We start from the raw sequence: 230686 nt of genomic DNA on the forward strand, positions 1-230686 counted from the left end.
TTAACAGCGTGACTGAATACTTACGTCAGATATTTTTTGTTTAGGACCTTTCTCATCTTGAATTGTAACCCGAAGGCTACAAAATCTTTTATCTCTATTAGAATTTTAAAGAACAATTTTTTAATACGTAAGAGAAAATGGTGGAGATGACAGGAGTCGAACCTGCGACCCTCTGCGTGCAAGGCAGATGCTCTCCCAACTGAGCTACACCCCCAAATTTCAATATATTGCTATATGATTTTGTGCTTTTGCCGACCAGTTTTGCTTCAAACGTGAGATGCAATTTAATAAACCCTGATTAATAAGTCAATCAATTATTTCTTAATATTCATAAAAAAGTGAAAAAAAATTACATTTTTTTCCAGACATGGGTATAATTCAACTAATAACAACAACTTAGGTAACTACACAAATGCAGGCTATTAAATTATTTTCCTTTATATTTCTGATACTTATGGCGGGATGTGATCGAAACTCACATAAATTGGACGTAATCGCGAATCCAAACGGTGAAGAGATAGATATCCAGAAGTTAAAGACCGACATCGGAGGTCTTTCTACTGCTTCTGCTACTATGAAAACGGTTCATGGAGATATCACTTTTCGCTTCTATACTAAGGCGGCTCCACGTACTTCCGCGAGAATTATGCAATTAATTCAGAATCATTTTTACGATGGGTTGATTATCCATAGAGCGATTCCGAATTTTATTATTCAGACTGGCGATCCTACGGGAACTGGCTCTGGTGGCAGCGGCCAAAAGTTGAAAGCGGAGTTTAATGAACTTCAACACATTAAGGGAACTATGGGGATGGCGAGAGGAATTGATAAAGACTCTGCTGATTCTCAATTCTATATAAGTCTTACAACTCTTTCTCACTTAGATGGAAAGAATACTGTGTTTGCTCAAGTAGTAGATGGATTGGATGTTCTTCCTAAATTGTCTAAGGGAGATAGAATTATTTCTATTACTCTTAACTTAAAAGACTTAAGCACCAACTAAGACTGATCTCATAGAAAGACTTCCCAGCTCGAAAGCTTCGTATGGGAAAAGAATTTTTTCATTTGGATCAGCAGCACCTAATACATATAGCAGTGGAAGATAATGTTCGATAGATGGATGGGCCATCTTCCACTGTGAGTGTTTCGATGGATCTTCCGCCAACAATTGTTCAAGATTATTTTCCAAGATTGATTTTTTTATAAGTTCATCGAACTCGTGTGCCCACTCTACAACGGGTGCAGTTTCACTGCGGGAAATTTGGCGAAGATTGTGAACGATGTTTCCGCTGCCGATAATAAGTACACCTTCGTTTCTTAATTTATTCAATTGTTTCGCGAGAGTTAAGTGGTCTCTTAAATTCATAAAATTTTGGTTTAAAGATAGTTGGACAACTGGGATGTTGGCCTTTGGATACATGTGGTGAAGGACACTCCAATTTCCGTGATCAAATCCCCATTCGTGATCGAGTTCAGCCTGGTAAATACTGAGGTCATTTTTTACACTTGAAGCGAGAGTTACGTCGCCTGGAGCGGGGTAATTTATTTTATAAAGTGCTTCGGGAAATCCGTAGAAATCGTAGATCATTTTGGGATTTGATGAGGCCTGGAGCTCCACTCCTTTGGTCATCCAATGGGCAGAAATCATCAGAATTTTTTTGGGAACTGGCAGTGTTTGTCCAAGCACTTCTAAATGTTTTGTGAAGTCGTTATTTGCTAGCGCATTCATGGGACTGCCATGGCCGATGAAAAGTGCAGGCATTTTTTTATCGGATGATTTGTAATTTATTGCTGCTGTCATTGCTAGTAATCCTGTTCCTGAAAGTGTTAAGAAATTTCTTCGATTCATGGACTGATTTTACGCTGTTTTTAAAACGAAAGATAATTCGAAGAATTTACTGAAATGATAAGTATTACCTATGATCGTTGGTGTTTAATGAACTTCATAGGTTGTGTATTTTTTTGAAAATTAATAATCACTTAAGTATCAAAAACTTGAAATGAAATTAACTTGTTTTAGGATGCTTTTTCGGAATAATTGGGGAATGAAGAAACTATTACTTTTATTATTATTTCATACTCCACTTTACGCAAAAACTATCACGATCGCTTTTATGTCCGACTATCAACCGGTCTCATTTCTTTCGTCAACAAACGGTGAAGTCATTGGCATTGAACCCGATATTATTAGAGAAGCTTTTTCTGAAGAAAAAAACGTTGAGCTCAAATTTGTTGGTTTTTCATGGGAGAGAGTTCAAGACCGGGTAAAAAAAGGAGAAGCAGATGCCTTCGTTTCAGCGATTACTCCTGAGAGATTAAGTTATGCGATACCAAGTAAAGTGCCGGTGTTTTATGATTCGTACGCACTGTTTACCTATGTGAAACACCCCAAGATGGAAGAACTCAAAAAAATAAAAACAGTAAATGATCTTCATGAATATACAGTCTGTGAATATAGTGGAAGTGGTTGGGCCAAAAAGAATTTAGTAGGAAAGGCCAAAAAAATTGATTACGGAAAAAATGTCGATATGAAAGTAACGATGCTCGCAGCACGTAGATGTGATTTGATTATTGATTTGGATTTTTTAGTTGATTCATTGGCAAAACGGTATCAGGTTTCAGAATCTATAGTTAAATTGCCTCACGTTTTAAAAGGAACTGCCTATCATCTATTGATTGGTAAAAAGTCTCCTCACAAAAAAGCTTTGCAAAATGTGAGTGCAAAATTAAAGGCCATGCACGATTCAGGCAGAATAAATCAGATTGTTCAAAAATGGGTTTCTGAATTTCTACAGTAAAATGATCTAGAATCCCCTGGGATTAACCAAGGGACAGATTTTTGATTAAAGTGATTTTTTTGAAGCGAAGAAATTAATATTTCCATCGATGATTTTTAGAACGAACTTATCTTCTCTTGAGCTTTCGAAAAGCATTTCGAAGTTTTCACTCTCCAAACCTAAATTTGTAAGTAGTGTTCTCGCTTTCAGGGATTTTTCTGAAATAAGGATGCCTGTTCCGGGAAAAAATCTAAAAGTGCATGAAGCTGCGTCTGTGATACGGCCACATTGGATTTTGATACTTTCGTCTGCTGATTGAGCGATGAATGAGTTTTCTTTGCCGAGAGCGTTCATCAGGTCGTGCAGACGACCGCTTTCTCCTGCTTCGTTGATAAGAACAACGACTTTTTCAGGGCGGTGGAAAACAGCGACTGAATCAGAGGCAGCGATTGCTGAATGAGTGATAAAAGTTGCGAGTATTAGTATGATGATTTTTTTCATGGGAGAACTATAGGATTGGGAGCGACAAGGGAGCAAGTGGCAGTGCAACTTTAAAAAAAGTGCACTGCCTTATGAGAAAAATTATCTGTACATTGATTCTAGGATTAGGCCGGCAGCGTATAGAGCTGCAGAAAGAGGAATGCAGGCGATAAGTTTCATCCAGCGAGTTTCTTCTTTTAAGTGCATATAAAAATAAGCAACGATACATGCCTTCCCCATTGCTAGACCGATAAGTCCGATCATTTTATGGTGAGACTCGATTTTTGATCCTGGGATCATCAATTCAAGAAGGGTTAAAAAAGTTAGAACAAAAAATACAATAACGTATTCTTTCGTGTGACTTTTGTGTTCGTGTTTATGGTCAGACATTCTTATCTCCTTAATCTATCTTTTTACTGGTGCTGGTTGTGCCCTACTGAAGCTGTTGTTAACTAAGAGTCCAAGATCAATCATCATGCGGTCCATCTCAACTCTTTCAGTTCCGTAGTATCCTCTGATTTGTCCGCGGTCATCGACCAGGACAAGTTTCTCAGAGTGGGCAATATCAAATAAAGTAATTTTTCCTTCGGCCAATTGTTTTTCAACTGGTTCTTTGTTTCCCATCGGAACTTTGTAGCCGGCGATGATAACTTTTTCCAGGGCCGCTTTTGTTCCTGTTAAGTAGTTCCAGATGAAAGGGTTTGAGTGTCTTTTTCTAGCGTACTTATAAAGTGTTGGAACCGTGTCCACTTCAGGATCGACTGTGAAAGTTACTATCGCTGCTTTTGTTCCTAGTCCTCTGATTCTTTTTTGAACCAGGTCCATCTTATCCATTAAAGCTGGGCAGCTTGTTGGGCATGATGTGAACATGAAGTTAGCAATGTAGAATTTTCCTTCAAGCTCTTTTGTTCCGAAAGGTTTTCCAAATTCATTTGTTAAAGTGAATTCCGGAACCTTGTAGTAAACAGGAAGAGGTGGCGGAAGAGTACGATTCAATGTTCTGTACACAGGATAGCCGAAAGACAGTGCCCAAAAAATTAACCAGAATGATTTCATTCTGATTAGTTTCTGGAACCAATTGTCTTCTCTAAAATATCCTTGCACAGTTGTTGTCATAATTTATTACTTGTTAGCTGCTTCAATATCTTTTAAGAATTTTGCTCTAGCTGGAGATCTCTTTAACTCTGTAAGAGATTTTACGTAATGAGATACGGCCCAGATTTCGTCATCTTGAAGAACGCCTTTCCATGAAGCCATGGCAGTTCCACCAACACCAGCATTCAGTCTTAAGTAAATTTCTTCAACTGTGCTACCTGTACGGATTTGGTCGTAAGTGTATTCAGGTGGCATTGTTGCGATATCGTAATCAGATGGCTGAAGTTTTACGTGGTACATGTCTGGATCGAAGTCAGTCATTGGACTTCCGTTGATCTTTTGTGACATTTGAGAAAGTTCAGCGTGAGAAGCGTAAGCTCTGTGGCAAGTCCAGCATTGAGCAACAACGTGGAAAACTTCTTTTCCTCTTTGAATCGCACTGTCTTTATGAGCCTCACCGTATGGATCTTTTCCAACAACAATTACGTCACCAAGTTTTTTATCAGCGCCTTCCCATTTTTCAGGTGCGAAAGTTTTGATGTATTGAACTACGTTGAACATCTGTTGGTCTGATAAGTCCCATGGAAGCATTGCTGTTCCAGTTAAACCTTTTTTCAGGATTTGGTAGAAGTCTTCATCATGAGGAAGCTCCCCTGATACAACTCTTCCGAATTTATATTGTCCCAATTTAAAATTTCTTGGAGGAACAGATAAACCTTTGGCAGCTACACCGTGACCATCACCTTTCACTCCGTGACATGGCATACAGTATTCTGTGTACGTTGATTTACCGTCATTTAATTGCTTAGATGTAGCGTAAACTCCACCGGCAAAAATCTTGTCCTCTTTAAAGTAGTTGTCACTACATGACGCCAGGGTCACGAGAGATAAGACGGTTAAAAATAAATTCAAACCTTTCATAGTATTCCTCTTATAAAACAAAAATTGTCACAAACATTATTAGCCACACAATGCCCAGGAAGTGCCAAAACTTTCCGATATTTGATGCTTTTACCGCAGTCATTTTATCGGGAGAACTTAGCGATCCATATAACCACATTAGAAGTCCAAGGCCCGCAACGATGTGAGCAGCATGGATCCATGTGAATGAATAAATGATCGAAGGGAAAATTCCCGACGAAGCATAAATCCCATGGGACTTTAATTGATTCCAGAAAATGAACTGGCTGATCATAAAGCCGGTTCCTAGAATCAAAACAAAAAGCAAGTTGCGCTTATCTACTATTCCCTTCTCGATGTTTTTTTCAAACATGATGAAGATATATGAGCTCAAAGCGATTAAAAAAGTACTGATACCTGGGATTAATAATGACGGTTTACTCATTCCCGCTGGCGGCCAAACCGGCTGCGTAAAACGGTAAAGTGCAAAGGCCATCATTAAAGTTAAAAATAGCATTCCAAAAGACACTAATGTCACCGACATAGCAACTGAGCCGATAATCTTATCGCCTTCGTTTGCCTTCATTGCATTTCGTGCTTCTGCTAGTGCCATGATTACGCCTTCACCAATTCTTCAGTTTGGTATTGGAAATCTGTTCCATTAGTTAGATTTGGGTTACCGAATTCATGCGGTCCACATCTTACTACTGGGATATCTTTAAAGTTATAGTGAGGAGCTGGTGATGGAATCGTCCACTCAAGCGTCCCAACTTCCCAAGGGTTTTGCGAAGCAATTGGCCCTTTGTACATTGAGTGAATGAAGTTATAAACGAAAACGATCTGACCTGCACCCATCGTTAAAGCTGAAATAGTGATGAACATGTTCAGTGGCTTTAGGTTTTGTAGGAACTCATAAACGAATGGGTTGTAGATACGACGGTGCATACCAGCGTGTCCAATAACCATCATCCCCATGAAGATTCCGTTTAATCCAACCATTGAAATCCAGAAGTGGATTTTTCCAAGGCGTTCGTTCATCATGCGACCGAACATTTTTGGGAACCAGAAATATGTTCCTGCAAATCCACCAAGAAGAACCGAAGCGGCCATCGTGTAATGGAAGTGACCAACTACGAAATATGTATCGTGTAGGTATAAGTCAGTTGTTACAGTTGCTAAGTAAAGACCAGTTAATCCACCTAGACCGAAAACGAATACTACCCCAAGAGAAAATAACATTGGAGTGTCGAATCTTAATGATCCTTTCCATAGAGTTCCAAGCCAGTTAGCGAAGAATACTGCTGAAGGAATTGAGATCGTCATTGTTAACATCATGAATGATTGAGTTAACAGTGGAGACATCTGAGTTGAGTACATATGGTGACCATAAACCAGAGTCGAAAGAATCGTGATTGATGTCATTGATAGTGCTGTAGCTTTTGCTCCGAATGCTGGCTTTCTTGCAAAGAATGAAAGTAAGTCAGATACGATACCCCAAGCTGGAAGAATTAGGATGTAAACTTCCGGGTGACCGAAAATCCAGAAAACGTGCTGGAAAAGTACCGGGTCACCTGATCCTGAAGTCGCCGCAGCTCCTGCAAGGAAGAAAGTTGTTCCGAATACACGGTCAAAAGTTAAAAGAAGTAATCCTGCTCCAAGAACTGGAAGGAAGATTGCGTTTAAAATTGCTGTTAACCAAAGTCCCCAGACTGTAAGTGGCATATCGAAATAGCCCATTCCAGGAGCACGAAGTGTAATGATAGTTGCGATATAGTTTACCGCTCCCATTGTTGAAGAAACACCAAGTACGAAAAGAGATAAACACCAAAGGGTTTGTCCGACACCGGCCGAACCAATTAATGTTGAAAGAGTTGGATAAGAAGTCCATCCACCTGCAGCTCCTCCTAATGGAGTGAATAATGAAGCAAGTAGAAGTACAGCTGAAAGCACTGCTAACCAGAAAGATAGCATGTTCAGTGTAGGGAAAACCATGTCGCGGGCACCGATCATTAACGGGATACAATAGTTACCGAACGCACCGATCAAGATTGGTGTGATGGCAAAGAAGATCATGATCGTTCCGTGCAATGTAAAAAGCATAGCGTATGTATCTGGTGGAACAACTCCGCCCGTTGCTGGGAAAAGGATTGCACCGATAACTGGAAATGGTTCACCAGGAAAAGCAAGCGTCCAACGAATTAGAAGCGCCATCATCCCGCCGATACCAAGGAAAGCAATTCCGTACCACAGGAATTGTTTTGCAATTACTTTATGGTCGAATGAAAAAACGTACTTCGACATAAATGTCGTTGGTGCGTCGTGAATTTCTTGTTCAAAAAATGCCATGAGAGTCCTCTCTATCCTTTTACTATTTTAATCAAAATTTTATTTTGTATCTGAAACCCACTTCCATCCCCAGAAAAGATCTGCTTTATCTTGTTCTGTGACGTGAAGGGTACGTTCTTGCATTTCTGCCATCCAAGCATCGTATTCAGTTTGGTCATAGACAGTTAACTTCGCTTGCATTCTATAGTGGTAAGTTCCACACATTTCCGCACACGCGATATCGTATAATCCTGGAGTCGTAAGTTCGTACCACATTCTTGAAATTCTTCCTGGCATTGCATCGACTTTTAGACGAGCATTCGGGAAGTATAAAGCGTGGATAACGTCTTTAGATGTAATTTGGAAAACAACTTTTTTGTTCGATGGAAGGCGAAGATCGTTTAAAGTTACAACGTCATCTTCAGTGTTGAATACGCCGTCTTTACCAGCGTAACGGAAGTTCCATGCCCACTGTTGTCCTAGTACTTCAACTTTAATGATATCATCTGAATCTTTCGGGTAATTTAAAAATACGTTTACGAAGTCACGGTTTGAAATAGTTGTAATTTGCATATCAACCATGATGAAAACCAGAGCACCGATACCAGCAACGATAGCGATATGTTTTCTGCTTGTTCCGTGAGTGTAGAAAGGTTTAGGGTGTTTTTTCTTAGAGTATAAGTATGAGAATCCGAAAATTCCTAAACATACGAAGAAGAAGAAAAATAGAATTAACCATGTCGTTAACATGAATAGACTGTCGATCAAATGACCATTCGTTGAAATATCAAGCGGTGGTTTCATTGCTTCCCAGAAACCAACATTGGTTGCAGCATCTGCAGAAGTTACGAAGTGTTTCATAAATAAGTTCAAAAGAAGATTCATATCAGCAATCCTGTCATGGAATATAAAGTTGCGTTATTATTGTCTATTTATCGTTAATCATAATCAAAAATTCTAGTTTCATCTACTTAAAAAATATCAGGGCAATCAGAAGCAGCGGAAGGTAAAACAGGGAGCCCAGGAAGTAATTTCTTGCCCACTGCCTTTCAGCGTCCTTGTCCTTTTTAAAAAATCCGAAGGCCGAGTAAATTAAGAACGCTCCACTTAAAATGAAGGCCGCTCTGGTATAAATAAAACTAGCTTGTGAAAAGTAAGTCGGAAGAAGCGAAGTCACAAATAAAAAGCCAGTGAAAACGAAAATACCGATCTTTGTAATGAAGAATCCCCTCTTTAAATTAGGGTAAACCTTTATATTTGCATTTCCATAGTCATCTGCGTGGTAAAGAGAGATCGCTAAGAAGTGTGGAAGTTGCCATACGAAAAGAATCAAAAATAAAGTCACGGCCATAATATCTACTTGACCCGTCACAGCAGTCCAACCCATAACTGGTGGAAGTGCGCCCGGAACTGCGCCGATGTAAACAGCTAGCTCACTTTTTTGCTTCATCGGAGTGTAGGCATAAAGATAGAATGCCGCGGCAATTAATGCCAGGATCCCCGTCACCATGTTTACAAAAATACACAAGGCCGGGATTGAAAATAAAATTAATAGTGATCCAAAGATCAGGGCCGTTCTTGGTCTCATTCTTTGAGAAGGAAGTGGACGGTCTTTTGTACGGTTCATCTTTTTATCGACTTCGCGTTCAATGTAGCAGTTAAGTGCAGCGGCACCGATAACAACCATAGTGATGAGAACGAAAGCGAAAAATGCTTTGAAGAAATTGATTTTATCCGGAGCGATTAACGTCCCCACCATTGCTGTAACCATAACTAACAAAGACAACTTTGGTTTTGTTAGATCAACTACATCGGATAGAAATGAGTGAGGGTTACCTAAAAAAAAAGAATCCTCTACATCTTTCATCATCAGATTTAATTTCCATAAAGAAATTAAAGACAGAGCTGCTCCAGCTAAGTGAAGTGTTGTTGGAAGAACACTCATGTTTAACCAGATTGTCATGATTCCGAAAACCACCTGAGCAGAAACACAGATGAATGGAAGAATACTTGCAGCTCGCAAAATCTTGTCACCTTTAAAGAAGTGATAAGTTTTAACTGAGAAGAATGAAACGATCATGAAAACAAAAACACCGTAGTATCTGTGGATCATGTGTAACTGTGACGGGTGCATTGAAGGCCAGAACTTATAGCCCCAGTTCGTAACGTCCATACACAAGAAAGCACTATTAGGTCCTAGTCCACAAGCAGCTCCTGCTCCAGCGTGTCTCATGAAAGCACCCAGAAGGATTTGCGAGTATAGAAGAGCTAGTGAAAATAAAATTCCGTGGCGGACAATTGGTTTCCAATTTTTTTGGATATTGTCTTTTACCTTTTGTGATAACTCACGAGCAGGCTTCGCAATCTTGCTTGCCATGTGGTGGATGTACACGATGAAAGAAAAGTAAATTAGGGATAAACCTAAGTGAGAAGTTGAAACGATTGTTGGAAGTTTGTAGATAACAGTGATTCCACCAAGAGCTCCCTGAGCAATAACTAAAAATAGAGCTAAAGCTGAAGCTTTGAATAAGTGTAAGTGTGCATCTGATTTCTTTCTCTCTTGAAAAGAAAAGAAAACCATTCCTATCGTCAGAAGTCCTACGAAGCTCGCAAGCAAACGGTGACCGTGCTCGATAAGAATCGCGCCTTCCATATTTGGAAATACTTGGTCATAACATAATGGCCAGTCTGGACAAGCAAGACTTGATTGAGTGTTGTGAACAACTGCCCCCCACATAATCAAAGCGAATGTGAAGAAGATGTTCAGAAGTGAAAGATTTTTAAGACGCATATCTTTACTCTATTTTAAGCTGTAATCGGTGCCCCATTTTATACTAAATCTTTCTTGCAAAGTCATACAGATATTGAGGATAATTCACTCTGAAAGTAGTGGAGTTTTATAGGGGAATAATCACATGCATAAAAATAAAGGTCCGGTCTATTATGGTGATTATCTTCAGCTGCCTAAATTGCTCGATTCACAGCTGCCGCTAAGTCGTAAATATGCCGATGAAACTAACGGTGAATGTCATGATGAAATGCTTTTTATTGTTGTTCATCAGGTCTATGAACTTTGGTTTAAACAAATTCTCCACGATCTGGATGCGATTCTCTCGGTATTCAATAAAACTTACATTCCTGAAGTAGAACTCTCGTCGATTATTCAGAAGCTTGAGCGTATCAAAAAGATCCAGGGATTATTGATCGGCCAGTTCGATGTGCTTGAGACAATGACTCCGATGGATTTTCTTGAGTTCAGGGATCTCTTAATTCCGGCCTCGGGATTTCAGAGTGTGCAGTTTAGAGAGATCGAAATCAAACTTGGTCTACATACTAATGACCGCATGGATGTTGACCGTGAATTTTTCATGGGAAGACTTTCTGAAAAGGACCGTGCTCATTTAACTGAAGTTGAGTCCTCGCCTACTATTTTAAAATGTCTTGAAGGGTGGCTTGAAAGGCTTCCTTATACAAATACTTCTGGATTTAACTTTTGGGATGAATACCAGAAATCAATCAATGCTATCTTAAAAGATGATCAGGATATTATTGAAGCTAACAGTGCTCACTTAACTGAAAGAGCAAAAATGATTCAGCTTGAGAACTTGAAGATGACTCGCGGGACATTTGAGAGTTTATTTCAAACTGAGTCTCATGATGAGTTAATAAAAAACAATCAGAGAAAGCTTTCACAGAAAGCAATTTTGAATGCCTTGTTTATTTTACTTTATAGACATGAATCAATGCTGACGTTGCCGTTTCATTTAATTACATCTCTAATGGATATCGATGAGAACTTTACGACTTGGCGTTACCGTCATGCTCTACTTGCTCAAAGAATGCTGGGGACAAAAATTGGAACTGGTGGATCTTCAGGGCATCAGTACCTAAAGCGAGCAGCGGATAATAATCGCGTGTTCTTAGATCTATTTAATCTTTCGACTTTCTTAATTCCCAATTCAAGACTTCCGAAAATTCCTTTGGAAGTTAAAAAGAAGTTGAGTTTCAATGTATAAAAAATATTATTCACACTTTTTAACAGCTAATCCACATATCCAGCATTATGCCAGTCATAGTCATCACTTTTGGCCGGATGTCACTCGCGATGCGGGGCTTAGGTACTGGGATGATTCGGCGAAATTTGTGGATGATAAATGGAATCACATCTTTGGCGAGCGGGTTCCTGCGGTTCAGAAGTTGATTGCTGAAATTTTAAAATTATCTCATCCTGAGCAGATTGTTTTTGCTCCCAATACCCATGAGCTGGTGTATCGCCTGCTTAGTTGTTTTGATCCGAGAAAAAAGATTTCTATTTTAACAACTGACTCTGAATTTTATAGTTTTGATCGTCAGGTGAATCGCCTTGAAGAAGATAAAATTGTGGAGACTGAAAAAATTTCCACTCAGCCGTTTGATGACTTTGAAGCAAGGTTCATTACAAAGATTACTGAGAACCATTACGACATGATTTTTTTAAGCCATGTCTTTTTTAACTCGGGAATGGCGGTTAAGAATCTTAAGAAGATTGTTGAGAGTGTAAAAGAAACGAATACCATGATTGTTATTGATGGTTATCACGGGTTCATGGCCCTTCCGACTGACCTGTCTGAAATTGAAAATAGAATTTTCTACATTGGTGGATCTTATAAATATGCTCAAGGTGGAGAAGGATGTTGTTTTCTTTACTCTCCTCCCAATTCTAGTGAGCGCCCTCTTTATACAGGATGGTTTGCAGGATTTGATTCACTCGCAACTGACGGTGGAAACACTGGTTACTCAAGAGATGGATATAGATTTGCCGGATCGACGATGGATTTTTCTGCTTTATATAGATTAGAGGCCGTGCTTAATCTTTTTAAATCGGAAGGATTAACTGTGGAGAAAATGCACGCTCATATTCAAAAGCTTCAAAAGAATTTCCGCGAGCATCTTTTAGAAATCGATCATCATTTTTTAACTGAGAAAAATATTCTTAGTGTGGATTACAATCATCACGGGCATTTTTTAACATTTGCCATGCCTAGTATTGAGCACACAAAATCTCTGCATGATGAATTAAGAGAGATTAATATCTGGACGGATTATCGTGGAAGCAGACTTCGTTTTGGTTTTGGGATTTATCAAAATGACTGTATTGATCTAAGAGCTTTAATTAAAACTTTTTAAAATAACAAAAATTAAAACACCTGTGACTGAAACATATAACCAAATTGGGAAAGTCACGCGTGCAAATTTTCTATGGCGTGGGAAATTTTTCACAGCGGCCAGGTATAATGTCGTTAAAATTAACGGGACCTGAACGATTGAAAGAAGAATGTGCGTAATGAGAATCAGGAAATAAATTGGGCGAATAATTCCGACACCCATGAATTTCGTGTCACCTTGAAAATGGTGATAAGTTACATATGAAACTAAGAAACATGCTGAAGTGAAAGTCGCAGCAAGCATCGCTTTTATGTGAAGATCTTTGTGGTTTTTCTTGATGAAAACGTAACCAGTTACCAGTAGGGTTGCAGTTAGTGCATTTAAAATTGCATTAAGGGCCGGAAGGTTTCCTACCCATCCACCAGCGTTAACTGATGCTCCCGTTTTAAAATAAATTAACCAAAATAGAAAACCAATAACAGCGGCGCTTAAAAGTCCGATGATGCTGAAAACTGTTTTTTCTGAGTTCATAATTTAGATTTTTGGAAGATCGTTATTATTAACGTTCTTGAATTTCATGAAAGTTTTGAAGAGATAGAACATTGGGTAGTAGATCAAAAGAATGAAAACGCCCACTACATAAAGATAATATTTATCACTTGGATCTGAACCAGAACACATTGGGCAGGCAAAAGCTTGCCCCGATGTGATTAATAGTAATGTGAAACCAAGTGATAATTTTTTCATAAATTTTCTACAGTAGGTAAACGAACGTGAAAACCAGAATCCAAACAAGGTCGACAAAGTGCCAGAAAAGACCTGCGATTTCTAGTTGGTTATAGTCACCGTTATCAAAGTCACCGCGGTAAGCGTGAACAAGCATAACTATAAGATAAATTACACCAGATAGAACGTGAAGACCGTGGAATCCAGTAATAGCAAAAAATGTAGATGAGAAAAGTGCATCACCGTGAGCGTATGAATTAAAACTCATACCCATTGCGTGATTAAGGTGATGATATTCATACATCTGAATACTAAGGAAAGCGATCCCACCAAAAATAGTGAAAGCTAACCAACCAAGCATTCCTTTTCTATATCTTTGTTTACATGCATCGATTGCAAGAACCATCGATACAGATGAACAAATTAAAAGGAAAGTCATGAAACCTGAAAGCTCTACTCCACCAAGTGCTACTGATGGATTTGGCCAGGCACGCGACCATCTTAAAACTGCATAAGCAATTAAATATCCCGCAAACGACATACCGTCAGTTGCAAGGAATAACCACATTCCGATTTTTCCCGGGCTAGCTCTTTTAAACTGCGGGTCTACCGGGTATTCATGATAAGGCTTTGGCCCGTCGTGTGTATGTGCATGTGATGACATATTCGCCCCTTATTTTCCTAATTCGATTACGTATTTAGTTAAACCGTTAATTTGCTTTTCAGCATCTCCACCAAAGTATCCAGTTTCGATTGGCTCTTTACCATCGTCACCGAAGAAGCTTGGCATTGTCGTTCCTGGCATAATCAATTGTGGATTTTTGATCCATTTTGCAATCCAAGTTGGACGAAGTCTCTTGTTCGCTTTTCTTAAATCAGGAGCAAGAGGTGTTTCACCGTTGAAGCCTTGAGTGTGACACTGAACACAGTTAAGTGCTGTGAAAAGTTTCAGCGTTTCTTCTCTTTCACCCGGTAACCATTGTACTGCTTCAGATGTTTCTGTAAACGTTGGCTGATGAGCACCTTGTTGGAAACCGTTAACGATTCTGTTTTTCTCTTCAGTTGAAAGGTTGAATGATGGCATTCTCACTTTTAACCATGGTCTGATTGGTTGTACGTCACTTAAGAAGTGGTAGAACCAGTCAGTTTGAATTCTGTGACCTTCGTTTACAAGTCTTGGTGGACCTTGGTTGATATCGTCAGTGTACATGTTCAGAATGTTTCCACGCTGACCATCGATCTGGTGACATCCCACACATCCGTACTTATTAACAACCTTCATACCGTCGGCCATCATTGTTTCATTAGCGTTCAGTCTCTTCACACCAGCAAGTGGTAATGGATCTGAAACTTGTCCAAGAAGAGCGATTGTAATTTTCTTCGCTTCTGCTTCACTCATGTAGAAGTTTGGCATTTTTTGTAGATCGCGGAATACTTTATCGATTCCGATATCCCAGCGTCTTGGGTTTTGTAAGTGAGCCGTGATCCATGCATCTCTCGTGTGACCTACATCATGTTGGATACCGTAACCGAATTGAGTAATTGGCTTCGATCCTTCTTTTGTAAGTTCTGGTCCGATAGGAGCATAACCATCAAATCCTTCAATATTGTGGCAAGAGTAACATCCGTATTTACCAATTGATCTCTTACCAAGATCAAGTGTTCTTTCACGGTCAGTCATCTTAGCAACTTTAGCTTTTGAGTTTTCAACTGTATCGAAAGCTGAAAGGTAGTCTGCTAAAAGTTCATCACGAGCAGCTAAATCAAACGGAGCGAACTTCAGACCTTCGAAAGCTTTATTTCTAAGAGTCATTAAGTAAGCAGTAATATCGTTTGCTTCACCGTCAGTTAAACGAAGTGAAGGCATGATCGTATCTTCTTGGTAGTGCCATGGTTTTTTGATCCATGACTTAATCCAGTCAGGAGAAACTTTTGAACCTAATCCTGATAACCATGGACCTGCGTATGCTTTTACCGCTTTCGATTGATCTTCAAGACCATCGATACCGTGACATCCCATACATCCAATAGATGAAACTAGTTCTTTACCGTGATCAGCATTACCGTTTCCAGCGTACTTTTCATTTGGCTCATATCCTTTAGATTTGTCCCAAATGTATTCGGCCATCGCGTTTACTTCAGCTACGTTGTAACGAACGAATTCTGGTTTCGAGTTATTTGATTGTCTAAAGAACGCTGGCATTTTTGTATGTTTATTGAAAGCTTTCGGCTCCCATACCCATGACTTAAACCATTCTTTATCAACTTTTCCAGCAATCTTTAAAAGTGATGGACCAGTTTTTCTCTTATGTTCCCAACCATCAATCTTGTGACAAGCATTACATCCGTACTTCTCGATTGCCATACGGCCTTCGTTAACTACAGTTCCGCCTGGGATAAGTTCTACACCTTGGTGACACTTAACACAGCTTGCTTCTGTCTGAGACTTTGGAAGCATTGGGCTTGGAATATGGTGAGGAGCTTTCCAGTTGTATTTAGCAACCCATTGAGCTTCTTGTTTATCATCGTTCGGCATGTGAGCAACAGTTGTGAAATCGTTTGATCTCGCCCCTTCTCCACCGTGACATGCAGTACATCCAATTTGTTTCATCGGGTGTTTTGATTCAAGACCAACCATTTCGTCTAAACGAGGGTGAGTCCTGAATGGGTTTTCTTCTTTTTCGAAACCAGGTTGATCGATAAAAGTGTGACATGTAATACAACGGTCAACTTTTGGAACCTGTCTGAAATATCTATCGTCAGTAACATTGTTAACAACGATTTGCTTAATTCTGATTGTTGGGTCCATGAAGTCTAAGAAAGGCATGTTTCTTAAAGCGAAAACTGGATTGATATCCGTTGTTTTCTTAGCTGCTTCAAGAAGATCAAAAGTATTTTTGATATCTTTGATGTCTTTTTCAGTATCTGTTACTTCTTTTTTAAGACCATCAAGTCTTGCATGGATTTCTTTTTCGTGAGCTTGGTAAGCTTTTAGATCATCTTTACCTTTTACGAAATCAGCTTTTAGTTCAGCTAAGCTTGTATAAAGTTTACCAGCAACTTTATCTTCTTTATGCATTTCAGCTGTTTCAAAATTAAAGTTTTTCGCACCAACTTTACCGTTTAAAATACCGTTAACGATAGTTTGTTGCTTAATTTTAGTTACAACTTTATCTAACTCTTTTTGAGTTTTTTTGATTTCTTCGTTTCTGCTTTTTACAATCTCTTCACCTTTAGCAAGGCGATCGTTTAACTCAGCAAGCTTCTTAGCGTCGATGTTCTTAGCAGCTTCTTTGATCTGAGTTTCTAAGTGGCGTCTTTTAATCTTAAGCGCCTCAACTTGGTACCCTTTCCAAGGTCTCATGTAGTCATCTAAGAAAACCCAAACAGTTGTTACGAAAAATATGAAGGACAAGATCGCCATGATCTTGTGGAGTTTTGGCATGCTATATGCCATTCCAGGTTCCTTATTATTCTCACTCATCTCAATAATCCTTAAAAATATAAAATCTTAAATTAGTTAATTTTTCAGAGCGGTGCTCTTATAAGTTTAATTCCCACTCTGGTAGAGCAACGATGTACTTCAAGCTGAATAACCAGCGAAGGAACATCTTAATAGGTAAACTCATCATTGTTACGAAAAGGAACATGAAGATATAGTAACGAATCGCTCCCATATCTGTGTAAAACTTGCGACCGAAGTTTGTTGCACGAGCAACCCAAACCGGAATAAATCCTACATATCCAATCGTTAATAAAATCCCGAAGATTTCTCTTAGAACAAGGTTTTTTGGCATCCCTGTGCCTAGACCTTTAATCCAGATAAATTCAGAAAGGTTAATGTTGTATTCAGCTACAACTTTGTGGAGATCCCAGAACTCGAATGGCCCATAGAACGTCCAGTTCGGACCTCTAAAGAATACCCCTACGATAATCAGGTAAACCCAAAGAACTAACCATCCATATAGGAATGAAGTGATCGCCCACTTTCTTTCTGAGAAAGTGAAGTATCCGTTCCCTTTTGGATTTGTATCAATATAAGGAATAGCAATTAGTCCACCAACAACAAGTCCTGGAAGAACAACACCGGCCATCCAAGGGTCGAAGTAAACTAACATTTCTTGAAGACCAAGGAAGTACCATGGAGCTTTAGCTGGGTTTGGTGCCCAAGTTGGGTTGGCAGGTTCTTCAAGAGGTGCCTTGAAAATAATCGCCCAAACAACTAGGAAAGCAGTACACGCGATGATCGCGAATAATTCTGTGTATACAAGGTTAGGCCATGACCAAACTTTTTCTCTATTTTCTGGAAGACCTTCAACTGGACCAAGTCCTTGTTCAATTCTCTCATCATTAATAGAAGCTTTGTGCATAGAAAACCATGTCGACCAAGCAACCAGGATAAGAAGAATACCAATAGGTACGTTATCCGGAGTCTTGATGATCAGGTAAAAGTTAGGGTCAGCAAAAAGCCAGGCCACAACCGGAATCGCAACAATAATTGCACCGATACCGAATTTTTTAGATCCGAATACTTTGTAGTATTTGATCATAAAATAAAACGCAATCGTCGCAATCGGAAACGAGAAGATCGGATCTGCTAAATGGTTAATAAGTTCTTTTAACATTTTCTATTTTCCTTAATAGTTTTAAATCTCTTAAAGCGGAGCTGAAATCCCACCGTCTTTTCTTACTCTCCAAAAGTGAACTGCAATTAAAACCCCAACAACAAGTGGGATGAATACACAGTGAAGAATGTAAAAACGAAGAAGAGCTGGCTCACCAACGAAACGTCCACCAAGTAACTGGAAACGAACGTCGTTCTTATCAGAAACCATTACGAAGTCACCGATACGAGCAAGCATTGCACCCGGACCACCGTTACCCATAAATGGAGTCGCTTTCGCCATGTTCGATCCAACAGTGATCGCCCAAATAGCCAGCTGATCCCATGGAAGAAGGTAACCTGTGAAAGATAGAAGAAGAGTTAATACTAGAAGGATAACACCAATACCCCAGTTGAATTCGCGAGGTGGTTTGTATGATCCAGTCATGAATACACGGAACATGTGAATCCACACAGTGATAACCATTAAGTGGGCTCCCCAACGATGAATCTCGCGCATGATCCCTAAAGGAACGTGCTCTCTTAGTGCGATGATGTCGTTGAAAGCGTATTCAGCAGTTGGTCTGTAGTAGAACATTAAAAGAAGACCAGTCACCGTTAGTGCTAAGAAGATGAAGAAAGTTAATCCACCCATACACCATGTGTATCCAAGTTGAACCCCTGACTTCTTTAACTTAATCGGGTGAAGGTGAAGAAACACGTTACCTGCGATAACAGCTGCTCTGTTACGAGCGTTATCTGGTGGACCATGTCTGAAAATTGAATTCCATACTTGTGTCTCGCGAACTTTTTTTGCTAAACCATTTCCTGCCATTTTAAAAACCTTGTTCGAAAAATATTTTTATAATTTCTTTTTAAATTAATTACACAACTAAGAAAGCATCTGGATTATCCCACTCGCCTTTTTCAGCGCGGAATACTTTTGTTTTATCAACTTTGATTTTTCCATCTGGTTGAAGAGAAATTTTGTATCTCTCAAGTGGACGTGGAGCTGGACCTTCAAAGTTAACTCCACTCATGTAGTAACCAGATCCGTGACATGGACATTTGAATTTTAATTCAGCTGGAAGCCAAGTTGGAATACAACCTAAGTGTGTACAGATGTTCGATAGAGCTACTAGTCTTCCATCTAACTTAACCATCCAAACACCAAATGCGTTTTTGTATCTTTCATCAACACCAGCAGCATAGTCACCAGGTGCTCCTGCTAGGAATTCCATTTCTGGATCGAAATTAACGTTTGGATATGAAAAACGAAATGCAAGTGTAGCTAGTCCCGCGCATGCAGCTGAGAACATTACCCAACCAACAGTTACGTAACTAAAAAACTCACGACGATTTAAACTTCTAGTGTCACTCATGACAAATTCCTCGTTATAGACGCAAATAAGCTAAAACTTCTTATCGATATTTTTCGTAAGATGTTTCAGCTAAAGTTATTAAAAATAATCAATACTTAGATTATGCGAAGGATCGCTTATTTTTTCAACAGATTTAATACTTCCTTCGCTTTTGTTGCTACAGAAAGATTAGAATCCATTTCGGCGACTTCTAAAATAGTATTGTTTAAAATTTTCCAGTTATATTTTTCTAGAGTGATTAAAACACTCAGCTTTAAGTCTGTGATTTGTTTTACATCAAGAGCTGGAGGCGCAACGCGCTCAGTCGCTTCTGGATATTTTAACTTTAGGATTTCTACTAAAGTATCTTTTGCCATCTCGTCTTTGAAAGCAATTAAAGCTGTTGCTGCAGCGTATCTCGTCGTTACACTCTCATCGCGAAGCAGGCCTCTAATTGGAGTTTGTGCTTCTGGAACTTGGTGAGTTGCAAGGGCAAGCGTGCTTGCTTGTCTTAAAATAGCTTCTTTTGATTGAAGTAATTCAATAGTCGGGGCCCAATCAAATTTAATTCCTTTATTCTGATTAGCTAATGCAACCACAGCGTGAAACTTCACATCTGTGTCAATATCTTGAAGAGCAAGTTGGAATGTTGGAAGCGCAAGGTCAGTTTTTAATGCACCAAGAGCTGCGATAATAAATCCTCTTGTTCTTGGTTCAACTGAATCTTTGTACGCTAGTGTTAGATTCTCAACGAACCAAGGGTAGTCTTCCGCAGGAATCTGGGAACTGTTGATTTGTTTTGATAATTCATAGGCAGCAACCCATTTGTTACCAAATGACTTTGACTGGATCTCGTTTACTAAATCTTTGTATGATCTTTCTGCTGATAACATTTTCGTTACACCGAAAATAATCAGTGCGCCTACTAGTACAATAGCAATAGGAACGACGAGGCTTCCCACGAAAGGGTTCTCAAGAATTTTCTTTTGAGTTTGCGGAGCTCGCGAATCACCAGAATTAGTCGACATGTTTAGCACCAAAAGGCATCGGCCTTAATATTTTGTTACTTTCTATTTCTTAAAAACGTTGTTAATGATAAATAACAAATCTACATTACCATGACAATTTATTTGAGTCTTTTCAGAGAGAAAATATGGCCTACTTACTTCGTACTTTAATCGTTCTGATGGTTGCTAGTATTACTCTAACAGCACTGCTTGCGTTAAAAGTGGTTCACATGGAATTTAGCCATATTCAACTCGCAATTCCGGCCTTTATTTACACTATTTTTGCACAAGCATTCGTAATGTTTTACTTCATCGGTGTTGCCCGTCTAACAAATAATGTTTATTCGATTGTCGCAGGTGGATCTAATCTTCACGAGCTCTTCGATAATCCGCCGTCGGATCTTACTCCGTACATTGAAAAAACAAAAAAATTTGTTGAAGAGGCAGATCGTTCGAAGCGCCAAACTATTCCTTGGACGATTTTAATGCTGGTGCTTGGTATGATTGCATTCCTGCTTGGCGGAGCTCACGATACCGGACTTGTACAGAAAACTACTCATTCAGGTGTTGTACTGGGATTTTTTGCGGCGATGATGATTGGTTTCTTTAGGCAGTGGTATTATCTTGGGAAGTCGCACTTACTACTTCGTAAGTTGAAAGGCCTTTACATGATGAATGATGCTCAAATGTGATCGCGCGTGGAATGCAGCCGCAGCTGCATTCCAACTAGTTTTGCAAAGATAAAAAGTTGAATTTGTTTTTTAAGAGTCGAGCGATCTAACGCTTTCGCGTTTTTTACTAAATTGATTTCACCATAATAAATACTCTGGTTTTTCCCGGAACATTTTTTACGTTCGATGTATTACTTTCAAAAAGTTTTGCCTGACTCACTTTCATGACTTCGCTCATGAAATCTTTGAAACTATTTTTTGGCACATAAATATTGTAATACACTCCGCCCGGTACATCGTTACCTGGACGAGATTCTCCAACTGGAGTTCCTTGATATTTTTTTACTAACTCATTAATCTGATCGCGACTCGCATACGTGTTTGAAGACGTCATCATCAAGCGATAAACTTTCGTTGTTCCACCCGTTGTCTCACGATACCCGTTGGCATTTTCAGCATCACCTTCATATTGAGAAGCGGCCTTATCAGCTTTATTTAAATCGCGTGGAATATTTTCAAAAGATGAAAGTGTTACTTCCGATTCTTCTTCGTATTGTTCAGGATCGAAGAACTCGTTAACCCCATCACTTTTTGTAATGTCTTTAATACCATCGAAATCGAGCTTGAATTCTTTGACTGGTTTTTGTTCAAGACCTTTGAATACACCGCTCTTATTCAGCCATGTAAACTGTGGTTCATAAATGCTAACTTTGTTGGAAAGGTATTTTTCGTACCAGATATTTCCCTGGCGAACACCGTAAATTGTCAGTGTGAAAAGTAAAAGAAGAATACTGATATCTTGCACGACTCTTACTTGTTTTAAAAAGCTTGAGCGCTCTTTAATTTTTGTAAGATCAAATCCACTGGTCCCAAAATCTGCTTTCATGCGTTTTAAGAAAATCCCCCACTCATCAAAAAGTGTGACTTCCATTGAGGGCATGATTTCATCTTCACGCGATCCACTTTGCGGTGTTTCGATGTTGATGTCTTTTTTTATTTTAGCAAATGATGTTTCAAGATTTGGACTTAGAACATTTCCAACCTGAAAAACTTCGCTGAAGTATTGATCGAGATGTGGAAATTCATCGAGAAGATAATTTCTTAAAATTGTCGCAACTAACGAAGGATTTAATTCTGACTCACGAGCGATTTCACCGATGGTTTTGTTTTTGAATAAAAAAATGAAACTTAAAAACTTATCTCGTAGCCATAAAAACCATGACGACAACGAACCAATCTTCACTTGAGAATAGGCATAATCAAATCTAACGATCAAGCTTTTGATCGTTAGGTTCTCTTCAAAAAAAACATCCCAGAAAGATTCGAATTCTTTTTTAAAGCGTCCCTGCCACGTCAGACCGTCCAGGTTTAAGTTCAACCAGTTTCGAAATTCCGCGTAGTCTTTATGTGTGAAAACTAATTCCTGCATTAGGCTCTCTTATACTCGCTTTAGTAAGATAGCGATCCCTTGACCACCACCAATACAAGCTGAAGCAATTCCGTAATTTTTATTAAAATGTTTTAACTGACGAGCAAGTGTGTGAGCAATTCTCACTCCTGAAGCTGCTAGTGGGTGGCCTAAGGCCACAGCTCCACCCCAAAGATTAATTTTCTCATGAGGGATGTTTATATCTTTCATACAAGAAAGAGTTTGTCCGGCGAACGCTTCGTTAATTTCAAAAAGATCAACTTGATCCAATGTCATATTATTTTTTGCGAGTAATCCTTTGATCGCAGGGCTCGGGCCGATTCCCATAATTTTTGGGTCTACACCGATCACAAATCCATCTACAATTTCTGCTAATGGAGTTAATCCTTCTTTTTTGCAGAATGACTCGCTCGCAACGATAACTGCTGCTGCACCATCAACGATTCCTGAAGCAGAAGCTGCTGTTACAACACCGTCTGGTTTAAATGTTGGGCGTAAGCTTTTCATTTCTTCCAAAGAAGCATCATCGCGCATGTGCTCGTCTCTATCGCATACACCTTTCTTCAAAGGGTATGGAGCGATCTCCCCTTGAAGGTGACCATCTTTATAGGCCTGTGCTGCTCTGGCGTGAGATTGATATGCAAATGTATCACTTTGCTCTTTTGTAATTTCAAATTTTTCTGAAAGATTTTCAGCAGTGATTCCCATTGGTGTTTGTGAGTACTGATCTGTTAATGCATCTAAAAGCATATCGACAGATTTTAGTGATCCGTATTTTGTTCCAAAACGTGATCCGTATACAAGGTGCGGAACCATTGACATATTTTCTGTTCCAGCTGCAAGCACACATTGTGCTTCACCTAATTTAATTAAGCGGGAAGCTGCTAAAATGGCCTCAATACCTGATCCACAAAGTCTGTTCACCACCAACCCTGGAGTTTCTTGCCTACAACCTAATTTCAAAGCGAGGTGACGGCCACCGTACATCGTATCTGTTGATGAAGGAACGACACTTCCTAAAATGACCTGGTCGATTTTTCCTGCGTCTAACTTGATTTCAGAAATCAAAGCTTTAGCCGCATGAACTGCCAAATCTACAGGAGTTACGTCTTTTAAAGAGCCACCGAATTTACCAAATGGTGTGCGTTTCCCTTGCACCAAATAGATCTTTTCCTGACCGGACATATTTGCCTCCTACTTTTATGAAATTAGTCTTCGTATCATATATTAAGACGTACTTAAATTCTTAGCAAAGAATAAAAGAAGGAAACTTAATGTCCAACATAAATGACCTTAAAGCTCAAAAATTTGCGGAGACTGAATCCAGGCGATACGAGACTGAACTAAAAACAGTTAAGACGGAAGGTGAACGTGCGTACTCTAGTGAGTCGAAGCAAAAAGAAATGGAACTTAAAAAGATGCGTGAAGATTATGAATCTCGCATTGGTAACATGAAGAATGAGCAGGAAAGAAAACTTGGTGAAATTCGTCAGAAGCAATCAAGAACTATGACTGAAGAAAGTGCAAGACTTAAGACTGAAATTGAGAACCTTAAAAAGACTCATCAAGATCAGGTCGAAGAAATTAAAGTAAGTCAGCAGAATGAATTAACTGAAATGAATGAATCGCATACAAAGTCTCTGGCCAATTCCAGAGAGAAGTTCATGAAAGAAAACGCTAAGTGGAAAACATAATCTAAAAAGATTCGGGAGAATGAATGGAAGGCAATAACAGCGCAAACGGTGTATTTATCAATGGTAAAGCACAAATTATCGAGATGCTTCAGCACATGCCAAGAGAAGAACGCGCTATTCTTCTTAAAAACTTAAAAGCAAGAAATCCCCAGTTAGCTGAAGAGCTGACAGAACAGTGTTTTACTTTTTCTGATTTAGATAATCTTTCTGATAATGAATTAAGTATGATTTTCCAATACGTGACAGCTCCTATTTTAGGAATGGCACTAAAGAACATTGAACGCGCTTTTCAAAGACGTTTATTATCTCTGGCAGGCAGAGAGTATGCTGAAGAAGCATTCCGCGTTTTAAAGACTGCCTACTCTACTGAGAAAAGAGATATCAAGAGAGCTCAAAATAAAATTATCGAAGTCCTGGTTTCTTTGAAAAAAAGAAAGCAAGTTCAATTCTAAGAGTCTGAATTAAAATTACCCAAAGCTTCTAAATACTTTCTCTCGTCTTCTTTGTTTAAAAGAAGGCGAGCGTCTTTTTCCTGATCAAGGTTATGTTCGTTGATCATGTCCTGAGTATGCTTCAATCTTTCACAAAGCGTTTCAAAAATATCCGGAATCCACTTAGGTGAATTCTTAATCACAGAGAGAATTTCTTTTTGATCAACCAGCACCAATTCAACATCGGTCTTAGCGATAGCTGTCAAGTCATTGGGCTTATTTGTTAGTACGGCCACTTCATTCAGAATGTCTCTTTCACCACAAAGCTGAATAACATTTAAACTATTGCCTTTCATCTTCATCAGTCTCACCTCACCTTTTTTTACAAGGTAGAGATACTTAGAAGTTTTTCCCTGAGCGAAAATAACTGTTCCTGCTTTAAAGAGAATTGGTGCTTCCGTCCCTTTATTTGCTGATAAATTGCTCATTAATTCCTCCAGTAATAACTGTTCCGTAACGAAGACCACGAGTGGATACTTTAATTAAGTCGATTTTAAGTTTGCTGCCGATAAGTTCAGCAACCAGAGATCCAGCTGCTACCATTGGCGCTCTCTTTCCTAAAAAAGGAAAAAGCATCAGAAGATTTTCAACTGTTGTATTTTGCAGGTCCCGAGCGAAGTCCTGAAATGACTTAAAAGAAATGCTCATTCCTTCAATCTTCGTATCGCTATACTCTCTTTGTCCTAAATACATTGAAGCTAAGGCCGTCATACTTCCGGCCACACATACAAGTGTCTCGGTATTATACTCGCTCATATCAGGAGCAAGGATGTCATAAATCTTTGAATCAAATTCATTTTGTTTTTTCCAGTCAGTTGCTCTGACTGATCCAACCGGAAGGCTGATTGATTTTTCAATTTTAAAAGGCGAAGTATTAATCAGGATAAGCTCTGTAGAAGCTCCTCCGATGTCCATGACAACAATCTTACCTTCTGCCTTCGGCAGAGAAGAAACAACTCCTAAGGCCGTATAGTAGGCCTCTCCATCGCTGGAAATAATCTGGATGTTAAAACCCAGTTCATCTTTAATTTTTTTAAAAAACTCACGTGAATTAGTTGAAACTCTGCTGGCCTCTGTAGCCGTTGCGATGACATCACCAACCGGAAATTTTATTTTATCTAATAACTTTTTATAAGTGCTTAGAGCTTCATAAGTCGCCTGCATTGAATCAGGGTGAAACTTTTTTGTTACATCCAGGTCTTTTCCCAATGAAGTGATGAAAGACTCATTTAAGAGTTCTTCTTTAATCTGGCCATTTTCATCTAATTCCACTGCAAGTAGCAGCACAGAATTTGATCCGATATCAATACTAGCTCTTCTCATTTAAACTCCAACAACCTTTCTGACGTTTTCTACAGTAACAGGGTTAATCGCTCCATTTTCGCAAAGGATTCCTGTAATGCATGAGTGGTCAGTGACATCGAAGCTTGGGTTCAGTGCTTTAGCATCCGGGTGAGCGATGTGAGCGCCTTTGTATTTTAAGATTTCATTCGGGTCGCGAAGTTCGATTTCGATTTCATCCCCTGTTTTCATTTCTAGGTCGAACGAACTCACTGGAGCTACGATAAAAAATGGAATGCCATAGTGTTTAGCGATAATACTTAAACTCGATGTACCCACTTTATTGGCCGTATCACCATTTTCAACAATGCGATCAGCTCCTGCAAAAATAGCATCGACCATTTTGTTTCTCATCAAATAAGAAGCGGCACCTTCAACGACGATTTCGTGGTCAATTCCTTCTTTAATTAATTCGAAACTCGTTAAACGAGATCCTTGTAAATAAGGTCTTGTTTCAGAAGCGTAGACAGACTTTACTTTCTTTTGTTGATGTAAATGAACAATCACTCCAAGAGCTGTTCCTAAAACACCGCAAGCAAGAGTTCCTGTATTACAAATCGTCATTAAGTTTAATGGACGATCACCGTAAATTTTTGTCAGTTCTGCTTCAGCAAATTTGGCCATCGCCAGGTTCTTCTCATAAAGATTGTTCATTTCCTTTTGAGCGAACTCTACTAACTTTGGATAAAGTGCATTTAAGTGAGTTTCTTTGCGGGCCATAACCACGCAGCGATCAATTTCATAAGCAAGGTTAACTGCAGTCGGGCGAGCACTCTTTAAGTACTCAGCGGCCTGTTCAAATTGAGGAAGCACAACTTTAGGATTGTTCTTTAAATAAAGTGCCAGTCCCCAGATACCAGTGAAACCGATAAGTGGAGCTCCTCTTACGACCATGTCCTGGATAGCACGGAAGCAGTCTTCAATTGTTTTAGCAGTGATATAAACTTCCTCTAAAGGAAGAAGTCTTTGATCAAGAAGCATTAACACTTCTCTTTCATATTTTAATGGTTGTAATACGTTTTTCATTTCAATCTCTTTCGTTAAATTATTTTTTCTTAAATAGACCGTTTAATAATCCCTTTACTTGCTCTCTGGCCTTTTCAGGAACGATCTTATCAATATTTTTGTCGATCACTTTTTGAGCAGCTTCAACACCTTTCGTTTTAATAGCGCCTTTAGCGATTCTAGAAAGTGTATATTGAATTTCTGGCTTCATTGCATAGTTAGGACCTGATAAACGAATCGGTAGAACTTTTACACCAACGTTCTTTTGAAGAAGCTCTCCAATTTTTGCGTTTTCTGTAAAATACACATCCATGCTTGAATTGTTTGGAGCTCCAACAACAGGATAGATTGTTCCGCTTCCTGTGATCTCAACTTTTTTATTAAGGCCAATGAAGTTGAATGATGCCAGGTTGTAAGTTGTATCAGTAAAACGACCTTTCATATTCAGAGTTTCAAAGTTTCCATCAAGCTTAAGTTGTTTATCCCCTACCTGATCTTTAATCATTGGGATGCTTGCTAGAAGAGGATTGATGAACTCTCCGATATTAAGTTTTTTGATATCGCCATTTTTTGCATCCAGTGCAACGTTCACATCATATTTTGGTGGTTTGACTGCTTTAAACAACGTCGCACTTCCGTTTACTTTTCCAGAGAATGTTCCAGTAAAATTGTCGATGAATGGTGGAAGGAAAGGCTTAAACGAAGAAAGATTTAGATCTTTAATTCCAAGATCAAAAACAGACTCATTAGATTTTAAACCAAGCTTCATTGTCTGAGTTAACGTCCCTGTTCCTTTTGAGAACTTGAATTTCATAGCATCAACGGCGATAGCATGTGAGCTTACGATAATTTTTCCGCTTCCAGAGAAATCTTCTCCACCAACACTGATATTTGACCAAGTCATGTTTACGTTAGCGGCCGGAAGACCTGGCATTGGTTTTCCTTCTTTGGCTGCTTTTTCGCGAGCTGCTTCAGCATCTGCTTCTTCTTTAGCAACAACTGCAGGGTCTTTTTTCGCCCATAGTTTTTGTTGGATGACTTTTTCGGGAATTCTTAAACGAGTTGCTGTCACTTTAACATTGAAAGGCTTAAGTGCTTTCATATCGAACTTCTGATTAGGATCGTATTCGCCGTTAACAATGGTATCAACTAATCCACTTAGAACATCCATCTTCACACGAACGTAAATATCTTTTTGTTTAAATGAACCTTCAACACTTGTCGTTGCAACGACTCCATCTTTTGAATATCCAATTCCTGGAGCAATTGAAAAAGACAGGTCAGCATCGATTTTTTTATCTTCAGTGTAAATTAAACCACCTTTAGCAGAAAGTTTTGCTTTAGATAGATCAATTGCACGGTCCAGCCCCATGATAAGACCGATGTCTTTTAAAATGATGTCGACATTGATGTTTGAGATTTCAATTTGTTTTGTCATCTTGAAATCAGCAGAGATTTTATTTTGTGATTCAAAAGAAGTTGCCACTTTTCCTGAAATCTCTCCATCTTTTGTAAGAAGTAGATTTACGTTCGTTGTGATTTCCGGAAACTTCCACTCTAGACCTGTTTTAGTAATGTTATTTACTTTAACAATAACAAGTGAGCTCACTGAGCCGTTTTTAACCAGGTCGGCGATATTGATTTCTCCAATAGCAATTGTACTGAAGGAAACTTCCGATCTATCGGCCATAACAAATTTTGCATCTGAGGCAATTTCGAAAGCTGTTGATGATTCGAAGTTAAGGCCTTTAACTAAAAAACGAGAAACTGTAATTTGTCCGTTTGAATTATCGCGAAGTGAGTATTTTACTGCTACATCTGATAACTTCACATTGATTTTGCTTTTTCCAAAGATACCAATCGCTTTTTCTTGAGCGGCCGCTTTCTCTTCAGGAGTTTTTTCGTCTTTCTTATCTTCGTCCTTTTTATCACCCATTGCATATGTCCAGTTGTTACCAACCGGGAATTCAGCGTAGTTCATTAAAGGTTTATCAAGTTGGATTTCAATCACTCCACCATTTGTAATAATCGCCCATAGAGGAACTTTTACCACCATTGTATCAACGGCCATCATTTCAACAGGTGCCCCTTCAGGACTCGTTGTATTGATTGCAAACTTATGAAGCTCGATTTTAAAATTTAATCCCCATGAAATATTGATTGTGTCCAGACTGGCCTTCGCCTTTGGAAAAACCTTTTCAGTTTGAGTGATGGCAATTTTTCTAATCTCTTCCGGATTCAATTTTGTTGAAGCGTAATAAACAACTCCAGCAATAAAGACAATGAAGACGGCTACAATGGCCCCAATAATTTTAAATTTTTTCGATTTCATATTTATCCTTTTAGTTCTTTAATATTTTTTCATAATCACGCGCTCACAAATCTCTCGTTGGCGTATGATCTTGTTTTCTTTTTTGGAATTTCTTTTCTGTTTTATAAGCAATCGCCAGAAGTTCTTTTAACGGCCCGATGATTGGGCTTTTTTCATTGAAGCTATAAAGGCGTGAACGCCCGACAACTCTTGAAACCAAGAATCCTGCCTCTTCAAATCTTTCTAATTGTTTTTTTATCGGATCAAGTGCGGTGTCGTACATTTGGGCAATCGCAGAGGCGTGCAACTCTTTATTCGCGTAAAGAGCGAGCATAACTTTTTCTGCAGATTTATTTCCTAATAGACCTTCCAACATGTTGTTGATTATCAACTAAAGAGAAGTCTATATCAACTACATTATAGTTGAAGCAAAACACTCAGATATTCTTTTCTGTGTGTGTGCGCTGCGAATGATAAATGCCGTGTCTGCCTGAGAATAAATAACTTGTAACAATAGCGAGTGCAGCATAAACACCAATGCCTGGCCCAAATAGTTCGAATGCCAAAATAACACTTGCGATAGGAACATTTGCAGCGCCTGCGAAGACGGAAACAAAACCTAATGCTGCGAGAACGGGATAAGCAAGAGGAAGAATAAATGCAAGTGCATTACCTAGGGTGGCCCCGATATAAAAAAGAGACATCACTTCTCCTCCTCTAAATCCAGATCCAACTGAAAGTGCTGTCGTAAAGATTTTACCTAAAAAGTCCCAGGGATATACATGCTGAGTAAAACTCGCGCGAATAATCTCCTCGCCTAAACTATGGTAGCGGTCTGAGCCAAAAAGATAATAACAAACAACAAGTATTGATCCTCCAATAACAGGAAAAAGCAGCTCGTTTTTAATTTTTTCTTGATATAGATCTTTAAGCGCATGAAGTGACCAAACAAAAAACTTGGCCGTTAAACCAAAGGCAACTCCTGCGATGATTGCCGATAAAATGCCTGGAATTGAAACAGAAGGAATTTCCATATAAAAATAATGTGCATGAACAACACCTAACAAAAGTGCCGTGTAGTAACCAACGACTGCGGCCACTAAACAAGGAAGAAGTGCATCGTAAACTAATGTACCAATAAATAAAACTTCGAATCCAAAGATGGCCCCGGCAATCGGAGCTCCAAAGATTGAAGAAAAACCAGCACTCATTCCCATCATCAAAATAAGTTTGCGGTTATTATAAAACCTTCCAAGATATTTAGAGAATTGATCACTAAGTCCTGCTCCCATTTGGACAGCGGCCCCTTCTCGTCCGACCGAAGCACCAAATAAATGCGAGATCACAGCACCGATAAAAATCATCGGCACCATTCTGAAAGGGATGGTTTTTGTTGGCTTATGGATCTCATCGATAATGAGATTGTTTCCATGTTGAACTTCCTTCCCATAGATCTTGTAAAACCAGGCCACCAGGAATCCAACCAGAGGTAAAAAGATAATCATCCAGGAATGGGCGCGCCTGAATTCAATGGCCCAATCTACCGAATGAAGAAACAGTGTAGAGGCCACACCTGCACAAATTCCAATAACCACGGCCAGAGAGCACCAAACGATCATTTTTTTGAACATTTGTACTTCGAAAGTCTTTGATTTATCCATGTAATTTTTACACCTCTTCCCTGGTTCTCATAGGCGTTAAGCTATACTTATTAGCGATGAGCTCGAGAGTTAAAAAGATCTATCACACCACTTTGCTAATTTTATCGATTGTTCTAATCGTAGGCGTGATCGTTTATATAAAACAAAGTCCAATCACAATTAATCAGTTAAAAAATCTTCATCCTGGATACATGGTTGCACTTATCGCACTTCATGCATTAGGTTTCTGGTTTTTAGGCTTCACTCAAGCAATGCCTTTAAAAAAACACAGTATCGAAATTAAAACTAGTGAGTGGTATGGGCTCTCTGTCGTTGCAGAGCTCTTTAACATGATTCTTCCGGCCAACGGTGGCACCGGTGTGAGAATGATGTACCTGAAGGATAAAAAGAATCTTCCTATAAGACAATTTTTATCCATGAATTTTGCAGTTATTTTAACTGGATTTACAATGCTTGGGATTTTCGGATCACTTTACTTCCAATATGTCTTAAATAAAAACGATGAAGTCTTCAAGCTTCTTGATTCACTCTTCATCGCTTTAGCGCTTTCTGGGATTATGCTTTTAGTTTTCTCTGAAGTTTTAGGGAAAGTTTTTAAGATTAAGAGAAAGTATTCTCCGAAAATTTATTTATTCGATACCAAGTTTGCTTTCAAGGCGACAGCTGTATGGTTTGCTTTTTTTGCATTATACCCGTTAAAAATCTATCTTTCGTTTCTTGCTATTGGTGTTCAGATTGGTGCTAGTGAGAGTTTTGAAATAAGTCTTATTCTGCTAGTGGCCTCTTTCTTTCAGGTTCTTCCTGGAAACATCGGCGTAAAGGAGTTAATCACTGCTTATATTTCGTCTCACTATGGTATTAAATTTGAGACAGCGTTACTCGCCAGTCTTATTGATCGTGGAGTCCTTCTGCTTTTCTTATTGCCAGTAGGATTTTATTTTTACTGGGAACTCTTTTTGGATGCGGCCATTCCGAAAATTGCGATCCCTTTTCTTAGGCCATCACAATCGGAGCAAACTTCACCATAAATTTTTTGCGAGCGCCATCAGCAAACTTGATCGAAACCTTCTCATCAGCACCAGAGCCTTCAGAATCCTCTACCTTTCCTTGTCCATATAAAGAGTGAACAACGATAGCTCCTTTAGGGAACTTCGGTTGATAATAGCTTTCTTTGATCTGGTAAACGACTTCTTCATTATCATAATGAGAGTCCTGAGACTGATCATAAGGATCAAAGCTCTTTTGATTTCCACCACCAGAGTACGATTGATTGAAATGATCTTCCTGACGTCCTTTAAGTTTCTTCCATGTGAAGAGCTTTTCAGGAATTTCATCTATGAAGCGGCTTGGGCCATTGAATTTCACCTGTCCAAAAAGCATGCGCCCTTGAGCAAATGTAATATAGAGCTTAATCATCGCTCTGGTCATTGCTACGTAGAAAAGTCTGCGCTCTTCTTCCATGGCAATTTCACCTGAGTCAACACTTCTGTAACTTGGGAAAACATTTTCTTCCGCTCCAACAACAAAGGCATGAGTGAACTCAAGTCCCTTTGCTCCGTGAACGGTCATTAAAGACACTTCACCATCAGCAGGTTTTGCACCTTCATCAAAATCAGAATTTGAATCAAGAGTAATTGTCTCTAAGAATCCTGATAGCGTTGGAACTTCTGCCGACTCTTCAAATTGAGTAATGGCATTTAGTAATTCATCCAGGTTTTCTAGTCTTGCTAAAGTTTCATAGTCTTTATTTGCTTTTAAGAAAGCGTAGTAACCAGATTCATGCAAAACCTTTTCATAAATAATTGAAGGTTTTACTTTATTTTGGTCAAGGTGACGAAGTTCATTGATCAATGTCACGAACTCAGTCAGTGACGACTTAATTTTTGCTGATAACTTAATATGAGAAAATTCACTTGTATGATCACCGATCTTTTCGATGATGTCCCAAAGTGAAGTGTTATTGTTAACAGCTTCTACTTCAAGTTTACGAAGTGATGTGGCCCCAACTCCACGAGCTGGAACATTGATAATTCTACTTACGGCCAGTGAATCTTTCGCGTTAATAACAAGACGAAGATAAGAAAGCATATCTTTGATTTCTTTTCGCTCGTAGAACTTCACACCACCGACTACGCGGTATTGAATTTTATATTTTCTAAGCGAGTCTTCTATCTGACGGGCCTGAGCATTTGAGCGGTAGAAGACGGCCATTTCTTTATAAGGCGTTCCCGCTTTATAAAGTTTACCTGTTTCCTGGGCAATAAACTCGGCTTCATCTTTATCGTTAAAACATTCTACGATCTCGATAGCATCCCCTTCCGGGTTATCCGTCCACATGTGCTTACCTTTTCTCATGGTGTTTCTTTCGATTACACATGAAGCAGCTTCGATGATGGTTTTACTCGATCTATAGTTTTGTTCTAGTTTTAAAACTGTAACGTCTGGGAAGATTTTCTCGAAGTCGAGAATGTTTCTGATATCAGCTCCACGCCATGAATAGATCGACTGATCTTCATCACCGACTACGCATATATTTCTGCGTTTTCCACAAAGCATTCTGATTAAATCAAACTGCGCGCGGTTAGTATCTTGATACTCATCTACTAAAACGTAGACGAAACGGTTTTGATAACGTTGAAGGACTTCCGGAAATTTTTCGAATAACTGAATCACGGCCGTAATAAGACCGCCGAAGTCCAAAGCATTTGCACGATGAAGCTCTGACTCGTACTCTTCGAAATAACCAAAAAATTCATCTGATGGATCAGCTTCACCACCATCGACCATTACGCGTCCAGGGTAGTATCCGTTGTTTTTTAATCCATCGATATAAGAGAGAATGTCATATGGATTAATCTCTTTTGTAGAGATCCCACGGCGCTCTAGAAGGGATTTGGCAATCGCCTTCGATTCACCGTCATCATAAATAGTGAAGTTACGACTAAGGCCTAAAAAGTTTGCTTCTGATCTTAAAAGTTTTGCACAGAACGCGTGGAAGGTTGTGATCTGAAGAGATCCAACGTCCATCGTTACTTCGTGAGCAATTCTCTCACGCATCTCTCTTGCTGCTTTATTAGAGAATGTGAGCGCCAGCAATTGATGTGGGCTTACGTTTTTATCTTCTAATAAATAGGTAATACGAGTGACAAGCGTTTTGGTTTTACCAGAGCCTGCACCAGCAAGAATCATAACAGGGCCGTCAGTACTTAGGACTGCCTGCTTTTGAACGGGATTTAAACTATCTAGATTCGTCATCTAATATAGTTACCATATTAGGGTGAGTGATGAAAAGGTGCTTTTCGGTAGAGCTAAGGCACAAATAAAAAAAGCTCCCGAAGGAGCTTTTTTATTTAATATCTATTCTACAGTTACTGACTTAGCTAAATTTCTTGGCTTATCAATATCCGTCCCTTTGAATTTCGCCATGTAATATGCAAGAAGTTGGTTAACAACGTTTACATAGAGCGGTGATAATTCTTCAAGACCTTCGAAATCAAGTGGAATGTAATAATCTGATAAGCTCATTAGCTCTTCATTTCCACGAGGACCGATTCCTACGATAATTCCTTTTCTAGCTTTGATTTCATGAACGTTTGAAACAGTTTTTTCAAACAATTCAGGGCCAACTAAAGCAATGTTAACCATCTCTTCATCGATAAGAGCGATTGGACCGTGCTTTAACTCTCCAGCTGCATATCCTTCAGCATGAACGTAAGCAATTTCTTTTAGCTTAAGTGCGCCTTCAAGAGCGATTGGGAAGTATGCTCCTCTCCCAGTGTAGAAGAACCCTTTTTTATTATAAATTGATTCAGCAACAGACTTGATAGCGTCTGACTGAAGAAGAAGTAAATCAATTCTCTCAGCAAGAAGAGCGAACTTTCCAGTAAGCTTAACTTTTTTACCTTCATCTTTTAAGTCCCCTGCAAGAGCAGCTGACATAAGGCGACCAGTAAGAGCTTGCTGAGTGAAAGCTTTTGTAGAAGCAACACCGATTTCAACACCTGCGCGGATCAGAAGGTTATCATCACAATCTCTGTAAAGAGTTGATCCATCAACGTTCACGATCGACATAGTTTTGATACCAGCTTTTTTACAGATTGATTGAGCAGCAAGTGTGTCTGCTGTTTCACCTGATTGAGAAACGAAAATACCCACGTCACCTTTTTTAAGAATTGGATTTTTGTAACGGAATTCAGAAGCTAATTCTACTACAGCAGGAATGCGGTTGATTCCTTCTAAGAAATCGCGAACGACAAGACCGGCGTAAGCAGCAGTTCCACATGCAGAAAGATAAATTCTCTCTGGAGTGTATGTGGCAACTTTCTCAAGCGCTTCTTTTCCTTCTCCTGCAAAATAATACTGAGTCAGGTTTCTGATAAGACCTGGTTGCTCATGAATTTCTTTTAGCATGAAGTGTTCATATTCGCCTTTTTCTGAAACTTCTAAAGTCATGTCTTGTTTCTTAGACAGGTATCTAGTTGTTTTAGTCAGGTCTAGTTCATAAAAGTTTGCGATATTTTTGTTTTCCCCTGATAGGTGAACAATCACTTCGTCTTCCGGGAAGTATAGTGAATGAACCATACCAGCTAGTGCGTATGGATCAGAAGATACTAGTGCTTCAGATGTTGCTTCATTTACACCGCAAACAAGAGGAGCTCCTCTTTTTACAGCGAAGATTTCACCAGTCTTTGGGTAAAGAATTACGAAAGCAGAGTTACCCTGAATGCGCTTGAATGAAGTAGCGATAGCTTCTTTAATCGGCATGTCGTTTTTAAGGTGGTAAGTCACTAGCTCTAAAAATGATTCAGAATCTGTTTCAGACTTGAACTTCACACCATGAGCAGCTAGCTCTCTTTTAATTTCGTTAGCGTTTTCAACAATCCCGTTGTGGATAATTGAAAGAACTTCGTTATTGTGAGGATGAGCGTTTACATCAGTAACACCACCGTGAGTTGCCCAACGTGTGTGACCGATACATGCGCGAGCGATGATATCTTTACCAACAAGTTCAGCTTTCAAGTTATCTAACTTTCCTGCTTTCTTGTAATATTGCATTTTATTGTTTTGATCGATGAAGCTAACACCAGCTGAATCGTATCCACGATATTCAAGACGCTTTAGTCCTTCGATAACGATTCCAACTGAATTTTGAGAAGGTCCAAAATAACCGACAATTCCACACATAATATGTTCCTCTTAGGGGGTAATTTTAAGCTCCCCAAGAATAGCACTATTTGCAGGAATTGTGGTTATGGTTTTTTAGATATTACTTTTTTACACGCTACTTCTTTTCTTTTGTCTTAATGAACTTTTTGGCCATGCCTTCCTTCGTCGTTTGCTGCCCTCTTGAGATAGCAAATGATCCGTTTGGCATACTTTTCGTAATAGTTGATGACGAAGCTACGAAGCAATCATCTCCGATTTCTACAGGTGCCACGGTCTGCGAATCAGATCCAATAAAGCTGTTTTTCCCGATTCTTGTTATATGCTTATGAGCGCCATCATAGTTACAAGTAATAAATCCACACCCAATATTAGTCTCTTCCCCAATGAAAGCATCGCCGACATAACTTAAGTGAGAAACTTTAACTCCACGGTCCAGAACTGACTTTTTGATCTCAACAAAATTTCCGATTTTTGCTTCCGGCCCAATATCTGCACCTGGTCTAAGGCGAGCAAAAGGTCCTGCATGAGCTTTTTCGCCCAGCTTCGCCCCTTCCAATATGCTGTATGCCAAAACCTTAGCGTTATCGGCCACAATCGAATCTTTGATTTGTGCACCCATTTCGATCACCGCGTTCTTACCAATTTTGGTTTTTCCGCTGATATACGTATTTGGATAAATCACAGTTCCTGCACCAATTTCAACTTCATCATCAATATAGGTATGACTCGAATCGATGAAGCGAACTCCTGCTTCTCTTAAATCTGCAATTTTTTGAGCTCGCAAAATAGTTTCTACCATTTCAAGTTGCTCAAGGTTATTTACACCTAGAAATACATTTCCTTGAGGGAAACACAGGGCCTTAACATTCAAATCATCTTTGAAGATATCTGTCAGATAGAATTCACCTGACTTATTATTTGAATCAACATCTTTTAAATGCTCAAGCACATATTCTGTTTTTAATAAATAAAGCCCAGAGTTCACTTCAGTGATTTTTCTTTGTTCATCTGTCGCATCTTTTTCTTCGACGATATGAAAGCCTTTCGATCCTCTGATGATTCTTCCGTATCCTTTTGGATTTTCTTCTTTAAATGTTGCAGCAACTGCATCGCATTTTTCGCTCTGAAGTAACTCTAGCATTTTTGTTAATTCTGCCTCTGAAACAACCGGTGTATCAGCACAAATAACTAATGTGTAATCTAATTTATGAGTGTCAATTGAAGAGTCAAAATACGCGCGAAGTGCATCAGCAGTTCCAAGTTGTTTCACTTGCACAGCATACTTCACATCCGGATATCTTCCTGCAATATACGCTTGCACCAGTTCTTTTTGGTGGCCCACAACTGCAGTTTTAAAACCCTCTAATTTATTCCGACTAAAAAACTTTTGTAACTCTCTAATGGGAAAATCTACAAGTTTTTTATCCAAACATGGAGCTAATGGCTTTGGTGCGTCTAACTTCAAACGCTTACCTTCTCCCGCTGCTAAAATAACTGCCCCTATAGTCAAATTCATTCATATCTCCCTATAAAACAACTCAGGTAATTCGTCTGTATTTCATTTAATACAGTGATAACTGCAATCAAGTATAACTAATTTTTTTTAATAAATGTGCACAAAACAACACTTTTCCTTAAAGAGTTTATTCAAGATCCCGATTTATAGTTCTGAATGCAAATGATATTGCACGAAGGCCAATTTGGAGGATTTATATGGTAACTAATTATGAGGGTGACAACATCGAACTAAAAGATCATCTCCCTCTCCTGCCAATTAGAGACATAGTAGTATACCCGTTTATGATACTACCGTTCTTTGTTGGAAGAGAATCTTCTATTTTAGCCGTGGATCACGCGCTGACTAAGACTGATCGCTTAATCCTTTTATCAAGTCAAAGAGACATGAAGGCAGAAGCTCCTACACCGGAAGAAATTTTCGAAGTGGGAACAATCGCAATGATCATGAGGATGAGAAAACTTCCTGATGGAAGAATTAAAATTCTTGTGCAAGGTTTATCAAAAGCACGCATTACCTCTTTCACGCAAGAAGCCCCATTCTTTATGTGTAAGCTGATGAAGGTGTCTGATGTTCAACTCGAAGAAAATAATGTTGCAGCTAATGCACTTATGAGAAACATCAGAGAGCAACTTGAAAAAGTTATCAATATGGGGAAAGTCCTTTCACCAGATATTTTAATGATCCTAGAAGACATTAAAGATCCAGGAAGACTTGCTGACCTTGTAGCTTCGAACTTAAATCTTCACGTTGCAGAAGCACAAACAATTTTAGAAATTTTAGATCCTATGGAACGCCTACATAGAATCAACGATATTCTTTCTCGCGAACTTGAAATCTTAGCAATGCAAAATAAGATTAAGTCGACGGCGAAAGAAGAAATCTCTAAAAACCAAAAAGAGTATTTCTTAAGAGAGCAAATCAAAGCTATCAAGTCTGAGCTTGGAGACGAAGGTCAAAAAGAAACAGAAGATGAGTTTGGTGAAATTAGAGCAAAAATTCTAAAAGCAAAAATGAGCGAAGAAGCGGAAAAAGAATCGCTTAAGCAAATTGCTCGTTTAGAAAAAATGCACCCCGACTCTTCAGAAGCTTCTATTCTTAGAAGTTACCTAGAGTGGATGTGTGATCTTCCATGGAGTAAATCAAGCGAAGAAAAAATCGATCTTGATGAAGCTCTTGCGATCTTAGATGAAGATCATTTTGATTTATCAAAAGTTAAAGAAAGAATTTTAGAATATTTAGCTGTTCGTCAGTTAAAAGGACCAGGAATGAAAGGGCCAATCCTTTGTTTCTCTGGACCTCCAGGTGTTGGTAAGACGTCTCTTGGTAAATCTATCGCTAAAGCATGTGGACGCGAATTCGTTCGTATCTCTCTTGGTGGTGTAAAAGATGAAGCTGAGATCAGAGGTCATAGAAGAACGTACGTGGGAGCAATGCCAGGTCGCTTTATCCAGGCCATGAAACAAGCAAAAACAAACAACCCGGTTGTTCTTCTAGATGAAGTAGACAAACTAGGTGGAGATTTCAAAGGTGATCCGTCAGCGGCACTTCTTGAAGTACTAGATCCAGAACAAAACATGAATTTCCGTGACCATTACATGAACGTGTCTTTTGACCTTTCAAACGTAATGTTCATTGCAACTTCAAACGTTTTAGATCAAATCCCGGCACCACTACGTGACCGTATGGAAATCATCCATCTTTCTGGATATACACAGGAAGAAAAAGTAGCGATCTCGAAAAAGTACATCATCCCTAAGCAAATGGATGAAAACGGAATCAACGATAACCACATCAACTTCACAGACGAAGGAGTTGCAAGTGTTATCAAGGGATACACTGCTGAAGCAGGACTACGTAACCTTGAAAGAAAAATCGGTGCGATCTGTAGAAAAGTAGCAATGAAAATTGCGAAAGGTGAAGCTGATAAAACCCACATCATGAGTGAGACAGTTTTCAAACTTCTTGGACCTCCTGTTTATACAAAAGACGACGAAAAAGAAACGGACGAAGTTGGAGTATCAACTGGTCTTGCCTGGACATCACATGGTGGAGAGGTTCTTTATATCGAAGCAACTAAGATGAAAGGAAGAGGACTTACTCTTACTGGTCAACTTGGTGACGTAATGAAGGAATCTGCTCAAACGGCAATCGGATACATCAGAAGCCAAGCTTTCGAACTTGGAATTGATGACGAAGTTTTCGAAAAGAATGAGATGCACATTCACCTTCCTGCTGGAGCAACTCCAAAGGATGGCCCAAGTGCTGGTATCACGCTTGCTACGACAATCGTTTCACTTCTTACGAATACACCAGTAAGCAGAGATGTGGCGATGACTGGAGAGATTACTCTTACAGGTAAGGTTCTTCCAATCGGTGGATTAAAAGAAAAAGCGCTTGCAGCTATGAGAATGAACATCAAAACGATCATCATTCCATGGAAAAACAAGAAAGACCTGGAAGAAATTCCAGAAGAATACAGAGCTAAGTTAACTTTCGTTCCAGTTAAAACTTTTGATGAAGTTCTAGATGTTGCTCTAGTTGGATGGAAAGAGAAGAAAGCTGCTATGAAGAAGAAAGCCGTTAAGTACAAAGAGACTCTGCCGCCTGCAGCTGCATAGTCTGACAAAATTTATCTGATATTAAAAAAGAGAAACCAACAGTATTGTTGGTTTTTCTTTTTTTAGCCTTAAAGTTTGATATCATGAAAATATACTTTTTCATGGATAGAAAATGAAGCCACCTCGCAATCACGACAGCCTAAAAATCCTTATTGTAGATGACTCTGAATTCAACCGTAAAAACATGGTAGAGATTCTGACCTATGAAGGCTTCAACGTTATCGGACAAGCAGCTTCAGCAGAAGACGCTATCCAGATCGCCCATTCAGCTAAACCAAATCTAATTTTCATTGATATCGTTATGCCTGAGATCTCGGGCCTTGAACTAACAAAACACTTACAAGAAAAAGGTTCTGGAGAAAAATTCATCATTATGATGTCATCTCTCAATATTGAAAGTATTGTTATTGAATCAATCTCTAACGGGGCGACTGACTTCCTTCAGAAGCCTTTCGAAAGAGAAGACCTGATCAAGGCCGTTGAAAAAGTTGAACGCCTGGTTGAGAAGAAGGACTAATATGTTTATCATCCGTTTTGCTTTTTATTTCACTTTAAGTTTTGCTATCCTCTGCATTCCAATTGGGGGCGGTCGCCAGCTATTTGATAAGTTATTTTCAATGGTCACTCCTTACGCTCGTGAAGCGGTAAAGACGACGAAGCAAAAAATCACAACAACTAAGCGCTATTCAAAGAAGCTTTATTCGAACTCAACTCCAGCGGTTGAAGAAGATGAAGTGAAGTCTAAAATGTCATCGGTTTCAAGAAAGAAGAAAGTCACTAAGAAGAGCAACAAAGAGCCGGAAGAGACTTATACTGATGAAGAGCAAGAACGATTAAGAAAAGTTTTATCAGAAGAATAGATACAACGATTAGATATAAAAAAGCCCGCTATTCAGCGGGCCCCTTTATTCATAAATAATTTATAATTTTCTATTTGCTTAATGTTTTGACTGCGTCTTTCTTATCTTCAGTCATCGGTGCGTCTACCACTTTCGCATCTCTCTTATTAGATTGACTTGAATAGATACATTCACCTTTTTTATCTTCACCAACCTCTGCTGACATTGCTCTTAATGAAAAGAAAAGTAGCGCTGAGATAACTAAAGCTTTCATAAATTCCCCTTGATTGTCGTTTAAGGCTTTCTTGACTAGGTAGTTGCACTAATGGTGCCAAATAAGGCCTATGTCCTTTTAACGATTTAAGATGAATGCAGCTGGGAAATTTGTCTAAAGTTTAGTCGCCACTGGAATTTTTATACATATCTTGGGGCTAAAATAAGAAAACCTCGCATTCGCGAGGTTTCCTCAAAGTTCTATAAAGGAGTCTGTTTTAGTCGGTTACTTGCTCATAGTCTTAGTTTCTTCTTTCTTAATTTCTGTTCCTGGTACGTCTACTACTTTTGCGTCTCTTTTATTTGATTGGCTTGAGTAGATACATTCACCTTTTTTGTCTTCTCCGATTTCAGCTGAAAAAGCGTTAAGTGAAACTATAGTTAAAGATAAAATAATAAGTGCTTTCATAAAAATCCCCTGTTTGTTTTGTTGAATGGGTAGTTGCAGACAACGTGCCAAGAAATAGTTTTATGAATATCCAGAAGTTAGCAATTCTCATTGGGGAAAGTGACTAAACTTTAAACAGCAGTGAGTGAAATATATACAATATTCATACATCTTATTGCATGAATTCTAGAGGCATGGGTGGAGCTTTAGAGGGGTTTAAAGGATAAGAGGATAACTTATGAGCGCTTCTATAGTGAAAGCGTCTTAAAGGTCTTTAGAGTCTTTATAGAAGAATGATTGATTGAGAATAAAAAGACCGCCCAGAGACTAGGCGGTCTTTATTGAAAATCGAATTATTCTCGAAGGAAGAGGTAAAAAATTATCTAGTACCCGTAGCTTTACCTTCTGATCCAGCAGCTGTACCTGATTGCGTACCTTTGCCCATCATTGAATCACTTACTTCTAAGCAATTCGTAGCTCCTGCACTTTCTTGAACCATACATTTTTTACTATCACTGTTGAATACGAATTTTAATCCGTCTGACTTAGATAGACCTTCACAAGAATCTTTTGTTGTACAGTCTTTAGCTGAATCCACACTACATGCTGCGAACGCTGAAGCTGATAACACTGTAGACATAATGATCGTTAATAAAAGTTTCATATTCTCTCTCCCTTCGATTTTTGGCCCTAATGACCTGATTACATATTTAAGTTAACACCAGCTGGCTTAACGATGCTTAACAGTGACTGGAATGCTTGTGTCACTTGTAGCGCCATTTTTGCTCCGGCCTTAGATTCTACTTTCTTGATTTCACCGTAGTTGTCGTAAGCTACGTTGATGATCCCTACGTTTTCCATTTCAATTTCAACTGGTTTCCCAAGTGAGTTGTATTTGAACGATAGAGTTCTTCTTGTTTTAGCATCGTCTTTTTCCTGGTCGATCATCTTAGTTATCTTTCCAGCACGGTCGTAGATTAAAAGAACTGACTTCCCTGCGCTGTTTACTGCTTTAGCAAGGTTACCGATCTTATCGTATTGGAACGTAGTCCATCCGTCGTTGTTTACAACTTTCGTGATCTTGTTGATTTTGTCATCGTAAGCAAGTTCTACGTATTCACCACGAGTAGAAGTCTTCTTAGTTAACAATCCTTTCGCATTGTATTCGAAAGTTGTTACGTCTTTCCCTCTAGTAATTTTTAGAGGAAGAGAACAACACTCAGAGTAGATCGTTTCAGTCTTAATTCCTTCAACGTCAGTCGCGATTCTGTATGTGTACTGTTGTCCATCTGGTTTCGTTTTAATTTCGTATTCGTAACGGCTAGCAGACTCTGCCCCTTCTACCGGCTTTTTCGTTACTGTTGTCCAGTAATGGAAGTCTGGGTTTTTTGGGTTGTTTTCATACTTGTACTTAGTCGACTCTCCAGATCTTTCGATTACATCTGTAGCAAACGAGTTTTTATCGTACTTAACTTGCATCTTAGTTGAATCAATATAAGTGATCGATGTTAAGTTGTGGTTACCATCGTATTCGTACTTATAAGTGTTACCAGCTACATCGTTAGATTGAGAAAGGTTTCCTTTCGTATCGTAAGCGTAGTTAGCTTTTTTATCACCAGCGTATGAAGCCCCTTTGATTTTTCCATCAGGGTACCATTCAAGAAGGATTTGTTTTGCTTGAGTGTCTTTGATCGCGAATAGTTGGTTTCCTTTGTATTCGAAAAGAACGCTGTATCCGTTTTTATCAGAGATCTTTGTAAGCTTCCCTTCATTGTCAAAAAAGTCTGTTTTCCCATCTGAGTTTACACGCTTATAACCGTCTTTTTGCTTCTCCATTGTCTGGATACCACGGTCGTTCGAGTATAAAAGTGTTCCATCAGCAAGTTTTGTTTCTACGTTATATTTCTTAGAATAAAACTGGCGAAGTTCAGCATCGTTATTCAATCTTTTCATTAGAGATTGAACAGCAACGTCACTCATTGGCTCTTTCTTTTTCATAGCATCGACGATCTTTTTAGATGCGCCTTCTACGTTGATTGCTTCTTTCGGAACGAAACGAGTTTGAGCTCCCGATCCGTTTTCCATAACAACAACTGATCCGTCTGCTGAAACCATTAGCTTAGTTTCATAGAGAGATCCCCACCCAAAACCGAACCAACCATTGTCAGTAGATTTCGAGTTATAAGTTCTCGTTACTTCCAGGTCATGATCCCCACCCGGTACGATAATATCTGTATACGTGATATAAAAGTTTCCGTTTTTTAAATTCACTCCACCAAATGCCATCATAGGCAAAAGTGACAGAGCGATCAGTGATTTCTTTAAGTTCATACAACCAAGTCCTTGTTATGAAAAAATACAGTTAATAGTTCGGTATAAAAGACCATTCCCTTTAGATTTTAATTTTTACTATCTTCATTATAACGTAAATACCTGCTATATCGAACAAAACTGCCGCAAAAAGCATCACCAATCCGATAGGAGTTGTGAATAGCGGAGTTATTGAGTTGGGATCTTGCAGGAAATAAACGATACCGAGCAAGTATGGCATCGCCCCGATAGTCATCCCTTGAAACATCCCTTGCGCAGTAAATGTGTCAACTTTCTGTTGCAGTCTTACTCGCTCACGAATTACATCTACAATTGTATCGAATGTCTCAGCTAAATTACCTCCGGTTTCACGAAGAATATTAACAGCTGATACGAACATATCATTATCTTCCAATGGAACTCGTTTTGCTAAATTTTCAAAACACTCTTCCAATGGCATACCAATTCTATTTTGTTGAAGAAGAATATTAAACTCTTGAGAAATTGGAGCTGGCATTTCTTCAACAATCATTCCTATCGCTTGAGGTACAGACAAACCGGCACGAACTCCGTTGGATAATAACTGAAGTGCATCTACCATTTGCAGAGAGTAGGCCTTAATTCTTCTTTCAACTAAAAAATCGACAATCCATCTGGGTGCTTTAAAACCAATGAAGGCCATAATAAAACCGAGAATGGCACCGACGATCCAACTTCCAAAAAAACCGATGACCAACAAGAAGAAAAAACCTAATCCGACTGAAGATCCCAGAAGCAAATAAGTTAATCTATCTTGTGGAATTTCGATAAAAAGAAATTCTAGTTTTTCAGTTATGTAAGTTCTTGTTCCGTAAGTTTGATGTTCAACCCATTCAAAGATATTGATTGAGTATCTGTAACTCAGAAAGAAAACCATCATGCCCACTACAAAAATGAGTCCATTACGGCCAACCATATCTAAGAAAAGGCTCATGTCTCTCCTACTACTTCTTCACTGGTGGTTTTACTCCACCTGCAGGCGCACTTCCACCTGGTGATGCTGGTCTTGGTGCTGCTGGCGCTGCTGCTGCCGGAGCAGAACTTGCTGGTGCAGGAGTTGGTGCTCCAGGAGGTCTATTGCTAAAAATTCCGCGAGGAACGTTGTAACCTTTTCTCTCAAGCACTTCGATAAACTTTGGAATGAAACCAGTTGCCTGGAACTCACCTAAAATCTTTCCGCCTTTATCAATTTCTTTTTGTACGAATAAGAAAATATCCTGAAGGATAACCGTGTCTCCTTGAAGACCACCGATTTCTGTAATGTACATAACTCTTCTCGACCCATCATCAAGACGAGACTGCTGAATAATCATGTGTACTGCACTCGCAATCATTTCTTTAATCGCGCGAGCTGAAATTGATGTTCCTGCATACTGAACTAAAGTTTCAAGACGACCAATACACTCGCGTGGATTGTTAGAGTGGACAGTAGTCATTGAACCATCATGTCCAGTTCCCATCGCTTGTAACATATCCAGAGTTTCACCACCACGACACTCACCGACGACAATTCTATCAGGACGCATACGTAGTGTTTGCTTAACAAGACATCTAATATCAATTGCTCCATCACCTTCAAGAGATGGTGGACGTGTTTCAAGTCTTACAATGTGTTCTTGAGGGAAGTTCAATTCCGCCGAGTCTTCACATGTGATGATACGTTCGTTTGATTGGATGAATCCACCAAGCACATTGATCAGTGTCGTCTTCCCGGAACCAGTACCACCAGAAACAATAATATTTCGGTGAGCTTCAACGGCAATACGAAGGAAGTCGGCCATACTTTCAGTCATCGATCCATACTTAACAAGATCTTTGTATGTCAGACGTTTGTCAGGGAATTTACGAATAGTAATCGTACATCCATCAATTGATGATGGAGGAATAATCGCGTGCACACGAGACCCATCTTTTAAGCGGGCATCAACATAAGGTGTTTTTTCATCGATACGACGACCAATAGGTGCAACGATACGTTCAATAACGTTTAAAACCTGACGGTCATTGGTAAAAGTCACTTCTGAAAGTTTAATTTTACCACTTTGTTCATAATAAATTTTATAAGGCCCTACGACCATAACCTCGGAAATCGTTTTGTCTCTTAACAAATCTTCTAGTGGCCCAAGCCCTAAAGCTTCATCAAGGATTTCTTTTACGATTTGATTCATATCTTCACGAGTTGCTAAGATACTTTTTGTATCTTCTTTACCCAGAAGTTCTACGACGATTTTTTTCGTCTGCTCTTTTAAGATAATGACGGCCTTAGGATCGTTGTCGTCAGATTTTTTCAAATCCATTTCTTCAACAAGTGCTCTGTGGATACGCGACTTAAGTTCTGTCCATGGGCTCTTCCCACCTTTAACAGGTCCTCCGCCTTCAGCTCCAGCCACACCGCCCGCTCCGCCCTCAACTTTCTTTTGTCCGACATCACTTGGCTTATTAAGTTTTTCAAGCGCTCTTAAAATACTTTTTTCATTCAGGCGTCTAACTGTGTCGACAACACCTTTAGCAAATGCCGAATTTCTCGCCACAAGCATAACCGGCTTTTTCTGGTTAAGAGCAAGTGTACAAGTCTGATCATCACGAGGGATCACACTAAAAGCTGGTTTCCCCAGAGTTTTTGCAATAACGTCATTGGTAACCGGGTGGCCTTGTTGGGCCTGATTGATTACAAATTGGATCATGTCTTTTGGAAACATCATCGTGACAAGATCAGAGTAAAGTCTCTTCGTCTGATTTAAAGCAAGAATGTCTGGAGTTACAATGACAAAAATTAAAGTCGAAAATTCCAATGCCTTAATTGCCAGTGGAGTTAATTCGTTACCGGCATCAATAATGGTGATGGGGTAAATATTTGTCACCGCTTTAAGAGTTCTTCCTAAAGCTTCAACTTCGATTCCATCGGATGCCGTCTGATCATTAGGCATCCCGATATAATAAACGTTTTGGTTCATGTTAACGAACTGCTGAATTGAATTCGGGTCAATCGCCCCTTTAAATTCAGCAAGCTCTTTTATATTTTTCTTCCCTTTCATCCCGGTGATAAAATCCTGATCACCACTGGCCTTCTGGTCGAAATCTAAAAGTAGCGTTTTGACTTTTCCTTCAATCGCATAAGCAAAGGCTAAGTTAGCCGCTACCTGCGACTTACCAAGTCCTCCTTTACCACCAATGATTGAAATTATATGTCCGGCCACTATCTGCTCCTTTTTCTAAACTTTCTTTCTATATCCTGGGCCCCCGTTGCAGCTGACTCGATGATTTCAGGAGTCACGAACATAACGAACTGAGAACGGTTGGTAGAATATTTTTTTGATTTTAAAAACGAAAATAACGGTGAACCATTTTCAATGGTTTCTGATGTCGGTGGATCGCGGTCAAAGTCTGTCGTGAACTTGTTTGAAACAACTCCCCCGATCACTGCTGACTCAAGCGACTTCACAACGATTTGTGTGTTAATCGTGTTATCCAATTCAATTGGTGTTGTACTTCCATCAGTTGCTTTAACTGAAATAAGAATTTTTAAATTGATCTTCTCATCTTGCATCATCGTCGGAGTGATCTTCATATCAAAACCAGCTTTAGCAGCTCCGGTTTTTAAGTTCTCTCCCGTTCCAAGAGCGTAGTTGATAGTTGTCGATTTATTGATCGATCCTTCAATCCCTTCTCTTACTATGATGACACCCGATTGAATAACTCGTGCGTGCCCAGCACTCTTGGCCGAGTTAAGTTTGGGAAATAAATTTGAAATCGTTGCGGCCAGGGTTCCCTGAGATGAAGTTGATAATCCTCCACCTTGTTTTCCTACCTGAATTTCTCCACCACCTTGTCCAATTGTTGGAGTCCAGCTAAAACCAAACGTTCTGTCATACGCTTTTGTTAATTCAACAAACTGTGCTGTTAGTTTAAATAACTTTGTCGGCGGTTCTGGTTTTGGTTTCGTATTAACCGTCAGAAGATTTTCATACGGCTGCTTTCTTGTTGATTGAACAGCGTCCGTTCTTCTTGCAAGGTTTTGAATCTGATCCGGTAAATAAGCTTTTGCAACCTGCTCTGCTTTTGCACTTTCTTGTTCAGAGTTAACAACCCCTTCAATCCAGAAGCTGCCGTTGACAACTCTTACAGTGACATCTTTTAAGTTACTCTTTTGCATTTCTTCCTGCATCTTTCTGGCAATGACCAGCTGAGTTTGCGGAGAAAGTTCAACTAGGCGTAAAACTTCTGGGTATTTATCCAGGATAACAACAACCTTACCAATGTCGGCCGGAACAACAATGTGTCCACCAACATAAACGGCGTCACCCTTAATACCAATTTCTAATCCTTCAACATCACCTAAAAGTTCTTTTAACTGAACAACTACTCTCGACTGATCTGAAGCGATAACTTTTAGTAAATATCTAACTTTAATATCTCCCGCAAGGTCGCGGACAGTAAGAGTTGTATCTCCTGCCTTAATCCCTGTTAGAAGAATTTGTTTTTTCTGTGGAACAAGCTGATAAGAAACTAAATTCTCATTGGCAATTTTTATAATTGAGTTCGGAACGAAATCAAGTGTAATGATTTTTTCAAGACCAACGATTACATCAACTTCTTTCAGTGTTTCGTTAGCATCATCCTGGGCCATAACATTATGGACTTGGAAGGTTAATAGAAAGAAGATTGCTAAAATTTTATTGAGCATTTTTAGTCTCTTTAATATATTTCTCAGAGAAGAAGCTCTTCGCTTCCGAAGCATCATCCCCAAGTACGTCATAAATTTGAGTCGCTCTTAAACGAACCGGCTCTTTATCTGAATTGTTTCTTAAAGAAAGTGAAACGGCCCCGTTTGAATAGGCCTGTATGAAAGCAAGTTTCTGAACGTCATACGGATCTAATTCGAGCGTGATTGTATTGTATGTCGTGTACGTATTTAAGTTCATCGTACGAATAACTTTCGGTGTCTCAACTCCATACATAGGAATTGAATTCGTCATACTCATACCTGTTGATAAAACTAAAACGTCCTGAAGGAATGTTCTGGTTTTTTGTAAATCACGACGGGCCCCTTGAGAGATATCAATCGCTGCAAGAACGTCAACACGGTCACCCGGTTTAATCAAACGCCCTACTGCATCTTTTTCAGTAATGTTAATGGCAACGGCACGTTTACCAACTGAAACCTGTCTTGATAAACCAGTTTTAATTCCCGGATACGTCACACGCGGTTTTGTGATCTGCTCCCCTTTAATAATTGGAACAGTTGCAATTGTGTTTTCTAATTCTTTAATTGTTTTGAAATGCCCTGGAGAAAGAAAGTTTGCTGGAACAGTTTTAACTTCAACTTTTGAATCGTCGATCAAATCTAATTCTTGAATATCGTTTTTTGCTACAACGACAGAACTTTGAATACCATATTCTTTGATCATCGCATTCTTTTGATCTTCGATATATGTGTAGACCATCATCATTGCAAGTCCTGCAATCACTAAGGCCAGAGTCAGTGCGCGTGTATTCATTTGACAACCTCTTTAAATAACTAGCCTTTTTAGTTTATCAAATTTTAGAATTTTAATATGTTAGGGGAAGAATTTGCTGGCCGGTTTAGTTGGAAGCACCCAAGCTGCAATTACCTGGATCAGACTGTCTTGAAGGATCAATCCAATGTTTTAAATCGCCAGTGACTGGCACAGAGTAAACGGGACCACACACTCCATAATACGTAAACACTCGGATATAACGGCTCATTCCTTCGTCTTCACGCTCTTTTGAATCACATTCTTCGGTTGAGTTATTTTTTAGTAACGAAGAAAATTTAAAACAAGGAGCAAACGCAGTTGTTCCGGCCGCATTTCCTTTTTCTCTCCACCCTAAAGCTGAGAAACCTACCCTGGTTACATTAAATCTTCCAAATTCTGCAAGCTCGAGTGGATTGTTCAAGTAAGAGTTCCCCATAATTAAACTGTAGAAATACCCTCTCACCGATTTTTGCTGATTAATCGATGCACTGATCGCATCCCCGGTTGTCGAATAAATCGTATAAAGAAAAATTAAAAAGGGAATGAAGATGATTAACTCAAACAACGCTTGTCCACTTTGATTTTTTAATGGTTTAAATGTTTTCTTATCCACCATTATCTTCCAGTGTGACGTGTACATCACATTTACTTAAACCTAAGCTCATAATCGCCTGACAAACCTGCGATCTGCTTTCTGAACGAGTCGGCTCTCTTCCTAAAAAAGATTCTGAAATAAAATGAATGGATTCTTTTCCACCAATAAATCCCATTGAAAATCTTTGAGTGAATTCAATCCATACTCCAACGAATGCATGAAATTTTGTTTTTCCAGGATCTGGATTGTTTTCTTTAAGTGAACCCGTTTCAACACCTTTTACTAATCCTTCCGGTAGGTATTTAGTAAAAACCTGGCGCGCCTTCTCGATTGCTTTTGAGTCACCTTCTTCGAGAGATCTTCTATCTTCATCACTTACCAGATAAGCACGAGAGGCCATAAAAGTGGCATGATGAACCATGAATCCATCAGTGTAGTTCAAAGCCATTTTTAAAAAGAGAAAAATAAAACCAACGGCAACCGTAAAAGTCATAATGAACTCTATCGTCGACTGGCCTTTATTTTTTTTAAGATTATTCCCCATACGGCTCTAGTCCAGAGAAAAAATGACTTTGTCCGGTTTTGGCATTGAAGTAAGTGTCGTGACGATTGGATTGATATTGAAAACTCATCGCCTGATCGTGATCGACATTCGCGTCCATTTCACGGCCATAACGGTATGAGTACTCCATTCTCTTTCTCAGATTGGCAAAAAGACCAACATCACCTTTGATAAAATTTTTAAATGCGCGGTTGTTATAGAACGAATAACCAATAGAAGTTATCACCACTAAAAGCAGAATGTATTCTACGACGGACTGACCTTTTTTATTTCTTAAAAGGACAGGATTTTGTAATTTTGCCATCCAAACCACATCCATGCGATGAAGATTACCGGTGCATAGGTAAATTTCTTTCCAAAAATTTTTTTAATCCCAGCAATGTCTCTCATTTTAAAGTGAATTATAATTATATCAAGGTTCTTTAATATATTAAAAAGTAGAAGCGTACTTCCTACTAAAATCGTTGCGTATAGAAGGTAGGTAAAAACCGTTTCCTGCATATTGAGTGGAACTAAAATATAGAGTGAAGAAAGATATTTGGAATCTCCTCCTCCCATTATATGGGCCATATAAAGTGCAAAGCCCACGAGCAAAAATGCCAGCGGAAAAACGAAAGCTTCAAACGACCAGATGTAGACCGTAGGAAAGACGATTGTCAGCAGACAAAAGAATAAAAAGTTAATCAACATCCACATGTTGGCAATTTTCTGCGTTTTGAAATCAATGTAGGCGACAAATAGCAGCTGGATGGAAATAAAAACGTAGACGACTATTGGAAACATTATTTCGCCTCGTTTTCGTAGCCGGTATAAAAACAAAGTTTCCTGCAAACACCTACAGTGAATTGTTCTGTTAACTCGAAACCAATATTACCGACGGAACTCATCATAGTTTTTCCCAACCCTCTAACCAGAGAGATCGAAATAAACGTCATGAAGGAAAATAATAAAAGGTATTCAATGAGCGCCTGACCGGAGACGTTCACTTTGTTTTTTAATTTCATTATTACTAGGATTGAAGATAGGTGAAAAAGAGACAACTAGAGGCAAACAATGCCGATGATTGTGATGATTTTAGATTAATGAGGGAATCGCTGGCGGTTAATTTTATCAGAGATCAGATAAAGTTAGTTACCAGCGTCGATTCCTTCAACCATTGTGTCGGCCTTATCAAAAACTTTCGCTGTTAGTGCATCTAACTTAGCACCAGCTGTGTTTTTGAATTTAAAAACGATCATGGCAACAACCGCAACGAGTAAGATATACTCTGTCGACGTCTGCCCACTTTCGTCTCTCCAATATGCCATAAGCTTCTTCATAAACTCTCCTGAATTCGAAATACTCACAAGAGACTTCTCGGTCACAACTCTTCAAATCTTTAGTTCTCTACCCTTATATTTTACCATTAAACTCAACTTTTCGACGCAACTTCCCAGAGTTGCAGCTTTTTTTAAACTAAGTATCTGAAACTATTTATTAGGTAAAAACTTTCCTAGAGAGTTAAATACTGGAGGTGTATACTAAAAGTGGGTCTAGGAGTTGGCATTAAGTTGGTTCCTCTATAAAGATATATTCGGGAGCGGTCCCTGGTCACGGTGAGCAAGCTCATACACAACCCTCGGGTTTTGTCAGTGAGAAGCCTAAAGAGACTACTAACTGCAGCCACCTATTTAAAAATGGGCGGAACCTCGACAATAGTCCACCTCTTGGGCCCTTTATTTTAAGAAAGTAATGAACAAACAAGTCGCGAAGTTCGCTCAATCCCTTACCATTTTCCTTATTTTTATCGCTTCGATTTATCGCAGTGGAAAAATCGTTGAGACTGATGTCTATTGGCAAACACGCGCGGGCCTTGATTGGTTAAGCGATAAAACTTTTATCAAAAACGATTTATGGTCTTATGTTCCCAATGGAGAATGGATTCCCAATTCATGGGGATGGAATCTTATCCTCGCCTACGCTTACAAACTCTCACCTGATTATGGTCTTTTTGCATTGGGGTTTGTTGTTACCATTTCATTTCTTGCACTCTTAGTTGTGGGAGCAAGAAGACTGACTTCCAGCTGGAACTCAATTAATCACGTTCTCGCATTCGTGCTGATGTTTGCGATCCCTATTCTTTCCATCAGGCCTGCTCTCATAAGCGCTTATGGAATGTTGATCATGCTTTTATCAACTCATGCATTCTTAAAAAGTTTTCAAACAAGACCCATCATCATGAGTTTTGTTTTTTTAATCTTCAATGTCTTGATGATTAACCTGCATCTGGCATGGCCGATCTTTTTAGGTGCTGCTTTTATTGGATGGAGTGGATTGTTACTCAGTTATCTTCCATATAAAAAGGCGTTATCCACAATTCTCCCATTGGGAATTGCGGCCGTGATTGGAATTTTAATTAATCCACTAAAACATCATTTGTTTTCACATATGCTGATGACTTTTGCGAGCTCGACTGAATTAATTTATGAATGGAAGCCAATGTGGAACGAACCACTTTACCTTTTTGGATTGATTCTCGTCTTTGCTCAAATCCGTCCTGCAAAAAAATTCAAACGAATCAGACCGTGGGCCTTTTGTTCGATGGCCTTAGCTGTAATGGGAATTTTTGCTATCAGGTATATGCCATGGGCACTTCTCTTTTCATTACCGGCCTGGAGTTTTTGGATTCGAAGCTTTCAGGTTAAAAAAGATAAGTTCCTGTCTATCGCTGCGATTGGTTTAGCGACTGCTCTTATTTTTATTTCTTATGAGGCCATTACCCTACACGGAAGACCAAGTTTTATTGATGACATCAAGGCCCTTCCGGCCGACTGTCATTTAATTGCAACTCCACAAACTTCGGGTGCCGTTGTTTTATTTAGACCGGATGTAAAAATCTTCGTAGATAGTCGCAATGAATATTGGGGTAAAGGCCGCTACAAATTGGTTAATGAATTTATGAGACATCCTAACGATGATCTCTTAACAGCGATTGAACCGACATGCGTGATGGCCGAAAAAAACTCTCCCGTTGCTAATTACTTTAGGTATCGCCCTGGTTGGGAAATCAAAAATTCAGGCACACCTTCATTGGAAGTGTGGTCATCCGCTGCGGCGCCTCAGTATTAGTCGAACCTTAAAATTCTTGACAGTAAGTCGCTCAGCACCGATCATTTTTATATGATCGAAAATAATCAAACATACCAGCCACTTAATTACTCATGGATTGAAAATCTAGCGATGGATGAAATCAACATGGATGAGTCTGGGATTGTTAACATCAGCGGACATTTGAATCCTGCTCTTTTATTAGAAGAGTCTTCAATTGCGCTTATGAATGATATCAGAGATCGCTTCGAAGCTTACATGACGAAATTCAATGAGTACCGTGGTCGCAATCAATCGAGTGCGGCGATTAAGCTTTTTAAAATTTCGAACACTGTTAATGACTTCATGTTATTTAGAAATTCACTACGCTTAATTTTCGCAAGAAAAGCTAACGATGTTATCTCTATTGGTTTCTTAGCTAATGGAAAAGATATCTACGGCGCTCGTCTTTCATTCAACGATCAATTCGGATCAACAACGATTCACGAAATCAGAGCACACATGGGACCTTTTAATAAGATCACATGGCGCTTTAATAATGAAGTTGTAGATTTAGATGCGATGGTTCGCCATTACTTAACTGAGTTCATTGTTAACTCGGCTAGATAAAAGACAATCCTTCACTTTTGTTAACGACACCCTTAGCAGGATTTCTATTCCCGTTAAGACGCTTCAACGTAAATTCCAGAGACTCTCTGATAGTCGGCATTTTAATTTTTAAAAGCCCTTCCATGTTTAAGACATCAAGCTTGTAATGAAGATGTTCGTCTACTCTTTCCACCGATGTACTCTTTAATATTGGAAGATGCCACTTACCTTTATTGATCAGCCCATTGGACTCATGAAACACTTCTGCATATGTGCGAGCGAATTCATAATACGTCATCGTGTCTTGTGATGAGAAATGCACCAGACGATTAGAGATGTTTTTATCAATACACATCTTTAAAACCATTCCTAAGTAATATACATCTACAAATCCCTGATGAACGAAGTCATCATAAGCGGCATTTTTATTATTTTTAAGATTTCTTTGAAGCAATTCAAACCATGAATCTCTAAGTGGAGATACACCTCTTCCGTAAAGCTTACTCGATCTGATAATCAAATAGTTTAAGGAAGACTTTTGCAGATAAAACTCTGAAGAGGCCTGAGACTTACCGTAATGAGTGATCATATCGGCATTGTCCATTTCATTATAATTTTTATTGGCGCCTGAAAAAACAAATTGCGAAGAGAAGTACACAACACGAGAGCCATATCTAGGAGCGATTTCGGCCACGTTAAAGAGGCCTGCTGAGTTCAAGGCATCAGATGCATTCGGCATGTCTGCACAGTCTTTTAATGACGTTAAACCAACACAATATAAAACGATGTCAGGCTTAAAAGCATAAAGAACTAACTGCACTTCATCTTTATTTAAAACGTCACATGGTAAGGCAAGGATACCAGGAAGCTGTTGATTTTTTTTATGGTAAGTTCCGACTACGCGGTAATCTTTTTTGAAGAACTCAGCAAGATTGGATCCCAAAAAGGAATTTATCCCGATGATCAAAATGGTTTTTCGTTTATCCTGAGCACTATTTAAATCAAACATTGGTAATTCCTCTTCATTAATTATAAACGAAATAAAAAAAAGTTGCTCCATTCGGAGCAACTTTTTAAGAATTAGTTATTGAGTAGTTTTAAAGCAGTATTCGGAGACTGATTTGCTTGCGATAGAACCGAAATACCTGCCTGAAGAAGAATATTATTCTTAGTCATGTCAGCTGTTTCAGAAGCTACATCGACATCTCTTATTCTTGAGTTGGCAGCTGATAAGTTTTCATCGCTGATCTCAAGGTTATTTTGAGTCGACTGCAATCTGTTCTGAAGGGCACCAAAGTTCGCTCTCGTTCCGTTGATGTGCACTAAAGCATCATCAAGTTTCATAAGCGCGTTTTGAGCTCCTTCTTTCGTCGCCACCCCATCAATCTCCAGGCCAAGTGCCTTAAGGGAAGCGTCCGCTCTTGAACCGTCATATTGTAGACGATCAAGAATTGGGTCATTTTTAGTTCCTACCTGGAATTCAAGTTTTCCGCCTGTACCATCGAGAAGTTTAATTCCGTTAAATTCTGTAGACTTTGAAATTCTATCAATCTCTTCTTTGAGACTTTGAAATTCAATATCTGAGAATCCCCTCTCTGTAGTACCCACTGTATCGGAAGCTGCTTGGACTGAAAGTTCTCTAAGTCTGATGATGATATTAGAGATCTCACTCATTCCACCTTCTGCCGTTTGTAACAGTGACACAGCATCGCCAGCATTTCTTTTGGCCTGTCTCATTCCACGTATCTGAGCTTTTAAATTTTCACTTATAGCTAAACCTGCTGCATCGTCGCCTGCTTTAGTGATACGTTCACCTGATGATAACTTTCTCAAGTTGTCATTAAGGTTTCTCGTATTGATCCCTAAAGATCTCTGAGCTGATAACGAAGGCACGTTTGTATTTATTCTTAATCCCATTTTTAATCTCCTGTCACGCTAAGCCTCCCTGCTAATACTCCGAACATCTTGTTCAGAAAAATTTATTATTTATGTTTTAATTTAAGTAACGAGTAACAACTTTCTAAAATCAAACCTTAAAAACTACTCAAAAGTTTAATTCCCTTATCTATTCTTTAAAGCTCTCCAACCAAACTTGCAGGCCAGGTTGGAGCTCATCGATCATTATCTCTGAGAAGCAGCTTGAATTAGAGCTAATGCTGAGTTTGTACTTGAGTTCGCTTGTGAAAGCACACTTGTACCTGCTTGCATTAAAATGTTCTGTTTAGTTAATTCTGCAGTTTCTGCAGCAACGTCTGTGTCTCTTACACGAGAGTTTGCAGAAGCTAAGTTTTCAATACTTGTTTGAATATTGTTAACTGTTGACTGCAATCTGTTTTGAAGAGCACCAAAGTCCGCTCTAATCCCTGATACTGAAATGATCGCTTGATCGATTGAAGTAAGAGAGTTCTGAGCTGAAATTTTGTCAGAGACAGAAGCAAGGTTCAAACCAAGTGCCGCCACATTAACGTCTGCTGATGAAGCATCGAACGTTAATCTGTCAGAGATAGGATCGTTTCTTGTTCCGATTTGAATATCAAACACAGCACCAGTTCCGTTAAGTAATGGAACGCGGTTAAATTCTGTTGAGTTTGCGATACGGTCAACTTCCGAAGTTAACTGTTCAAATTCCACGTTAAGGAATTTTCTTTCTGTAGATCCGATAGTATCAGAAGCAGCTTGTACTCCTAGTTCTCTTAATCTGATAAGGATGTTAGAAACTTCTCCTAACGCCCCTTCCGCGATCTGAACTAGAGAGATACCATCTTCAGCATTTCTTTCTGCTTGTCCCAGACCTTTAATCTGAGCTTTTAAATTTTCTGAGATTGCGAGACCGGCAGCATCGTCACCAGCTCTGTTGATTCTTTGCCCTGAAGAAAGTTTCTCCAAAGACTTGTTCATTGAAATTCTAGTTGAACCTAGATTCCTTTGTGCGTTTAAAGACGCCACGTTCGTGTTAATTCGAAGTCCCATATATCCTCCATGATTTCTGGTCTGATAAAACATCATGTCTTATCTGTGAGGGTTCCCTCACGGCTTCATGTCTTACTTATCGAACGCTTTCAAAATAACTTTAGGAAAAAGTGACTATTATTTGTACATTTTTTTACGCATAACCACATGTAATCATTCAAAAAGTGGTAGTTGATAAAAGTGGTTGCACAAAAATAGTGAAAGAAAATTGGTCATTTCTTGGGTCAAATGTCGTTAAAATAGTCAGATGAATAAAAATTCTTTCACTTTAACGACTTTATCTGAGAATCCTGAGTATTTTGAGGAAGTGATAACTCTTATTGAGAAGGAATTTCATTACAACTCTCCTCTCTCATATGCAAAAGACTTTGCTCTGCTGATGGATCCACTTAATTTTGATAATTGTTATCTCTATGTAGATCAAGCAACAAATAAAGTTGTGTCTCACTTAGCAGTTTGTCCTCGTTTGATGATAAAAAGCAATTACACAATAAGCGTTGCGCTCATTGGAGGAATTGCTACTGCAGTAGATTTTAGAGGAAGAGATTTATTTAAAAATTTAATGAATCACGCACTAGCAATTCATGTACAGAAATGTGGATTGTTTATTCTATGGAGTGAGATCACTGGACTCTATGAAAAATTTTCTTTTCATCTGTCTGGTGGATTAATTGAAACTGGCCCTGCAGTATTTTCTAACAACGATCGCCCAATGGGATTTACGAAATCTACATTTAGGGATCTCTCACCAAAAGACTTCGAGAACATTCAAAAGATCTATAGAGACTTCAATCAAAAATACTTCTTCACTGTGGTTCGCGAAGAAAAAGAATGGTCGATCATTAGAGAGATGGATTCTATTGATCTCTATATAAAGAAAAATGAGACAGGAACTATCGAGCAGTACTTCTGTGTGAATAAAGGCCGCGACCTGACTAACATCATTCACGAAGTAGGATGCCTTCCTGACCAGTACCTGCAGATGATGAAGAGTTTACAGAAGTACAGGACATGGTTGCCTGAAAGTGAGCTTTCTCTTTCCTCTAATAAAGATATTTTCTTCACAGCATTCATGAGGCTTGGGAATTTTAATATTTTAAAAGAGTTTTTAAAGTCTGTGAGTGAAGGCCAGCTTGAGTTGTATGAAATGACAGGAGATCTTATCTGTTTCCGCTTTGGCACTATCGAGCACCAAAGCAGTCACAAAGATTTTTTACAGTATTTATTCGGGCCACGCCCATTGAAAGAATTTGAAAGTCTTGTGCTGTCCCCTTACATTCCAGGGACAGACAGTATCTAGAATTCGTTTTTCTTAACTACGGCAGGCTTAAAGATCGAGTTGATATACCTTGCCGAGATTTCATACGGAAAGTTTTGATTCTTTATATTGTGCATTTCCGCAATCGTCTCTGGACTAAGTCGTGACAGATCTGATTTTTCCATAAAGTTATAATCTATGGCCCCTGCTTCCTTCTTTAAAAATAAGAAAGACTCATCCGCGACTCTATAAGGGAAGATCGTCTTGAATCCTGCATAGTAAAATGTACTGGCCACAACGCTATTATTTAAGACGTGCATTTCATTAAAGACAGTCGTCACCATAAGGCGCGCGCGCATGTTATTTTTAAGTTCATTTTCTTTATCAAAGAAAGGAGCATCTAAAATAACAAATCCATTCGGGTTAAGTGCTTTATAAACATATTTATAAAACTCAACGCTATACAGTCTCGCCAGGTCATATGAGTTTGGATAAGGGAAATCGATAAAAATGGCGTCGTATTTATCATTTGTATTTCTTAGATAATAAAATCCATCGTTCACCTGAGTCTTAACTTTGGGGTTATCAACTGAATGGTTGTTAAGCTTAGCAAATCTTCCTCGTGCTAAATCCAGCATCTTTTCATCCAGCTCGATAAAGTCGATTGACTCAATTTCGTCATACTTTAAAAGCTCACGTAATAAAAGACCATCTCCTCCACCAAGAAGTAAAACCTTCTTAGGGATTTTCTCATTCATCGCAATGGAAGCATGAGCAAAGGCCTGATGATAAAAGAACTCTGTCGCGGTATTAAATTGAAAGTTCGTATCAAGAGTTAAGATAGTTGCATCTTTATACTCCCCATTTTCAACAGTCGGGTAAGTAAAGATATCCAGGTATTGGTATAAAGACTTTGATCTTTCAATATCCGGAAGGCGCTCAATCTTTTTATATAGATCTTCCACGTCTTTGTTATTTTGTGAAAGAATCTTTGGCATGTAGTAAAAGACTTTTAAATAAGTCTGAGTAATAGCGCGCTCATTGAAGCCGATTAAGAGCCCAAACACTAAAACGCAAACAGATGAAATGAAGTAGCGCTTTTTGTTGACCTTCATGTATCTCACGATGAAATACACACAGACCGCAAGGTTGAGCATGGCCACGACAACTGAGGTTTTAATAACATCTAATTTAGGAAGTAATAAATAAGCAAAGAAGGTTGTTCCAACCAGAGTTCCTATATAGTTAATACCAAAAATCTGGTATTCATTATCAGTCTCTTCACCTAAGCGGTCTTCCGCGATTCGAACCATGAGAGGGATCTCGAACCCTGAAAATAATCCGATTAAAAAAGTTAAAAGTTGAACCATTCCAAAGAAGACAAATTTTAAGGCAAAAAGATTTTGCAGATACACAGCAGAACGGAAATCCCCTGTGTAGTAAAACAAGTTATCCATGTACTTGTAACTTCCATGAAGAAAGTAAACATAGACAACCGAGCACACTCCCAAAAAAGACAGTGCAATTTCTATATTGATAATGCTCTTATAGATATCTCTTAGTTTATCTGACCAGTAAGCACCTAACCCCAGACCACCGATATAGATACCGATTGTCAGAGACTGCCACCAGATATAATTTCCTGTAACGATCGCTAGAGTATTTGCCAATAAAAGCTCGTACACAATACTACAAAACGCCAGGACAATTGTGACAACGAGGATTTCTAGTTTTATAAGATTCTTTTTACTTGTCATACTTGACCACCAAAATAAAACTTTTGAATAATGCCTTCGTTTACGGCCCCGGAATTCACAATCAACAGCGTCCAGATCACCAACATGATCGCAATCATGATTTTATACTTATTGTTTTTGATCTTCAGTTTTGTCATTACAAATAAGGCCACGAGAATATTGACGGCCGAAACCACGTATCCAATCGTGAACAAGTGAAGCTCCGGAAGAATGAAAATGGGAAACAAGATGGCCCCAATCAGTGTCCCGAAATAATCGTAAGCTAAAACGAAACTTGCTTTTTTCTTATCAAAGCGCTTCCCCATATCAATTAATAATGGAAGCTCCAGACCAGACAGAAAACCTATCGCAATAATCAGCAAGTGATTTAAAGTAAAAAGCGGGCCTTGAATCCAATTAGAAAAAAATGAAATGCCCGTCGATGTCGCAATTTTATTGAAAGAGTAATCAAAGACTAGCGCCATAATGGGAGCAACTCCCCCGATGATGGATAACAGTAATTCAATCTTAACGAACTCTTCAAGAATATCTCGTTTGATAAATTTCTTATAAAGAAGAGCACCAAACCCCATGGCCGCAATATAAAGACCGATAGTCGTATTATATCTAAGTGCCGTGTTCCCCATTGTCGTTGATAAGGCCTGAGCAAGCAGCAATTCATAAAGAATACTGCAACAAGCAGTCATCACCGTTACAAGGTAGATGATATGCAGATGCTTAGAGTGAACCGGAGTTCCAATCGCTCCACGAGCAAGAAATTTTTGATCGACTTTTTCAAAAGGAACAACAGATGAAATCTCATGAACGATTTTCTTTAAATCTGTTTCCATATTACAAACATAAATATCTAAAGAGATGAAGCGGTTTTCAGGGTATGTGTGCAAAGTAAAATGCGACTCAGAAAGAATAAAGACAATCGTCTCCCCTTGCGGAGTAAACTTGTGCTCGATACGATTGACGACTGTCAGGTTCTTTTCAATAACCTGCTTAATGTGATCCACATCAGCGTCAGTTAAATCCTTTTCCAGCACAGCATCGAATAATAAATGTTGAGACCTCGTATCCATGAGTTTCCCTATTTTTTTCTTTGTAAAATGATGTCACCAATTGGTGAGACTTTTACAAAATAACAAATCGCTAATGTGATAAAGACATAAATATAAATTTCTACGATAGAAGCACCCAGTGTTCTGCCTGTTAAACTTCCAATCATAATGCTGATTGGTGCGATCAGTTTTACAAACAAGATACGGTGAAGGGCAAAAATCATTAATGAATACATACCCACCCAATTAATAAGTGGCACATTCAATTTAATATTTTTTCTTTCCATCCATAAAAAAGCTGAAATAAGTATCGCCTGAATACCAATGATATAAGCTGTTCCAGAGAATGTTCGTGCCAGGTCGTGTTCTGTACTGAAAAAATCATCCAGTGGAACCACAAAAGTATCCCCAATCACCACATAGATTAAAACCAGTAGTGCTCCTAACCCTGCGAAGAGAAAATCTTTTTTGTGTTTATAAAGTGGCATATGATAATGCACGTACCCCATAATAAACCCCAGGCATCCAGAGAGAACGAAGTATTCAAAACGAGCATCGTATTCAAATCCAGGATGAATACGATTTTGAATCACTTCTTCAAAAAAATCTGAAAGGTATTCAACAGGAATCACAAAACGAAGCATGGCCAGCAATGTGAAAACGAGAACACCTCTGATTCCGATATATTTATAAATAACTGAGATGAGTCCAAGAATCACCATCCACAACATGATTGGATAGAATGAAATGGCCTGACCTGTATTGGGTGCCACGATAAAGTTTTCTAAAACAAAGTATAAAAAGATCAATCCAAAAATTTTGAACTTACCAAGCATTTCAATGCCGAATGTGACCTGGTCTTTTTTAGCGAGATTAAACGCGGCCATAGTCAGATAGATCTGACTTACCCATGGTGTGAAAACAATCGCTAATAAGTGATTAAAGAAGTCTGAAGAGACCTGTTTCCCTATCATCGGAAAATGAACAGCGTAAGTCGATGTCAGTGCCATCGTATCGCGGAAATAATCCACGTACCACATGTTAATGTAGTACGTGAAATGTTGATCTAATGCGAGGATGATAAATAGGCCACGTAAGAAATCTAAGTTAACTAGTCTCGAGCGTGTTTCATCATTATTGTTTATCTTCAATGACATCCTTGTCTTTTTTCTTCGACAACACCTTATCGTAGTTTCTGATATAAGCATTGGTTACTTTTTCAAAAAGTGACTGTCCTTCATTGGACTGGTACTTATCTTTTTTCGCCTGGTTTCTTGCTTCAATAGCATCGGCCAGTCTCTTCTCATCTTCATTTGTTGCGGCCGTCGCTGCCCCTGCACCGCTAGCAGATTCCACTCCACTTCCCGATGATGATCCCGAACTAGATCTTGATCCACTTCCAAAAAGTGCACCTGTTCCAGAACCATATGCTCCACCAGCATCTTGTTTATTTAACGATGCATCTTTTGCAGCTTTATCACTTAATGCATTTGCAGACCCTGTTCCACTCGATGATGATGACGAACCAAGACCTGAGCTGCTAAACACTGAACCTGATTTATTCGCAAACTTCGAACTGAAGCTTTTTGAAACCGCGGCCATCTTAGTAGTACGCTCTTTATCTCCACTTGCTGCCATCGCCTTATTGTAAGTATCAAGTTCTTTTAACTGCACTTTTCTTGAAGTTCTTAAATTCCCAATCGCTTTTAAGAAGCTTGTTTGTTCTGTAGTAAAATTAGCGCTCGAAGCTCCAGCTAATTTTGATTGATCAGCAACAAAAGTAGAATTCAGTGTACTAAGTTGTGAGTCTAGGCCTTTATTATCCAACATCATGTTCATAGTAAGTAAGCTTTCAAGCTCTTTTTCAGCTTTAGAAATCTCTTTAGATAGTAGTGACGCTTTCAGAGCATCTTGTTGGTTAATTGGCTTCTCAGCATATAACTTAAGAGTCGCGATCAAATCCTTTAAATGTAATTGGCTTAAAGTAGATAAACCAATCGCCGTTTTACCTGTGCTCGTAGAGATTTTTCCCGATACTTCTTTTGCCATGTAACTTAGGTAAGTCTGAAGCCCTACTGTCGGGTAACTGATCTCACCAGGATTAGATTTTTTCGGCCATAAGAAATGGTATTCGTAAGCGTAGTTTGCAAAAGATTCAAGGTTAGCTGTTTCCGTTGGTTTTAAAAATCCTTCAGCAATCGCAAACTTTTTTGCAGCTTCTTTAATAAGCTTAATTTTATCCGGGTTCATAAAATATGTACTTTCTAAGTTAGGCCCTAGAGCTGGAACATATCTTCCCACTAAAGTTGCATCGACAAACACTTCTGAAAGATAACTTTCAGCAACGAAAGATCCTCCACCTTTTTTACCACCACCACCTGATGCTCCTGGATTTTTAGAAATCATGGCAGCTTTAGCGGCCTTGAATGCCTCTTCCATTTTATCAGCGTAGACTGGTTGATTTTTTAGGATAGCTTCTTTCGAAACACCATATGGAACCCATGGGTCAACGATGTAACGTGACTCTAAGTTCTCATTAACAACGACGAATGATTTTAAACAAGCATTTGATGAAGTGTGGATTCCACAAACATCGTTATATGGCTGAACAAGTGTACGAGTGTACTCTGTACATGTTTGTTTCTTCCCACAGCTATAACTTCTTGGAGCAACATGAAAGTCTGTGATCTCTGGTCTCTGTGTAATCCATGCTCCTTTTAGTGAAGCAATCATCCACAATCCACCGGCCCCTGTCGCAGCTGAAGCTGTAATAATACCTGCTGCTGCCCAAGCTGAAAGAATTGATGTAGTTGCAAATCCACCTAAGATGGCAATGATACCTGCGGCAAGTAGAGCACCGACAAGACCACCAAGGGCCGCCACACTACTACTTCCTTTTCCTTTAATATTAAATTTAAACAAGTCGAAGTTTTCTGTTTTAGCAGTCGACCACTTGGCATCACTACGTGCCCAATTTGAAACGGCAAGCATGTCTCCATATGTAGTGCTGTTATCAACAGTTAACTCCATATAGAAAGATGTCAGGTTTTGAGTCCAGGCATAGATTAATCTTTTTGCTTTTACACCTGAAGCATCGCCATTTAATTCATCATAGTTTGTTGTAGGATCTTTGTATTTTGCGTACTCATCACATTGCTCAGAAAAGAATTTCTTTTTAGATGTATCTTCAATTTTGTCATAACCAATAACGTCCAGACACATACATGTCAGTTTCTTATTGTAGTAATCAACTTTTTTATTTGTTTCAGCACGAACTAGTTTATGAGCGATACCAATTTTCTTTAAACGAGAGTAGATTGACGAATCCTGCTTTCCACTTTCAGTCCAGTAGTCTGTATCCGCATCTCCCGTAATAACAAAGTCAAAACCCAGCATGGCCACTTCATAATCAAAAGTCCCATCACTCATCAACGTATTATAAAAATCGTCTCTAAAGTGCATATCACATGTCTTGAAATCTGATCTCTTCTCAAATTTCATAGTCGCTTTTTCAAGGTTCATGTCAACTGTTGCACTAGTTGAAGATTTTGCCTGAAAATTTTCATACTTCGTTTTATTGTTTTTAATCTCGTCTTTTAAATTAACATTGTCATTAAGAGCTCCAGTATTAATAAATTTATCAGCTACTGCCTCTTCAACTGTCGCCGCAGTTGTTGGCACAGCAACGTCTTGTGCTTCTGCATTTGAAATAAGAGCATTCGTTAAAACATAAAAGAATTTCTTAATCGGAGCATAACGAACTTGAGGAATAACCGATGGTGGAACGTCAGGAACACACATCCCTTTATCATTTTGATATAAACCTTCGCAGCACTTCTGCCCTCTTTGTGGTTTTTCTCCATTAGAAACACAGTCTTTACAGATGAAGTTGTCTTTACAAATTCCGGCCGAACAAGAGTTCGAAGCACAGTCACTATTTTTCTTACAAACAGATCCTCTTGCAAAACTCTCCCCGATTCCAGATGTCATTGAGTTATATGGTAGACATGCTCCGTTTCCACACACTGGATTGGCCATACAGCTCTCACCAAGAGCTAGTGGTCTAAAACAACGAAAGACGTCTTCACAAATTTTATTTTTACTTCCAGGAGTTGCTTCAACACATTCATTAGATGCACATTCAGAACTCTCAGCACATGTTGCTCCGGCCTTTTTTAATTTACCAATAGCTTCCTGAACTGGATCCGGTGCACATTTAAATCCATCTTCACAAGACCAGTTATTACAGATGGCCCCTTCTTTAACTTTCGCTAATTCTTTTGAATTAATTGCATCTAGTTCTTTATTAATGAAATTATAAAAAGCATCTTCTGCTTTATCTGAAGTGATGCTTGAATCTTTAGAAAGAGTTTCGTAGTTCTGTTTAATTTTGATGAGTTCTTCGCGCGTGAATTTTTCTTGTCTTAAATACTCTTCTAGTTCAGCGTAAAGGCCTGGTTTAATAATTTGCAGATCAACACGGCCTTTGTTTTCAACCTTATGTTCAGCGATCTCTTGCTTTACATCATCTAAAAATCTTTTTTTATCGGCCTCTGAAAATCGATCTTTTGCAAAAGCGATGTTCAAAACCAGCGTGAATAAAATTAAGCTTTTTAGCATAAGTACCTCTTGATCAATATTTGTAACTATATTTTAAGGGCTTATGGGATCAGGGTAAACAACATCCATGTTTTACCTACCTAAGGGCGTGAAAGTCTTAATGCCTGATGGAATTCGTTTGATTTTTGGCCGACACTATTTGTTGGCGGCGCTTAGGTAACTTAACTAAGCGCTGAATATTAGCGGCGTAAACTAGATATGCCCGAGGAGAAGAGTATGACTCCTAAGCTCCACATGATCCAACTCACAGTTGGGATCTGTGTCCAGTCATTAATATCTCTGGCGCCAATTAAATAGACACCAGTGAAAATAAGTACTGAAGAAAGACAAGCAAATCCTAAAAATGTCAGAGCACCAACGGCCGCTCCTAATTCTTTTTCATAACCTGTATTCTTCACTTCAATGGCATAACCTTTTTTAGCGAAGTCACGTAGGAACCACTTTATATGGCGTGGAAGAACACGCATTGTTGACGTCAGATCGCGTGCGGCCCAAGCGGCCTCTTCCATCAGCTCATCTTTACTAAAAGTACTCTCGATAATTTCTTCGATATCATCTTCAAGAATCCCGAAGATGTTCATATCGATACCAAGCTGCTTGCCTACTCCATCTAGCGTAATAAGCGCTCTGAAGATTATGTACCATTCTCTTGGAAGATACATCTGGTGCTTCTTTAATGTGCTTAAAACCACTGCTAGTAAGTCTGAGAAGTTTGTTTGTTTAACTGATAAACCAACAAACGGACTTAGTGCTTCTCTTACGTCACGTATAAGCGCATCTGTATCTGGAATCGTTTCGTATTCGGCCACATCTAAAAATTCGTAAACTAAGTTTTCGTAGTTGTATGAAAGGATCGCATAAATAATAGCGATGAAGTGATGTCTTCCGCTCTTACTTAAACTTCCCATCAACCCAAAATCAATTAATCCAATTTTTCCATCATCAAGATAAAAGAAATTTCCACCGTGAAGATCAGCGTGAAAGAATCCATCTTTTAAAAATGTTTTAAGGAAAAGTCTTACACCGTATTCCATCTTAGGAATGATTTCTGCTTTTTTAGCAAGGATCGCTTCTTGATTACTAAAAGGAGTCCCAATCAGCTCTTCAATAACTAAAACACCTTCTGAGGAGTATTCCTTAAACACACGTGGAATATAATAAAAATTTTGGGTGTCATGTTTTTCAATGTTTTTTCTTAAACGTTCGCAGTTAAGTGCTTCAACATGAAAATTTAATTCGCGATGAAGTGTTAAAGCGAAGTCATTCACAACTCTTGAAATTCCAAGATACTTCAACTCTTTACTGACTCGTTCAGCTTGAATGGCCAGAAACATTAAAATAGAGAAATCAGTTTCAATTTCTTTTTCAATTCCCGGACGGCGAACCTTGATAACAACCGGAGTTCCGTCGTGAAGAACAGCTCTGAAGACAACTCCGATGGACGCTGTACCAATGGCCTCTTTTTGAACAGACTTAAACGCCTGCTCTACAGTTTTACCAACAGCAGACTCGATGATGTTTCTTACTTCTTCAAAAGCAACTGGCTTTACTTTATCTCGAAGCATTCTCATTTCTTCAATAAATGATGGATGGAAGAGATCTTCGCGGGAACTTAGTAACTGACCAAATTTGATAAAGGCCGGGCCTAATTCCTCAAAACATTTACGCAGGCGAAATCCGACAACCTGGTTCCAGTCTTTTTCCGACTTATTGGCCAGCTCTTCTGTCAGTCTCTTTTTTGATTTAGGTAAAACAAAATTTGGTATTTTATTTGTTGTGTTGTTTGTAATGAATTCATCAAACCCGTTGCGTGCAAAAACCATGACAATTTCTTGCAGTCGCCCAACGTTTCTTATCGTTTTTGATATTCCAATACCTGCTTTAATCAAATCCATGAAAAAACCTTTTGAATAGGATGTGCCTATATTATAATCAGAAAAATAACATTTGAGGTGATTTTGCGCTATTTTTTGGTAATCCTATTCATTTTTAATTCGATGTCAGCATTTGCAGTGGAAACCTGCAGTCGCATCGCGATTATTAATTATCAGGAAGTCCTGGTGGACTCTAACACTTCTCAAAAGGGTGAAGGGCTTCGCTACCAACTGGAAAAAGATCCGGTGGCGAAACAATACCTGGATACATATCAAAAAAATTCTGGCATAAGATGGCCTTCAGCAGTTCTAGGAACAGCTGGAACGGGACTCTTGTTATTTGGATTTTTTAATTCTGATTCGGAAAACAGAAGACTTTATATCATCTCGGGAACAGCGACGATTCTGGTGAACTTCCTGGTTGCTAGAACTCTGGAAGTGACGAATGAATCAAATTTAAATAAAGCAGTTGAAGAATATAATAAGAGAAATCTTCCAAAGATCTTTTTTAATCCAGAAGGAACACAGGGTCAGATGGATTTTTCTAAAGTAAAACTAGGTCTTGTGCAGCAATGGACCTTTTAACTTGGGTTTAGTAAATGAATAGCATTACCTGTTATCACTGCCATAAATCGATTCCTATCTTGGGAGCTTTTAAAGTTACCAGAACTGAGGAGTGCCCCTATTGCTCTACAAGCCTTCATTGTTGTAGAATGTGTACTTTCTACGACCCAAAGGTCTATAACGAATGCCGCGAATCAAATGCCGACAGAATCGTCGACAAAGAAAAAGCTAATTTCTGTGATTACTTTAATCTCTCAGATGGCTCTCAAGCTGGTACATCTAAAGAGAGTTTACTAGACGCTGCAGCTTCAATTTTTAAAAAATAGGACAATCATATGGCAATGGCCGAATTACCAATTACATTAGCTGGTAAAACTAAATTAGAAGCAGAACTTAACCAACTGGTAAAAGTTGAACGCGAAGAACTTAAAGTTTCAATCTCTGAAGCTCGTGAGCTTGGCGATTTAAAAGAAAATGCTGAATACCATTCTGCTAAAGAAAAACAAGCAATCGTTGAAGGGCGTATCGCTCAACTTCAAGGTATCCTTGCTCGCTCTCGTGTAGTTGAAGTAAGCAAAATTAAAAGTACGAAAATCGTCTTTGGTGCAACAGTGACAGTACTTGATGTAGCAAAAGACGCTAGCATCACTTACAGAATTGTTGGTGAAGATGAATCAGATTCAAGAGAAAACAAAATTTCTTTCACTAGCCCATTAGGTAAAGCACTGATCGGAAAAGAAGAAGGCGACACTGTAATCGTAAAAGCACCGAAAGGTGACGTTGAATTCGAGATTGAATCATTTGAATTTATCGACTGAGAAAAAACCATCTAAGAAATCCTTGTCATGGTCTTCAACTCTTGAAGACCTGCACGGTCCCGCCTCAAAAAAATCTTTCGAAAAATTAAATCTTGCCGGCATCAATGAACTCTCAGACTTCTTATGGGTATTCCCATTAAGAGTTGTTGAACTTCCTCCCCTTCGCAGTTTCGACCACATCGAAGAAGGACGCATTTTCATTGGGCGAGCTAAGATTTTAAACGTGCAGGCCAAACCAAATTTTCGCATCAAGGGCCGTGGCAAGGCCATGCTCTACAATATTATGGTGCATGTTCAGGATGTACTCTCAGATAAAATCCTCACACTTAAATGGTTTAACTCGTACGGATCAATCACCAGTAAAATTTCGAAATGCACTTATATCGAATTTATGGGTGAAGCTTCAGTTTTTAACGGACAGTCTCAGTTTGCAAATCCTGAATTCTTCCCATTAGAAACTCCTGATGACCCCTCACCATTTTCAACCGTCTCTAATGAATTAAAAATTCAGTACCCGACAGTGAACACTGTGGCCGGTATTCATATTAAAAAATTCATTGATAAAATCCCAAAAGATCTTTGGGACAATATCCCTGAAACACTTCCTCGTGCCGTGATTAATAAGAATCATTTTCTTTCACTTAAAGATGCTTTTAAAGTCATGCACGCTAAAATTAAACCGACTCCTGAGCTTGAAGCTCAAGCTGAAAAGCGTTTAATTTACGAAGAGTTTTTTGAAGATCAGTTAAAAATTTACTTGAGACGCAAATATTTCAAAAAACCTAAAGCTAAAAAATACGAAGTCAGCAATGAGGTTTACTCAACATTCGCGAAACTTTACCCATACGAGCTCACTGATGATCAAAGCAAAACGCTAAACGATATCCGTCGCGATTTTATCAGCGAACATCCAATGATGAGACTGGTTCAAGGTGATGTTGGTTGCGGTAAAACAACTGTCGCTATGATTGCTGCTATGATCGTTATTGACAATGGCGGCCAAGTGGCCCTGATGTGCCCGACAGAAGCTCTGGCCATGCAACATTACGTTTCGGCCCGTGAACTTTTTGGTGATGACACTGTCACTTTCAAATTAATCCTGGGATCAACTCCAGCAAAAGAAAAAAAGCTGATTCAAGCAGGTCTCTTAAATGGTGAAATTGATTTTATCATTGGAACACATGCTCTTATTCAGGAAACAATTCAATTTAAAGAACTGGGTCTTGCGATTATCGATGAACAACATAAATTTGGTGTTGATCAAAGAATTAAACTCACTAGCAAAGGACAAGGGACTCACTGCCTGATTATGTCAGCGACACCCATTCCAAGATCACTTAGTTTAACTCAATATGGTGACCTTGATATTTCTTCTATCAAAACAATGCCCGGTGGACGTAAGGGCCATAAGACCAGAATTGTGACTGAAGAAACGTATCAGCAGTATTTAAATTTTATCAATACCCGCCTCTCTCTCGATGAACAAATCTATGTTGTCGTTCCGGCGATTAACGAGAGTGCCGAGCAAGAGTTTCACAACTTGATTGATACGCTTGAGCGTTATAAAAAATACTTTCCGAAGTACAGAGTCGAAGGCCTTCACGGCCAGATGAAGTCTGATGAAAAAGCAGAAATGTTTACTAAGTTTAAAGCGCACGAAATAGATCTTCTGGTTTCAACAAGTGTTATTGAAGTCGGAATCAACGTCATCAATGCCACAGTTATGGCGATCATCAATCCTGAAAGATTCGGACTTTCTTCTCTTCACCAGCTAAGAGGAAGAGTTGGCCGCGGTGATAAACCTGGCTTTTGTTTCCTGGTTAATGACAAACAAATATCGAGCTTGAGCAAAGAGCGCCTTAAAGTTATCGAAAACAATACTGATGGATTTAAAATTGCCGAAGAAGACTTAAAACTTCGCGGTGAAGGTGACCTTTTTGGAACTGATCAATCAGGAAGTCAGGCACAAAAACGCCTGGCCAACATTGTTCTTCACGCCGATATTCTGTATCAGGCCCGCGAAGATGCCTTTGACCTCATCAGAAACAATGACCCCGACATCCTGGGTTTACTCGATAAATTCTCTAAAGACTCCCGCATCTTCACAACGGTATAACCCTAAAGGTTGACCGATTGCCACAGTCATTTTGACCAAAATTTTCACGGTGTAAATTAACGGGTATTTGTTATACTGGCTCTATGATTCATTTAGAAATTCTAACATCTTCTGATCCTCTGGCCGTCGGACTTTATGAGTTCGAATACGACCACGTTCATATTGGACGCTCGAAAAAAAATGACCTGATCTTTTTAGAAAAAATCCTGCCATTAAATTTCATGAATCTGCATATCATTCAAGACTCACAAGGCACGCATTTAGTTGCAAGAAGCTTAACCCGCTCTCCTTTTTTCTTTATTAACGGGAAGAAAATCAGCGGTGTTTTAAAAGTACGCCACAACGATGTGATCGCGTTTGGTGACAATCAAATAAAAATATTAGACTTCCATAAGAACCGTGAAGAAGATGACTTAAGCCTGGCGTTCTCTAATTTTGCCAAAAATGCCGGTGAACTTCGTTTTGCGCTAGATTTCATTGAAGAAGTTTTACTGGACTATGAAAAGGCATCAGATGTTTAAAAAAAGTTATCCCAATTATTTTTATACAAGTGATGGCACTCGTCTTTTCTATAATACGAACTTCCCACTGAACGAATTAAATCCAGAGAAACCAGTGATGGTTTTTATCTACGGACTTCTTTGCAGTAACAGTCACTTTAAATACCAGATTCCTTATTTCGAAGAATTAGGTTATCAAATCCTATTGCACGATTACCGCTTCCATTTTTCTTCATCACAAGATGGAGATATTGAAAGCTGCAACTTTCCCAATATCGCCCGCGACCTTCATGAACTTTTGGCAGATCTAAACATCAAAAAAACTCTCTTTGTTGGTCATAGTATGGGAGTGAATATTTGTCTGGAGCATGCCCGCAGGTATCCAGAAGACGTGAGTGCACAGGTGCTTATTTCCGGAACAGTTGTTCCTCCACAAGACATCATGTTTGATTCAAATATTATCGATATCACTATGCCGTATATTGAAATGTTCACTAAAAAATACCCGGAGCTTTATAAGGCCGTGTGGAAACACTCTTATAAAAACCCAATCGCTCAATACGCTATCTTTGATGGTGGATTTAACAAGAAGCAGGTGAATATCGAATTCATACAGCTCTACATGAAAAAAATAAGTGAGCTTCCTGAGAATTTATTCTTTCACCTTCTAAAGCTTATGCACGATCACGACATCATCAACCACCTGGAGTCTATCGAAACTCCAACCCTGGTTATTGGTGGTGATAAAGATAAAATTATCCCGAATTACCTTCAGCAGATTCTAACCAAACATCTTCCTAAAAGTCAGCTCTACATCGTTAAAGATGGCTCTCACGTTCCGCAAGCAGATTTTCCTGAAATGATTAATCACCGAATTAATCAGTTCATTAAAAAGTCTGGAATATTAAGTGGAAAAAAATCTTAGAGCTGGATTTGTTTGTATTCGATAATTGATTTGAATACACGTCTCATCGCCGATCTGACTTGGTGACGTTTATATTCCTGGTGAGAAGCATCCCCTTGCGAGTTTGCTTTGAAAGCTTCATGATCCACAACTTGAATTTCGTATGGGTAGAAAAATCTGATATCTCTGGCCACCAGAGAAATATCCATGTTTAAAACCTTACGTGCCAATTCGTTTTCTTCCGGGTTACAAGTCTTAGCGAACTTTCTTAGATCGTTGAACTCTTGCAGAAACGGATTTTTATATTCAATCAACTGACGGCAAGTAAACTGAATCGACTGATAAGCTTTTGAAGTGTGCTTATTGCGCTCACTTTCTCCCGGCTCTTTTTGTGATTCAACAGCGGCCCTTTCCATGGCAGCTAAGAAGCGGTCTTCAGAAAGATTATTTCTGATCGCCATCTTTAATAGCCCTTGGTGAGCTTCTTTAAACTTCACCATATCGATCATGGTATTGACCGCGCGGCTTGGTTTGTTGTTGTGAGGAATAACTATATTTTTTTCTAATAAAAAGCGAATCAAGCGAAGCGTATCAAAACGAGTATGAGTAATGAAGCGAACTCCAACTCTATCAAATAATTCTTCCGCTACGTTCTCTGCTTTATGTAGAAGTTTAATGATGACACTTTCTCTGGTCTTTTTTGATTTCGTTTCAAAATCAACTAGAGGAACCACATCATCAGTGCCTTTCACACCAATAAAGAGTTTGTTGTCGTCACTTCTAAAAACATATTTGTAAAAACGATCAAAGATCTGAGTCTGAACAATATTGAAATAGTTTGAACGAAGGTCTTTATCAGCATGCATGATTGTATGCATGACTTTCAAAACCGCTTCCGCCCAAAGCTTATCTTCTTTCTTAACGATGTTGTCGTCAGTGGCCATTAAAAATAACTGGCCGATATCCGAGATCATAAGAAGCGAGTTCGGAACTTTAATATCAAGTCCGTCCGGGTTCCCCTCTCTTAAAAAATATCTTCTGATAAACTGCATGGCCTCTTGAAAGTTTCCAAACAGCTCTGCTTTAGCGACATGATCATTCGGGTCAAGACCATACCCTTTAAGGAATTGGTTAACCTGTTCATTAGAAGACATCGGCCCTAAGAAATTTTTTGTATCGAGCGCAGACTTACCCCCGACGACAACGTCGAAGATCTCCCAATCAAACATATATTTCTGTAAGTAACTCGGTCTTTCCATTTAAACCTTTTCCAACACCCGAAAATCGAGCTAGACTATTATGTAATGAATGAGGCTAATCGACCATCCCTTAAAAGACTAGATATTCTTTTCCTTTCCTTTTTTGGAGTAGGTTTTTTACCAAAAGCTCCCGGAACGTGGGGAACTCTTGCTACGCTTCCTTTTTTATATGGACTCGGAACATTTAATCCGCCTTACGTTTTATTCATTCCTTTCATTATCATCATGACGATTATTTCATCTTTCATCGCAGACATCGTGCAAAAGAAATTCAATCTGCACGACCCGCAATTTATCGTGATCGACGAAGTTCTAGGTATGACGACGGCCTGGCTTTTCATTCAGAAACATAATCTTCTTCATCTTTTTATACTCTTTGCTCTGTTTCGTTTTTTCGACATCATTAAAGTGTGGCCTGCTTCTTATTTTGATAAGCAAGTTGATCACGGTGCGGGAACAATTCTCGATGATATCGTCAGCGGAGTCTTTGCTGGAGTGGTCTACTTGGTCATCAATTACGTATTTTCAATACATCTAAATTTAATCTAACTTACGCTAAAATTACGCTTGACTTGCGCAAACTTTACGCACAGACTGAGTATAAGAAAAGAATTGATATCTTGCCTATCAAATTGTGACTTTATGACCTCATTAGTCTAATAATTACAAGCCTTTGATTCTTTTATAAGTTGAGCAAATTGCAAAAGTTTTAAGTTATCGAACAATTATAAAATGATGTAGCGTAATCGCACACACATTAGGACACCGTCGGAGGATTCATGTCATTACAGAAAGTATCAGCAGCAGCATCTCCAGAAAAATTAAAAGCATTAGACCTAGCTTTATCAGCAATTGAAAAACAATTCGGTAAAGGTGCAATCATGAAACTCGACAACAAAAATGCTGTCGAAAAACTAGCGGTGATCCCGACTGGTTGTTTAAGTTTAGACTTAGCTCTTGGAGTTGGTGGTATTCCTCAAGGAAGAATCATCGAAATTTACGGGCCAGAATCTTCTGGTAAAACAACTCTTACTCTTCACATCGCAGCTGAATGCCAAAGACAAGGTGGAACAGTAGCTTTCGTTGATGCTGAACATGCACTAGATACAGCATACGCAGCTAAGCTTGGTGTTGATATTCCAAATACACTTATCTCTCAACCAGATTCTGGTGAACAAGCTCTAGAGATCACGGATATGTTAGTTCGTTCAGGTGCTGTAAATCTTCTTATCGTGGATTCAGTAGCTGCACTTACTCCTAAGGCCGAACTAGAAGGAGACATGGGAGATTCTCACATGGGTCTTCAAGCAAGACTTATGTCTCAAGCTTTAAGAAAACTGACAGGATCAATCTCTCGTTCAAACTGTACAGTTATCTTCATTAACCAACTTCGTATGAAAATCGGTGTTATGTTTGGTAACCCTGAAACAACTACTGGTGGTAACGCTCTTAAGTTCTACGCTTCAGTACGTTTAGACATCAGAAGAATTGCAGCAATCAAAGACGGTGAAGCTCATATCGGTAACCGTACAAAAGTAAAAGTAGTTAAAAACAAAGTAGCTTCTCCATTCAAAGAAGCTGAATTCGACATCATGTACGGACAAGGTATTTCTAAAGTTGGAGATATTCTGGATCTTGGTGCTAACAACGGCATCATTGAGAAAGCTGGTGCATGGTACGCATACAACAATGCAAAAATTGGTCAAGGTAGAGAGAACTCTAAAAACTTCCTTGAAGCAAATCCAGAAATGCTAGAAGAAATTAAACAAAAAATTCTAGTTAAATTTGGAATCGTTGACGCTCCAGCTGGTTCAATGGGCGAAGTAGTAGATACGTCTACTGGTGAGATCATTGAAGAAGAAAAAGCTCCGAAAAAATCAAAAAAGAATCTTCAGTAATTAAAAATAACTTTAGTGCTCTTGATCCCTCTTGAATGAGAGGTCACAGGAGCACTAGAGTTTCTTCATCACAAAACTATGTCTACAAAAGCGTTCACCTACATCGTAAAACTTTTATCTGCCAGAGAATACTCGGAGCACAAACTCCGCGAAAAGCTTAAAGAAAAGAAGTTTCCTGCAAACGAAATAGAAGACGCACTTTCTGAAATTAAAGCTCGCGGCCACCTGAAAGAAGAAGTCTACACTGAAGCTCGTATCAGAGGCTTCATGAACAAAAGCTACTCAGTTAACTATATCCGCCAAAAGCTGGCCCAAGAGCATTTAGTTGCCTCCGAAGAGACAATCCAAGAGATCTTTGAAGACAATAATATGAGCGAAGAACAACAAATTGAGCGCCTGGCCAGAAAGAAGATCGGAATGAAAACCGACCTGGATTTCGATCAGCAAAGTAAAATTTTAAGGTACCTGATCTCTAAAGGTCATGACTTTTCACTGTCAAAAAAGGTTTTAAAGTCTGTCATGGGCGAAAATAGCGCCGACTTTGAATCCGACGCCTATTAAATATCACTAAAAAATTGATGAATTTCACTGGGAGAAGTACAATATCGTAAACTTTTACCCACAGGAATTCTTCCCATGTCAGAAAAACTAACTGGTCAACAAATCAGAGAAAAGTTCTCTCAATATTTCATGAAAAATAACCATGAGAAAGTGGCCTCTAGTTCACTTATCCCTCATAACGATAAAACTCTATTATTTTGTAATGCCGGAATGAACCAGTTCAAAGATTACTTTACTGGTAAATCTGTTGCTTCAAATAAGAGAGCAGTTTCAATCCAAAAGTGCGTACGTGCTGGTGGAAAGCATAACGATTTAGAAAACGTTGGTCACACGGCCCGCCACCATACATTTTTTGAAATGCTTGGTAACTTTTCTTTCGGTGATTATTTCAAAGAAGACGCTATCAAGTTTGCTTGGGAATTCTTAACTGTTGAACTAAAGATTCCAAAAGAAAAATTATACGTCACTGTTCACTACACTGATGATGAAGCAAGAAAGCTTTGGAACAAAGTAGCAGGACTTCCTGACGATAGAATTTTCAATAAAGGTGATAAAGACAACTTCTGGGAGATGGGCGAATTTGGTCCTTGCGGTCCTTGTTCAGAAATCTTCTTTGACCACGGTGAAGAATACACTGACCACGATCTGGTAAGAATTGATCCAAAAGATTTATTAGAAGACGAAAAAAGATATGTAGAAATTTGGAACTTAGTATTCATGCAATATGAAAAAACTCCAGAAGGACGCTTAACACTTCCAAAACCATCAATTGATACTGGTGCTGGTTTAGAGCGCGTAGCTGCTGCTCTTCAAGGTTGTTATAACAATTACAACACTGACATCTTCTTCCCTATCATGAAAAAGATCGAAGAGATCTCTGGTAAAAAGTACGAACCATTTGGGAAAGACGAAAAAACAAAAGCTAACTTCAGAGTTGTAGCAGATCACATCCGTTCAGCAACTATGCTTATCACTGACGGAGCTATTCCTTCTAACGAAGGTCGTGGATACGTTCTAAGAAGAATTATCAGACGTGCAGTAAAATACTTAAACGAGCTTGGTGTAAAAGAAATTTCTTTCTACAAACTTGTTCCTGCAGTATTCGAAGCGCTTGGACAAGAATACCCACAAAACGCTAGTGGATCAGAACTTGCTGTAAAACTTCTAGAGCTTGAAGAAAGAAAATTCAGAGAGACACTAGAAAACGGTCTTAAGTTCTTAAACGATGCCATCACTAAAGAAGTAACGAATAAAGTTTTCTCAGGGAAAGCTGCATTCAAGTTATACGATACATACGGATTCCCGGTTGACCTAACTGAAATGTACCTTGCTGATCAAAACCTTACGTTAGATAACGAGGGATTTGAGAAAGCGATGAACGAGCAAAAAGAGATGTCTCGTAAATCTTGGAAAGGCGCTCTTGATAACTCTGATAAAGTTTTCCATGCTATCAAAGAAAAAACTGGTGCAACTGACTTCGTTGGTTACGACAGACTTGATGTTCAGGCGAAACTTTTAGAAGTTGTCGACATGGGCGAAATGAAAGGTCTAGTTTTCGATACAACTTCTTTCTACGGTGAGTCCGGAGGACAAGTTGGAGATATCGGTACAGTAAAAGACGGTAAAAACGTTATCGCTCACATCGACGACACTCAAAAACCAGTTGATGGATTATATGTTCACTTCTCAAAAGACGCTGATGCTCTTGAAGTTGGAAAGACTTATACGCTAGCGGTTGATGGTCACACTCGTAAGTTAATTATGAGAAACCACTCTGCGACTCACTTACTTCAGGCCGCACTTATTAAAGTTCTAGGGCCTCACGTAAAACAAGCAGGATCAATTGTTAATGCTGAAAAACTTCGTTTCGACTTTGCTCACACTCAAGCTCTAACAAGAGACGAGATCGAAAAAGTTGAGGACTTGGTAAACCAGGAAATCAGCAAAGCTCATAAAGTTGAAGCAAACATTATGGATATGGCCGCTGCTCAGAAAAAAGGCGCCATGGCACTTTTCGGTGAGAAGTACGGAAACATCGTTCGCGTTTTAACGATGGGTGATTTCTCGACTGAACTTTGTGGTGGTGTACATGTTCATAACACTGGAGATATCGGTCTTATTACAATACTAAGCGAGTCTTCATTAGCTACAGGTGTTCGTCGTATTGAAGCAACGACATCAGAAACTGCAATTCATTATCTGTCACACAGATCTCAACTTCTTAAAAAAGTAGAAGGCCTGTTCATGGATAAAGAAGAGCGCGCTCTGGCAAAACTAGAAAATCTTTTTAAAGATCTAAAAGACAAACAAAAAGAAATCGAAGCTCTTAAAGATAAAATTCAGGCAAGTGAATCAAAAGATCTATTCAACACTGTTGAAAACATCGGTGGAATTGACTTCGCTGTTGTCGAAGCAAGTGCTGATACGGATTTAAGAAAACTATCTGACTTATTTGTGAGTAAGTTCCAAAACGGTGCAGTTGTTCTATTTAATACAAATGGAGATAAAGCAACAGTTCTGGTTCGTGCTTCAAAAGGTGCTGCTAAAGTAAACGCTGGAGACGTTCTAAAAGAAATTCTTCCAGTGATTAACGGGCGCGGTGGTGGAAAGCCAGATATCGCACAAGGTTCTGGAGAGGCCGCTTTAGTTGCAAAGATTGCAGCTCAGGCAAAAACTGTTTTAAAATCTAAACTAGGTTAATTCATGATGAAAAAATCGCTGGTGTTACTGAGTCTCGTACTCGTTTTAGTGTCTCTTACAAGTTGTACTAAAAAAGCTCATGTGAAAGAAAATAAAATTCTTAACATGGCACTCACCAGCGAAATTTCTACCCTAGATCCGGTAAACTCTTACGATAACGTTTCCGGAACTGTTATTTGTAATATCTACGAGCAACTCTACGACTACCATTATTTAAATCGTCCATATGAACTTAAGCCTTTGCTTGCTGAGGGAATGCCAACGATTGAAAATAAGGGTCTTAGATACGTTATCAAAATCAAAAAAAATATCCGTTACCACGATCACCCTGCTTTCAAAGGGCAAATCAGATATGTAACGGCACAAGACTTTATCACTCAACTCAAAAGACTTTCATACAATCCATTAAACTCGACTGGATGGTGGGTTTTAGATGGTGTGGTTGTTGGTGTTAATGATTTTAAAAAGAATGTTGGAAATGATTTTGAGAAATTTAAATCAACTTCAATCAAGGGAATTAATGCTCCGGATGAGCACACTCTAGTCATTGATCTCACTCAACCATCCCCTCAATTCATTTATAAACTTTCAATGAGCTTTATTTCTCCGGTTCCTCTTGAAGTTGTTGAGTATGATAAAAACGACCTCGGGCATACTCCCGTTGGAACTGGCCCATTTTATTTAACCAAGATGGATCCAGCTAAAGAAATCATTCTGACGAAATTTCCTTACTACCATGAAAGCTTTTATCCAACAGAAGGAGATCGTTATGCAAATAACCGTGCTCTTTTGAAAGACAGTGGCGAAAAACTTCCTTTTATCGATGGAATTCATTTCATCATGGTTAATGATAATAAATCTCGTTGGACATTATTTAATGAAAACAAACTAGACTTCATTACACTGCCTCAAGAGTTCTACTCTCAAGTTTTTGATGATGTCGGAAATCTTCGCGAAGACATCAAAGCTAAAAACATTCGTCTTCAAACAATGCCAACACTGACTTACTGGTGGCTGGCCTTCAACATGAAAGATCCACTTTTAGGAAAAAATCTTAATCTAAGAAAAGCGATTGCTCACGCGATTGATATGGATTTATACATTCAGAAGTTCACGAACAGTACAGGACAAAGAGCAAACTCAATCCTTCCTCCGGGCATCCTGGGTTACAATCCGTCTGCCACTCTCCCTTATGAGTACAACTTAGATAAAGCAAAAGAGTTTCTGGCAAAAGCTGGTTACCCTGAAGGAAAAAATCTTCCTGAGATCGTCTACGACACTCGTGCTGAATCAAAAATCAGTTACGCTCAAGCTGAATACTTTAAAGCTCAACTAGCTCTTATTGGTATCAAACTTAAAATTATCAAAAATACTTTTAAGGAGTTCTTAGAGAAATCAAGAACTGGTCATCTTCAATTCTTCCAGGATGGCTGGACACTGGATTACCCTGATGCTGAAAATATTTATCAGTTACTTATTTCAACAAATCTTCCTCCGGGGCCAAACTCGTCTTATTACATCAAGCCAGAACTGGATAAAATGTATGAAAAGATCAGCAAGCTTCCAGATGGTGATGAGAAAAAAGATTTGATTATTAAAATGGAAAGCATCGTTAACGGTGATCTTCCATGGATCATGCAGTACTACTCACGTAACTTCATTCTTTATCATGACTACGTGAAGAACTACCGCCCTGATGACTTAATCTGGAACTACACTAAGTACTTAAGAGTGAAATAATTTATTCTAGGGATGATGAAATACTCATCCCTTCCATCTCTACCGCCCACCCACGAATCATTCTAACTTATCTACTCAGGTATCTTCCTCACCTAATTCGGCAAGAATTTCCTTTCCCTCTCCCCACCTTTCCCAATGTTCATCTCCGCCCCTATGAGAGCCGAGAAGGAGGCAAGATTCAAAGACTGCACTTTGAATAAGAGAGAGTTTAAACAATGAGAAAATATTTTGAATTACCTGTTCTATTTATGATTGCCCTGGCCTTTACGGCCTCAATGGCAATTGCCAAAGACTACGTTATCTACAGCATCTCTCAAGACATCCCAATGGGTAACAAAGACGAAATTGTCAGAAAGAACTTCTACGTTGATATGGGATCAAACCAAGGCGTTAAGAAAGGAAGTGTCCTTGATGTTTACCGTGTTGTTTCTGTACTAGATCCATATGAAAGTAAAAAGCGCTTCAATCACCGAATCAAAATCGGAGAAGTAAAAGTTCTTCACTCTGAAGACTCATCTGCTATCGGAATTTTAAATAAACTTGAAGAAGGTGAAGAAACGCCGGTCTTTGAAGTCGGCAAGATGATGATTGGGGATATCGTTACTGTAAAAGTTAAATAGTGGACCAAAAAAATGCAGCCACGGCTGCATTTTTATATATTTTGAAAATGTAAAAAATAAAACTTCTTCTCAAGAGCTTGGGCTACACCTTCGCACCATGAAGCACAGACCTTCTCTCACGTAAAAGATCAGTCATCCTGTTAATAGCATCAATAGACTTCTCTAAACGCTCTACTTCTTTCTCACCAACGTTAGGATTATCTTTAATCGCGCGCAAGGCAAATGTCGCCATTCCATGTGCTACAACAATGTGATTAGAAATATCATGAAGGAACTTACGTTCTTCGGCCGTCACGTCTTTTAGAACATCATCACTCATAGTATTAACCTCGTAATATCTATACTATCAGTTTTTGTTTACTCTATCTTCTTATATTTCAATAAAGAAACCTCCAACACAGATTCTTTTACTGATCTTAAAGTCACCCAAAGGAGATAGTCCTCTCCTTTATCTAACTCAGCACTTTGATGAGGGTAGACATGTATTTCCTTAATTTTTGATCCATTATAAAAGCCCTTAAAGTGAAACCTGAAAAAGGTTTTGAGGGTTTTAGGACTGGATCTTTTGGCCTGGCATCGACTGAGGATCAAAATCATATCTTGCATAAATTACTCCGGTATCAAATGCATTGATTTTGCATAAACTAAGAGTAAGTTTTTATAGTAAGATGCCGAAATTAAATTAAGCAAAAACATTACAGGTTAATTTTATGAACAAAGACGCAACACTTTCGAAACTCTTTTTAAAGAAGACCGCGAAATCACCACACCGTAAGGCCATTGGATGGATTGAAGGTTCAGATCTACATTTCTATAACAACGATGAATACCAACAAAAAGTCCGAGTGATTTTTTATGGTTTAAATAGCCTTGGTATAAAACCACAGGATCGTGTAGCAATTCTTGGACAAACTTCTAAAGAATGGCACTTCTTCGATCTTGCCGCTCTTTGTGCCCGCGCTGTCGTCACTCCTGTCTACCCGACTTATATGTCTGATGAAGTGGAGTACATTTTAAATAATAGTGAAACAAAAATTCTTATTTTAGAAAACGAAGCTCAGTTTCAAAAGATCCTAGCTGAACAAGACAAATTGACTCACTTAAAATGTATCGTGGCCCTAAAAGATATTTCAGAAGAATCAGTTAAAAAATTATCAGATAAAATTATTTTTCAGACTTATCAACAATTCATCGACATTGGGACATTAGAATCACAAAACTCTCCTAAGCTTTTTGAAGCAAGCATTGAACAAAGTGAACCAACTGATATCGCCTCAATCATTTACACTTCTGGAACAACTGGTGACCCCAAAGGGGCCGTGATTAGTCAAAGAGCTTTCGTTGTTATGTTAAATAACGTTTATTCTTCACTGAAAACGAATATCCTTCCAAACGATAGAACATTAACATTCCTTCCCTTGTCTCACGTATTTGGAAGATGTGACTCATTCTTAAATCTCGTTTTTGATTTTGAATGTGTCTTTGCTGAATCGATGGATAAAGTTGTCGACAACATGCAGACTGCAAAGCCAACTATTCTTTTAGCTGTGCCTAGAATTTTTGAAAAAGTGTATTCAAAAGTTTTAGAAAATGTTCAAAAAGAAAATGAGTTAAAAAAGAAAGTTTTCGACTGGGCCTTGTCAGCATCAAATACTTACTACCAAAAAATCAATGCTGATAAATCTCCAACGACTTTTGAAATTTTACAAAAGAATCTTGCTTATAAATTAGTTTTCGAAAAAATATACGCCCGCTTCGGTGGACGCATTCGTTTCCTTGTTTCAGGTGGAGCTCCATTGTCTCCGGACATTATGAACTTCCTACAAAATGCTAACCTTACTATCCTTGAAGGTTACGGTCTGACTGAAACAATTGCTCCTTGTATTTTAAATCCTCCTGTAAGACAAATTCCTGGGGCCATCGGTCTTCCACTTGGTGACGTTCAAGTCAAATTTGCTGAAGATGGTGAGATCATGCTTAAGACTGAAGCACTCTTCAGTCAGTATTATAAAAATGAAGAAGCAACGAAAGAAGCATTCAAAGATGGATGGTTTTTAACTGGTGACATTGGTGAATTAACAACTGATGGTTATGTGAAAATTACAGATAGAAAAAAAGACATCATCATCACGAGCGCTGGTAAAAACGTAGCTCCTCAAAAAATTGAAAACATTTTAAAACTTCAAAAGCATATTTCAAATGCCATGGTTGTTGGTGATAAGAGAAAATTCTTAGTTGCTATTGTCAGCATTGATCGCGAAGCTTTTATCGACGAAATGGGTTCTTCTAAAACTTATGAGGAACTAGCAGCAGACCCTCAGGTCTACGAGACCCTGGATAAGGAAGTTCACGCCGCAAACTCAGACCTGGCAAGCTTTGAGTCCATTAAAGGATTTATTGTCGCACCGAGTGATTTTACGGTTGAAAACGGTCAATTGACCCCATCTTTGAAGCTTAAGAAGAAAATTATCTTAAAGGCCTATGAAAAAGAAGTGGACGCGCTGTATAAAAAGCTAGAATCTTAGAAGGAACAATGATTGCTTATAGACAAAAATCCCGTTTGATACTATAACCTAAAGTTCGTAAATCTATTTTTGGCCTAACGGCCCAGGAGATAATCCATGGCAAGAATTACTATTGAAGACTGCTTAGAAAGAGTAGAAAACAGATATGAACTAGTTCACCTAGCTACTAAGAGAGTAAAGCAACTAAGAGAAGGTGCTGAGCCTCTAGTAAAGTCTAAAAATAAAGAAGTTGTTACAGCACTTAGAGAAATCGCTGCTGGAAAAATCAAACACGCTCCAATCAGCGAATACGATTCTGACGAATTCTAATTAAAAATTTTAAAGCATCATTTTTATAAGAAAGACCGCCTATTTTAGGCGGTTTTTTTTTGCCAATTCTTAAGGTTAATTTTATTTAAATTGATCGAAATTTATCCGATTAGATATGGGTAGACCCTCTAAATGGATAATGACAAGAAACGGGGAATTGGAATTATTTAAGAGAGTTTATAAGAGAGGCCAGTGGAGACTGGCCTCTTCTATTTTTAGAACATGTGATCAAAACTCTTAATACGAAATCTTATTCATTACTCATTCAAGCGATATAAAAATGCTCCACTGGAGCATTTTTTTTGATCACTTTTTAAGCGCGATCTTTAGAACTTCATCAAAATGCGATACTGGAAAAAACTTCATTCCCTTTCTATGTAGAACAGGAACTTCTTTAAGGTCTTTCTCATTCTGTTTTGGAAGAATGATAGTTGTGATCCCTGCTCTTTTAGCAGCAAGAACTTTTTCCTTAATCCCACCAACTGGTAGAACCTTTCCAGTTAAACTTAATTCACCAGTCATAGCGATGTTAGAATCAACCGCTTTGTTAGTTGCTAAGCTGTATAGAGCAAGTGCCATCGTGATCCCTGCACTTGGACCATCTTTTGGTGTTGCCCCTGCAGGTAAGTGTAAATGCACTTCATGAGCTGCTAAGTAATCTTCTGGTTCATGTTCAACAACTGCAGGAGTTCCTGCTACAGGTTTTTTAGTTCCCGCTTTTTTCTTAGTAGCAGCTGTATCAACATCAATTTGGTTTTGAAGAATTTTCTTCACGTATGAATAAGCAAGACTTGCTGACTCGTTCATTACGCCACCAAGCTGACCTGTAAGCTTGAATCCTTTCCCTTTAAGAGGAAGAGTTTCAATGAAAAGAATTTCCCCACCGTATGCTGTCCAAGCAAGACCTGTAACAACACCTGGTTTATTTTTCTTCTCAGCTGAATCAGAGTGGAATCTTGGAGACCCTAGCATTCCTTCAAGATTCTCAACTGTAGGAACGAATTTCTTCGCTTTTCCTTTTGGCTTAGAAACTTTATCAAGGGCCGCACGTCTACAAAGTTTAGCGATATGTTGCTCAAGTACACGAACACCTGGCTCACGAGCATAGTCAGCAATGATTTTCTTGATAACGTTTAAGTTAAGAGAGAAATCAGCTTTTTGCAGACCGTGCTTTTTAAGCTGACGAGGAATAATCCATTTCGTTGTGATCGCAACTTTTTCTTCCAGCGTATAACCCGATAGCTCGATAACTTCCATACGGTCTAGCAGAGCTTCTGGAATATCGTTAATGTAGTTCGCTGTAGCAATGAAAAGAACCTTTGATAAATCGAATGGGATATCAAGGTAGTTATCAATGAACGTTGAGTTTTGTTCCGGGTCCAGTACTTCTAGAAGTGCTGATGCCGGGTCACCCTGGAACGACTTACCGATCTTATCGATCTCATCAAGCATGATAACCGGGTTGTTTACTTCAACACGCTTTAGCGCTTGAATGATCTTCCCTGGCATTGCTCCAACGTATGTACGTCTGTGTCCTTTGATCTCTGCTTCATCTCTCATACCACCCAGAGAGAAACGGTAAAACGTTCTTCCAAGAGCTGCTGCGATTGATTTACCAAGAGATGTCTTACCAACTCCCGGAGGACCTGCAAGACAAAGAATTGTTCCATCGTATCCTGGCTTTAGTTTTCTAACAGCAAGGAACTCAAGAATACGCTCCTTAGGTTTTTCAAGACCGTAGTGATCTTTATCAAGAATCTTTTTAGATGTGTTGATATCCAGATCGTCAGTCGTTTGTTTTTTCCATGGCAGATCAATCAGCCAAGTTAAGTACGTACGAGCAACGTTGTATTCTGGTGAGCTATCAGGAATTAATTCCAGGCGCTCTAGTTCTTCCTTCGCTGTTTTTAAAACATCTTCAGGCATCCCTACTTTTTCTAATTCCTCTTTAATACGTTTGATGTCGCGTGATTTTTCATCTTCTTCCATTCCAAGTTCAGAACGGATAACTTTTAATTGCTCACGTAGGAAATACTCTCTTTGGTACTTGTTAACTTTATCGTTAACTTCGTCAGAGATTTTCTTTTGAATATCAGCAACGTCTTTTTCTCTTTTTAAATATACAAGAAGTTTTGCGAATCTCTTTTTAACAACAAGTGTTTCAAGGAAATCCTGAGCTTCAGGGATATCAAGAGAGATAGCGAATGCCACAAGGTCAGCAAGAGACCCTGGTGACGGCGAGTTCAACATCGCAAGCTTCATCTCTTCGTTGAAGTACGGGTTGATTTCAGAAAGTTTCTTAACTTGGTTGATTACCGATCTAGTGTAAGCATCAAGCTCTTCATCTGTTTCTAAAATATCATCGAAAACTTCAATTCTCGTTTTTAAGATTGGAGACTCAGATAAAATTTCTGAAGCTCTGTATCTCTTCATACCGTGAACAAGAACGTTCACTGATCCATCTGGAAGCTTTAGCTTCTTAACAACTTTACAAAGTACACCGACTTTATAAATGTCCCCAGACTTGATTTCGCGTTTATCGAAATCGATATCCTCTTCAGGAATAATACTTCCTTCATCATCTTTCAGGTCGTTCTTAACAAGGTTAAGAGCAACGTAACCTGTTTTTAAAAGTGATTCATCCAGTTCAGGAGTGAATTTTTCTTCACTTAAAATAATAGGTGCAATCATTCCCGGGAAGATTGGGCTATTCATGATTGGGATAATAACTACGATCTCAGGAAGTTTCGGAAGATCGTCTTTGCCACTTGATGGCTTTAGCTTTACTTGGAAATCGCTTTCTAAATCTGACATATTCAACTCCAGGAAAATTTAATTCTTTAAATCAATTACTAAGCGGCCCGGGTTTTCCAGGTAAAAAATATCAGCACTCACTTTGCCTTTAAGTTTTAAATCAAGAGATAAGTGATTCGATTCGATCGGGAAGAAATTAACCTTTTCAATGAAACGCGTGCTTGGAACAGATTTAAAATCTTTTGCCAGCGTTGTTTCAAAAATATCCAGGTATAACTTTTTGTCATCACTTGAAATGTGACCATAAATTTTAGGAACTTGATTTGTCGAAAAATCCATAACGATTCTTTCGAACCCTTGCTTTGGATTGTAAGACTGACGAAGAGACTTCAAAGACGATTGAACTTTCACTCCACCATTATGGAAGATTCCTTTTTCAATATAGATTGAAGTTTTGTTGCTGCTTAACTTTCTGATTCTTTCTTTAAAAAGATCTTGGCCAAAAGATATTGATGTTAAGCAAAAAATAGTTACAAAGAGAGCGATAATTTTCATACGGGCCTCGGCTAATAATACTCATAAAAGTATAAATCAGCTTAGGCTAACTTGCTATAATGTTTTGTTTTATTATGCTTAATGATTGAAGAGGTAAGACTACATAAGATTAGACTGAAAATGAGACCAATAAAAAATCCACCTGGTCCGTTTCCGGGACCACCATTCATGTCGACAGTACCACACGCGATACCACTATCTTTTTTCTTTCCTGAAGGCGCAGCTGATCCCGTTGCACTATAACTTGTTAACGCATATGTATTAATCGCATCTGGGCAACTACTGTTATCGGTTGTGACTTCGTTCTTATATGAAACCTGAGTGAAAGTTCCATTACCATTGTCTCTCACGATAGATGCAGTGACCAAATAAAAATACAGTGAGTCTTCAAAGGCTGAACCTGCAGGAAAATAATCTGATTTTGTATTAGGAAGGCCAACAGGAAAATTGGGGAACTCCATAATCTCTGGAGTCACAGAAATCTCAAAATCATTATCCGACTGAACTGATCTGTTAATCAAAATTCTTACTGTTGTTTCTAGATTTAAGGTCCCATCTGCTTCTTGTACATAATTAGGTGTGATAGCAGTCGTCACTCCACTTCTCTTGATCGCAATATTTGCTTTAAATGGAGAATAAAAAGACTGGTTTAAAACTTTTAATTCGACATAAAGATCAGCTGTAGGAGAAATCCCATTCCAGTTAACGTTCGAATATCCCATTTTAAAATAATCAATAGCATTAGAAGCAATATCCTGTGATGAGAAATATCCAACAAAGGCATTCCCTGTTCCAGAATTCACATTTGATTGAATATCAAACAGCGCCGGAGTCTGATCTTTATTTTGAATATAATCGACAGGTACATCAAGACCGCAGCGGATACTAATATTTCCAACTGCCACTGATGAAGAGTTTAGTTTTACGGCCTGAGGATAACCTTCACCTGAAGACCCACAAGATTGAAAAAAACTTCCGCGATATTTTTTAGATGAATTGCAAAAATCAAAACGAGCATTATTATATCTCGACGGCAATCCAACTAAGGAAATTGGTTTTGTATAAATAAAATACTGATCATCGCGATCAAGACCCGCGATAGAAAAACTTCCATCGAGATCAGAAATACTGGCCCCTGAAATATGCCCGGTTTTAAGAGAGATCGCCTGAACATGGGCCCCAAAAACTGCGGCCAGGGATTTCCCTCCCATAATTTTTCCGGTCAAAGATCCTTTCGATGAATCCCCTGTTGGATAGATCGAATAAATACCCGCCTTATCATCATCGGCAATTTGATTCTGTCCTCGCGAAAGTGCATAAAACATTGTCGAACCGGCGACCTGACTATGCCCTAATCCAAGAAAATGCCCCATCTCATGAGTGATCACATTTCCTAAATAATTGGCCTCATTGATATCAGTTGAAAAAGTAAAATTATCATTAATGAGAATGTCTGCTTCAATCATTTCTCCGGTATTATTTTTAAAAGAAACCTGAGTGACCCCGACAACTCCTGTCCCATTAGCAAAAACGGATGGATCTGTTGAAAAGAAAATCTCATTCACACTTGCTTGATTTGAGCTCGGTGTACTATTTTGTCTGATGGTCATACGAGATTTGCCATTCCACTCCGCAATCGATGCGGCCACTTGTGCAGTCACATCAACTGTCGAGAGTGATTGTGAATTAGTGGGATTAAGATACAGGTCTAGAGTAAAACCGGCCCCGCTCCAGTGAACTAAAGCATCTGTCGTTGTACGATTTTGAACATAAGCTTCTGCTGAGTTGGCAAACCAACTCAGAATTAGTGCAATAAATAGTGCGAATGGCATTTTATTCAATTAAACGCTCACACCTTTTTTCAATTTCCACCAGATCGTTACACCACTGATGCTGAACAATGCCAGGAAGGCCCACATTGCGACACAAACACCTTGAGCTTTACTATCTTCGCTATCATCAACCTGTGCTGGTTTACGTTCTTCGTAGACATCGCCTCTCGGAGCTAATGTTTTTTCTAAGGTTTTAATTCCCGCTGGTCTGAAAGAATCAGGTTCCGGAGCTCTCGTTACTTTAAATTTCATTTTCATCAAATCAACCATACGGTCTTTTTTCACTCTTCCTAAATCTGAGTCATAAGGAAAAACAGATGAGACGTAATAAGTCTGCCCATCAGATTCTTCGATCTTATATTTCCCCATCGTGAAGTTACTTAAATAAAGTTTTGATTCAATTTTCTTTAAAAGAAGAAATGATTTTTCACCAACCGCAAACTCCGGTGCTCCATCAATGTAAGACGTCACTCCATTCAAAGATCCACCCGACATCGTGATTGTAATCAAATCTCCATTCATATCGCTTTCGCTAATGTTGTAACCATCAGTCACCTTGAATGAAAAATCCGTCATGATCATGCCAACTTTATTCATGAAAGTTTTTTTCGACTTCAATTCAACTTCAGCTCCACTACTCGACTCTTCAATTAACTGGTCAAGTGGCATTACTTGAAATGTTGTCGCAAAAGTTTTGAATGAAATCATCATTCCTAAAAAAATTATGAATAGAGTTTTATTAAACACGTTCATTCCCCCATGAATTAGTACTATTTTATCGGTTATTCATGGGGGAAATTGATTTAAATTATCGAATTTATTGTCTAAAAACTAGACACTCAAAAAAGTGCTAACTCTTTAAAACCTAAAACTCGATTTGATGATGGGAGATATGGGCAAAGAAAGCATTTTGGTCAATTACTACAACAGTGTTCCCAGTGCCAGATAATTGGTGCAAAAGCTCGGCAAGAGGTGCGTATTCATGATGAGAAAGACCACTGGTTATATTCTCAAAAATGATCAAGGCCCCTTGAGTTTTTTTATCTAAAAGACTTAAAAGTTGCAGCCTTTGTCTCTCTCCACCAGAGAGAGAAACGAGTGTTCTATCAAGTGAGAGATAGTCTAATTTTAAAATTTTAAAGTATTCAAAAATTCTCTTTCCCTTCGGTGTTAATCTGATGTGATTTAAAACTTCTGATAGAGGTTTATTAAAAGCTTCGTAAACTGTCATCGTCCCATCTGAGATATTTGCATAATATGGTTTAAGCTTTTTCCCCTGACAGTCTTCACAGACAAACTCCACGTCTTCCATGAAATACATCTCAACGGTTTTCACTCCACGCCCTTCACAACTCGAACATTGTCCTAGCTCAGAATTTGAAGAAAAATGCCCTTCTTTAAGTCCTAATTTTTTAGAAACTTCTAAGTTAGCAAAGTACTTTCTCACAAAACCACCCAGGTCAGTATAAGTTGCAACAGTTGACCTCGAAGAGATTTTATCCAGACTGCTATTAATAACAATCACGCACGATAAATCATTGATGCCTTTCAGTTTTTTAAATTCATAATCCTCGAATGAAAGCCTCGTCCCATTGGTATATTTATGAACTTCGTTAGCAATAATATTGACGATAAAAGATGTCTTACCTGTACCCGACTCTCCATGAACCCAGTTAATCGCATCTTTTTGAATTTCAATTTTCTTCTTAGTCAGACCTCGAATGCTCGCATCTGTCAGTTCAATAAAAGTCTTCTTCCCACTTAGATCAAAATCCATTCGTGGAAGTTTCACCTTCTCTTCTTTGTAAGGCCCTTGATAAAGAACTTCTCCACCACGCCCACCTGCAAACGGCCCCATAAGAACGAGTTCATCAGAAGTCGATTTTAAAAACTCCGAGTGCTCTACCATTAAAATAGTATTGCCCTGATCGCGCAGTTTTCTTAAGTAGGTAATAAGTTTTTTCTGAGTCGCAAGACTCAACCCCAAACTCGGTTCATCCAAAACAAACAAAGACTGAGATCCTTCATAAGAAAGATACTTCGAAAGCAGCAATCGCTGATACTCACTGGAGCTCATCGAACGAACTTTTCTCGTATTCTGCAAATGCCCTAACCCTAAATCATCACTCACACTATAAAGTCTCTCTAGCTTCTCAAACGTGCTGATCAGTTTTTCATACTTCAATTTATCAATGAGATCCTTCTTAATATTCGCCAACATAACTTTCGAATTTTCAAAATTCAATTTCAAAAAATCTTTGAAAGTCACAATGCTATCTTTCAATACAAGAGTCACACTTCCCGCCTCTTCAGAAACTCTCGTTCCTTCGCAGGCCGCGCACAACATTTCTGTCTGCATGCTTCTCATATAAATACGAATGTTCTTTTTATAGCGTTGAGTTTTTAAGTACTCAAAATAATCATTAAACCCTTCGTATTTTCCATGTCCTTCATAGAGGAATTTCCAAATACTCTGCGGCTGATCTTTAAATGGAATATCTAAATCATATCCAAGCTTTTTTGCTTCTTTCAAAAACGCCGGCAACAAATGTAAAAAATGCGAAAAATTTAAAAAGTTAATCGCTCCTTCTTTAATACTTTTCGTCGGATCTTTTACCAGTTTTTCTCTATCATAAACTAGAATCGCACCATGCCCTTCACAAGTCGGACAGGCACCAAGAGCATTGAGTGGAGAAAGTGATTCAACAGTCGTCACCTTCGAAGACGGTGCCTTCTTACTACAAATCGGACATCTATATTCAAACGTATTTTTAAACTGCGCTTTCTTTTTGCCACTCAAAGAATAGAGTAAAAGCTCTGCTCCTTCTTCCAGTTTAGTTTCTTTAAACTTCGGCAGAATCAAATCCACACTCTTCTTTTTCACACGGAAAAGCTCATACCACTGATCTTCTTCGTTAAACTCTTTGACAGATTTCCCATCAAAAGTTCTCGACGGATTAAACTCATTCGAGACGTTCCTTCTATAATCTTCGGCCTTACAAAATAAGTGATAGACTTCATCTTCACCGCTCTTATCTTTCGCCAGATTAGTCACCACCGTCTCAAGCGCCATATACTTTTCATACGGCACATGATGATCCGGACAAACAAATGACCCCAACTCCATAAACAGGCGCTGTAATCTCTCGTGCCCACCCATTACATCCAGGGCCACCGGACGCGAGTTAATAACCGGATTATGCTGAGGAAGTCCCCAGGCCGGTAAAACCGGATAAATGCTATCGACGTCTACCGTATGAGGGATTTCCCAAAAGAACTTCATATCGGTCGGAAGCGAGTTAATAAAACGCCTTTTGGACTCAGTTAAAAGTGTATGGAAAGCCAGCGAGCTCTTCCCAGACCCCGAAGGCCCAGCAATACACGTGATTTTTCCCAGAGAAATATCAATATCGATGTTTTTTAAATTATGTGTGCGAGCACCGCGGACTTTTATGATGTTTAAGTTCTGCATGGAAGGGATTTTAGGCCCAGAAAACAAAAAAGCCTACATTTCTGTAGGCTTTTATATACTGACAAAATATAGACAAAAATATTATCTTTTTGAGAATTGGTATCTCTTACGAGCACCTGATCTACCAGCTTTCTTACGTTCAACAGCTCTTGGATCTCTTGTTAGGAATCCTGCAGCTTTAAGTTCTGGACGAAGGTTTGGTTGAACTTTAATTAGGGCTCTTGAGATTCCTAATCTGATTGCTCCAGCTTGTCCTGAAATTCCGCCACCGTTAACGTTGATTACGAAGTCAAATTTCTCAAGAAGTTTAGTAAGATTTAGAGGTTGATTAACAACATAAAGGTTAGTTTCTTGTTTGAAGAAATTTTTAAGATCTCTTTTATTGATTGTGATTTTACCTGTCCCAGCGGCCATGTAAACTCTTGCAACAGCAGTTTTTCTTCTTCCGATTGCGTGAGTATCGTATGTTTTACCTTTTGCAGCCATGATATGATCCTTTTATTACTTTAATTTATATTCTGTAGGGTTCTGAGCAGCGTGATCATGAGATGCGCCAGCGAAAACCTTAAGTTTTGTTAATTGTTTTCTTCCAAGAGTATTTTTTGGAAGCATTCCTTTTACAGCTTCCATAAGGATTTCTTCTGGATGCGACTCAAGCATTTGCTTAGCCGTTCTAGATTTAATTCCACCTGTGAAGTTTGTGTGCCAGAAATAGTCTTTGTCATTCCACTTGTTTCCAGTGAACTTAACTTTATCTGCATTGATAACTACTACGTAGTCACCAGAATCAGTATTGTATGTGAATTTTGGATTCAATTTCCCTCTTAGAAGATCTGCAATTTGAGTTGCAAGTCTACCTACGATTTGGTCTTGAGCATCGACAACGAACCATTTTTTGTCTGCTTCAGCTGGCTTTAGAACGAATGATTTTTGAGTATACATAAACGCTTTCCCTTAAAGTGATCCCTTCAGTTAAACTTTCCGAAACGAAAAATTACGAAGTATTAATTCAAATATAAAATGCAGAAAAATGCAAGTGTTGTCCCTTATAACGAGTTTTTCGGCCCTCCGTCAAGCACTTCTTCGAGAAGAATCTGAAAAGATACTTTCTTGTTTATGCGTCAATTGGGATCTAAAAGAAACCTATTGATAGATGGAAGCGACCTACTGAGTCACGTTGCTGGTCTGGATAAGTCTTGCGTTGCAGCTTGAAGCCGTAATCAAAATCTAAGGAACCTACAGGTGTCACATACTTAAGCCCCGCGCCAACAGAAGTTCTTAGCTTCATTGGTTGGAAATCATCAACGTAGACTCGTCCTGCGTCAAAGAAAATTCCGATTTTTATCGCGTCGGTGAGATTGTAGCGCGGTTCGAACTTTAGTGCAGTAAAATAAGCTTCTCTTTGAACAATTACTTCACCGATCGGAGTTCCGTCGATTAAGCGGTTAATTTCGCCTTCATCATATCCGCGGATTTCATCATAACCGTCTAACCTAAAAACCTTTATACTTGGAATGTATCCACGGGTCTTCGGCTGTCCATTAGCATTTAAGACCGTGTTTCCATTGTTATCTACCAATTTCTCTTCAGCAAAGTTTTTCTGATATCCGGCCGCAATTGAAAGGGCCACAACGAAATCGCCCATAGGGTAATAAAAGCGGTTTCTACTGATAACTTTAACGAAGTTTACTTCCAGCTCTTTTTCTTTCATTGATCCAAAGAAATTATTCGCCCACTCTGATGAAAGAGTGAAAAAAGCACCTTTTCTAGGATTAATGGCATCGTCTCTTAAGTCCCATGTAACAGTCGGAGTAATACCGCCGATGGAAAAGTTGTCATTATCCTTAGTCTCAGTAGCGTCGAACTGAACAATGCGCTCAAACTGGTATTTTACTGAAGAAGAGAATGTTCTTGTGAAGTTCTTTGAAATCTGTGGAGAAATTCTAAAAATATCAGCATCGAAACCATAGAAGCGGATTCGCTGGAATGTTGAAGATAACTCGAACTCTAATTGAGTCTTAATCATATTATAAAAGACATAAGGCTCAACGAATGAAGCTTTGGCCGAGTATTCGAACAGATCTTTATTTTCTGACTTTCTTCTTTCATCAAAACCATCAAGATTAAATCTTTTGTTACCTTGTAAACGAAGAGATGCTGATCGGTTCATTCCACTGATATTGTTATAAGTAACACCCGTTGAAAGCTTTGCTCCAAGGTCAGTACGATACCCTGGGGCAACTTCTATAAGTCCGAAGTCCTTCTCTTTCACCTGAATAACCAGGTTAGTTTTCGGACAACTGGTCGCTTCCGATTCGTACATCATATAAGGAGTGATTCGCAGTGAAGAAAATAAGTTTAGTCCAGAAAGCCTTTGTCTTAGGTCTTCTAGCTTTTTAGGCGTAATAAGATCACCTTGTTTCAAATCAATTTCACGATTGATAACTCGCGTGTTGGTTTGAACATTTCCGTTGATGATCGCTTCATTATAACAAATCTTTTTATCGAGATTAATTTCTGGCCTTAAGTCCACGCTTGCATAAGATTTCTCATACACCAAAAGTGTGTCTGAATTTAGATTTGTGATATTGGCGAAGTAATATCCTTCATTTTGGAAATAAACGATCATCTTGCGAAGATCATTTTCCAATTCGATGATATTAACAGGAGAGCCTTCTTTATTAATTAGAGCAGTCTTCGCTTGTGCCGCAAGATCATCCGGGACCTTTGCGAAAGTTATGTTCTTCAGAATGACTTGTTGTTTTTCAGCAATTCCATATTCGATTGTGACAGAATCATCTTCATCATTACTCACAACTCTTGGCCTTGAAACTTCAATAAAAACAAAACCGCGGCTCAAATACTCTTTTTTAAGGATGTCTGAAAACTCATCAAAGAATGACTTATCATAAAAGCCCCCTTTTGCCAGGGCCGTTGCATGACTCTTAAAGATGTCATTGATCTCTTCATTTTTTAAAAAGGAATTTCCACGATAGCTGATATCGCTGACTTTAATTTTAAAACCTTCATCAATAACAAAAAAGTAATTGATGACTTTGAGTTTTGAAGCATCCACTCCTTCGCTTTGATAATTTGTGACTTTAGTTTGATAGAAACCAGCATCTTCATATTCATCGGCCAGGAAGCTTGCTAAATTTTTGACATCCACCTTACCAAATTCATTTCTTATCTTATCCAGTAACTTTGTTCTTAACTCCTGATGGCTAAAAATGTGATTGCCTTGGAATTCAAAATTTATGCGATCTTTTAAATCCATCGTAATTTTAACAATCAGCTCATTTTCAGTTCCACCTAATTCAGTTTTAATAACTGAATTAAAGTATCCACCAGTGAAGAGTTCTTTAGAGATTAAATCTGTTTGAATTTTTAATGTTAAGGCATCGTATGGGCGCTTCACAACTTCCTTGAAATAACCCTTAAAGCGTTTTTCCATTTCCTGATTAGACCATTCAATGCGTTTAACAATTGCACCTTTGGCCGGTGTAATGTCTGCGGCATTGGCCATGAGGCAAAAGCCAAGCGCACATAAAAGAATAAGTCTTTGGAGTAAAATCAAAACGACTTCCTCCACTTTAAATCGGCCCCGAGTGAATTAGGAGTCGTTGACGTATTTTCTTCCTCAGTAGGTTTTACTTCGTAAACTCCTTCCAGTGAAAAGTTTTTATTAATTTTTAAATTGATATTCATCTCTTGTTTCTGCTCAAGTGATCCACCAATAGTACTGGAAAGAGAAACATCCACACGGTTATTAATTTGTTTATTGATTTTAATTTTAGTCGCTGATTTCAGACGACTTGTTCCACCTTCACTGATAGCTGATTTTCCGGAAATAAGAGTAGTCTCATCTTCTTTGAATTCCGGCTGCACACTTAGCTTCACCCCAAGAGTTGCATTCAAGTCTTCATTGATTTTCAATTGATCCACTAAAAGAGTTCCTATTCCTACAGTTGTTACAAATCTTCTTTCACTGGCTTCCAGGTTTTTTGACATGTCTGAGGTAACTCCTAAAGTAAGAAGTGAGAGAAGGTCCTCTTTTGACAATGCTGGCTCTGAAGATAAATCAATATTAACTTTAGAGATACTTCCTGATAAATCAAGCTTCATATCGTAGTCATTGATTTTAGCAACTCCGACGAACTTTAAATCAGAAACTCTATTTTTCCCACGATCCCTGATTTCCACATAACCCTGATTTAAAGCAAAGTCATGGCCTTTGAATTTAAATTTACTGATATTAGGAAGTGTTTCTAATCGCGTATTTAATTCCGGAGACTGAACATCTCCTGTCACTAATCCGTTACCTCTAACATACACTTCGGCCATATTGTTTTTAATCACAATTGGGTTTGCTATTTCAAAAGATAAATTCAGTGTAATGATTCCCTTATTTCCCAAGAAGTCTTTTTCTGGAAGATATTTTTTATACTCATCAATTGAGACCTTATCTTCTTTCATTAGATCTGCCGGATCATCAAGGATTTCACCATGCTGAAAAATGACTTTACCATTTAACTTATAAGGCAAATCTGTTCCAGTTAATGTCCCTGTGCTGCTAATGAGAACATTTGATCGCTTAAATAAAGGCACTAATGAACGGTCAATTTGATAATTAAGATTAATGTCCGGATAAAGGTCATCAAAAAGAATTTTTCCTGCAACTTTAAATTCTCCTTCTCCGTAATTTCCGTTCATGCGAGTTACTTCAAAGGCTTCACCTTTTTTTACAACTGCATAATTAAAATTGGTAACAAAACCTGGAAGACCTTTAATTTTCAGTGAGTGATTATCACCATAAAGATTAAAATCCTTTACGCTAATTTTTTTATCTAAAACAACTAAATCTGTTCCCTTAATGATACCTGTCGCGCGTTCAACCTGATCCGTTACAATCTCTAGCAGACTCGCCTTCAAAGCAAACTTATGTTCCAGAGCAATAACTCCGTTAGAAATATTGCGCCCTCTACTTAGAAGAAATTCATTACCGTCACGAAGGCGAAGATCCCATTTTTTAACCACACCATCATCAACTTCAATTTTGTTAAACCTTGGGTCGACAGCAAACTTAATGTCTCCTCTCGCCAGATTAAATTGATCGATATTCAAGAAGAACTTTCTGACTCCAAGAGAGCCAGTACTAACCTGCATATTTAACTGTGCCTTGATTTTTCCAGTAATTCCTTTATCGGTCATATTATGGCTAGAGAAAATTCCTAAAAACTCTCTTAAATCATTTGTATCGATGCTCGATTTAATAGCAGCAATACCTGTTTTAAAACTCATCAGAGAATCGACTTTAATCTTTCCGCCAAGCAAGCTTCCATTAGTCACAATATCATTTGAATTAATATAAAAGATCGCATTTGACGAAGAGGCCGGCATATTACCAATAAATGCATTCGTCACTCTTGTTTTAAAGCGTGAGCTAAAATCATCAGTTGTTCCATTACCATCAAAATCTAAAAATAAATCACCATCATATTCAAGGCTCAAGTTACGATAGAAATTGAAATCGCGAAGTCTCAGCCCTTGTGTCCCTCCACTAAGCTCAATGAAGTTATTGGCAAGGTTGATATTAACGTTAGCGTTTAGCTCCCCACGTGACTTATTAATTTTAATTTGCTTTAAGCTCAATAGATTATTAGCAAGAGAAAGCTTTAATGCTATTTTCTCAGCTTCTTCGCCAGCAATTTTTAATTCAGTTCCATTAACCTGTCCTTCGACTTTTAAAGTTGCAAGGTCATAACCACCTTTGATGGTATAGCTTGAAGAAAAATTAAACTCTGGATCTGCTGGTAATTTAATATTTTTGAAAACTAAATGGAGCATCTTTCTGGCATCAGAGAAACTCGAGTTCTTAAAATCAATCTTTACATCCAGACCTTCACGAGGGCCATCAAAGCCCAGGGTTCCTGAAGCAGTGTAATTTGATTTATTGTAAATTCCTTCAAGAGAGCGGATATCAAGAACCAACTCTTCCAGGTGCAAAGAAAAATCTGCTTTCACTTTACCAAAATTTAAATCCACAACACTGAAGTTATTCCAATCTACGTTAAAATTAAAAACAACATTATTTAATGGCCCTGTGACTTTTACTGTTGCTGGTCCCGCTCCTTCAATGGCAATTCCAGAGATAGGGCCCAAAGATTTCATATCAATTTTTGAATCAGTCGTAGCAATATCGATTCCCTTGTCTGAAATCTTTCCTTTTGCTAAAATTTTTGAATTTGGCATTGAAGCTTTGATATCTACATTGACTGAAAAATCCTGATTGATCGTGATCGCACTATTTTCAAGAGAGAATCCAGGATTCTTTAAAATATCTTTTTTACCATTCGAAGTCGTTAGTCTGAAGTTCTTGATTTGTACTTTGTCTTTTATTGTAAAGACCGCTCTATCTTCAAATAACGAAGCTTCCACATCACCCGTTAAAGATCCTTTCAATGTACCTAGTGAATCTTTTGTCGAAAGTAGAAAGGTATCTGTATAAGCATTTTGTAAACGTAAACTAAAATTAAAATTGGTGAATTTTTCAACTTTCAAATCATAAAAGGCCTGAGGCTTCCTCAGGGTATATGACTCAACTCCTCTAGTCGCACTTAACTTATTGGCCACGATTAAGTTTTTCTTTTTGCTGACGACTCCGTTTACCACTTCCAACTCAATCCATTCTGTAATCACATTCTTCGCACTGAATGTAACTGTTGCATCCGGATCATCAATTATCCCTGTGGTTTCAAACTTACCTTCAACGTCACCCTGAATGGATCTGATATCTTCCGGAAGCATTTTTAGCGTACTTAAAATACTTTCCGCATTGGCTTTCAAAGTTCCGTTTGAATTTAAACGAAGAGTCCCACCTTCATTAAATGCCACTCCACGGATAGAAACTTCATTTTGGTTTTGAACGACTTTTAAATCTTCTACTCTCCATTCATCTTTTTCCATGCTCGCAAGAAGCTGAATATTATTTATCTCAATAGGTGGCAAATTTTTATTATCATGAGCAACTTTAAGATTTGCCACATCAGCTTTCAGACGGGCCCTAAGTCTTTGTGGGGAAAATGTTAGACGATTCACATCCATTGAAGTCTTATCAACAATCAGCTGGATTTTTTCAAGAGTTAGAAGATTTAAACGAACAGGAATGCTTGTCAGTACCTCTGTGTATTTAATAAAAATTTCTTTTGTCTTTAAATCACGAAGGACAATATCAGTATCGTCTTTTTTATGAGTCGTAAGATTTACCGTTCCATTTCTTAAACTGAATTCATCAACTTCCAACTCACTGGCGATAAAGCTTGAGTAAGTAAAAGCGACTTCAAGTTCTTCCGCGATAATTCCTACATCCAAAAGTTTTGGATCGGATTTAGAAATTTTTACATTTTTAAAAGTTGTAGATAATGGAAAGAGACTAAAGTCCACTCCGGTAAAACTAAGTTTTGCCCCGGCCTTTTCAGTTAAGATTTTAGAAACCTTAAGCGAAGCTTCTCTGGAAAACCTTTCAGAGTGTATGAATCTCCACCCACCATATAAAGTGAGACAAGTAATTCCCAAGAATATTAAGATAATCCTATTTAATATCTTCAAGTTCTCTAAGCCTATCTCCCACTAGTCGATAGTGTGGATTGTGTTTTTTAATTGATACAAAAAGCTCACGGGCCTGTTTGTGTTTTTTTAGTTTCAATAAACTTTCTGCTTTCAAATAATTAAATGCCAGGACTTCATCTGGAAGTAACGGCTCAGTTTCAAAAGTGTCGTCTATTAAATCTGTTACTTTATAAAATTCATTATTGTTGAATAAGGCCTGTGCCAACATGAACTGAATACCTGCTCTAAGTTTTACTTCTTTCACAAGTGGGATCACTCTCTCACATAAGCGCACAACAACTTTATCCATTCCGAGTAAACCAAAAGCAACGATCATGTCTTTGCCTTTATCTAACAACTCAGCATCATCAAGGTTTTGAATTGAAACCAGGATTCTCTTTTGCTCAGTAATACTTGGTTCTTTCACACCTGAGATAACATCCATTGCTAACTGATCATAGTCAACATTTAATGAGTCATTATCATTGGCAGAAGTTTTATCTGGTGCTTTAACTTCAAATGCTTTCAAGTTAACTTTTTTCTCTCGAAGAAAAGCTAAAATGTTTTCAGAGTGTTTATCTTTTTTCAACTTGCGTGATTTTTCAGCAAGCAAAAGAAAAAGTTCTTTATCGTAATAGAATTTCAGAATGTATTCGTAAGAAAGTTTCCAGTGTTCTAGTGTCCACTCAGTCTCTTCCAATAAGAAATTTCTTAGAATATTTTTTGAGTTTTTCCACATCTCTGGATGATGTTCAAACCCACTTGAATCCTCCAATGAAAACTGCCCTTTTTTCCCAAGAATAGCTTGTAGCATCGGGAATTTTTTATGGGTTGTAATAAACTTTGCTTCAGCTAATTCCGTCATGAGTTTTTTAAGTGCAGGCACTCTTTTTAATTCAATCAAATTATTTAAAAGTGCTTCGACATATTGCTTAGCGAGTTTGATTTTTCCAGATTCAAAGGCAATCTTCCACATCACAGAATAAAATCTCTGTGCGTGATCATGGCGATACTCAACATCTAGATTTTCAAAAATCCAGATGATCGATTCATTATCTTCGGTACTACTACGTTCTGAAATTTTTAAATCAAGAACGCGTAAAACCAATGTCCATTTTTTCTCATCGATTAAGCGATGAAGTTGCTCGATTTCCAATAATTTTCCCTTCACTCAAAAAGAAGTTAAGTTGTTGAGATTATAATTATTTTAACCCGAAATGGTCAGAAGATTGAGGGGCAAATATATGCCCCTCAAATTATTTGTTGGAATTCTTGAGAAGATTACTTTTTATCTACAGTCGCGCGTTCTACGTAGTCACCAGTACGAGTATCAATTTTCAGTAACTCACCTTCTTTAATGAAAAGAGGAACTTTAACTTGAAGACCAGTTTCCATAGTTGCTTTCTTAGTTGCTCCAGAAGCCGTGTCACCTTTAAGACCTGGATCTGTTTCTGCAACTTTGATGTTGATGAAGTGAGGATGTTCAATCGAAATTGGACGACCTTTGTAGTAAAGAACTACAAGTTTTGATCCTTCCATTAAGTAATATCTATCGTCACCGATTTGGTCGTTTGATAGGTGGATTGTTTCGAAGTTCGATTGATCAAGGAAGTTGAATCCTTCTGTATCTGAGTATGTGTACTCTACTTCTTTTTCTTCTAGATCTGGTGCAGTTACGTTTGTAGAAACGCCTGATTTCCAAGTTCTTTCAATAACTTGACCAGTTTCTAGGTTTTTAATTCTAGCTGTAACGAAAGCAGAACCTTTACCTGGGTTAGTAAAATCAGATTTTAAAACGACGTAAGGTTTCCCATCAACTTCGATTTTTAACCCTCTTTTAATGTCGGTAGTGTCGTACATAGATATATTCCTTTTTAAAAAAGCTGAGTTTTCACAGCTGTGAGATATGCGATCTTTCCTAGGCCTTCCATTATGATAGTTGAAGCTTTTGCAGTCAACTTGATCTGTCTGAAGTCTTCGCGGCGATGAGTGTTAGAAATATGAACTTCAATCACCGGACACTTAACCATAGCAAGTGCGTCATAAATAGCCACACTCGTATGAGCGTAGGCACCTGGGTTAATTATTAATGCTTTATAATTTTTTTTAGTGGCCTCTTGAATCTTGGTAACGATCTCACCTTCGATGTTGGATTGGTACCACTCAAGATTTACGTTATCTTTCTCCAATGATTTTTCCGTGAAGGTTTGAATTTCTGCCAGCGTTAAGCTGCCATAAACCTCAGGTTCACGTGTGCCAAGCATATTTAAATTTGGCCCATTGATGATGAGAAAGTCGGTCTTGTTCATAGGCGTAACCTATCAAAGACGAGCTTGATAATCCAGTGCTCTTTTTTGGATTTTTTTCAGAAATTCAGTAAGCTTGTCTTCGATTTGGCGGGTTTTTTGGAGTTCCAATGATGGGGCTGCCGTAACGGCCGGAGCCGCTGACTTCTTTGCCGCGGCAGATGCCTTTTTATCTTCTTTGATCCCTTTGGCAATTTCTTTCATCAATGGTTCATTGGCAGCACCTAATTGCTGATCAAGAATACTCATTAAATTTTTACGGCCGTCTTCTTCTGAAATTTCTTTTAGTGGTTCCAGGTGTGGACGTGCGTGAGGGATCGTTATTTCTTTTGCGATCACTGGAGCAGCTTTCGGAGCTTTTGGTTTTTCTTCTTCGTAAGGGCCCATTAGAGCTTTGATCTCTAATATTTTATTGATGGTTCTTTCATCTGTTGGGTTTAGAATTAGGATCTTTTCTAAAACTTCTAAGGCCTTTTCAATATGGCCTTGACCGCAGTATAAATCGACTAATGTATGAGTGACTAATGGAACAGTTGTTGGAGCTACTTGAGGCCGATGACTCTCTGATGTTTGCTGTAACTGTACTTGTTCATCATCTTCTTCCGAGTCATCTGATGAATCGTCTTCGAAGTTTAGTTCAACATATGGGCCAGACTCTTTTGGCTCAGAAATTTGGTATGAGATTTCTTCTGAAGGCTTTGTTTCCACTTTTTCTTCTTCTGAAGAAAGGTCAACCGGAGCATCACCTTTTTTTAGATTCCAGAATTCATATGGATCTTCAGACTTTTTCTCTTTTTGATCGCGACTTAGATCAACGGCCATCCAGTCATCGAAATCAGCTTTGCTTGCTAATGGACGATTATCTAGTTTATCGATATCAAATAATTGATGATCGTGTTTTCTCTCATTTTTAAATTCTGATTCAGGAATGTAGATTGGTTGATGAACAGGTTTATATTGTTCTTCGATTAAGCTCTCAAGTGTCGCCACTTGCATTGCCACTTCTCTGTCTCTTGGGTTGATGAAAAGAAGATACTTGTAAGTATCAAGAGATTCTTCTCTGTAACCTAACTCTAAGCAGATATCTGCAAACAATTTTTGCAGACGAATATTATCGCGACTACTTTCCACCAAAGGTCTTAGTGTATTGTAGGCCAGTGAATATTGTTTTAAATCAAAATAGCAAAACGCTAGGCCTAAATAGCCCATCACGTAGGTTGGATGAAAACGAATTCCTTGTGAAAGAATTTCCATCGCCTTGTCAGTCATCCCTAACTTTCTATAAGTTTCCGCCAAAGGCGCAAACACTCTCGAGCGAGGATTTTTTTCATAATCCGCTTGATACTTTAGAAAGAGTGGTGAAAGAAGCTGTATTTTATCTTTGCTCATTTTTTATCTATTATCTACTAAACCAGCTTCTTCTGAGTTGATGATTCTTGGAGTTAAGAAGATGATCAACTCTTTCTTTTCTGTTACTGGATTGTATTGAGTTCTAAATAACCATCCAAGTAACGGGATGTCTTTTAAGAAAGGTACACCTGAATGACTTTCTGTATTTACATAAGTGTAGATACCACCGACAACGACCGTTGTTCCGTTATCGACCAGAACTTGAGTTTTAACAGTTCTTTTTGTTTCTGGTTTTGGTGCATTGTTGGCAACCTGAGTTCCTAATGAATCTTTTTGAACTGATACATCAAGAGAGATTGATCCTTCATTGGTAACTTGCGGAGTAACTTCAAGTTTTAACTTTGCATTCTGAGGTACCCAGTTACTTGTTGTTGTTCCATCTGCTGTCGATTGCTCAAGATAGTATGAGTTTTCATCCTGAACAATTTCAGCTTTTACGTTATTTTTTGTAATAACTTTTGGACTTGAAATAATCTTCGCCTTGTTTTCACTTTCCATAAGGTTTAGCTTGAAATCAAGGTTGATTAAGCGATTGAACCTTCCGATTGTTAAACCAAGTACGTTGTTAGCTTCACTAGGAGCAGTACTAAATGAGAATGACCCTGATTGAACCGCGGCACTTGGAGCTGAAATTGGATCGTATCCAAACTGAAGACCGTTTTCTAAACCGATTTCTTTTGAGTATCTTTCAACAACTTCAACGATTTTAGATTCGATTAGAACCTGTGGTGTTTGAGTATCAAGAAGCTCTACGATTTTTTTGATTTTTTCTACAACGTCTGCCGTATCCTTAACGATTAAAGAGTTTGTACGTGTGTCTTTTGCGATCTTTCCTCTTTTTTCGGTTGAGTATTCAACAACGATTTTTTGAAGATCGTCGATGTTGGCGAAACTGATTGGGAAGATTTTTGTTAAAAGTGGTTCTTGCTCAACTGCTGATGCTTTTGCTTTTTTTGCAATTTCTTGCTCTTTAGAGTAATTTTCGAAAGTATTAACAACTAAAATCATTCCATTCTTTGTTGCGACCAACTTGCTCATGTCTAAAACAGTATCCAAGGCCTGATCCCAAGGAACATCTACTAAATTTAAAGTAATTGGTGCAAGTTTTTTAACATCTTCAGCTAAAACAATGTTAAATCCTGATGTCTCAGCAATGATCTTTAAAATATCTTCTGGTGTGATATTTTTTAAGTTCATTGTAACTTTCTTACCAATGTATTTCTTGCGTCCTGACATTGTGATATTTTCAAGAATATCTTCAACAGAGTCTGATCTAGGAATATTTAACTTAGAAGCTTCTGCTGCTGAAACATCAGAAATTTTCTCTTTATAAGTTTGCCCTTCTTCTGCTTTCTTTTGAGAAAAAACTCCGAAACGATTTTCAATTTGAAGAATTACGCGATTAGGTTTTCTAACCAAAACCGATCTCACATTGTCTCTTAACTGGATAGCGATACGAATATCTTTATCTGACTTTGGCTTCTTATAGGCCTTAACAAATACAACTCCACCAGAAAACTCTGATGTATCAAATGCTCTCATAACTCTATCTGTTGCTGTAACATCAGTTAGGTCGATAATGATTTGCTTATCTTCTTTGACTTGGAATTTACTTGCTTGAACATTATTAGAATCGAAAATTAATTCAAGCTCACTAGTTTCACCCTTTTGGGTAAAATTGATGGCCTTCATATCAACTGCAGCACTAGCAATAGATGAAGTTAATAAACAAAATAAAACACTAAGAAAAAATCCTTTTTTCATGAAACTCATCCTTAAGTTGTCATGTTATATCCTCTATATTTTGAAGACTTATATTGATTATAGCATCATTTTTGAAAATGTTAGAATTTTTTGAGGTTTAATGACGGAGGGAATTAGTCGTTAGAAACTGGAATTACCGTTTCCAGATATTCATCTTGATCGTAAACATTACGGATTTTCTCAACTAAAACGACTCCCCCAGGGAGGATTGCTTTAACTTCGGCGCCGTTTTCTCCGACATGCATACCTTCCTTTAGATAATAAATATTATTATCTTTTTCTCCGCTCTCAGTTGTTACACCGATAACTTTTACAATGGCACGTCTTTCTGCTCCCAGAACAACTCCAGTTACGCGTAAACTTTCGAGAGGTTTATTTTCAAGGGAAGTATTAACGTTGCTATAAATACCGTCTAAATGGTTTTGCGCTTTAGCCTGGCTTAAACTTTTCTTTTTGTTAATTTTTCTTTTAAAGGGATCTCTAAGATCAAGTGGATTTTTAACATATGTCTTACTTTTAAATAGATTATATTCTCGTGCTTCTTCCTGAGCATGAGTCGCTAACGTACAAATAAAAAATATGATTAAAGCTAAATTTATTTTTTTCATTCAGCATTTTCCTTAACAGCTCTTGGTTTTTTAGTTGGAGCTCCCTGGTGCTTTTCATCTTTGAACTGTTGCTCAATTTCATCAATACCACGATCTTCTTTAAAGTTCGCATTGTATCTATAGGCTTCAATAACGACATCACCTTCAATCACTTGAAATTTACTTCTTTGAGGTAGCTCTGATTTTTTAAATGATGACTCTCCAACATTTAAAATTCTTTTATTTTCAGCAATTTTCTCAAACATAATAAGGAATTGTAAAAATGTCGCTTTAGCTTTTATTCTATATCTTCGAGCAATATAGAATCCTCTATCTGACTCCATTTCAGGTGCAATACTCAATTCTTTAATATTCACATCATCAGCCATTCTTCTTAATAAACTGATGTTGTCACTATCTGAGATTTCACTAGGAAGAAGCTGTTGCATTTTTTCAATTTCACGAGCAACTCGTTCAATTTTAACTTTTTCTTCCTCTATGTTTTTATAATAGTTAGTAATTTCTCTTTGAATTTTCTTATTTTTCGACAATTCAGCTCTACGAACTTCTTGCTGAGACTCAATATTCACAAGACGTTCATTGGCTTCAGAATATAGTGTATATAATTCAAAAGCTGCGTAGGCGATGATGAACCAGTGTAAATTTTTAAGTATTTTTTCCATGGGTTTATTTAGACCTCATGTCATAGTTAATAATCTTACCTTTCAGCTCAAAAACTTCATAATTTGTGGAAACACCATCAAGGTTATCTTTTCTGTTTTCTTGTCTAACTGGAGTGACACTTCCACCAAAATAAGGGGAATCATTGATATTGGTAATAAACTCTCCGACTGCTCTTGGTGTATATGATCCTCCCTCAATGGAAATTTCATTTTTTTCATTAATACTCATGCGATTAAACCAAACATCTTCTGGAATACTTCTAGCAACTTTTTCCAGAATCTTTTTTGGGTTTGTACGTGTCTTTAAAATTTCATCTACTTGAGTAGAACGACTTTGAAGTTTACTAACCTGAAGCTTGTAAGCATCTACTTGTGACTTAATGTTTGCATCTTTGTCCAATGCCGCTTTTATTTTGGTCGCCTGACTTGTTAAGGTTTGTAATGCTTCTTCTGCTTGAGTCGTTCTTTCAGAATAAACACTAGATACAATCACACTTGGAAGATAATAAATAACCAAAGCGACCCCAAGCATTTTAAGGTTAAGATTGTTTAAATCAATACCTAAAATTGTAGGAAGTACGACAGGTTGCTTCTTCTCGAGGAGGTTTAACTCAATCATTTAGGAAGACTCCTCATGGCCAATCCAATGGCACACACTCCCTTAAATGCTATTTCATTAATCATATCTTCAGAAATATTACTTTGATTATAAGTCATGGTCGTAAAAGGATTTAGAATTTGAACTTCTGTTTCAAACAACTCCTGTAGTGCTTCTGGTAAACCCGGAATCAATGCGCTTCCACCAGTAAGAACACAACCGTCAAATGCTTCTTCTGAAGTCGAATTAACCCAAAAATCGATAGTTTTCTTTAATTCTGTAAAAAAGGTATCAAGAACCTGATTAATTAAATCTACGATTTCTTCTGGGATATTCCCACTACCATCACCATGAATTTTTAAACTTTCAGCTTCATCATAATTCACACCCATCTGACGCTGAATTTCTTCTGTAATTGTTAAACCACCAATATTAATTTCTTTAAAGAAAACCAATACTCCGTTTTTATAGATCATAAAATGTGTTTTTTGAGCACCCAGATCCATTAAAATCCAAGTTTTTCCCTTGGCCTTAACTTCACTTCCCATAACACTTTCAAAAACATTTACTGTCGCTGCCGCATTTAGATCTACAATTTTTACTTTAAGACCTGTTCGTTCGATTATTTCTTTGAATGCTGCAATGACACTTTTTTTGGCAGCACCAATAATAACGTCAACCCCACCACCTTGATTCTCGCCGACAACACTAAATGAAATATTTCCTTCATCAATCGGAAAAGGTAGGTACTGCTCAGTTTCCCAAGTCACTTGATCTTCAAGCTCCTCATTGCTTCCACCAGCAAGCTGTAACCTTTTAATAAGAGTGTTCGGTCCTGATAACCCAAGACAAACAAACTTATTACTAGAATTTAATTCTTTAATACCTTGTTGAAGTGCTTTAATTATTTCATCTTCTTTTTGGATTTCATCTTCAATGATGGTTCCTTCCGGAAGTGTAATAGATGCATATTTATTGATTTTAAAGTTACCTTCAGAAATTTGAATTAATTCTGCAAACTTGATCGCACTGAGGCCTATATCGATACCGATAACACCTTTAGGACCGACATAAAAAATGTCGCCAATTTTGTCCTTTATATTTCCAATGATGTCTTTTGGATCCAATGCCCTTTACCTTCAAGAATTAATTATAATGAAATTATACATTTAATAACTAATTCTGATCAAGGAATATATGACATTAGATGTTTGAACCAGCTTTCGCCAAAAACTTGAAAAGCGCCAACTACGATAATAAACGGGCCAAAAGGTATAGGATTCTCTTTTTTAATTACCTTTGTTGCAATTAAAACAATTCCGACTAAAGCACCAAGAAAGCAACTTAAAAAAATATTTTGCATAATTCCTATAGGACCAAGATAAAAACCCAAAGCCCCATAAAGCTTTATATCTCCTCCTCCTAATCCAACTTCTCCTCTTAATAAGTAGAAAACCCAACTTACTAAAAGAGGAAAACCTAATCCAAGGGCACCGCCGATTAACCAAAAAGTCCAGGGATGACTAAACCAACTGACTAATAAAAAAAGTGCTGCGAGATAAAGATTAATTGAATCTGGAAGAATCTGATGCTTTAGATCAACTATGAAGTGAACCAGAAAGCAGCTGTAGACACTGAAAAAGAAAAAAAAGTTAAGTAAGGCCGGTGCAGATAGAGATGATGGTGCAATCAAAAAAGCAGCTAATGCGCTAATGATTTCAACAAATGGGTATTCCCAGGAAATTTTAGAGTCACAGCCTGAACATTTTCCACGAAGAAATATATAACTTAAAACAGGTATATTCTCATACCAGGAAATAACTTTATTGCAACTTGTACAAGAAGAGCGAGGTACAGCGATATTAATATTTCGTGGAAGCCTATAAATAAGTGCATTTAGAAAACTTCCTACTAGTAATCCAAAAATAGTTGCAAATATTATTAAGAAAATTTCCAAAATTAATCCAGGTTTTTATTTTTAAAAAGCAACATTATTAATGCGAACATAGCGGTTAAGTATAACAAAGCATATGCTTGAGTCATTACAAGATAATTTAAATCTATCGTTTGTTGATAAAGTAAAAAATCTTTCAAATTCAATTTATACAAATTAGGAATAAAGAAAAAGCATGTATCTATTATTAGCTTTAATACTGGGGATAGCTTTACAAGAATCAATCTAGAGGTTTCATTAAGCGCATGCCCCGTTACACATATCGCAAAAGTACAGATCACAGATAAAGTCACATTAGTTATTAGTGAAAAAAACACTGCAAAAACTAATATAATTAAAGCTTCAAAAAACGAAAATAGTAATACCCAAGGAAAAAGTGCTTGGCCTGTGCCTCCTTGTTGCATGAACAAGAATATACTTAATATTCCTAAGATAAGTGTATTTAATAATAATACAGATGAAAGACCTAGGATTTTCCCTAAAAGAAAAGATGTACGAGAAATAGGTCGAGATAGAATCATATACAAAGTACGTTGCTCAATTTCTTTACTCAATAATGTTGAACCGATAAATATCGCAATGGCAAGATTGGACAAAGACATGATTCCTAATCCAACATCAAGTGCTACTTTTGCAGATGCTCCATAGGCGAACTCTGAAGCAACATATGTAATTAATGATAGACCAAAGCCTAAGAACACAAGACCAAGCATTAACTTGCTTCTGTAAACTTCTAAAAATGTAAACTTTGCGATTGTTAATAATTTCATTTATTTTTTTATCTTATAAATAATTTCTTCTAATGTTGGTTTATCTTTTTCTAACTCCAGGATATTTACATTCTCTTGAAGAAAATTATTTAGAATTTGATTCTTCTCTTTTTCTTCAAAACGAATTGTTTCAATACTTTCCCCTTTTACATATCGAACTCTATATTGGTCACTGCTATGCTTTAAAATCAAACTATCGATATCTCCATCATAAAGAAGTTTCCCTTTTTCAATAAAAATAACCTTGTTACATATTTCTTCAACATCAGAAACAATATGACTGCTAAAGAAAATGGTCGTCCCATTTTCATTAAGCTCTTTTAAAATATTTTTGAAATCTCTTCTTCCTACTGGATCTAGACCTGAAAGAGGCTCATCTAATACTAAAAATTTGGGTGAATGGATTAATGCACTAATAAAACCAAGTCGCTGCTGCATTCCTTTCGAATACCCTTTAATTTGCCTATCTAGAGCATAATCAATCATTATCTTTTCAGACCATTTTTTAATCAAAGATTTGAGATCGTTTTTAGGTATAGAATTTATCGATCCTGTATATTCTAAAAATTCGCGACCTGTTAAATGCTGATAGAGATAAGCTCTTTCTGGTAAATATCCAATATTGGATTTAATTTCCAATACACTTTCTCCAAGAATTGAATCAAATTTTAATTCTCCAGAAGTTTGGCGACTAAAATCCATAAGTATCTTAATTAGAGTTGTCTTCCCTGCACCATTGGCGCCTAAAAACCCAACCAGATCTCCTTCATGAATTTGAAATGAAACATTATCCAAAGCTAGAATGTTTTTTTCCCAAAAGTGATTTTGAAATTTTTTAGAAATATTAACGAATTCAATCATAATGATATATTATAGAAATATGAAATTAAGTAAATATTTAAGCTTATACATTTATATAATGGTTATCATACTGGCATTGTCAGGTGCTTTCTTGATCTCCAGCCAAAATGCTAAGCCAACCTTGTTTGTAAGTAAGCAGCAAAGCACATTAAATATTAATGAGAACTTTTGGATGTATTTCAATCTGGGACAAAAAAGACTCATTTCATCTTTTTATTGGGTGGGAACGATACTAGACAGCGACGTAGATCACTATAAAAAGAAAGATTTAAATTCCTGGATGTTTATTCGTTTTAACACAATCTCTCTTCTTGAGCCCAAATTTTATGAAAACTATAAATTTGGTGGGCCATACCTTTCAATCATTAAAGATGATTTATCAGGGGCAGATATCATTTATGATAAAGGACTGAGACAATACCCAGATGATTACTCACTTTTACTCAATAGTGGATTTCATTATTACTTTGAACAAAAAGATTTAAATAAAGCTTATCCAATTCTTAATAAATTAAAAAACAAGCCAGAAGCTCCCCAGTACATGATTAGCGCACTGGCCCGTATCGAATCAAATAGAGGAAATCTAATGGATTCTTTTTTAATTTTAAAAGAATACCAGACCCGCTTTAAGCCTGAATCTCCTATTTGGAAAAAAATTAATGAGCAACTCTATAGTCTGAAAGCAGAAATAGATTTGAATTGTTTAAATAATAATCAAAAGAATTGTTCAAAAATAGATTTTGATGGTGTTCCTTACAAAGTTTTAAACTTAAAATATCAAGCTTCGAAGACTTGGATTCCCTATAGACCTAAATGGGTCTACAAATGATTCAGATAAAAAGAATCACTTTAAAAATATTTGAGAATAATTTTTACTTTCTCATGCTCTTAACGACAACAATACTCTTAATGTATTGGAAGGTTATCTCAAACGATGTGATATTAACTTATGATGACAATGTACTCTTAACTTCACTTTCTAAAATCCAAAATATTAAACATTATTTTTTCTCAATTAACAACGGACTGGTATTAGACTTTCAGCCAATTCGAGACCTTTCCTATCTATTAGATTTTAAAATAAAATTATTATATCCATCTTATTCATTTCATTTTACCAATGCTGCTATCTGGATTTTTTTATGCTATCTCGTTAGAAATATTTTCCTTCTTTCTTCCCCTAAAAATTATTATGTCATTGGTATATTGACACTTCTCTACGCTCTTAGTCCGATATCTGCTAACTCTGTAGCTTGGATCGCCGCTAGAAAGCACATACTAGCTACTTTTTTTATTGTATATGCCACTTACCTCACAATTAAGCATAAGGATAACCTGACATTTTACAGGGCTATCGTTATTACTTTTTTTTATTTCTTAAGCTGCTATTCGCAACCTATAAATTCTCTTTGGATCATTTGGTTTTCTTATTTCATCTATTCAAATAAGCCTCAATTGAATTCTCATTCTTATAAGATTCTCGCTCCTAATATTATTGTTTGCCTAAGCTCCATTACTATAAATTTTTACTATTACAAATTTATATATACCAAGCACATTAGCTTAATGAGCAAGTTCGCGAACTATACGACTTTTGACTTTGGTGATCCTTTACTTGCATTAGGGAGATATTTTTATCAATGTCTAAATCCTTTTTCTGCACTTCCGACCTCGCACTACCCTGGATCTTGGGAAAACCTGGTGGGTCTATTCACCCTTGTATTTTTTTTAGCCTACTGCTTTAAAAAAATAAAAAAGGGTAATTCTGATTTAGCTGGTCCTTTAATTTATTTTTTCTACCCCTTGATCTTAGTTACAGTAAATATGACTAATATTTTTGCTAGCGATACATACCTGCTGAATTCTTCGATTGGATTTTACTGGTGTTTCCTGCTAATTTCTGAAGAATTTAAATTTCAAAAATTATTAACATACATATTAAGTGCTTATTTATTAATTATTAGTTGTTATAGTTTTTACTACGTAAAAATATTCATTAACGAAAATGAACTTTGGATTTACTCATACAAGAAAGAAGCAACTCCACAAACAGCAATTATCGCATCTACAATTTACATTAAACAAAAACGTTTTTATGAATCATTTCTTTTAATCGAAGAAATTCAAAATAGATGGCCCCGTCAACCATACTTGCCACAGGTAATTGCTGAAAACCTCTTTTATAATCCCAACATAAATAGTGAACTTAAGATTAAAAAAATTTCTGAAATAAAACCAGCAATGCCATCTACCTATCTCTATTTAACTATTTTATATGGCTACGAAAACAATCGTGATGAAGTAAGTAAGGTTTTATATTTAATTTTTAATGATCCAATCAAATTTAATATGGAATTTCGTGGCAACGAAGAAAAGATTGCTGCAATTTTCATCTACACATGTGAATATTTTAAATACTCTCAATGCAGAGATCACATTGATAACTTTAAAGTAAATTCTCTTTATAAAGATTGGAACGAAGACCTGATTGATACATATCTGGACCAGCTAAGAAAATACCCCAAATATCAGATTAATATTTAAAAAAAGCGACCCCATTTAGGGGTCGCTTTTCAGATTAATAACCTGGCGTATTATTAGATAAGTTTTTAGTTTCTGTAATAGACCAAATATCTCTAGTCACTGCTGATGAAATCGAAGCTTCTGCAGCTGCAGTGAAAGTCGTTTGTGAAGCAGTTGTTCCTGCCAATGAGACGTCTGCTGGTTTGTTAGCAGTAACAGCGGCCATGTGTTGCAGTTTGGGTACGATTGCTCTTTCAGTTGTCGATGCTGTAGCACCCGCAGCTGTAGCTGCTCCACTTGCACAGTTTGGAAACTTACCAGTAGCATCAATACCTGTTACAAATCCAACTGTATAATATCCACGTGGTGATTGCTCATAACCCATAATTGGTAAACAAGTCGCGTATGTATCGTAATCTGATTGAGCACCTACTTCAGAATTGTAAATCGCCGCTAACTGAATTTTTGCTTCAGATTGCTTCGACTTGGCCTGATACTTTTTAAAATTTGGAACGGCGATAGCAGATAGAATACCAATAATCGCAACTACTACCATCAATTCGACGAGAGTGAATCCCGAAGGATTCTTCAAAAACTTTTTCATACCTTTCTCCTGTTAACCAAAATTAAGATTTGGTTTTTTATAAGACTTTTACCGTTGCCATCAAAACTACATGAAGAGCAGTTCCTCAAGCTAAATAAAAAATCCGGTTAGATCAATTTTAAACGTATTCATAAAAAATAGTAAAAAAAATTAAAAATAGTATAACTTACCGATATCTAATATCCCTATGCCCCTGCCGACATAAACATTGGAAGATACATGGCAACTAATATGGTCGCTATAATTCCCCCTAGAACAACAATAATTAAGGGTTCGATCATCTTAGTCATACCTGTAACTAGATTATCTACTTCTTCTTCAAAGACCTCTGCTACTCGAGCAAGCATTTCGTCAATTTGCCCGGTTTGCTCTCCAACTCTAATCATTTGAGTAACAATCTCTGGAAAGTAAGCAATCTTACTTAATGGTTCGGTCAGTGTTTTACCTTCCGTTACTTTCTTTTTAACTTCTTTAAGATCTTGAGCAATTACTGAATTATCAATTGTCTCAATACAAATATCTAGGGCATCAATTAAAGAAACTCCTGCTCCTAATAATGTTGCGAGAGTGTTTGAGAATGAACTTAAATTTCCTTTAATAATAATCCCACCAAAAACAGGGATCCGCATACTAAAGTTGTCCCACATTATTTTTCCAGTAGGTGTTTTTATATAAGATAAAAACATAACCACTCCAATAATCGCTCCCGGTACCATGACCGGAGTGTAAGTTCCCATAAAGTTCGAGGTATCTATAACAAATTGAGTGACCCAGGGAATTTCTTGATTTGATTCTTTAAGCATCCCCGTAAATTGAGGAACAACAAAAACCATCATTGCCCAAATAACAACCGCTCCAACTGAAACAACAACAGATGGATACATCATCGCCGACTTAATCTGTGCTTTAGTCTTCTCTTGTTTGTCCATATGTACAGCAAGTTTTTTTAAAATTGTGTCTAAAATACCACCGGCTTCACCAGCACGAACCAGGTTACAATAAAGTTTATCAAAACCTTTTTGTGATGCCATGGCTTCAGCAATAGTTTTCCCTTCCCCTACATCGGAAGCAATTTTCTTAATTGATAATTTTAGTGTTGGATTTTTTTCAGAACGATAAAGAATCTCTAGCGCCTGTAGAATAGGAACACCAGCACTAATCATAATTGATAACTGCTTAGTGAAGGTACAAAGCTCTTTATTACTAACAGATTTAGCAAGTCCTTTTTCTACCATCCAAGCACCTAGATCGAACTCCAGGATTGTTGGTGGAACAATTTTCTTAACTCTGATAGTTTGTGCACGTAAAACTTTACGAACATCTTTTTCAGATGCCGCATCGACTTGGCCTGTCACTTTTTTTCCGTTGGTGTCTACACCTTCGTATTTATAAATACCCATAACTTATTTTACTTTAATTCCTAATTGAGTTGCTAATTCATCCGGTACATTTGAATAGCCCATTGCTACGTCGGCAGAAATTGATCCTGTCTCAACATGCTTTCTTAAACTTTGGTTCATTGTAATCATTCCCGACTTATCCTGCCCGATTTGCATCTGAGAATAGATCTGGTGCATTTTATCTTCACGAATTAAATTTCTAATACCTGTTGTTGGAACAAGAATTTCCATCGCCGCTACACGGCCTTTCTCGAACGATTTTGCAATCAGCTGCTGAGATACAATTCCTTGAAGAACGAATGATAAAAGAGTTCTAACCTGAATCTGTTGGTGTGCCGGAAAAACGTTAATTACACGATTGATGGTCTGAACGCACGAGTTCGTGTGAAGAGTTCCAAAAACCAAGTGACCTGTTTCCGCAATTGTTAAAGCAGCTTCAATTGTTTCCATATCACGAAGCTCTCCAACCAGAACGATATCCGGATCCTGACGAAGCAAGCTTTTAAGGGCACTACTAAATGAAAGTGAGTCACTTCCAATCTCTCTTTGATTCACGATACAAGATTTGTGCGCGTGCACGAATTCGACCGGATCTTCAAGAGTTACAATGTGGCCTGCTTCATGTTGATTTAAATAATCAATAAGAGCTGCAAGAGTTGTCGACTTACCAGAACCAGTTGGTCCTGTAACAAGAATTAATCCGTTACTTACGTCACACATTTTAAGTAGAACGTTAGGAAGGTTTAATGCTTTAAAGTCTGGAATGATACTTGGAATGATACGAAATACTGCTGCGACTGCACCTTTCGAATTAAAAACGTTAGCACGAAAACGCGCAAGGCCTTTAATACCGAAAGAGAAATCCAGCTCAAGCTTTTTTTCAAATTCGTTTTTTTGATCTTCAGTTAAAATTTGGTAGATAAGTCTTTTTGTATCTTCACCTGATAAAGGAGAAGTTTTAACTTTGATAATTTCGCCGTGGACACGAAGCCCGGGAGAAGTACCAGAGGTAATATGTAAATCCGAAGCACTGCTATCAACCATCAATTTGAATAGCTGCTGAATTTTTAAGTTCTCATTACTCCCGGCCTGATTGGTGTGAGTTTGAGTGAGCCTTGTTGAGGTTCCGCCTTTTCCAGTATCGTCCATAATAATCCTACATTTTATCAGAAGCTGAATTCGACACAGCTTCATCAACAGTTGTTAACCCTTGGGCCACTTTAGTCAGAGCACACATTCGAAGAGTCTTCATGCCTTCTTTGATTGCCTGTCTCTTTATCTCATCAGTTGAACCTGATCTTAATAAAATTTCTTTCACTGACGGAGTCATTTCTAATACTTCATAAATGGCTACTCGCCCTTTATAACCAGTATTATTACATGTCCCGCAACCTTTACCTTTGTATGCAGTAATCTTCTCAGCTGATGCTGGAGAAATACCACATGACACTAAAACTTCTTTTGTAGCTAGAGGATCAACGTCCTTACAATCTTTACAGATCTTTCTACAAAGTCTTTGAGCAACAACAACGTTAAGTGCAGCTGCTACAAGGAAAGGTTCAATCCCCATATTCACCAGACGAGTAATCGTACTTGGTGCATCGTTAGTGTGAAGTGTAGATAAAACCATGTGACCCGTAAGTGCGGCCTCAACAGCAATCTCTCCAACCTCATGGTCACGAATCTCTCCTACCATTATGATATCAGGATCCTGGCGTAAAAAGGATTTTAAACAAGCTGCGAATGTTAATCCGATATCTTTTTTTACGTTTACCTGGTTGATACCTTCAAGGTTAAACTCGACAGGATCTTCCGCGGTAGAAATATTAGTATCAATTTGGTTCAACTCGGCCAGAGCAGAATACAATGTCGTCGTCTTTCCTGATCCTGTAGGACCAGTAACCAGACACATTCCGTAAGGACGATAAATACCTTCCTTAAAAATCTCAATTTGCTTAGGTTCAAATCCCAGCTTCGTCATATCTAGCTGAAGATTTGATGAATCCAGAAGTCGAAGAACGATTTTTTCACCAAACAATGTTGGAAGTGAAGAAACACGATAATCGATTGGCTTACCACCGATTTCAAGCTTAATACGTCCATCTTGAGGCTTACGTCTTTCAGAAATATCCATCTGGGCCAAGATCTTTACTCTCGAAATAATCGGAAGCATTAGGGCACGTGGAGGTCTTGCGGCCTCAACTAAGCTTCCATCCTGACGGTAACGAATACGGAAGTTATTTTCATAAGGCTCGATATGAATATCAGAGCACTTCATAACAAAAGCTTCGGCCAGAATCTTATTAACATATCTGATAACGTCGTCACCGATGTCATCTTCTTTAATGTTTTCATCTTTCTTTTGAGAATCAGCTTTGATCTCTCTAATGGTCTCAAGTACGTCATCAATATTATCCGGAACTCTGGCAAAGATGTCCGACCATGATGAAAGACTCGTTAGAATAAATTCTACTGGGTATTGAAACAATGCCTGAAGCTCAGCTTGCAATCTAATAAGAGATGGATCAAAGATCGCAACACTTACTGCGCGTGAGTTTTTTTGAATTGGAAGAACACGGTATTTTACGATATCGCTCTTCTTAACAATTTTTAAAATTCTCTCAGGGATTTTTGCTTTTGATAAATCGATATAAGTAAGATTGTAGCTATCAGCAATTTGCTTAGCGAATCTAATGTCATCAAAAAACTTAAATTGTAGTAGAGCAAGTTCTGAAATCAGTAATGGATCTTTGTCGATAATAAGCGGGCGTAGATCCTTAATTGGAACCATTCCCGTTTTAGTTATGACATCAACAAACTCTTTTCTGAACATAAAGTTGTTACTTCTCTTATTTTACTTGCAGACGATATTTGAATAACTTATCGGTTGATTGAGAATGTTCTTAAATAATTTGAAGATATTACGTAGAAGACTACTTAGACCAAAATGCTACGGCATACAAAGCTTGTCGCTCAAGCATTTCCAACCCGTCGACATATTTATGAACTTTGCCAGGAATAGTAGAAGAATGCTGACTAAAGTTATAATTGAAGTCCCAAAATAGTGCCCTATTAGGGATTATACCATTAAAAATGAATTCTCTGGCACACGTATTAATAACAACGGGTAAAGCAGTTGGGGATTGAAAATGTTCAATTAAATTTAGTTGATTAAAATTGTTGGTTTGTTTACGTGATAATACTTTGAAGCTTAAACCTAAATTCTTGAGTGCGAGCCTGGCAACAGAGGCCATCACTCCATCTCCAAGAATAATCACCTCAAGATCGCCATAATCTTTTTGCATCTCTTTTAAGATATCAACAATCGCAAGGTAGTCTGTATTCTCCCCTATGACTTTACCCTTTTTCTTTTTAAGGCAGTTGATCGCTCCGATTTCAAGAGCGGTGCTCGTGAGTTCAACCTGAGTTAAAAAGTGTTTTTTATAAGGTGATGTGATGTTGATGCCATCATAGATATTTAGCAGATCAAGAGCGCTGGGAATTTCTTCTGCTGTTTTATAATCCAAAAGATCATAATGAACACTTGGTGAAATAAGCTTGCGATACATCTCAGGAGATCGAGAATGAGAAATATCTTTGCCGACTAATGCATACTTATTCATGCTTAAAATATTCTCGTGCCAATTCAGCATCAGCTGTAATTTGTTCAACAAGGTCGTTAACGCTTGGGAACTTCTTTTCATCACGAAGTTTCTTGATAAAACTTACGCGAATTTCTTCACCGTAAATATCCTGAGTGAAATCCAGTAAATGAGATTCAACATGAACTTCATAACCAGTATTAAACGTTGGATTGACTCCAATGTTTGTAACTGAATTATAAATCATATCTTTAATCTTAACCTGGGTGATATAAACACCTTTGGCCGGAATAATTAATTCTTTATCGTAACCAAGGTTAGCTGTTGGATAACCAATTTTTTTACCACGCCCCTCACCTTTAATAACTCTTCCTGATAGAAAGTAATTTCTTCCAAGAAGCTCATTGGCCTTAGGGATATCACCTGCTAAAATAGCATTCCTCACTTCAGTCGATGAAACCGAAGAGCTCTTAATTTTATATTCTTGTTGAAGCATTAAGGCCGTTTTTTTGTGCTCACAAAAAGTCTTCGCCACATGGAAGTCTCCAGACTTATTTGCTCCAAATGCGAAATCATGACCTAGGTAGATTTTAGAAATACCATCAAATGAAAAGATGTGTTTTGTTAAAAACTCTTCAGGTGTCAGCGTGCTGAAGTCTCGAGTGAAGTCGATTTCAAGTAAGTAGTCTGCTCCACAACTTGCGAGAAGCTCTCTTCTTTCTGCATAAGTATTAATTAAAAAACCTGAATGAGCTTTAAGAATTTTTAAAGGATGCGGGACGAAAGTTACGATCACAAACTTTGCATGATCTTGAATACAGTCTTTTTTTATCTGATGTAAAAACTCACGGTGCCCAACATGGACACCATCAAAGTTTCCAATAGTCACATGGACTTTGTTTTCATTGTATACAGTTTTTAGCTCTTCAAGGTCTTTAACAATAATCATAAATTTTTCATCAGTTCATTAAAATGTTTTTTCTCAAAAACGACATTCTGGCCGTTTCTCTTTCCTTCAGCATACGCCCCACCTTCGGTAAAACTCAATGCATTTTTGAAATAGTTTTTAGCTTCATTTGATAACTGACTATCATTTATAACATTTGTAATTGAAATTCCACCTGCGGCCATTTTATTTGTTTTATCCAGGGCAACCAGTACATGATAAAGCTCTGAATAACGAAGACCTTTCTTTTTCATTACAGCGATATCGCGTTTGATCAATTGCGAAATATTCTTTGGACCAGAACTATTTCTTGCTGATAATCCCCACTGAATTCCAACGATAACTAAAAGTAGCCCTAATATCGTATTTAAAACCAGGAACCCACGATCAAACCACTGTCCTTGCCCGGATAGATTAGGGCCAACAAGACCTATTTGATTTTTCTCTACTGCGACTTCTTTCTTATTTTTAAATAATGAATTTAAAAAATTGTTTCCTTCGGCCGCTGGAGTTGTGGCCTCAGGTTTAGTTTCACCGCTTCCATTCGTCGCGGCCGCAACACCACTAACTTCAATTCCAGGCACAGAGATCTTTTTCTCAATATATTTTCCTGAGCTTGGTTCAAAATAAGCAAAGGCCATTTCTCTTGCTGGAATCTTAACCGGGCCTCTTGCTAAAAGTGTGTATTCAAAAACTTTCTTTGCTGCTTGCATCCCCATTTCTGTTACTTCAGATTTTGTATCAAATTGCTCTAGATTATTATCTGCATAGATAACTGGAGCATCGAAATTTTCAACGGCCCCCTTACCTTTTACTTCTAATTTAATTTCGATTGGTTCATTAACCAGATACTTTCCTTTAGGGACTGAAAGATTGAATTCATGCTCTCCAATTAATCCAGTAAAGCTACTTGGCACACCTTCAGAAGGAAGGGCCAGTACTTCAACTTCAATGCGTGGACTTGAGAGGTCTTTATTCTTATATCTTTGAGATCCAAATCCAAAACCACTGTAATCATTTTCTATCATCTGAACAGAAATCGTCATTGGGTCCAGGACTGCTGAACCTACCTTTTCAGCATAGAGCCTTGCTGAATAAGCGAGAATTCTTTTAAAAACTTGTCCTTTATATTGAACCGTTTCTACTGGTGCATTGATGTGGTGAAAGCGTTTAATAAATTTATTTAACTTAGGAAACTCTTTTACATCATTAGCAGAAATAGATGTTTTGAAATAAAGATAGTAATTAACATCAAGTCCTTCTCCCAAATAGATTTTTGTTTTTGAGGCTTCTGCTTCAATAAAAGCATCTGGGATTCTTCGGGCTTCATTTAGGACGTTTACTCTAACTTCACTTACTGGAATAGTTTTTCCAGACATTTCAACTTTAACGTTTCTTAGGTAGACCTGCCCTGCTCTTTCAGCAAGCAGTTCATAAACTACGGCCTGTTCTTTTGTCGTTGTAAACTTACCATTGATAACGACTGTGGAAATAGAAAGACCTTGTGATCTTTTTCCTAAAACAGAAGCACCATAAGGAGTGAACGAAATATAGGGCTCTTCACTTCCTGAAGTTTTAATCTTGAAAGTAACAAAAAAGTTTTCATTGATAACCGGCTCTTTAGGCTCTACAACAACTTCGACTTCTTGAGCACGAAGGGCCATTGAAAACATTGCCAGAATAAAAAACATTATTATCTTCATTACCAGTCTCTCTTAGGTTTAGGTGCTCCACGCTCATTAGTGGAAGTATCCATCATCTTCTTTTGCAGTTCACGGTCATCATTTAGTATCTGCTTAACCATGGCAGGCGTTTTTACCATTTTTCTTTTTTGCTCAATCATTTTTTCTTTTTCTTGTAATGACTTGGGAGCGGTGTCTGGACGATCAGGTTTATCTAGATCTTTAGGATCTTTCTTTTCTTTTTCGTCTTTCTTATCTTTGTTATCCTTATTGTCTTTTTTATCTTGTTTTTGATCCTGGCCATTTTTTGGATCTTTACTGTCTTTGTTATCCTGCCCTTTCCCGTCTTTCTTATCTTCTTTTTTGTCGTCTTGTTTTCCGTCTTTATCTTTTTTATCTTTTTCGCCATCTTTCTTGTCGTCTTTTTTATCGTCCTTCTTGTCATCCTTCTTATCGTCTTTATTCTTGTCCTGCCCCTTCTTATCATCATTCATAGTCAGAAGAAGATTGTGGCGCATTTTATCTTTTATTTCTTCATTCGCACCCTTATAAATCTGTTGAATGAGTGGCATCGCTTCATCTAACTTATGTGCTTTTAGAAGGGCCGTTGCTCTGTTAAAGACGACTTGTTGTTCGTCTTCAGGCCTTGCATATTCTTTATACAATTCACTGGCGCGTTTCTCATCATTGTTTTTCAAAAGATTCTCAGCGATCTTTAAAATCTCTTTGCGATCGGCCTTACCGTCTTTCATTTTCTGCATCTCTTTTAATAGTGCAGGTGGAAGAGGTTTTTCCTTCTTCTCTTCTTCTTGCGAGTCTTGCGCGTAGGCACCAGCATTAAAAGATAAAAGCGCAATGACCAATAAACTTGCAACTGTTTTAAAACTAGCAAATCTTCCTAGAACAATTGAAAAGCAGTATAAAATAATCGCTGGGATTAGGATCAAATGAGAAAATACCGGACGCACTCGCATATCTCCTTTTCCATTGGCCTTATTATAAGTGCCTCTGAAAAAGTTCATAATATCTTCTGTTGGTAAGGAATAAGAATTCGCAATCCAATACTTGTAATTTTTTACGTTCTTACCAATCTTCTTAATATATTCTTCATCAAGTTTCGTAACGACAGGTTCACCTTTATTTGTTTTATAACCTCTAAAAGATCCATCTTCCCATCTCAGAGGAATATTAGCGCCTTTAGCTGTCCCAATACCAACAACCGCTAGGTTGATATTATTTCCCAGGTCTACATCAAATGATCCATCACTTTCTTCTGCATCGGTAAAAACTAAGATATTTCCATTAGCGGCCTTCCTGTCCCCATCTGTATCAAAATATCCAACAGCTTCAGAAATCGCTTGCCCAATATTTGATCCTCCGGACACAGCATTTGTTTTTTCCAGTGCTGCTAATCTTGAATCAAGTAAATCAATATCATCTGTAAAAGGGATTAAACGTTTTTGGATATCAGAAAATAGAACGACTGAAATCTGATGTCCTGCTGCACTTTTAACAAAGTGACGTGCCAGCTGAATGGCTTTTCCAAAACGACTAGGACGAATATCTTCTGCCAACATACTAGATGAGCTATCTAAAATAATGATGGTTTTTTGATCTGGAAGATTCGTTTTAACTTTTTCTTCCGGACCTCTTAAGTCCAATAGAGAAACAAACATTAGGAATAAACTGATGACATAAATCAGTGTGGAGAAACGGCTAAGCCATGTTCTTTCAAAAAACCAATAGGTCTTCACCCATTTAAAGTATTTAGAATTTAAATAGATGATGAGTATCGCAAAGATGATACTTCCAATAATAATATGTGGGAGATACTGAGTGTTGCTAAAATTCATGGGCCCTCCCTAAGGAGTAGACGTCTGGATAATTCGGCCCCGATTAAAAGCAGAACTCCGATTAAAAGATATTTGAAATACAGCTCTTCATAGATAATCTTTCCAGATTGCTCAATTTCCGTGCGCTCAAGTTTATTAATATCACCTAAAACGTTTTGAAGGGCCTTATTATCTCGGGCCATATAAAACTTCCCGCCAGTAATACGAGCGATTTCTTGAAGACCTTTTTCATCTACACTTCCACCTGGAATGACTTGATAGCGTTGAACCCCAAACATATTGGCGCCAACTGGAATGCGTGCGTCTTTTGCTCCTCCAATCCCAATCGTGTAAATCTTAATTTTTTGTTCAGCCGCCATCTCTGCTGCCTGAAGTGGCGTAAGTGTCCCTACGTTACTTACTCCATCCGTAAGAAGAATAATGACTTTATTTTTCGCCAAAGACTGAAGAAGACGACCAACGCCTAAGGCAAGAGCATCACCGATATTCGTTCCATCTCCCAGCACACCTAACTTAATCTGGGCGACCATTTTATTAATCAGATTTAAATCAGTAGATAACGGAAGGAGTGTAAAAACTTTTTCTGCAAAAATAACAATTCCAATTCGATCGCGTGGAAAAAGTGCAACGAAGTCCTGAATCTTTTGTTTTGCTGCTTCAAATCTATTGGGCTTCAAGTCTTCAGCAAGCATTGATCTTGATAAGTCGAGAACAATAAAAATATCGTTAACCTCAATAGTGTTTTTATCCATTCCCATAGGTCTGCGAGGACCGGCAAGAGCAAATGAAATATATAACCAACTCACGACTCCCATAATGAAGATCAAACTTCTTAGAATAGGAATGCCTTTTTTCTTATATTTCGAGGGAATAAAAAGCTGAGGTTTTTTAAACCAATAAAAGAAGCCGATGATCCAAAAGATCAAACCGACTCCACCGAAAATAGCATAATGGATATGTTGAAATTCAAAATTCATTTTTCAAAGCTCCTTCTGATGATATCAAAAGAAGATTTCACTTCCTCAATCTCAGCATTCCCCCATTCTTTTTTGAACTGGTGCTGATTAAGTGTTTTTAAGAACTCAAAATGGGCCGGTGCTCTTTCAACTAAAAGCCCCATCCAGGTCTCTTTATCCTTATAAATCGCTTCAAAGTCTTCTCTCTTTGCTGCTCTTCTAAAGATCTCATCATATTTCTTTCTAGCTTTTTTAATAGAATCTGGTTTTAGGCCTACAAGGAATTCTTTAATCGCCTTTCTTTTAATGACGGCCAAAACCAATAGCACAATCAACACACCAAGGATGATCATCCAGATAATTGATTTATTCAGCGATTGATCCAGGATATAGAAATCTGAATTTTTTCCTTGGAGCTCAGTAATGGCAAGTGCACCTGACTTTAATTCAATCAGTGTATCGTTATACTTAAACGCAAAAGTTGGTTGGGCCTTGGCCGTTTTAACAATAAACAAACCTTTGAGTTCAACTACATCAGCATTGTTTTGAGAAACACCTAAGCTGGTAATCTGAGCAAGATATAAAGCATTAAAGAACAATGTCTTTTCTAGTTTCTTAAACTGAGTCAGGTCGGCATTTTCAATTGGCCAGACTCTAATCGTGGCCTCAATCAAATCACCCTCTTTCACCTGGGTCGTGTTTTGAGAAGGAATGAATTCACTCTGAATAGTCTGAGCAAAAGCAGAACTCATCATCATCGCGATACAAATAATTAAAGCAGATAAGACTTTCATCTCATCTCCTTTACAAAGTTTTCTAAATACTTTTCTTGCACTCTTAATCTCTTAAATTTTTTCCCATACTCATGGGCCAGGTCTTTTTTGCCAGAAAAATCGTATTTCCCTAAGCTGGATGAACCCTTAGGGCTTGCTGAAGCATGCAGTGAGTATGGAAGGGTTTTTGCTTCATCTAATGGGGATAGTATTTGAAAGCAATGGACATTCGATCTGGCCAATAACTTTTTCATTACATCTGCATCTACAAAATCATTAAAATCAGAAAGGAGAATAATTTCTCTTTTGCGACTTAAGTGCTTCATGATCGAGATATATTTTTTCTTTTTATCAACATTTTCTTCGAAGCGGCGTTCATAGTTCACTTTGCCTTTACTCGTAATGATATTTTTTTCTTCTAACACTGAAATTAAGTGAGTAATTCCTTTATCCCCAGATAACTTTGGAACATCGATAATTTCGTCTGTAATAATCAAGGCGTGGACAAAGTCACTTGTCTCTTTAGCTAGTAAGTAAAGTAAGCAGCAAATTTCAATAGCGGCCTGAAGTTTAGAAACCCCGTTGAATCCAGTCATCATTGTCGTTGAAGCATCAATCACGACAACGATCTCAACGTTACGTTCTTCATTGAAAGTCTTTACATAAGGATGACTCGTCTTCGCCAGAATTTTCCAGTCGATGAATCTGATATCATCACCAAAATTATAAACCTGGTGCTCCTTAAACTGGAGACCTGTTCCTTTAATATTGGTTTTAAGTATTCCAATTGAATGGGAGTTAGCCCTCTTAAAAAGATTGGCCCTAAGCTTCCCAACAACTTTTCTAACTTCGTTTATGTTCATATTTTATACAAGCGATTTTGCAATTTTCAATGCAACATCAGATCCTTTAAAATTATCAATTGAAGCTTCGTAAGAAAGAATTATTCTGTGTCCTAAAACACTTGGTACAATTTTTAATATATGGTCAGGTGTAACGAAATCCTTTCCTTCCATGAAGGCCATGAATTTTGAAACTCTATATAACCAGATCACTGCTCTTGGTGAAGCACCTGCAACGATCACTCCCTTATACTCTTTTGGAAAATATTCAGAATCTGGTCTTGTTGCATGAACAATTTTTACAATCAGGTCTTTAATTTTGTCATCAACGTAAATAGCGTCAACTAGCTCTTGGGCAGTAAGAAGATCATCAGTCGATAAAACAGCTGATAATTTATTAACTGCATTTTTCTTAAGATCAATAATATTTTTCTCTGAAGCAAATGATGGATAATCAACATTCACTTTCATCATGAAACGGTCAAGCTGAGCTTCTGGAAGTTGATATGTTCCTTCCTGCTCAATTGGGTTTTGAGTGGCAAGAACAACGAATGGTGAAGACAGTCTGTGCGTTTCATCCCCGATTGTGACTTGTTTCTCGGCCATTGCTTCTAATAGAGCTGCCTGAACTTTTGCCGGAGCACGGTTAATCTCATCGGCCAGTAAAAGCTGAGTGAAAATCGGACCAAATTTCGTACTGAATTCTTCGTTTTTCTGACTGTAAATCATTGTCCCAATTAAGTCTGATGGAAGTAAATCTGGTGTGAACTGAATTCTTTTAAACGACAGGTCGCAAAGTTTACTGATTGTTGAGACCGAAAGTGTTTTACCAAGTCCTGGCATACCTTCGATAAGTAAGTGACCTTCACAAATAAGAGAGGCCATGATGGCGTCTAATAAATTGTCTTGCCCAAAGATTACACTTTTGGCCTGTGTTAATGCTTCATTAATACGTGATCTGATTTCAGTACTCATAATTACCCTCTGCTCACAAAATAAACTAAATATTTAATATAAAAACTTTTATCTTTAAATCCGCTGAATGGATGATCCATCCCTTGAACACCTAAATCTAATAACTGAACACGTTGAGAATTCTTTAAAGCTGCCTCTTGAACAGTCTTATCTAATTCTTCGTAATTCACATGGTGAGTACATGAAGCAACAACCATTAATCCTTCATCACTTAAAAGTCTCATCGCTTTTAAATGAAGTTTTTCATAACCTTGAAGGGCCTGAATTTTATTTTTTTCTGATTTAGTAAATGCTGGTGGGTCACTCACAATAACGTCGTATTTTTTCCCACTCGCAAGTGCTGTATCTAAGAATTTGAAAACGTCTGATCTTGTGAACTGTCCTCTTCCCTTGAAGTTATTCAATTCAAGATTTGTGTTCGTTGCCACTTCCATATTGGCCTGGTCAACAAACTCAACATTTTCAACACCGGCCTTCAGCATGTGAAGTCCCCAGCTTCCCACGTATGAGAAGAGGTCTAATCCTGTTTTTTTAGGAAACGATGTGCGAGTTAAAAGATTTGCAAGTTTGCTTCTGTTTTCTCTGTGGTCATAGTAGTAACCAATTTTCTGCATAACAGTCTGAGAAATTCTATAGTGAATTCCATTTTCTAAAATATCTAAATCTTCCGCAATCTTTTCAGGTTCATGAACCGGAAGAACTTCTGATTTTCTGTATTCAAGATTATCGAAGAACAAAACTTTTTGCTCAGGGTATTTTTTAACAATTTCAGCTTTAATCAAATCTCTAAATCGATCCATTCCTGCCGTGTTAATTTGAGCAAGAATATATTTTTGGTATTTATCCACAATGATTCCCGGAAGAGAATCATTCATTCCGTAAACAAGACGAGCACCATTTGAATAGTCTGTTAAATAATCACGTAATTTAAAAGCGGCCTGAAGATTGGCCACAATTAATTCGCGGGCCACTTCTTCTTCATCACTTTTCACATTATATTTTTTCGTTTTATCTTCTGTGAGAATTTTTAATTTATAAAAACTTTCAGCAAAAGGATTGATGTAAGCAATATAGTTTTTCTTTGCGAGTTGATCTTCAAGAATGATCCATTCACCAGGACGCAAACCTTTGGACATTTCGAGCAAGTCTTTTTCAGACAATTCACGCTCACCACGAGAGACTTTCGACGAAGACTTATTTTGTAATATTAATGATTTCAGAAAGGGCCTCTAAAGAAGATAAAATACTGTTATCTCTCTAGTATAGAATGAGTTTTTTATTCTTCAATAAAGTAATTTTTAACAGAGTAAAAGAATCAGTTAAACTGAAGCGGGGGTTTCACTTCCTTGATCCTTAAAGCTGGGATTAGGTCATCGATCATCTTATTTAGTTGATCAAAATTTTCCACTAATAGCTTCTTCGTCGCCACCATTAGATAAGTATCACCACTCTCTTTAGATTTTTGAGTCAAATACTTCAACATAGTAGCTGGTTCATCGAAATGGTAGTTCGCTTCACAGTTTGAATCTCTGCTCATACAAACAGAGCTCTTAGTTGTGAAGCTCAAATAGTCTCTTATTGGCGTGAAGTCGATTCTAGCAGCATTGGCGATTCTGCCTACGTTAAGTCCCATGACCTTAAACCACGAAGCTTGATTGGCATGAAGTTTATCAAGGTAGCGGTAATCTTCACGGATTAAATTATAGGCCTGGCCAACGTTTTCAGGTTTATCCATAAAGCCTATTGCCAGGTCTATACCTTGAACAGTTTTGCTGAGATATGGAGACAATCTTGGGTCAGGTAATTCATCAAATAATGTTGTCTGAAGTGCAGAGAAAAGCTCATTCAATGCAAGGTAGGCCACATTCTTTTCTGGAACATTTGTGGATGCCAGTGAATCTGTTAAGAACACCAAGGCAGTGTTGACTGGTTTAACAGCATCGATCAGTTTCATATCTTTTGGAAAATTATTTTTTAGTGCCGGGTACTTATCGATCAGTTTTTCCAGAGCTAAGAACATTTGAAGTAAATTATTGTCTTTGTAACGCTCGTCACTTCCATCTTTAAACTTAGTTCCAAAAACAACTTCAGGAGTTCCCAGGTAAGATCCCACAAGAAGTAGTCTCGCCACTGTATCTTCTACCAGTCTTGTTTGTTGGTAATCAAGTGAAGCTACCCAGTCTATCGTATTATTAATTGCGTTTTGTGATTCACCCGGAGGTGTCGATTGAAGTTTCCATAATAATCTTTCAGCAGATGGCCCAGCTTGATTTAAATCGAAGCCATATAAAAGAGCTTTATCAACACGATTAAATTTATCGCTATTAATAAATTCTTCAAATTCTTGGCGTGTTCTACCAACACGATCTCGGATGACACGTGCCATGTTCGACCACATTGTCATACCGGTCATTTCACCTAACACACGACCGTTATGCTGAACGAGTAATTCTTGTTTGATAGGGAGTAATTTAACTTCTTGTGCTTCAAAGGCCGAGCTTGCAACCAAAGTCTGCTCAAAAGTTTTTAAGAAATTTCCATATTTAAGTCTATCGTCTTTTTTATAACCATTATCTACATCAATAAGAGCATCAAAAGTTTCCAGAGCATTTCTTCCCATTCGTAGCTCATCGTCACTCATTGGACGGCCACAACGAACACCAGGAATCTTTAAACACTTAGCAAGCAGCCCTCTTCTATTGTGAGCTTCTTCGTTATAATCCTGAGCATGGGTAATCGCATTCAAGAATGCAACCCCAAGATAGTTATTATCAAATCGTACGTCACGAATAACAACTTCAATTCGCTCTAAGACTGTCAGGACTTCATTAGAACTTTTTCCCGCTTCATTAACATAATTCGTTTTTGTTTTGTTAACTTGAAAAGTCTTATCACTTGTATCGTACAAGTACTTCATTGTTTCCTTTAACGTCATTCTGTATTTCTTAGTCGTCTTAGATCCAAGAGGAATATCTAGTCCCTCTCCAGGCTTAAGTGCTTTTAATAGATTCGCAACCGCAGTCCCTTGTGGTTTTTCCCAGACAGTTGCCAGGTAACTCACAATTTTATTCGTATTCTTTTTTACAATTTCTTTTGAAGGACATGCGTATTGAGATACGAATTGATTAACAACTTTCTCACAATCCTGATTAGGATCGTAGTCTCCAATTTTGCGATTTTGAGCTTTAACTAAATTACCGTTTTTAACCCAATCACTATACTGAATCGACACCGTGGCAAGATTTTTAGTGAGATCATTTGCTCTGGCGAAGTTCTTTTCACGAGTAAATGTTTTGATCAGGGCATTTCTATGAAGGATATTATCCTCAGGACTCACATCAAACCATTTTGTTAAAAATGCTAAATTTTCATCTGCGAGCTCTGCTGCGTGAAGATCATTTAAATGATATTTCGCTGATCCCATCACATAACGAATCCCACCTTTCGTAGGAAGAGTCGAATCGATATCTCCTAAAAGAGAATCCAGAATCTTAGCTGTCCCCAGAGTCGTGTTAAGCATATAAGGACTTAAGATTCCTCTTTTACTTAAAATCGTATCACTTGAATTTTTTCCAGGATTGAATTCTTTAAAAGTACTTTCAATATTATTGAGCCATCCAAATAATCTAAAGGCGATATTCTCATTCGTTATTTTAGAACAAGCTTCTGGAAGTTTTCTTACGAGCTCATAAAATCCATTTTCGATGTCTGCGAATTTCTGCATACATTCGATCACTGGACGAGCGTCATAGTCATCCCCGTCAGCAACTTTAGGATTGTACACAACAGAGAACTTATATTTTTCAGTTTTTGATTTAGTAATATATTCATCAGAACGTAAGTATTTTAATTCTGCGACAGCATTAGAATTGATATTACTTCCATTTGAAATAACTTCTAACACTTTTAGAATCTGATCACGGCCAAAGAACTTCTGGAAATCCAGTAGTGTTTCTTTTCCGGCCATTTGATAAAAGAAATCTTGGAGTGAAAGATAAGACATCTCTTCTTTAGTTTCAGTTCCCATCCAGCTATCTTTGAAAATAGGCTGAACGTCTTTTAAGTCATCGAGAAATTTTGTATAGAAGTCAAAAAGAAGAACAAACTGTGTATCTCCTTCAAAATGCCTATCGACAAAGTTAAACACAAAATTCTTTTCTGTAGAATTAAAGAAACTCCAGAAATCTGCCACACCTTTAAACTTACTGTCGTTTTCTTCTTTTAAGTTTTCTTTTAAAAACTCACCAATATTTATATAAGCTTCTGGTTGAAGATTTTCTACAACATCATAAATGACTGGATAGAACTCTCTCGTGTGTTTAACAATCTGTTCATTAACGATATTTGCATTTGAAAAGATATCGCTGGCAATCAGATCAAAAAGATAAAGGTTTTCTGCAAATGATTTATCCAGATCCCCTTTCGCTGTCGTATGAAGTGCCAAAAATCTCACAAGGTCAAAAAACTTTTTTTCTCCCAGAAAGCTGGAAAGATTCGACATCATTTTTACGAAGTTAGTATTGTATCTATTTGTCACCATCTCGCGACACACTTCAGATGACATTTTCAGACCGACAACTATTGAAGACGAGTAATCATAATAAGTTTTATAATCACTAGTTTTTAGAACTGTGACATAATCACGAAGATGAGTTTTAAAATCAAATGTGATTAATTCGTTCGGATCCTGGGCATCTTTAATTGAGCAATTGAAGTTATCATCGTAGGCCATCTTCAGACCTTTCACTTCACCAACAAATACTGGATTCGTAAGGACGGGGTATTCAACCAGGTCTCTGAATTTTTCACGAGTCATTTTTACATCATGAAACCATGCATAGATCCATGGCACTTCACCTTTGGCGTCCCCTGTAAGAAGAATCTTTCCAAGGAATTCTCGGTCTTCTTTACTTAAACCGGCCTGAACTTTTTTAGCAACAGCATCTACAAGTTTCAAACGGACATTGATGTAGACAGGGTCACTTTTAAATTTATTAATTTCCGCACGTAATTTTTCTTCATTAGGACCGATAGCAACATTTAATCCTTTAACGAACATAGAGGCCTGGCCGATTGAATCGGGAGTTATGTCGATAAGTTTTACGATGTTTTTAAGTGAAGTTCTCGAGGGAATATTAAGTCTATCAACGCAAATTTTATCAGAAGAGTTCTCTACGCATTTAAACATTGCCCTTACAGAATCAAAAAAATTGGTTTCGTTTAAGGCAACCAGGACACGGCTTAAATCATCTAAACCATTTTTTGCATCAAGATCTTTAATATTTTTAAAGACACGGTCTCTTCTCGAAAGGTTTTCTACAAACTCTTTATCGATTGGGCCCATTAAATGATCCCAAGAAGAACTTTGGATCCTTTTAATAGACTGGTACATGTAGGGAAATTCCAGGTCCCATTTCGTACACTTAAATAGCTTCAGCATATTTAAATGGAGAAGAACACCCTTGCTGAAATTAACTCCGGTACAAGCTTCTAGCCTGTCAATTTCCTGCTGGCTTTTAACTTCACCAGTATCAATTGAAGGCGCTTCCTGCTTTGAACATGAAAACGTAAACAAAACAATTGTCAGCACTAGAAGAGATTGAATTTTTTTAGTGCTAAATTTCAATTATTATTCCTAACGTCTAAGCCCTTCAGTCATAAAGCGTGATGCTTTTCCTGTATTCACTTCATATTTTGTAAAGCGAATCGCCGTATTCGTTTCATTCTTCACTTTCTTTTCTTTTTCTTTTCCATTCGCTGGAATCGTCGCTTCACTTAAATTTTTAACTGTTACTTTCGATGGGAAACCCATTCCACCCACAGTTAAGTACTCAATCGAGTTTGTAACCGTATTTGTTGCAATACCTTGCTTACTAACAGAGACAACTTTATCCATAACCAGCTTGTTATTACTCCATGCTTTTGGAGTCTGGAAGAATTCAGTCTTAACTGACGAAGCAGCTGCCTTTGTCTGTAGTGTTTTTAAACGTCCATTATTATCAAATACCAAGTCAACTTCAGGAACGGCAAGTGTATATGAGTCATCAATTGCTTTGATTAGTTTCCCATCAGCAATCGGCTCAGCTTTAAGTGTGTAAGCTTTAAATTTTTCAGAGAACTTTTCTGGAATAATGAATTCAAGTTTACCTTTGATTAACGCACTTAAGTCGTCGCGAACTTCCTGGAATCCTTTTGGAAGACCCATGACTTCAACTTTATATTGCGCTGGAGACAACCAGTAAATTTTAAAATAAACATCAACCAATTTTCCAAAAGTTTGAGTCTTATTTAAAATCTCAGTTAAGTTATCAATGCGAGCTTCGAATACTAAATCCGTTAGGCCACTTTTTTGTGGATCATAACTTCTGATCTCATATTGCTCGATGACTTCATTTTTTGTTTCTGCCCAAGCCCCTACAGAACCAAGCAGTGTAGTGATTGAAAGTATTGATAATAAGAAAGTTTTCATGTGTTTTTAACCCCTAAATATAATATCTATTCTATAGAGTGCGGGCGTTACCTGCAATCATGGCTGCCCTATGGTAATTATTTCTTTCCAGTTTATATAATTGCATCTCAGATATCTTGGTTTTTTAATAAGGACCTTTCCCTGTGCGCCTTTTAAACCCTTTACGTTCTTTAGTTGACTATAAATCACAGGTATTTCTGTTATCTCTAGTTGTGAGTAATCTCTAAGCATTGAAGCAATGGCCGACAAATCCTCTCCACTAAGAGTACTAATATCATCATTTTTTATCAAACAATGAGCGCCCGGATAGTTTTCAATGTGAAACCAATAATGATCTTTGGCCGATTGAGACCTTAGCCAATCATTACTTTCAGCATCCAGTGCAATCGTTCCAGTAAACTTTTTGAGCTGAAAGTTTTTTACATTGTGATCACTGTTAGCTGATGATCGACCAACGGCCGATGTTTTCCAAAGAGGTGCTATCGCCTTCTCTTTAGTCACTTCGTATTCAAACTCACCTTGTTTTACTTTTGATAACTCTTCATCCGTTTCTTGAAGCCTGCTCTTTAAAATCTCTTCGGCCTTCTTAAGCTTTTTTATTTTTCCAAAAACCACATCGCGCTTTTGCCATTGATTAAGGTGTGAGCTGAATTTTACTTTATGTCCGTGAATCACTGTTTGATGTTCACCAAACTCGACTTCAGTCTCTTCTGATAAAAGATCATCTTCCATCAAGTGCCATTTCTGAACATCACCTAAATCACTTGTAATATTATTGAGTTTTTTCTGAAGAAACTTTTCTTTCTTTTTTTGAACAGGCTTTCCGCTCATTTTCTTTTGTTCATCTTCAAAATAACTTTCTAAAGTCCACGAACTCGCCCTTGTTGTTTCAGGAAGACTTTTTTTACCTAACAATGAATCAACAAGTTGGCCGATATCTTTCCCGCTTGATGTCTCACCATTCCAGCTAGTATAAATTTCTTCCTTGCACTGTCTGACGAAAAACAACTGACGATCTTTGTAACCAAAAGAAAAGGAATTATCTGTATGCTCATTTTTAAAATGAAAGAGAGTAAGAAAATGATTGTCATCCACTTCCATTTTCCCCAGGCGCGCTCCGACCAGATACTTTCTCGTATAATCTAAAAGACGATCCTGAATTCTCAAATATGACGGCGGAAATTTATTGGAAAGAAAAAAACCTTCGTACTGATTTCCTCTACCAATGTATAAAACAACATTCTGACCAGGAAATCTCAACCCAAGAACCAAAAAATGAGGCGTTGTATACGCTTTTTGAATTGGATAAAATTCATTTTTTGAGAAGAGAGTGTTATATTCGTCTCTAGTTATTAATAATTGTTGGTGAGTTTGTATCATGGCCCTTAATCTTCTAAACGGTAATTCTGAAGCTCTCGAGCTCCTCGATTGGTCACTGTTGGTTTCTGATATCTCCAGCTTATCACATTTTGACCTGACTAAAGTAAAATTTAATTCATCTCCAAGAGCGAGAAGCATCTCTGTTATTCAACAGGATTTAGATTTACTGGAAAGCTATTTAAAAGATTACGATGATTATAGTCTGTCTTTCAATTCTAAACTTCGTATGCTGCCAGCAGATGAATCGGCATTCAAACTAATCCGCGATATTTCTAAAGGTAAATTCTTTGAAGCAAAAGAACTTCACTTCTTTGCCCAGATCGCTGAATGCTACCAAGAAAGTTTGTCTATGTTCCGTTCGTTAGTTTTTGCCAAAGACTATTCTTTCGAGGCCAATACATTAAGCAAAATTAAAAGAAACTTTGTTAATCCACTAAGAGACTTCGTTGACTACAACGGAAACGTTTCTTATGAGAGACACCCGGTTCTCAAACGTTTATACGCAGAAGTTTTGGCACTAGAAAACGACCTGAGAATCTCCATTCAAAAAGTCTCTAAAACTGATTTATATTCTAATAAACTTCAACTTGATAGTTACGATATTATTAACGACCGCTATGTTCTGGCCGTGCGTTCTGATTCTTACAATTCTGAATTAGGGCCTATCGTCAGCAGATCACAAAGTGGTATGACTTTATTTGTTGAACCATATGATGTGAGAGAAAAAGGAAATAAGAGAATCCATCTTCTTTCTGAAATTGAATCAACTATTTTAAAACTTACGATCGAATTAAGTAAGACTGTTCACCTTTATACCAATGAATTTGTACTCATGAGCGAATGGGCCCTTGAGCTTGACTGGCTTAATACCAAGGCCACTTACACTCAAAAGCTTGGACTTTCTAAGCCAAAACTAAACGAAAGATTCTATTTTGAAATTAACGGTATCTATCACCCACTTTTAACTAATCCGATCAAAAACAATATCGAGTTGGATTCAAGTCATAAGGGTCTGATTATTTCCGGGCCAAATACCGGTGGTAAAACTGTTGTTTTAAAATCATTAACTCTCTCTATTTTATTAGTTCATATCGGATTGTATGTTCCGGCCATTAATGCTGACATTCACCCTGTAGAAGACCTCTTTTACTTCAGTCATGACCATCAAAATCTTGCTGAAGGATTGAGCTCTTTTGCTTCTGAATCTAAGTATTATCTGGAACTATTAAAGTCCCTGGGCCCATTAAATCTCATTATCATCGACGAGATTTTTAACTCAACATCTTCTGAAGAAGCCTCAGCTCTTGCGATCGCTTTTTTAGATGAAGTTCACCAAAGATCAAAATCAAAAGTTGTTTTATCAACCCATCACCAGGTCCTAAAAACATTTATGCACTCTCGTGGTGATTATGTTTCTGCCCACGTGGGTTACGATTTTGATTTAAATCGTCCGACTTATAAATTAATTCTGGGGGAACCTGGAAGCTCACTTGCTTTTAAAATCTTTGATAACCTTTCTGAAAAATTTGGAATTCAAACAGATATTAGCAGCAGGGCCCGTGAGTTATTAGATAAAAAACAAGTGACCTACGAAACTCTCCTTCAAGAGCTTTCACAAAAGAAAATTGACCAGGATAAACTTCTGGCCTCTAACCGCTTATTAAACACTGAGCTAAGAAATCAAAAAGCTGCGATGGAAGGAACTCTCTTCCTCGAGCGAGAAAAGATCCTAAACGAATACACCAGAAAAATTAAAGGACTTTTTGATCAAGCAGAAAGACTTTTAGCTGACGTTAAAAGTGGTAAAACGGCTAACAAACGCGGTCTAAATAACGAGATCGCCGGCATCCAGTCTTCGCTTATTAAAGAAAAACCAGAACGTAAAAACAAAGAAGACCCGGAAAATATCTACGCTCACTTTCGCCATATCAACATTGAAGACATTCAAATTGGTGGAACAGTATTCTCTCTTACTGTGAGAAAAAATGTTAAAGTTCAAAACGTAAATTTGAGAAAAAAAGAAGTACAAATCCAAAACGGCGCCCTGTCAGTTTGGGTATCACCTGACACTCTTAGATACCCTTCTGGAGCAAAACCCCCCGCACCGAAGGTCAGTATCAACATCCAAAAAACAGTTCGCGGAGATATCGAAGTCGATTGCCGTGGAATGCGCTTAGAGGAATTCCAAAAAATTGCTGAAGACTCAATTGATGAAGTTATCACAGGAGAAATCCCATTTGTGACTATCATTCATGGACATGGCGATGGAGTTTTAAAGAATTGGCTGCGAAGTTATCTGAAGAAGGAGCATCGCGACCTTCGATGGGAAAACATCGAAGGCAATGATGGTTGTACGAAAATTTTTACTTAGTTAATCGGAGTTCCGATTCTCCATGGACGGAACTTCGCTGGATTTTCCCCGAAAGGGAAAATCAGTGAGAACCATACGAACATTGCTCTACCCTTAATCTGTTCGTGTTTTACGAATCCCCAGTAACGAGCATCGTAAGAGAAGTCACGGTTGTCACCCATTACGAAGTAGCTATTAGCTGGAACTGTAATCTTATCAAAGTCTACTTTGTAATAGTTGTCGTTATCTTGTTGGATAACATGTTCAACATCACCAGTTTTAACTTTATAGAACTTTAGATTGTAACCTTTAAACTTATCATCCATGTCATCCATGATCTTCTTGCCATCAAATTCATGAGGCTCAAGAGCTTTATCATTAACGAAGACAACTTTGTTTCTGATTTCAATTGTGTCACCCGGAAGACCGATTACACGCTTGATGTAGTTAACAGAAAGATCTTTTGGATATTTGAAAACGATAACGTCACCTCTTTTAGGTCCGTCTCTTTTTACAACATATATAGGATCGTAGCTCTTATCCCCGATCACAACGTCTGTGAAAGGAACTTTGAAACCGTATGCGAATTTATTTACCAGAATAAAGTCACCAATCATAAGAGTGGGAATCATTGACCCTGAAGGAATTCTAAATGGTTCGAAAAAAACTGACCTGAAAGTTAAGACTGCAATAATGATTAGTGCAATTGATTTAACTTCTTTAATTAGCTTTTGCTTCTTTGTCGTATCCTCTTCAACGCTTTTCATTAGTTCAGCGTGAGGATCTTGCTCACTAGATTGTGGTGTTTGATTTTCGCTCATTTCGTTTACCTATCTCTCTTTTAGTACTTTTTTTTCTTTGTTGGATGCTTTCTTTTTTTGATCTACTACTGGCTACGCTCCTTTTGTACTTCCTGACTTTACGTCGGGACTGTGCCATGCGAGGCATCTTAACCATAGTGATCGGAACTGGACGAATCTCATTGTAATAATACTCAATAATGTTTTTAGCAAGCATTGTCGATTTTACGTGCCATCTTTTAACGTTAACGTTCATGACACTGATCGAAATACCTTTTCCACGCTCATGGTCGCGAGGGATTGCATAAGCTGAGAACCAGTCTCTCTTACCAAAAGGTGTCCCACCCGTAATACTTCCCGTTTTTCCACCGATCTCTAACGCGTTCTTGTAACCAGTGTTCATTTTACCGAAAGACTTTCTAGCTGTTCCACCATCGATGGTCATCGCCATCATCTCTTGCATTTCTTTTGTTGTTTCAGGGGCCAGTACGCGTCTTTCAATCGCTGTGTTTTCCCAAAGTGTTTCACCACTTGCTACATCTGAAATCTTCGCAATAACCTTTGGGTTTTTCATAATCCCGTTGTTAGCAACGATAGAGGCCATCATCGCCGCGTGAATTGGCGAGATAACGGTTTCATCATTGTAGCCTGAAGCAAATTCAGCTAAACGGTAATCGTCACCAGCTGGTGCAATTCCGATATGTGATTTCATGAAAGGTAATTCTTGAACAAATGATTGGTTGAAACCGAAGTTCTCTGCCATCTTCACAAGCTTTTCACCATTCATGTATTTGATGGCAGCTTTACCGAAGATTACATTGTTTGATTTTGCAAAAGCAGTTTCAAAATCCTGTGATTTATCCCAACGATTATTTTTTGATTCGTCTAATTGGTATTTGAAGAGAGTTGTACTTCTTCCACGGAATTCAAATTCAGTACTACGAGCAATTTTTGCGTTTTGAATGAGCTCAGCTGCCGTAATCATTTTGATTAATGAAGCAGATGGGTGAGTGCTGTTTAAAACTAAACTGTCATCGACACTACCAGTTCTACCTTCCACACCAACTGCAGCTAAGACTTCACCTGTTTCGTTATCAATAACGGCAACTGTTGCATAATCTGAGCGGTATGACTTAAGAAGCTTCGTGATATACGCATCAAGCTTAGGATCGAATGCATATTCGATACTGGCCTTCTTCTTATTTACATCAATTGTTTGCGGCCAAGTGGTCGCTGACCTGTATGATCTATCAATCGAAGATTTCAGATCATCAGACATTTGAGGAGTGTTGCTAGGGTCATTGACCTCAGCAGCGTTGAGTTTTTGGTTAAACTTACCTTGGAAAATGTTAATCGCACTTCCGCCAACGAATACGCTTAGGCAGGTAACGATCAAGATTAAGGCAAACTTACTGTTTTTCTTTTTTTTAAACGAATCCATGTTTAAAACCATCTTGGTTGCAGGTGAGGTTCTATTATGGCCTAAAATTCTTCCCAATGACAAAATATTCTTTAGAAACTGAACGAGTAGATTGAGGTCTCAGGTAATGAAACTCAGAGAAGTGCTTCTTTTGTTCTTTTAAAAACACCTGGGCGTCGTTACTTTCAAAAACTTTCACCACGACATTTCCACCTGGTTTTAAAAATTTAGGTAGTAAAAAGAATACCATCTCTACTAAATTTAATGATCTAGCCTGATCAACCGACTGAATACCTGTGGTATTTGGTGCCATATCTGACAATACCACATCGAATTGCTCGCTTACTCCAAGCTCTTCCATTGATTGAATTTCCAGAACATCTTTTTGATAAACGCGGACATTTTTTAGATTGGATAACTTAGTATTTATGTCTCTTACATCGGCACCAATTACCATACCGTTGACACCGACCTTTTGTGATGTGTACTGAATCCACGATCCAGGGTGATATCCAAGGTCGATTACCTGATCATCTTTTTTGAGAATTTTAAATCTCTCATCGATTTCTTCAAGCTTATAAACAGAGCGAGCTAGAAAGTTTTCTTTCTTAGCTTTGTGAAAAAAATGGTCTTTTACTTTGAAATTCATTTTATTACTCGAGAAGCAAAACTACTTTAGGATTATCTTGTGAGGCGTCCGAGATTGCTTGAATCAAGGCGTCCATGTAATCAGCACCAAGTTTGCTTTTTAGGATGCTGAGATATTTAATTTTAATAACCGTTTGGTTCGAAAGATCAGTGCTAAGTGTATCGTAAAGCGAATCAAGATTCTTTCCATATGAACTTGAGAAGTTTAACTGTTTCGCCAGCATAGTGTGCACATGCTCTTGTGACTTCACTTCTTTTCCGTTGATTAAAACAGATCCAGAGGCCAGCACTTGAAAAGACATAAGCATCGATACCGCGGCCACTACTGCAGTTTTCATATATTATTCCCCAAGAATAAACAATTCAATTTGCTGCTTTTTGCGCTTAATTCGAGCGAAAGTCAACGAAACTCCAAGGCAGATGTATTTTTTACGCGGCCAAAATACTAGCGTCTGAACGCATTTTTAGAGTGTTGATCTGATACTTTTTCGCCTTTTGAATCAGAGTTGTTTTACTCATACCAAGTCTCCTGGCCGTATCGTTTACCCGACCGCCGTTTTTCTCTAAAATCGCCTTCAAGTACATTCTCTCAAACAACTCCAGACTCTGATTGAAGTCCATGGGAAAACCCTCAATAAAGTCCTTTTCCTGAGCTTTAGGAAGGATTTCTGCGGTTGGAGCATTTTGTGGAAAATCAGAGAGCTTAATCTGGCGCTCTTCACTCATAACGACTGCATACTCAAGTGTGTTTTTTAATTCTCTGAAATTCCCCTTCCACGGATTCTTTAAAAGGAAGTTTTGGGCCTCTTCAGAGAAATATAAATGTGGTCTTTGATAAGTTGTTTTTAGTTTAGTTAACAGATCCTGGATTGACTGTGACAAGAGTTCCGAATTCTCACGCAATGGAGGAAGTTCCAGTTTGAAAACAGCTACACGATAATACAAATCCTCGCGAAACAATCCTTGATCTACCAGACTTTTTAAATTCTTGTTCGTGGCCATGATGATTCTTCCACAAAAGTCTTGTGACTGAGTTGAACCAAGTGGGGTGAATTTTTTTTCTTCAAGAAGATAGAGAAGTTTTTTCTGAGCATCTAGAGAAAGCTCTCCGATTTCATCTAAAAATAATGTTCCATTACCAACATCACGAAGATAACCATTTTTAGCATCGATAGCTCCCGTAAATGCACCTCTTTTAAAACCGTAGAGTTCACTCTCCAACAAATCTTCTTTCAAACTCGCCAGATGGGCCGTGATAAATTTTTCTTTATAAATTCTCGATGATTCAAAAACCTTCTTCGCTAAAAAAGATTTTCCTGTTCCCGTTTCACCGGTAATGAGAAGTGGTGCAGATAGATTGATGAATTTTTGTAAGAGTCTCTGATTCATATGACTTCCCCCTATGAGTTTGAACCACTCATACAACCAGGGTTGGTTTAATGAACCAGATAAAAGACGCTTTAAATCTTATTTTTCACTTTTGAATTTTTGCCCACACTTCGTGAGCAGTATCTTCCGGGGCCCAAAGTAAAATGCCCTTAATATGAACTTGGTCAAGACGAGTGATCTCCACTCCGTTTTGATACATCTTGATTCCACGTTGAGCACATAACACTGAACCAGCTGCAATATCCCAAATGTTTTTTGGACTTAAACTTAAAACGAAATCGCATCCACCGCTAGCAAGCAGCCCTAACTTAAAAGCAATACTTCCTCTTGGAGTAATTTCAATTTTAGGATCGAGATCAATAAAGTCTTTGAAGTATCCCTTCTCAAATTCTGAGCGAGATACCATTCCTAAAATTTTTTGAATTGATTTGTTATTAGAAGCAACAAAAGGAGTGTCGCTATCCAGGTTAAATCCACTGAATGGGTTATAGAGCCATCCATAGTTTTCCGGGTCAGAGAGTTCAGGAGATTTCATCAGTGCAAGTGAAACGGCACACTCAGCTCTTCCTTTGGCAAGCTCACGAGTTCCATCGATAGGATCGAGAATGGCGCTGGGAAAAATCAGCTGATCAAATTCTTCTTCGCTGAAAAAATTGTAATTTGTATACGTCGGATGCTTTTTTAATTTTTCTTTTAAAAGAGTTGAAACGAATAAATCAATTTCAGTCACGATGGTGTTGTCAGATTTCAAATTCACTTCAATACCTTTTGAAGCTTTCGGGCCAAATAAAATACTAAGTTTTTTTGTCAACTCAAGAATAACTTCAGTCTGAGTGATTTTCATATATTTCCACCTTGCATCATTGAAACTTTCTTACAATATTCAACTTAATTTAGTTGACTTGATTATTTTATCCACAAAAAGTGCCGAGTTATCCACAATTTGTTTTTATGCTGAGCAATTTCACCACAAATATTAAAATTTTTCTATTTCATTATTTTAAATAGTTAGGGGTGATATTCACAACTGTTTGTTACTTGTAAAACATATGTGGGAGATTTGCCACTGAAACACCGTAGTTATTCACAAAAAGTCAAAAAACTGTCACTCGGGTATTTAATAGCGAGATATAATGTAAGAATGATTTTTGAGAGTGAAAAGCTTACTGAGAACAAATGAATTGCTCCAGTAAGCACGATTGAAAATTTTCTTAAACCAGTTCGGTCTAAGTCTTAGTTGTTCTCAGTTGAGAGAACTTCTACGTCACCACAATTTGCAATTGAGAGCGCGAAGATTTCTTTCCCAGACTCGTTAGAGCTCATGAGATTAGTGAGAAGTTTCATAGTGCCGGTAGATGGGTCAACGAAGATAAATGGGGCTGCTTCTAGTTCAGTTCTGTTCAGGTTGTGCGTGCGTAGGAAGCTGTCATAGATTCCTTTAGTCATTCCTGTTCTAAACATTGCGACTCCACTGGAAAAGGACAATCACATCATTGTTATTGCCTTAAACAAATTGTATCACATCTAAAAATTAGAAATGTTAATTAACTGTTAAAAATCTTAATAAAGAGCTTCACTCGCCCTTCAAAATGGGAATCGAGCAAACAGATCAGGATGTAAATCACGTAAATCATGTTGCGTTTCGAGCGCAAACGGCTAATTGATTGAAAGATCAACTCCAGCGGAATCAGGCTCAAAAAGGCCAGGGCCCACATGGTTCCAAAGCCAGTTACCAGGGAATCATCCCAGAAAAGCGATAAAAGAATGAACATAAAATAGGAAAGAATAACAATGTTCAAACTCTGCTGCTCTATCTGAAAATCTTTCATGATTTTGATCTTTGATGAGTACGTTTTCACCAAGATTGCAATTAATCCAAAAAATGAAAGGATGAAGAAGGCCTTACGGTCAATCTCTCGTGCCACTACTCCTAGGAAAGAAAAATCTATCGAGTGAATCGACTCTAGCAGATCCATGTGAGTAAACAGATGTATCAAAGTTAAGATGATTCCAAAAAGCGCGTAACGAAGCAGCTGTCTTTTGTACCAGCTTGTTCTGTCTTTTAAGAAAAAGAAATACAAGAATCCAATCTGGAAGAATGCCAGGATGGCGTAACTTTGATTTATTAGAGCCCCCCAGTAACTGACAAGACCTAGAAACAGTCCAGCCCTGTATGTCGAGCTCTTGGTAACCCATAAAAGCGTCCAGATCCAGATCAGCGAATAAGTCGTGAGGAATGAGAACTCAACGTTGCTGGTGAGCGTTTTACTGAATGACCAGGTTGAGACTAAGGCGAACACTCCGAGTAATGAAAGTCTTCGCGAAACGAAGAATCTGAGGAATGCGTAGAAGACTAATAAGAAGAGTCCAAGTCCTACGATGTAAAAATGTAAGCTCCAGGCCAAACGAAAAAGCCCCGGATAAGTTTTAAAAGGGTAGTAGTTTACGATCATGAAATTCCAAAATGGATTCCCGATCTTTTCTAATGGATCAAAATATAATTTCAACAAATCCACGTTGGCCTGTGGAGGAAGTTCTGGAACTGAGAAAATAAACATTAAGAGAATTAAGGCGACGAGAGTTTTTTCAAAACGATCGAGGAACTTAAATTCACCAAAATTAGATGACACTGACTCTTGAATAATTTTTCCACGAGTAGGCCATGAGTAAAACAAACCGAGTACCACCCAGGTAATCCAGTAACTGTTGTAAATCCACTTGGAGTCGAGGAAGTTAATCATGTTGAATAAGAGAATGAAAAAGAACATTCCCAGAAATAATCTATACACAACTCGATCAATGGATGAATTCACTCGGAAATAAATTTTCAAACGGTGATCGATTTCTTTACCAAGCAAGAACCATTGGCTCACTATAAAGAGTATATAAAGAGTCATCAAAGCAGCTAATGCTAGAGGCTTTAACTCAAGTCCTTTTTGGACATATACGGGTATTAACAAGAAAGAAAAATAGCTAACTATTCGGAAAGTGAAGAACTTCCACTTTAATTTAAAGATGTTTGAACTATTTGCTAAAGTATTATCCATAATAACCGATTAAATAAGTAAGAAGTTTATCCCAAACCTAAACTTCGGAAATTCATCCTAGATTTAAAGCCCGGGCCCCATCCTGGGCTTTTTTTATTTTAGGGCATGCCGAGCGAAATTCACAGCTATTAATACTGTAGCCCCTCACTCAACATTACATACATTCGAATCATCCGAGCAAAACCTGCCGAGCGTATGGTTGGTCCTATCGAATATGATATTCTTTGCCATAGCGGTCACCTTAATTCAGGAGGAATTTTGGCCATATCGTTCGGTTCCATCAATACAGGTCTTCCAAAAGATATTGTTAAGCAGATTATTTCTGCTGAGCAAATTCCTATCCAGAACATGGAAAAGCAAAAAGGAAAGATCACAGACAAGAAAGGTCTGGTCGATCAGCTGGTAAAGCTGGTTGAAGACGTGCGTGGGAATTTAACCATGAACGCCAGCGCTCGCTCTTTACGTGAATTAAAAGTAGATACCAACACTGACATGGTTGGTGTGGCCGTTGATAAAAACAGGGCCGTACCGGGATCATATCAACTTGAAGTTGTCTCTCTTGCTCAAAAGTCTTCTGCGATGTCGACGGGTTTTGAAGATAAAGATGAAAGTTATATTGGGGTAGGGTTTATTCAGTACACACTTCCCAATGGTGATACAAAAGATATTTATGTTGATTCAGATAATGCTTCACTAGCGAGTGTGGCCAAGCTGATTAACAAAGACTCTGCTTTAGGAATCACGGCCAACGTTATTAACGACGGTAGTGGATCTGATACGCCATGGAGACTTATTTTAAGTTTAAACAAAACTGGTGATGAAGCAGCTGTTGATTTTCCACATTTCTATTTTGTTGATGGAGACCAGGACTTCCAGCTTGAATTCCAACGAGAAGCTCACGATGCAAAAATTAAGCTCGATGGATTTGAAATTGAAACTCCGGAAAATAAAGCGGCTGATTTAATCCCGGGTGTAACTCTGGATTTGAAGAAAGCAAAGGAAGGCGAAGAATTCACACTTAAAATTTCCGAAGATACTGCGGCCGTTGGTGCGAAAGTGACTGACTTAGTTGCAAAAATTAACGGTGTTTTAGGATTTATCAAACAACAAAACACAATGGATGAAAAGACAGATACTTCACGCACACTGGGTGGAGATATTATGCTTCAGTCATTGGAAGGTCGTATTCACTCTGCCGTTTTTAAAGATGTATTAACTGACAAAGGTTATATGCGTGCCGGTGATATCGGAATGAGTTTTAACCGTCAGGGTATGATGGAATTTGATGAAAAGAAATTCCAATCGAGACTGGATGCTGACTATAACAACGTTGCACAGGTTCTTACCGGAACATTCACTCCTGAAGGCGGAAAGACTGAAGGATTCATGGATAACTTAAGTGGCATGGTGAACATGGCCCTAAGAGTACCCGATGGACTTGTCCAAAGTAGAAAGAAAACACTGACAAGTAACATTGAGCAAATCGACAGAAGGATTGCTCAAAAAACGAAATACATCGAAGAAAAAGAAAAAAGTTTAAAAGATAAATTCGCAAGGCTTGAAGGAACGATTTCAAAGATCAGATCTTCAGGAGCAGGACTTCAGGGAATGAGTGATCCTGTACAACAACTAGGATAAAGGGAATTTAGGAGGAATATATGAGTTATGGTTATGGTGCGTATAAAAAAACAGCAGTAAGCACTGCCAGCAAAGAACAAATCCTTTTGATGTTGTATCAAGCTGCTATTAAAAATTGTAAAAAAGCGATTGAGGCCATTGAAGCAAAACAAATTGCTCAAAAGGGTGAATACATCGGGAAACTTCAGGACATCGTTATTGAATTAAATAACAGCCTGGACTTCGAAGTTGGTGGCGATATCGCGAAAGAATTATCTTCGCTTTACGACTACATGTTGTTTGCTTCTACACAGGCAAATATCAAGATCGATGCTGAACCTCTTCAAGGATGTCTTAACGTTCTTAACACTCTTTACGAAGGTTGGAGTGAGGCGATTAAGAGTTTAAAAGCGGCACCAGCTGCTGCTCCAGAAGAAGTTAAAAAGTAATCAATATACGAGGATAATTTATGTTAAATGAAATCATGATTAGCATCCAAGGCCATCTGGCAATGCTGGAACTCGCACTTGCGAGCTCTAAAAAAATTACTGCTTTTGCAAGTTTAGAAAACCTGGACGCTGTCGTTGCTGAAACAGACAACCGCGAGCGCCTGGTAAATATTATTGGAAAATTGCAAAGCACGATTGAAAACCAAATCAATCAACTAAACGCTGCTGCTCTACAAGACGATGATATTATGATTCTTAAAGCATGGTTTCACGACTTAAGTGTATGGTCTGACAGAATGATCGAAGCTGATAAAGAAACAGTTGAGATTTTAAGTCAACAAAAAGAAAATACGACGAAAGAGATCGCCCACCTTTTCAAAAACAAAGAACTGTTCAAAGGCTACAATCACACTAAAAAATAAGTATCACTTCACGTACCTGGATCTTCTTCTCTCATTGACAAAAATCCAGGTACGTGAGGTAATATTAGAGTCTGCGGAGCTAAAGATTAGCTCTCGCACTAATTGACCTTTTTGAACCTTAAGGATGAGGCGCAGGGGTACCATGAATCACCTACCAATTATTTCTTCTTTCGACATTAAAACATCACGTACTGAACAAAAAGTTCCAGTCGTAAATGGTGTCCACCTCCATTCAATTTACAATCCGTTTAAAGAAGCTGAGAACTTAATCAACAGCAATCTTGAAGCGTTGGAAAATAAAAATGAAGTGTTAATTTTGGGCCTTGGTTTTGGTTATCACGTTAACTTTGCCATTGAGAAATTAACAGAGATGTACGGTAACAATTTTAAAGTGGTTGTTATTGAACCTAACTCAAGAGTGCACGAAGAGTGCTTGTCTCTTGATCTTTTGAATAAGAAAAATGTTTTAGTTTATTCTGGTTTTACGGCCAATGAACTTTACAGTGATCTTGATCTGATTCACTTTCTTCTAAGAAAACCTGCGATGATTGCTCATCCAGCTTCTTTCAACCTTTATCAATTATACTTTAAAGATTTCCTGACTTTTGAGGCTCCAACAAAGATTGAAGACATTTCAAAATTCACCGAAGTTCACCAGGTAAAAACATATTTAAAGAACTTTGATGCCTCTTCAACATTTGAAGAAGCTTTCTATAATGAACTTCCACAGAAATCGCAATTTTCCGAAATGGATTTCCTGGCAATGGCATTAGTTGAAATGACAAAGAAGAGCCAGGACGCAAGTTCAGATCAAAATTCAGGAGAGGCCGAGTAATGAAGAAGATATTAATCATCAACCTTAGAAGACTAGGCGATGTATTTTCGACTGCTCACTTAATTAACTCGCTTACAGCTAATGGTGAAAACCAGGTTTCACTTTTAACTTATAAAGAAAGTTCAAAAGCTTCAAACATCTTAAAAAATGTCAGCAATGTTTATGAAATTGACCGCAAAGAACTTATTACACTTAAAACAAATAAGCTTTTTTCTGATGGATTTGCTTTCGAGCAACTATTCAATCAAATTAGCGCAGTTAAGACTCAAGAATGGGATCAGATCATCAACTACTCAAACGATGTAGTTGGAGCTTATCTTTCTTCTTACTTAAAAGAGTCTTGTAAACAAGTGATCGGTGTTCATTACAACGCTCAAAGAAATGTTATTATGCAAAACGAATGGGAACTTCTATTTAACGATGTTCTTCCTGTCGTAAAATACGCTCCTATTCACTTCGTTGACTGCTACCATAAAATGGCCGGCGCAACTCTAGTGAAAGATGGTGAAAAATTAAATACAAATGCTAAATACAATGAAATGGCATTTAACAATATTAATGCTGTTAGAAAACAACACAGCACTAATGAATGTAAAGCGATTGGTATTCAGCTAAAAACTGCTGATGCTTCTAAGGATATCCCGGAAGAAACGCTTCACGAGCTTATTGATTTAATCAGAAGCCATGAAGAACTGATCCCATTTCTTCTAATTGCTCCTAATGAAGACGAAAGAAGATTAGCTGAGAGTTTTAACAATGCTCATGAAAATGAACTGGTTGTTGTAGAAGCTGACCTTCAGGCCATGGCCTCAGTTCTTATGAACATGGATATGTTAATCACTCCATGCACGGCCATTAAGCACATCGCTGACCTGACTGAAACTCCAGTGCTGGAAGTTTCTCTGGGGCACGCTCCTTTCTTAAAACAAGGGACATACTCAAAAGATTCACTGATTTTAACTGACGTAATTTCAAACCGTGAGTTCACAAAAGAAAATGCAACTTCCGGGACTGCTATTACTGCTCTGGATATCATGAGCTGCATGCTTTATGCTCTGACTCGCTCTAAGTCGATTAAACCTCGCCTTTCAACTAATGTAACTTTATACCAATCATCTTTTGATCAAATGGGTATCAGGTACACGCCAGTAGCGGGAACAGTTAATACAAAAATTGAAATTCACCGTTTAATGTCGAGACAATTAATCAGTACATGGTTTGAACAAAACCCAGATATGCATATCTACCAGGATGTTTGTAATCTTGATTTAAATGCAGCGACTGAATGGACGAACTCTGAAAAGACCGTTGTAACAAGTGTCATGAAGGACATTTTAGGAACACTGAGATCTCTTCTTCAAAGTGCAGAAAACAAAAAAAGCTCAAAAGATTTCGTTATGAATCTTGGGAAGCTGATCTCGCATATCGACAGTGAATCCCTGGTGCAAATCCCGGTTTCAATGTTCAAGAGCAAAATCGAAGCAATTAACGTAAAGAGTTTTGAAGAAAATTCAAAAGAAGTGGAAATGCTTCTTTATGAATTGAAATCAGATATGCAAAAGATTCTTCAGTGCCTTCAAGAACTTGAGGTGCAGATTAATTCAAGCAAAATGGACGACATGATTACGAGAAATCTGGAATCCACTAAGCTTTAGACATTCACACTCTCGAAAAAAATAAACCAGGATGGCTTATGAATATATTTCAGGATGATATCAACAAAGAATTCGATAGAATCAAAAACACACTGACAAATGGTCAGCCGCTAACCCTGGAAGATTTAAAAATCATTCTTTTAGCTGAGCTTAATGAGGAGGATTCTCATGAAAGCAAATAGTGCAACCAACTCAGGCCAACCTACGATCGCCCTGCTTCAACTGACTCGTCTTGGAGACTTAATCCAGACAGTTCAAGCTGTGCAGAACTTTAAAAATGCTCACCCAAACTACCGCATGGTTTTGATTGCCAGGTCACAGTTCGCAAAACCTTTGAGTTTTGCACTAAATAAACATTTCGATGCTGTTTACACACTTGATACTCAATCTATTTTTCAAGATCACGAAACAGCGGGATTATCTAAATCTATCAATGGAATCAACTCATTTTTAAACGAAATTAAAACTGAAAAGATCGATGCTTTAATCAATCTTTCTTTTTCTAAATCATCATCATATTTAACTTCATTAATTCCAGCTGTGCATAAGATTGGATCTTTCCACGACTTTAATAATAAAGTTCAAATGAACGATAAGTGGTCTCAAATTTTATACTCAACAGTTATGCGTGGGGCCCTTAATCCATTCTCACTGGTTGATCTATTTAAGAACATTATCGGGATTAAACATACTGAACCAACTCACGCAACTCCAGCGAACTTAAGCGCACGTCAAAACCTAATTGTTGTTCATCCATTTGCTTCTAGTGATAGAAAAGCATGGAAAGCTGAAAAATGGGTTGAAGTTATTTACAAAACTCTAAAAGACAACGACAAGTGCACAATCACTATCGTTGGTGCAAAAAATGAGATGTTAAAATCTCATGTGATCACTGAAAATCCTTTATTGAAGCAGTATTCTGCCAGACTATTAAACGTCACTGGGAAAACTTCAATTGAAGAGCTTTCAAAAGTTATTTCTCAAGCTAAACTTTTTGTTGGACACGATTCAATGGTTGGTCACCTGGCCGCTTTAAACAGCACGCCAACACTGACAATTTCATTGGGGAACGTAAGACCTCACGAAACGACTCCTTACCAAATGAACGCTTATAATCTTGCTCCAAGAACAAAATGTTTTCCATGTTTCCCATCGGACTCATGTGCTTACACTCAATGTCACCACGATATTCCATACCAACTGGTAAGCAATATCATTAAGCAATTAATGACTGGAACACCAATTGATGCTGACTGGATTAAAAACGCAAACTCAAGTTTCCACTTAAGTTCAGTTAACTTCTATCGCTCTCGCTTCCACAATGGTCAGATGACTCTTGATAGCTTAATAGGCGATCAACAAGACGTGGCCGACATCTTCAGAACTCTTTACAGAGTGACGTGGTCATTTGTTATGAACAACGTTGAAGAAAACTTCCCATTTCCTAAATTAACTCCATCATCTCACCGCGATCTTCTGGATGCGATGACAGGACTTCAGCATTTATTTGAACTTTCAGAGTTTGGACAAAAATATTCACGCTATATTCTTGAAGAGATTTCTTCATCAACTCCTAGTATTTCTAAAATTAAAGAATACTCAAAAAAGATTGATGAGATTGACCACCTTCAAGCGATGGTGCAAAAAACATCTCCATACCTGGCACCAATTATTGACTATTTCACTGTGAGAAAAGGAAATCTTTTCGGAGAAAATATCGTAAAGCTGACTGAAAGCTCTTACTACTGTTTCGAGGAAAACGCTCAGCTAACAAGTGTGATGTATGAATTAATTCAAAACACTATTGCTGAATACAAAATCACAGGAAGCAAGATTAACTCTCGTTCTGATTTAAACAAGTAGGATAATAATGACATCATTAAATAAAGATTCTAAAAATAACTCTTCTCTAAACCTTGCTTTCGAATCAATTGAATCATGTTTTGGTTACGTTGATTATATTACAGCACAGATCCATAAGTTGATTGAGAACTACAATCAAGGAAACATGGATCTAGCTAACCAGAATTTTGTAGAAGTAATTGAGCTTATGGATTTATACATCCAGCTGGTATCCCGCGTTTACCGCGTGCTAAGAGTTGAGATTCCAACTATGCATAAAGATGAAAGCATCCAGAAGCTAGAAATTCACTTGCTATCAGTCATGAAGGCCCTTCTTCAGGCCAAAGAAAAAAATGACACAATCATGCTTTGTGACTTGCTAGAGTATGAGCTCGCCGATAACCTTACACAGTGGAAGATCAAGGTTTTACCAGAATTAAAGAAATTAAAAAATTATTAAGTTCGAATTCGTTCGAGCTTAATAATTTTGAATATAAGGCCAAGCCAATTAAGGCCTTCAAAAGCATTTTTGAAAAGAAAGTCCTCATCTCATTTAAAATCAACAAACAGACAGAGCTGGAACAAAAGTATCTTCATAAAGAAGAACTGCGATCGCTCTTGTCTTCTATTTCAGAAATTAAAGAGCTCCCTGCGGCCATTTTAAAACTGCCGGCACTAAGCTCATTTGAAACCTGCCATGTGTTGGTTCATGAGAAGGGAAAACCTGTGGGGCAGAACTATCTGGCCGTTCATGGCGAAAATGAAGAAACTAAACTCATTGCTGTTCAGAATTTCAATTCGCTGTTTAATCTGGTTAAAAAAAGTAAAAATAAAATCTTCAGTCAGTCACTGACGCTAAAAGATGATTTATCGGTAGTAGGGAATTTCCTCGCAAAAGAAATTGACCTGAAAAACTATTCGGTAATCTATCTTATGTCCCGCAATTCTTTTTTACCTCCAAGCTCCGAAGAACAAGACGAATTTCAGGCGCTGTCAGCTTTTTTACATCCTCTGTTACTTAAGATTTTGGATAAAGAAAAAAATGATCTAAAAAAAGAAGTTCTAAGACAGTCATTGGAAAATTTTCCCGAAAAAATTTCCATTAAAAAAAACAATCAAATTGTTTTCACTAATAAAACGGATGTCACTTCTGATGAAAACTCCAACTTGATGATTTTCCCATTAGAAGCTGAAGACAATAGCACGACTATGGAGCTTTCAAATTTCAGTAAAGATAAAATCTCAACTGAACTTTATCACTCTCAACGTGTTTCTCTTTTAGGTGAACTTCTAAATACCCTTCAGCATGAACTATCTAATCCTCTTTTTGGATTGACCTTAACCAGTTCAATTTTAGAAGATGAGACAACAAACGAAGAGACAGCAAGTATCCTGAATGAAATTTCTCAAAACGCTAACCGCTCTCAGACTATTATTAAAAACTTCTCGAATCTTTATAACGACCAACAAGAATTTAAGAAAATTAATCTCTACCGCTTTATTGACGAGGTCATGACCCTGACAAAAAGCGAGACCAAAGAGATTGCTAAATCAATTCAATCTATTGGTTTTGACCCCAATGATCCGGCAGATGACTTAGAAATTACCACCAATCCGACTTGCTTAACGCAAATCATCTTTAATTTGGTCATTAATGCGGCCCAGGCGATTAAAGAGCATGGGACTGACTTTAGAAAAAATAGCATCGTAGTTAGGCTCACAAAAATGGAGTCCTCAGTTGAGATTTCGGTCATCGACGACGGGCCAGGCGTTAAATTAGAAGACGTTCCCATCATTTTCCAGCCTTTTTTCACGACCAAAGATTCCGGAACAGGCCTTGGGCTTTCCATCTGTCAAAACCTTGCCCATCAACTTGGCAGCAAAATCGATTTTAAAAACAATTCCCCTTTATTAGGTGCAACTTTCTCGATAAACTTACCTGTCTAGTCACAGGAGTTTATGTTGAAGAGAATTTTACTCATCGAAGATGAACCGCTTATTCAAAAGTCGCTTAAGAAGCTTTTGGAAAAGCGCGGGGTCAGCGTTACTGTTGAAAGTCGCGGTCGCGAAGCGATTGGCCTCATCCTCAATCAAGAGTTTGATCGTATTATTTGCGATCTTATGCTTCAGGATATTTCCGGATTTGACGTTATCGAAGAGGCCAAAGGTCGCTTTACGATGGCCGAAATCAGCAAACTATTTATTATCATCACTGCTTACAGCTCACCTCATGTTATCGAAAAGGCCACTCAGTATGGGTGCCTGCTTTTATCTAAGCCATTCGAAAACATCGACGAAGCTCTAAACATCTTTTTATCTTCAGGAGGCACGAGTGGCCCAGCTTAAGAATATTACGATTGTCCTAAAGCCAAAAGTCACTGCCGAGTTCGAAAGTATTTTACCCAACCTTGCTTCATGGCTACACAGAAGAAAAAAAACTGTAATTTTTCTCTCAAAAGAAAAAGAGCGTTTAACTAAAATTTTTAAAGGCAATTTAAACAACCTAAGCTTCGTTGAAGAAAAAGATCTTCATAACGACACAGACCTGATCATCACGATGGGTGGTGATGGAACGCTGATTGGTGTCAGTAGAAATGTAAAAAAGAATTCTCCGCCAATCTTTGGTGTGAATATGGGCAACCTGGGTTTCATTACTGAATTTTCTAAAGTCGAGTTTTTCGATCAGCTTGAAAATACCATTAAGGGTACTTATAAGCTGACTTCGCTTCCTCTTTACCAAGTTGAAGTGACGAAGAAAAACAAAGTATCTTTTAAGGGAACATTTTTGAACGACCTGGTTATCAACAATAATCAAATCTCACGCATGTTAACTCTTTCTGTTGAATCAGAAGGAGAGCATATTTATAACCTTTCTGGAGATGGTTTAATTATCAGCTCACCGATTGGTTCAACAGCTTACTCTCTAGCTGCTGGCGGGCCGATTATCAGTCCTAGTGTTAATGCCATTACGCTGACTCCAATTTGCGCTCACAGTTTAACTCATAGACCCCTGGTAATTCCTGACAACACTAGTGTATCAATCAAGGCAGCTAAACCTGACGAGATGATTAAACTAACTCTGGATGGGCAGGAAGCGGTCGTCGTTACATCTCAGGACACAATTAAAATTTCAAAAAGAAAAACTCTTCATGTTAAATTAATTAAAAACCCTGAAAGAACATATTTTAGAACACTCAAAGAAAAATTCACACACGGGATGAGGGATACAAAATGAAAACAAATGAAACACTTTATTTGAAATCATTGAACTTGCAGAATTTCGCCACTTTTGAAAACCAAATTATTCAATTCGACATTAAGTTCAATACTATTGTCGGTGAAACTGGTTCGGGGAAAAGTTTAATTTTAGATGCTCTTCAAATCATCTTTGGTGGACGCGCGGATAAGAAACTTATTAGAAAAAATGCTGAGTTCGCAACGATTGAAGCCGTTTTCTCTTCGAACGATCCCGTTATCAAGAAATACTTCCACGATATCGGACATCCTTTTGATGGAGACGAAATTGTTGTTAAGAGAAACATCTTCACAAATGAAAGTTCAAAGTCATATTTAAACTTCCAGTCATGTTCTGCTTCGCTTCTAGCTGCTTTTGCTAAACGCTTCGTGGATCTTGTTGGCCAGTTTGAAAACCAAAAGCTTTTAAGTGAAGACTATCAATTAGTTCTTCTGGATTCATACGCTGGCTTAAGTCAGGACATTCATGACTACCAGGCGCTTTATACGCAACTAAGTAACTTCAAAAAAGATTTCAGCGATCTGATGAATGAAAAAAGTCTTCGAGCTCAAAGAGAAGACTATATCCGCTTCCAACTTGAAGAACTTGAAAAGTTAACTCCAAGTATTGATGACGAAGCTGAGTTATCTAAAAAGAAAGACCTGATCTTAAACGTTGAAAAAAGACAACAAACACTAGGCGCTCTTGCTAGTGCGATCTCTGATGATGAAACCAACCTTCTTGACCTGTTAAAAGCTTGCTTAAACAAAGCAGAGAAAAGTGGTGGAATCGTTTCAGAAGAAATCACAGCAAAGTTATATGAAGTTAAAGCTCTTCTAGAAGACGTTTCATACGATTTATCTAAGGACTTAAACGCAACTCCTGAAGATGAAAATATCGAAGAGATCATTGACCGTTTAGATACTTACCAAAGACTAAAAAGAAAATTTGGTGGATCTACTGAAGAGATGATCAGAATGTTTGCTGAGTTTAGAGCTGAGCTTGATTCATTCTTCCAGGTTGACGACAAGATCGCTCTTATCTCAAAAAAAATCAGCGACCTTGAAAACCGCTGCCAGTCTTTTGCTGAAGAACTTCACAACATTCGTATCGCAAGAGCTGAATCATTGTCTAAGGAGTTAACTGTAAAGGTTCGCGACCTGAAGATGAATGGTGCGACTTTAAAAATTAATGTAACGAAGAATGATCATCTAGGAAGCAAAGGTTTTTCTAAGATCGACTTCATTGCTGAAACAAACCCAGGTGAAGGATTCTTTAAAGTTAAAGATATCGCTTCTGGTGGAGAGCTTTCAAGAATTCTTCTATCTGTAAGACAAATCCTATCGAGCAACGACACAATTTCAGTGTTCTTATTTGATGAGATCGATACAGGAATTGGAGGCGAGACTGCGCTATCTATTGGTAAGTCACTTCAATCCGTTGCTGAATACTCTCAAGTTTTAGCGATTACTCACCTTCCGCAAATTGCTAGTTTCGCTACTCAGATCATTAACGTTTCAAAAACTACGAAAGTTATCGATGATCAACCTAGAACTGTTTCAATTATTGAGCAGGCGATGGGTGCACAAAGAGAAAGCTTTATTAAGGCAATGAATCCAGAAATTCAATAGTCTAGCGAAAAAATGCGAAGCATTTTTACTTGTTAATTAAGAGTTCGCTAGACCGGTTTAAAACTTACGTCTCCATTTTCGATGGAGATGTAGGTTTTTGTATGCTGGGCATATCCATTATTTACATACTCAAAACCAGACGCTGAAGTGTAGTGATCTTTTACGTGACTATGGCCTAGAACGATCATTTGGCAGGGGTGTTTTTTGAAGAAGACTTCTGCTGATAATCTAAAGTTGTCTTTAATGGGTGTTAAATCTGCTTCAGTAGAATAACGTTTGTTATTTCTTTTACGAGACTTCTCGGCCGAATACTCTCCTATCCCTTTAATTAAAAAATGTGGCATTAAATAATTTGCATAGTAGCGCAGGGGAGGAGATGTCACGACAGCTTTGAAAAGTTTGTAACTTGGATTATTTAATTCGATATCATCGCCGTGAGCGAGATAAATTTTCTTTCCGCCATCAAAGAATTCAAAATGAGTGGCCATCGAAAATAGCGATGCATCTAATTCAGAGTTAACTAAAAAGAATTTCCTATAAAGTTCCCTGATATGAAAGTCATGGTTGCCTTCCACGTAGCAGATATGTTTCCCACTTTTAATGAGTTTTTTTATTTCATCAAAATAGGCCTGGAATCTTACGAAGTATTGTGTGTGAGGGCCGATCATTAAATCGAATATATCGCCAAGAAGAAAGATAACATCACTCGACTGTACGTCAGGATTTCTTAAAAATGCTAAGAGCAAGTTTTCGGCGTTATCACCGGCGATTTTTACATGGACGTCTGAGATGGCTGCAAATTTCATACGATATTATTGATCGTTTTCAAGCTTATGTAAATTGCATATTGCCCGAACTCAAATACACCGTTTTTATTTTTTTGTTTTCAAAAGAAGTAATAAATCTCCACTGGAGATTTATTTCGGTCAATTAGCCTTTTTCATCGTTTGTTGAACTAGGATTTGATGAGTGACAAATTCTACCAGGTATTCGCGGTCTTCTGCAGAGATATTCATGAATCTAAAAGCAATTTTATATCCACCGTATGGAAGACTGTCTAATTTGTAGCGGTCAATTGTGATAGCATCAACACACTCAGCTTTAACTTTTATTTTGCGGCCAAGAATATCAAGCACGACCATTGGAAAGTCTTTTCCTTTAGCGATCACAACTTTATCTGACTTGGGAAGAATGATGGCGAATCCACCAAGGCTTAAATCAAAAACTGATTTTTTAAAAAGGTTTCTATTAAGTTCAAAACTCGCATAACAAGTTTTTAACGGAACAACTCTTTCATGTTTTCTGCGCTCATAGAAAGAGTAATCAGTTGGAAGATGAATTCTGATTTTTTTATCTACAGTGATGGTTTTTAGTCCAGCAGTAAAAGAAACAGAAAGCTCCGGAACGTAGATATTGAGTATGCGATTTCCTGAAATAACTTTTGAAAGAGCAGCATCATCTTCGTTTTTAGCAACGAGTTCGATTTCTCCGTAGTCTTTTCTAAATGCGACGATTTTAAACTCGCACTTTTCAACTACTCCACCCAGCGATTGCCACGCAAAAAATGAAATCTTATCCTGAACTGCTTCAACAAGCATCCTTTCAAATTCTCTTCCTCTTTTTTGCTCTTTCATAGTTTTTCCAAGGCTCTTTTCAGTTTTGTTTTACCCTTATAAAACCTCTCCGTTTTACGGGAGAGGTGGGGATAAAACAGTAGGTACTTTTTTCTTTAAAAAACCCGGAAGACTTTCATCTTCCGGTTATTAACTTTTTAATAATTATCCAATCAATCTTAGTGCAGAGTTTGGAATCTGGTTAGCTTGAGCTAAAGTCGATACCGCTGCATTCTTAACTACCGAGTTAGAAGCAAGGGCCGCAGAAGCATCAGCAACGTCCACATCCTGAATAACTGATCTAGCACTATCTTGGTTGATCGTTTGAACTTCAAGGTTCTTGATCGTCGATTGTAGTCTTGACTGAATCGATCCCAAGTCTGCTCGTTGTCCTGATACTTTTTCAATCGCTTTATCGATGCTTCCGATAGAAGTTAAAGCATCATCTTTATTTGCTATAGCTGTACTTGCGATCCCAATTGAGTCTGCTGAAGAGTTTGTCTCATTTGAGTCGAAAGAAATCTTATTTTGTTCACCGGCAAATGCTCCAACCTGGAAGTCCATTTTACCTTTACCTTTACCGTTTAGAAGTTGTGTTCCGTTGAATGTCGTTGATTCAGAAATACGATCCACTTCTTTACTTAACTGTTGATATTCTTTATCCAGGAATCCTCTTTCTGTATCACCAACTGTGTCTGAAGCAGCTTGGATTGTTAATTCACGAAGACGGATCAGGATGTTTGATGTTTCGTTTAATCCACCCTCTGCAGTTTGAACTAAAGACACACCGTCGTTTGCGTTTCTTGAAGCCTGTCTTAAACCTTTCGTTTGTGCTTCTAAGTTTGTAGCGATTGCGAGACCAGCAGCATCGTCAGATGCTTTTGTAATTCTCTTACCAGAAGAAAGTTTTTCTAACTGAGAGTTCCCAGCGTTTGAAACTTCTTTCAAGTTCTTTTGTACTGTTTGTGAAGCGATGTTTGTTGCAATTCTTAAACCCATTTGTAGTCCCCTGTTTTTAAGAGAATCCCCATTCTCTTTTGTTATTGACTGCTTTTGTCAGTCAAACAACCTATCGAACTACTCGGGGAAATACTTAAGCAAATTGTTTTGCTCGGATGAATCTTTGTGAGTTTTTGGTGTAGATTTAAACACTTAGAGGTGCAAATAATTTGATTAAAATACTTTTGTCAGGCCCTAAAAAAACCCTTCCGCCTATAATTGCGGGGAAGCGGAAGGGTTGGGCTTAAGTATTAGATCATAACAATCATTGCAAAATTATTATGAGCTATGGAGACTACTTAATTAGTAAAAAATTTAAAACTAGTTACTCTATTCAGAGTGAGTAGTTGTTTTTCTCTAAGAAGAGAGTGCTCAAACTCTAACTATTTTCATAGCGAGGAGCACTCTTCTTAAAAACAACTTACCCAATTAATCTAAGAGCAGAGTTTGGAATCTGGTTAGCTTGCGCTAATGTCGATACCGCTGCATTCTTAACAACCGTGTTAGAAGCTAAACTTGCAGAAGCGTCAGCTACGTCTACGTCTTGGATTACTGAGCGAGCACTATCTTGGTTAATCGTTTGAACTTCTAGGTTCTTCACAGTCGATTGTAGTCTTGACTGGATAGATCCTAAGTCAGCTCTTTGTCCTGAAACTTTTTCAATCGCTTTATCGATGTTTGAGATTGCATCTAGTGCAGATCCTTTTTCATCGATCGAAGTTCCTGCTACACCAATCGAATCAGAAGATGCGTTTGTTTCGCTTGCGTCGAATGAAATTCTGTTTTGTTCTCCGGCAAATGCTCCAACCTGGAAGTCCATTTTACCTTTACCTTTACCATTTAATAACTGTGAACCGTTGAATGTTGTAGATTCAGAAATACGGTCAATCTCTTTGTTCAACTGTTGATATTCTTTATTTAGGAAACCTCTTTCAGTATCACCAACTGTGTCTGAAGAAGCCTGAATCGTTAACTCACGTAAACGAGTTAGAATGTTCGTCGTTTCGTTTAATCCCCCTTCAGCCGTCTGAACTAGTGAGATACCATCGTTAGCGTTTCTTGAAGCCTGTCTTAAACCTTTTGTCTGCGCTTCTAGGTTAGTAGCGATCGCAAGACCGGCAGCATCGTCAGATGCCTTTGTGATTCTCTTACCAGAAGAAAGTTTTTCTAACTGAGAGTTCCCAGCGTTTGAAACTTCTTTCAAGTTTTTCTGTACCGTTTGTGAGGCAATGTTTGTAGCAATTCTTAAACCCATGTAATTCTCCTGTTAGAAGGCCCCCGCCTTCTTTTGTTAATAACCAAGCAAGTTGGTCAGTTAAACAACCTATCGAAACACTCGGGTAAAAACTTAAGCACTTCGGTCAACTATTATTAATAATAATTTAAGAAATTTAAAGATTCTGAATAGTTAGATTGGAAAAAAGAAATAAAAAAGGCCGAATTACTTCCGGCCTTATATAGATAGAAAAAGATAAAGGAACATTACTTATAACCGAGAACCGAGCTGTATCTAGTGCCCCAAAAATTAGTTCCATAATCACAAAACACATTTACTTTCTCGATAACAATCTGAAATTATAGTTTCTTTTGAAATTCGATCTTATTGATAATTACAATTGCTTCTTTAAAAATATGACTATCATTAGCGAGAACTCTTTTTAAAATCACACCCATATTATTTTCAATATTACTTAGAATGTTATTATCTATTTCTTTGAGTTGCTCATACGGTACATTAGGAATTTCTAAAAGTTCTTTTTGCTGCATACTTATATAGTTTTCCATAACAACTTTTTTAAGGGCCGATTCTATAATAGTTTGAGTATATTTCTCACTATCGATTTTATAATTTCTATACTTAGAATAAAGTCTTTTTGCTTCCTCTATTCTGATCTTTTCTTTTTTCTTAAAGGATGTTCTGTTTGAGATATTCAAAATCTCATTAATAGCGTAACCAATATCTTTTTCATTACTCCCGTCTACCTGAATAAAGGAGCGTAAATCACTTGCTACCCTCTCAAGATAATTCTTAATTTCCTTTTCATAATTAATTGAATAATAACCTTCAATCAACAAATCGTTATTTCTATTGATCCAACTGTAGAGATAGCCTACACGATCAGTTCTGCCGGTATACTTGTAAGCCAATACAGAATCCATATTGCTTCCCTTCAGAGTTGTCTGTAGCTCTTCAACACTTACATCTTTTCTTATTAGTAGCCCAACTACTTTGCGAGTATTTTGGCTATCCGTGTGTTTAAATCTCGTTCTTGCATACGCATAAACAATCTCATGCAGATAAGTAACTGCTCTACTATGTAGAGAGTGTTTGGTATGAAACATTAGTCGTTGATCGAAGTATAAATTAAGACCGTTAGAACCCTCATTTTGATGAAGTGCTATTGTGGCCACGACGCAATTACTTGAATCAAGTCGCCCAAGAAGATTGTAATCATCAACTGGATAAAGGCCATCAGGCTGTGCAACTGCCAGGTCAGAAGGTATTTTACTCAAAGTTTCAATAAGACTGTCATATAACTCTGGGGCTGAATTTTTCACTCGCTCAATCACTCTGCGCGCATAATCTTCTACATCTTCTCCTTCCATTATTTGAATCAGCTCTGGTGATTTTAGCTCAGACATTCCGCGCGAATATTTTGCTTCTACAAGATCTAGGACTTCTATACGAGTGATGTGTTTTATATGTTCATTGCGAATTGATCCATCAATAATATTTCCAGCTTGATCCCTTTCACGAATTTGTTTTGGGATTTCTGGTGTATCAAAACACACCAGTGCATTACCACCCCCACTAGATCCTGCACCTGCAAAAGTGGGGGGTGCTGAGAATGTCACTAACATTAGTGCTAAGAAAGACAGTGATTTCATAAATTCTCCATTACTTGTCATGTTAGACGATTTCAAAATATCCAACTCATTTTGAGTAATATTTCCATGGTGAACTTCTTAACAAGAGATCTTATAACGCAATAGGTTTTATTTCTAAAAATTCATGCTATAATGTTAGTAATTACTAACTATTCAAGGGTAAGGTATTGAAACATGATAGTTTTTGAACAGCCAGAATATCGAAACTATATGAAATATCGCCTGGATCAAAGACGTGGGACTAGGTCCGAGCTAGCAGAATACTTAGGATGTCAGAGTGGTTATATCTCACAGGTGCTTCAGGGCCTGTCTGATTTTTCGCTTGAGCAGGGAATGAAGATCACACAATTTTTACAGTTGAGTGAGGAAGAGTCTCACTTCTTTATGCTGCTGCTTCAATTAGAAAAAGCTTCTACTCAAATGTTGAAAGATTATTTCAAACTGCAAATTGTTCAGATTAAAAAGCAACGAGATGAAATTAAAAATCGTATTAAAGTTAAATCGCACTTAAAGGCCGAAGACTATCATCAGTATTATAGTTCGTGGGAATACGCCGCTCTTCACATTCTCGTTTCAATTCCTGAATTTCAGCAAAAAGAAAAAATAAGAAAGAAATTAAAACTAACAAATGCCAGATTAAATGAAGTACTAGATTTTTTACTTGATAAAGGTCTCGTTGAATTTAAAGATGATAAGTATGTCATTGGTAGCTGGAGAATTCACTTACCAAAAGATTCTCCCTATATTCTTTCTCATCATCAAAACTGGAGACTTCACACTATCAGAATGCTCTCTGATAAAAATCCATTGAACTTAAATTACTCTGGTGTATTTTCACTAGCGAACGCTGATATCCAGGCGATCAAAGAAATTCTCCTTCAATCAATTGAGAAAACTGAGAAGGTGATTGCGCCCTCACCAGAAGAAGAAATGGTTTATGTTGGTATTGATCTGAATGTCTTTTAAATAAAAAAAGGCCCCGCACAAGCGGAGCCCTTTTAATTCTAAGAATGATTTTTTCAATTATCCAATAAGTTTCAGAGCAGCTGATCCTGATTGATTAGCTTGCGCAAGAACTGAAGTCGAAGCAGCTGACAGAATGTTTGATTTCGCAAGTTCTGCAGACTCAGATGCAACGTCAGTATCTCTAATTCTCGAGTTCGCAGCTGCTAAGTTTTCGTTTCTTGTTTCCAAGTTAGAAATCGTAGACTGCAGTCTGTTTTGTAGAGCACCTAGATTCGCGCGGTTTCCGTTTACTCCGTTAATCGCGTTGTCGATCTTTTCTAAGTTCTCTTGAGCACTAGCTTTCGTTTGTACTCCCAGGCCTTCAATACCTAAATCAGAAGCTTTTCCGCTTGAATCCTGTGGTCTGTAAGCAAGACGATCGTTTTTAGCATCGTTCATTACTCCGATTTGGAATTCCATCGTATCACCTTCACCAGTTAACAGTTTTTTACCGTTAAACTCAGTTGAAGTTGCAATTCTATCTACTTCTTGAGTTAAATGTTGAAACTCTAAATCAGCAAATTTTCTTTCAGTGTCACCAACAGTGTCAGATGAAGCTTGAACCGATAACTCTCTTAAACGAATAAGAATGTTAGAAGTTTCGCTTAGTCCACCTTCAGCTGTTTGAATCATCGAGATACCATCACCAGCGTTTCTTGTAGCTTGTTGAGTACCACGGATGTTAGCTTTTAACTTTTCCGAGATTGCTAAACCTGCTGCATCGTCACCCGCTTTATTAATACGAGATCCTGACGATAATTTTGCCATTGAGTCAGCTTTTTTAGCTTCCACTTGGCCCATTGATGATTGTGCTCTTAACGATTGAATGTTTGTGTTAATTCTTAATCCCATTTTAGTCCCCTAGATTCATACCTTCCTCCTTAAAATTTAAGACTCGAACAACCATGTTGGAATCTTTGTTAGTGTCTGCAAAAGTCCCATCCTTTGCATGCATTAAATATCGGAGTAATAAAAACTTACTGAAGTGTTTTATTCAAAAATAGAGCAAAATTTTCCATGTTTTCATTGGAGAAAATGAATCGGGTATTAGATGGTTTTGAATGAATTTAGAGAGTTGATGAAAATGAATTCTTGAGGAAATTAGTTTTTATTTCTTGCCCTGAACAGCTTTGATTAAGTTACTCGTAGAATACCCTGTTTTAAACATGAGACTCTTCACCTCACCACCATTAGCAGTTACAAAATCAGAACCAACGATTTGATCTGGTCTCCAATCGCCGCCTTTTACCAATACGTTTGGTTTAATTAGCTTGATAATTTCCAGAGGAGTTTGTTCAGTAAAAATCTGTACGCAATCAACTGCTTTTAAGTTTAGAAGCATGTTGCCTCTATCAATTTCATTGTTAATTGGACGGTCAGGGCCTTTTAATTCTCTTACGCTGGCATCAGAGTTAATTGCGACGATTAGAACGTCTCCTTGAGCTCTGGCCTCGTTTAAATACTCAACGTGACCAAGGTGTAGGATATCAAAGCAGCCGTTGGTAAAAACGATTTTTTTACCTTTGTTTGCTTCAAGAAACGCCTTTGTCTCGTTTGAGAGAGTTTCCATTTACTTCACCACTTTTGTATCAGACAAACGCCCTTGAAAATCAAGAAGCATCGGTAAAAAGAGAGCTACTCCTGACAGAAGAGAAATCAAAGCGCGTGTGAATGTGTGTTTTACAGTTACTTCACCACCAGACACTGTCACCAGTCGGATACCAAAAATAGTTTTCCCTGGAGTTGAGCTTAGTTCTAAAATTGTGAAATAAAGTAGGTAATAGATTGAGAAAATCGCTGCCCCAAAAATCATCAGATCTTGTGGTGAGATTAAACGAGAGTACATGTTGAACTCAATTCCTGATGCAAAAACCAAAAGTGCTCCAGTTAGGGCCACAAAGCTTGCAATCACAAGAATATCGATAACCCATGCAAGTAGCTGCGACATTTGAGAAGCAGGTTTAGCAGAGATTGTTTTTTCTTTCTTAGTTTCAACTTGTTCATGAACTGGTTTCTCAAAAAGGTTTTGAGTTTCAGTCGCAGCAGGCTTTGTCCCGTAGAAAGCTTCAAGGCCAGAAGGCATTTGAGCTGAATTGGGAGACGACTTTGAAGTTGCCCCTATAGAAGTCGGCATTGAATTGAGTGATTGGTTCATCGGTGATTTGCTAGACCCGAAAGCTTTCACTTCTTTTGGAGCTGGCTTAAAAGACGGACGTTTCGTGTCGTGGTGAAAACCCAGACCTCTAGTCATCGGCTTAAAAGTGTCTTCGCTAATTTGGAATTCATCCAAATCTATTTTAATAGGCGGAGTTGTCTTTGTAGAAGGAGTGCTCTGGTCTTTATTCATGCTTTACCTGATGTAAGTATGTTTCTATTGTTAGAATCCCACAAACAATTCAAAGCATCAATGATATTTTTGATTCTTATTTAGGGCCATTTCCACTGGCAAGCAAATAACCTACCGAAGATGCGACCGCAGTTGGTGCGCGCATAATTGGAGTGGGTAGATGAATCTCCTGAACCTTAGAAAATTTCAAAATTTCCGCGACTTCATTTGGAGAAAAGCCACCTTCCGGGCCAATTAAAATTGTTTTGGCAACATTCTGAACTACTGACTTTGCAGTCTCAGGGTTGATCTGAGAGTTAAAAAATACCAGTGTATCTTGATGCGTGCTTAAAAAATTCTTAAGCGTTTGTTGCTCATGAATAATAGGAAAGAATGGATTGTTCGATTGGATAAGGGCGCTCTCAAGCACTCTTTGGATTCTCTCGCTTGGAGCATAATCGTATTGTGAGAAGTCTGATGAAAGAGGGTAGATATGTTTCAAACCTAATTCAACGGCTGACTTTAAAATGTCTTCGAACGCATCTTTTTTAGGATTTGCGATCGCCAGAGAGAGTTCGTGTTTGTAGTCAAAAGTTTCTGCGTGCTCAATCTTAATGTCGATTTCGTGCTTTGAAAGAGATTGAATAGCACCTCTTAAAATTGATCCTCTTCCATTTAAAAGAAGAATCACTTCATTATTTTTTACTCTCACAACATTTAAGTGGTGAGCAGCATCTCCAGTAATTGTTAAGACATCACCGGAATCAACATTATCAAAAGAATGGTAAACAGCTCTCAAGTGATGTCCTTGAATAAAATGGCACTCCAGTCACCTTTCGTGACTACTGCTTTTTTCTCCATATGAGAATAAGTCTGAACGATTGTATCTACTTGGTGATTTAAAATCCCAGAAACAATTAAATGCCCGCCTTCTTTAACAGAAGCAACGATTGTTGGTTTCTCACTGATTAAAACATGCTCAAGAATATTAGCGAATACCAGGTCATATTTTTTCGGAGTGTATCTGTCTCTTAAAAGAAGCTCTGTCCCTTCAAGGTTTTGTCCTTCGAAGTTTAACACTAAATTCTGTGTGCAGTTTTCAAGAGCACTGCGATCGATATCGCAGAAGTGAGTTTTTAAATGTTTTGTTTTCATGGCCGCAATTCCAAGAATTCCAGAGCCACACCCGAAATCAAGACATGTATTATTTGAACTTAATTCATTTTGAATTTGATCGAATAAAACTAAGCATAAAAATGTCGTTTCATGAGTTCCCGTTCCAAACCCCATTCCTGGATAGATGTACACTTGAGTTGAAGCTTTTTTAACATGAGTATCAACCATCCACTCTGGGATAATTTCTAATTTGTCTGAAACAAAAATTGGATTGTAGAATTTTTTCCATTCAGCATTCCAGTCTTCAAAATTCTTTTGAGCTGTATAAAGTGAAATCTCTGGATAGTTTTCCTTCATGAAGAAAACGAACTCTGCAGAGTTTGTTTCAAAGTCACCTTCGTAAAAGAAATACTTGTACGTGAAATTATCCTGATCAACTGTTGCGGCCTGAACTTCATCGATTAATGACTCCGGAATGTCTCCACCAGAATAAGCGCGCTCACCTAAAATTTCATCAACGCGAGCTTCTTCAAGAGAGAACTCTTCAACACCATCACAGTTAAAATCTTCAACAGCGTAAGCATTGATAGATGGTGCCCACTCGACAGTATCTCTCGTGTATCCCAGTAAAACGAAATTAAATTTTCTATTATTATTTTCCACAGTTCTTCTCTAATGTTTTGAGAGGATAAAAACTTCCAGTCGAATCAAGTGTGATATCAGACAGACAGCTTCTTCCAATCCAGATTATATTCGGGTGCCATAAATTAATTGTCGCGTAATCATCATTTATTATTTTTAAAGCTTGTTTGTAATATACATTTCTTTTTACAGAATCTGTTTCTACGTTTGCTTTATCTAAAACCAAATCCAGTGCTGGATTATTGTATCCAGTGCGGTTTCCACCCTTGGGAGGTGTATACTGCGAATGGAAAACAAAGCGGAGCATATCTGGTCCCGTAAAACCAACCCACTGACCCACTACTACATCAAATTTCCCAGCTTTAAAAGCACTCATATAAGTTCCCCATTCCTGGATACTTACATTGACGATCATGCCTTCTTTTTCCAGATAGTGTTGCAATACATCGACCACTTCAATGCTGGCCTTGTTATTACTTACCTTCCAATCGACTTCTAAACGTTTTCCATTTTTTTCCAGAATGCCTTTCTTATTTTTCTTCCAGCCAGCTTCTGCCAGAAGTTTTCGTGCGAGTTCCACGTCATTTTTATCAACTTCGGCCGGTTCAAATAAATCACTGAAAGCAGGTGAGAACATTCCAACAGAAAGCACTGCTGTGTTTTTAAGTTTGTATTCAAGAATGTCTTTTCTCGGAATGAGTAATGAAAAAGCGCGTCTGACTCTGATGTCTTTAAAAAGATCGTGTTTGTGATTGATCCCCATAAACTGGAAACTTCCACTCGGCATATCCAGGACTTTTATTCCGGCCTGTGATTTTAACCAAAAAACTTTCCTCGGAGACATATTGGCAACTGAGAGGTCAATTTCTTTATTGATCAGTTTTAAAGCAAGAGTCGTTTCATCTTTAACAACTTTAAATACAAGTACGGGTTTCGTTTTATTTCTTGGCTCTACAATGATTTCAAGAGGCATAATATTTTTTAAAACGTAATCGCCACATCCGATAATATCTAAAGGCCCGATAATCGCTTTTGTCGCATCTTTGATTTTTACAATCTTTAAAAGAGAAAGATTCGATAAGTTCTCTAGCGAGAAAGTTTTATAAACAAATTCAACTGTTCTTGGGTCAATGACGTTCACTGAATCAATTGATTCATAAGTACCAATGAATGTTGATTTAATATTTTGGTCTTTGGCAAAATACTCATAAGATTTTTTTACATCAGAGGCCATAACAGGTGAGCCATCTGTAAAAGTGAGGTTCGGTTTTAATTTAAATGTGAAAACTTGTTTCTCGCCTCTCATTTTGTCTGTATAAGTTTCGCAGGCAATACAAACAGACTGCATCTTCGCATTGAAATCAATTAAAGCTGAGTGAACCAGACGATTAATATTTTGAGAGTTGGCATCTGTAGAATAGAAGGGTGCCAAGTTATTAGGAATAGCAGAGATGGCAATATTGATTTTCTCCTCGGCACTCAAGGAATTAACAATCAATAAACCCAATAAAATGACTATGGCCCCAAATGACTTCAATAGCGCTTCCTTCTTTCTTTTGTTACCTATTTAATCTATCATTTTATTTATAAAATACCAATTGAGGAGAGCTCGTGCATATCATTTCTATTTGTGGAGGATCGGGATCAGGAAAGACAACATTCGCTGATAAAGTCAGAAAGAGCGTTGATATGGAAGTCTCAATTCTACACATGGATTCGTACTATCTTCCGAAGCTTCCAAAAGATCTAAAGACCTCGACGGGAAAACCTAACTTTGACCATCCGGATGCTTTTGACTGGGATCTTTTACAAAAACATATCCAAGACCTAAAAAATGGTAAGGCAGTTAAAAGCCCTCACTACGATTTTAAAAAGAACGCGAGACTTAAAACCTCAAGCTTGATTCAACCAACTAAGGTTGTGCTATTTGAAGGGATCTTCAGTTTATATGACGAAGAAATTAGAAAGATGTGTGACATCACGGCCTTCCTTCATGTCGAAGCTGACATCCGTTTTATCCGCCGTCTTCACCGTGACGTTGAAGAAAGAGGAAGATCTCTTGATTCAGTGATCACTCAGTATTATGAAACAGTAAGACCGATGTATCAGAAATATCTTGAGCCACAAAGACAGTACGCTGACTTTATCGTAGGTGAAGAAACAGATATCGCCGCTTCAATCCTGGCCGCAAAAGTTAATCAACTCTTCCACGCGAAGGAAGTTGCTGCCCCAGTAAAAAAGAAAAACAAAAAAGGTAAAAAATGAGTAAGCCGTTAATCAAAATTAAGCCAGTCGGTGGAGTCGGGCAGATCGGTTCGAACATGACCCTGGTTCAAGGTGACAACGACACAATTTTGATTGATGCCGGAATCCTTTTTCCTTATGAAGACTTCTTCGATATTGATTATCTTATTCCCGACATGGATTCTATTCCTGTGCCAAGCCATCTGGTTATTACTCATGGCCATGAAGATCATATTGGTGCCGTTTTACATGTCGTGAAGAAATTTCCAAAAATTAAAATTCTCGCTTCGCCTTTTACGGCAGGGCTTATCAGAAAAAAACTGGAATTTGCTCATCACCCATTTCCGGTCACTGAATACCGTCATCATGATCAATTAGGATTTCAAGATTTCACGATTGATCCGATTCACGTTAACCACTCAATACCTGAGACAGTGGGTCTGTTAGTTAGAGATACAAAACAGCAAGTCGGATTCTTTTTTATCTCCGATTTTAAAATCGACTTTAAAACAATTTACGAGCGTCCTTTTGATTTTGATAAACTTCAAAAACTCTCTAAAGGATTAACAAAAAGACTTCTTCTTTGTGACAGCACAAACATTACAAGTGGAACGAAAGAAACTCCTTCTGAGCAGGACTTAATTCCAGTTTTAGATCAGATCTTTGAAGAAGCTAACAATAGAATTTTCATTACATGTTTCTCTTCAAACATTCACCGTTTGATGAGTTTCATTAGTTTATGTAAAAAACACAATAAGCGTCTTATCCCTCACGGCCGATCAATGATCAGTTATCTGAACACGGCCAATGAACTAGGGATGATTCCTGATTATCAATCAGTTGTCCGACAAGCAGATACGATGAAAGGGACTGAAGATGATATCGTAGTCCTTCTATCTGGATGCCAGGGAGATTTCCGTGGGACGTTCAGAAGATTCTGCGTTGGTGAAGACTCTATGTTTAAGCCACGTCCGGAAGATACTGTTCTGCTGAGTTCTAAGGCGATTCCAGGGAATGAAAAGAAGATCTCGATGCTGATTAACAAACTTGCTGAAGTTGGATGTAAAGTCATCACGGCCTCAGATAAGTTAATCCACGTTTCAGGTCACCCGGGAAGAACAGACTTAAAAATGCTTTACGATAAATACAGTCCAACTGATATCGTGCCTATTCATGGTGAGAGTTATTTCATCAGAGAGCATATCACTTTTGTAAAAGAAGCTTATCCTGCGGCCACTGCTCATTACTTTCACAATCATGATGAACTTATCATTATGGATGACTTGAAACTTAAAGTTATCGACGGTGAGACGATTGAGCCGATCATTATGCATGGAAAGGGAATTGTTTTAGAAAAAGAAAAAATCAGTGAAAGAAGAAAGATGGCCTGTAACGGGACAGTGTTTCTTTCACTTAAGCTTTCAACAACCAGAGCGAAAGTTGAGAAATTCTCATTTAACTTTATGGGACTGCCAACGCTTGTGACTCTTAATGAAGAAAAGTTTAAAAGGTTTCTAGAAAACTATTTTATCCAAATTAATTTTAAAGACGAAGATAAAACGAATGAGGAACTTCGAATAGCGATCCGTCGTTATTTCGATCAGATCCTTGGTTATAAACCTATGACGACAATCCATATTCTATGAACACATTTTTACAAAACAATATCTACGCGATCATTTTGTTTTTTTTATTCATCATTTTATTGCTGATTGCACTTATTGGCGTGGTGCTGATTAAACTCTTGTTAAATAATAAGAATGAAACTTCTGCTAAAGCTGCTCACGCAGAAAAAGAGCGTCCTGTTCTAGTTCCAGTCGTAGAAACGCCAGCTAAAATTAAAAAGTTATCTGAAGAATCAGTAGTAGAGAAATACTACTGTGAAAATCACCCAGATATTCCTTCGGTAGGATCATGCTTAATTTGTGAAGATGTTTTCTGTGAACAATGTCTTATCGAGCACGACAGTCTTTATTTCTGCAAAGAGCACTTCAAGACTTTCGCTAACAATAAGTGGAAGCAAATCACTGATGTGAGAACGACTCCGAATACACCTGAAGACGGTTTATATATTTATCATTTCAAACGCCATATCTGGCAGGATCAAAAGATTCCAAGTTTCGTATTAACTCATTACAAGATCAACATTGAAGAAGATTATATCGAGTCTTTTATTCAGTTAAATGTAGTGGAAGATAAAGCGGAAGATTTACAAAATGAGATTGAAAAATTTAAGGCCAAGTAGCTTTGGTGAAAAAATGCTCCTGTGGAGCATTTTTACTTCTTAATTTTAAGAGTTCACCAAAGCCGCCTGGCCTTAAACAATTTTAACTATAGGTCGATGTTCTTATTGAATTCTCTGTGAGCTGGTCTGTCTGTCGTCTTTTCTTCTTTTCTTAGGTAAGAAGGAGTGTCGAACTCATCTTCATCAAAATTAATGAATCCAAGTTTTTCAGCAATTGATTTTGCTCTTGTATTGTTACCAACACCTGATTCAGAAACTGGAGATGATGACTGGTTACCCGGAGTCGTAGCAGCTGGACGTGATCCAGTGTTTTCATAACGGTTAGCTGCATCTCTAATTTGTTGAATTAGACGAGATGGTTGTTGAGTTGGAGGAGCTACGTGAGCAATTTCCTCTTCGTGAGATGCATTTGAATATGCATTTCTATCACTCATAAAACGGTCGAAGTCCGAACGATCTTCAGCTGTATGACCTTGAGAGATATTTGATGAAGGAGCAACTGGAGCTTCAACTGGAGTTGAAACTTCACTTACTGGTGCTCTCGAAACTGGAGTTTCCATTTGTGGAACTACTGTTTCTCTCACAGGAGCGGCCATTTCACGAGCTGGCTCAGAGTAGTATGTTGGCTGAGCAGTCGGTTGAGACTGAGGAGCTACATATTGAGGTTGAGCAACTGGAGCAACGTAAACTGGTTGTTGTACCGGTTGAGGTGCAACGTAAGCTTGTTGAGTTTGCTGAGTTGTTTGAGATGAATTGATTGTAGATGTAGAAGCTGACTGTCCAGAAATCATTCCAGCGTGAGCTCTAATTTGTCCACCAAGTCCAGTTGCGATAACTGTAACTTTAATATCATCAACCATGTTGTTGTCGATTACTGTACCGAAAATGATTTCAGCGTTTTCATCAGCAGCTTCCATGATTAGAGTTACAGCTTCATTTGTTTCATGCATAGAAAGTGTGTCACTCCCTGTGATGTTAATGATGATACCTGTAGCTCCATTGATTGAAATATCTTCTAGAAGAGGTGAGCTGATTGCTTCAGTTGCAGCTTTAATCGCGCGTCCAGCTCCAGCAGCAGTTCCTGTTCCCATTAGAGCAAGACCTTTGTTTGCCATAACAGTTGAAACGTCAGCGAAGTCAGCGTTGATGTGACCAGTGTTGTTGATCAGATCAGAAATACCGCGAACAGCGTTTAATAAAACTTCGTCAGCTTTTTTGAATGTATCTACTAGAGAAAGGTTTTCTCCAGCAAGGTACAGAAGTCTTTGGTTTGGAATCGTGATAAGTGAATCTACACTTTCTTCAAGATTTCTAATCCCTTCTTCAGCTTGTTTAAATCTTTTTTTACCTTCGAATACGAAAGGTTTTGTTACTACACCAACAGTAAGAGCACCAAGTTCTTTTGCAAGTTTAGCGATTACCGGAGCAGCTCCAGTTCCTGTTCCACCACCCATACCAGCAGTGATGAAAACCATGTCAGCACCTTTTAGTACTTCAGAAATTTTCTCATAATCTTCAAGTGCAGATTTTTTTCCGATTTCAGGGTTAGCTCCAGCTCCAAGACCTTTAGTAACTGTTCCACCTAACTGAATTTTTGTTTCAGCAAGTGAAATGCTTAATGCCTGAGCGTCAGTATTAGCTACAATATATTCAACACCAGATAATCCAGAGCGGATCATTGTGTTAACGGCATTACATCCACCACCACCAACTCCGACAACTTTAATCTTAGCACCGTTGATTCTGTTTTCTGCGTCTGTCATTTCGAACATATATTCCTCCTACGGGAATTCAAATAAACTTATAAATTAGAATATTTCTTTAAAAACCGATTTTAGTGATTCACTCAATTTCCCAATCAAATCATTGTTTGATTCAGGAGTTGATTCTTTCTCTTTCGAGAAAGTCACTCTATGGTTGCTTGTAGATTGTCCTTGCGTATGAACATAAGGTTTTCTCTTCGAAGCTTCTAGAAGAAGCCCAAGAACAGTAGAGTATTTTGGATTTTGCATAATGTTTGTCATTCCACCAAATGGAATTGGGAAACCGATTTTGCAAGATCTCATTAAGATGTACTCTCCTAACTCCGGCATACCCTTAATAAGAGCACCACCACCAGTTAGAACAAATCCACCTGATACATCATTCATTAATTTTTTATCTTCAACCATCGCGCGAACGACATCGAATAACTCTTCAGCGCGTGCACCTAAAACTTCAGCGACTACACTTAATTGTACTTCGCGAGGCTTTGTTCCAGACAGGCCTTGAACCGTAATGTGTGCTGATTGATTTAGTTGTTCAGCAAGAACACTACCGTGGTTGATTTTAATTCGCTCAGCTTCGTTGTGAGGAATTTTTAAAGCAACGGCCAGGTCATTCGTGAAATGGTTCCCGCCGATTGGAATAATTTGTGAGTGAACTAAGCTTCCTTCTTTCCAAACCGCGATGTCAGTCGTTCCACCACCGATATCAACCAGGACAACTCCCAGTTCTTTTTCTTCGTATGATAAAACTGCTTCAGAAGAAGCTAGCGGCTGAAGTGTAACGTGCTCAGCATCGATTCCTGTCTGCTCTACACATTTAACTAAATTTTGGATTAGAGGAATTGATCCGGTAACGATGTGAACGTGAGCTTCTAGTCTCACTCCACACATACCGATTGGGTTTTTGATACCCGTTGTATTATCAACACGGAACTCCTGAGGAATAACGTGAAGGATATCTCTATCACTTGGTATAACAACTGCCTTAGCAGCTTCAAGAACGCGATCAACGTCGTCTTGAGTAATCTCTTTACCTTTAATAGCAACAACCCCAGAAGAGTTGAAACTGTAAATGTGGCTTCCGGCAATACCGATAGTCGCACTAGTTATATTCACTCCGGCCATCAGGCGCGCTTCTTCAAGCGAGTTCTGAATCGAGCGAACAGTCTTGTCGATATTCACAACGGAACCTTTCTTAAGTCCATAAGAAGGGTGTGTACCGATTCCGATAATTTCTAATTCTTGATTTGGATGCTGAAGCCCAACGATCGTGCAAACTTTCGTTGTTCCTACATCGAGACCTACGATGATATTCTTGTCGTTCATAGTGAGAATCCTTTCTCTTTTTAGATACGATTTACAACAGATTCATTCTGTCATTTAAAATGCTAGAATTTATCGTTAAACTTGACAACAACTTTTTTGCTATTTGTAAGATTGATAATGGCTGGAATTTTTTCTTTTAATTCCATGTAGTTCACAATCTTATCAAGTTTAACTAATTTATCACTCCATTCATCTAGTCCCATAAAGACACTACTTGGGTGCCCATTAATGGACAAAATGATGGTTAATTCTTTATTGTCGTTCAAAATGACCTCAGACAACTTTGATCTAAGTCCCGGTCTCATCTCTTTAACCAGGTTAGTAACGTCGATCTGGATCTTATCTTCCATCTCCCCAACAGGCATAGACAGGTATGGAAGGTCGTGCGTTAACTTCTTTTCCGATCTTAATAGTGCTTCATATGTTGGATCGAATAGTTGTCCGTTATCAACAAGGATTGCTTCATAAGATTCAGCGCTGTCTTTTCTGTAAATTTGAACTTTCATCAACGGCTCTGGGCAGTTGAAGTTTAAATCTAAAACTTTACTGAATGGATCGTACTTAATTTTGTAATCAGAAACGAAATACTTATCGCTCCATTTTTCGCTCACGATTTTAAGTTTCACATCACGAAGAGAATGAGTTTGTTCGAAAGTTTTTACAACTTGAAGTGCCATCGTTCCTGCTGGACGAGTTGGGCATTTTCCTAAATTTGATCTGTATGAAAGGTCAGCGTTGAATTGTTCTGTCGGCCCAAGAGACGACACTACGATATTGGTTAATACCAAAATCGCGACAACAATCGCTATTGTGATAAATGTTTTGTTCTTAAAAAATGCCATCCTGACTTTTCTCTATATTTTAAGCTTTCGTGCTTATAGTTTAAAATTCAACTTCCGTTTCGAATGAGACACCAAACTGCAACTTCAATTCTTTTTGAAGGACAGTTATCATTTGCATAACATCTTCATAAGAGCTCTCACCAGAGTTTTCCATGAAGTTAGCGTGCTTAGGGCTAATCTTTAAGTTCTTAATTGTGAGCCCCTTCAGGCCCATTATATCTATAAAAAGACCGGCTCGACAAGTGACGTCGCGAAGTCGATCGTGATGATTCTTAAAAATGCATCCACACGTCCATTCTTTTAAAGGCTGAGTGCGGTTTCTCATATCAAGATACTCGCGGATTTTCTTTGAAATCGCCTCATCTAATCCAAAGTGAATTAGTCGGGCTTCATATATTATATCACCAGAATCGACAAAATGATTATGTCTGTATGAAAACGAATTCTTATCGATAATAACCGACTTTTCTTCTCCGTTTTTCGTGATGAGTTTTACTTCCTTTATAATAGATCCGATTTCACCAAGATTTGTTCCGGCGTTCATAAAGATCGCGCCGCCTAAGCTTGCTGGAATTCCTGTAAAAACTTCCCATCCTTTTAGACCAAACTTATTAGCGTGGCTGGTAAGAGTGGCAAGGCTTACTGATCCTGGAAGAATGTATTCGTCTTTGGGAGACTCAAATACTGATCTGTCGAATTCAAAATCTAATTGTAGATAAGGTAGGTCTGCCTTAACTGGAAGAAGAACGTTAGCTCCCCAACCAAGGGCACGGTACTCAATATTATTTTTTGTTAGCGCTTTTAGAGTGTGTTTTAATCCTTCAACACTTTTAACCGTTATCAAATCCCCACGAGCATCAAGTCTCATAGTAGAATATTTTTTAAGATCTTTATCGATCTCGATTTGAACGTCTGGGTGATTGATTATGTTTGCTAGCATCCAATGATGTTACAAAAGAATTTAAGGGATTGTCTATTGCTCTGGTTGTTCGCCTTAGTATGGAATAATAAGGTACAATCTAAAAAAACTAAAAACAACTAAGCCAAAGTATCAACTTAAAACCTTGGCCTTCAAGTATTATGAAAAATAAAAATAAATCCAAAGAATATAAGGATCAATGCGAAGCTCTAAACAAAGAAGCTTCGCTTGCTAAAGAAGACTTTTATAATGATCCCAAGACTGGGGAAACAATCTCAACTTCATATTACCTTCAACATCTAAGAAAATGTTGTAAAGGGGGTTGTAGGCATTGTCCGTTTGGATTTAAGAAAAGATAAAATATCTGAGTAATTATTATTACTCAACCCCTGCCCACTTTCTGACAGTCTTTCCAATTGATCCTGCACCTAAAGTCACGACAATCGTTTTGTCAGCTTTATGTGATTCAATCACTTCAACTAGCTTGTCGATGCTCTCAATTTTTTTAGCAAAGTTCGGATGAAGACGGTTAATATCTTCTACTAGTCTATCAGTCGAAATCCCGTCAATCTGCTGCTCACTCGCTGCATAGATCGGAAGTAAATAAAGTTCATCCGCATCGTTAAAGCAGTGAAGGAACTGATCCCAACAATCGCGCGTTCTCGTGTATCTATGTGGCTCGAAAATAACAATCTTCTTATAGTCTGCTCTCGTATCTTTTACGATTCTAAGAGTTGAAGCAATCTCAGTCGGATGATGTCCGTAATCGTCAACCACTTCAAATGATCCTTCTTTCTTTAGAAGCTGGAAGCGTCTTCCAACACCTTCAAGCTTACACACGGCCTTTGCAATTTCTTTAAAGCTTAGTCCCATGTGGAATGCAAGAGCTGCAGCTCCAAGACTGTTTAAGATATTGTGGCGACCTGGAAGATTGATTTTGAATCGCTCTTGTTTTTCACCTTTGTGATAAATATCAAAGCTTGTATCAAAGTGACCGAACTCAATGTTACGTGCTTCAAAGTCAGCTGGAATATCAATACCGAAAGTGACAGCTGGACGCTTCATTTCAGTTTTTAATTTCATTAGTTTTTCATCATGAGCATTCAAGGCCACAACTCCATAAAATGGAATCTTGTTAGCAAACTCAACGAATGACTTGAATAGGTTTTCTTCTGTACCGTAGTGATCCATGTGATCGTTATCGATGTTTGTGATAACTGACATAACAGGAGTTAATAAAAGAAATGATCCATCAGATTCATCTGCTTCTGCTACCAGGTAATCAGACTGTCCAACTTTCGCGTGTCCATCAAGGTTTTTTACAATTCCACCAATGATGTATGTCGGGTCCATTTTACATTCAGCTAGGATTGTAGCGAGAAATGATGTCGTTGTTGTTTTACCGTGAGTACCAGCAACAGCAAGACCATATTTTAAGCGCATTAATTCAGCTAGCATTTCAGCTCGTCTGATAATTGGAATACCATCAGCTCTAGCTCGTAACATTTCAGGGTTTGTTTCATTAACAGCAGATGTATGAACAACAACCGTTACGTTATCTAAGTTCTCTGCTTTATGTCCGATGTGAATTTCAGCTCCCATCTTTTTTAATTTTTTTACGTTTGGTGATTCAGCAACATCAGATCCTGAAACTTTATATCCTAAGGATAAAAGAACTTCAGCGATCCCGCTCATTCCAATACCGCCGATACCAACAAAATGAATTTTAACAATATTTGGCTTTAGGGCCGAGTGATTGCGGAACATATATAAACTCCAAAAATTTAATAGGGATTTTTATTCTTAAACGTAAGCATGATCCGTTTCGTTTTCTTCAACTTGCTCTTGGTTTTTAGCACGAGTTGAATTAGAACGACGCGGTTTATACTCAGTTTCTTCACCCGTCATAAGTCGGTCACGATAACCCTTAACAACTGAGAGAAGCAAGCCAATTCCAAAAAAATTGCAGAGGAGAGATGATCCACCATAGCTAACAAATGGCAGGTTTAATCCTTTAGTAGGAAGAAGCCCAAGAACTACGCCCATATTTAAAAGTGCTTGAAGACCAAGAACGAAAACGATGGCCGATACCATAATAGTAGAGAGGCGGTCTCTCATTTGAATCGCAAGTTTAAACCCAAAATAAATAAACGCGACGAATAAGCAAATCAGAACCATAACACCAATGAAACCTAGCTCTTCTCCGATAACCGAAAAGATAAAGTCGTTGTGTGCTTCCGGAAGATAAAATAATTTTTCGTTACTGTTACCAAGACCCTGCCCGAAAGCTGATCCCTTAGCGAAGGCCATATAAGACTGAATAATCTGGAAACCTGAACCTTGTGGATTTTTCCATGGATCTAGGTAAGTAAGCATACGTTTTACACGGTAGGCCTGTGAGAATAAAACGAAGACCCCACCAACTGCACCGGTAATCAGTGAGTAGTAGAAATACTTTCTAGGAAATGAACTCATGAAACAAACAAAAGAAATTACAACGAAACAAATAAAGAATGTCCCAAAGTCTGGTTGTTTAATTAAAAGAGCTAGAGGCAAAAAAAGAGTTCCGCCGTGCTTCATGCGCTCTTTATTATCCATCTTATTCCAGTTCTCAAAGAACGTTAGGGCAGAAAGAATAACTGTGAACTTTACGATCTCACCAGGCTGTAAACTCATCCCGCCAAAAGATAACCAGCGACTTGCTCCTTTTGCAGAAGCTCCGATTCCTTTAACAATTGTAAGGGCCACAATCCCAGCGGCCACGATGTTAATCAGATAACCGTATTTAAGCCAGAACGTGTATTTAGTTTTTGAAACAGCAAAGGCAGTTCCGATCGCCAGGAATAAATAAATAAGCTGACGGATAATGTAGTGATAAGGAGTTCCGAAACTTTCGTTCGCCAGAATATAGCTCGATGACCACACCATGATCAAACCAATGGTGATAATGATCGCCAAAGTTGAAAGGAAAACTTTTACTAATCTATCTATGTCCGCAATTTCTTCATTCATCTATATAGATTAACAAAGTTTAAATAATCTTAAAGATATATTTAAAAAACTAATACCCGCGTTCGGGGATCGGGAATTAAGTTTTAGGTGTTAAAAATCTTATGAAAAGATAAATCACATATAAAGAGCAGCAGGCGATGAAGATTGAAACCGGAAGACTCAAATACATGTCGGCCATGAATCCCGCCATTGCAGACATGAAGACTGCATAAGCGATCGTCTGATAATTAAGCTCTTTCTTTAACTGAGTTTCAGTCAAAGCTTCTGTCATGAAAAATTTATTGATGCTTTTGTACGCAATGAATAGAAAACTCAAAACGATCAGAGTTAAAAACACAGGTGAGACATTTAATATAATTGATAAAAGATCTGAATCAACAGCAGTGCTCATCGATGAATGAGCACTGTTATTAATAATTGGATGATTAGCAGGCATTACAGTTGGTAAACCAGTTTTTTGTAGTAGTTCCCGCGCTCTTCGTAGTCACGGAAAAAGTCAGAAGCTGGGTTCCCTGGAGAAAGAAGAATAACATCTCCCGTTCTCGATTTTTGGTAAGCAAATAAAACTGACTCTTCAAACGATCCAACGATGTAAGTCTGGTTGTGATCTCCAAGAGCTCTGTTTAACCTTTCTTTACACTCTCCAACTAAAACAAGAACTCTTGCGTTTGCAATCATCTCTTTAGCGAATGGGTCGAAGTTCAGGTCTTCATTGTCTTTACCACCAGCAATTAAAATTACTGGTTCTTTGAATGATTTTAAACTTTGTAGCATTTCTGGCATCGTTTCAGCTTTTGAATCGTTGTAGAAACACACACCGTTTTTCTCCATGATGAATTCCATACGATTAGGAATCCCTGGGAATTTTTCGATACATGTCTGGATAGCAGCATCACTAACGTCTAGTGCTTTACATGCAGTCACAGCGGCCATTAAGTTTTCACGGTTAACTTGCCCAACGATTCTCATTTTAGAAACTTTGAATTCTGAGTGGAAGTTAATGTTTGAGTGAATTCTTCTATCGTGGAAATGCGTTCCTTGAATTTCATTCATCACTCCAAGAGTTACGAATGATCTTCTTGAGTACCAGAATACCTGGCAGTTCGCGTTTCTAATTTGGTTATTGTTAGCAAGTGTATCGTAGTTAGCGATCAGCATATCATCCGGAGATAATTTCTTTGTAATTGAAAGTTTAGTTTCAATGTATTCACTAACTGAAGCGAAGTTTGCTTTAGAGAAGTTCTCACCGATGTTAGGGATAACAACCATTTTAGGATGGAAGTCTTGAAGAGATTTCATTTGAATTGCTGATACTTCAACAACTACGTAATCAATCTCTGCCATATTTGGAAGAAGGCAGTATTCGATGAATGGCATCTCACTTGTTCCACCAACGAAAACATTTTTTCCGTCAACTTTAAGAGTGTATCCAATCATTGCTGCAATTGTTGTACGACCGAAAGATCCACAAACTGCGACTACTGGTTTTTTACAAAGTTTGTAAGCAAGAGCGAAGTCAGAGTAAACTTCTTTACCTGCTTTACGTGCTAATTCTAACTGAGGAAGAAGTGGATTTACTGCTGCTGAGTAAACGATAACGTCTGCATCCAGGAAGTCTTCGTCTTTGTGTTCGCCGAAAGTCATCTCTAATGCTGGTTCAATCTTTTTAATCTTTTTTACAGACTTATTTAAATCGAAGATGGGCTTAATATCAGTGACACGAATTTCACACTCAAGCTTCGTGAAGAAGTTAATTAGCGAGAAACCAGTTTTACCAATACCAACGATAAGAACTTTCTTACCTTTAAATCTTTCCATTTCCATTCACAATACTCCGTCGTTTTGTAACGACGTTATCTTGTTTTTAACGTCGTTAGTGCAAGGATGGCCAAGCACACACTGATGATCCAGAAACGAACAGTGACTTTCGTTTCAGGCCAGCCTAGTTTTTCAAAGTGATGGTGGATAGGTGCCATTTTAAAAACGCGTACTCCGCGAGTTTTGAATGAAGCCACTTGGATGATTACTGATAATGCTTCAATCACGAAAATCCCGCCGATAACGACAAAAAGAAATTCAGACTTAGCAAGCACGGCAATCGTACCCAATGTTCCCCCTAAAGAAAGGGATCCAACATCGCCCATAAAAATTTGAGCTGGATACGAGTTATACCACAAAAAGCCAATTCCTGCACCTATAATAGCCGCAGTTAAGACAGTCAACTCTCCCATACCTTCGAAGTATGGCAGGTAAAGATATTGAGAAAATTCTTTGTGACCAGTGATGTAAGTGATCAAACCCATCGTTGCTGCACTCACCATGATCGGGCCGATTGCTAAGCCATCAAGACCATCTGTTAGGTTAACTGCGTTACTAAATCCGACAATAACGATTGAACCAAATAGAATATACCAGTAACCAAGGTCAAGTATCGGGGCCTTAAGGAAAGGAATGAATACTTCTGTGTTGATAATATTTTGACTCACCATGAGATAAAGCGCTATTCCTGCTGTGATAAACTGCCAAGCAAGCTTACCTTTTGCCGAAACACCTTTTGTGTCTTTCTTTAAAACTTTCAGATAGTCGTCATAAAATCCAAGCAGGAAATATGAAAATGTTACGCCTAAAGTAATTTGCAGTGGCATCGAAAAAAAGTTCCCACAAATTAATGTCGTCACAAAAATTGAACCAAGCATGAATACACCGCCCATAGTCGGAGTACCCTTTTTCTTAAAGTGCGACTCTGGCCCGTCATCACGGATGATCTGACCAAACTGCTTTCTCTTCATAAAGTTGATAAAGAATTTTCCCCAGATAATCGACAACACCGTCGCAACTAGAAAGGCAACAACCGTTCTAAAAGTGATGTACCTAAAAAGGTTGAACATATGGTGGTGTGGGTAAAGTAAGTGGTAAAGCATCGGGACGCACCTTTTAAGTTTAAGAGTTTGAAATAATATTAATCTACTTTCATCAGCGTTTCTAGTTCTAATGAACGACTGGCCTTAATGAAAATGAATTTATATTTCTTCTTAATTTGAATCCATTCATCTCTGAACTCTTCTTTTGTTAAATAATTACTAGTGGGATTTGGATAACCTTCTTTATAAAACTCGCGGTATCTTCCAATGAAAGTCACGTTCTTAATTCCCAACTCTTTTACATGAGCTGCAATTTCTTTATGCATCGGAGCTGCGTGGTCTCCAAGTTCATTCATGTCGCCCAAAACAAAATAACAATCATCGAGAGAAACATTTTTGTTTTTCATGATCGTCACAAATGAATCCAGAGACACTCTCATCGAGCTTGGATTAGCATTATAAGCATCTAGGAAAATATTGTTTTCCCATTGAGATCTGTTCATTGATGGCTGTTGATAACTTGAGGCTGCTTCTTCAACTTTTTTAATCTTTTTCGGGAAGAGCTTCATCGCCAGGATGGCCGTTCCAGCTAAGTTTTTCAGGTTATGGTGCTCAAATATATTTTTATTGTTTATCAACACTGGAGTCTTACCCATGTTGAAAACTATTTCGCCGTTACTGATAGCTACTTTTACATCGCCATTTTTCTCACCGTAAGTCGTAAGACCTGGCGTTTTTTTCAATTTACTTAAGTAAACATCATCTCCGTTCACTACGAACATGCCTTTACCTTTAGAGTTTTTCACAACGCTATCGTAAAGAGTCCCTTTTTCCTTAAAGATGTTCTCCATACTTTTTAGGAATTCGATATGAGCTGCTCCAACATTGGTAATCATTCCATGTTGAGGTTTCGCGATGTCACACAGAACCTGGATTTCTCCGCTGTGATTCATCCCCATTTCGATAATGGCGACTTTATGTTTTTTATTCAGACGAAAAATCGTTAAAGGAACACCGATATGGTTATTTAAATTTCCTTTAGTCGCCAAAACCTTTCCAGGCAGAAGTTCATTCAAAAGGAAGTAGATCATTTCTTTATGAGTCGTTTTACCGTTTGACCCAGTAACCCCAATGACAATTCTCTCTTTATCCGCTTTTTTCCAGCCTTCCATGTGAAGTGTGGCCAGCTCTTGAATAAACAAGAGTGTATCAGTGACGGTAATAAAAATAGTCTTTGGATATAAAACAGAAAGAGATTCGCACAGTGCCGCTCTCTCATCTGTATGAGTGATCACGATCACTTTTGCATCTAGATTTAAAACGCCTTCAATGTAGTTGAAAGCATCAAAATTCTCACCAACTAAAGCGACAAAAGTTTCTCCGGCCTTAAAAGACCTTGAATCAGTGTTCACTTTTAGTTCAAACTCTTTTTTCTTATGATCGATCATACTATTGATCGTCTTAATTGATTTAAGCTTAGTAAGTAGTTTAGATGAAACCATAAATGTTATCCGTTTTTAAAATTTTGAACGATATTGAAATCACTAAAAGCGTGTTTCACACCTTTTATTTCCTGATACTCTTCGTGCCCCTTACCGGCAATCAGGACGATCTCTTTCTTTCTTTTCGAGTCTAGAGCGTAAATAATAGCTTTTTTTCTATCGATCACTGCTTCGTAACCTTTGCTGATTCCGTTGATGACATCCATAACAATATCTTCCGGTGCTTCATCTCTCGGGTTATCTGATGTGACGATAATTTTATCTGCAAAACTTGCAACCGCTTTACCCATCAATGGACGTTTTGTTTTGTCACGGTTTCCACCACAGCCAAAAACAACAGTTAATGAATATCCGGGGAATGCTTCTTTAATGGCCTTTCCAATATTTAAAAGTGCATCTGGTGTATGAGCGTAATCAATAATGGCCATCGAATCATTATCCAGTTCGATCACTGAAAAACGTCCCAATGGTGTTTTGATATTTTCTAATTTGATTGAAGATATATTATCGCTGCCCCATAGATCTTCGTTTAACTGCAATGCCAGCTCTACGTTACTTTGATTATATGGCGAGTGATAAAATAGAGGCTTTTCTTTATACTTTCTTTCTTCCAGAGTCTTAGCGATTTTTACCTTAGCACTTGGATGATTTTTTAAAATGTTCTTATAAAGATCTTTTTCAAAGAATGGCACTAGAAGAGATTTCCCTGGTTTTAGGTATTTCTTTTCAAGAATCATCTTAGCTTCAAAATACTCTTCCATTGAATTGTGATAATCCAGGTGATCCTGAGAAAAACTTGTCCAAGCTCCACCGTCTAACATAAGGCCATGAAGTCTATCTTGAACTAAAGAGTGCGAGCTCACTTCAATGAAACATACTTCGTATTTACTCTGATATTGAGAGATTAATTTTCGAAACTCTACAAAAGATGGTGTTGTTGATTCTAGGTCATCAATTAGCGTTCCTGCGGCATCATGAACACCGATTGTTCCAATAGAAATCGCCGGATGGCCAAGCATTGTGCTGATTTCCATCGCCAGGTTTACCGTTGTCGTTTTTCCGTTTGTTCCTGTTACACCAATGATTTTCATCGTGCCTTTATCAGGGAACATCATATCCAGTAGTCTTTTTTGAACAGCGAGGAACTTTTCAGCTGAAATAAAAATGCAATTTTCATTCTTAATGAATGCTTCTGCACCATGATTTAAAATAACGAGTCCCGGGTTTCTCCCCGTGATTCTCTTATTAAAATCATCAATGGATTTTCCATTGTTATAAACTTTGTAGAAAACAATATCTTCTGGTTTTGCCGTCTGAAGATTTGTCGTGATATTTGTAATATCCGTTCCAAACGAAGTAATAATATTTCTTGAAGCGATATCAGAATTAATTAAATCCAGTAGTGCTTTTTTGTTCATAATTCTATTCGTATGTTGGAGGTGTATATTCCAGTTTAACAACCGTATCTTCTGTCACAGGTGTTCCAGCGGCCGGAAATTGTGATGAAACAACTCCCATTCCTTTATGTAACATTTGAAGATTTAACTTAGTCCCAATATTTGAAGTCGTGATTTTATCCAGTCCCATCATGTTGGGAACAATTCCTGGAGTCAGTGATCTAGTCGATGACTCTTTCACTTGAACGATATCAATATTAGTTTTTACTTTTTTCAGATCGTAATCGTTGTCTTCATGTTCAGCAAGTCGGCTGATATCTTTGTTTTTATAAAGAATATACTCGGCAAGATTCTTAAACACAGGACCCGCGACAGCTCCTCCGTAATACCCACCAGTTTTTGGATTATCAATATAAACAACGATAACAAAACGGTTATCAACGTTTACCGGATAACCAACAAACCCTGCCACATAACCTTTGTATCCACCATTTCTATCAACTCTTTGAGCTGTTGCTGTTTTACCTGCAATTTGAAAGTGAGGGATTTGAGCTGCTTTACCTGTTCCTTTTTCAACTGCGGCCGTTAAAGCTTTCGTTAAATCATCAGTCGTTTTCTTAGAAAAAACTGTGTGTCTTTTTTGTAATTGGTTTTCATTTTCCGGCTCAAGCTCAGAAACGGTTACAACATTCGGGTCGCGCTTAATCAGTGTCGGACGAATATAAGTTCCACCGTTAGCGATAGCCGCGTAGGCCGCAAGCATCTGCACGCCTGTTACCGCAATTCCTTGTCCAAAACTAATGTTACTTAATGATAGAGGTGTAACGTTATCAGCTTCAGTGAAAATCCCGCGAGACTCTCCCGGAACTTCAATCCCAGTTTTATTTCCGAAGTTTAATTCTTTAATCGTTTGTTTAAAGCGAGGGAATTTTAAGTCAAAAGCAATTTTTGTTGTTCCAACGTTTGATGAAAAACGAAGAATATCTGCAACTGAAATCCATTCAAACTTCTCGTGAGTTTCAGCTTCTTTAATCCAGTGATTATCAACTCGCATTCTTCCTTGTTCAGCATAATAAGTTGATTCAAGTTTTGCGACTTTATTTTCTAGAGCTGATCCAACAGTGAAAGCTTTGAAAGTTGACCCCGGTTCAAACGGTTCAATGGCAAAACTTAACTTTCGATCTTCCGGGTTTGATCCTCTAACATCGTTTGGATCGAAACTAGGGTAGTTGGCAATTGCCAGAATTTCTCCCGTACTTGCATCAATAACACCGACTCCACCTTTATCAGCATTGTGTTTTAGCACAGCTTCTTTCAGGTATTTTTCGGCCATACTTTGAATATCTTTATCAATTGTAAGGTTGATGTCTTTTGCTTGGGCAGTCACACTTTGATGACTTTCAAATTTAATCGGACGACCTTTATTGTCGATCGTGTACTTAAGAGTTACCGGATTTCCTTTTAACTCTTTATCGAACATATACTCAAGGCCTGAAAGTCCTTTGTTATCTAACCCAACAAAGCCGATAACCTGAGACAGAAGTTCATGGTTCGGGTAAACGCGCTCAGGAGTTCCTTCGATGAAGATTCCTCTTAACTCTTTTACTTCTTCAACCTGATCTTTTGTCAGACGAAGCTTTCTCCCAAGCCAAGTAAAACGTTTTCTCTTTTTAATAGTAGAAACCATTTCTTTATATGAAAGCTCTGGGATAATTTTTGAAAGTTTTTTATAGATGTCGAGCTTGTAGTCAGCAGTTTTAGGAATGGCAAAGATGCTGTAGGTTTGAACGTTTAGAGCTAGAGGGTGTCCCATACGGTCGTAGATATTTCCACGTTTAGGATAAACGGTTACTTCTCTTAAAAACTGTGAATTTGCTCTGACAATAAGGTCGCTTGAATCAATCAATTGAACCTTAAAAGCTTTTCCTAAAACGAGAAGGAAAAACAAACAAAAACATGTGAAGACGAAAATAATTCTGTTTTTTTCTACTCTATTCATACCTTAATTTTCCAATTCCTATGGAATGACAATTATTTGGTCTTGTGTTGGCTGATCTAAGTGATGGGCCATTGCAAGCTTTCTTAACTTGTCTGCAGAAAGCATTCTTGCTTTCTTTGCTTTTAATTCTTTATTGTCCATGATGACTTTTTCGATTTCGCGATTTGTTTTTGAAATGGTGTAATCCATCTCAACATTTTTCATACGAAATAATACGAATAATATTGCGAGTGTCGTGAATGAAAGGAAAATAGGGAAGCCTTGTGAGCTAAAAATAATTTCTTTTATTTTTTTACCCAACTGAATTTTTTCAGAAGATTTTTTCGAGGCCATAATCACTCCTTGATTAAAATGCCATAAATCAGTACTTATATTTGTTCTTGTCTTTTTTTACTTCAATTCTTTCTAATATTCTTAGTTTAGCACTTCTTGACCTAGAATTGTGGGAAATTTCTTCTTCAGTTGGCAAAATCGGTTTTTTTGTTAAAACCTCAACCGGAAGCTCGGTTAATGCCATGCTATCCCTGAAAACATTTTTCACAATTCGATCTTCCAGAGAGTGAAAACTGATAATCGCAATTCGCCCATTCATTTTTAACAGAGGTATTAGTTGAGTAATTGTGTTGGATAAAACTTCAAGCTCGCGGTTTACTTCAAGTCTTAGCGCTTGAAATACCCGAGTAGAGGGGTTGGTTTTTCCATATCTATGTTCTTTTGGATAACAATGGAAAACTATATTTTCTAATTCTTTGGTCGTCTCGATTGATTTAACTTTTCTTTCTTCAACGATCTTCATCGCGATCTTTCTCGCGTTTTTTTCTTCGCCATACTCTTCGAAAATTCTTTTTAAATCTTTTTCATCATATGTGTTTACGATTTCAGCTGCTGTTAAAAATTCATCAGACTCATGATTCATTCTCATGTCTAACGGCCCGTCGAAACGAAATGAAAATCCTCTGGTTGCTTCATCAAAGTGATGAGATGAAACACCAAGGTCTAATAAAATTCCTTGAAAGCCACCTGCTTCAAAAACTTCAGGTGAGTGCTCGCGGATCATTTCTGCAAAGTGCACAAAGTTGGTATTAATAAGTTTAATACGTCCAAGCATGCCTTCACTTTCAATTCTCGCGTTTCCATTCTTTAGTGCATCCGGATCCTGATCAGTTGACCTGACATTGAATAGGGGATTTCTATAAAGAAATTCAAACGAGTGTCCACCACCACCAAAGGTTAAATCAGCATAATATGATTTAACATCAGTGGGAGCTTTCTCAGTTAATGTATCGATACATTCTTTCTTAAGTACCGTGTAGTGGCTTCCGTAACTCATTAGCGTAACAACACTTCAAGAATGTGTGTTTGTTCTTGAGATAATTTTTCAGGTTTCGACATAACGGCAAATGTATTTTCTTTTTTAACTTTGAATGGGTTCTTAGTTAGTTTTGGAATAAGCAGTTTTAAAACAGCGTGAGCTGAAGCATTGTTAGCTGCCATAACTTTCATAATCTCTTCAAGTGTACAGTGCTCTTCTTTCCAGCAATCATAATCAGTCACCATTGCGATTGTTGCATAGGCAATTCCAGCTTCTTTAGCAAGGTAGGCTTCTGGAACGTTTGTCATTCCGATTACACTTGCACCAAAACCTCTGTAAATATTTGATTCAGCTCTTGAAGAAAATTGTGGGCCTTCGATACAAATGTACGATCCACTTGCTCCGTGCTTAACACCAGCTTCCTTACATGTCTCTACCAACATTTTATGAAGATCTAAGTCAACTGGATTAGCAGTCGAAACGTGTCCAACAATTCCATTTCCAAAGAAAGTTCTTTCGCGCTTTCCTTTCGTCCAATCAATAAATTGATCAGGAATTACAAAACTCGCTGGAGGGAATTCTTCTTTAAGAGATCCAACAGCAGATACTGAAATAATATACTCAACACCAAGTTCTTTAAGAGCGAAAATATTCGCTTGGTAATTTACTTCTGATGGAGTGAAAGAGTGAGTCTTACCGTGACGAGGTATAAAGTAAAAAGAGTTACCATTTAAATTAGCTTCAATAATTTCCGAGCTTGGCGATCCGTATGGCGTTGTGACTTTGTGTTCTTTAGTAACTTCAATGCCTTCAATCTTATATACGCCGCTTCCACCAATGATCCCGATCTTAATTCCACTCATATGTACCTCTATCGTTTGACTATTAAAAAATTAATATGAGATGATCTTACACTGATAATTCCCTCGAGGAAATGCTAAATCAATGAACGCTATTAACGTCTTTTCAAAAAACTTTTCTCAATACCGCTCGCGCATTCAAAAGCGTAAAGATGTGCTGAGCTACGCCAAGCACACTAGTGCTGAAGAGATCGTGTTCAATTTACAAAAGCTTATCAAGCTTAAGGGCAAAAAAGACGTTCTTAAGACTGTCCTTTCAATCACTAATTCAAGCATCTGGTTAAGCCGTTCAGCTTTTACTGTTTTAAAGTCTTATTTCGATGTGAGCTCAATCGACGATCTCGACCTGCACACTGAAAAGGCCCAGGACATTATCGCTAACGTGATTAACAAAAGAACAGTCGATGCCACTGATCAGGAAATCTTCAAGACGGTCTATCATGAACTTGCTCATAGCCACTTAGTAGACGATTACAAAACATCTCTAAGAATGCCTCAAGTAAACGTGACTATCGTTTTAGTTTCTGGTGTCTTCAATGAAATCTTTTCTACACCTGCTTTTAAAAGAGGTGCTGAAACCCTTCTTGATAAATACAACATCAAACATATCGCACCGACAGTTGATGGAAAAAAAGGCGCACGTGAAAACTCACTGGCCCTGAAAAAACAAATCGAAGAGTATATGGAAATCAACCCGGATGAACGTCTGTGGTTTTTCTGCTTTTCAAAAGGTGGAATCGATACACTTCATTATTTAAGATCAAAAGGTGAGAAACTCTCACCAAATATTGTTGGTTTCTCTTTCATCGCCACTCCTATCATGGGAAGCGATCATATCAACAGTCGCTTGCTAAAAATCGCAAATGCTATTGGTAAAGTTCCTGAAGCTGTCTCTAAAAAAATGTTAGGAAAAGAAATAGATTTGATTGCTAGTGAACTTCAAAAATCACTGAACAAAAATTTCAGAGAAAGCTGGTTTAAAAGAAATCATAAACTCCTTCCTTCAAAACCTTTTTATACGGCCATTGCTTTTGAATCCAAATGGCAAGATAGTCATGTGTGGATGATGCTTACAAAAGCATTGTTTAGAAGCCAAAAATCGAATGATGGTATTGTTGATGTAGAAAATGCTCAGTTTCCTTTTTACTTCAAAGGATTCAACCTGGGAGTCCTTGAAGGGCATCACCTGGTGGGAAGCAGGTCGAGCTTTTATGATCAGGAAGCTTTAATGCAAGCTCACCTGATATTCCTCGACTATAAAAAATTACTCTAATCCACCTTTCAAATTCATCAGTACCAGCTTAGAAATCATCTTCAACGTATCAAACACTCCAGTTCCTTTCATCGCCACAGCTTCATACTCAGGAACGCCCCACTTATTTAAGGCATCGTGAAGATCTTTTACACTTGTAGCATTCGGAAGGTCGCGTTTGTTCCATTGCATGACTAGTGGAATTTTTGTGATGTCATAACCCTGATCAACAAGGTTTTTTTCAAGTGATTTAAGAGATTCAAGGTTAGCTTCCATACGCTCAACTTGTGAGTCAGCAACGAAGACAACGCCGTCCACGCCTCTTAGGATTAGTTTTCTTGAAGCTTCATAGAAGACTTGTCCTGGAACCGTGTAAAGGTGGAAACGGGTTTTAAAACCGCGGATTTCACCCAGGTCTAATGGAAGAAAATCAAAAAAGAGTGTGCGTTCATTTTCAGTGTTAAGTGAAATAATATTTCCCTTATTATCACCACTGGTTTTTTGATACACGTATTGAATGTTAGTCGTTTTCCCTCCGAGCCCTGGCCCGTAGTAGACGATCTTACAGTTAACTTCTTTGTTTACATAATTTACAAAAGACATGGCACTACCTTAATTTTTTATAAACGCAAATAATCGGTCCATTTCAGCATCGGAAATGTCGGCGAATAAGTAGTCGTTTTTATCAAATACATTATTTGTTAATTCTTGCTTAGCTTTGTGATCCTTCAATTCTTGATTTAAGAATTCCGCAAAGCTTGATGCCATCTCTCTCATTTTATTTTTAATAAAACCTGGATTCACTTCATCGTGATAAATCAGACCAAGATACAGCTCATCTATTTCTGTAGAAATAGGTACGATATAGATACCTTGAGAAGAGGTATCGAAACTTAATCGATATCCTTCTTTTGCTTCTTCTTTCGGGATGAATTCAGACAATGCTTTTGAGGCCTGCCATACACCACTTAAAAGAGCACCGATCGATGACTTTGAAAGTGAGTTCGCTAAATTGCTATTGTGATATAAAACCACACCATCAGATCTGATCATGAAAAAAGAGAAGCGGTTAATCTTCTCATCAATTTCGCATGACTCGAAAAAGGCCTGAACATATTTAGGAATTTTGCTCGAGTTATTAATCATCTTTATCCAATTATAAATGTCTGCGGTTTTCTAGCGCCTTAGTGATGGTAAGCGAGTCAACAAACTCCAAACTTCCTCCCATTGGAATTCCAAATCCAATGCGGTCTACACTAATCGATGCCGGCAGCATTTGTTTAATATAAGAACATGTTGCGTCTCCTTCAACCGAAGGATTCACTGCTAAAATAAGTTCTTCGATCTCTTCTTCACGAACTCGATCGATTAATCTATCCAGCTTAAGTTCATCAGGTCCAATTCCCATCAGTGGATTTAAGACACCAAATAGGATGTGGAATTTGCCTCTAAAGTTTCCACTGCGCTCGATGGCCAAACAGTCTGTGACTGATTCAACAATACAAAGAGTTTTAGAAGAGCTGCGGTTGTAGTCCATGCAAATCTTGCACAGTCTATCGTCACAGAACATTCCACACTTTTCACAGTGATTAAGATCCGCTAATCCTTTAATAGATTCTGCAAACGCAATCAGGTCTTCTTTATTCCATTTAGTCATAATGAGAGACTGACGAAGCGCCGTTTTCTCACCAACACCTGGAAGGCGAGAAAACTGCTTTACGGTCTTTAATAATTTTTCTGGCAATTCCATAGACTAGAACATTCCTGGGATGTTGATTCCACCAGTGATCTTCGACATTGCACCAGAAACCATATCTTGTGATTCTTTTACAGCTTGGTTAACTGCAGTTTTAACTAAGTCTTCAAGTGAAGCTACATCGTTAGGATCAACACATTCTTTGTTGATTGTGATCCCTGTGATTTGTTGCTTACCTGTAATTTTGATTTTAATCATTCCGCCACCTGAAGATGTTTCGATCTCACGTGACTCAAGTTCTTTTTGTAATGTAGCCATTTTTTGCTGCATTTGTTGAGCTTGCTTCATTAAGTTTTGCATACCTTTCATATAATTCTCCTTATTACTAAATTATTTTTTCGGATTATCTAATACAACTTTATCAACTTTCGCATTGAAGAGCTTCTCAGCTTCTTTCAATAACGGATTGTTCTTAAATTCTTCTACGCGATCTTGGTGAGTAGCATTCGCCTTATTCTCACGGATTTCAGCTTGAGTAACAAAATCGTCTTTACCTGTTACTTGCTTCAATTCAAATCTAATATTCTTCTGATCAACACCAAAGTACTCACTCAGGTTATTTAAAACCTTCTGATAAACTTCCGGCTCATTTAAATAATCCATGAACACTTGTCCGGCAAAACCAAACCCAAGTTCAATATTCAAATGTCCATTATCAAGAGTCACAGGCGAGAGTGTATTACCTTGTTCAAGATTCGATGCCGAAGCAGGAGATCTTGATCCCAGGTCATTTAAAAATCCTTCCCATGTCAGGTCGCGATTTTCTGTCACTTTCTTTTTTTCCTCAACCACAGCTGCAGGAGCGGCGATGATTGGATCAGAAGTAATCACAGCACTTCTCTCACTCGCAAGTTCCGACATCATCGATTCAAGCTTTTGAGCAACTGTTAATTCTTTTGGTTCTTCTGGTGCAACTTCTTCAGGAGCAGGTGCTGCTTCAACTGCTTGAGCAACAGCGGCCGGTGCAGATGATATTGCTGAGTGTGTTTGTCCGCCACCTACAATCTTCTGATTGAAGAAGCTACGTCTTAGCGCCACTTTGTACATCAACACTTCAAACGCTTTCTCTGGAACGATTGAACTAAAAATCCAAGTCGTCTCACGAGCAATCGTTTCATAAATCCAAATCAGTTCAGCTTCTGAAAGCTCTGATTTCTTTTTTAAATTATTAAACAATTCATCAAGCAGTGAGCTTGCAATATTCTTTGCTGGAACATTTTCAAAAAGTAGTCTCGAATAGATACTACTTAATTCAGTTGTATTCCCAGTATAAATGGCACTCGCAATCGCTGTGATTGTTTTAGGCCCGGCAACACCAAGAGATGTTGTCAGTGTTTCTTCTAATACATTATTTTCATCAGAGAAAGTTAAAACCTGATCTAGTAATGAAAGTGTATCTCTAACAGATCCACGTCCAAGTACAGCAAGCTGATGAATCAATTCATCATTTTCAAATTTGATCCCTTCAACTTTAGCGATCTCTTTTACGTGAGCTACGAGTGTATCAACCGGAACGTTTCTAAAATCAAAACGCTGACAGCGAGACAATACTGTCCCTAAAAGTTTTTGGGCTTCAGTTGTCGCGAAAATAAAAACAACGTGAGCAGGTGGTTCTTCTAATGTTTTCAGTAGTGCATTGAATGCGTTCGTAGAAAGCATGTGCACTTCATCGATGATATAAACTTTAAATCTTCCAGAAGTCGGAAGGTAGTGAACATTGCCGATCAGTTCACGGATGTTATCAACAGAGTTATTTGAAGCTCCATCGATTTCAATCACGTTCATTGAAGTTTCAGTATCGAAGTCCAGACAGGCCTGGCATGTTCCACAAGCATTGATGTCGGCCGTGATGTTTTCACAACGAATCGCTTTTGCAAAAATTCTCGCCACTGAAGTTTTACCAACTCCGCGAGTTCCGACCATCATGTAAGCATGACCGACTTTATTTTTGGCAATAGCATTCTGAAGTGAGCGAGTCACATGAGACTGTCCGATCACATCTTGAAACTTTTTAGGACGCCACTTTCGGGCCAAAACTTGGTACGACATTTTCTTCCTTAAAACGGCAGAGGAAATAGAATTTTTTTCCAGCTTAAAAGGTAATGAATTTAGATGAATTAGTAAATTGAAATACAAGAAGCAGTTAGGAAAACAGCACAAAGCAGTAACAGCTACCGTTGCTCCCTTCCGGGCCTGGCGGGGTTGACCGAACGTACCTTTGCTGCTCCCTAACTACCGATGGCATCTTAGTAAAATCGAGGGCCTTGTGTCAAGGCTATAACTCGGCTTCGAGGAGTTTCATGAACCCAGAAAAATCCTCAACAAATGGCATATGTCCAAGACCGGCCATTGGAATCAACTTTCCCTTTGGAATCATTTTTACAACATCGCGCCCTAGTTTAGGATAATCACCTAGTTTCTTTTGATTTTCCGGTGACGCAAACGGTTTTCCCGGAGCTGTTTTATCTCTTTGCCCCATAATCAGAATCGTCGGCATTTTAAGATTTTTGAATTCATAATAAACCGGCTGAGTATAAATAATATCACTCAACATCACCGAAGTTTTTGCAATCAGCGCAGCATCCGGGCCTTTCGTCCAACCGATTGGTGGAATCAACATTGGCTCATACTCTTCTTTCCACTTTCCATCGTAGTAGGCCACTTTCTGATAATTGCGAATCTTGTCAGCATTAGTTGTAAGTTCAGCAGGGTATTGCTCATCAAAAGTTTTATATGGAACAAGAGTTTTGTAGTCTTCTAATCCAATCGCGTTCACCAGAATCAATTTTTGAACTCGCTCCGGATACATCAAAGCAAGTCGAGTTGCGAACATCCCACCCATTGAATGACCAACTAAAGTGAAATCAGTAACTCCTGCTTGAGTTAATAAATCAGCAGTGAATCTTGCTAATAATGGAAATGAATATTGAAAATGTTCAGGCTTAGTTGATTTACCAAATCCAATTTGATCTGGAACAATAACTCTATAACCTAAAGCTTGAAGCTCTTTCATAATCGGAGCAAAGTAATAACCTGAAAAGTTTTTACCATGTAACATAACAATTGTTTTCTTCGCTGGTCCTATAGGTTTTATATCCATATAGGCCATCTGAAGTTTTTGTCCTTGTCCTTCAAAAGTGTAATAACTTACTGGATAGGGATATTCATAACCTGTTAATACAGAATCAAATCCTTCAGTTTTTTTCGGAACTTCAGTAGATGTTTTTTGGTTAGATGCACACGCAGTTGTAAGAAGCAACGCTAGCATACACACAATCTTTTTCATTGTTTCTCCTTGAGGAATTTTAAAGAACTAATCAATTATGTATGCAGACAATTTCGTGTCAATCGAATATCATTAAAAAGCATAGGGCACCTTTTTGTAATCGGAGTTTTTTCCCAATGAAATATAATCTTTTCCTTTTTGACCTTGATGACACACTTCTAGATTTCCAAGCTTCAGAGAAATTATGTTTTAATGAAACATTTATTAATTTTGGAATCAAAGATTTACTTGAAGATATTCACAAGACTTACAAAGTAGAAAATAATCTTTTATGGAAACAACTTGAAAGAGGTGAAGTCGACAAAGACTTCTTAAAAGTAGAACGTTTTAAAAGAACTCTTGATCGTCACAAAATTGAAATTCCTCCTCACAAAATGGCCGAATTTTATCTTGAGCAGCTTCCAAAACATGTTGTGCTTTTAGATGGTGCCATCGATGCTTTAAGCCACTTAAAACAATTTGGTGAAGTTGGTGTGATCACTAACGGGATTGAATTTGTTCAAAGAGAGCGAATCAAAAACTCTGAATTAAAATTTCTTATCGACTTTATTGCTGTATCTGAAGAGTGTGGATTTGCAAAACCGGATGTACGCTTCTTTGAGTACACTGTGAAAAAAGCTAAGCAATTTAAGAAAGAATCAACAATTGTAATCGGGGATAGACTAGACGCTGACATTTTAGGCGCCAATCAATTTGGTATTGATTCTTGTTGGTACAATCAACATAAAGCTGAGAACACATCGACTGCGAAACCAACTTTTATGGTTAATAATTTATTAAGTTTAAAAAGTATTTTTTAAAGTAATTTTTCGCAAGGAGTGTTTGCCACTTGAGCCTTAATCTCATTGATTTTGGCACGACATATTCTCTCGCCCTCAGTAGCGCAAAAACCGATCTCACTATTTCTAAAAATCAATGAGTGTTCTTTTAAAAGAGATAGAAAGTTCTCACCTTGTTTTGCTGCTTGCATGGCCTTACCAACCATTGCACTACATTTCTCGATGGCATAACTTGTAAAAAAAGCGGACTCTGGCTTAAGTTTACTCTTGAGAACATTGGCAGGAACCATATCTTCTCTTTTCACCCAACCTAAATCCATTATTTTTACGGCGTTTCCACTAAATACAAATTTCTTTGTTTTATAATCAAATTCTTGTTGTCTGTTAAACCATACTTTATCTTTTTTATTTTCATTTTTAAAAACAGGTGGAGTGTAATTTTCTATAATTTTTTTCAATTGGCTCGTTTCATAAACGGGAATAGTACTCTTTTCTGTATACCAATAAGCACTCTCCATTACAGATCCATATTTTTCATTAATTTCAGAGCGATCAAAGGAAGGTGTTTGATAAAATAAATCTTTCTCATTCTTTTTTCTGTCTGAACTCTCTTCCTTTGGTCTGCAGTTTTGATCAATATTTTTACAAACCACAGATGCTAGTCCTTTATCTTCTTTTGCAGAGACCTGAATTTGTATCGCATCTCCCTTAATAGGCGCTGCGATTATTGGAGAAGAAAGGACGACATCATTAACAACCAGAGACATTTCTTCGTTAACATTTTCACTTGTTAATTTTTCTATCCAGCAAGCACCATTTTGTGTGAGTTTTATACTTATAATCTCAGCTCCATAACTTGCACTATCAACACCAATCACCACTTTACTAGAATCGTTTAATTTCTTTTCGCCATCGTTCACATCTTTTAATTGCACACATGATTTTTCACCTTTTTTACAATTAAAATAAGCGACAACAGAATTCTTTTGAATGGCTAGCTTCTTTCCACAATCTTTTGCAAACAAAACCGATGTTGATGTTAATACCAATAAAGCGATTAGATATTTAGTCATGCGGGCCTCAATTAATTTTTAGAATATCCGGTGCGTTTTTCTTTAAAAAAAGTTGAAAGAAGTCTCGAGCACTCAAAGTGACGAAGTCCACCCGTTACAGGAAAGCTGTGATTTAATTTCTGATCTTTATAGAAGTTATAATTCAAACTCAGTGCGCCACCTTTCGTGTCGTAGGCCCCAAAATACAAATGCCCAATTCGCGCTTGAATCAAAGCACTCAAACACATCGGACACGGTTCAAGCGTCACATAGATAGAACAATCCAGAAGTCTCCAGTTGCCCAACTTCTTAGCTGCATCAGTAATCGCCAAAATCTCAGCATGCCCACAAGGATTGTGAACTTTCTCTTTTTGGTTATGAGCATGCGATATGATCGCACCATCCGCATTCGCGATAACTGCCCCTATAGGAACTTCATCTTCACGATAAGCTTTGTGAGCTTCTTTCAAAGCTTCATCCATTAACCATAAATGATCTGACATTTTTTTAGACATGAGCAAACTTCATTTTACGCTTACTATGTTTCTGCTTTTTCCACAAACGCTCAAGCGCAATGTAGCGTTTCTTATTACTCTTACTATCAAACTTAAACTGAACACCATAGATGAGAGGACGTCCGATCACATCGCGTCTCTTACTCATGACAATTCCTCTTAATAAGACATTGTCTTCATCAAGAGCTGCGTTCACAATAATTTCTTCACCAAGTTTTATCTCTTCAAACATGGCAACACATCCTGCCTGGCGCCTTAGATCTGTTAATCTGGCAGAAAAATCATGTTCGCCTGACTTAACAGAAATCTTTAAATCGTCACGGTATCTAAAGTCATACTCCCACCAACTAATCTGCGGATAATAAATCGGAGATGAAAGGAGATACATCTTTATAATTAAAAGTAGTGACGAAATTAAATAGAGGATACCAATATGCTCATTGTCTAAGACATAGAACTGTTCATAAATTTTAAAGAGAAGGTATACAAATAATAATGCTGAGAAAGTCCAATACGTGTAATAACGATGCTTAATAGTTTTATAGTAAGGTTTTGCTAACCAAAGAAAGAACGCCAATCTTAACCCAATCCTAAACTTTGGGTTATCCACAAACTCCGTCATGATCGCAAGATGGATTAAAAAGAAAAAAGCGCGCATCAAAAACTTGATCGTTTTAGTCTCTGATTTAAACGTTTGTTCTATAGTTTCCATTTTCTCTGCTTATTATGAGGATGATCCTAATCACTATTATGACGCGTTTTGATTTTTTTTAAAGGTCTTAACCAAAAATTAATACACAAACACAATAAAGTCTGAGTAAACTATTTCGTACATACATTTTTTCAATATTAACTATTATTAAGGATGAACAATGAAAAAAATGATTACTCTAGTTGCTGTTGCAGCTATCTCTACAAGCGCTTCTGCTTTTGACTACAAGTTTAATCTTGAAGGCCGTGCTGATTTCATTAGCTCGAACACAAAGACAACTGCTCAAGCTGGAACAACTACTGAAGCTAAGCAAAATGGTTTCTTATCAAACCTTATTCGCTTAAACATGATGGGTAACATTAACGACACTCTTTCATACAGAATGCGTTACCGTTTCAACAAAGAATACACAAATACAACTAGAGATGATTCAACAACAGATCTAGATTATTTATATATTGACCATAAGAATGCATTCTTCACAACTCGTTTTGGTAAAACAAACTGGGCTGAAGCATACGGACGTGAGTCTTTCATTTCTTCTACTGACCTATTCCTAGCAACAGATGCATACACAGCTTACAATAATAACATCGGTAACTACCGTTTTGGTGTTTCAGGAACTTATACTTTCCTAGACACTCATAAGTTAACTCTTGCTATCTCTAACCCAAACAAAACAGCAACAGATACAACTGGTGAAACAAAGAACACATCTCTTGCATACGCTGCTCATTACTCTTCAGTAATGTTTGATAAAATGTTCCAACCAACTCTATCTTACACTTTAGCTGCTCAAGATGGTGATGCACAAGCTGCAACTCCAACTACAAAAGGTGACTATACAATGATGGCCGCTGGTTTCAGATCAGAAGTTGTTGGACTAGTTATCGATGCAGACTGGAAACAATTCAAAAAAGAAAAAAGAACTACAACTGGTGCAACAAGCGCAGACGATAAAACTACGTCAATCTTCGCTAACGTTTCTTACGCTATCAATGAGTTCTCTCCATTCGTTCAATACGCTAACGATAAATTCTCTGATGACCTAACTGCAAACACTGCTGAATACAAAAAGAATACAATTGTTGGTGGTGTTATGTATAAGCCATTCAATGATGTTAACTTCCGTTACCACCTAGCTTACTCTTTCAGCAAACAAAAGTTTGATGATGTAACAGCTACAAACAAAGAAGTTAAAGACAACAGAATTATTTTCGGTATCAAAGCTGACATCTAATTCGTTAACTAAAATTAACTAATTATAAAGAAGGGCTCCGCAAGGGGCCCTTTTTTTATTCTACCTAACCAAATCCTAACAATACAAATTTCTTCAAATCACATATAAAATAAGCACAACGATTCTTATATTTAGAGAGAGGTTTTTTGTGCTAAAAAATTTATTGATGTTTCTTGCAATTGCTATGTCTTTTAATGCTGTTGCTGCTCAAAAGGTTAATGGTGCGGGTGCTACATTCCCTTACCCAATTTATTCAAAATGGTTTTCTGAATACCAAAAAACGCACAAAGACGTTGAATTCAATTACCAATCAATCGGAAGCGGCGGAGGAATTAAACAAGTCCTGGCACAAACTGTAGACTTCGGTGCTACTGATGCTCCAATGTCAGACGACGAACTTAAATCTGCTAAAACTCCAATCAGACACATCCCAACTGTACTTGGTGCAGTAACTGTTGCTTATAATGTTGCTGGCCTTCCTGCTAACTTAAACCTTGATGGTGCGACGTTAGCTAACATCTTCTTAGGAACTGTTACAAAATGGAATGATCCAACAATTGCAAAATTAAATCCAAAAGCAAAACTTCCAGCGACTGACATCCTTGTAGTAAGAAGATCAGATGGATCGGGGACAACTGCAGTATTCACAGAATACCTAGCTAACGTTTCAGCTGATTTCAAAACTAAAGTTGGTGCTGGTAAAAACGTAAACTGGCCATCAGGAATCGGAGCAAAAGGTAACGAAGGTGTTACAGCAATGGTTGCTCAAACTGACGGAGCAATCGGATACACTGAATTAGCTTACGCTATCAACGCACAACTTCACATGGCATCTATGAAAAACGCTAAAGGTGAATTCGTTTCTCCTTCAGTTGCTTCAATCACAGCTGCTGCAGCTTCTGTTAAGAAATTTGATGGTGACCTAAGAATGTCGATCATTAATGCTGATGCAAAAGGGGCTTACCCAATTTCATCTTTCACATACATCCTTCTTCCAGAACTTGCTTCTGCTCAAATCACAGCTACAAAAGCTTTCCTTGGTTGGGCGCTTAAAGATGGACAAAAGTTCGCAGCAGAGCTTCACTATGCTCCACTTCCAAAGAAGATGAGCGAGTCTCTACTTAAAACTTTAAAATAATTTTTAAAAGTACATGGGCCTCTTCGAAAGAAGGGGCCTTTTTTTTATGAGAACCAGATCATCTTCACCATTAACAACAAAACAATAAACGTTAACATTGGTCTGATGATTTTAGCTGCAGCTTTAGAAGCATATGTAGCGCCTATAAAGGCCCCCACTGCAACACCTAAAGACATTATCCAACCTTCTCTCCAATGAACATATCCATTCAATGCATAAGTCGTTAATGCTGTTCCAGCTGAAAATGTATTTGCTAGTTTAGAAATCGCCATTGCAGTAAGTAGCGGATAACCAGTTCCTAAAAACAAACTCAGAAACATAAATGTGCCGCCGCCAGGCCCAAAGATTCCATCATAAAAGCCACTTAAGATGGCCCCTAAAAAAAAGAATCCTGGATGAGGTTTGATAAAATTCTCACGCTCTTTAAAGAACCTATCTTTCTGGTAAACGATCCATAAAATAATCGGACACATGACAAGCAACATATAACGAAAGAATTCTTTAGGTACATAAGGGGCCAGTGAACTTCCCAAAAATGATCCAAGCATACAGACGACGCAAAAACTTAATCCATCTTTCCATTTCATATGCCCTTTTCTGGAATAGACGATTAGAGCGATAACGGCAGAAATGACTCCGACAACTTTATTCGTTCCAATCGCGTGAGGTCCTGGAGTAAGAGCAATTGATAAAGTAGGAACTGAAATTAGTCCGCCACCACCGACGACCGAGTCAATTAATCCAGTAAGAAATCCCATAAGGGTCAATAAATAATTATCCATATCACCAATCTAAATTGATATATTTCATAATTCAATTAGCATTATAGATAGTCCTCAAAATAATCTACAGATCGAGTTAAAAAATGAATAAATTTATCCAAGAGTTTCTAGGATCGGCCGACAGTTCTATTTTAGGTAAACAAACAGAAACTAAGTTAGCACTTTGTTGTTTTCTTTCTCACGGGCATTTATTAATCGAAGATGTACCAGGAATGGGAAAAACAACTTTTGCAAAGACGCTGGCAAAACTTCTCGATTTAACTTTTGCTCGCATTCAATTCACCAATGATCTTATGCCATCTGATCTCATTGGAATTCAAATCTTCGATGCGAAAGAAGGAAAATTTAATTTAGTTCACGGGCCAATCTTCCATCAATTTATTCTGGCCGATGAATTAAATCGTGGAACACCTAAAACTCAAAGTGCACTCTTGGAAGCGATGGAAGAAAAACAAGTCACACTTGATGGAAACACTATCGAGCTTCCACATCCATTTTTTGTTGTGGCCACACAAAACCCTCGTTCACAAATTGGAACTCACCATTTACCAGAATCCCAACTTGATCGTTTTATGATGAAAATTAAAATTGGTTATCCTGATAGCCAGCATGAAAAACAAATCATCTCCAGTGATGCTCATCAAGATAACTATCACAACCTGAAGCCGGCCATCACGGCCAGTGTTCTTGCCGATCTTTATCAAAGCGTAAAACAAGTAAAAGTTTCGGATGCACTACTTAATTATGTTATTTCTCTTTTAGAAAAATCTCGAATTAACAATTCTTTTCAAGGTCTAAGTCCTAGAGCTGGAAAAGATATTATTAAAGCAGCAAAGGCCTGGGCCTTTATCGAGGGAAGAGACTATGTTTTACCGGATGATGTTCAAATGATTTTACCTTCGGTTGTCTCTCATCGATTATCGCCATTTCAAAATCAGTCATTCGATCTCGACAAAGAACTCACACTGAAGTTGATTCAATCAACGAAGGTTGATTAAACGACATGGTAAATTGGTTCAAAAACTATTTTTACCAACGAGCTTCGAACTCTAAAAGAGTTCATCCGATTTATATTCTCCCGACTCTAGATGGTTTAAAAGTTGTTGGACTCAACCTGATTTTATTAATCATGGGATTAGTTTATGCCAACAACTACGTTCTCTTATTTAACTTCATTCTCTTTTGTCTTTTTCTTGGTTCAATGTTTTACACTCATTTTAACTTAAGTGGTCTGACTCTTAACTCTGCTCAATTTCCACCTCTTTTTGTAAATGAGAATGGTGTTCTCAATCTGAATTTTACTTCGACAAACGCTCAAGGCCATTATTTTATTCGTCCATCCTTTAAAAGCTCACGAATTAAAATCAATGAACCTCAAACGACATTTCCCATTTCTTCAAAAGAAAGCACGACGGTGAAAATTTCTGTCCAGGGCCTAAAACGTGGACAAGAAAACATTCAAACAATCTACATCGAGACATTATTTCCCTTTAACTTCTTTCGCTGTTTCACTTTTTTTAGAATTGATCAGAATTGCTTAATTTATCCAGAGCGCTCAGACCTAAGACTCCATGATGAAGTCGAACTCATCGAAGAAAGTAGAGAAGAAGGTGACGATTTTATCATCCGTGAGTATCAAGTAGGAGATTCATTAAAAAGAATCGATTGGAAAAAACTGGCCCAGACAAATCGTTGGTACACTCGCCAGTTTCAAAGTGCTAAACCTAATCCAATTCTTCTCGTTTTAGATAAGACTCCTTTAGAAGAAACTTTAAAGTCGATTTGTTTTTCAATGCATATACTTCATCAGCAAAATATCAAATACGGATTAAAGTTAGAACAAAAGATCCTAATCTCCCCTGAAAATTCTCCTCGCCATTTAAATGATTGTTTAAGAGAGCTTGCCCGCTATGAAACTTAAACTCATTACCGCATTCATTATTGCAATCAACGTCTTGTTATTAATTCAAGACATCCCTCCCAATATAATAATCCTGACAGTGGCAAGCCTTGCACTTTCTTTTATTGTGGCCGGTAAAAAACTTCGGACCTTTTTCAAAGTCGCTTTTTTAGTTGGAAGTATTGTTTTACTTCGCTACCACTTTAAAACACTTTTAGTTACTGAGTGTGGAGTGTCTTTTGCTCTTATTCTTTCATCCTTGAAATTCTGGGAACTCGATGAAGAGCGAGATCATTTCAATATGTTTTTAATTCTCTCTCTCTGCGAATGCTGTATCTTTCTTCTGAATCCAACTTTCGTCATCTTCTCTTTCGGTCTTGCAAAGATGCTTTTCTTTTTCTACTACATTTTAAAGATAAGAAATTATGATATCTCATTATTAAATCCCAAAAGATTGCTTCTTTTGGTCACACCTTCAATCATTCTTTCACTGATCTTGTTTTATACTTTTCCACGTTTCACTCAAGGGTTTGTGAACACCAGTGACATGCAGTACATTGTATCCGGTGGAAATTCCCGCATCGACTTTAAACAACTCGGTCCACTCAACACGTCCGGAGAAACAGCTTTTAAAACATTTGGATTAGGTGAGAGCAATCTCCCAGTCAAGCTTCTCTATTGGAGAACGGCCGTTTTATGGCACTTATCCAACCAGGAGTGGAGCACTTCAAATAGCAATTTAAGACAAGAGACACCAGTTCTGACAAATACGAAATTAAAATATGACGTTGAAGTTTTTTCAAACTTAAAAGACTTAATGCCTGTTCTCGATGGAGTTTCTTCAGTTATAAATTCAAGTCTTCCTTATAATTCATATAGTGATGGAAGTTATAAACTCAAAACTATTTCCAGAGCAAATTTAACTTACTCACTGGTAGGAACTTACGGCAACCGCTTACAAGAGAGCAGTGATCTCATGTTAAAAAAAGGATTGAAGCTTAGATCACAACGTAAAGATGAAATCAGTAAGGCCTATTTCGCAAACGCAACAAACTCTCCTGTCGATGAAGAAAGACTTAAAGAACTCATCAAAATCTTCAAAGGAAAAATCTTTCAATATAGTACGACACCACCAATGTACAATACGGTTGAAGACTTTTTATTAACAGGTAAGGATGGTTACTGCAGTCACTTCGCTTCTGCTTTCACATACCTTGCACGTGTTTATAATCTTCCAGCAAGAATGGTCGTTGGATACCTTGGTGGTGAATTAAATCCTTACGACAACTCAGTCTTAGTTAAAGAGATGGATGCTCATGCATGGGTAGAAGTATTTTTACAAAATAAAGGATGGGTGAAAGTTGATCCCACAGCATTAGTGGCACCTGAGCGAATCACCATGAGTGCTCAGGAATTTAACAACAAGCTCAATCCTTATATTACGATTTTAAATTTCCAGATTAACCGTGATCTTTTTAGTTCAGCTACACTTAATAATCTTTCACTATGGCTTGATTCATTAAACACAAAGTTCAGCACAGACATTCTCAATTTCGACCGCGAAAAACAGCTGGCCGTCCTGCGCTCGCTTACTCCGGGGAACCTTTCTGTTGGCTGGATTTTCGCTCTTTCCTTAAGTGCCTTCCTCATGATCTTCTGGCTTATCTTCTATTTTTACGGAAAAAAGAAGGTTAACCCCAACCAAAAACGCTATCAGCGCTTTCTCAAAAAGATGCAATCGCACGGTCTTAGCAAGGCCCAATATGAAACAATCTCCCAGTTTCAAATACGTTGCGCGAGAAACCTCCCAAGTGATGTAAATTATATTGATAGGGAAGTCGGCCATTATCTTGATTCCTTCTATAAATAGTTGCTTCTTCGCAGCAAAGATTGTAGGTTCAAAAAATGAAGAAAGACCTCCCAAAAACATTCGCTGAACTAAAACTTATGGACCCTTTAAAGCTTGCACTTGAGGAAGCTGGATATACACATCCAACTCCAATTCAGGCCGAAGCTATTCCAAGTCTTCTCGATGGAAAAGATTTATTAGGGTGTGCTCAAACAGGTACAGGTAAAACTGCGGCCTTCGCACTTCCAATTCTTCACCGTCTAGTTCAAGCAAACAAAAAAGCATCTCCAAGACACGCACGCGTTTTAGTTTTAACTCCAACACGTGAGTTAGCGATTCAGGTTCATGAAAGTTTCGCGACATATGGAAAAAATCTTAAACTTAAATACGCTGTCGTTTTCGGCGGTGTTGGTCAGACTCCTCAAGTTAGAGCTGTGTCTCACGGAGTAGATGTTCTTGTAGCAACTCCAGGGCGTCTAATGGATTTAATCGAACAAGGTTATATCAAATTAGGTGAGCTTGAAGTTTTCGTTTTAGATGAAGCCGACAGAATGTTAGATATGGGATTCATTCACGACATTAAAAAAGTCCTGAAGCTTCTTCCTGCAAAAAGACACAACCTTTTCTTCTCAGCGACAATGCCTCCGGTAATTGAAAAACTTGCTAACTCAATCCTGGTTAACCCAGTTAGAGTTGAAGTCACTCCGGTTTCATCGACAGCTGAATTAATCTCTCAATCTGTTATGTTCGTAGACCGCGAAAATAAACGCGCTCTACTTAATCATATTCTTGCTAGTGACGCTTTCACACGTGTCATCGTTTTCTCTCGTACAAAACACGGAGCAAACAAGATTTCTGAATTCCTGGAAAAAAACGGAATTATTTCTGAAGCTATCCACGGAAACAAATCTCAATCAGCAAGACAACGTGCTCTTGATAACTTCAAGTCAGGTGCAACTCGCGTTTTAATTGCTACTGATATTGCAGCAAGAGGAATCGACGTTGATAACATCTCTCACGTAATCAACTACGACCTTCCAAACGAAAGCGAAAGTTATGTTCACCGTATCGGTAGAACGGCCAGAGCTGGAACAAGTGGTATTGCCATTTCATTCTGTGATGCTGAAGAAAAAGCATTTTTAAAAGACATTGAAAAACTAATTGGAAAATCTATTCCAGTTATTAGTGAACAACCATACCATTCTGAAAAAGTTGTTGAAGCAAGACTGATGTCATCTTCTAAAGCAAAAGCTTTAATCGATGGCGAAGATAAGAAGCCTCGCAATCCACATGCACGCAGACCAGCAAGAGGTGGACGCCCATCTTCAGGGAAAGCTCCTGCAGGTAGACACAACGATAGAGGCCCTCAAGCAAGCAAAAAAAGATAATCGACATTGCGCTTATTCGTAGGCGCAATCACGACTATTTTTGTCAGTATTTTCTTATTTAAAAATCCTAAATATCCTTCATTATTAAAGCACTTTTAATAGGCATTAAAGGCCATCAAATCACGTCAAAGTCCTGATTATTTATCGGGTTTCTTTGCCTTAACTTAATTTATTGAGTGGCTTGTTTAAATTTGAGTTTTAGTGATAGTATTATCACGGGCACTCTGTTAGGGTGCTCGTAGAAAATGTCAGTCGCATTTAAGATTAGTGGTCCAGTTATTCGGCTCTCCTCTTTAGCGGCCCCAACGCCTTAAGGAGGTAATTATGGGTAGAAAACTTTATGTAGGAAATCTTCCTTACACAACTAACGATGCTATTCTTAGACAAAAGTTCGAAGAAGTAGGAACTGTTGATTCGTCAAAAGTTATTACTGATCGCGAAACTGGTAGATCTAAAGGTTTCGGATTCATCGAAATGTCGACTGATGAAGAAGCAGAAGATGCTATCTCTAAGTTCCACGGTTCAGAATTCGAAGGTCGTCCAATGACTGTTTCTGAAGCGAAGCCAATGACTCCAAACGATTCTCGCGGTGGCGGATCTCGTGGTGGTTTCGGTGGTGGAAGAGACGGTGGTGGTTCACGTAACCGTTACTAAGACCGAAAAAGTTCCATAGGAACTTTTACTTCTTCAAAAAGCTTAATACACTGTATTGGTTTTTTAAGAGTTCGGGCATCTGCTGATTGTTTTACCAAAACAAAAAGAAATAAGGGGTCATCGCAAGATGGCCCTTTTTTTTATCCATTTTTGTGATTAGGATTCTCTCATGGAAATCACATGTCACTTTTGTTTCGAAAAAATTAACTTAGAACTCTTTATTGAAGAAGGCGAAAAGCAAGACTTCATCATGGACTGCGAAGTGTGCTGTCATCCGCTGCACATTACTGCTGAATGGAATGAGGAAGAAGAAGAGTTTGAAGTGGAAGTTGATGCTGGGTAATTACTTAGTGTAAGAGCGGCTTTTTGGCCTCTGTGACGTTAATCAAGCGTCCATCTATAACAGAACCATTAAGACTCATGATCGCTTTCTCAGCCTCCTCTGATGAGGCCATCTCTACAAAAGCAAATCCCATTGAACGATGAGTTTCTCTATCTGTTATAACTTTCGCTGAATACACAATTCCATATTTCGCAAATTGCTCCGCTAACATTTCATTAGCGACATTATTTGAAAGATTACCTACATAAATTTTTTGTGACATTGAAACTCCCTTATGAAGTTTATTAATCTACTAAAAAACATCCTCACTAAGATCTATATCTAGAGTGAGTTTAATGTATTCCTTGATAATATACATATCAAGGGCATTTCATTGTATTGATTTTAAATTAAAGAATAATGAAGTCGATCAGAAGCTTGCCTTAATCTAATATAGTTCGATCTTGTACCCAACGCTTCGCACGGATGTAAGGTTCACACCATAATCAACAATCTTCTTTCTTAGTCCACTAATATGAGTGTCTACCGAACGTAGATAACTCTCATCTTCGTTTCTCCAGATGTCTTCAAAGATTTGTTCACGTGAAAAAATTGTTCCTGGATGACGAACAAGTTTCACAAGGATTTTAAATTCTTTTGGAGTCAGGTCAATATCGACTTTTTCATTCGTGTCTTTATTTTTTCCCGTTACTTTCATCGTGTTCACATCAATCATCAAGCGACCGCGTGACCAGACATCAGCGTTTCCTCTTTTCTTTAAATGCTTATCGATCATGGCCTCAAAAACAAGAGGACGAATTGGCTTTTGAATAAAATCATCTACAAGAATTTTATGACTGAAAACTTCATCTTCAATCTTGCGACTTCCTGTAAGCATGATTTTTGTTGCATCAACTGCGATGTTATTTTGCTTTAAATAATCCATCAGTTTGAAACCAGTTGTTTCATCAAGATTGATATCAATAATCAAAATGTCGTATGTTTTCTTTTTAAGAAGTTCCAACGCCACTTCTGCACTGATTGCGCAATCAAGTTCAATAGGAGGAGTAAGCGATAGTTTTACAATCCTGTGTAGATCAACATCGTCATCGATAAGTAGGATTTTTGCATTGTGATTCATATCTAAATAATAAGCGTTACTTCAATATTGTTCAAGGTGAACTTAAATTTATGGCCTCATTTTTAGTTAGACGCCGCTAGATTCGACGCTGAAGCCATTTCACCTTGCCGCTCATGGTAATTTATTCTGAAAATTCCACTGTAAATGCTCCAACCTGTCCATATGCACTCATGCCTTTCCACAACCTAAGCTTTCCATTCAATGACTGAAAAACTGTCTGCTCTGGACCTGGTTCACTTGATTTAACAAAGAGGTTAGCAATTCTTGGAGCTGCGTAACTATCGATCACTTCAAATTTCACATAACCTTGTTCGTAATTGATAATTGTTAAAATGCCCGGAATGAATTTGATCGTGCAAGTTGTTGCATTAGAAGTTTTAGACTGCACACACATCAAATCTAAAATGGGCTCTCTCATTCTCGTTAGAAGAATTGATTTTCTAACTACAGTTAATCCATCTTCTGGTTCAACATTCATGGCCTCATATAACGATTGAGCATCTGAATCCATACCATGGATAGTTACTGAGACACCTGCATCACCTGGTTGATATTGAACAGTCGTTTCAGCATAGGTAAATGTAGTTACACAAAAAATGGCCAGTGTTAAAAGAAACTTCATAAAGACTCCATAGACTGAAATTTAAATTCCAGTCTATAAAATATCTTTAATTATAAGAATTCGACAAGTTGATTTAGTCTTTTTTCCCACGGAAGCGCGCGATTAAAAAAAGAATGGCCAGATATATCCAGGCAATATCAAGCAGAAGATCAATGGCAAAACGCCATGACTGATCTTCCGATAAATGATGAGAGTCAATTTTTTGATCAATAATATTTAAGTCAATTGAGAAAACTAAGTATCCCAAAAGCATCACTAAAACATTAACGACGATAACTGACGTACTCGCGCCATTTATAAGTGAGCGCCAATCTAATACAATAATACTTAAAATAAAATCAGCCGTGAGAATCCACAATATTGTATTGAAAATAAAAACTGTAAATTGCAGGAATTTATTATTCACTTTGATGTATTTATTTTTATAAAGATAGACCACTGAGAGAGTCGTTATGAAAGTTGCAAGAATCGCCTGACTAACTAAACCAGGAACTCCTCTTTCTAAAACACCTGACATCGATCCTAAAAAGATACCTGCACAGACTGACATCGCCAGTGCTATTGGCATAACCCTTACACGATCCTTCAGCATATATAATCCACCCAAGAGAAATGGACTCAGGATTGATGGTATGCCCATGCCATTGGCGATTTCGTCACCAACGATATTTACAGCCAGAATTTTCCAATAGGCGAATGCTGTTATGAAACTTATGAAAAGTAGGAGAAGTGTTTTATTTTTAACTTGGGTTAAAGCAATACTGCTTTCGTTTTCATTGGGAATCATCTTTCACTCCATATTAATTTATACAAATTATATACGAATTAAAAAATTGAGCACCTAGGAAATAAAAAGGCCACTTCTAGAGTGGCCTTTCTTAGATAATTATTTCTTCTTTTTCTTTTCTTTTTTAACTTCAACCTTTTCTGGTGCAGGTGCTGGCGTTGCTGCAGCTACTTCCATTCCCGGTTTTACTTTTGCATTAGGCACAGTCAAATCATATGGCCCATCAAATCTCATCGGCCAATAGATAAGTGAGAATGGTGGCCAGAAGATAGAAGCAACTCTAAAGTGAGATTTTAATTTCCCTTCACGAACAACCTGTCCATCTTTCTCTAAACGATACGGAATACCTGGTGTCACATCCCAAAAAAACGGCGTTCTTTTATACTCCAAAACTTTTTCAGCAGGAACCGGGATATCTCTAATAACTAAACTAGTCCCATCTGGGATTTTAAAACTTGCAGTTGTGCTACAACCAGTAAAAACGAACAACAGCATTAACATAGCTAAAAAACTTAAGCCTTTCATGATCTCTCCTCTAAATGTTATCCAAATATCGTAAGAGAACCCCAAATATATGTCACCCAAACAATCACAAAAAAATTCTATACCGATTAAAAAAACATTTCTTGAAACACTATTTTTTTAATCCCTAGATTTGCTCAATTCCAAGTAGGAACGAGGTGAAGCGAGGAGCGTACGCATGTACGTGACGAGACTGAGCCGAGTGATCGACGCCGGAAGTGAGTAAATATAGGGATTAAAAATGGCGCAATCGGCAGGAGTCGAACCTGCGACCACTTGATTCGTAGTCAAGTACTCTATCCAGCTGAGCTACGACTGCGCATAAGGAAATTTTAAAGATCAGTAACAAGTATCATATAAAGTGGCGGAGACGGTGAGATTCGAACTCACGGTACCTCTTGCGAGGTACGACGCCTTAGCAAGGCGCTGGATTAGACCACTCTCCCACGTCTCCATCAAACCAGTAACACAAAAATTTGGGGGGATCGTTTCTAAATGCTAATGGCGGAGGACACAGGATTCGAACCTGCGGAACCTTTCGGTTCAACGGTTTTCAAAACCGCCGCGATCGACCACTCCGCCAATCCTCCGCTTAATTAGAAGGCTATCTTAATGGTTTTGATCAAAAAAGACAAGTAGGATTATTTCAGGTTGCGAATTAAAGATTCAATTAGGTCTTTATCCTGGGCAACGGGATTGATTTTTAAATAATCTTCGTATTTTTCCTTAGCTAGGGCCCTTTGTCCTGCTGCACGATAGGCGTCTCCCATCAATTTGTGGATGGTAGGATTAGTCAAATCTTCTTTAAGTGCACGGGATAGAAGCTCCAAAGCTTCGCTGGCGTAGTTCTGACCAAGCCTAATAATGGCCATAGAAACCAGTGCGTCCACTGATCTTGGGTTTAAACTGATGGCCTTCTCGTACTTAACAACGGCCTCTCGGTAGTCTTTAGCTAAACGATAAACTTCACCCATAATAAAGTGGGCCGCATCCAGGTTTGGATTGAGCTCCAATTCTTTTTGGGCCATGGCCTTGGCCTTTTCTAAATCATTTTTAGCAAGGTAAACGCGCGCTAATTGATAATGAACTCGCGGATAAGAATCCAGCTTATCTTTGATTTCAGTAAACTCCATGATGGCCTCATCATAACGTTTTTCATCATAAAGAAGTTCACCTAAATCCATGCGGACTCTTAAGTTCCCTGGATTAAGTCTTAGTAGATCACGGCTATGCTGAATGTATTCGTCTTTTCTTCCTTCAAGTTTTGCTGCTGCAATTAAGAATTCATAAAAGCCTTCATCCTTCTTTGGAAGGTTTTGAACTTTTTTGTAAGCGGCCTGGAATTCTTTAATCTGACCACTCTTAAAGTACGCTGTTGCAATAGCAGAAATTAAAACCGGATCTTCTCCGATTTCTGAAATGATATCTCTTAGATAACCAATCGCTGTATCTGTTCCATCTTGTTCATAAAGAATTTCAGAATAAAGTGCATGGTAATTCACATTCTTTGGATCAAGAAGAAGTGCTTTTGATAAACGGTTTCTTGCTTCCGGGAAGCGCTTATTGCGCACCAGAATGCGGGCCATTCTATACATATCAAGATCACTTAAAGGGTCACGGGCAAGAGCGCGGTCGTACCACTTAATCGCCATGATTGGATTCTTTTTAGCTTCTGAAAATTGTCCCATTAAAGAAGCGTACTCTGGAGTCACGGCGTATTTTGATTGTGCCATTTCACTCAGAAGTCTTTCAGCATCTTCAAACTTATAAGACTTGATATAAGTTTCAGTAAGTGCTTTTTTTAATAAGTTGTTTTGTTGATAAACACCAATGATCTTTTGAAGTGAGTAAATTGCTGATTCAAAAAATCCTCTGTCAGTATTTAACTGGGCCTGGAATAAAACGGCCGGAATATAATCAGGGTTTGCATCGACCGCTTCAATTGATAATTGAAAAGCTGTATCGATATTTCTGTTTTTATATTCTGACTTAGCTTTTTTAAGTAAACCGATGACCTTACTTTCTAGAATAAGTGTTTGAGAAACTTTGTCTCCACCAATTTCAAGCTTTGATAAAGTCGAGCGCAATTCTTCCGATTCTCTAATAGCAAGTGAGCGTTTGAATAACTCGCTGGCCTCTTTGTTTTTGTTTTTGAAAGCTGCAAGATAACCCATTTGTTTATAGTAATAGGCCTGGAAAACTGGTGAGTTCTCTGCTTGAAGACTATTGACCTTAACTAAAGTCTCTTCATATTTTTTAATGGCCTGCTCTTTAATTAAAAGTTCAGAGTAACTTAGAAGTAAAAGCACATTGTTTGGATAATACTTCAATCCTTCTTCCAGGATTGCTTTAGCTTCAGCTACATTATCATTGGCATTATTAAATTCTGATAATTGGTAATAAGACTCGAAAGGCTTTTTGGGAATCTTGAGCAGGGCCTCATAAACAGATCTGGCCTCGACAAATTCACCAGCATTCATTAATAACGATAAATAATACGTCAGCATTTTAGGAGTTGGTTTATTTCCAGCGCGAAGATAGTTCTTCACGATATAAATACCTGTCTGGTATTTCCCGATCTTGCCGTAAAACAAAGCCGTTCCAGTTGCAGCACTGGCATCAATTAAAAGTTTTGCATCTGCCAGCTGAATATATTTATAGAGCGTATTCGCGGCCTGATGTTTATCTTTGGTGTTATCTAAAAGTTCAGTATAAGTCAGAATGATCTCGCCCATAGCTTCACTGTTGCTGAACTTTTGTTGAAGTGAAGCAAGATAGTATCCAGCAGCGGCCAGACGCTTTTTGTAAGTGCCTTGTGAGTATAAATTGCGGGCCTCTGCTAATGCAGTATTGGCAGCACCTGCATTTTCATTGGGAGCAGTAATCGGAAACTTTATTTCTGTATAAACAGGGCCAACATACTTTGGTTTTTCTTCGGGCTGAAGAAAAAAGTAAAAAATACCAACGAAGGCCAGGACGGCGACAATCGACATTCCTTTTTTCTTTCTCTTGATAACGACTTTTTGTTCGAACTCTTTTTTATCACGATCATATTCTTCAACGATTTCTACTTCGCTTTCTTCTTCACCATCTTCAATGGCCTGCTCACGAAGCATGATCTCTTGAAGCTCGCGCAATCTTTTCTTTTCCAGGTTCTCTTCAATCTTGGCCTGTCTTTCAAGTTCAACTTCCGAAACACTCAGCTGAGCATTGATGGTCGGTAGTGCCTGGGCAAGATTGATAAACTCAGTTCTCTCATTAACCATTTCTTCGTAGCTTGGTTCAGGAACTTCTTCCTTTAATTCTACGATGGGCTGAGGAACAACGGGTTGAGGTTTGATAAATTCTTTTTTAAGAACCCTAGGTGCTTCGGTCTTAGCTCTCACCACAACCGTTTTATCCAGCTCTTCAACTTTGTTGTGAGGTCTTCTGATAAGAACTGTTTTCTCCATTCCATCTTCATAAGGAATGTCGGGGTTTGCATCTTTATATTTTTGTTCAAGCTCGGCGTAGTTAACATCGATCTTTACATCTTTACCGAATTTGAATTCAGTAAACGTTCTGACTCCACTGGCCCCTTCAATTGGTTTTTTCTGTGAACTGGTTAATGTAGCGTCTTTTTTGATAGAACTTTTTTCTACCGACACTTCAGGCTTAGGAGTTTGAGCTGCTTTAACGGCTTCGATAATTGATTTTAGATTTGGAAAAAGAGGAAGTGGTCGCCAATCCCCAATAGGAAACTGCTGGCACATTTCTGAACCAACGATATGACCTTTAAGTAATAATTCACCGATTTCTTCAGTTGAAAAAGGTCCAATGACCCGCTCGTTTTTTAAGCGGATCCGGTACTTTAAATCCATTACATCCTGTCTACTTCAGCCCTAAAAAGAGTGACGGAGCAATTCCGATCGTGAAGATAGACACTAATATAATAACATGAACTAGCGATTCGCTAAAACGAGTTTTGATAGTAGGCAAACTCATCTTAGACTCGTCTTCTGTGAACAGGTCACTAACAAAACGAATATAGTAAGCAAATCCGATAATTGTACTGATGAAGATCGAAGTCGCTTCAATAGTGAAGCCTTCTCTAAAGAAGTTGGTAAATAACATGTACTTCATAGCAAAACCTGAAGTCAGCGGGATACCTGCTAAGCTTAGAACGAAGATAACCAACATAACTGATAGACCTTTATTGCGGTAAAATCCTGCTTTCAGGATATCGCGGCCATCTCTGTTTTTGTTTAGTTCAGCAAATTGGTTAAGTATTAAGATAATTCCAGTCGCTGTTAACGAGTAGACAACTAAATAAGCGATCAGTTGTTTTTCGTAAGCTTCGTCTGGGTTTAAACAAATCATCATTAGCATATAACCAGTGTGTGCCACTGATGAGTAAGCGATAACTCTTTTGAATTGTCCTTGTACCACGGCCATGATGTTTCCGTAGAAAGCAGACATAACAGCAATAACTTGAACGATTCTGATTAAAATATCCTGGAAGTGAGGATCACATTCTAAAAGAAGTAACTGAAGAAGTGTGATGAACTTAAATCCGATAATGATTTTTGAAATGAAAAAGTTCGTAGCAAGGTTACCGCGAGTTACATTTGAGTAAACGTCAGCAATCCAAGCGTGGAATGGGAAAGCACCAAGTTTAAAGCAAGCTGTTAAGATAAAGATCCCAAGAGCGATTGCGTAGAATTCCTGGTTAACAACAGTCGCACCAACAAGAGTTAATCCGTTTGTTGCTCCTAAGTAAAAAGCTACACCTAGTAAAAAGATAGCTGAGATGATTGAACCTTGGATAAGGTATTTTACTGCAGCTTCGCGAGAGTTTTCTAAATCAGAAGTGGCAACCAGTGCGTATCCAACAAGAGCAACTGTTTCAAGAGCTACGTAGAAAGTCATTAGGTCGTTAGCACCTAGAAGGAAAACCCCTCCCATGAACATATAAGACATAAGGATTGAGTTCTTAACTTTTTCCAGTGAATGGTAACCGTTGATCAGGATCATAAAGACGTTCATGATTGAAACGATCTTTAGAAGCAGGATCTTATTTCCTTCTAAACTAAAAAGCTCACTTAGAGTGAAAACTTCTTGAGAGAAAAGCATTCCGAAGAATACAAGTGCCGCCAGAAGAGTGGCCCCGAAAGAAATATATTTTCCGACGTTTTTCACATTCAGGGTTAATAACCCCACAGCATTCAATGCCAAAAATATTAAAACGTTTTGAACGAAATTTAAGTTTTCCATTTTTATTAACCTTTATTCACGAAGAAATTAATTGTCCCATCATATAGAGAAGTCACTAGTTTCGGGTAAAGACCTAAAACAATCGTGAAAATCGAAAGAACGATCATTGGTGTTGCTTCAAGAAGACTTAAATCTTTTAGAGATTTGTTTTCTTCGTGTTTCATTTCACCAAGTGCCGTTAAGTGATACATCTTTAATAGATAGATCGGCGACAGGATGATCCCTGAAGCAGCTACCATCGCTACAATTGGATTCACTTGGTAAGTTCCCATGATGATCATGAATTCACCTACGAATCCACAAGTCATTGGAACGGCCATTGATCCTGCAGTGATAATGAAGAATAAGATTGCAAAGCGTGGCATAACAGCAGCGATACCACCGTACATGTCCATCTTCTTAGTATGTGTTCTTGAGTAAAGGTAATGAACTCCAATGAAGAGACCTGGAGTTGAAATACCGTGAGCGATCATTTGGAAAATCGCACCTTTTACAGCAAATGGGTTTTGCGAGAAAATCCCCATCACGATGTAACCCATGTGAGAGATAGAAGAGAAAGCAACCAGCTTCTTAATATCTTTTTGTACCCATGCCGTTAATGCTCCGTAAATAATCCCGATTGCTCCCAACCATAAAACGATGTCACGGTTAGCATCAACTGCTTCCGGGAAAAGTGGGATAACAAAACGAAGAAGACCGTAGATACCAAGTTTTAATAAAATACCTGCAAGGATGATAGATCCGGCAGTAGGTGCTTCAACGTGGGCCTCTGGTAACCATGAGTGAAATGGAAACACTGGAACTTTTAAGAAGAAAGCGATTGAGAAAGACCAGAAGATTAAAGACTGAGGAGATAAGAATCCATCGTACTTTAAGCTTAGAGTTTTAATAATTTCGTAGTTCAGGTCGTAAGATCCGTTGAACTTATAAGCAAGAGCTGACATGTAACACATTGAAGCCAGCATCAGGATAGATCCCGCAGCCGTCATCATGAAGAACTTGAAACTTGCATAGCGACGGTTTTCTCCACCAAATACACCAACAAGAACAAATAGAGGGATAAGCATTGCTTCCCAGAAAACGTAGAATCCATAAAGTGAAGTTGAAAGTAGAGATCCACTTACTGCCCAAGTTAGTGTGAAAATCAGGAAGTAATAAAGACGAAGTTTATCCGTCTTGATATCCCAAGTTGCCACAACAACTACCAGCATAAGGAATGCATTTAGAAGAAGTAGAAGTCCACTTAACCCGTCCATAGCAAATGTGTATGAAAGGTTGAAGAACAATGGCATATCAAATTTATAAAGTGTCGTTAGAACTGACGTGTCCGGCAGATCAACAAACATTTTGATTGAGTACGCAAGTGTTACCACTGAGCCGATTAAGGCATACAGTTTAATAGCTTTTTCATTATTCTTTGGAGCGAAGATAAATCCGATCGCCCACAAGAGAGGTATTAAAAACTTAACTAGAAATAATTGATCCATCTTCTATATCCAAATGTTATCTAAAAATAAATTCTCTAAAAATTAATGTAATGATCACTGTTAAACCAACAACGATGTAAAGAATTCCCATCTCTAATCTTTCTGGTTTGTTGTCATCAAGGAATTGTCCACTTCCAGAAGTTACTTTCGTAAGAACCTTAATGAATCCGTTGATCACGTGAGCTTCAATGATATCTACTAAAAATCCACCAGTTTTATAAAGTGGCTTAATGATCGCTAGTTCATAGAATTCATCAACTTTGAATTTCTCTGATGAGATCGTCCAAAGAGTTTTGAATTTTTCTTGAAGTGTATCGCGCATTTTTACATGGTCGTTTTTCACGTAGATCCAGTAAGCAAGACCCATCGAAGATAAAATCAAGAACGTTGTCATTCCCATCATGATGTATTCAGTCTGAACACTTAGATGAGTGTGGCCTTCTGTTTTAGCTACGAATCTTTCTACGAAATCCTGGAATAAACGAGCGTGTTCATGGCTAAGTACATGTGGAAGACCAATGTATCCAGCTGCGAATGAACAGATTGCTAGAATGATAAGAGGAACAGTCATAACACTTGGTGATTCATGAATTTCATGGTGGTCATCATGAGCGTCTTCGTGCTCAACTTCTTCTTCTAATTTTTCTTCTGATTTATCATGCTTGCTATGTTTTTTCTTTTTAGCATGAACAACTTCAACTTTTGCAGCTTTTGCTGGCTCAACAATAAACACAAGAACTAACATTCTCGTCATGTAGAAAGCAGTTAGAAGAGCAGTGATTAATCCGATTCCGTATAACCATGGACCATTGCCTGGGTTAGTTAGGGCCATCGTTAAAATTTCATCTTTAGAGAAGAATCCAGAGAACCCCGGGATACCTGCGATAGCAAGGAATCCAACAGTGAACGTCCAGAAAGTAATTGGCATTTTTTTCTTAAGGCCACCCATCTTAAAGATATCTTGCTCGTGGTGACATCCGTAAATGACAGAAGCAGCACAAAGGAATAAAAGAGCTTTAAAGAAAGCGTGTGTGAAAACGTGGAACATTCCCGTTGAGAAAGCTCCAACACCAACCGCAAGAACCATGTAACCTAACTGAGAAACAGTTGAGTATGCCAGGATCTTTTTGATATCTCTTTGAGTCATCGCAATCAGTGCTGCAAGAAGAGCAGTCAAAGCTCCCATCCATGCAATCACATCAAGAACAACTGAGAAGTGAACGATTACGTTTGAAACTCTACACAGTAAAAAGATACCAGCTGTAACCATTGTCGCCGCGTGCATTAGGGCCGACACTGGAGTTGGACCCATCATCGCATCTGGAAGCCAGATGAAAAGTGGGATCTGAGCAGACTTACCAGCAGCTCCAAGAACTAGAAGCAAACTAGAAATAATTAGCACTTCTTTGTTGGCCATTAAGATGGCCATATCTGGATGAGCTAAATCTGTGAATGAGATTGTATTGAAAACTAGTGCGTAACCGATAATCCCTAGAACTAAACCAAAGTCACCCACGCGGTTAGCAAGGAAAGCTTTTTTAGCAGCGTTACCGTTTTTAGTATGTTCGTACCAGAATCCGATTAGTAGGTATGAACTTAGACCAACACCTTCCCATCCCATGAATAGAACTAAGAAGTTTTCTCCGTGAACAAGAAGCAACATTGAGAAAGCAAATAGGGCGAAGAACCCAAAGAACTTTCCAACTTTTTCTTCGTGGTCCATGTAACCGATAGAGAAGAATGCAATCGCACTCCCGATACCAGTAACCATTAGACTTAGGATGACTGAAAGTTCATCCATAATGAAATGGATATCGAATTTGATGTTTCCGTAAGACATCCACTCCCAAAGACGAACACTTACCGGTCCATTTTTTAAAACGTGAATTGAAGTCAGGATGACTAAAACAAACGAGATAAAAAGAGACATGAAAGTAATCAGTCCGGCCTGGACATTATTTAACTTATTTCTGATTAGGATTGAGTTAAGTAAGAAGGCCAGTAAAGGGAAAAATGGAATCAGCGCCAGGTAGTTTTCGTACATAATAACTCTTACTCTGTTATGATTTTGATATCGTCAGTATAAATTGTTTGTTTCTTTCTATATAAAGCAATGATTAAGCTCAGACCAATAGCTACTTCACACGCTGAAATAATCATCGTGAAAAATACCAGAAGTTGAGACTCTAAAACTCCCGTTGAACGAGAAAATAGAATCACTAGAAGACTCACGCCTCCCATCATTAGTTCTAAACATAGAAGAATTGAGATTAAGTCTTTTTTGAAAATTGTTCCAAGAAGACCTAATGTGAATAAAAACCCTGCCAGGTAATAGTAAATACTACTCATGAGATTCTCCTTCTTCTTTAATAACTGCTTTTTCGTGACCAGTGATAACTACACAAGCAACCAGGGCAGCAAGTAGAAGAACTGTCGCCATTTCAAATGGAAGGTAATAAACAGAGAAAAGTTTCTCGAATAATAACTTCATTGAATTGTCTGAAATATTGTTAGCTGTAAGCACTTCGATATTGTTGTTAATGATCAGAGCAAACACACCAAAGATGATCAGGATTGTAACGCTTGAAATGATCAGCTTCACTTTTCCTTTTTCACGGTTGTTCTGGAATTGCTCAAGGTTGATTAACATCATTACGAATACGAATAAAATCGCAATCGCTCCGGCGTTAACGATAACCTGGATAGCAGCTAAGAACACTGTTCCTAATTGGAAGTAGATCATAGCAATTGATAAAAGAGTCATTAGTAGAGCAAATGCTGAAACAACGGTCTTTTTTGAGAAAACAACCATAAGAGCAAACGCCATCGTAATGATGGTTAAAAAGATATCACTAATCATAATTATTGATTCCTAAAATATACAAATAGAACTGTAGCAATTAAATTTACAATACCTAGTGGTAACAGACGTTGCCATCCTAAGTCCATAAGTTGATCGTAACGGAAGCGTGGAAGAGACCAACGTACCCAAACGAAAATCCAGATCATCATAGCAATCTTAATAATGAAAGATGTTGCTTGAAGAATTGGTAATACGAAAGGTGAGTTAGTTGGAATTAAGTCCATTCCCGGAAGAAGGCTGTATCCACCGAAGAAGAAAATAATGAATAGTGCAGATAATGCAATCATGTGGATGTATTCCGCCATGAAGAAGATCGCAAATTTCATTGAAGAGTACTCTAAGTGATAACCAGCAACGATTTCTGATTCACCTTCAGCTAAGTCGAATGGAAGACGGTTTGATTCAGCAAAGATTCCAACTAAGAAAAGCATCGCTGCAAGTGGTTGCATGAAGAATCCCCATTTTGGCAGGAATCCAAACCAGTAACCAGTTTGAGCAGCTACAATCCCGTGAATGTCATTTGTTCCGAAAACAAAGATCATTGCAACAACTGCTGTTGAAAGTGATAGTTCGTATGAAACCATCTGAGCACAGGCGCGAAGTGCACCAAGCATTGTGAATTTGTTATTTGATGCCCAACCAGCAAGTAGAATCCCGTAAGATCCAAGAGCTGAAGCCGCGAAAGCAAAGAAGATCCCCATGTCACTTCTAAAAACTTCCGGGAAAACTGTTTTACCAAAAACTTCGAACGGGCCTGATAATGGAATACAAGCAAGTGGAAGTAGGGCCACAGTTAAAGCGATGATTGGTGCTGCTGTGTAAAAGAATGGACGAACGTGAGAAGGGTGAACTTCTTCTTTGAACATAAATTTAGCAACGTCAGCAAGTGGCTGAAGTAATCCGAACGGTCCAACTCTGTTTGGCCCGACTCTTTTTTGTAAGAAACCGGCACCACGTCTTTCAACGTGAATGATAATTGGAAGAGCACCTAATGGGATACCCAGGATAACAACAGTCTTAATTAAGATCTCTAGAATTGCTTCTAACATTTTACTTTTCCCACTTTAATGCTTTTGAACCGATAACGAAGATGTATCCAACAAGAAGCACAGTCATAAAGAACACAAATCCAGCAACCATGAAACCTGAGTTGGTCACGTTGTGGTAGTTAAGTGCCCATGGCAATAAAAACACGATTTCTACGTCAAACAGAAGAAACAAAATCGCAGTAAGATAAAACTTAATATCGTACTGTCTTGTTGCACTTCCAACCGGGTTAACCCCTGATTCATAAATATCGTTTTTCCTAACGATCTTAACTTTTTGGCCAAGAAAGTTTGAAATAAACATCAACACCAGCCCTAGAGCTGTGGCGATGATAAAAAAGATAACAAAAGATAAAAATGCAAATTCCATTTAACTCGTCTCGCTTCTTTGATTATTGAATGAACAATTTTGCACTAGCTGCTAGTTGCATAATTGAGTCCCAGAAAATTCCAAGAACAAAAACTGGTAAAGTCATTGCCACAATAACTAGTTGATTTAAAAAACCGAATCCTTCGATTGATTCGTCAGACTCTGCTGGTTTAAGAACCATTAGACGAACAATTTTTAAGTAGTAATAAGCTGACACAACAGAGTTAACCGCAAGGATAACTGCTAGTGTATAAAACTTAGAGCTAACTAATGAAGTAAGGATGTTGTACTTTGCAACGAATCCAGCTAACGGTGGAAGACCTGTTAGTGAGAACATTACAACTGTCATCATCACGGCCATAACCGGGTATCTGTAGATTAATCCAGAAAAACGCTCAAAGTGATCGTTACCGTATTTATCCTGAACGATGCTTGTAATGTAGAAAGCAACTAAAGTCATGAACAGGTAAGTGATTCCGTAGAACACTACCGATTTAACTCCAAGGTCACCAATCATTACAAGTGCCGACATCATGATCCCTGCGTGAGAGATTGATGAGTAAGCTAACATTCTTTTAACTGATTTTTGTCCGATCGCAGTCACGTTTCCAACAGTCATTGTTAATGCTGAAATAATTAGCATTAAACCAATCCATCCAACTTTAAGTGGAGAATCAACTGTGAAGAAAATTGAAGTAATACGGATTAAAGCTGCAATACCTGCAAGCTTTGGAACGATTGCAAAAAATGTTGTTACTGGAGTTGGAGCTCCTTCGTAAACATCCGGTGACCACATATGGAATGGAACCGCTGCAATTTTATATCCGATACCTGCAAAAACTAAAACAAATGAAGGCATAAGGATCGCAAGCTGACCTGTTGTAAGCTTAGGAATCATCGCCACAATTCCAGTAAACTGGATTGTACCAATTACACCGTAGATGTGTGATAAACCAAAAAGCATGATCCCTGCAGAAATCCCACCGTAAAGAGCATACTTAAGACCAGCTTCGCTTGATCTCTCGTCGTTCTTTTTGAATGCGGCCATAACGTATGAAAGAATTGAAAGAGTTTCGATCCCTAAATACATAGTCAGCATGTTGTTTGCTGAAGCTAGAAGAAATCCACCAATCAAAATCCCAACGGCCATGATTACGAATTCAGTTTTAAGTGTCTCGTAGATGTCTCTTGAGAATCTGCTTAAATAAACAACTCCAATAGTTCCAAGCACCATGATCATTTTCATCAAAGTACTGAAGTCATCTATAATGACCGCATTGCTGAAAATCGCACCAGGTTTATCACCATAGTTTGCGAGTAAAGCAACAAACGTTGCCACCAATCCGATCATTGCCGTGATGAAGATGTATCTTCTATTCTTCTCGTCTTCTTTATAAGTCACTTCGAGAAGAATAAGGCCCACCATTAAAATCACCAGAAGGATTTCCGGGATGTAGCGACCAATATTTGCTAAATAATTTAAATGCATCTCTATGTCCTAATTTCCTAATCGTTTCTTAGAAAGTTGCTAGTAACGAAACAAGTTGTCCTACTGAAGCTTTCATCACGTTCAGGATTGGCGAAGGCCAGATCCCGAAAAGAATTACAGCAACACATAGAGGAATCATGTAAGTCACTTCCAGTTTTGTCATGTCAGTATATTCTTTAACTTCTGGGTTAACTTCTCCGAAGAACATTCTCTTGAACATCCAAAGAAGGTAAGCAGCACCAATGAAAAGACCGAATAGAGCAAGAACTGTGATTGTCGTAAAACGTTGGTAGATACCAAGGAAAATTAGAGCTTCAGAAATGAATCCTGAAAGTCCTGGAAGTCCCATTGAAGCAAACATACCAATGATGAAGATAATTGAGTAAACCGGAAGTTGTGTATAAAGACCACCGTATCCACGTGAACCATCTGGTTTAACGATCCATCTGTGGTGAGATCTTTCATATAGAAGACCGATCATGAAGAACATCATAGCTGTTGAAGTTCCGTGGTTGAACATCTGTAAAACAGCTCCGTTCATACCTTGAACTGTCATAGCAGCAAGACCAAGCATTACAAATCCCATGTGAGATACTGATGAGTAAGCGATAAGTTTCTTAACGTCAGTTTGTGCCATTGCACAAAGTGCTCCGTAGATAACGTTAATTAATCCCAACCAAGCAATTGCCGTTGAGAAGTATTTTGCTGAATCAGGGAAGATTGGGAATGCAATTCTTAGGAATCCGTATGTCCCCATCTTTAGTAGTACACCGGCCAGGATTACTGAAATTGCAGTAGGTGCCTGAACGTGAGCGTGTGGTAACCAAGTGTGGAAAGGGAAAACCGGAACTTTGATCGCGAACCCGATAAACATGAAAATGAAGAACAGTTTCGAGAAAGATAAACTCTGACCGAAAATATTAACTGTAAGTTGAGTAAACTTCCCGCCTGAAAGAGCAAGAATGTTGAATGAATCTGCACCAGCACCTGTTGCGAAATAAAGAGCAACGATACCAACAAGCATTAAGATTGATCCAAAGAATGTATAAAGGAAGAACTTAACAGCAGCGTACTCTCTGTTTTCTCCACCCCAAACACCGATAAGGAAGAACATCGGAATTAGCATTACTTCCCAGTAAACATAGAACAGGAAGAAATCTAGTGCGAAAAATACTCCGAATACACACGACTGAAGAAGTAGAAGTAGTGCGAAGTAAGCTTTGATTGATTTCTTGATTTGTGTCCATGAAGAAAGGATACAAAGCATGAATAGTAATCCTGTTAGGACAACCATTGGCATTGCAATCCCATCAACCCCTAAACGGTAGTAGATGTGGAATTGTGAAATCCATGGAACCACAACGTTAAATGCACTTTGCATTCCCGCCTGTGTTGTATCGAACTTACACCATAAAACCAGAGTAAGAGCGAAAGTAATAACAGTGTTAATGAAAGCCCATGCTTTAATTAGAGTTGTTTTGTCTTTTGGACAAAGAAGAACTCCAAGTACACCAATTATAGGCATCCATAAAATCAAACTTAATAATGAACCGGCCACCGGTATCTCCTTAGAAAAGTTACTATATAATTAAACTAAAATCTTAACGTTAAAACATAACTAGCAAGAACAACGATCAATACGATGAAGTACAACTGAACTTTACCTGATTGGATAGTTCTTAGAACAACGTTCATTAAACGAACACTTGCTCCAGTTCCATCAACCATTCCGCTATCGATAACATTGTTATCAAACCAACGAGACACTGTGTATGCCCAACGGTTTAATACCGCTACTCCATCCACCACATATCTGTCGTAAATTCCTGAATCAAATTTCGCCAACAAGTTGTTGAACGGAAGAAGACCTTTTTGAATAACTTTTCCGATATAAAGATCGTCGAAGTAGTATTTGTTTTGAAGAGCTCTTCTCCAACCAGCGAAAGTTTGTGCCCACCAGTCCGGGTTCACTGATTTTTTCACGTACATTGAGTACGCTAAGAAAATACCAGCAAAAGCGATGATGATCGAAGCAAGTGCACCAACTCTGTGAACCGTGTGAACGAAGTGAGCGTGGTGCTCATCCATTCCGTGGTTTGCATCGTAAGCAGCTTTTGGAAGTTCAACTTTATCGCGAGTATCTGTGCTACCTAAATCTTCACGTTGATAGTGAGAAAAGTGCTCAAGATGACTAGCTTCTGGTTTGTGAATTAAAGTTTGGAACCATTCGTATTTTGATCCAAAAACGTTAACTTCTCCCTGACCTGTGAAAGACCCTGAGTAAAATAACCCAAGAGTAAATACAGAAAGGATTAAAAGAGGAACGTTTGAATTCCATCCGATATGTTCTTCGTGAGCGTGATCATAAATATGGTGATCGCGTGGCTCGCCAAAGAAAGTTAAGAAAAGCATTCTGAACATGTAGAAAGCAGTTAGAAGAGCACCACCGAAACCAAGAATTGCTACACCCATGTAACCTTTGTTTTCGATTGCCATAACTAGAGCGTCACCAAGAATTCTATCTTTAGATACGAATCCTGAGAAGAACGGCACACCAGCGATCGCTAAACAACAAAGTAACATTGCGAAGAATGTGTATGGAAGTTTCTTACGAAGACCACCCATTTGCGGCATTTCCTGGCAGTGAATCGAGTGAATAACTGATCCAGCTGAAAGGAATAAACACGCCTTGAATACAGCGTGAGTAATTAAGTGCATGAAAGAAGCGTTGTATGAACCAACACCGATACCGATTACCATGTAACCAAGTTGAGAAATAGTAGAGTAGGCAAGAACCGCTTTAATATCTGTTTGGATAAGAGCGATTGTAGCAGCTCCGAAAGCTGTGATCGCACCGATGTAAGCGATGAACATTGTTAAATGTCCTGCTTCCATTAATGGGAACATTCTTAAAGATAGATAAACTCCGGCCGCAACCATTGTTGCCGCGTGGATTAGTGCCGAACATGGAGTTGGACCAAACATCGCGTCCGGTAACCAAACGTGTAGAGGAACCTGAGCTGATTTACCCATTGTTCCAACGAAAATTGAAAATCCTGCTGCTGTTGCTAGAGGAATTCCAAGAACCATTGCACCAAATTTTCCCGCTCCGATTGCTGCGTAAATATCAACAAAAGTTGTACTTCCAACAGTCATCCAGATAGCAAGAATACCGAATAAGAAGAAAACGTCCCCAACTCTTGTAGTCATGAAAGCTTTCATCGATGCGTTTCCAGCACCTTCTTTTTCGTAATAGAAACCGATTAGTGAGTAAGAACAGAATCCCATTAACTCCCAGAAAATGAATACTGAAAGTAGGTTATCTGAAAGAACAAGGCCCAACATCGCTGACGTGAAGAGTGACATATACACGAAGAATCGTGCAAATCTCGGGTCATCATGCATGTACCAAGTAGAGAAAACGTGAATCAAAGTTGCTACAGCTGTAACCATTAAAAGCATTACAGATGTCATGTTATCTATATAGATACCCATGTTTACTTTAAATAAATGTTCGCCTGCACTTAAGTCAAACCACGTGAAAACTTTGTGGATGTGATAATCAACAGCGTAAACACCTTGGAAATCTAAGAAGATTCTCAAAGCGAAAATAAATGATCCAAAAATAGCGGCCGTTGATAATGCCACTGCTGTTGTTGGGAAACGCTTTGCAATAAATACATTTATTACGAACGCAAAGAACGGCAGTAGTACAATTGGTGCTATGGTTGAGACTGTGTAATCCATTTAACTATATCCTTTTTAGTCCTTACCTTATTATTAGTTCTGTAAAGTTGAAGCATCATCCATATGGATACTTTCTCTAAGTTGGAAGAATCTGATAATGATCCCTAAACCAACTGCTGATTCGGCTGCTGCGATAACAATGATGAAAAGACTTACAATGTTCCCTTCAACGTTGCCGTTAGCAAATTTTGTATAAGCTGCAAAGTTAAGTGCCGCTGCATTCAAAATAAGCTCGATCCCGATAAGAATCGCAACAATATTTTTTCTTGCGATCATTACGATGATTCCGCAAAGAAATAGAATGAATGAAATAGCTAAGTAAGAACCTAAATTAATCATGGATTTCTTTCCTTGGTCTTGAAATTACTGCTGCACCAATAAGGGCACCCAGTAGAAGAACCGATGAAATTTCAAATGCTAAAATGTGGTCTGTTGCTAGTGCAGTTCCAATGTCGGCAACTGATGGGCTATTAAAGCCTGTCGTTGCTACCGTTTTTGCTGCAAAAACTGAGTAAAGGATTTTTGCTAAAATAAGTGCTGAAACAGCAGCTGCAAATCCAGCAATCATGAAAGTCTTCTTGTTACCCATTGCCGGGATTTTTTCTAATCCGTAACGGTTAACTCTATTACCAGTTCCACCTGTAAGCATGATTGCAAACAACATAAGAATGATAACACCACCAGCGTACACAACTAATTGAGTTGCAGCTAAGAAGTCAGCACCAAGACATGCATAAAGACCAGCAACTCCAAAAAGAGAAGCTAGTAGATAGATACATGAGTGCATTAAGTTTTTGCTATAAACACATGCAAAAGCACCCGCTAGGGTAAGCACTGCTGATAATAAAAATAATGTATTTCCAAACACAGTATTCTCCCTATTCTCTAATTAATGTCCGCCGTGGCTTGCGGCCGCAGAGAAAATTAGAGTAAAAATTGATTTTCCATTAAATGCGTACATCCAAACTGCGCAACCTAGAAGGTTGAAAATCGCGATTGGAGTTAAGTATTTCCAACAAAGAGTCATTAGCTGATCTACTCTTAGACGAGGTAGAGTCCAGCGAATCCAGATAACAACGTAGTAAAGAGCAAGTGTTTTTGTAAAGAAAGCACCAAGCTCTAAGAACTGACCAATGTTTTGAGCGATCATTCCGTCCATTCCTAGTTTTTCAACTAGAACTTGTCCTGTACCAAGATCGAAAGGTACTTTATATCCACCAAGGAAAAGAGCAACAGCTACACCACATACAACGAAAACTTCGATATATTCAGCAAGAGCGAATAGACCGAACTTCATACCTGTATATTCTGTGTGGTAACCAGAAACTAGTTCAGACTCAGCTTCAGGTAAGTCGAATGGTGCACGGTTTGTTTCAGCAAGAGCTGAAATGAAGAATACGAAGAAACCGATGAAAGCAAATGGGTTGTGAAGAATGAACCACTCATGAGGTGCTCCACCTTGTGCACCAATCAATGTTTTCATTGAAAGACCACCAGCTAGAAGAACGATTGAGATGATTGTGATTGTCGCAGGAATTTCGTAAGAAATAATTTGCGAAGCCCCTCTCATACCACCAAGCATTGACCATTTTGAGTTAGATGCATATCCACCTAAGAAAACTCCAACACCAACTAGAGATGCCATACCAACAAGGTAGAAAATACCAACGTTAAGATCGGCCAGCATGAATCCACTTGAAAATGGAATAACTGCTAAAGTTGCAAATACACCAACCATACAAAGAACTGGTGCAAGGTTGAATACAAATCTATCAGCGTTTGTCGTCACGATGTCTTCTTTTAAAATCATCTTCACCCCATCGGCCAGGAATTGAAGAAGTCCAAAAGGTCCAACGCGGTTAGGACCCATACGCATTTGAAGATCGGCAGAGATCTTTCTTTCAGCGTAAGTTCCAAGACCACCGATTGTTGCCATAACACCAACGATGATTCCTGCGAAGATTGCAAATATAACGAATGCTAAAAGTGATGTTGTATCGAAACCTAAAAGTTTTGATGACGAAGCAATCAGGTGATTTAATTCATTCGATTGTTGAAAATATGAAAATACACTTGAATTCATGACTAGTCCTTTTTACCGAAAGTAGTAGGTGCCTGTGAATAACTCTTAACCCAGTCAAGATCGCCTTTCTTCCAGCAGTAAACAAGTCCTGCAACTAGAATTAAAACGAAAGTGAAAATTGAACCAAGCAATACTCCACCAAGACCAATTTCATTGAATCTCTTAAAGACTGCAGCAACTGGGAACATTAGCGCGCCTTCAACATCGAAGATGATGAAGATAAGAGCAATAACATAGAAACGAACGTTAAAATTCGCCCATGCACTCCCAACAGGTTCCTCACCGCACTCATATGCAGTTTCTTTGAGTTTGTTAGGGTTATGAGGACGTATTAAACTCCCCAAAAAGAGCGATCCACCTGCCACAAGTAGCGCGAGCGCAATTAAAATTACGACCGGCATGTAGACGTCTAGATTTAATGTCGACATCTTGATCTCCGAGATAAAAAATCCAATTTTTTAGTTTCCTTAGATTACACGAAAATATAATATCTTGGAAATATTTTATTGGTGAAATGATTGTTATATGAGTCACTTTAATTCCCTGCTTCAAAAAATTTTAGATTGGGATGGACACGCTTCATCACCATTAAATTTATACGGTGCAACCACTGAACAGTGGTCATTCATTCTCAATTCTTTTTTTAGAGAAAATGCGAAATTAATTTCAAACAAATCTCAATTAATCATCGCTGCAAATAACGACGAAGCAGAAGATTTTTACAACTCACTGCA

211 protein-coding genes, 4 tRNA genes, 1 other RNA gene and 1 pseudogene (1 of these 217 cut by a window edge) are annotated in these 230686 nt (G+C 38.0%); 59 read left to right on the forward strand and 158 right to left on the reverse strand.

Annotation, left to right across the window (positions count from 1 at the left end):
* Positions 1 to 138 precede the first annotated feature (138 nt).
* Positions 139 to 214: transfer RNA gene (locus tag SHI21_RS00005), tRNA-Ala, on the reverse strand.
* A 270-nt stretch (positions 215 to 484) separates the two neighbouring features.
* Here SHI21_RS00005 and SHI21_RS00010 point away from each other — a divergent pair.
* Positions 485 to 1003 carry a peptidylprolyl isomerase gene (locus tag SHI21_RS00010; protein WP_323573978.1) on the forward strand — a complete coding sequence of 173 codons (519 nt, stop codon included), beginning with the start codon at positions 485 to 487 and terminating at the stop codon, positions 1001 to 1003.
* Here the strand turns inward: SHI21_RS00010 and ygiD are convergent.
* Positions 989 to 1849, reverse strand: a complete 861-nt coding sequence (ygiD, locus tag SHI21_RS00015; protein ID WP_323573979.1) for a 4,5-DOPA-extradiol-dioxygenase — start codon at positions 1847 to 1849, stop codon at positions 989 to 991. The genes SHI21_RS00010 and ygiD overlap by 15 nt on opposite strands.
* Before the next feature lie 196 nt (positions 1850 to 2045).
* On the opposite strand from ygiD, the gene SHI21_RS00020 reads away from it, so the two are divergent.
* Positions 2046 to 2798: a substrate-binding periplasmic protein gene (locus SHI21_RS00020; RefSeq protein WP_323573981.1), complete on the forward strand. Its 753-nt coding sequence runs from the start codon at positions 2046 to 2048 to the stop codon at positions 2796 to 2798.
* Between the two features lie 45 nt (positions 2799 to 2843).
* Here the strand turns inward: SHI21_RS00020 and SHI21_RS00025 are convergent, their stop codons facing one another.
* From SHI21_RS00025 to cyoE, 8 genes are all read right to left on the reverse strand, one after another.
* Positions 2844 to 3278: a hypothetical protein gene (locus tag SHI21_RS00025; RefSeq protein ID WP_323573982.1), complete on the reverse strand. Its 435-nt coding sequence runs from the start codon at positions 3276 to 3278 to the stop codon at positions 2844 to 2846.
* Positions 3279 to 3359: 81 nt separating this feature from the next.
* Positions 3360 to 3647 (reverse strand): cytochrome C oxidase subunit IV family protein, encoded by a 288-nt coding sequence (locus SHI21_RS00030; protein WP_323573984.1) that lies wholly within the window; start codon positions 3645 to 3647, stop codon positions 3360 to 3362.
* A gap of 15 nt (positions 3648 to 3662) precedes the next feature.
* Positions 3663 to 4313, reverse strand: a complete 651-nt coding sequence (locus SHI21_RS00035; RefSeq protein WP_323573985.1) for an SCO family protein — start codon at positions 4311 to 4313, stop codon at positions 3663 to 3665.
* A 66-nt stretch (positions 4314 to 4379) separates the two neighbouring features.
* Positions 4380 to 5273, reverse strand: a complete 894-nt coding sequence (locus SHI21_RS00040) for a c-type cytochrome (protein ID WP_323573987.1) — start codon at positions 5271 to 5273, stop codon at positions 4380 to 4382.
* A gap of 10 nt (positions 5274 to 5283) precedes the next feature.
* A complete protein-coding gene (locus SHI21_RS00045) occupies positions 5284 to 5865 on the reverse strand; it encodes a cytochrome c oxidase subunit 3 (RefSeq protein ID WP_323573989.1) in 582 nt (193 codons plus the stop codon).
* A gap of 2 nt (positions 5866 to 5867) precedes the next feature.
* Positions 5868 to 7598, reverse strand: coding sequence for a cytochrome c oxidase subunit I (locus tag SHI21_RS00050; protein ID WP_323573991.1), 1731 nt, complete (start codon positions 7596 to 7598; stop codon positions 5868 to 5870).
* A gap of 39 nt (positions 7599 to 7637) precedes the next feature.
* The gene (locus SHI21_RS00055) at positions 7638 to 8462 is read right to left on the reverse strand and encodes a cytochrome c oxidase subunit II (RefSeq protein WP_323573992.1); all 825 of its coding nucleotides are present in this window, start codon (positions 8460 to 8462) and stop codon (positions 7638 to 7640) included.
* 82 nt (positions 8463 to 8544) lie between these two features.
* The gene (cyoE, locus tag SHI21_RS00060) at positions 8545 to 10368 is read right to left on the reverse strand and encodes a heme o synthase (RefSeq protein ID WP_323573994.1); all 1824 of its coding nucleotides are present in this window, start codon (positions 10366 to 10368) and stop codon (positions 8545 to 8547) included.
* A gap of 124 nt (positions 10369 to 10492) precedes the next feature.
* On the opposite strand from cyoE, the gene SHI21_RS00065 reads away from it, so the two are divergent.
* Complete coding sequence (locus tag SHI21_RS00065; RefSeq protein ID WP_323573996.1) at positions 10493 to 11593, forward strand: tryptophan 2,3-dioxygenase family protein; 1101 nt, start codon at positions 10493 to 10495, stop codon at positions 11591 to 11593.
* Positions 11586 to 12743 (forward strand): aminotransferase class V-fold PLP-dependent enzyme, encoded by a 1158-nt coding sequence (locus SHI21_RS00070; protein WP_323573998.1) that lies wholly within the window; start codon positions 11586 to 11588, stop codon positions 12741 to 12743. Before SHI21_RS00065 ends, SHI21_RS00070 begins: the two co-directional genes overlap by 8 nt.
* On the opposite strand, the gene SHI21_RS00075 is transcribed toward SHI21_RS00070, so the two are convergent.
* The 8 genes from SHI21_RS00075 to SHI21_RS00110 form a co-directional block, all read right to left on the reverse strand.
* On the reverse strand, positions 12726 to 13253 hold the full coding sequence (locus SHI21_RS00075; RefSeq protein WP_323573999.1) for a DUF420 domain-containing protein: 528 nt from the start codon (positions 13251 to 13253) through the stop codon (positions 12726 to 12728). The genes SHI21_RS00070 and SHI21_RS00075 overlap by 18 nt on opposite strands.
* Positions 13254 to 13256: 3 nt before the next feature.
* Positions 13257 to 13469: a hypothetical protein gene (locus SHI21_RS00080; RefSeq protein ID WP_323574001.1), complete on the reverse strand. Its 213-nt coding sequence runs from the start codon at positions 13467 to 13469 to the stop codon at positions 13257 to 13259.
* A gap of 7 nt (positions 13470 to 13476) precedes the next feature.
* On the reverse strand, positions 13477 to 14112 hold the full coding sequence (locus SHI21_RS00085; RefSeq protein WP_323574002.1) for a cytochrome c oxidase subunit 3: 636 nt from the start codon (positions 14110 to 14112) through the stop codon (positions 13477 to 13479).
* Between the two features lie 9 nt (positions 14113 to 14121).
* Positions 14122 to 16905, reverse strand: a complete 2784-nt coding sequence (locus SHI21_RS00090) for a c-type cytochrome (RefSeq protein WP_323574003.1) — start codon at positions 16903 to 16905, stop codon at positions 14122 to 14124.
* A gap of 85 nt (positions 16906 to 16990) precedes the next feature.
* A complete protein-coding gene (locus SHI21_RS00095; protein ID WP_323574005.1) occupies positions 16991 to 18073 on the reverse strand; it encodes a cytochrome b family protein in 1083 nt (360 codons plus the stop codon).
* 30 nt (positions 18074 to 18103) lie between these two features.
* Complete coding sequence (locus SHI21_RS00100; RefSeq protein WP_323574007.1) at positions 18104 to 18886, reverse strand: cytochrome b N-terminal domain-containing protein; 783 nt, start codon at positions 18884 to 18886, stop codon at positions 18104 to 18106.
* Between the two features lie 49 nt (positions 18887 to 18935).
* The gene (locus SHI21_RS00105) at positions 18936 to 19433 is read right to left on the reverse strand and encodes a ubiquinol-cytochrome c reductase iron-sulfur subunit (RefSeq protein ID WP_323574008.1); all 498 of its coding nucleotides are present in this window, start codon (positions 19431 to 19433) and stop codon (positions 18936 to 18938) included.
* Between the two features lie 116 nt (positions 19434 to 19549).
* On the reverse strand, positions 19550 to 20440 hold the full coding sequence (locus tag SHI21_RS00110) for a HEAT repeat domain-containing protein (RefSeq protein WP_323574009.1): 891 nt from the start codon (positions 20438 to 20440) through the stop codon (positions 19550 to 19552).
* Positions 20441 to 20565: 125 nt separating this feature from the next.
* Between SHI21_RS00110 and SHI21_RS00115 the strand changes: the two genes are divergently transcribed.
* On the forward strand, positions 20566 to 21111 hold the full coding sequence (locus tag SHI21_RS00115) for a hypothetical protein (RefSeq protein ID WP_323574011.1): 546 nt from the start codon (positions 20566 to 20568) through the stop codon (positions 21109 to 21111).
* Positions 21112 to 21217: 106 nt separating this feature from the next.
* Here SHI21_RS00115 and SHI21_RS00120 read toward each other — a convergent pair whose 3' ends face one another.
* Both SHI21_RS00120 and SHI21_RS00125 read right to left on the reverse strand, forming a co-directional pair.
* A complete protein-coding gene (locus SHI21_RS00120) occupies positions 21218 to 22519 on the reverse strand; it encodes a hypothetical protein (protein ID WP_323574013.1) in 1302 nt (433 codons plus the stop codon).
* 9 nt (positions 22520 to 22528) lie between these two features.
* The gene (locus SHI21_RS00125) at positions 22529 to 23704 is read right to left on the reverse strand and encodes a thiolase family protein (RefSeq protein ID WP_323574015.1); all 1176 of its coding nucleotides are present in this window, start codon (positions 23702 to 23704) and stop codon (positions 22529 to 22531) included.
* Between the two features lie 89 nt (positions 23705 to 23793).
* Between SHI21_RS00125 and SHI21_RS00130 the strand changes: the two genes are divergently transcribed.
* Positions 23794 to 24213 carry a hypothetical protein gene (locus SHI21_RS00130; RefSeq protein ID WP_323574017.1) on the forward strand — a complete coding sequence of 140 codons (420 nt, stop codon included), beginning with the start codon at positions 23794 to 23796 and terminating at the stop codon, positions 24211 to 24213.
* Between the two features lie 23 nt (positions 24214 to 24236).
* Positions 24237 to 24665, forward strand: a complete 429-nt coding sequence (locus SHI21_RS00135) for a FliG C-terminal domain-containing protein (RefSeq protein WP_323574019.1) — start codon at positions 24237 to 24239, stop codon at positions 24663 to 24665.
* On the opposite strand, the gene SHI21_RS00140 is transcribed toward SHI21_RS00135, so the two are convergent.
* The 6 genes from SHI21_RS00140 to SHI21_RS00165 form a co-directional block, all read right to left on the reverse strand.
* Positions 24662 to 25132, reverse strand: coding sequence for a Crp/Fnr family transcriptional regulator (locus tag SHI21_RS00140; RefSeq protein ID WP_323574020.1), 471 nt, complete (start codon positions 25130 to 25132; stop codon positions 24662 to 24664). The two genes, SHI21_RS00135 and SHI21_RS00140, sit on opposite strands and share 4 nt — an antisense overlap.
* Positions 25110 to 26027, reverse strand: coding sequence for a Ppx/GppA phosphatase family protein (locus SHI21_RS00145; RefSeq protein WP_323574022.1), 918 nt, complete (start codon positions 26025 to 26027; stop codon positions 25110 to 25112). Before SHI21_RS00145 ends, SHI21_RS00140 begins: the two co-directional genes overlap by 23 nt.
* Positions 26028 to 27071: an S-methyl-5-thioribose-1-phosphate isomerase gene (gene mtnA, locus SHI21_RS00150; protein ID WP_323574023.1), complete on the reverse strand. Its 1044-nt coding sequence runs from the start codon at positions 27069 to 27071 to the stop codon at positions 26028 to 26030.
* A 19-nt stretch (positions 27072 to 27090) separates the two neighbouring features.
* The gene (locus SHI21_RS00155) at positions 27091 to 29382 is read right to left on the reverse strand and encodes an AsmA family protein (protein WP_323574024.1); all 2292 of its coding nucleotides are present in this window, start codon (positions 29380 to 29382) and stop codon (positions 27091 to 27093) included.
* Between the two features lie 43 nt (positions 29383 to 29425).
* Entirely contained in the window at positions 29426 to 29737 is a 312-nt protein-coding gene (locus SHI21_RS00160; RefSeq protein WP_323574025.1) for a winged helix-turn-helix domain-containing protein, read from the reverse strand.
* A 61-nt stretch (positions 29738 to 29798) separates the two neighbouring features.
* Complete coding sequence (locus tag SHI21_RS00165) at positions 29799 to 31022, reverse strand: chloride channel protein (protein ID WP_323574026.1); 1224 nt, start codon at positions 31020 to 31022, stop codon at positions 29799 to 29801.
* A 56-nt stretch (positions 31023 to 31078) separates the two neighbouring features.
* On the opposite strand from SHI21_RS00165, the gene SHI21_RS00170 reads away from it, so the two are divergent.
* Positions 31079 to 32050 carry a lysylphosphatidylglycerol synthase transmembrane domain-containing protein gene (locus tag SHI21_RS00170; protein ID WP_323574029.1) on the forward strand — a complete coding sequence of 324 codons (972 nt, stop codon included), beginning with the start codon at positions 31079 to 31081 and terminating at the stop codon, positions 32048 to 32050.
* On the opposite strand, the gene SHI21_RS00175 is transcribed toward SHI21_RS00170, so the two are convergent.
* The 3 genes from SHI21_RS00175 to glmU all read right to left on the reverse strand — a co-directional run bounded on the left by SHI21_RS00175 (position 32016) and on the right by glmU (position 37704).
* On the reverse strand, positions 32016 to 34277 hold the full coding sequence (locus SHI21_RS00175) for an ATP-dependent helicase (RefSeq protein WP_323574030.1): 2262 nt from the start codon (positions 34275 to 34277) through the stop codon (positions 32016 to 32018). The two genes, SHI21_RS00170 and SHI21_RS00175, sit on opposite strands and share 35 nt — an antisense overlap.
* A gap of 102 nt (positions 34278 to 34379) precedes the next feature.
* Positions 34380 to 36206, reverse strand: coding sequence for a glutamine--fructose-6-phosphate transaminase (isomerizing) (gene glmS, locus SHI21_RS00180; protein ID WP_323574031.1), 1827 nt, complete (start codon positions 36204 to 36206; stop codon positions 34380 to 34382).
* Between the two features lie 97 nt (positions 36207 to 36303).
* Positions 36304 to 37704, reverse strand: coding sequence for a bifunctional UDP-N-acetylglucosamine diphosphorylase/glucosamine-1-phosphate N-acetyltransferase GlmU (gene glmU / locus SHI21_RS00185; RefSeq protein WP_323574032.1), 1401 nt, complete (start codon positions 37702 to 37704; stop codon positions 36304 to 36306).
* Positions 37705 to 37901: 197 nt separating this feature from the next.
* On the opposite strand from glmU, the gene lon (SHI21_RS00190) reads away from it, so the two are divergent.
* The 3 genes from lon (SHI21_RS00190) (at position 37902) to SHI21_RS00200 (ending at position 41185) form a co-directional block, all read left to right on the forward strand.
* On the forward strand, positions 37902 to 40325 hold the full coding sequence (gene lon, locus SHI21_RS00190) for an endopeptidase La (protein ID WP_323574034.1): 2424 nt from the start codon (positions 37902 to 37904) through the stop codon (positions 40323 to 40325).
* A gap of 112 nt (positions 40326 to 40437) precedes the next feature.
* The gene (locus SHI21_RS00195; RefSeq protein WP_323574035.1) at positions 40438 to 40842 is read left to right on the forward strand and encodes a response regulator; all 405 of its coding nucleotides are present in this window, start codon (positions 40438 to 40440) and stop codon (positions 40840 to 40842) included.
* 1 nt (position 40843) lies between these two features.
* Positions 40844 to 41185, forward strand: a complete 342-nt coding sequence (locus SHI21_RS00200; RefSeq protein WP_323574037.1) for a hypothetical protein — start codon at positions 40844 to 40846, stop codon at positions 41183 to 41185.
* Between the two features lie 70 nt (positions 41186 to 41255).
* Here the strand turns inward: SHI21_RS00200 and SHI21_RS00205 are convergent, their stop codons facing one another.
* The 14 genes from SHI21_RS00205 to SHI21_RS00270 form a co-directional block, all read right to left on the reverse strand.
* Complete coding sequence (locus SHI21_RS00205) at positions 41256 to 41438, reverse strand: hypothetical protein (protein WP_323574039.1); 183 nt, start codon at positions 41436 to 41438, stop codon at positions 41256 to 41258.
* A 225-nt stretch (positions 41439 to 41663) separates the two neighbouring features.
* Positions 41664 to 41846, reverse strand: coding sequence for a hypothetical protein (locus SHI21_RS00210; protein ID WP_323574041.1), 183 nt, complete (start codon positions 41844 to 41846; stop codon positions 41664 to 41666).
* 358 nt (positions 41847 to 42204) lie between these two features.
* Positions 42205 to 42489 (reverse strand): hypothetical protein, encoded by a 285-nt coding sequence (locus SHI21_RS00215; protein ID WP_323574042.1) that lies wholly within the window; start codon positions 42487 to 42489, stop codon positions 42205 to 42207.
* A 38-nt stretch (positions 42490 to 42527) separates the two neighbouring features.
* Entirely contained in the window at positions 42528 to 44156 is a 1629-nt protein-coding gene (locus SHI21_RS00220; RefSeq protein ID WP_323574044.1) for a DUF6531 domain-containing protein, read from the reverse strand.
* Positions 44157 to 44217: 61 nt separating this feature from the next.
* Entirely contained in the window at positions 44218 to 45108 is an 891-nt protein-coding gene (locus tag SHI21_RS00225) for a type II secretion system F family protein (protein ID WP_323574045.1), read from the reverse strand.
* A 10-nt stretch (positions 45109 to 45118) separates the two neighbouring features.
* Positions 45119 to 47371, reverse strand: a complete 2253-nt coding sequence (locus tag SHI21_RS00230) for an ATPase, T2SS/T4P/T4SS family (RefSeq protein WP_323574047.1) — start codon at positions 47369 to 47371, stop codon at positions 45119 to 45121.
* Complete coding sequence (locus SHI21_RS00235; RefSeq protein ID WP_323574049.1) at positions 47371 to 48858, reverse strand: pilus assembly protein N-terminal domain-containing protein; 1488 nt, start codon at positions 48856 to 48858, stop codon at positions 47371 to 47373. Before SHI21_RS00235 ends, SHI21_RS00230 begins: the two co-directional genes overlap by 1 nt.
* Positions 48848 to 49672: a Flp pilus assembly protein CpaB gene (cpaB, locus tag SHI21_RS00240; protein WP_323574050.1), complete on the reverse strand. Its 825-nt coding sequence runs from the start codon at positions 49670 to 49672 to the stop codon at positions 48848 to 48850. The genes SHI21_RS00235 and cpaB overlap by 11 nt, the downstream gene beginning before the upstream one ends.
* A gap of 85 nt (positions 49673 to 49757) precedes the next feature.
* Positions 49758 to 50288: a hypothetical protein gene (locus SHI21_RS00245; protein WP_323574051.1), complete on the reverse strand. Its 531-nt coding sequence runs from the start codon at positions 50286 to 50288 to the stop codon at positions 49758 to 49760.
* Positions 50278 to 50811, reverse strand: coding sequence for a hypothetical protein (locus SHI21_RS00250; protein ID WP_323574052.1), 534 nt, complete (start codon positions 50809 to 50811; stop codon positions 50278 to 50280). Before SHI21_RS00250 ends, SHI21_RS00245 begins: the two co-directional genes overlap by 11 nt.
* The gene (locus SHI21_RS00255; RefSeq protein ID WP_323574053.1) at positions 50801 to 51133 is read right to left on the reverse strand and encodes a hypothetical protein; all 333 of its coding nucleotides are present in this window, start codon (positions 51131 to 51133) and stop codon (positions 50801 to 50803) included. Before SHI21_RS00255 ends, SHI21_RS00250 begins: the two co-directional genes overlap by 11 nt.
* Positions 51103 to 51612 (reverse strand): prepilin peptidase, encoded by a 510-nt coding sequence (locus SHI21_RS00260; protein ID WP_323574054.1) that lies wholly within the window; start codon positions 51610 to 51612, stop codon positions 51103 to 51105. Before SHI21_RS00260 ends, SHI21_RS00255 begins: the two co-directional genes overlap by 31 nt.
* Positions 51612 to 51833: a hypothetical protein gene (locus tag SHI21_RS00265; protein WP_323574055.1), complete on the reverse strand. Its 222-nt coding sequence runs from the start codon at positions 51831 to 51833 to the stop codon at positions 51612 to 51614. The genes SHI21_RS00260 and SHI21_RS00265 overlap by 1 nt, the downstream gene beginning before the upstream one ends.
* A gap of 123 nt (positions 51834 to 51956) precedes the next feature.
* Positions 51957 to 52148, reverse strand: a complete 192-nt coding sequence (locus SHI21_RS00270) for a Flp family type IVb pilin (protein ID WP_323574056.1) — start codon at positions 52146 to 52148, stop codon at positions 51957 to 51959.
* Positions 52149 to 52560: 412 nt separating this feature from the next.
* Between SHI21_RS00270 and SHI21_RS00275 the strand changes: the two genes are divergently transcribed.
* Positions 52561 to 53937: a hypothetical protein gene (locus SHI21_RS00275; RefSeq protein WP_323574057.1), complete on the forward strand. Its 1377-nt coding sequence runs from the start codon at positions 52561 to 52563 to the stop codon at positions 53935 to 53937.
* A 51-nt stretch (positions 53938 to 53988) separates the two neighbouring features.
* Positions 53989 to 54525 (forward strand): hypothetical protein, encoded by a 537-nt coding sequence (locus SHI21_RS00280; RefSeq protein WP_323574058.1) that lies wholly within the window; start codon positions 53989 to 53991, stop codon positions 54523 to 54525.
* Here SHI21_RS00280 and SHI21_RS00285 read toward each other — a convergent pair.
* The 3 genes from SHI21_RS00285 to SHI21_RS00295 all read right to left on the reverse strand — a co-directional run bounded on the left by SHI21_RS00285 (position 54518) and on the right by SHI21_RS00295 (position 57474).
* Complete coding sequence (locus SHI21_RS00285; RefSeq protein WP_323574059.1) at positions 54518 to 55513, reverse strand: SDR family oxidoreductase; 996 nt, start codon at positions 55511 to 55513, stop codon at positions 54518 to 54520. The genes SHI21_RS00280 and SHI21_RS00285 overlap by 8 nt on opposite strands.
* 71 nt (positions 55514 to 55584) lie before the next feature.
* The gene (locus tag SHI21_RS00290) at positions 55585 to 56421 is read right to left on the reverse strand and encodes a flagellin N-terminal helical domain-containing protein (protein WP_323574060.1); all 837 of its coding nucleotides are present in this window, start codon (positions 56419 to 56421) and stop codon (positions 55585 to 55587) included.
* Between the two features lie 204 nt (positions 56422 to 56625).
* Positions 56626 to 57474 carry a flagellin N-terminal helical domain-containing protein gene (locus tag SHI21_RS00295; protein ID WP_323574061.1) on the reverse strand — a complete coding sequence of 283 codons (849 nt, stop codon included), beginning with the start codon at positions 57472 to 57474 and terminating at the stop codon, positions 56626 to 56628.
* A 247-nt stretch (positions 57475 to 57721) separates the two neighbouring features.
* Between SHI21_RS00295 and SHI21_RS00300 the strand changes: the two genes are divergently transcribed.
* The gene (locus SHI21_RS00300; protein WP_323574062.1) at positions 57722 to 58774 is read left to right on the forward strand and encodes a GNAT family N-acetyltransferase; all 1053 of its coding nucleotides are present in this window, start codon (positions 57722 to 57724) and stop codon (positions 58772 to 58774) included.
* Here the strand turns inward: SHI21_RS00300 and SHI21_RS00305 are convergent.
* The 5 genes from SHI21_RS00305 to SHI21_RS00325 form a co-directional block, all read right to left on the reverse strand.
* On the reverse strand, positions 58771 to 60489 hold the full coding sequence (locus SHI21_RS00305) for a spermidine synthase (protein ID WP_323574063.1): 1719 nt from the start codon (positions 60487 to 60489) through the stop codon (positions 58771 to 58773). The two genes, SHI21_RS00300 and SHI21_RS00305, sit on opposite strands and share 4 nt — an antisense overlap.
* Positions 60486 to 61556, reverse strand: coding sequence for an S-adenosylmethionine decarboxylase (locus SHI21_RS00310; RefSeq protein WP_323574064.1), 1071 nt, complete (start codon positions 61554 to 61556; stop codon positions 60486 to 60488). Before SHI21_RS00310 ends, SHI21_RS00305 begins: the two co-directional genes overlap by 4 nt.
* An 8-nt stretch (positions 61557 to 61564) precedes the next feature.
* Positions 61565 to 62686, reverse strand: coding sequence for a hypothetical protein (locus tag SHI21_RS00315; protein WP_323574065.1), 1122 nt, complete (start codon positions 62684 to 62686; stop codon positions 61565 to 61567).
* Positions 62670 to 66155: a phage holin family protein gene (locus tag SHI21_RS00320; protein ID WP_323574066.1), complete on the reverse strand. Its 3486-nt coding sequence runs from the start codon at positions 66153 to 66155 to the stop codon at positions 62670 to 62672. The genes SHI21_RS00315 and SHI21_RS00320 overlap by 17 nt, the downstream gene beginning before the upstream one ends.
* Positions 66156 to 66334: 179 nt before the next feature.
* Positions 66335 to 68050, reverse strand: coding sequence for an ABC1 kinase family protein (locus tag SHI21_RS00325; protein ID WP_323574067.1), 1716 nt, complete (start codon positions 68048 to 68050; stop codon positions 66335 to 66337).
* Positions 68051 to 68152: 102 nt separating this feature from the next.
* On the opposite strand from SHI21_RS00325, the gene SHI21_RS00330 reads away from it, so the two are divergent.
* From SHI21_RS00330 to SHI21_RS00355, 6 genes are all read left to right on the forward strand, one after another.
* Complete coding sequence (locus tag SHI21_RS00330; RefSeq protein ID WP_323574068.1) at positions 68153 to 68614, forward strand: hypothetical protein; 462 nt, start codon at positions 68153 to 68155, stop codon at positions 68612 to 68614.
* A 128-nt stretch (positions 68615 to 68742) separates the two neighbouring features.
* Positions 68743 to 68919 carry a hypothetical protein gene (locus SHI21_RS00335; protein WP_323574070.1) on the forward strand — a complete coding sequence of 59 codons (177 nt, stop codon included), beginning with the start codon at positions 68743 to 68745 and terminating at the stop codon, positions 68917 to 68919.
* A 15-nt stretch (positions 68920 to 68934) separates the two neighbouring features.
* Complete coding sequence (greA, locus tag SHI21_RS00340; RefSeq protein WP_410198809.1) at positions 68935 to 69411, forward strand: transcription elongation factor GreA; 477 nt, start codon at positions 68935 to 68937, stop codon at positions 69409 to 69411.
* Positions 69395 to 71527, forward strand: coding sequence for an ATP-dependent DNA helicase RecG (locus tag SHI21_RS00345; protein ID WP_323574073.1), 2133 nt, complete (start codon positions 69395 to 69397; stop codon positions 71525 to 71527). Before greA ends, SHI21_RS00345 begins: the two co-directional genes overlap by 17 nt.
* An 83-nt stretch (positions 71528 to 71610) precedes the next feature.
* Positions 71611 to 72048, forward strand: a complete 438-nt coding sequence (locus SHI21_RS00350; RefSeq protein ID WP_323574075.1) for an FHA domain-containing protein — start codon at positions 71611 to 71613, stop codon at positions 72046 to 72048.
* The gene (locus tag SHI21_RS00355; protein WP_323574077.1) at positions 72041 to 72952 is read left to right on the forward strand and encodes an alpha/beta fold hydrolase; all 912 of its coding nucleotides are present in this window, start codon (positions 72041 to 72043) and stop codon (positions 72950 to 72952) included. The genes SHI21_RS00350 and SHI21_RS00355 overlap by 8 nt, the downstream gene beginning before the upstream one ends.
* Here the strand turns inward: SHI21_RS00355 and SHI21_RS00360 are convergent.
* On the reverse strand, positions 72949 to 74190 hold the full coding sequence (locus SHI21_RS00360) for a TIGR04552 family protein (RefSeq protein WP_323574078.1): 1242 nt from the start codon (positions 74188 to 74190) through the stop codon (positions 72949 to 72951). The genes SHI21_RS00355 and SHI21_RS00360 overlap by 4 nt on opposite strands.
* A 45-nt stretch (positions 74191 to 74235) precedes the next feature.
* Here SHI21_RS00360 and SHI21_RS00365 point away from each other — a divergent pair, with 45 nt between their 5' ends.
* From SHI21_RS00365 to SHI21_RS00390, 6 genes are all read left to right on the forward strand, one after another.
* Positions 74236 to 74739, forward strand: coding sequence for a phosphatidylglycerophosphatase A family protein (locus tag SHI21_RS00365; RefSeq protein ID WP_323574080.1), 504 nt, complete (start codon positions 74236 to 74238; stop codon positions 74737 to 74739).
* Between the two features lie 230 nt (positions 74740 to 74969).
* Positions 74970 to 76088, forward strand: coding sequence for a recombinase RecA (gene recA, locus SHI21_RS00370; protein WP_323574081.1), 1119 nt, complete (start codon positions 74970 to 74972; stop codon positions 76086 to 76088).
* 78 nt (positions 76089 to 76166) lie between these two features.
* Positions 76167 to 76649 (forward strand): regulatory protein RecX, encoded by a 483-nt coding sequence (locus tag SHI21_RS00375; protein WP_323574082.1) that lies wholly within the window; start codon positions 76167 to 76169, stop codon positions 76647 to 76649.
* A gap of 75 nt (positions 76650 to 76724) precedes the next feature.
* Positions 76725 to 79349, forward strand: coding sequence for an alanine--tRNA ligase (gene alaS, locus SHI21_RS00380; RefSeq protein WP_323574083.1), 2625 nt, complete (start codon positions 76725 to 76727; stop codon positions 79347 to 79349).
* Between the two features lie 3 nt (positions 79350 to 79352).
* Positions 79353 to 81089, forward strand: coding sequence for an ABC transporter substrate-binding protein (locus SHI21_RS00385; RefSeq protein WP_323574084.1), 1737 nt, complete (start codon positions 79353 to 79355; stop codon positions 81087 to 81089).
* A 215-nt stretch (positions 81090 to 81304) separates the two neighbouring features.
* Positions 81305 to 81709, forward strand: coding sequence for a hypothetical protein (locus SHI21_RS00390; RefSeq protein WP_323574086.1), 405 nt, complete (start codon positions 81305 to 81307; stop codon positions 81707 to 81709).
* An 82-nt stretch (positions 81710 to 81791) separates the two neighbouring features.
* Here SHI21_RS00390 and SHI21_RS00395 read toward each other — a convergent pair whose 3' ends face one another.
* A complete protein-coding gene (locus SHI21_RS00395; RefSeq protein WP_323574087.1) occupies positions 81792 to 82028 on the reverse strand; it encodes a hypothetical protein in 237 nt (78 codons plus the stop codon).
* 391 nt (positions 82029 to 82419) lie between these two features.
* On the opposite strand from SHI21_RS00395, the gene SHI21_RS00400 reads away from it, so the two are divergent.
* Positions 82420 to 84234: an AMP-dependent synthetase/ligase gene (locus SHI21_RS00400; protein WP_323574088.1), complete on the forward strand. Its 1815-nt coding sequence runs from the start codon at positions 82420 to 82422 to the stop codon at positions 84232 to 84234.
* Between the two features lie 96 nt (positions 84235 to 84330).
* Entirely contained in the window at positions 84331 to 84543 is a 213-nt protein-coding gene (gene rpoZ / locus SHI21_RS00405) for a DNA-directed RNA polymerase subunit omega (protein WP_323574089.1), read from the forward strand.
* A gap of 306 nt (positions 84544 to 84849) precedes the next feature.
* On the opposite strand, the gene lon (SHI21_RS00410) is transcribed toward rpoZ, so the two are convergent.
* From lon (SHI21_RS00410) to SHI21_RS00510, 21 genes are all read right to left on the reverse strand, one after another.
* On the reverse strand, positions 84850 to 87357 hold the full coding sequence (gene lon / locus SHI21_RS00410; RefSeq protein WP_323574091.1) for an endopeptidase La: 2508 nt from the start codon (positions 87355 to 87357) through the stop codon (positions 84850 to 84852).
* An 18-nt stretch (positions 87358 to 87375) separates the two neighbouring features.
* A complete protein-coding gene (locus tag SHI21_RS00415) occupies positions 87376 to 87852 on the reverse strand; it encodes a hypothetical protein (RefSeq protein WP_323574092.1) in 477 nt (158 codons plus the stop codon).
* Positions 87853 to 87893: 41 nt separating this feature from the next.
* Complete coding sequence (locus SHI21_RS00420) at positions 87894 to 89684, reverse strand: matrixin family metalloprotease (RefSeq protein ID WP_323574094.1); 1791 nt, start codon at positions 89682 to 89684, stop codon at positions 87894 to 87896.
* Positions 89685 to 89693: 9 nt separating this feature from the next.
* Positions 89694 to 90431, reverse strand: coding sequence for a hypothetical protein (locus SHI21_RS00425; protein WP_323574095.1), 738 nt, complete (start codon positions 90429 to 90431; stop codon positions 89694 to 89696).
* Between the two features lie 118 nt (positions 90432 to 90549).
* Positions 90550 to 93156, reverse strand: a complete 2607-nt coding sequence (locus SHI21_RS00430) for an excinuclease ABC subunit UvrA (protein ID WP_323574096.1) — start codon at positions 93154 to 93156, stop codon at positions 90550 to 90552.
* 81 nt (positions 93157 to 93237) lie between these two features.
* Positions 93238 to 93642 carry a 30S ribosomal protein S9 gene (gene rpsI / locus SHI21_RS00435; RefSeq protein ID WP_323574097.1) on the reverse strand — a complete coding sequence of 135 codons (405 nt, stop codon included), beginning with the start codon at positions 93640 to 93642 and terminating at the stop codon, positions 93238 to 93240.
* A gap of 15 nt (positions 93643 to 93657) precedes the next feature.
* Complete coding sequence (gene rplM, locus SHI21_RS00440) at positions 93658 to 94098, reverse strand: 50S ribosomal protein L13 (protein WP_323574098.1); 441 nt, start codon at positions 94096 to 94098, stop codon at positions 93658 to 93660.
* 190 nt (positions 94099 to 94288) lie between these two features.
* The gene (locus SHI21_RS00445; protein WP_323574099.1) at positions 94289 to 96733 is read right to left on the reverse strand and encodes a BamA/OMP85 family outer membrane protein; all 2445 of its coding nucleotides are present in this window, start codon (positions 96731 to 96733) and stop codon (positions 94289 to 94291) included.
* Positions 96730 to 100731, reverse strand: a complete 4002-nt coding sequence (locus SHI21_RS00450) for a translocation/assembly module TamB domain-containing protein (protein WP_323574100.1) — start codon at positions 100729 to 100731, stop codon at positions 96730 to 96732. The genes SHI21_RS00445 and SHI21_RS00450 overlap by 4 nt, the downstream gene beginning before the upstream one ends.
* Positions 100732 to 100747: 16 nt before the next feature.
* On the reverse strand, positions 100748 to 101920 hold the full coding sequence (locus tag SHI21_RS00455; RefSeq protein ID WP_323574102.1) for a CDC27 family protein: 1173 nt from the start codon (positions 101918 to 101920) through the stop codon (positions 100748 to 100750).
* Between the two features lie 125 nt (positions 101921 to 102045).
* Positions 102046 to 102624, reverse strand: coding sequence for an elongation factor P (gene efp / locus SHI21_RS00460; protein ID WP_323574104.1), 579 nt, complete (start codon positions 102622 to 102624; stop codon positions 102046 to 102048).
* 14 nt (positions 102625 to 102638) lie between these two features.
* A complete protein-coding gene (locus tag SHI21_RS00465; RefSeq protein ID WP_323574105.1) occupies positions 102639 to 103073 on the reverse strand; it encodes a type II 3-dehydroquinate dehydratase in 435 nt (144 codons plus the stop codon).
* A 12-nt stretch (positions 103074 to 103085) separates the two neighbouring features.
* Complete coding sequence (locus tag SHI21_RS00470) at positions 103086 to 104459, reverse strand: tetratricopeptide repeat protein (protein WP_323574106.1); 1374 nt, start codon at positions 104457 to 104459, stop codon at positions 103086 to 103088.
* Positions 104460 to 104462: 3 nt separating this feature from the next.
* On the reverse strand, positions 104463 to 106244 hold the full coding sequence (locus tag SHI21_RS00475; protein WP_323574108.1) for a type IV pilus secretin PilQ: 1782 nt from the start codon (positions 106242 to 106244) through the stop codon (positions 104463 to 104465).
* 113 nt (positions 106245 to 106357) lie between these two features.
* The gene (locus tag SHI21_RS00480; protein ID WP_323574110.1) at positions 106358 to 106852 is read right to left on the reverse strand and encodes a pilus assembly protein PilP; all 495 of its coding nucleotides are present in this window, start codon (positions 106850 to 106852) and stop codon (positions 106358 to 106360) included.
* Positions 106849 to 107514 carry a type 4a pilus biogenesis protein PilO gene (gene pilO, locus SHI21_RS00485; protein WP_323574112.1) on the reverse strand — a complete coding sequence of 222 codons (666 nt, stop codon included), beginning with the start codon at positions 107512 to 107514 and terminating at the stop codon, positions 106849 to 106851. The genes SHI21_RS00480 and pilO overlap by 4 nt, the downstream gene beginning before the upstream one ends.
* 4 nt (positions 107515 to 107518) lie before the next feature.
* On the reverse strand, positions 107519 to 108133 hold the full coding sequence (locus SHI21_RS00490; protein ID WP_323574114.1) for a PilN domain-containing protein: 615 nt from the start codon (positions 108131 to 108133) through the stop codon (positions 107519 to 107521).
* Positions 108130 to 109239, reverse strand: a complete 1110-nt coding sequence (gene pilM, locus SHI21_RS00495; protein ID WP_323574117.1) for a type IV pilus assembly protein PilM — start codon at positions 109237 to 109239, stop codon at positions 108130 to 108132. Before pilM ends, SHI21_RS00490 begins: the two co-directional genes overlap by 4 nt.
* A 59-nt stretch (positions 109240 to 109298) precedes the next feature.
* Positions 109299 to 110069, reverse strand: coding sequence for a prepilin peptidase (locus tag SHI21_RS00500; protein WP_323574119.1), 771 nt, complete (start codon positions 110067 to 110069; stop codon positions 109299 to 109301).
* A 2-nt stretch (positions 110070 to 110071) separates the two neighbouring features.
* Positions 110072 to 110836, reverse strand: a complete 765-nt coding sequence (locus SHI21_RS00505; protein ID WP_323574121.1) for an ABC transporter permease — start codon at positions 110834 to 110836, stop codon at positions 110072 to 110074.
* On the reverse strand, positions 110837 to 111697 hold the full coding sequence (locus SHI21_RS00510; RefSeq protein WP_323574123.1) for an ABC transporter ATP-binding protein: 861 nt from the start codon (positions 111695 to 111697) through the stop codon (positions 110837 to 110839).
* 19 nt (positions 111698 to 111716) lie between these two features.
* On the opposite strand from SHI21_RS00510, the gene SHI21_RS00515 reads away from it, so the two are divergent.
* Complete coding sequence (locus tag SHI21_RS00515; RefSeq protein WP_323574124.1) at positions 111717 to 112526, forward strand: hypothetical protein; 810 nt, start codon at positions 111717 to 111719, stop codon at positions 112524 to 112526.
* A 974-nt stretch (positions 112527 to 113500) separates the two neighbouring features.
* Positions 113501 to 114241 (forward strand): hypothetical protein, encoded by a 741-nt coding sequence (locus tag SHI21_RS00520; protein WP_323574126.1) that lies wholly within the window; start codon positions 113501 to 113503, stop codon positions 114239 to 114241.
* A gap of 34 nt (positions 114242 to 114275) precedes the next feature.
* Here SHI21_RS00520 and SHI21_RS00525 read toward each other — a convergent pair whose 3' ends face one another.
* The 16 genes from SHI21_RS00525 to SHI21_RS00600 all read right to left on the reverse strand — a co-directional run bounded on the left by SHI21_RS00525 (position 114276) and on the right by SHI21_RS00600 (position 135702).
* Positions 114276 to 114824 carry a type IV pilin protein gene (locus SHI21_RS00525; RefSeq protein WP_323574129.1) on the reverse strand — a complete coding sequence of 183 codons (549 nt, stop codon included), beginning with the start codon at positions 114822 to 114824 and terminating at the stop codon, positions 114276 to 114278.
* Positions 114825 to 115009: 185 nt separating this feature from the next.
* Complete coding sequence (locus tag SHI21_RS00530) at positions 115010 to 116224, reverse strand: type II secretion system F family protein (RefSeq protein ID WP_323574130.1); 1215 nt, start codon at positions 116222 to 116224, stop codon at positions 115010 to 115012.
* A 3-nt stretch (positions 116225 to 116227) separates the two neighbouring features.
* Positions 116228 to 117373 (reverse strand): type IV pilus twitching motility protein PilT, encoded by a 1146-nt coding sequence (locus tag SHI21_RS00535; RefSeq protein ID WP_323574132.1) that lies wholly within the window; start codon positions 117371 to 117373, stop codon positions 116228 to 116230.
* A gap of 7 nt (positions 117374 to 117380) precedes the next feature.
* Positions 117381 to 119057, reverse strand: coding sequence for a GspE/PulE family protein (locus SHI21_RS00540; RefSeq protein ID WP_323574133.1), 1677 nt, complete (start codon positions 119055 to 119057; stop codon positions 117381 to 117383).
* Between the two features lie 100 nt (positions 119058 to 119157).
* Complete coding sequence (locus SHI21_RS00545) at positions 119158 to 119847, reverse strand: shikimate dehydrogenase family protein (protein ID WP_323574135.1); 690 nt, start codon at positions 119845 to 119847, stop codon at positions 119158 to 119160.
* Positions 119840 to 120775, reverse strand: coding sequence for a bifunctional riboflavin kinase/FAD synthetase (locus SHI21_RS00550; RefSeq protein WP_323574137.1), 936 nt, complete (start codon positions 120773 to 120775; stop codon positions 119840 to 119842). Before SHI21_RS00550 ends, SHI21_RS00545 begins: the two co-directional genes overlap by 8 nt.
* Positions 120772 to 122475 carry a BatD family protein gene (locus SHI21_RS00555; protein WP_323574139.1) on the reverse strand — a complete coding sequence of 568 codons (1704 nt, stop codon included), beginning with the start codon at positions 122473 to 122475 and terminating at the stop codon, positions 120772 to 120774. Before SHI21_RS00555 ends, SHI21_RS00550 begins: the two co-directional genes overlap by 4 nt.
* Positions 122475 to 124307, reverse strand: coding sequence for a vWA domain-containing protein (locus SHI21_RS00560; protein ID WP_323574141.1), 1833 nt, complete (start codon positions 124305 to 124307; stop codon positions 122475 to 122477). Before SHI21_RS00560 ends, SHI21_RS00555 begins: the two co-directional genes overlap by 1 nt.
* Positions 124304 to 125284: a VWA domain-containing protein gene (locus tag SHI21_RS00565; RefSeq protein WP_323574142.1), complete on the reverse strand. Its 981-nt coding sequence runs from the start codon at positions 125282 to 125284 to the stop codon at positions 124304 to 124306. The genes SHI21_RS00560 and SHI21_RS00565 overlap by 4 nt, the downstream gene beginning before the upstream one ends.
* On the reverse strand, positions 125281 to 126057 hold the full coding sequence (locus tag SHI21_RS00570) for a hypothetical protein (protein ID WP_323574143.1): 777 nt from the start codon (positions 126055 to 126057) through the stop codon (positions 125281 to 125283). Before SHI21_RS00570 ends, SHI21_RS00565 begins: the two co-directional genes overlap by 4 nt.
* Complete coding sequence (locus tag SHI21_RS00575) at positions 126054 to 126899, reverse strand: DUF58 domain-containing protein (protein WP_323574144.1); 846 nt, start codon at positions 126897 to 126899, stop codon at positions 126054 to 126056. The genes SHI21_RS00570 and SHI21_RS00575 overlap by 4 nt, the downstream gene beginning before the upstream one ends.
* A gap of 3 nt (positions 126900 to 126902) precedes the next feature.
* On the reverse strand, positions 126903 to 127853 hold the full coding sequence (locus SHI21_RS00580) for an AAA family ATPase (RefSeq protein WP_323574145.1): 951 nt from the start codon (positions 127851 to 127853) through the stop codon (positions 126903 to 126905).
* A 2-nt stretch (positions 127854 to 127855) separates the two neighbouring features.
* Entirely contained in the window at positions 127856 to 128989 is a 1134-nt protein-coding gene (locus SHI21_RS00585) for a class I SAM-dependent rRNA methyltransferase (protein ID WP_323574146.1), read from the reverse strand.
* 179 nt (positions 128990 to 129168) lie between these two features.
* On the reverse strand, positions 129169 to 133479 hold the full coding sequence (locus SHI21_RS00590; protein WP_323574147.1) for a hypothetical protein: 4311 nt from the start codon (positions 133477 to 133479) through the stop codon (positions 129169 to 129171).
* Positions 133480 to 133488: 9 nt separating this feature from the next.
* Positions 133489 to 134322: a hypothetical protein gene (locus tag SHI21_RS00595; protein WP_323574150.1), complete on the reverse strand. Its 834-nt coding sequence runs from the start codon at positions 134320 to 134322 to the stop codon at positions 133489 to 133491.
* A 57-nt stretch (positions 134323 to 134379) separates the two neighbouring features.
* Complete coding sequence (locus SHI21_RS00600) at positions 134380 to 135702, reverse strand: hypothetical protein (RefSeq protein ID WP_323574151.1); 1323 nt, start codon at positions 135700 to 135702, stop codon at positions 134380 to 134382.
* Here SHI21_RS00600 and SHI21_RS00605 point away from each other — a divergent pair.
* Positions 135701 to 138073, forward strand: coding sequence for an endonuclease MutS2 (locus tag SHI21_RS00605; protein ID WP_323574152.1), 2373 nt, complete (start codon positions 135701 to 135703; stop codon positions 138071 to 138073). The genes SHI21_RS00600 and SHI21_RS00605 overlap by 2 nt on opposite strands.
* On the opposite strand, the gene lepB is transcribed toward SHI21_RS00605, so the two are convergent.
* The 8 genes from lepB to SHI21_RS00645 form a co-directional block, all read right to left on the reverse strand.
* Positions 138070 to 138873, reverse strand: coding sequence for a signal peptidase I (lepB, locus tag SHI21_RS00610; RefSeq protein WP_323574153.1), 804 nt, complete (start codon positions 138871 to 138873; stop codon positions 138070 to 138072). The genes SHI21_RS00605 and lepB overlap by 4 nt on opposite strands.
* On the reverse strand, positions 138845 to 140293 hold the full coding sequence (locus SHI21_RS00615) for a penicillin-binding transpeptidase domain-containing protein (protein WP_323574154.1): 1449 nt from the start codon (positions 140291 to 140293) through the stop codon (positions 138845 to 138847). The genes lepB and SHI21_RS00615 overlap by 29 nt, the downstream gene beginning before the upstream one ends.
* Before the next feature lie 34 nt (positions 140294 to 140327).
* Complete coding sequence (locus SHI21_RS00620; protein ID WP_323574156.1) at positions 140328 to 140921, reverse strand: RlmE family RNA methyltransferase; 594 nt, start codon at positions 140919 to 140921, stop codon at positions 140328 to 140330.
* A 4-nt stretch (positions 140922 to 140925) separates the two neighbouring features.
* Entirely contained in the window at positions 140926 to 141258 is a 333-nt protein-coding gene (locus SHI21_RS00625) for a barstar family protein (RefSeq protein ID WP_323574157.1), read from the reverse strand.
* Positions 141259 to 141349: 91 nt separating this feature from the next.
* Positions 141350 to 142309 carry a sigma 54-interacting transcriptional regulator gene (locus SHI21_RS00630; RefSeq protein WP_323574158.1) on the reverse strand — a complete coding sequence of 320 codons (960 nt, stop codon included), beginning with the start codon at positions 142307 to 142309 and terminating at the stop codon, positions 141350 to 141352.
* Between the two features lie 85 nt (positions 142310 to 142394).
* Positions 142395 to 143153, reverse strand: a complete 759-nt coding sequence (locus SHI21_RS00635; protein ID WP_323574160.1) for an inositol monophosphatase family protein — start codon at positions 143151 to 143153, stop codon at positions 142395 to 142397.
* Between the two features lie 389 nt (positions 143154 to 143542).
* Positions 143543 to 143770 carry a hypothetical protein gene (locus SHI21_RS00640; RefSeq protein WP_323574161.1) on the reverse strand — a complete coding sequence of 76 codons (228 nt, stop codon included), beginning with the start codon at positions 143768 to 143770 and terminating at the stop codon, positions 143543 to 143545.
* A gap of 83 nt (positions 143771 to 143853) precedes the next feature.
* Positions 143854 to 145182 carry a hypothetical protein gene (locus SHI21_RS00645; protein ID WP_323574162.1) on the reverse strand — a complete coding sequence of 443 codons (1329 nt, stop codon included), beginning with the start codon at positions 145180 to 145182 and terminating at the stop codon, positions 143854 to 143856.
* Positions 145183 to 145614: 432 nt separating this feature from the next.
* Here SHI21_RS00645 and fliD point away from each other — a divergent pair, with 432 nt between their 5' ends.
* The 12 genes from fliD to SHI21_RS00705 all read left to right on the forward strand — a co-directional run bounded on the left by fliD (position 145615) and on the right by SHI21_RS00705 (position 157042).
* On the forward strand, positions 145615 to 146994 hold the full coding sequence (fliD, locus tag SHI21_RS00650) for a flagellar filament capping protein FliD (RefSeq protein ID WP_323574163.1): 1380 nt from the start codon (positions 145615 to 145617) through the stop codon (positions 146992 to 146994).
* A 20-nt stretch (positions 146995 to 147014) separates the two neighbouring features.
* Complete coding sequence (fliS, locus tag SHI21_RS00655) at positions 147015 to 147422, forward strand: flagellar export chaperone FliS (protein ID WP_323574164.1); 408 nt, start codon at positions 147015 to 147017, stop codon at positions 147420 to 147422.
* Positions 147423 to 147442: 20 nt separating this feature from the next.
* A complete protein-coding gene (locus SHI21_RS00660; protein WP_323574165.1) occupies positions 147443 to 147844 on the forward strand; it encodes a hypothetical protein in 402 nt (133 codons plus the stop codon).
* A 142-nt stretch (positions 147845 to 147986) separates the two neighbouring features.
* Entirely contained in the window at positions 147987 to 148679 is a 693-nt protein-coding gene (locus SHI21_RS00665; protein ID WP_323574166.1) for a hypothetical protein, read from the forward strand.
* Positions 148679 to 150334, forward strand: coding sequence for a glycosyltransferase family 9 protein (locus SHI21_RS00670; protein WP_323574168.1), 1656 nt, complete (start codon positions 148679 to 148681; stop codon positions 150332 to 150334). The genes SHI21_RS00665 and SHI21_RS00670 overlap by 1 nt, the downstream gene beginning before the upstream one ends.
* Before the next feature lie 38 nt (positions 150335 to 150372).
* The gene (locus SHI21_RS00675; RefSeq protein ID WP_323574170.1) at positions 150373 to 150516 is read left to right on the forward strand and encodes a hypothetical protein; all 144 of its coding nucleotides are present in this window, start codon (positions 150373 to 150375) and stop codon (positions 150514 to 150516) included.
* Positions 150503 to 152197: a glycosyltransferase family 9 protein gene (locus tag SHI21_RS00680; protein ID WP_323574171.1), complete on the forward strand. Its 1695-nt coding sequence runs from the start codon at positions 150503 to 150505 to the stop codon at positions 152195 to 152197. The genes SHI21_RS00675 and SHI21_RS00680 overlap by 14 nt, the downstream gene beginning before the upstream one ends.
* A gap of 7 nt (positions 152198 to 152204) precedes the next feature.
* A complete protein-coding gene (locus SHI21_RS00685) occupies positions 152205 to 152636 on the forward strand; it encodes a hypothetical protein (protein WP_323574172.1) in 432 nt (143 codons plus the stop codon).
* Positions 152588 to 154123: a sensor histidine kinase gene (locus SHI21_RS00690; RefSeq protein ID WP_323574173.1), complete on the forward strand. Its 1536-nt coding sequence runs from the start codon at positions 152588 to 152590 to the stop codon at positions 154121 to 154123. The genes SHI21_RS00685 and SHI21_RS00690 overlap by 49 nt, the downstream gene beginning before the upstream one ends.
* A gap of 12 nt (positions 154124 to 154135) precedes the next feature.
* Positions 154136 to 154522: a response regulator gene (locus SHI21_RS00695; RefSeq protein WP_323574175.1), complete on the forward strand. Its 387-nt coding sequence runs from the start codon at positions 154136 to 154138 to the stop codon at positions 154520 to 154522.
* On the forward strand, positions 154509 to 155411 hold the full coding sequence (locus SHI21_RS00700; protein WP_323574177.1) for an NAD(+)/NADH kinase: 903 nt from the start codon (positions 154509 to 154511) through the stop codon (positions 155409 to 155411). Before SHI21_RS00695 ends, SHI21_RS00700 begins: the two co-directional genes overlap by 14 nt.
* Positions 155408 to 157042: a DNA repair protein RecN gene (locus SHI21_RS00705; RefSeq protein ID WP_323574179.1), complete on the forward strand. Its 1635-nt coding sequence runs from the start codon at positions 155408 to 155410 to the stop codon at positions 157040 to 157042. The genes SHI21_RS00700 and SHI21_RS00705 overlap by 4 nt, the downstream gene beginning before the upstream one ends.
* Before the next feature lie 47 nt (positions 157043 to 157089).
* Here the strand turns inward: SHI21_RS00705 and SHI21_RS00710 are convergent, their stop codons facing one another.
* From SHI21_RS00710 to SHI21_RS00730, 5 genes are all read right to left on the reverse strand, one after another.
* Positions 157090 to 157848, reverse strand: a complete 759-nt coding sequence (locus SHI21_RS00710; RefSeq protein ID WP_323574180.1) for a UDP-2,3-diacylglucosamine diphosphatase — start codon at positions 157846 to 157848, stop codon at positions 157090 to 157092.
* Positions 157849 to 157968: 120 nt separating this feature from the next.
* Positions 157969 to 158676, reverse strand: a complete 708-nt coding sequence (locus SHI21_RS00715; protein WP_323574182.1) for a PilZ domain-containing protein — start codon at positions 158674 to 158676, stop codon at positions 157969 to 157971.
* A gap of 144 nt (positions 158677 to 158820) precedes the next feature.
* Positions 158821 to 159654 carry a flagellin N-terminal helical domain-containing protein gene (locus SHI21_RS00720; protein WP_323574183.1) on the reverse strand — a complete coding sequence of 278 codons (834 nt, stop codon included), beginning with the start codon at positions 159652 to 159654 and terminating at the stop codon, positions 158821 to 158823.
* Between the two features lie 421 nt (positions 159655 to 160075).
* Positions 160076 to 160909: a flagellin N-terminal helical domain-containing protein gene (locus SHI21_RS00725; protein WP_323574184.1), complete on the reverse strand. Its 834-nt coding sequence runs from the start codon at positions 160907 to 160909 to the stop codon at positions 160076 to 160078.
* Positions 160910 to 161229: 320 nt separating this feature from the next.
* Positions 161230 to 162543 carry a hypothetical protein gene (locus tag SHI21_RS00730; RefSeq protein ID WP_323574185.1) on the reverse strand — a complete coding sequence of 438 codons (1314 nt, stop codon included), beginning with the start codon at positions 162541 to 162543 and terminating at the stop codon, positions 161230 to 161232.
* Positions 162544 to 162717: 174 nt separating this feature from the next.
* Between SHI21_RS00730 and SHI21_RS00735 the strand changes: the two genes are divergently transcribed.
* Positions 162718 to 163509 carry a TIGR02147 family protein gene (locus SHI21_RS00735; protein WP_323574186.1) on the forward strand — a complete coding sequence of 264 codons (792 nt, stop codon included), beginning with the start codon at positions 162718 to 162720 and terminating at the stop codon, positions 163507 to 163509.
* Positions 163510 to 163566: 57 nt separating this feature from the next.
* On the opposite strand, the gene SHI21_RS00740 is transcribed toward SHI21_RS00735, so the two are convergent.
* The 6 genes from SHI21_RS00740 to SHI21_RS00765 form a co-directional block, all read right to left on the reverse strand.
* Entirely contained in the window at positions 163567 to 164400 is an 834-nt protein-coding gene (locus tag SHI21_RS00740; protein WP_323574187.1) for a flagellin N-terminal helical domain-containing protein, read from the reverse strand.
* 256 nt (positions 164401 to 164656) lie between these two features.
* Positions 164657 to 165118, reverse strand: coding sequence for a D-glycero-beta-D-manno-heptose 1-phosphate adenylyltransferase (gene rfaE2 / locus SHI21_RS00745; RefSeq protein WP_323574188.1), 462 nt, complete (start codon positions 165116 to 165118; stop codon positions 164657 to 164659).
* Positions 165119 to 165895, reverse strand: coding sequence for an RDD family protein (locus tag SHI21_RS00750; protein WP_323574189.1), 777 nt, complete (start codon positions 165893 to 165895; stop codon positions 165119 to 165121).
* 76 nt (positions 165896 to 165971) lie between these two features.
* Positions 165972 to 166673 (reverse strand): 16S rRNA (uracil(1498)-N(3))-methyltransferase, encoded by a 702-nt coding sequence (locus SHI21_RS00755; RefSeq protein ID WP_323574190.1) that lies wholly within the window; start codon positions 166671 to 166673, stop codon positions 165972 to 165974.
* Positions 166670 to 167653 (reverse strand): 50S ribosomal protein L11 methyltransferase, encoded by a 984-nt coding sequence (locus SHI21_RS00760; RefSeq protein ID WP_323574191.1) that lies wholly within the window; start codon positions 167651 to 167653, stop codon positions 166670 to 166672. Before SHI21_RS00760 ends, SHI21_RS00755 begins: the two co-directional genes overlap by 4 nt.
* The gene (locus SHI21_RS00765; protein ID WP_323574192.1) at positions 167643 to 169169 is read right to left on the reverse strand and encodes an ABC transporter substrate-binding protein; all 1527 of its coding nucleotides are present in this window, start codon (positions 169167 to 169169) and stop codon (positions 167643 to 167645) included. The genes SHI21_RS00760 and SHI21_RS00765 overlap by 11 nt, the downstream gene beginning before the upstream one ends.
* Positions 169170 to 169243: 74 nt before the next feature.
* Between SHI21_RS00765 and udk the strand changes: the two genes are divergently transcribed.
* The 3 genes from udk to SHI21_RS00780 are packed head-to-tail and all read left to right on the forward strand — an operon-like array spanning position 169244 to position 172121.
* Positions 169244 to 169897 carry a uridine kinase gene (gene udk, locus SHI21_RS00770; protein ID WP_323574193.1) on the forward strand — a complete coding sequence of 218 codons (654 nt, stop codon included), beginning with the start codon at positions 169244 to 169246 and terminating at the stop codon, positions 169895 to 169897.
* A complete protein-coding gene (locus SHI21_RS00775; protein WP_323574195.1) occupies positions 169894 to 171522 on the forward strand; it encodes a ribonuclease J in 1629 nt (542 codons plus the stop codon). Before udk ends, SHI21_RS00775 begins: the two co-directional genes overlap by 4 nt.
* Complete coding sequence (locus SHI21_RS00780) at positions 171519 to 172121, forward strand: hypothetical protein (protein ID WP_323574196.1); 603 nt, start codon at positions 171519 to 171521, stop codon at positions 172119 to 172121. Before SHI21_RS00775 ends, SHI21_RS00780 begins: the two co-directional genes overlap by 4 nt.
* A gap of 761 nt (positions 172122 to 172882) precedes the next feature.
* On the opposite strand, the pseudogene ftsZ reads toward SHI21_RS00780, so the two are convergent.
* From ftsZ to SHI21_RS00800, 4 genes and pseudogenes are all read right to left on the reverse strand, one after another.
* Positions 172883 to 173884, reverse strand: a pseudogene (ftsZ, locus tag SHI21_RS20660) (cell division protein FtsZ); the annotation flags it as partial.
* 45 nt (positions 173885 to 173929) lie between these two features.
* Positions 173930 to 175213, reverse strand: coding sequence for a cell division protein FtsA (gene ftsA / locus SHI21_RS00790; RefSeq protein ID WP_323574198.1), 1284 nt, complete (start codon positions 175211 to 175213; stop codon positions 173930 to 173932).
* Between the two features lie 62 nt (positions 175214 to 175275).
* Entirely contained in the window at positions 175276 to 176055 is a 780-nt protein-coding gene (locus SHI21_RS00795; RefSeq protein ID WP_323574199.1) for a cell division protein FtsQ/DivIB, read from the reverse strand.
* 40 nt (positions 176056 to 176095) lie between these two features.
* Positions 176096 to 176995 carry a UDP-N-acetylmuramate dehydrogenase gene (locus tag SHI21_RS00800; protein ID WP_323574201.1) on the reverse strand — a complete coding sequence of 300 codons (900 nt, stop codon included), beginning with the start codon at positions 176993 to 176995 and terminating at the stop codon, positions 176096 to 176098.
* Between the two features lie 140 nt (positions 176996 to 177135).
* Between SHI21_RS00800 and SHI21_RS20665 the strand changes: the two genes are divergently transcribed.
* Positions 177136 to 177333, forward strand: coding sequence for a DUF5522 domain-containing protein (locus SHI21_RS20665; protein WP_410198805.1), 198 nt, complete (start codon positions 177136 to 177138; stop codon positions 177331 to 177333).
* A 19-nt stretch (positions 177334 to 177352) separates the two neighbouring features.
* Here SHI21_RS20665 and murC read toward each other — a convergent pair whose 3' ends face one another.
* The 11 genes from murC to mtnP all read right to left on the reverse strand — a co-directional run bounded on the left by murC (position 177353) and on the right by mtnP (position 189920).
* Entirely contained in the window at positions 177353 to 178741 is a 1389-nt protein-coding gene (murC, locus tag SHI21_RS00805) for a UDP-N-acetylmuramate--L-alanine ligase (RefSeq protein ID WP_323574202.1), read from the reverse strand.
* Positions 178742 to 178777: 36 nt separating this feature from the next.
* Positions 178778 to 179986 (reverse strand): putative lipid II flippase FtsW, encoded by a 1209-nt coding sequence (gene ftsW / locus SHI21_RS00810; RefSeq protein WP_323574204.1) that lies wholly within the window; start codon positions 179984 to 179986, stop codon positions 178778 to 178780.
* Between the two features lie 76 nt (positions 179987 to 180062).
* Complete coding sequence (locus tag SHI21_RS00815) at positions 180063 to 180422, reverse strand: hypothetical protein (protein WP_323574206.1); 360 nt, start codon at positions 180420 to 180422, stop codon at positions 180063 to 180065.
* Positions 180422 to 181810 carry a UDP-N-acetylmuramoyl-L-alanine--D-glutamate ligase gene (gene murD, locus SHI21_RS00820; RefSeq protein WP_323574207.1) on the reverse strand — a complete coding sequence of 463 codons (1389 nt, stop codon included), beginning with the start codon at positions 181808 to 181810 and terminating at the stop codon, positions 180422 to 180424. Before murD ends, SHI21_RS00815 begins: the two co-directional genes overlap by 1 nt.
* Positions 181811 to 181839: 29 nt before the next feature.
* A complete protein-coding gene (gene mraY, locus SHI21_RS00825; protein WP_323574209.1) occupies positions 181840 to 182907 on the reverse strand; it encodes a phospho-N-acetylmuramoyl-pentapeptide-transferase in 1068 nt (355 codons plus the stop codon).
* Between the two features lie 38 nt (positions 182908 to 182945).
* Positions 182946 to 184349 carry a UDP-N-acetylmuramoyl-tripeptide--D-alanyl-D-alanine ligase gene (locus tag SHI21_RS00830; RefSeq protein WP_323574210.1) on the reverse strand — a complete coding sequence of 468 codons (1404 nt, stop codon included), beginning with the start codon at positions 184347 to 184349 and terminating at the stop codon, positions 182946 to 182948.
* Between the two features lie 5 nt (positions 184350 to 184354).
* Positions 184355 to 185767, reverse strand: coding sequence for a Mur ligase family protein (locus tag SHI21_RS00835; protein WP_323574212.1), 1413 nt, complete (start codon positions 185765 to 185767; stop codon positions 184355 to 184357).
* Positions 185768 to 185771: 4 nt separating this feature from the next.
* Positions 185772 to 187745 (reverse strand): penicillin-binding transpeptidase domain-containing protein, encoded by a 1974-nt coding sequence (locus tag SHI21_RS00840; RefSeq protein WP_323574213.1) that lies wholly within the window; start codon positions 187743 to 187745, stop codon positions 185772 to 185774.
* An 18-nt stretch (positions 187746 to 187763) separates the two neighbouring features.
* Positions 187764 to 188078 carry a hypothetical protein gene (locus SHI21_RS00845; RefSeq protein WP_323574214.1) on the reverse strand — a complete coding sequence of 105 codons (315 nt, stop codon included), beginning with the start codon at positions 188076 to 188078 and terminating at the stop codon, positions 187764 to 187766.
* 28 nt (positions 188079 to 188106) lie between these two features.
* The gene (rsmH, locus tag SHI21_RS00850; protein WP_323574215.1) at positions 188107 to 189075 is read right to left on the reverse strand and encodes a 16S rRNA (cytosine(1402)-N(4))-methyltransferase RsmH; all 969 of its coding nucleotides are present in this window, start codon (positions 189073 to 189075) and stop codon (positions 188107 to 188109) included.
* Positions 189075 to 189920 carry an S-methyl-5'-thioadenosine phosphorylase gene (mtnP, locus tag SHI21_RS00855; protein WP_323574216.1) on the reverse strand — a complete coding sequence of 282 codons (846 nt, stop codon included), beginning with the start codon at positions 189918 to 189920 and terminating at the stop codon, positions 189075 to 189077. Before mtnP ends, rsmH begins: the two co-directional genes overlap by 1 nt.
* Before the next feature lie 82 nt (positions 189921 to 190002).
* Between mtnP and SHI21_RS00860 the strand changes: the two genes are divergently transcribed.
* Entirely contained in the window at positions 190003 to 191190 is a 1188-nt protein-coding gene (locus SHI21_RS00860) for a hypothetical protein (protein WP_323574217.1), read from the forward strand.
* Here SHI21_RS00860 and SHI21_RS00865 read toward each other — a convergent pair.
* From SHI21_RS00865 to SHI21_RS00895, 7 genes are all read right to left on the reverse strand, one after another.
* The gene (locus tag SHI21_RS00865; RefSeq protein ID WP_323574218.1) at positions 191182 to 191772 is read right to left on the reverse strand and encodes a GTP-binding protein; all 591 of its coding nucleotides are present in this window, start codon (positions 191770 to 191772) and stop codon (positions 191182 to 191184) included. The two genes, SHI21_RS00860 and SHI21_RS00865, sit on opposite strands and share 9 nt — an antisense overlap.
* A 9-nt stretch (positions 191773 to 191781) precedes the next feature.
* A complete protein-coding gene (locus SHI21_RS00870; RefSeq protein WP_323574219.1) occupies positions 191782 to 192315 on the reverse strand; it encodes a roadblock/LC7 domain-containing protein in 534 nt (177 codons plus the stop codon).
* Positions 192316 to 192325: 10 nt separating this feature from the next.
* A complete protein-coding gene (gene recR, locus SHI21_RS00875; protein WP_323574220.1) occupies positions 192326 to 192919 on the reverse strand; it encodes a recombination mediator RecR in 594 nt (197 codons plus the stop codon).
* A gap of 3 nt (positions 192920 to 192922) precedes the next feature.
* Entirely contained in the window at positions 192923 to 193234 is a 312-nt protein-coding gene (locus SHI21_RS00880; protein ID WP_323574221.1) for a YbaB/EbfC family nucleoid-associated protein, read from the reverse strand.
* A gap of 21 nt (positions 193235 to 193255) precedes the next feature.
* A complete protein-coding gene (dnaX, locus tag SHI21_RS00885; RefSeq protein ID WP_323574222.1) occupies positions 193256 to 194974 on the reverse strand; it encodes a DNA polymerase III subunit gamma/tau in 1719 nt (572 codons plus the stop codon).
* Between the two features lie 89 nt (positions 194975 to 195063).
* An RNA gene (gene ffs, locus SHI21_RS00890) (signal recognition particle sRNA small type) lies at positions 195064 to 195159 on the reverse strand.
* 41 nt (positions 195160 to 195200) lie between these two features.
* A complete protein-coding gene (locus tag SHI21_RS00895; RefSeq protein ID WP_323574223.1) occupies positions 195201 to 196211 on the reverse strand; it encodes an alpha/beta fold hydrolase in 1011 nt (336 codons plus the stop codon).
* 116 nt (positions 196212 to 196327) lie between these two features.
* Between SHI21_RS00895 and SHI21_RS00900 the strand changes: the two genes are divergently transcribed.
* A complete protein-coding gene (locus SHI21_RS00900; protein WP_323574224.1) occupies positions 196328 to 197011 on the forward strand; it encodes a YjjG family noncanonical pyrimidine nucleotidase in 684 nt (227 codons plus the stop codon).
* Here the strand turns inward: SHI21_RS00900 and SHI21_RS00905 are convergent.
* From SHI21_RS00905 to SHI21_RS00915, 3 genes are read right to left on the reverse strand one after another with little or no spacing between them, the layout of a single operon-like run.
* Positions 197008 to 198063: a SecDF P1 head subdomain-containing protein gene (locus tag SHI21_RS00905; protein WP_323574225.1), complete on the reverse strand. Its 1056-nt coding sequence runs from the start codon at positions 198061 to 198063 to the stop codon at positions 197008 to 197010. The two genes, SHI21_RS00900 and SHI21_RS00905, sit on opposite strands and share 4 nt — an antisense overlap.
* Positions 198064 to 198074: 11 nt before the next feature.
* Positions 198075 to 198557, reverse strand: coding sequence for a nucleoside deaminase (locus tag SHI21_RS00910; RefSeq protein WP_323574226.1), 483 nt, complete (start codon positions 198555 to 198557; stop codon positions 198075 to 198077).
* Positions 198550 to 199269, reverse strand: a complete 720-nt coding sequence (locus SHI21_RS00915; RefSeq protein WP_323574227.1) for a hypothetical protein — start codon at positions 199267 to 199269, stop codon at positions 198550 to 198552. The genes SHI21_RS00910 and SHI21_RS00915 overlap by 8 nt, the downstream gene beginning before the upstream one ends.
* A gap of 160 nt (positions 199270 to 199429) precedes the next feature.
* On the opposite strand from SHI21_RS00915, the gene SHI21_RS00920 reads away from it, so the two are divergent.
* Both SHI21_RS00920 and pstS read left to right on the forward strand, forming a co-directional pair.
* On the forward strand, positions 199430 to 200509 hold the full coding sequence (locus SHI21_RS00920; protein ID WP_323574228.1) for a porin: 1080 nt from the start codon (positions 199430 to 199432) through the stop codon (positions 200507 to 200509).
* A gap of 148 nt (positions 200510 to 200657) precedes the next feature.
* Positions 200658 to 201647, forward strand: coding sequence for a phosphate ABC transporter substrate-binding protein PstS (pstS, locus tag SHI21_RS00925; protein ID WP_323574229.1), 990 nt, complete (start codon positions 200658 to 200660; stop codon positions 201645 to 201647).
* Between the two features lie 44 nt (positions 201648 to 201691).
* Here pstS and SHI21_RS00930 read toward each other — a convergent pair whose 3' ends face one another.
* Complete coding sequence (locus SHI21_RS00930) at positions 201692 to 202429, reverse strand: sulfite exporter TauE/SafE family protein (protein ID WP_323574230.1); 738 nt, start codon at positions 202427 to 202429, stop codon at positions 201692 to 201694.
* 83 nt (positions 202430 to 202512) lie between these two features.
* Here SHI21_RS00930 and SHI21_RS00935 point away from each other — a divergent pair, with 83 nt between their 5' ends.
* From SHI21_RS00935 to SHI21_RS00960, 6 genes are all read left to right on the forward strand, one after another.
* The gene (locus tag SHI21_RS00935; protein WP_323574231.1) at positions 202513 to 203427 is read left to right on the forward strand and encodes an AAA family ATPase; all 915 of its coding nucleotides are present in this window, start codon (positions 202513 to 202515) and stop codon (positions 203425 to 203427) included.
* A 5-nt stretch (positions 203428 to 203432) separates the two neighbouring features.
* Positions 203433 to 204350 carry a DUF58 domain-containing protein gene (locus SHI21_RS00940; protein WP_323574232.1) on the forward strand — a complete coding sequence of 306 codons (918 nt, stop codon included), beginning with the start codon at positions 203433 to 203435 and terminating at the stop codon, positions 204348 to 204350.
* On the forward strand, positions 204340 to 206199 hold the full coding sequence (locus SHI21_RS00945; RefSeq protein WP_323574233.1) for a transglutaminase family protein: 1860 nt from the start codon (positions 204340 to 204342) through the stop codon (positions 206197 to 206199). Before SHI21_RS00940 ends, SHI21_RS00945 begins: the two co-directional genes overlap by 11 nt.
* A 35-nt stretch (positions 206200 to 206234) precedes the next feature.
* Positions 206235 to 207566 (forward strand): DEAD/DEAH box helicase, encoded by a 1332-nt coding sequence (locus SHI21_RS00950; protein WP_323574234.1) that lies wholly within the window; start codon positions 206235 to 206237, stop codon positions 207564 to 207566.
* 324 nt (positions 207567 to 207890) lie between these two features.
* Positions 207891 to 208220 (forward strand): RNA recognition motif domain-containing protein, encoded by a 330-nt coding sequence (locus SHI21_RS00955; protein ID WP_323574235.1) that lies wholly within the window; start codon positions 207891 to 207893, stop codon positions 208218 to 208220.
* 169 nt (positions 208221 to 208389) lie between these two features.
* Entirely contained in the window at positions 208390 to 208563 is a 174-nt protein-coding gene (locus tag SHI21_RS00960) for a CPXCG motif-containing cysteine-rich protein (protein WP_323574236.1), read from the forward strand.
* 4 nt (positions 208564 to 208567) lie between these two features.
* On the opposite strand, the gene SHI21_RS00965 is transcribed toward SHI21_RS00960, so the two are convergent.
* The 23 genes from SHI21_RS00965 to SHI21_RS01075 form a co-directional block, all read right to left on the reverse strand.
* Positions 208568 to 208825, reverse strand: coding sequence for an RNA recognition motif domain-containing protein (locus tag SHI21_RS00965; RefSeq protein ID WP_323574237.1), 258 nt, complete (start codon positions 208823 to 208825; stop codon positions 208568 to 208570).
* 165 nt (positions 208826 to 208990) lie between these two features.
* Entirely contained in the window at positions 208991 to 209683 is a 693-nt protein-coding gene (locus SHI21_RS00970; protein ID WP_323574238.1) for a response regulator transcription factor, read from the reverse strand.
* Between the two features lie 121 nt (positions 209684 to 209804).
* The gene (locus tag SHI21_RS00975) at positions 209805 to 210305 is read right to left on the reverse strand and encodes a hypothetical protein (protein ID WP_323574239.1); all 501 of its coding nucleotides are present in this window, start codon (positions 210303 to 210305) and stop codon (positions 209805 to 209807) included.
* Positions 210306 to 210378: 73 nt separating this feature from the next.
* Positions 210379 to 211092 (reverse strand): Bax inhibitor-1/YccA family membrane protein, encoded by a 714-nt coding sequence (locus SHI21_RS00980; protein ID WP_323574240.1) that lies wholly within the window; start codon positions 211090 to 211092, stop codon positions 210379 to 210381.
* 99 nt (positions 211093 to 211191) lie between these two features.
* The gene (locus SHI21_RS00985) at positions 211192 to 211617 is read right to left on the reverse strand and encodes a hypothetical protein (RefSeq protein ID WP_323574241.1); all 426 of its coding nucleotides are present in this window, start codon (positions 211615 to 211617) and stop codon (positions 211192 to 211194) included.
* A gap of 239 nt (positions 211618 to 211856) precedes the next feature.
* Positions 211857 to 211933, reverse strand: a tRNA-Arg gene (locus SHI21_RS00990).
* Positions 211934 to 211976: 43 nt separating this feature from the next.
* Positions 211977 to 212068 (reverse strand) — tRNA-Ser (locus SHI21_RS00995).
* 48 nt (positions 212069 to 212116) lie between these two features.
* Positions 212117 to 212204: transfer RNA gene (locus SHI21_RS01000), tRNA-Ser, on the reverse strand.
* 51 nt (positions 212205 to 212255) lie between these two features.
* The gene (locus SHI21_RS01005; protein ID WP_323574242.1) at positions 212256 to 215474 is read right to left on the reverse strand and encodes a tetratricopeptide repeat protein; all 3219 of its coding nucleotides are present in this window, start codon (positions 215472 to 215474) and stop codon (positions 212256 to 212258) included.
* 10 nt (positions 215475 to 215484) lie between these two features.
* Positions 215485 to 216867 carry an NADH-quinone oxidoreductase subunit N gene (locus SHI21_RS01010; RefSeq protein ID WP_323574243.1) on the reverse strand — a complete coding sequence of 461 codons (1383 nt, stop codon included), beginning with the start codon at positions 216865 to 216867 and terminating at the stop codon, positions 215485 to 215487.
* Between the two features lie 5 nt (positions 216868 to 216872).
* Positions 216873 to 218354: a complex I subunit 4 family protein gene (locus SHI21_RS01015; protein WP_323574244.1), complete on the reverse strand. Its 1482-nt coding sequence runs from the start codon at positions 218352 to 218354 to the stop codon at positions 216873 to 216875.
* A gap of 16 nt (positions 218355 to 218370) precedes the next feature.
* On the reverse strand, positions 218371 to 220398 hold the full coding sequence (gene nuoL / locus SHI21_RS01020) for an NADH-quinone oxidoreductase subunit L (RefSeq protein ID WP_323574245.1): 2028 nt from the start codon (positions 220396 to 220398) through the stop codon (positions 218371 to 218373).
* A gap of 8 nt (positions 220399 to 220406) precedes the next feature.
* Complete coding sequence (nuoK, locus tag SHI21_RS01025) at positions 220407 to 220703, reverse strand: NADH-quinone oxidoreductase subunit NuoK (RefSeq protein WP_323574246.1); 297 nt, start codon at positions 220701 to 220703, stop codon at positions 220407 to 220409.
* Positions 220696 to 221214 carry an NADH-quinone oxidoreductase subunit J family protein gene (locus SHI21_RS01030; RefSeq protein WP_323574247.1) on the reverse strand — a complete coding sequence of 173 codons (519 nt, stop codon included), beginning with the start codon at positions 221212 to 221214 and terminating at the stop codon, positions 220696 to 220698. The genes nuoK (SHI21_RS01025) and SHI21_RS01030 overlap by 8 nt, the downstream gene beginning before the upstream one ends.
* A gap of 2 nt (positions 221215 to 221216) precedes the next feature.
* Positions 221217 to 222266, reverse strand: a complete 1050-nt coding sequence (nuoH, locus tag SHI21_RS01035; protein WP_323574248.1) for an NADH-quinone oxidoreductase subunit NuoH — start codon at positions 222264 to 222266, stop codon at positions 221217 to 221219.
* Between the two features lies 1 nt (position 222267).
* Positions 222268 to 222633 (reverse strand): NADH-quinone oxidoreductase subunit A, encoded by a 366-nt coding sequence (locus tag SHI21_RS01040; RefSeq protein WP_323574249.1) that lies wholly within the window; start codon positions 222631 to 222633, stop codon positions 222268 to 222270.
* A gap of 22 nt (positions 222634 to 222655) precedes the next feature.
* A complete protein-coding gene (locus SHI21_RS01045) occupies positions 222656 to 224122 on the reverse strand; it encodes an NADH-quinone oxidoreductase subunit N (protein ID WP_323574250.1) in 1467 nt (488 codons plus the stop codon).
* Positions 224123 to 224150: 28 nt separating this feature from the next.
* Positions 224151 to 225680, reverse strand: coding sequence for a complex I subunit 4 family protein (locus SHI21_RS01050; RefSeq protein ID WP_323574251.1), 1530 nt, complete (start codon positions 225678 to 225680; stop codon positions 224151 to 224153).
* Positions 225681 to 225715: 35 nt separating this feature from the next.
* Positions 225716 to 227869 carry an NADH-quinone oxidoreductase subunit L gene (gene nuoL, locus SHI21_RS01055; protein WP_323574252.1) on the reverse strand — a complete coding sequence of 718 codons (2154 nt, stop codon included), beginning with the start codon at positions 227867 to 227869 and terminating at the stop codon, positions 225716 to 225718.
* 33 nt (positions 227870 to 227902) lie between these two features.
* Complete coding sequence (gene nuoK, locus SHI21_RS01060; protein ID WP_323574253.1) at positions 227903 to 228208, reverse strand: NADH-quinone oxidoreductase subunit NuoK; 306 nt, start codon at positions 228206 to 228208, stop codon at positions 227903 to 227905.
* Entirely contained in the window at positions 228201 to 228737 is a 537-nt protein-coding gene (locus SHI21_RS01065; protein WP_323574254.1) for an NADH-quinone oxidoreductase subunit J family protein, read from the reverse strand. Before SHI21_RS01065 ends, nuoK (SHI21_RS01060) begins: the two co-directional genes overlap by 8 nt.
* 21 nt (positions 228738 to 228758) lie before the next feature.
* Entirely contained in the window at positions 228759 to 229952 is a 1194-nt protein-coding gene (gene nuoH / locus SHI21_RS01070) for an NADH-quinone oxidoreductase subunit NuoH (protein ID WP_323574256.1), read from the reverse strand.
* Positions 229953 to 229954: 2 nt separating this feature from the next.
* The gene (locus SHI21_RS01075) at positions 229955 to 230380 is read right to left on the reverse strand and encodes an NADH-quinone oxidoreductase subunit A (RefSeq protein WP_323574258.1); all 426 of its coding nucleotides are present in this window, start codon (positions 230378 to 230380) and stop codon (positions 229955 to 229957) included.
* A gap of 97 nt (positions 230381 to 230477) precedes the next feature.
* Here SHI21_RS01075 and mfd point away from each other — a divergent pair, with 97 nt between their 5' ends.
* A protein-coding gene (gene mfd, locus SHI21_RS01080) for a transcription-repair coupling factor (protein ID WP_323574259.1) crosses the window boundary here: on the forward strand, positions 230478 to 230686 show its beginning. The gene runs 3304 nt beyond the window's last position; 209 of the gene's 3513 nt are visible here — the first part of the coding sequence; it begins with the start codon at positions 230478 to 230480; the stop codon falls past the right edge of the window.

This window comes from Bacteriovorax sp. PP10 (assembly GCF_035013165.1).
In the GTDB taxonomy this organism is placed as follows: domain Bacteria; phylum Bdellovibrionota; class Bacteriovoracia; order Bacteriovoracales; family Bacteriovoracaceae; genus Bacteriovorax; species Bacteriovorax antarcticus.

Coding starts and splice junctions, on each gene's coding strand:
- ygiD (WP_323573979.1), bottom strand. CDS start 1,849: ATGAATCGAAGAAATTTCTTAACACTTTCAGGAACAGGATTACTAGCA.
- SHI21_RS00020 (WP_323573981.1), top strand. CDS start 2,046: ATGAAGAAACTATTACTTTTATTATTATTTCATACTCCACTTTACGCA.
- SHI21_RS00025 (WP_323573982.1), bottom strand. CDS start 3,278: ATGAAAAAAATCATCATACTAATACTCGCAACTTTTATCACTCATTCA.
- SHI21_RS00030 (WP_323573984.1), bottom strand. CDS start 3,647: ATGTCTGACCATAAACACGAACACAAAAGTCACACGAAAGAATACGTT.
- SHI21_RS00035 (WP_323573985.1), bottom strand. CDS start 4,313: ATGAAATCATTCTGGTTAATTTTTTGGGCACTGTCTTTCGGCTATCCT.
- SHI21_RS00040 (WP_323573987.1), bottom strand. CDS start 5,273: ATGAAAGGTTTGAATTTATTTTTAACCGTCTTATCTCTCGTGACCCTG.
- SHI21_RS00045 (WP_323573989.1), bottom strand. CDS start 5,865: ATGGCACTAGCAGAAGCACGAAATGCAATGAAGGCAAACGAAGGCGAT.
- SHI21_RS00050 (WP_323573991.1), bottom strand. CDS start 7,598: ATGGCATTTTTTGAACAAGAAATTCACGACGCACCAACGACATTTATG.
- SHI21_RS00055 (WP_323573992.1), bottom strand. CDS start 8,462: ATGAATCTTCTTTTGAACTTATTTATGAAACACTTCGTAACTTCTGCA.
- cyoE (WP_323573994.1), bottom strand. CDS start 10,368: ATGCGTCTTAAAAATCTTTCACTTCTGAACATCTTCTTCACATTCGCT.
- SHI21_RS00065 (WP_323573996.1), top strand. CDS start 10,493: ATGCATAAAAATAAAGGTCCGGTCTATTATGGTGATTATCTTCAGCTG.
- SHI21_RS00070 (WP_323573998.1), top strand. CDS start 11,586: ATGTATAAAAAATATTATTCACACTTTTTAACAGCTAATCCACATATC.
- SHI21_RS00075 (WP_323573999.1), bottom strand. CDS start 13,253: ATGAACTCAGAAAAAACAGTTTTCAGCATCATCGGACTTTTAAGCGCC.
- SHI21_RS00080 (WP_323574001.1), bottom strand. CDS start 13,469: ATGAAAAAATTATCACTTGGTTTCACATTACTATTAATCACATCGGGG.
- SHI21_RS00085 (WP_323574002.1), bottom strand. CDS start 14,112: ATGTCATCACATGCACATACACACGACGGGCCAAAGCCTTATCATGAA.
- SHI21_RS00090 (WP_323574003.1), bottom strand. CDS start 16,905: ATGGCATATAGCATGCCAAAACTCCACAAGATCATGGCGATCTTGTCC.
- SHI21_RS00095 (WP_323574005.1), bottom strand. CDS start 18,073: ATGTTAAAAGAACTTATTAACCATTTAGCAGATCCGATCTTCTCGTTT.
- SHI21_RS00100 (WP_323574007.1), bottom strand. CDS start 18,886: ATGGCAGGAAATGGTTTAGCAAAAAAAGTTCGCGAGACACAAGTATGG.
- SHI21_RS00105 (WP_323574008.1), bottom strand. CDS start 19,433: ATGAGTGACACTAGAAGTTTAAATCGTCGTGAGTTTTTTAGTTACGTA.
- SHI21_RS00110 (WP_323574009.1), bottom strand. CDS start 20,440: ATGTCGACTAATTCTGGTGATTCGCGAGCTCCGCAAACTCAAAAGAAA.
- SHI21_RS00115 (WP_323574011.1), top strand. CDS start 20,566: ATGGCCTACTTACTTCGTACTTTAATCGTTCTGATGGTTGCTAGTATT.
- SHI21_RS00120 (WP_323574013.1), bottom strand. CDS start 22,519: ATGCAGGAATTAGTTTTCACACATAAAGACTACGCGGAATTTCGAAAC.
- SHI21_RS00125 (WP_323574015.1), bottom strand. CDS start 23,704: ATGTCCGGTCAGGAAAAGATCTATTTGGTGCAAGGGAAACGCACACCA.
- SHI21_RS00130 (WP_323574017.1), top strand. CDS start 23,794: ATGTCCAACATAAATGACCTTAAAGCTCAAAAATTTGCGGAGACTGAA.
- SHI21_RS00135 (WP_323574019.1), top strand. CDS start 24,237: ATGGAAGGCAATAACAGCGCAAACGGTGTATTTATCAATGGTAAAGCA.
- SHI21_RS00140 (WP_323574020.1), bottom strand. CDS start 25,132: ATGAGCAATTTATCAGCAAATAAAGGGACGGAAGCACCAATTCTCTTT.
- SHI21_RS00145 (WP_323574022.1), bottom strand. CDS start 26,027: ATGAGAAGAGCTAGTATTGATATCGGATCAAATTCTGTGCTGCTACTT.
- mtnA (WP_323574023.1), bottom strand. CDS start 27,071: ATGAAAAACGTATTACAACCATTAAAATATGAAAGAGAAGTGTTAATG.
- SHI21_RS00155 (WP_323574024.1), bottom strand. CDS start 29,382: ATGAAATCGAAAAAATTTAAAATTATTGGGGCCATTGTAGCCGTCTTC.
- SHI21_RS00160 (WP_323574025.1), bottom strand. CDS start 29,737: ATGTTGGAAGGTCTATTAGGAAATAAATCTGCAGAAAAAGTTATGCTC.
- SHI21_RS00165 (WP_323574026.1), bottom strand. CDS start 31,022: ATGGATAAATCAAAGACTTTCGAAGTACAAATGTTCAAAAAAATGATC.
- SHI21_RS00170 (WP_323574029.1), top strand. CDS start 31,079: ATGAGCTCGAGAGTTAAAAAGATCTATCACACCACTTTGCTAATTTTA.
- SHI21_RS00175 (WP_323574030.1), bottom strand. CDS start 34,277: ATGACGAATCTAGATAGTTTAAATCCCGTTCAAAAGCAGGCAGTCCTA.
- glmS (WP_323574031.1), bottom strand. CDS start 36,206: ATGTGTGGAATTGTCGGTTATTTTGGACCTTCTCAAAATTCAGTTGGA.
- glmU (WP_323574032.1), bottom strand. CDS start 37,704: ATGAATTTGACTATAGGGGCAGTTATTTTAGCAGCGGGAGAAGGTAAG.
- lon (WP_323574034.1), top strand. CDS start 37,902: ATGGTAACTAATTATGAGGGTGACAACATCGAACTAAAAGATCATCTC.
- SHI21_RS00195 (WP_323574035.1), top strand. CDS start 40,438: ATGAAGCCACCTCGCAATCACGACAGCCTAAAAATCCTTATTGTAGAT.
- SHI21_RS00200 (WP_323574037.1), top strand. CDS start 40,844: ATGTTTATCATCCGTTTTGCTTTTTATTTCACTTTAAGTTTTGCTATC.
- SHI21_RS00205 (WP_323574039.1), bottom strand. CDS start 41,438: ATGAAAGCTTTAGTTATCTCAGCGCTACTTTTCTTTTCATTAAGAGCA.
- SHI21_RS00210 (WP_323574041.1), bottom strand. CDS start 41,846: ATGAAAGCACTTATTATTTTATCTTTAACTATAGTTTCACTTAACGCT.
- SHI21_RS00215 (WP_323574042.1), bottom strand. CDS start 42,489: ATGAAACTTTTATTAACGATCATTATGTCTACAGTGTTATCAGCTTCA.
- SHI21_RS00220 (WP_323574044.1), bottom strand. CDS start 44,156: ATGAACTTAAAGAAATCACTGATCGCTCTGTCACTTTTGCCTATGATG.
- SHI21_RS00225 (WP_323574045.1), bottom strand. CDS start 45,108: ATGAGCCTTTTCTTAGATATGGTTGGCCGTAATGGACTCATTTTTGTA.
- SHI21_RS00235 (WP_323574049.1), bottom strand. CDS start 48,858: ATGCTCAATAAAATTTTAGCAATCTTCTTTCTATTAACCTTCCAAGTC.
- cpaB (WP_323574050.1), bottom strand. CDS start 49,672: ATGAATACACGCGCACTGACTCTGGCCTTAGTGATTGCAGGACTTGCA.
- SHI21_RS00245 (WP_323574051.1), bottom strand. CDS start 50,288: ATGGTGGATAAGAAAACATTTAAACCATTAAAAAATCAAAGTGGACAA.
- SHI21_RS00250 (WP_323574052.1), bottom strand. CDS start 50,811: ATGGGGAATAATCTTAAAAAAAATAAAGGCCAGTCGACGATAGAGTTC.
- SHI21_RS00255 (WP_323574053.1), bottom strand. CDS start 51,133: ATGGCAAAATTACAAAATCCTGTCCTTTTAAGAAATAAAAAAGGTCAG.
- SHI21_RS00260 (WP_323574054.1), bottom strand. CDS start 51,612: ATGTTTCCAATAGTCGTCTACGTTTTTATTTCCATCCAGCTGCTATTT.
- SHI21_RS00265 (WP_323574055.1), bottom strand. CDS start 51,833: ATGAAATTAAAAAACAAAGTGAACGTCTCCGGTCAGGCGCTCATTGAA.
- SHI21_RS00270 (WP_323574056.1), bottom strand. CDS start 52,148: ATGAAGAAGCTTATGGCATATTGGAGAGACGAAAGTGGGCAGACGTCG.
- SHI21_RS00275 (WP_323574057.1), top strand. CDS start 52,561: ATGAACAAACAAGTCGCGAAGTTCGCTCAATCCCTTACCATTTTCCTT.
- SHI21_RS00280 (WP_323574058.1), top strand. CDS start 53,989: ATGATCGAAAATAATCAAACATACCAGCCACTTAATTACTCATGGATT.
- SHI21_RS00285 (WP_323574059.1), bottom strand. CDS start 55,513: ATGTTTGATTTAAATAGTGCTCAGGATAAACGAAAAACCATTTTGATC.
- SHI21_RS00290 (WP_323574060.1), bottom strand. CDS start 56,421: ATGGGATTAAGAATAAATACAAACGTGCCTTCGTTATCAGCTCAGAGA.
- SHI21_RS00295 (WP_323574061.1), bottom strand. CDS start 57,474: ATGGGACTTCGAATTAACACGAACGTGGCGTCTTTAAACGCACAAAGG.
- SHI21_RS00300 (WP_323574062.1), top strand. CDS start 57,722: ATGAATAAAAATTCTTTCACTTTAACGACTTTATCTGAGAATCCTGAG.
- SHI21_RS00305 (WP_323574063.1), bottom strand. CDS start 60,489: ATGACAAGTAAAAAGAATCTTATAAAACTAGAAATCCTCGTTGTCACA.
- SHI21_RS00310 (WP_323574064.1), bottom strand. CDS start 61,556: ATGGATACGAGGTCTCAACATTTATTATTCGATGCTGTGCTGGAAAAG.
- SHI21_RS00320 (WP_323574066.1), bottom strand. CDS start 66,155: ATGCTAAAAAGCTTAATTTTATTCACGCTGGTTTTGAACATCGCTTTT.
- SHI21_RS00325 (WP_323574067.1), bottom strand. CDS start 68,050: ATGGATTTGATTAAAGCAGGTATTGGAATATCAAAAACGATAAGAAAC.
- SHI21_RS00330 (WP_323574068.1), top strand. CDS start 68,153: ATGTCAGCATTTGCAGTGGAAACCTGCAGTCGCATCGCGATTATTAAT.
- SHI21_RS00335 (WP_323574070.1), top strand. CDS start 68,743: ATGTGTACTTTCTACGACCCAAAGGTCTATAACGAATGCCGCGAATCA.
- greA (WP_410198809.1), top strand. CDS start 68,935: ATGGCCGAATTACCAATTACATTAGCTGGTAAAACTAAATTAGAAGCA.
- SHI21_RS00350 (WP_323574075.1), top strand. CDS start 71,611: ATGATTCATTTAGAAATTCTAACATCTTCTGATCCTCTGGCCGTCGGA.
- SHI21_RS00355 (WP_323574077.1), top strand. CDS start 72,041: ATGTTTAAAAAAAGTTATCCCAATTATTTTTATACAAGTGATGGCACT.
- SHI21_RS00360 (WP_323574078.1), bottom strand. CDS start 74,190: ATGGAAAGACCGAGTTACTTACAGAAATATATGTTTGATTGGGAGATC.
- SHI21_RS00365 (WP_323574080.1), top strand. CDS start 74,236: ATGAATGAGGCTAATCGACCATCCCTTAAAAGACTAGATATTCTTTTC.
- recA (WP_323574081.1), top strand. CDS start 74,970: ATGTCATTACAGAAAGTATCAGCAGCAGCATCTCCAGAAAAATTAAAA.
- SHI21_RS00375 (WP_323574082.1), top strand. CDS start 76,167: ATGTCTACAAAAGCGTTCACCTACATCGTAAAACTTTTATCTGCCAGA.
- alaS (WP_323574083.1), top strand. CDS start 76,725: ATGTCAGAAAAACTAACTGGTCAACAAATCAGAGAAAAGTTCTCTCAA.
- SHI21_RS00385 (WP_323574084.1), top strand. CDS start 79,353: ATGATGAAAAAATCGCTGGTGTTACTGAGTCTCGTACTCGTTTTAGTG.
- SHI21_RS00390 (WP_323574086.1), top strand. CDS start 81,305: ATGAGAAAATATTTTGAATTACCTGTTCTATTTATGATTGCCCTGGCC.
- SHI21_RS00395 (WP_323574087.1), bottom strand. CDS start 82,028: ATGAGTGATGATGTTCTAAAAGACGTGACGGCCGAAGAACGTAAGTTC.
- SHI21_RS00400 (WP_323574088.1), top strand. CDS start 82,420: ATGAACAAAGACGCAACACTTTCGAAACTCTTTTTAAAGAAGACCGCG.
- rpoZ (WP_323574089.1), top strand. CDS start 84,331: ATGGCAAGAATTACTATTGAAGACTGCTTAGAAAGAGTAGAAAACAGA.
- lon (WP_323574091.1), bottom strand. CDS start 87,357: ATGTCAGATTTAGAAAGCGATTTCCAAGTAAAGCTAAAGCCATCAAGT.
- SHI21_RS00415 (WP_323574092.1), bottom strand. CDS start 87,852: ATGAAAATTATCGCTCTCTTTGTAACTATTTTTTGCTTAACATCAATA.
- SHI21_RS00420 (WP_323574094.1), bottom strand. CDS start 89,684: ATGCCATTCGCACTATTTATTGCACTAATTCTGAGTTGGTTTGCCAAC.
- SHI21_RS00430 (WP_323574096.1), bottom strand. CDS start 93,156: ATGCAGAACTTAAACATCATAAAAGTCCGCGGTGCTCGCACACATAAT.
- rpsI (WP_323574097.1), bottom strand. CDS start 93,642: ATGGCTGCAAAAGGTAAAACATACGATACTCACGCAATCGGAAGAAGA.
- rplM (WP_323574098.1), bottom strand. CDS start 94,098: ATGTATACTCAAAAATCATTCGTTCTAAAGCCAGCTGAAGCAGACAAA.
- efp (WP_323574104.1), bottom strand. CDS start 102,624: ATGTACGACACTACCGACATTAAAAGAGGGTTAAAAATCGAAGTTGAT.
- SHI21_RS00465 (WP_323574105.1), bottom strand. CDS start 103,073: ATGAACAAGACCGACTTTCTCATCATCAATGGGCCAAATTTAAATATG.
- SHI21_RS00470 (WP_323574106.1), bottom strand. CDS start 104,459: ATGAGCAAAGATAAAATACAGCTTCTTTCACCACTCTTTCTAAAGTAT.
- SHI21_RS00475 (WP_323574108.1), bottom strand. CDS start 106,244: ATGAAAAAAGGATTTTTTCTTAGTGTTTTATTTTGTTTATTAACTTCA.
- SHI21_RS00480 (WP_323574110.1), bottom strand. CDS start 106,852: ATGAAAAAAATAAATTTAGCTTTAATCATATTTTTTATTTGTACGTTA.
- pilO (WP_323574112.1), bottom strand. CDS start 107,514: ATGGAAAAAATACTTAAAAATTTACACTGGTTCATCATCGCCTACGCA.
- SHI21_RS00490 (WP_323574114.1), bottom strand. CDS start 108,133: ATGATTGAGTTAAACCTCCTCGAGAAGAAGCAACCTGTCGTACTTCCT.
- SHI21_RS00505 (WP_323574121.1), bottom strand. CDS start 110,836: ATGAAATTATTAACAATCGCAAAGTTTACATTTTTAGAAGTTTACAGA.
- SHI21_RS00510 (WP_323574123.1), bottom strand. CDS start 111,697: ATGATTGAATTCGTTAATATTTCTAAAAAATTTCAAAATCACTTTTGG.
- SHI21_RS00515 (WP_323574124.1), top strand. CDS start 111,717: ATGAAATTAAGTAAATATTTAAGCTTATACATTTATATAATGGTTATC.
- SHI21_RS00525 (WP_323574129.1), bottom strand. CDS start 114,824: ATGAAAAAGTTTTTGAAGAATCCTTCGGGATTCACTCTCGTCGAATTG.
- SHI21_RS00530 (WP_323574130.1), bottom strand. CDS start 116,224: ATGGGTATTTATAAATACGAAGGTGTAGACACCAACGGAAAAAAAGTG.
- SHI21_RS00535 (WP_323574132.1), bottom strand. CDS start 117,373: ATGGACGATACTGGAAAAGGCGGAACCTCAACAAGGCTCACTCAAACT.
- SHI21_RS00540 (WP_323574133.1), bottom strand. CDS start 119,057: ATGTTCAGAAAAGAGTTTGTTGATGTCATAACTAAAACGGGAATGGTT.
- SHI21_RS00545 (WP_323574135.1), bottom strand. CDS start 119,847: ATGAATAAGTATGCATTAGTCGGCAAAGATATTTCTCATTCTCGATCT.
- SHI21_RS00550 (WP_323574137.1), bottom strand. CDS start 120,775: ATGATTATTGTTAAAGACCTTGAAGAGCTAAAAACTGTATACAATGAA.
- SHI21_RS00555 (WP_323574139.1), bottom strand. CDS start 122,475: ATGAAGATAATAATGTTTTTTATTCTGGCAATGTTTTCAATGGCCCTT.
- SHI21_RS00560 (WP_323574141.1), bottom strand. CDS start 124,307: ATGAATTTTAGCAACACTCAGTATCTCCCACATATTATTATTGGAAGT.
- SHI21_RS00565 (WP_323574142.1), bottom strand. CDS start 125,284: ATGAATTTTGAATTTCAACATATCCATTATGCTATTTTCGGTGGAGTC.
- SHI21_RS00570 (WP_323574143.1), bottom strand. CDS start 126,057: ATGAAAGTCTTATCTGCTTTAATTATTTGTATCGCGATGATGATGAGT.
- SHI21_RS00575 (WP_323574144.1), bottom strand. CDS start 126,899: ATGAACATAAACGAAGTTAGAAAAGTTGTTGGGAAGCTTAGGGCCAAT.
- SHI21_RS00580 (WP_323574145.1), bottom strand. CDS start 127,853: ATGAGTACTGAAATCAGATCACGTATTAATGAAGCATTAACACAGGCC.
- SHI21_RS00585 (WP_323574146.1), bottom strand. CDS start 128,989: ATGTCCAAAGGTTTGCGTCCTGGTGAATGGATCATTCTTGAAGATCAA.
- SHI21_RS00595 (WP_323574150.1), bottom strand. CDS start 134,322: ATGAAAACTTTCTTATTATCAATACTTTCAATCACTACACTGCTTGGT.
- SHI21_RS00605 (WP_323574152.1), top strand. CDS start 135,701: ATGGCCCTTAATCTTCTAAACGGTAATTCTGAAGCTCTCGAGCTCCTC.
- SHI21_RS00600 (WP_323574151.1), bottom strand. CDS start 135,702: ATGATACAAACTCACCAACAATTATTAATAACTAGAGACGAATATAAC.
- lepB (WP_323574153.1), bottom strand. CDS start 138,873: ATGAGCGAAAATCAAACACCACAATCTAGTGAGCAAGATCCTCACGCT.
- SHI21_RS00615 (WP_323574154.1), bottom strand. CDS start 140,293: ATGGATTCGTTTAAAAAAAAGAAAAACAGTAAGTTTGCCTTAATCTTG.
- SHI21_RS00620 (WP_323574156.1), bottom strand. CDS start 140,921: ATGAATTTCAAAGTAAAAGACCATTTTTTTCACAAAGCTAAGAAAGAA.
- SHI21_RS00625 (WP_323574157.1), bottom strand. CDS start 141,258: ATGAAAACTGCAGTAGTGGCCGCGGTATCGATGCTTATGTCTTTTCAA.
- SHI21_RS00630 (WP_323574158.1), bottom strand. CDS start 142,309: ATGAATCAGAGACTCTTACAAAAATTCATCAATCTATCTGCACCACTT.
- SHI21_RS00635 (WP_323574160.1), bottom strand. CDS start 143,153: ATGAAAATCACTCAGACTGAAGTTATTCTTGAGTTGACAAAAAAACTT.
- SHI21_RS00640 (WP_323574161.1), bottom strand. CDS start 143,770: ATGTTTAGAACAGGAATGACTAAAGGAATCTATGACAGCTTCCTACGC.
- fliS (WP_323574164.1), top strand. CDS start 147,015: ATGAGTTATGGTTATGGTGCGTATAAAAAAACAGCAGTAAGCACTGCC.
- SHI21_RS00660 (WP_323574165.1), top strand. CDS start 147,443: ATGTTAAATGAAATCATGATTAGCATCCAAGGCCATCTGGCAATGCTG.
- SHI21_RS00665 (WP_323574166.1), top strand. CDS start 147,987: ATGAATCACCTACCAATTATTTCTTCTTTCGACATTAAAACATCACGT.
- SHI21_RS00670 (WP_323574168.1), top strand. CDS start 148,679: ATGAAGAAGATATTAATCATCAACCTTAGAAGACTAGGCGATGTATTT.
- SHI21_RS00675 (WP_323574170.1), top strand. CDS start 150,373: ATGAATATATTTCAGGATGATATCAACAAAGAATTCGATAGAATCAAA.
- SHI21_RS00680 (WP_323574171.1), top strand. CDS start 150,503: ATGAAAGCAAATAGTGCAACCAACTCAGGCCAACCTACGATCGCCCTG.
- SHI21_RS00685 (WP_323574172.1), top strand. CDS start 152,205: ATGACATCATTAAATAAAGATTCTAAAAATAACTCTTCTCTAAACCTT.
- SHI21_RS00695 (WP_323574175.1), top strand. CDS start 154,136: ATGTTGAAGAGAATTTTACTCATCGAAGATGAACCGCTTATTCAAAAG.
- SHI21_RS00705 (WP_323574179.1), top strand. CDS start 155,408: ATGAAAACAAATGAAACACTTTATTTGAAATCATTGAACTTGCAGAAT.
- SHI21_RS00710 (WP_323574180.1), bottom strand. CDS start 157,848: ATGAAATTTGCAGCCATCTCAGACGTCCATGTAAAAATCGCCGGTGAT.
- SHI21_RS00715 (WP_323574182.1), bottom strand. CDS start 158,676: ATGAAAGAGCAAAAAAGAGGAAGAGAATTTGAAAGGATGCTTGTTGAA.
- SHI21_RS00720 (WP_323574183.1), bottom strand. CDS start 159,654: ATGGGTTTAAGAATTGCAACAAACATCGCTTCACAAACAGTACAAAAG.
- SHI21_RS00725 (WP_323574184.1), bottom strand. CDS start 160,909: ATGGGTTTAAGAATTGCTACAAACATTGCCTCACAAACGGTACAGAAA.
- SHI21_RS00730 (WP_323574185.1), bottom strand. CDS start 162,543: ATGAAATCACTGTCTTTCTTAGCACTAATGTTAGTGACATTCTCAGCA.
- SHI21_RS00735 (WP_323574186.1), top strand. CDS start 162,718: ATGATAGTTTTTGAACAGCCAGAATATCGAAACTATATGAAATATCGC.
- SHI21_RS00740 (WP_323574187.1), bottom strand. CDS start 164,400: ATGGGATTAAGAATTAACACAAACATTCAATCGTTAAGAGCACAATCA.
- rfaE2 (WP_323574188.1), bottom strand. CDS start 165,118: ATGGAAACTCTCTCAAACGAGACAAAGGCGTTTCTTGAAGCAAACAAA.
- SHI21_RS00750 (WP_323574189.1), bottom strand. CDS start 165,895: ATGAATAAAGACCAGAGCACTCCTTCTACAAAGACAACTCCGCCTATT.
- SHI21_RS00775 (WP_323574195.1), top strand. CDS start 169,894: ATGAGTAAGCCGTTAATCAAAATTAAGCCAGTCGGTGGAGTCGGGCAG.
- SHI21_RS00780 (WP_323574196.1), top strand. CDS start 171,519: ATGAACACATTTTTACAAAACAATATCTACGCGATCATTTTGTTTTTT.
- ftsA (WP_323574198.1), bottom strand. CDS start 175,213: ATGAACGACAAGAATATCATCGTAGGTCTCGATGTAGGAACAACGAAA.
- SHI21_RS00795 (WP_323574199.1), bottom strand. CDS start 176,055: ATGGCATTTTTTAAGAACAAAACATTTATCACAATAGCGATTGTTGTC.
- SHI21_RS00800 (WP_323574201.1), bottom strand. CDS start 176,995: ATGCTAGCAAACATAATCAATCACCCAGACGTTCAAATCGAGATCGAT.
- SHI21_RS20665 (WP_410198805.1), top strand. CDS start 177,136: ATGAAAAATAAAAATAAATCCAAAGAATATAAGGATCAATGCGAAGCT.
- murC (WP_323574202.1), bottom strand. CDS start 178,741: ATGTTCCGCAATCACTCGGCCCTAAAGCCAAATATTGTTAAAATTCAT.
- ftsW (WP_323574204.1), bottom strand. CDS start 179,986: ATGAATGAAGAAATTGCGGACATAGATAGATTAGTAAAAGTTTTCCTT.
- SHI21_RS00815 (WP_323574206.1), bottom strand. CDS start 180,422: ATGCCTGCTAATCATCCAATTATTAATAACAGTGCTCATTCATCGATG.
- murD (WP_323574207.1), bottom strand. CDS start 181,810: ATGGAAATGGAAAGATTTAAAGGTAAGAAAGTTCTTATCGTTGGTATT.
- mraY (WP_323574209.1), bottom strand. CDS start 182,907: ATGCTTTACCACTTACTTTACCCACACCACCATATGTTCAACCTTTTT.
- SHI21_RS00830 (WP_323574210.1), bottom strand. CDS start 184,349: ATGGTTTCATCTAAACTACTTACTAAGCTTAAATCAATTAAGACGATC.
- SHI21_RS00835 (WP_323574212.1), bottom strand. CDS start 185,767: ATGAACAAAAAAGCACTACTGGATTTAATTAATTCTGATATCGCTTCA.
- SHI21_RS00840 (WP_323574213.1), bottom strand. CDS start 187,745: ATGAATAGAGTAGAAAAAAACAGAATTATTTTCGTCTTCACATGTTTT.
- SHI21_RS00845 (WP_323574214.1), bottom strand. CDS start 188,078: ATGGCCTCGAAAAAATCTTCTGAAAAAATTCAGTTGGGTAAAAAAATA.
- rsmH (WP_323574215.1), bottom strand. CDS start 189,075: ATGAGTTACGGAAGCCACTACACGGTACTTAAGAAAGAATGTATCGAT.
- mtnP (WP_323574216.1), bottom strand. CDS start 189,920: ATGAGTGGAATTAAGATCGGGATCATTGGTGGAAGCGGCGTATATAAG.
- SHI21_RS00860 (WP_323574217.1), top strand. CDS start 190,003: ATGAACGCTATTAACGTCTTTTCAAAAAACTTTTCTCAATACCGCTCG.
- SHI21_RS00865 (WP_323574218.1), bottom strand. CDS start 191,772: ATGTCTTTTGTAAATTATGTAAACAAAGAAGTTAACTGTAAGATCGTC.
- SHI21_RS00870 (WP_323574219.1), bottom strand. CDS start 192,315: ATGATTAATAACTCGAGCAAAATTCCTAAATATGTTCAGGCCTTTTTC.
- recR (WP_323574220.1), bottom strand. CDS start 192,919: ATGGAATTGCCAGAAAAATTATTAAAGACCGTAAAGCAGTTTTCTCGC.
- SHI21_RS00880 (WP_323574221.1), bottom strand. CDS start 193,234: ATGAAAGGTATGCAAAACTTAATGAAGCAAGCTCAACAAATGCAGCAA.
- dnaX (WP_323574222.1), bottom strand. CDS start 194,974: ATGTCGTACCAAGTTTTGGCCCGAAAGTGGCGTCCTAAAAAGTTTCAA.
- SHI21_RS00895 (WP_323574223.1), bottom strand. CDS start 196,211: ATGAAAAAGATTGTGTGTATGCTAGCGTTGCTTCTTACAACTGCGTGT.
- SHI21_RS00900 (WP_323574224.1), top strand. CDS start 196,328: ATGAAATATAATCTTTTCCTTTTTGACCTTGATGACACACTTCTAGAT.
- SHI21_RS00905 (WP_323574225.1), bottom strand. CDS start 198,063: ATGACTAAATATCTAATCGCTTTATTGGTATTAACATCAACATCGGTT.
- SHI21_RS00910 (WP_323574226.1), bottom strand. CDS start 198,557: ATGTCTAAAAAAATGTCAGATCATTTATGGTTAATGGATGAAGCTTTG.
- SHI21_RS00915 (WP_323574227.1), bottom strand. CDS start 199,269: ATGGAAACTATAGAACAAACGTTTAAATCAGAGACTAAAACGATCAAG.
- SHI21_RS00920 (WP_323574228.1), top strand. CDS start 199,430: ATGAAAAAAATGATTACTCTAGTTGCTGTTGCAGCTATCTCTACAAGC.
- SHI21_RS00930 (WP_323574230.1), bottom strand. CDS start 202,429: ATGGATAATTATTTATTGACCCTTATGGGATTTCTTACTGGATTAATT.
- SHI21_RS00935 (WP_323574231.1), top strand. CDS start 202,513: ATGAATAAATTTATCCAAGAGTTTCTAGGATCGGCCGACAGTTCTATT.
- SHI21_RS00940 (WP_323574232.1), top strand. CDS start 203,433: ATGGTAAATTGGTTCAAAAACTATTTTTACCAACGAGCTTCGAACTCT.
- SHI21_RS00945 (WP_323574233.1), top strand. CDS start 204,340: ATGAAACTTAAACTCATTACCGCATTCATTATTGCAATCAACGTCTTG.
- SHI21_RS00950 (WP_323574234.1), top strand. CDS start 206,235: ATGAAGAAAGACCTCCCAAAAACATTCGCTGAACTAAAACTTATGGAC.
- SHI21_RS00955 (WP_323574235.1), top strand. CDS start 207,891: ATGGGTAGAAAACTTTATGTAGGAAATCTTCCTTACACAACTAACGAT.
- SHI21_RS00960 (WP_323574236.1), top strand. CDS start 208,390: ATGGAAATCACATGTCACTTTTGTTTCGAAAAAATTAACTTAGAACTC.
- SHI21_RS00965 (WP_323574237.1), bottom strand. CDS start 208,825: ATGTCACAAAAAATTTATGTAGGTAATCTTTCAAATAATGTCGCTAAT.
- SHI21_RS00970 (WP_323574238.1), bottom strand. CDS start 209,683: ATGAATCACAATGCAAAAATCCTACTTATCGATGACGATGTTGATCTA.
- SHI21_RS00975 (WP_323574239.1), bottom strand. CDS start 210,305: ATGAAGTTTCTTTTAACACTGGCCATTTTTTGTGTAACTACATTTACC.
- SHI21_RS00980 (WP_323574240.1), bottom strand. CDS start 211,092: ATGATTCCCAATGAAAACGAAAGCAGTATTGCTTTAACCCAAGTTAAA.
- SHI21_RS00985 (WP_323574241.1), bottom strand. CDS start 211,617: ATGAAAGGCTTAAGTTTTTTAGCTATGTTAATGCTGTTGTTCGTTTTT.
- SHI21_RS01005 (WP_323574242.1), bottom strand. CDS start 215,474: ATGGATTTAAAGTACCGGATCCGCTTAAAAAACGAGCGGGTCATTGGA.
- SHI21_RS01010 (WP_323574243.1), bottom strand. CDS start 216,867: ATGGAAAACTTAAATTTCGTTCAAAACGTTTTAATATTTTTGGCATTG.
- SHI21_RS01015 (WP_323574244.1), bottom strand. CDS start 218,354: ATGGATCAATTATTTCTAGTTAAGTTTTTAATACCTCTCTTGTGGGCG.
- nuoL (WP_323574245.1), bottom strand. CDS start 220,398: ATGTACGAAAACTACCTGGCGCTGATTCCATTTTTCCCTTTACTGGCC.
- nuoK (WP_323574246.1), bottom strand. CDS start 220,703: ATGAGTAGTATTTACTATTACCTGGCAGGGTTTTTATTCACATTAGGT.
- SHI21_RS01030 (WP_323574247.1), bottom strand. CDS start 221,214: ATGATTAGTGATATCTTTTTAACCATCATTACGATGGCGTTTGCTCTT.
- nuoH (WP_323574248.1), bottom strand. CDS start 222,266: ATGTTAGAAGCAATTCTAGAGATCTTAATTAAGACTGTTGTTATCCTG.
- SHI21_RS01040 (WP_323574249.1), bottom strand. CDS start 222,633: ATGGAATTTGCATTTTTATCTTTTGTTATCTTTTTTATCATCGCCACA.
- SHI21_RS01045 (WP_323574250.1), bottom strand. CDS start 224,122: ATGCATTTAAATTATTTAGCAAATATTGGTCGCTACATCCCGGAAATC.
- nuoL (WP_323574252.1), bottom strand. CDS start 227,869: ATGGATTACACAGTCTCAACCATAGCACCAATTGTACTACTGCCGTTC.
- nuoK (WP_323574253.1), bottom strand. CDS start 228,208: ATGATTAATTTAGGTTCTTACTTAGCTATTTCATTCATTCTATTTCTT.
- nuoH (WP_323574256.1), bottom strand. CDS start 229,952: ATGAATTCAAGTGTATTTTCATATTTTCAACAATCGAATGAATTAAAT.
- SHI21_RS01075 (WP_323574258.1), bottom strand. CDS start 230,380: ATGTCGACATTAAATCTAGACGTCTACATGCCGGTCGTAATTTTAATT.